Origin of the sequence: Ensifer canadensis (assembly GCF_017488845.2) — a bacterium.
Taxonomy (GTDB): Bacteria; Pseudomonadota; Alphaproteobacteria; order Rhizobiales; family Rhizobiaceae; genus Ensifer; species Ensifer canadensis.
This window is the reverse complement of record NZ_CP083370.1, coordinates 1,691,338-1,914,194: the sequence shown is the minus strand read 5'-3', so window position 1 is coordinate 1,914,194 and position 222,857 is coordinate 1,691,338. Positions and strand designations below refer to the sequence as shown.

Annotated in this window: 213 protein-coding genes, 11 pseudogenes and 1 riboswitch (2 of these 225 only partly in view); of the genes and pseudogenes, 124 read left to right on the top strand and 100 right to left on the bottom strand. The window is 62.2% G+C overall.

Annotated features, from left to right (window positions below; translation table 11 throughout):
* From J3R84_RS38475 to J3R84_RS09360, 3 genes and pseudogenes are all read right to left on the bottom strand, one after another.
* A protein-coding gene (locus tag J3R84_RS38475; RefSeq protein WP_255569852.1) for a hypothetical protein crosses the window boundary here: on the bottom strand, positions 1 to 125 show its 5' portion. 10 nt of this gene lie to the left of the window's left edge; only the first 125 of its 135 coding nucleotides appear in the window; its start codon is at positions 123 to 125; its stop codon lies beyond the left edge, outside the window.
* 487 nt (positions 126 to 612) lie between these two features.
* Positions 613 to 1,104, bottom strand: a complete 492-nt coding sequence (locus J3R84_RS09365; RefSeq protein WP_158268925.1) for a tetratricopeptide repeat protein — start codon at positions 1,102 to 1,104, stop codon at positions 613 to 615.
* A gap of 657 nt (positions 1,105 to 1,761) precedes the next feature.
* A pseudogene (locus J3R84_RS09360) lies at positions 1,762 to 1,914 on the bottom strand (IS5/IS1182 family transposase); the annotation flags it as partial.
* Between the two features lie 415 nt (positions 1,915 to 2,329).
* Between J3R84_RS09360 and J3R84_RS09355 the strand changes: the two are divergent.
* The 4 genes and pseudogenes from J3R84_RS09355 to J3R84_RS09335 all read left to right on the top strand — a co-directional run bounded on the left by J3R84_RS09355 (position 2,330) and on the right by J3R84_RS09335 (position 4,745).
* Positions 2,330 to 2,902: a hypothetical protein gene (locus J3R84_RS09355; protein WP_025427471.1), complete on the top strand. Its 573-nt coding sequence runs from the start codon at positions 2,330 to 2,332 to the stop codon at positions 2,900 to 2,902.
* Positions 2,903 to 3,356: 454 nt separating this feature from the next.
* Positions 3,357 to 4,009, top strand: a pseudogene (locus J3R84_RS09350) (lysozyme).
* Between the two features lie 117 nt (positions 4,010 to 4,126).
* On the top strand, positions 4,127 to 4,384 hold the full coding sequence (locus tag J3R84_RS09340; protein ID WP_025427469.1) for a hypothetical protein: 258 nt from the start codon (positions 4,127 to 4,129) through the stop codon (positions 4,382 to 4,384).
* Positions 4,371 to 4,745, top strand: coding sequence for a DUF1515 family protein (locus tag J3R84_RS09335; protein ID WP_038576200.1), 375 nt, complete (start codon positions 4,371 to 4,373; stop codon positions 4,743 to 4,745). The genes J3R84_RS09340 and J3R84_RS09335 overlap by 14 nt, the downstream gene beginning before the upstream one ends.
* A 159-nt stretch (positions 4,746 to 4,904) precedes the next feature.
* Here J3R84_RS09335 and J3R84_RS09330 read toward each other — a convergent pair whose 3' ends face one another.
* The 4 genes from J3R84_RS09330 to J3R84_RS09315 form a co-directional block, all read right to left on the bottom strand.
* Positions 4,905 to 5,168, bottom strand: a complete 264-nt coding sequence (locus tag J3R84_RS09330; RefSeq protein ID WP_025427467.1) for a hypothetical protein — start codon at positions 5,166 to 5,168, stop codon at positions 4,905 to 4,907.
* Between the two features lie 440 nt (positions 5,169 to 5,608).
* Entirely contained in the window at positions 5,609 to 5,854 is a 246-nt protein-coding gene (locus tag J3R84_RS09325) for a hypothetical protein (protein ID WP_025427466.1), read from the bottom strand.
* 136 nt (positions 5,855 to 5,990) lie between these two features.
* Entirely contained in the window at positions 5,991 to 6,194 is a 204-nt protein-coding gene (locus J3R84_RS09320; protein ID WP_057206239.1) for a hypothetical protein, read from the bottom strand.
* A gap of 302 nt (positions 6,195 to 6,496) precedes the next feature.
* Positions 6,497 to 6,793, bottom strand: coding sequence for a hypothetical protein (locus J3R84_RS09315; protein ID WP_025427464.1), 297 nt, complete (start codon positions 6,791 to 6,793; stop codon positions 6,497 to 6,499).
* A gap of 251 nt (positions 6,794 to 7,044) precedes the next feature.
* Between J3R84_RS09315 and J3R84_RS09310 the strand changes: the two genes are divergently transcribed.
* The 3 genes from J3R84_RS09310 (at position 7,045) to olsE (ending at position 9,119) form a co-directional block, all read left to right on the top strand.
* Complete coding sequence (locus J3R84_RS09310; protein ID WP_038576197.1) at positions 7,045 to 7,431, top strand: cupin domain-containing protein; 387 nt, start codon at positions 7,045 to 7,047, stop codon at positions 7,429 to 7,431.
* Positions 7,432 to 7,821: 390 nt separating this feature from the next.
* The gene (locus J3R84_RS09305) at positions 7,822 to 8,121 is read left to right on the top strand and encodes a hypothetical protein (protein WP_156407972.1); all 300 of its coding nucleotides are present in this window, start codon (positions 7,822 to 7,824) and stop codon (positions 8,119 to 8,121) included.
* 68 nt (positions 8,122 to 8,189) lie between these two features.
* Entirely contained in the window at positions 8,190 to 9,119 is a 930-nt protein-coding gene (gene olsE, locus J3R84_RS09300; RefSeq protein WP_038576195.1) for an ornithine lipid hydroxylase OlsE, read from the top strand.
* 52 nt (positions 9,120 to 9,171) lie between these two features.
* On the opposite strand, the gene J3R84_RS09295 is transcribed toward olsE, so the two are convergent.
* A complete protein-coding gene (locus J3R84_RS09295) occupies positions 9,172 to 10,203 on the bottom strand; it encodes a GlxA family transcriptional regulator (protein WP_239637573.1) in 1,032 nt (343 codons plus the stop codon).
* Positions 10,204 to 10,322: 119 nt separating this feature from the next.
* Here J3R84_RS09295 and J3R84_RS09290 point away from each other — a divergent pair, with 119 nt between their 5' ends.
* Positions 10,323 to 11,330: an alpha/beta fold hydrolase gene (locus tag J3R84_RS09290; protein WP_057206241.1), complete on the top strand. Its 1,008-nt coding sequence runs from the start codon at positions 10,323 to 10,325 to the stop codon at positions 11,328 to 11,330.
* 76 nt (positions 11,331 to 11,406) lie between these two features.
* On the top strand, positions 11,407 to 12,351 hold the full coding sequence (locus J3R84_RS09285) for an MBL fold metallo-hydrolase (protein WP_025427458.1): 945 nt from the start codon (positions 11,407 to 11,409) through the stop codon (positions 12,349 to 12,351).
* Positions 12,352 to 12,651: 300 nt separating this feature from the next.
* Here the strand turns inward: J3R84_RS09285 and J3R84_RS09280 are convergent, their stop codons facing one another.
* Entirely contained in the window at positions 12,652 to 13,764 is a 1,113-nt protein-coding gene (locus J3R84_RS09280; protein WP_025427457.1) for an NADH:flavin oxidoreductase, read from the bottom strand.
* 1 nt (position 13,765) lies between these two features.
* Positions 13,766 to 14,158, bottom strand: a complete 393-nt coding sequence (locus tag J3R84_RS09275) for a RidA family protein (protein ID WP_025427456.1) — start codon at positions 14,156 to 14,158, stop codon at positions 13,766 to 13,768.
* Positions 14,159 to 14,297: 139 nt separating this feature from the next.
* On the opposite strand from J3R84_RS09275, the gene J3R84_RS09270 reads away from it, so the two are divergent.
* Positions 14,298 to 15,194: a LysR substrate-binding domain-containing protein gene (locus J3R84_RS09270; protein WP_025427455.1), complete on the top strand. Its 897-nt coding sequence runs from the start codon at positions 14,298 to 14,300 to the stop codon at positions 15,192 to 15,194.
* A 57-nt stretch (positions 15,195 to 15,251) separates the two neighbouring features.
* Here J3R84_RS09270 and J3R84_RS09265 read toward each other — a convergent pair whose 3' ends face one another.
* Positions 15,252 to 15,545 carry a hypothetical protein gene (locus tag J3R84_RS09265; protein ID WP_025427454.1) on the bottom strand — a complete coding sequence of 98 codons (294 nt, stop codon included), beginning with the start codon at positions 15,543 to 15,545 and terminating at the stop codon, positions 15,252 to 15,254.
* A 249-nt stretch (positions 15,546 to 15,794) separates the two neighbouring features.
* Positions 15,795 to 16,238 (bottom strand): MarR family winged helix-turn-helix transcriptional regulator, encoded by a 444-nt coding sequence (locus J3R84_RS09260; protein WP_025427453.1) that lies wholly within the window; start codon positions 16,236 to 16,238, stop codon positions 15,795 to 15,797.
* Between the two features lie 154 nt (positions 16,239 to 16,392).
* On the opposite strand from J3R84_RS09260, the gene J3R84_RS09255 reads away from it, so the two are divergent.
* Positions 16,393 to 17,157, top strand: coding sequence for an alpha/beta fold hydrolase (locus tag J3R84_RS09255; RefSeq protein ID WP_025427452.1), 765 nt, complete (start codon positions 16,393 to 16,395; stop codon positions 17,155 to 17,157).
* A gap of 379 nt (positions 17,158 to 17,536) precedes the next feature.
* Here J3R84_RS09255 and J3R84_RS09250 read toward each other — a convergent pair whose 3' ends face one another.
* Positions 17,537 to 17,809: a hypothetical protein gene (locus J3R84_RS09250; protein WP_025427451.1), complete on the bottom strand. Its 273-nt coding sequence runs from the start codon at positions 17,807 to 17,809 to the stop codon at positions 17,537 to 17,539.
* A 104-nt stretch (positions 17,810 to 17,913) separates the two neighbouring features.
* On the opposite strand from J3R84_RS09250, the gene J3R84_RS09245 reads away from it, so the two are divergent.
* A complete protein-coding gene (locus J3R84_RS09245) occupies positions 17,914 to 19,689 on the top strand; it encodes an SLC13 family permease (protein ID WP_025427450.1) in 1,776 nt (591 codons plus the stop codon).
* Positions 19,690 to 19,745: 56 nt separating this feature from the next.
* On the opposite strand, the gene J3R84_RS09240 is transcribed toward J3R84_RS09245, so the two are convergent.
* The gene (locus tag J3R84_RS09240; protein ID WP_025427449.1) at positions 19,746 to 20,747 is read right to left on the bottom strand and encodes an NADP-dependent oxidoreductase; all 1,002 of its coding nucleotides are present in this window, start codon (positions 20,745 to 20,747) and stop codon (positions 19,746 to 19,748) included.
* 58 nt (positions 20,748 to 20,805) lie between these two features.
* Positions 20,806 to 21,621 carry an oxidoreductase gene (locus J3R84_RS09235; RefSeq protein WP_025427448.1) on the bottom strand — a complete coding sequence of 272 codons (816 nt, stop codon included), beginning with the start codon at positions 21,619 to 21,621 and terminating at the stop codon, positions 20,806 to 20,808.
* An 89-nt stretch (positions 21,622 to 21,710) separates the two neighbouring features.
* Between J3R84_RS09235 and J3R84_RS09230 the strand changes: the two are divergent.
* Positions 21,711 to 22,185, top strand: a pseudogene (locus tag J3R84_RS09230) (winged helix-turn-helix transcriptional regulator).
* Between the two features lie 289 nt (positions 22,186 to 22,474).
* On the opposite strand, the gene J3R84_RS09225 reads toward J3R84_RS09230, so the two are convergent.
* The gene (locus J3R84_RS09225; protein ID WP_025427446.1) at positions 22,475 to 22,768 is read right to left on the bottom strand and encodes a DUF1330 domain-containing protein; all 294 of its coding nucleotides are present in this window, start codon (positions 22,766 to 22,768) and stop codon (positions 22,475 to 22,477) included.
* Between the two features lie 187 nt (positions 22,769 to 22,955).
* A riboswitch (cobalamin riboswitch) is annotated at positions 22,956 to 23,171 on the top strand.
* A gap of 108 nt (positions 23,172 to 23,279) precedes the next feature.
* On the opposite strand from J3R84_RS09225, the gene J3R84_RS09220 reads away from it, so the two are divergent.
* The 9 genes from J3R84_RS09220 (at position 23,280) to J3R84_RS09180 (ending at position 33,386) form a co-directional block, all read left to right on the top strand.
* Complete coding sequence (locus J3R84_RS09220; RefSeq protein WP_025427445.1) at positions 23,280 to 23,693, top strand: DUF1636 family protein; 414 nt, start codon at positions 23,280 to 23,282, stop codon at positions 23,691 to 23,693.
* A 22-nt stretch (positions 23,694 to 23,715) separates the two neighbouring features.
* On the top strand, positions 23,716 to 24,522 hold the full coding sequence (locus tag J3R84_RS09215; RefSeq protein WP_025427444.1) for an ABC transporter ATP-binding protein: 807 nt from the start codon (positions 23,716 to 23,718) through the stop codon (positions 24,520 to 24,522).
* Complete coding sequence (locus J3R84_RS09210) at positions 24,519 to 25,472, top strand: ABC transporter substrate-binding protein (protein ID WP_025427443.1); 954 nt, start codon at positions 24,519 to 24,521, stop codon at positions 25,470 to 25,472. Before J3R84_RS09215 ends, J3R84_RS09210 begins: the two co-directional genes overlap by 4 nt.
* Positions 25,473 to 25,547: 75 nt before the next feature.
* Complete coding sequence (locus J3R84_RS09205; protein ID WP_239637572.1) at positions 25,548 to 26,552, top strand: FecCD family ABC transporter permease; 1,005 nt, start codon at positions 25,548 to 25,550, stop codon at positions 26,550 to 26,552.
* Between the two features lie 76 nt (positions 26,553 to 26,628).
* Positions 26,629 to 27,189 (top strand): DUF924 family protein, encoded by a 561-nt coding sequence (locus J3R84_RS09200; protein ID WP_025427441.1) that lies wholly within the window; start codon positions 26,629 to 26,631, stop codon positions 27,187 to 27,189.
* A 137-nt stretch (positions 27,190 to 27,326) separates the two neighbouring features.
* Positions 27,327 to 30,077 (top strand): mechanosensitive ion channel domain-containing protein, encoded by a 2,751-nt coding sequence (locus J3R84_RS09195; RefSeq protein WP_025427440.1) that lies wholly within the window; start codon positions 27,327 to 27,329, stop codon positions 30,075 to 30,077.
* 168 nt (positions 30,078 to 30,245) lie between these two features.
* On the top strand, positions 30,246 to 30,509 hold the full coding sequence (locus tag J3R84_RS09190; protein WP_025427439.1) for a hypothetical protein: 264 nt from the start codon (positions 30,246 to 30,248) through the stop codon (positions 30,507 to 30,509).
* A gap of 467 nt (positions 30,510 to 30,976) precedes the next feature.
* Entirely contained in the window at positions 30,977 to 32,596 is a 1,620-nt protein-coding gene (locus J3R84_RS09185; RefSeq protein WP_203528147.1) for a caspase family protein, read from the top strand.
* Between the two features lie 85 nt (positions 32,597 to 32,681).
* Positions 32,682 to 33,386, top strand: coding sequence for a peroxiredoxin-like family protein (locus tag J3R84_RS09180; protein WP_025427437.1), 705 nt, complete (start codon positions 32,682 to 32,684; stop codon positions 33,384 to 33,386).
* 48 nt (positions 33,387 to 33,434) lie between these two features.
* Here the strand turns inward: J3R84_RS09180 and J3R84_RS09175 are convergent, their stop codons facing one another.
* Complete coding sequence (locus J3R84_RS09175) at positions 33,435 to 34,187, bottom strand: hypothetical protein (protein ID WP_057206249.1); 753 nt, start codon at positions 34,185 to 34,187, stop codon at positions 33,435 to 33,437.
* 285 nt (positions 34,188 to 34,472) lie between these two features.
* Here J3R84_RS09175 and J3R84_RS09170 point away from each other — a divergent pair, with 285 nt between their 5' ends.
* Positions 34,473 to 35,234: an MBL fold metallo-hydrolase gene (locus J3R84_RS09170; protein ID WP_025427435.1), complete on the top strand. Its 762-nt coding sequence runs from the start codon at positions 34,473 to 34,475 to the stop codon at positions 35,232 to 35,234.
* Positions 35,235 to 35,414: 180 nt separating this feature from the next.
* Positions 35,415 to 36,818 carry a DUF1254 domain-containing protein gene (locus J3R84_RS09165; RefSeq protein WP_025427434.1) on the top strand — a complete coding sequence of 468 codons (1,404 nt, stop codon included), beginning with the start codon at positions 35,415 to 35,417 and terminating at the stop codon, positions 36,816 to 36,818.
* Between the two features lie 148 nt (positions 36,819 to 36,966).
* On the opposite strand, the gene J3R84_RS09160 is transcribed toward J3R84_RS09165, so the two are convergent.
* The 3 genes from J3R84_RS09160 to J3R84_RS09150 all read right to left on the bottom strand — a co-directional run bounded on the left by J3R84_RS09160 (position 36,967) and on the right by J3R84_RS09150 (position 39,455).
* Complete coding sequence (locus J3R84_RS09160) at positions 36,967 to 37,665, bottom strand: DUF899 domain-containing protein (protein WP_025427433.1); 699 nt, start codon at positions 37,663 to 37,665, stop codon at positions 36,967 to 36,969.
* Between the two features lie 268 nt (positions 37,666 to 37,933).
* Positions 37,934 to 39,001: an IS110 family RNA-guided transposase gene (locus J3R84_RS09155; protein WP_025428410.1), complete on the bottom strand. Its 1,068-nt coding sequence runs from the start codon at positions 38,999 to 39,001 to the stop codon at positions 37,934 to 37,936.
* Positions 39,002 to 39,179: 178 nt separating this feature from the next.
* On the bottom strand, positions 39,180 to 39,455 hold the full coding sequence (locus J3R84_RS09150; protein WP_025427432.1) for a hypothetical protein: 276 nt from the start codon (positions 39,453 to 39,455) through the stop codon (positions 39,180 to 39,182).
* 107 nt (positions 39,456 to 39,562) lie between these two features.
* Here J3R84_RS09150 and J3R84_RS09145 point away from each other — a divergent pair, with 107 nt between their 5' ends.
* The 3 genes from J3R84_RS09145 (at position 39,563) to J3R84_RS09135 (ending at position 41,993) form a co-directional block, all read left to right on the top strand.
* On the top strand, positions 39,563 to 40,783 hold the full coding sequence (locus J3R84_RS09145; protein WP_025427431.1) for a hypothetical protein: 1,221 nt from the start codon (positions 39,563 to 39,565) through the stop codon (positions 40,781 to 40,783).
* Between the two features lie 9 nt (positions 40,784 to 40,792).
* A complete protein-coding gene (locus J3R84_RS09140) occupies positions 40,793 to 41,461 on the top strand; it encodes a Vgb family protein (RefSeq protein WP_025427430.1) in 669 nt (222 codons plus the stop codon).
* A gap of 325 nt (positions 41,462 to 41,786) precedes the next feature.
* Positions 41,787 to 41,993, top strand: a complete 207-nt coding sequence (locus tag J3R84_RS09135) for a hypothetical protein (protein WP_025427429.1) — start codon at positions 41,787 to 41,789, stop codon at positions 41,991 to 41,993.
* Between the two features lie 32 nt (positions 41,994 to 42,025).
* On the opposite strand, the gene J3R84_RS09130 is transcribed toward J3R84_RS09135, so the two are convergent.
* Positions 42,026 to 43,435, bottom strand: a complete 1,410-nt coding sequence (locus tag J3R84_RS09130) for an adenylate/guanylate cyclase domain-containing protein (protein ID WP_203530013.1) — start codon at positions 43,433 to 43,435, stop codon at positions 42,026 to 42,028.
* A 211-nt stretch (positions 43,436 to 43,646) separates the two neighbouring features.
* Here J3R84_RS09130 and J3R84_RS09125 point away from each other — a divergent pair, with 211 nt between their 5' ends.
* The 4 genes from J3R84_RS09125 to J3R84_RS09110 all read left to right on the top strand — a co-directional run bounded on the left by J3R84_RS09125 (position 43,647) and on the right by J3R84_RS09110 (position 48,157).
* The gene (locus J3R84_RS09125) at positions 43,647 to 44,714 is read left to right on the top strand and encodes a cyclic nucleotide-gated ion channel (RefSeq protein ID WP_025427427.1); all 1,068 of its coding nucleotides are present in this window, start codon (positions 43,647 to 43,649) and stop codon (positions 44,712 to 44,714) included.
* Positions 44,715 to 44,856: 142 nt separating this feature from the next.
* Positions 44,857 to 45,690 (top strand): response regulator, encoded by an 834-nt coding sequence (locus J3R84_RS09120; RefSeq protein WP_025427426.1) that lies wholly within the window; start codon positions 44,857 to 44,859, stop codon positions 45,688 to 45,690.
* A gap of 519 nt (positions 45,691 to 46,209) precedes the next feature.
* Positions 46,210 to 47,502 (top strand): diguanylate cyclase, encoded by a 1,293-nt coding sequence (locus tag J3R84_RS09115; RefSeq protein WP_239637571.1) that lies wholly within the window; start codon positions 46,210 to 46,212, stop codon positions 47,500 to 47,502.
* Positions 47,503 to 47,674: 172 nt separating this feature from the next.
* Positions 47,675 to 48,157 carry a VOC family protein gene (locus J3R84_RS09110; RefSeq protein ID WP_025427423.1) on the top strand — a complete coding sequence of 161 codons (483 nt, stop codon included), beginning with the start codon at positions 47,675 to 47,677 and terminating at the stop codon, positions 48,155 to 48,157.
* Between the two features lie 56 nt (positions 48,158 to 48,213).
* Here J3R84_RS09110 and J3R84_RS09105 read toward each other — a convergent pair whose 3' ends face one another.
* The 4 genes from J3R84_RS09105 to J3R84_RS09090 form a co-directional block, all read right to left on the bottom strand.
* Positions 48,214 to 48,813, bottom strand: a complete 600-nt coding sequence (locus J3R84_RS09105; RefSeq protein ID WP_025427422.1) for a YdeI/OmpD-associated family protein — start codon at positions 48,811 to 48,813, stop codon at positions 48,214 to 48,216.
* Between the two features lie 507 nt (positions 48,814 to 49,320).
* On the bottom strand, positions 49,321 to 50,325 hold the full coding sequence (locus J3R84_RS09100; RefSeq protein ID WP_057210910.1) for a GlxA family transcriptional regulator: 1,005 nt from the start codon (positions 50,323 to 50,325) through the stop codon (positions 49,321 to 49,323).
* Positions 50,326 to 50,780: 455 nt separating this feature from the next.
* Entirely contained in the window at positions 50,781 to 50,984 is a 204-nt protein-coding gene (locus J3R84_RS09095) for a hypothetical protein (protein ID WP_025427418.1), read from the bottom strand.
* A 97-nt stretch (positions 50,985 to 51,081) separates the two neighbouring features.
* Entirely contained in the window at positions 51,082 to 51,402 is a 321-nt protein-coding gene (locus tag J3R84_RS09090) for a hypothetical protein (RefSeq protein WP_025427417.1), read from the bottom strand.
* Positions 51,403 to 51,516: 114 nt separating this feature from the next.
* Here J3R84_RS09090 and J3R84_RS09085 point away from each other — a divergent pair, with 114 nt between their 5' ends.
* From J3R84_RS09085 to J3R84_RS09065, 5 genes are all read left to right on the top strand, one after another.
* Positions 51,517 to 52,440, top strand: a complete 924-nt coding sequence (locus tag J3R84_RS09085; RefSeq protein WP_025427416.1) for a LysR family transcriptional regulator — start codon at positions 51,517 to 51,519, stop codon at positions 52,438 to 52,440.
* A gap of 62 nt (positions 52,441 to 52,502) precedes the next feature.
* On the top strand, positions 52,503 to 53,156 hold the full coding sequence (locus J3R84_RS09080) for a VIT1/CCC1 transporter family protein (RefSeq protein ID WP_025427415.1): 654 nt from the start codon (positions 52,503 to 52,505) through the stop codon (positions 53,154 to 53,156).
* A 185-nt stretch (positions 53,157 to 53,341) separates the two neighbouring features.
* On the top strand, positions 53,342 to 53,653 hold the full coding sequence (locus J3R84_RS09075) for an ArsR/SmtB family transcription factor (RefSeq protein WP_025427414.1): 312 nt from the start codon (positions 53,342 to 53,344) through the stop codon (positions 53,651 to 53,653).
* A gap of 52 nt (positions 53,654 to 53,705) precedes the next feature.
* The gene (locus J3R84_RS09070; RefSeq protein WP_025427413.1) at positions 53,706 to 54,173 is read left to right on the top strand and encodes an SRPBCC family protein; all 468 of its coding nucleotides are present in this window, start codon (positions 53,706 to 53,708) and stop codon (positions 54,171 to 54,173) included.
* A 177-nt stretch (positions 54,174 to 54,350) separates the two neighbouring features.
* Positions 54,351 to 54,782 carry a hypothetical protein gene (locus J3R84_RS09065; RefSeq protein WP_225906564.1) on the top strand — a complete coding sequence of 144 codons (432 nt, stop codon included), beginning with the start codon at positions 54,351 to 54,353 and terminating at the stop codon, positions 54,780 to 54,782.
* A gap of 54 nt (positions 54,783 to 54,836) precedes the next feature.
* On the opposite strand, the gene J3R84_RS09060 is transcribed toward J3R84_RS09065, so the two are convergent.
* The 11 genes and pseudogenes from J3R84_RS09060 to J3R84_RS09015 all read right to left on the bottom strand — a co-directional run bounded on the left by J3R84_RS09060 (position 54,837) and on the right by J3R84_RS09015 (position 64,044).
* A complete protein-coding gene (locus J3R84_RS09060; RefSeq protein WP_025427411.1) occupies positions 54,837 to 56,909 on the bottom strand; it encodes an ASKHA domain-containing protein in 2,073 nt (690 codons plus the stop codon).
* Between the two features lie 161 nt (positions 56,910 to 57,070).
* Positions 57,071 to 57,418, bottom strand: coding sequence for a hypothetical protein (locus tag J3R84_RS09055; protein WP_025427410.1), 348 nt, complete (start codon positions 57,416 to 57,418; stop codon positions 57,071 to 57,073).
* 481 nt (positions 57,419 to 57,899) lie between these two features.
* The gene (locus J3R84_RS09050; protein ID WP_025427408.1) at positions 57,900 to 58,865 is read right to left on the bottom strand and encodes a methyltetrahydrofolate cobalamin methyltransferase; all 966 of its coding nucleotides are present in this window, start codon (positions 58,863 to 58,865) and stop codon (positions 57,900 to 57,902) included.
* Between the two features lie 99 nt (positions 58,866 to 58,964).
* Positions 58,965 to 60,056 carry a methylenetetrahydrofolate reductase gene (locus J3R84_RS09045; protein ID WP_025427407.1) on the bottom strand — a complete coding sequence of 364 codons (1,092 nt, stop codon included), beginning with the start codon at positions 60,054 to 60,056 and terminating at the stop codon, positions 58,965 to 58,967.
* On the bottom strand, positions 60,053 to 60,661 hold the full coding sequence (locus J3R84_RS09040; RefSeq protein ID WP_057210906.1) for a methylenetetrahydrofolate reductase C-terminal domain-containing protein: 609 nt from the start codon (positions 60,659 to 60,661) through the stop codon (positions 60,053 to 60,055). Before J3R84_RS09040 ends, J3R84_RS09045 begins: the two co-directional genes overlap by 4 nt.
* On the bottom strand, positions 60,654 to 60,956 hold the full coding sequence (locus J3R84_RS09035; RefSeq protein WP_025427405.1) for a virulence factor: 303 nt from the start codon (positions 60,954 to 60,956) through the stop codon (positions 60,654 to 60,656). Before J3R84_RS09035 ends, J3R84_RS09040 begins: the two co-directional genes overlap by 8 nt.
* 259 nt (positions 60,957 to 61,215) lie before the next feature.
* Positions 61,216 to 62,018, bottom strand: a pseudogene (locus tag J3R84_RS09030) (formyl transferase).
* A 197-nt stretch (positions 62,019 to 62,215) separates the two neighbouring features.
* Complete coding sequence (locus J3R84_RS09025; protein ID WP_025427403.1) at positions 62,216 to 62,479, bottom strand: DUF1488 family protein; 264 nt, start codon at positions 62,477 to 62,479, stop codon at positions 62,216 to 62,218.
* Positions 62,480 to 62,568: 89 nt separating this feature from the next.
* Positions 62,569 to 62,691, bottom strand: a complete 123-nt coding sequence (locus tag J3R84_RS38470) for a hypothetical protein (protein ID WP_255753466.1) — start codon at positions 62,689 to 62,691, stop codon at positions 62,569 to 62,571.
* Positions 62,692 to 62,736: 45 nt separating this feature from the next.
* Complete coding sequence (locus tag J3R84_RS09020) at positions 62,737 to 63,045, bottom strand: hypothetical protein (RefSeq protein WP_025427402.1); 309 nt, start codon at positions 63,043 to 63,045, stop codon at positions 62,737 to 62,739.
* Between the two features lie 378 nt (positions 63,046 to 63,423).
* Complete coding sequence (locus J3R84_RS09015; RefSeq protein ID WP_025427401.1) at positions 63,424 to 64,044, bottom strand: DUF1638 domain-containing protein; 621 nt, start codon at positions 64,042 to 64,044, stop codon at positions 63,424 to 63,426.
* 39 nt (positions 64,045 to 64,083) lie between these two features.
* Between J3R84_RS09015 and J3R84_RS09010 the strand changes: the two genes are divergently transcribed.
* On the top strand, positions 64,084 to 64,242 hold the full coding sequence (locus J3R84_RS09010) for an entericidin domain-containing protein (protein ID WP_025427400.1): 159 nt from the start codon (positions 64,084 to 64,086) through the stop codon (positions 64,240 to 64,242).
* 206 nt (positions 64,243 to 64,448) lie between these two features.
* On the opposite strand, the gene J3R84_RS09005 is transcribed toward J3R84_RS09010, so the two are convergent.
* Positions 64,449 to 65,147 carry a corrinoid protein gene (locus J3R84_RS09005; protein WP_025427399.1) on the bottom strand — a complete coding sequence of 233 codons (699 nt, stop codon included), beginning with the start codon at positions 65,145 to 65,147 and terminating at the stop codon, positions 64,449 to 64,451.
* Between the two features lie 330 nt (positions 65,148 to 65,477).
* On the opposite strand from J3R84_RS09005, the gene J3R84_RS09000 reads away from it, so the two are divergent.
* The gene (locus tag J3R84_RS09000; RefSeq protein WP_025427398.1) at positions 65,478 to 67,052 is read left to right on the top strand and encodes a trimethylamine methyltransferase family protein; all 1,575 of its coding nucleotides are present in this window, start codon (positions 65,478 to 65,480) and stop codon (positions 67,050 to 67,052) included.
* Positions 67,053 to 67,159: 107 nt separating this feature from the next.
* Complete coding sequence (locus J3R84_RS08995) at positions 67,160 to 67,864, top strand: 4Fe-4S dicluster domain-containing protein (protein ID WP_025427397.1); 705 nt, start codon at positions 67,160 to 67,162, stop codon at positions 67,862 to 67,864.
* 149 nt (positions 67,865 to 68,013) lie between these two features.
* Here J3R84_RS08995 and J3R84_RS38705 read toward each other — a convergent pair whose 3' ends face one another.
* Complete coding sequence (locus tag J3R84_RS38705; RefSeq protein WP_309239172.1) at positions 68,014 to 68,244, bottom strand: DUF1254 domain-containing protein; 231 nt, start codon at positions 68,242 to 68,244, stop codon at positions 68,014 to 68,016.
* 50 nt (positions 68,245 to 68,294) lie between these two features.
* Positions 68,295 to 68,525, bottom strand: coding sequence for a hypothetical protein (locus tag J3R84_RS38700; RefSeq protein ID WP_025427396.1), 231 nt, complete (start codon positions 68,523 to 68,525; stop codon positions 68,295 to 68,297).
* A 106-nt stretch (positions 68,526 to 68,631) separates the two neighbouring features.
* Between J3R84_RS38700 and J3R84_RS08985 the strand changes: the two are divergent.
* The 5 genes and pseudogenes from J3R84_RS08985 (at position 68,632) to J3R84_RS08965 (ending at position 74,451) form a co-directional block, all read left to right on the top strand.
* Positions 68,632 to 69,596 (top strand): annotated as a pseudogene (locus J3R84_RS08985) (SphA family protein).
* Between the two features lie 369 nt (positions 69,597 to 69,965).
* The gene (locus J3R84_RS08980) at positions 69,966 to 70,517 is read left to right on the top strand and encodes a hypothetical protein (RefSeq protein ID WP_025427394.1); all 552 of its coding nucleotides are present in this window, start codon (positions 69,966 to 69,968) and stop codon (positions 70,515 to 70,517) included.
* A 407-nt stretch (positions 70,518 to 70,924) separates the two neighbouring features.
* Positions 70,925 to 71,674, top strand: coding sequence for a phosphodiester glycosidase family protein (locus J3R84_RS08975; RefSeq protein ID WP_203528656.1), 750 nt, complete (start codon positions 70,925 to 70,927; stop codon positions 71,672 to 71,674).
* A 99-nt stretch (positions 71,675 to 71,773) separates the two neighbouring features.
* Positions 71,774 to 72,301, top strand: coding sequence for an RNA polymerase sigma factor (locus tag J3R84_RS08970; RefSeq protein ID WP_025427391.1), 528 nt, complete (start codon positions 71,774 to 71,776; stop codon positions 72,299 to 72,301).
* 2 nt (positions 72,302 to 72,303) lie between these two features.
* Positions 72,304 to 74,451 carry a vWA domain-containing protein gene (locus tag J3R84_RS08965; protein ID WP_113567277.1) on the top strand — a complete coding sequence of 716 codons (2,148 nt, stop codon included), beginning with the start codon at positions 72,304 to 72,306 and terminating at the stop codon, positions 74,449 to 74,451.
* 501 nt (positions 74,452 to 74,952) lie between these two features.
* On the opposite strand, the gene J3R84_RS08960 is transcribed toward J3R84_RS08965, so the two are convergent.
* A complete protein-coding gene (locus J3R84_RS08960) occupies positions 74,953 to 75,300 on the bottom strand; it encodes a hypothetical protein (protein WP_025427389.1) in 348 nt (115 codons plus the stop codon).
* A gap of 134 nt (positions 75,301 to 75,434) precedes the next feature.
* Here J3R84_RS08960 and J3R84_RS08955 point away from each other — a divergent pair, with 134 nt between their 5' ends.
* Positions 75,435 to 76,070 carry a helix-turn-helix transcriptional regulator gene (locus J3R84_RS08955; RefSeq protein ID WP_025427388.1) on the top strand — a complete coding sequence of 212 codons (636 nt, stop codon included), beginning with the start codon at positions 75,435 to 75,437 and terminating at the stop codon, positions 76,068 to 76,070.
* Positions 76,071 to 76,128: 58 nt separating this feature from the next.
* Positions 76,129 to 77,283 (top strand): aminotransferase class I/II-fold pyridoxal phosphate-dependent enzyme, encoded by a 1,155-nt coding sequence (locus J3R84_RS08950; protein ID WP_025427387.1) that lies wholly within the window; start codon positions 76,129 to 76,131, stop codon positions 77,281 to 77,283.
* Between the two features lie 137 nt (positions 77,284 to 77,420).
* Here J3R84_RS08950 and bmt read toward each other — a convergent pair whose 3' ends face one another.
* Entirely contained in the window at positions 77,421 to 78,437 is a 1,017-nt protein-coding gene (bmt, locus tag J3R84_RS08945) for a betaine--homocysteine S-methyltransferase (protein ID WP_025427386.1), read from the bottom strand.
* Between the two features lie 82 nt (positions 78,438 to 78,519).
* On the bottom strand, positions 78,520 to 79,869 hold the full coding sequence (locus J3R84_RS08940; RefSeq protein ID WP_081788862.1) for an O-antigen ligase family protein: 1,350 nt from the start codon (positions 79,867 to 79,869) through the stop codon (positions 78,520 to 78,522).
* 375 nt (positions 79,870 to 80,244) lie between these two features.
* Here J3R84_RS08940 and J3R84_RS08935 point away from each other — a divergent pair, with 375 nt between their 5' ends.
* Together J3R84_RS08935 and J3R84_RS08930 are read left to right on the top strand one after the other, a co-directional pair.
* Complete coding sequence (locus J3R84_RS08935) at positions 80,245 to 81,360, top strand: acyltransferase family protein (RefSeq protein WP_158071734.1); 1,116 nt, start codon at positions 80,245 to 80,247, stop codon at positions 81,358 to 81,360.
* A 201-nt stretch (positions 81,361 to 81,561) separates the two neighbouring features.
* Complete coding sequence (locus J3R84_RS08930) at positions 81,562 to 82,428, top strand: D-alanyl-D-alanine carboxypeptidase family protein (protein WP_025427383.1); 867 nt, start codon at positions 81,562 to 81,564, stop codon at positions 82,426 to 82,428.
* A 235-nt stretch (positions 82,429 to 82,663) separates the two neighbouring features.
* Here J3R84_RS08930 and J3R84_RS08925 read toward each other — a convergent pair whose 3' ends face one another.
* From J3R84_RS08925 to J3R84_RS08910, 4 genes are all read right to left on the bottom strand, one after another.
* A complete protein-coding gene (locus J3R84_RS08925; RefSeq protein ID WP_025427382.1) occupies positions 82,664 to 83,710 on the bottom strand; it encodes a quaternary amine ABC transporter ATP-binding protein in 1,047 nt (348 codons plus the stop codon).
* On the bottom strand, positions 83,703 to 84,614 hold the full coding sequence (locus tag J3R84_RS08920; RefSeq protein ID WP_025427381.1) for an ABC transporter permease: 912 nt from the start codon (positions 84,612 to 84,614) through the stop codon (positions 83,703 to 83,705). Before J3R84_RS08920 ends, J3R84_RS08925 begins: the two co-directional genes overlap by 8 nt.
* Before the next feature lie 283 nt (positions 84,615 to 84,897).
* The gene (locus J3R84_RS08915) at positions 84,898 to 85,896 is read right to left on the bottom strand and encodes an ABC transporter substrate-binding protein (protein ID WP_025427380.1); all 999 of its coding nucleotides are present in this window, start codon (positions 85,894 to 85,896) and stop codon (positions 84,898 to 84,900) included.
* An 867-nt stretch (positions 85,897 to 86,763) separates the two neighbouring features.
* Positions 86,764 to 86,907 carry a hypothetical protein gene (locus tag J3R84_RS08910; protein WP_107027614.1) on the bottom strand — a complete coding sequence of 48 codons (144 nt, stop codon included), beginning with the start codon at positions 86,905 to 86,907 and terminating at the stop codon, positions 86,764 to 86,766.
* A gap of 250 nt (positions 86,908 to 87,157) precedes the next feature.
* Between J3R84_RS08910 and J3R84_RS08905 the strand changes: the two genes are divergently transcribed.
* On the top strand, positions 87,158 to 88,615 hold the full coding sequence (locus J3R84_RS08905; RefSeq protein WP_203528655.1) for a cobyric acid synthase: 1,458 nt from the start codon (positions 87,158 to 87,160) through the stop codon (positions 88,613 to 88,615).
* Between the two features lie 124 nt (positions 88,616 to 88,739).
* Positions 88,740 to 89,363: a class I SAM-dependent methyltransferase gene (locus J3R84_RS08900; protein ID WP_025427378.1), complete on the top strand. Its 624-nt coding sequence runs from the start codon at positions 88,740 to 88,742 to the stop codon at positions 89,361 to 89,363.
* Positions 89,364 to 89,388: 25 nt separating this feature from the next.
* On the opposite strand, the gene J3R84_RS08895 is transcribed toward J3R84_RS08900, so the two are convergent.
* On the bottom strand, positions 89,389 to 91,617 hold the full coding sequence (locus tag J3R84_RS08895) for an adenylate/guanylate cyclase domain-containing protein (protein WP_025427377.1): 2,229 nt from the start codon (positions 91,615 to 91,617) through the stop codon (positions 89,389 to 89,391).
* A gap of 853 nt (positions 91,618 to 92,470) precedes the next feature.
* Here J3R84_RS08895 and cobU point away from each other — a divergent pair.
* The 5 genes from cobU (at position 92,471) to J3R84_RS08870 (ending at position 99,103) form a co-directional block, all read left to right on the top strand.
* The gene (gene cobU, locus J3R84_RS08890; RefSeq protein WP_025427376.1) at positions 92,471 to 92,995 is read left to right on the top strand and encodes a bifunctional adenosylcobinamide kinase/adenosylcobinamide-phosphate guanylyltransferase; all 525 of its coding nucleotides are present in this window, start codon (positions 92,471 to 92,473) and stop codon (positions 92,993 to 92,995) included.
* Positions 92,996 to 92,998: 3 nt separating this feature from the next.
* Entirely contained in the window at positions 92,999 to 94,063 is a 1,065-nt protein-coding gene (gene cobW / locus J3R84_RS08885; RefSeq protein ID WP_025427375.1) for a cobalamin biosynthesis protein CobW, read from the top strand.
* Positions 94,064 to 94,134: 71 nt separating this feature from the next.
* Positions 94,135 to 97,911 (top strand): cobaltochelatase subunit CobN, encoded by a 3,777-nt coding sequence (cobN, locus tag J3R84_RS08880; RefSeq protein ID WP_057208739.1) that lies wholly within the window; start codon positions 94,135 to 94,137, stop codon positions 97,909 to 97,911.
* Positions 97,912 to 98,033: 122 nt separating this feature from the next.
* The gene (cobO, locus tag J3R84_RS08875) at positions 98,034 to 98,678 is read left to right on the top strand and encodes a cob(I)yrinic acid a,c-diamide adenosyltransferase (protein ID WP_025427373.1); all 645 of its coding nucleotides are present in this window, start codon (positions 98,034 to 98,036) and stop codon (positions 98,676 to 98,678) included.
* Complete coding sequence (locus J3R84_RS08870; protein ID WP_025427372.1) at positions 98,678 to 99,103, top strand: EamA family transporter; 426 nt, start codon at positions 98,678 to 98,680, stop codon at positions 99,101 to 99,103. Before cobO ends, J3R84_RS08870 begins: the two co-directional genes overlap by 1 nt.
* A gap of 55 nt (positions 99,104 to 99,158) precedes the next feature.
* On the opposite strand, the gene J3R84_RS08865 is transcribed toward J3R84_RS08870, so the two are convergent.
* The 4 genes and pseudogenes from J3R84_RS08865 to J3R84_RS08855 form a co-directional block, all read right to left on the bottom strand.
* Complete coding sequence (locus tag J3R84_RS08865) at positions 99,159 to 99,752, bottom strand: methyltransferase family protein (RefSeq protein ID WP_203528654.1); 594 nt, start codon at positions 99,750 to 99,752, stop codon at positions 99,159 to 99,161.
* 286 nt (positions 99,753 to 100,038) lie between these two features.
* Positions 100,039 to 100,233, bottom strand: a complete 195-nt coding sequence (locus J3R84_RS08860) for a hypothetical protein (protein WP_025427370.1) — start codon at positions 100,231 to 100,233, stop codon at positions 100,039 to 100,041.
* 307 nt (positions 100,234 to 100,540) lie between these two features.
* Positions 100,541 to 100,738 (bottom strand): annotated as a pseudogene (locus tag J3R84_RS39010) (IS110 family transposase); the annotation flags it as partial.
* A gap of 42 nt (positions 100,739 to 100,780) precedes the next feature.
* Positions 100,781 to 101,566, bottom strand: coding sequence for a TSUP family transporter (locus J3R84_RS08855; RefSeq protein ID WP_025427369.1), 786 nt, complete (start codon positions 101,564 to 101,566; stop codon positions 100,781 to 100,783).
* A gap of 456 nt (positions 101,567 to 102,022) precedes the next feature.
* Here J3R84_RS08855 and J3R84_RS08850 point away from each other — a divergent pair, with 456 nt between their 5' ends.
* From J3R84_RS08850 to J3R84_RS08825, 6 genes are all read left to right on the top strand, one after another.
* Positions 102,023 to 102,481 carry a cobalamin biosynthesis protein gene (locus tag J3R84_RS08850; RefSeq protein WP_025427368.1) on the top strand — a complete coding sequence of 153 codons (459 nt, stop codon included), beginning with the start codon at positions 102,023 to 102,025 and terminating at the stop codon, positions 102,479 to 102,481.
* A 136-nt stretch (positions 102,482 to 102,617) separates the two neighbouring features.
* Entirely contained in the window at positions 102,618 to 103,460 is an 843-nt protein-coding gene (gene cobA, locus J3R84_RS08845) for a uroporphyrinogen-III C-methyltransferase (RefSeq protein ID WP_025427367.1), read from the top strand.
* The gene (locus J3R84_RS08840; protein ID WP_025427366.1) at positions 103,457 to 104,758 is read left to right on the top strand and encodes a cobyrinic acid a,c-diamide synthase CobB; all 1,302 of its coding nucleotides are present in this window, start codon (positions 103,457 to 103,459) and stop codon (positions 104,756 to 104,758) included. Before cobA ends, J3R84_RS08840 begins: the two co-directional genes overlap by 4 nt.
* Positions 104,755 to 105,792 (top strand): threonine-phosphate decarboxylase CobD, encoded by a 1,038-nt coding sequence (gene cobD, locus J3R84_RS08835; RefSeq protein ID WP_025427365.1) that lies wholly within the window; start codon positions 104,755 to 104,757, stop codon positions 105,790 to 105,792. Before J3R84_RS08840 ends, cobD begins: the two co-directional genes overlap by 4 nt.
* Positions 105,793 to 106,767: an adenosylcobinamide-phosphate synthase CbiB gene (cbiB, locus tag J3R84_RS08830; RefSeq protein ID WP_025427364.1), complete on the top strand. Its 975-nt coding sequence runs from the start codon at positions 105,793 to 105,795 to the stop codon at positions 106,765 to 106,767.
* A 241-nt stretch (positions 106,768 to 107,008) separates the two neighbouring features.
* Positions 107,009 to 107,437: a L,D-transpeptidase gene (locus tag J3R84_RS08825; RefSeq protein WP_025427363.1), complete on the top strand. Its 429-nt coding sequence runs from the start codon at positions 107,009 to 107,011 to the stop codon at positions 107,435 to 107,437.
* A gap of 141 nt (positions 107,438 to 107,578) precedes the next feature.
* Here the strand turns inward: J3R84_RS08825 and J3R84_RS08820 are convergent, their stop codons facing one another.
* Complete coding sequence (locus J3R84_RS08820) at positions 107,579 to 108,316, bottom strand: Crp/Fnr family transcriptional regulator (protein ID WP_051509171.1); 738 nt, start codon at positions 108,314 to 108,316, stop codon at positions 107,579 to 107,581.
* Positions 108,317 to 108,531: 215 nt separating this feature from the next.
* On the opposite strand from J3R84_RS08820, the gene hemN reads away from it, so the two are divergent.
* The 8 genes from hemN to J3R84_RS08780 all read left to right on the top strand — a co-directional run bounded on the left by hemN (position 108,532) and on the right by J3R84_RS08780 (position 116,646).
* Entirely contained in the window at positions 108,532 to 109,881 is a 1,350-nt protein-coding gene (hemN, locus tag J3R84_RS08815) for an oxygen-independent coproporphyrinogen III oxidase (protein WP_203528653.1), read from the top strand.
* Positions 109,882 to 109,985: 104 nt separating this feature from the next.
* Positions 109,986 to 110,270 (top strand): acyl carrier protein, encoded by a 285-nt coding sequence (locus J3R84_RS08810; protein WP_107027602.1) that lies wholly within the window; start codon positions 109,986 to 109,988, stop codon positions 110,268 to 110,270.
* A 116-nt stretch (positions 110,271 to 110,386) separates the two neighbouring features.
* Positions 110,387 to 110,872, top strand: coding sequence for a 3-hydroxyacyl-ACP dehydratase FabZ family protein (locus tag J3R84_RS08805; protein WP_025427359.1), 486 nt, complete (start codon positions 110,387 to 110,389; stop codon positions 110,870 to 110,872).
* Between the two features lie 2 nt (positions 110,873 to 110,874).
* Entirely contained in the window at positions 110,875 to 112,077 is a 1,203-nt protein-coding gene (locus J3R84_RS08800) for a beta-ketoacyl-ACP synthase (RefSeq protein WP_025427358.1), read from the top strand.
* A gap of 12 nt (positions 112,078 to 112,089) precedes the next feature.
* Positions 112,090 to 113,373, top strand: coding sequence for a beta-ketoacyl-ACP synthase (locus J3R84_RS08795; protein WP_025427357.1), 1,284 nt, complete (start codon positions 112,090 to 112,092; stop codon positions 113,371 to 113,373).
* A 155-nt stretch (positions 113,374 to 113,528) separates the two neighbouring features.
* Positions 113,529 to 114,557 (top strand): zinc-binding dehydrogenase, encoded by a 1,029-nt coding sequence (locus J3R84_RS08790; protein WP_203528652.1) that lies wholly within the window; start codon positions 113,529 to 113,531, stop codon positions 114,555 to 114,557.
* An 11-nt stretch (positions 114,558 to 114,568) separates the two neighbouring features.
* The gene (locus J3R84_RS08785; protein WP_038577074.1) at positions 114,569 to 115,492 is read left to right on the top strand and encodes a lipid A biosynthesis lauroyl acyltransferase; all 924 of its coding nucleotides are present in this window, start codon (positions 114,569 to 114,571) and stop codon (positions 115,490 to 115,492) included.
* A 443-nt stretch (positions 115,493 to 115,935) separates the two neighbouring features.
* Positions 115,936 to 116,646: a PAS domain-containing protein gene (locus tag J3R84_RS08780; protein WP_025427354.1), complete on the top strand. Its 711-nt coding sequence runs from the start codon at positions 115,936 to 115,938 to the stop codon at positions 116,644 to 116,646.
* 155 nt (positions 116,647 to 116,801) lie between these two features.
* Here J3R84_RS08780 and J3R84_RS08775 read toward each other — a convergent pair whose 3' ends face one another.
* Positions 116,802 to 117,287, bottom strand: a complete 486-nt coding sequence (locus tag J3R84_RS08775; protein WP_025427353.1) for a hemerythrin domain-containing protein — start codon at positions 117,285 to 117,287, stop codon at positions 116,802 to 116,804.
* Between the two features lie 215 nt (positions 117,288 to 117,502).
* On the opposite strand from J3R84_RS08775, the gene ccoN reads away from it, so the two are divergent.
* The 4 genes and pseudogenes from ccoN to ccoP all read left to right on the top strand — a co-directional run bounded on the left by ccoN (position 117,503) and on the right by ccoP (position 120,985).
* On the top strand, positions 117,503 to 119,125 hold the full coding sequence (ccoN, locus tag J3R84_RS08770; protein ID WP_203528651.1) for a cytochrome-c oxidase, cbb3-type subunit I: 1,623 nt from the start codon (positions 117,503 to 117,505) through the stop codon (positions 119,123 to 119,125).
* A gap of 13 nt (positions 119,126 to 119,138) precedes the next feature.
* Positions 119,139 to 119,870 carry a cytochrome-c oxidase, cbb3-type subunit II gene (gene ccoO / locus J3R84_RS08765; protein WP_203528649.1) on the top strand — a complete coding sequence of 244 codons (732 nt, stop codon included), beginning with the start codon at positions 119,139 to 119,141 and terminating at the stop codon, positions 119,868 to 119,870.
* A gap of 14 nt (positions 119,871 to 119,884) precedes the next feature.
* Positions 119,885 to 120,034 (top strand): annotated as a pseudogene (locus J3R84_RS08760) (cbb3-type cytochrome c oxidase subunit 3); the annotation flags it as partial.
* An 87-nt stretch (positions 120,035 to 120,121) separates the two neighbouring features.
* Positions 120,122 to 120,985: a cytochrome-c oxidase, cbb3-type subunit III gene (ccoP, locus tag J3R84_RS08755; protein WP_025427349.1), complete on the top strand. Its 864-nt coding sequence runs from the start codon at positions 120,122 to 120,124 to the stop codon at positions 120,983 to 120,985.
* 243 nt (positions 120,986 to 121,228) lie between these two features.
* Here ccoP and J3R84_RS08750 read toward each other — a convergent pair whose 3' ends face one another.
* From J3R84_RS08750 to J3R84_RS08730, 5 genes are all read right to left on the bottom strand, one after another.
* The gene (locus J3R84_RS08750; protein ID WP_025427348.1) at positions 121,229 to 122,125 is read right to left on the bottom strand and encodes a hypothetical protein; all 897 of its coding nucleotides are present in this window, start codon (positions 122,123 to 122,125) and stop codon (positions 121,229 to 121,231) included.
* 127 nt (positions 122,126 to 122,252) lie between these two features.
* Positions 122,253 to 122,606 (bottom strand): VOC family protein, encoded by a 354-nt coding sequence (locus tag J3R84_RS08745; RefSeq protein ID WP_203528647.1) that lies wholly within the window; start codon positions 122,604 to 122,606, stop codon positions 122,253 to 122,255.
* On the bottom strand, positions 122,599 to 123,021 hold the full coding sequence (locus J3R84_RS08740; protein WP_025427346.1) for an SRPBCC family protein: 423 nt from the start codon (positions 123,019 to 123,021) through the stop codon (positions 122,599 to 122,601). Before J3R84_RS08740 ends, J3R84_RS08745 begins: the two co-directional genes overlap by 8 nt.
* 79 nt (positions 123,022 to 123,100) lie before the next feature.
* Entirely contained in the window at positions 123,101 to 123,886 is a 786-nt protein-coding gene (locus J3R84_RS08735; protein ID WP_025427345.1) for a helix-turn-helix domain-containing protein, read from the bottom strand.
* A gap of 49 nt (positions 123,887 to 123,935) precedes the next feature.
* Positions 123,936 to 125,354 carry an alanine/glycine:cation symporter family protein gene (locus tag J3R84_RS08730; protein WP_057208728.1) on the bottom strand — a complete coding sequence of 473 codons (1,419 nt, stop codon included), beginning with the start codon at positions 125,352 to 125,354 and terminating at the stop codon, positions 123,936 to 123,938.
* Between the two features lie 187 nt (positions 125,355 to 125,541).
* On the opposite strand from J3R84_RS08730, the gene ccoG reads away from it, so the two are divergent.
* The 6 genes from ccoG (at position 125,542) to J3R84_RS08700 (ending at position 132,397) form a co-directional block, all read left to right on the top strand.
* Positions 125,542 to 127,116 (top strand): cytochrome c oxidase accessory protein CcoG, encoded by a 1,575-nt coding sequence (gene ccoG / locus J3R84_RS08725; RefSeq protein ID WP_203528645.1) that lies wholly within the window; start codon positions 125,542 to 125,544, stop codon positions 127,114 to 127,116.
* On the top strand, positions 127,113 to 127,610 hold the full coding sequence (locus tag J3R84_RS08720; RefSeq protein ID WP_025427342.1) for a FixH family protein: 498 nt from the start codon (positions 127,113 to 127,115) through the stop codon (positions 127,608 to 127,610). The genes ccoG and J3R84_RS08720 overlap by 4 nt, the downstream gene beginning before the upstream one ends.
* Positions 127,607 to 129,895, top strand: a complete 2,289-nt coding sequence (locus tag J3R84_RS08715) for a cation-translocating P-type ATPase (protein WP_025427341.1) — start codon at positions 127,607 to 127,609, stop codon at positions 129,893 to 129,895. Before J3R84_RS08720 ends, J3R84_RS08715 begins: the two co-directional genes overlap by 4 nt.
* Entirely contained in the window at positions 129,892 to 130,050 is a 159-nt protein-coding gene (gene ccoS / locus J3R84_RS08710) for a cbb3-type cytochrome oxidase assembly protein CcoS (protein ID WP_025427340.1), read from the top strand. The genes J3R84_RS08715 and ccoS overlap by 4 nt, the downstream gene beginning before the upstream one ends.
* Positions 130,051 to 130,230: 180 nt before the next feature.
* A complete protein-coding gene (gene gnd / locus J3R84_RS08705) occupies positions 130,231 to 131,661 on the top strand; it encodes an NADP-dependent phosphogluconate dehydrogenase (protein WP_025427339.1) in 1,431 nt (476 codons plus the stop codon).
* A 415-nt stretch (positions 131,662 to 132,076) separates the two neighbouring features.
* Complete coding sequence (locus J3R84_RS08700) at positions 132,077 to 132,397, top strand: lysozyme inhibitor LprI family protein (protein ID WP_225906376.1); 321 nt, start codon at positions 132,077 to 132,079, stop codon at positions 132,395 to 132,397.
* A 69-nt stretch (positions 132,398 to 132,466) separates the two neighbouring features.
* On the opposite strand, the gene J3R84_RS08695 is transcribed toward J3R84_RS08700, so the two are convergent.
* Positions 132,467 to 133,525, bottom strand: coding sequence for a LacI family transcriptional regulator (locus J3R84_RS08695; RefSeq protein ID WP_025427338.1), 1,059 nt, complete (start codon positions 133,523 to 133,525; stop codon positions 132,467 to 132,469).
* A gap of 471 nt (positions 133,526 to 133,996) precedes the next feature.
* On the opposite strand from J3R84_RS08695, the gene J3R84_RS08690 reads away from it, so the two are divergent.
* The 11 genes from J3R84_RS08690 to J3R84_RS08640 all read left to right on the top strand — a co-directional run bounded on the left by J3R84_RS08690 (position 133,997) and on the right by J3R84_RS08640 (position 146,993).
* Positions 133,997 to 135,232, top strand: a complete 1,236-nt coding sequence (locus J3R84_RS08690) for an ABC transporter substrate-binding protein (RefSeq protein WP_025427337.1) — start codon at positions 133,997 to 133,999, stop codon at positions 135,230 to 135,232.
* A gap of 216 nt (positions 135,233 to 135,448) precedes the next feature.
* The gene (locus J3R84_RS08685) at positions 135,449 to 136,354 is read left to right on the top strand and encodes a carbohydrate ABC transporter permease (RefSeq protein WP_025427336.1); all 906 of its coding nucleotides are present in this window, start codon (positions 135,449 to 135,451) and stop codon (positions 136,352 to 136,354) included.
* Between the two features lie 118 nt (positions 136,355 to 136,472).
* Positions 136,473 to 137,300: a carbohydrate ABC transporter permease gene (locus J3R84_RS08680; RefSeq protein ID WP_225906378.1), complete on the top strand. Its 828-nt coding sequence runs from the start codon at positions 136,473 to 136,475 to the stop codon at positions 137,298 to 137,300.
* A gap of 4 nt (positions 137,301 to 137,304) precedes the next feature.
* Positions 137,305 to 138,396: an ABC transporter ATP-binding protein gene (locus J3R84_RS08675; RefSeq protein ID WP_203528643.1), complete on the top strand. Its 1,092-nt coding sequence runs from the start codon at positions 137,305 to 137,307 to the stop codon at positions 138,394 to 138,396.
* A gap of 91 nt (positions 138,397 to 138,487) precedes the next feature.
* A complete protein-coding gene (locus J3R84_RS08670) occupies positions 138,488 to 140,962 on the top strand; it encodes a beta-mannosidase (protein WP_025427333.1) in 2,475 nt (824 codons plus the stop codon).
* Between the two features lie 6 nt (positions 140,963 to 140,968).
* A complete protein-coding gene (locus tag J3R84_RS08665; RefSeq protein ID WP_025427332.1) occupies positions 140,969 to 141,664 on the top strand; it encodes a D-lyxose/D-mannose family sugar isomerase in 696 nt (231 codons plus the stop codon).
* Between the two features lie 76 nt (positions 141,665 to 141,740).
* On the top strand, positions 141,741 to 142,502 hold the full coding sequence (locus J3R84_RS08660; RefSeq protein WP_025427331.1) for a sugar phosphate isomerase/epimerase family protein: 762 nt from the start codon (positions 141,741 to 141,743) through the stop codon (positions 142,500 to 142,502).
* 15 nt (positions 142,503 to 142,517) lie between these two features.
* Positions 142,518 to 143,696, top strand: a complete 1,179-nt coding sequence (locus J3R84_RS08655) for a Gfo/Idh/MocA family protein (RefSeq protein ID WP_203528641.1) — start codon at positions 142,518 to 142,520, stop codon at positions 143,694 to 143,696.
* A 119-nt stretch (positions 143,697 to 143,815) separates the two neighbouring features.
* Positions 143,816 to 144,844: an L-glyceraldehyde 3-phosphate reductase gene (mgrA, locus tag J3R84_RS08650; protein WP_025427329.1), complete on the top strand. Its 1,029-nt coding sequence runs from the start codon at positions 143,816 to 143,818 to the stop codon at positions 144,842 to 144,844.
* 455 nt (positions 144,845 to 145,299) lie between these two features.
* Positions 145,300 to 146,406: a TRAP transporter substrate-binding protein gene (locus tag J3R84_RS08645; RefSeq protein WP_025427328.1), complete on the top strand. Its 1,107-nt coding sequence runs from the start codon at positions 145,300 to 145,302 to the stop codon at positions 146,404 to 146,406.
* A 173-nt stretch (positions 146,407 to 146,579) separates the two neighbouring features.
* The gene (locus tag J3R84_RS08640) at positions 146,580 to 146,993 is read left to right on the top strand and encodes a cupin domain-containing protein (RefSeq protein ID WP_025427327.1); all 414 of its coding nucleotides are present in this window, start codon (positions 146,580 to 146,582) and stop codon (positions 146,991 to 146,993) included.
* Between the two features lie 354 nt (positions 146,994 to 147,347).
* On the opposite strand, the gene J3R84_RS08635 is transcribed toward J3R84_RS08640, so the two are convergent.
* Entirely contained in the window at positions 147,348 to 149,141 is a 1,794-nt protein-coding gene (locus J3R84_RS08635; RefSeq protein WP_025427326.1) for a TRAP transporter large permease, read from the bottom strand.
* Positions 149,138 to 149,713: a TRAP transporter small permease subunit gene (locus J3R84_RS08630; RefSeq protein ID WP_025427325.1), complete on the bottom strand. Its 576-nt coding sequence runs from the start codon at positions 149,711 to 149,713 to the stop codon at positions 149,138 to 149,140. Before J3R84_RS08630 ends, J3R84_RS08635 begins: the two co-directional genes overlap by 4 nt.
* 354 nt (positions 149,714 to 150,067) lie before the next feature.
* Here J3R84_RS08630 and J3R84_RS08625 point away from each other — a divergent pair, with 354 nt between their 5' ends.
* Together J3R84_RS08625 and J3R84_RS08620 are read left to right on the top strand one after the other, a co-directional pair.
* Complete coding sequence (locus J3R84_RS08625) at positions 150,068 to 151,675, top strand: glycoside hydrolase family 43 protein (protein ID WP_446661806.1); 1,608 nt, start codon at positions 150,068 to 150,070, stop codon at positions 151,673 to 151,675.
* Positions 151,676 to 151,802: 127 nt separating this feature from the next.
* Entirely contained in the window at positions 151,803 to 152,183 is a 381-nt protein-coding gene (locus J3R84_RS08620) for an RcnB family protein (protein ID WP_025427323.1), read from the top strand.
* Between the two features lie 525 nt (positions 152,184 to 152,708).
* Here J3R84_RS08620 and zigA read toward each other — a convergent pair.
* Both zigA and znuA read right to left on the bottom strand, forming a co-directional pair.
* Positions 152,709 to 153,911: a zinc metallochaperone GTPase ZigA gene (gene zigA / locus J3R84_RS08615; RefSeq protein ID WP_203528639.1), complete on the bottom strand. Its 1,203-nt coding sequence runs from the start codon at positions 153,909 to 153,911 to the stop codon at positions 152,709 to 152,711.
* A 362-nt stretch (positions 153,912 to 154,273) separates the two neighbouring features.
* Positions 154,274 to 155,299: a zinc ABC transporter substrate-binding protein ZnuA gene (znuA, locus tag J3R84_RS08610; RefSeq protein WP_025427321.1), complete on the bottom strand. Its 1,026-nt coding sequence runs from the start codon at positions 155,297 to 155,299 to the stop codon at positions 154,274 to 154,276.
* Positions 155,300 to 155,502: 203 nt separating this feature from the next.
* Between znuA and J3R84_RS08605 the strand changes: the two genes are divergently transcribed.
* Genes J3R84_RS08605 through J3R84_RS08595 form a run of 3 tightly spaced genes read left to right on the top strand, consistent with a single transcriptional unit; the run spans position 155,503 to position 157,626 of the window.
* Complete coding sequence (locus J3R84_RS08605) at positions 155,503 to 156,408, top strand: ATP-binding cassette domain-containing protein (protein WP_025427320.1); 906 nt, start codon at positions 155,503 to 155,505, stop codon at positions 156,406 to 156,408.
* Positions 156,401 to 157,231, top strand: a complete 831-nt coding sequence (znuB, locus tag J3R84_RS08600) for a zinc ABC transporter permease subunit ZnuB (RefSeq protein WP_025427319.1) — start codon at positions 156,401 to 156,403, stop codon at positions 157,229 to 157,231. Before J3R84_RS08605 ends, znuB begins: the two co-directional genes overlap by 8 nt.
* Positions 157,231 to 157,626 carry a Fur family transcriptional regulator gene (locus J3R84_RS08595; protein WP_025427318.1) on the top strand — a complete coding sequence of 132 codons (396 nt, stop codon included), beginning with the start codon at positions 157,231 to 157,233 and terminating at the stop codon, positions 157,624 to 157,626. The genes znuB and J3R84_RS08595 overlap by 1 nt, the downstream gene beginning before the upstream one ends.
* A 98-nt stretch (positions 157,627 to 157,724) precedes the next feature.
* Here J3R84_RS08595 and J3R84_RS08590 read toward each other — a convergent pair whose 3' ends face one another.
* The 6 genes from J3R84_RS08590 to J3R84_RS08565 form a co-directional block, all read right to left on the bottom strand.
* Positions 157,725 to 158,255 (bottom strand): gamma carbonic anhydrase family protein, encoded by a 531-nt coding sequence (locus J3R84_RS08590; protein WP_025427317.1) that lies wholly within the window; start codon positions 158,253 to 158,255, stop codon positions 157,725 to 157,727.
* Between the two features lie 131 nt (positions 158,256 to 158,386).
* Positions 158,387 to 159,073 carry a fumarylacetoacetate hydrolase family protein gene (locus J3R84_RS08585; RefSeq protein WP_025427316.1) on the bottom strand — a complete coding sequence of 229 codons (687 nt, stop codon included), beginning with the start codon at positions 159,071 to 159,073 and terminating at the stop codon, positions 158,387 to 158,389.
* A 67-nt stretch (positions 159,074 to 159,140) separates the two neighbouring features.
* A complete protein-coding gene (locus J3R84_RS08580; RefSeq protein ID WP_025427315.1) occupies positions 159,141 to 159,344 on the bottom strand; it encodes a hypothetical protein in 204 nt (67 codons plus the stop codon).
* 371 nt (positions 159,345 to 159,715) lie between these two features.
* Positions 159,716 to 159,955 (bottom strand): DUF982 domain-containing protein, encoded by a 240-nt coding sequence (locus J3R84_RS08575; RefSeq protein ID WP_025427314.1) that lies wholly within the window; start codon positions 159,953 to 159,955, stop codon positions 159,716 to 159,718.
* Positions 159,956 to 160,585: 630 nt separating this feature from the next.
* Positions 160,586 to 160,969, bottom strand: a complete 384-nt coding sequence (locus tag J3R84_RS08570) for a hypothetical protein (RefSeq protein WP_025427312.1) — start codon at positions 160,967 to 160,969, stop codon at positions 160,586 to 160,588.
* A 162-nt stretch (positions 160,970 to 161,131) separates the two neighbouring features.
* Complete coding sequence (locus J3R84_RS08565; protein WP_063963317.1) at positions 161,132 to 161,593, bottom strand: DUF3828 domain-containing protein; 462 nt, start codon at positions 161,591 to 161,593, stop codon at positions 161,132 to 161,134.
* A gap of 452 nt (positions 161,594 to 162,045) precedes the next feature.
* On the opposite strand from J3R84_RS08565, the gene dusA reads away from it, so the two are divergent.
* Positions 162,046 to 163,137: a tRNA dihydrouridine(20/20a) synthase DusA gene (gene dusA, locus J3R84_RS08560; protein WP_025427310.1), complete on the top strand. Its 1,092-nt coding sequence runs from the start codon at positions 162,046 to 162,048 to the stop codon at positions 163,135 to 163,137.
* Between the two features lie 551 nt (positions 163,138 to 163,688).
* Here the strand turns inward: dusA and J3R84_RS08555 are convergent.
* Entirely contained in the window at positions 163,689 to 163,901 is a 213-nt protein-coding gene (locus J3R84_RS08555) for a cold-shock protein (RefSeq protein WP_203528637.1), read from the bottom strand.
* 1,087 nt (positions 163,902 to 164,988) lie between these two features.
* Between J3R84_RS08555 and J3R84_RS08550 the strand changes: the two genes are divergently transcribed.
* From J3R84_RS08550 to J3R84_RS08535, 4 genes and pseudogenes are all read left to right on the top strand, one after another.
* A complete protein-coding gene (locus tag J3R84_RS08550; RefSeq protein WP_107027611.1) occupies positions 164,989 to 165,558 on the top strand; it encodes a J domain-containing protein in 570 nt (189 codons plus the stop codon).
* A 469-nt stretch (positions 165,559 to 166,027) separates the two neighbouring features.
* The gene (locus J3R84_RS08545; protein WP_025427307.1) at positions 166,028 to 166,750 is read left to right on the top strand and encodes an LssY C-terminal domain-containing protein; all 723 of its coding nucleotides are present in this window, start codon (positions 166,028 to 166,030) and stop codon (positions 166,748 to 166,750) included.
* Between the two features lie 284 nt (positions 166,751 to 167,034).
* Positions 167,035 to 167,790 (top strand): bestrophin-like domain, encoded by a 756-nt coding sequence (locus J3R84_RS08540; RefSeq protein ID WP_025427306.1) that lies wholly within the window; start codon positions 167,035 to 167,037, stop codon positions 167,788 to 167,790.
* 12 nt (positions 167,791 to 167,802) lie between these two features.
* Positions 167,803 to 167,982 (top strand): annotated as a pseudogene (locus J3R84_RS08535) (molecular chaperone DnaJ); the annotation flags it as partial.
* Positions 167,983 to 168,557: 575 nt separating this feature from the next.
* Here the strand turns inward: J3R84_RS08535 and uvrB are convergent.
* Positions 168,558 to 171,596: an excinuclease ABC subunit UvrB gene (gene uvrB / locus J3R84_RS08530; protein ID WP_203528657.1), complete on the bottom strand. Its 3,039-nt coding sequence runs from the start codon at positions 171,594 to 171,596 to the stop codon at positions 168,558 to 168,560.
* A 646-nt stretch (positions 171,597 to 172,242) separates the two neighbouring features.
* On the opposite strand from uvrB, the gene J3R84_RS08525 reads away from it, so the two are divergent.
* Positions 172,243 to 173,310, top strand: a complete 1,068-nt coding sequence (locus J3R84_RS08525; protein ID WP_025427303.1) for a FecR family protein — start codon at positions 172,243 to 172,245, stop codon at positions 173,308 to 173,310.
* 72 nt (positions 173,311 to 173,382) lie between these two features.
* On the opposite strand, the gene J3R84_RS08520 is transcribed toward J3R84_RS08525, so the two are convergent.
* The 3 genes from J3R84_RS08520 to J3R84_RS08510 form a co-directional block, all read right to left on the bottom strand.
* Entirely contained in the window at positions 173,383 to 175,554 is a 2,172-nt protein-coding gene (locus J3R84_RS08520) for a CHASE2 domain-containing protein (RefSeq protein WP_025427302.1), read from the bottom strand.
* A gap of 6 nt (positions 175,555 to 175,560) precedes the next feature.
* The gene (locus tag J3R84_RS08515) at positions 175,561 to 177,315 is read right to left on the bottom strand and encodes an adenylate/guanylate cyclase domain-containing protein (protein WP_025427301.1); all 1,755 of its coding nucleotides are present in this window, start codon (positions 177,313 to 177,315) and stop codon (positions 175,561 to 175,563) included.
* 64 nt (positions 177,316 to 177,379) lie between these two features.
* Positions 177,380 to 177,628 (bottom strand): hypothetical protein, encoded by a 249-nt coding sequence (locus J3R84_RS08510; protein ID WP_025427300.1) that lies wholly within the window; start codon positions 177,626 to 177,628, stop codon positions 177,380 to 177,382.
* On the opposite strand from J3R84_RS08510, the gene J3R84_RS08505 reads away from it, so the two are divergent.
* The gene (locus J3R84_RS08505; protein ID WP_057208711.1) at positions 177,621 to 178,283 is read left to right on the top strand and encodes an aspartate/glutamate racemase family protein; all 663 of its coding nucleotides are present in this window, start codon (positions 177,621 to 177,623) and stop codon (positions 178,281 to 178,283) included. The two genes, J3R84_RS08510 and J3R84_RS08505, sit on opposite strands and share 8 nt — an antisense overlap.
* Before the next feature lie 199 nt (positions 178,284 to 178,482).
* Here the strand turns inward: J3R84_RS08505 and J3R84_RS08500 are convergent, their stop codons facing one another.
* Positions 178,483 to 178,704 carry a hypothetical protein gene (locus tag J3R84_RS08500; RefSeq protein ID WP_025427298.1) on the bottom strand — a complete coding sequence of 74 codons (222 nt, stop codon included), beginning with the start codon at positions 178,702 to 178,704 and terminating at the stop codon, positions 178,483 to 178,485.
* Between the two features lie 97 nt (positions 178,705 to 178,801).
* Between J3R84_RS08500 and J3R84_RS08495 the strand changes: the two genes are divergently transcribed.
* A complete protein-coding gene (locus J3R84_RS08495) occupies positions 178,802 to 179,359 on the top strand; it encodes a GNAT family N-acetyltransferase (RefSeq protein WP_025427297.1) in 558 nt (185 codons plus the stop codon).
* Positions 179,360 to 179,381: 22 nt separating this feature from the next.
* Here the strand turns inward: J3R84_RS08495 and J3R84_RS08490 are convergent, their stop codons facing one another.
* Positions 179,382 to 179,825 (bottom strand): TIGR02594 family protein, encoded by a 444-nt coding sequence (locus tag J3R84_RS08490; RefSeq protein ID WP_025427296.1) that lies wholly within the window; start codon positions 179,823 to 179,825, stop codon positions 179,382 to 179,384.
* A gap of 804 nt (positions 179,826 to 180,629) precedes the next feature.
* Between J3R84_RS08490 and J3R84_RS08485 the strand changes: the two genes are divergently transcribed.
* Positions 180,630 to 180,983, top strand: coding sequence for a DMT family protein (locus J3R84_RS08485; protein WP_025427294.1), 354 nt, complete (start codon positions 180,630 to 180,632; stop codon positions 180,981 to 180,983).
* Positions 180,984 to 181,044: 61 nt separating this feature from the next.
* On the opposite strand, the gene J3R84_RS08480 is transcribed toward J3R84_RS08485, so the two are convergent.
* From J3R84_RS08480 to J3R84_RS08455, 6 genes are all read right to left on the bottom strand, one after another.
* Complete coding sequence (locus J3R84_RS08480) at positions 181,045 to 181,737, bottom strand: RDD family protein (RefSeq protein WP_082523667.1); 693 nt, start codon at positions 181,735 to 181,737, stop codon at positions 181,045 to 181,047.
* A 354-nt stretch (positions 181,738 to 182,091) separates the two neighbouring features.
* On the bottom strand, positions 182,092 to 182,916 hold the full coding sequence (locus tag J3R84_RS08475; protein ID WP_203528635.1) for an ATP-binding cassette domain-containing protein: 825 nt from the start codon (positions 182,914 to 182,916) through the stop codon (positions 182,092 to 182,094).
* 51 nt (positions 182,917 to 182,967) lie between these two features.
* Positions 182,968 to 183,750, bottom strand: a complete 783-nt coding sequence (locus J3R84_RS08470) for an ABC transporter permease subunit (RefSeq protein WP_051509170.1) — start codon at positions 183,748 to 183,750, stop codon at positions 182,968 to 182,970.
* Positions 183,751 to 183,851: 101 nt separating this feature from the next.
* Positions 183,852 to 184,805, bottom strand: coding sequence for an aliphatic sulfonate ABC transporter substrate-binding protein (locus J3R84_RS08465; protein WP_025427290.1), 954 nt, complete (start codon positions 184,803 to 184,805; stop codon positions 183,852 to 183,854).
* Between the two features lie 190 nt (positions 184,806 to 184,995).
* Positions 184,996 to 185,586, bottom strand: coding sequence for a hypothetical protein (locus tag J3R84_RS08460; RefSeq protein WP_025427289.1), 591 nt, complete (start codon positions 185,584 to 185,586; stop codon positions 184,996 to 184,998).
* A gap of 11 nt (positions 185,587 to 185,597) precedes the next feature.
* Complete coding sequence (locus J3R84_RS08455) at positions 185,598 to 185,984, bottom strand: acyl-CoA thioesterase (protein ID WP_025427288.1); 387 nt, start codon at positions 185,982 to 185,984, stop codon at positions 185,598 to 185,600.
* Positions 185,985 to 186,197: 213 nt separating this feature from the next.
* On the opposite strand from J3R84_RS08455, the gene J3R84_RS08450 reads away from it, so the two are divergent.
* The 9 genes from J3R84_RS08450 to J3R84_RS08410 all read left to right on the top strand — a co-directional run bounded on the left by J3R84_RS08450 (position 186,198) and on the right by J3R84_RS08410 (position 194,991).
* Positions 186,198 to 188,012 (top strand): methyl-accepting chemotaxis protein, encoded by a 1,815-nt coding sequence (locus J3R84_RS08450; RefSeq protein ID WP_057214291.1) that lies wholly within the window; start codon positions 186,198 to 186,200, stop codon positions 188,010 to 188,012.
* A gap of 286 nt (positions 188,013 to 188,298) precedes the next feature.
* Positions 188,299 to 188,850 (top strand): Kazal-type serine protease inhibitor family protein, encoded by a 552-nt coding sequence (locus tag J3R84_RS08445; RefSeq protein WP_025427286.1) that lies wholly within the window; start codon positions 188,299 to 188,301, stop codon positions 188,848 to 188,850.
* Positions 188,851 to 189,350: 500 nt separating this feature from the next.
* On the top strand, positions 189,351 to 190,604 hold the full coding sequence (locus tag J3R84_RS08440; RefSeq protein ID WP_025427285.1) for an extensin-like domain-containing protein: 1,254 nt from the start codon (positions 189,351 to 189,353) through the stop codon (positions 190,602 to 190,604).
* Between the two features lie 245 nt (positions 190,605 to 190,849).
* Complete coding sequence (locus J3R84_RS08435) at positions 190,850 to 191,671, top strand: sulfite exporter TauE/SafE family protein (protein WP_025427284.1); 822 nt, start codon at positions 190,850 to 190,852, stop codon at positions 191,669 to 191,671.
* A gap of 301 nt (positions 191,672 to 191,972) precedes the next feature.
* Positions 191,973 to 192,305 (top strand): ArsR/SmtB family transcription factor, encoded by a 333-nt coding sequence (locus J3R84_RS08430; protein ID WP_203528629.1) that lies wholly within the window; start codon positions 191,973 to 191,975, stop codon positions 192,303 to 192,305.
* Entirely contained in the window at positions 192,302 to 192,709 is a 408-nt protein-coding gene (locus J3R84_RS08425) for a YeeE/YedE family protein (RefSeq protein ID WP_025427282.1), read from the top strand. Before J3R84_RS08430 ends, J3R84_RS08425 begins: the two co-directional genes overlap by 4 nt.
* A complete protein-coding gene (locus tag J3R84_RS08420) occupies positions 192,706 to 193,194 on the top strand; it encodes a YeeE/YedE family protein (RefSeq protein ID WP_025427281.1) in 489 nt (162 codons plus the stop codon). Before J3R84_RS08425 ends, J3R84_RS08420 begins: the two co-directional genes overlap by 4 nt.
* 112 nt (positions 193,195 to 193,306) lie before the next feature.
* Positions 193,307 to 194,233 carry an ABC transporter ATP-binding protein gene (locus tag J3R84_RS08415; protein ID WP_025427280.1) on the top strand — a complete coding sequence of 309 codons (927 nt, stop codon included), beginning with the start codon at positions 193,307 to 193,309 and terminating at the stop codon, positions 194,231 to 194,233.
* On the top strand, positions 194,230 to 194,991 hold the full coding sequence (locus J3R84_RS08410; protein ID WP_025427279.1) for an ABC transporter permease: 762 nt from the start codon (positions 194,230 to 194,232) through the stop codon (positions 194,989 to 194,991). The genes J3R84_RS08415 and J3R84_RS08410 overlap by 4 nt, the downstream gene beginning before the upstream one ends.
* A gap of 36 nt (positions 194,992 to 195,027) precedes the next feature.
* Here J3R84_RS08410 and J3R84_RS08405 read toward each other — a convergent pair whose 3' ends face one another.
* The 4 genes from J3R84_RS08405 to J3R84_RS08390 all read right to left on the bottom strand — a co-directional run bounded on the left by J3R84_RS08405 (position 195,028) and on the right by J3R84_RS08390 (position 197,698).
* Positions 195,028 to 195,708 carry a hypothetical protein gene (locus J3R84_RS08405; RefSeq protein WP_025427278.1) on the bottom strand — a complete coding sequence of 227 codons (681 nt, stop codon included), beginning with the start codon at positions 195,706 to 195,708 and terminating at the stop codon, positions 195,028 to 195,030.
* A 116-nt stretch (positions 195,709 to 195,824) separates the two neighbouring features.
* Positions 195,825 to 196,526 carry a TIGR02281 family clan AA aspartic protease gene (locus tag J3R84_RS08400; RefSeq protein ID WP_025427277.1) on the bottom strand — a complete coding sequence of 234 codons (702 nt, stop codon included), beginning with the start codon at positions 196,524 to 196,526 and terminating at the stop codon, positions 195,825 to 195,827.
* Positions 196,523 to 196,744: a DUF1289 domain-containing protein gene (locus J3R84_RS08395; protein WP_025427276.1), complete on the bottom strand. Its 222-nt coding sequence runs from the start codon at positions 196,742 to 196,744 to the stop codon at positions 196,523 to 196,525. Before J3R84_RS08395 ends, J3R84_RS08400 begins: the two co-directional genes overlap by 4 nt.
* A 165-nt stretch (positions 196,745 to 196,909) precedes the next feature.
* Complete coding sequence (locus tag J3R84_RS08390; protein WP_025427275.1) at positions 196,910 to 197,698, bottom strand: adenosylcobinamide-GDP ribazoletransferase; 789 nt, start codon at positions 197,696 to 197,698, stop codon at positions 196,910 to 196,912.
* A gap of 151 nt (positions 197,699 to 197,849) precedes the next feature.
* Between J3R84_RS08390 and cobT the strand changes: the two genes are divergently transcribed.
* Together cobT and J3R84_RS08380 are read left to right on the top strand one after the other, a co-directional pair.
* Positions 197,850 to 198,866, top strand: coding sequence for a nicotinate-nucleotide--dimethylbenzimidazole phosphoribosyltransferase (gene cobT / locus J3R84_RS08385; RefSeq protein ID WP_025427274.1), 1,017 nt, complete (start codon positions 197,850 to 197,852; stop codon positions 198,864 to 198,866).
* Positions 198,867 to 199,092: 226 nt separating this feature from the next.
* Positions 199,093 to 199,506, top strand: coding sequence for a diacylglycerol kinase (locus J3R84_RS08380; protein WP_025427273.1), 414 nt, complete (start codon positions 199,093 to 199,095; stop codon positions 199,504 to 199,506).
* Between the two features lie 100 nt (positions 199,507 to 199,606).
* Here the strand turns inward: J3R84_RS08380 and J3R84_RS08375 are convergent, their stop codons facing one another.
* Both J3R84_RS08375 and J3R84_RS08370 read right to left on the bottom strand, forming a co-directional pair.
* Entirely contained in the window at positions 199,607 to 200,149 is a 543-nt protein-coding gene (locus J3R84_RS08375; protein ID WP_025427272.1) for a GNAT family N-acetyltransferase, read from the bottom strand.
* Between the two features lie 3 nt (positions 200,150 to 200,152).
* The gene (locus J3R84_RS08370; protein ID WP_203528622.1) at positions 200,153 to 201,688 is read right to left on the bottom strand and encodes a sensor histidine kinase; all 1,536 of its coding nucleotides are present in this window, start codon (positions 201,686 to 201,688) and stop codon (positions 200,153 to 200,155) included.
* Between the two features lie 150 nt (positions 201,689 to 201,838).
* Between J3R84_RS08370 and J3R84_RS08365 the strand changes: the two genes are divergently transcribed.
* The 3 genes from J3R84_RS08365 to J3R84_RS08355 all read left to right on the top strand — a co-directional run bounded on the left by J3R84_RS08365 (position 201,839) and on the right by J3R84_RS08355 (position 203,679).
* A complete protein-coding gene (locus J3R84_RS08365) occupies positions 201,839 to 202,498 on the top strand; it encodes a thermonuclease family protein (protein ID WP_203528620.1) in 660 nt (219 codons plus the stop codon).
* Entirely contained in the window at positions 202,491 to 203,126 is a 636-nt protein-coding gene (locus J3R84_RS08360; RefSeq protein ID WP_057208708.1) for a uracil-DNA glycosylase family protein, read from the top strand. The genes J3R84_RS08365 and J3R84_RS08360 overlap by 8 nt, the downstream gene beginning before the upstream one ends.
* 64 nt (positions 203,127 to 203,190) lie before the next feature.
* Complete coding sequence (locus J3R84_RS08355) at positions 203,191 to 203,679, top strand: Lrp/AsnC family transcriptional regulator (RefSeq protein WP_025427268.1); 489 nt, start codon at positions 203,191 to 203,193, stop codon at positions 203,677 to 203,679.
* A gap of 31 nt (positions 203,680 to 203,710) precedes the next feature.
* Here the strand turns inward: J3R84_RS08355 and J3R84_RS08350 are convergent.
* The 4 genes and pseudogenes from J3R84_RS08350 to J3R84_RS08335 all read right to left on the bottom strand — a co-directional run bounded on the left by J3R84_RS08350 (position 203,711) and on the right by J3R84_RS08335 (position 207,484).
* A pseudogene (locus tag J3R84_RS08350) lies at positions 203,711 to 204,702 on the bottom strand (carbon-nitrogen hydrolase family protein).
* Between the two features lie 254 nt (positions 204,703 to 204,956).
* Positions 204,957 to 205,679, bottom strand: a complete 723-nt coding sequence (locus J3R84_RS08345; protein ID WP_025427266.1) for a DNA alkylation repair protein — start codon at positions 205,677 to 205,679, stop codon at positions 204,957 to 204,959.
* A complete protein-coding gene (locus J3R84_RS08340; protein WP_203528618.1) occupies positions 205,676 to 206,545 on the bottom strand; it encodes an NAD(P)-dependent oxidoreductase in 870 nt (289 codons plus the stop codon). Before J3R84_RS08340 ends, J3R84_RS08345 begins: the two co-directional genes overlap by 4 nt.
* A 111-nt stretch (positions 206,546 to 206,656) precedes the next feature.
* A complete protein-coding gene (locus J3R84_RS08335; RefSeq protein WP_057208705.1) occupies positions 206,657 to 207,484 on the bottom strand; it encodes a class I SAM-dependent methyltransferase in 828 nt (275 codons plus the stop codon).
* Between the two features lie 182 nt (positions 207,485 to 207,666).
* On the opposite strand from J3R84_RS08335, the gene J3R84_RS08330 reads away from it, so the two are divergent.
* A complete protein-coding gene (locus J3R84_RS08330; protein ID WP_025427263.1) occupies positions 207,667 to 208,392 on the top strand; it encodes a DUF2270 domain-containing protein in 726 nt (241 codons plus the stop codon).
* Between the two features lie 153 nt (positions 208,393 to 208,545).
* On the opposite strand, the gene J3R84_RS08325 is transcribed toward J3R84_RS08330, so the two are convergent.
* From J3R84_RS08325 to J3R84_RS08310, 4 genes are all read right to left on the bottom strand, one after another.
* The gene (locus J3R84_RS08325; protein WP_025427262.1) at positions 208,546 to 208,812 is read right to left on the bottom strand and encodes an usg protein; all 267 of its coding nucleotides are present in this window, start codon (positions 208,810 to 208,812) and stop codon (positions 208,546 to 208,548) included.
* 176 nt (positions 208,813 to 208,988) lie between these two features.
* Positions 208,989 to 209,819: an ABC transporter permease gene (locus J3R84_RS08320; RefSeq protein ID WP_025427261.1), complete on the bottom strand. Its 831-nt coding sequence runs from the start codon at positions 209,817 to 209,819 to the stop codon at positions 208,989 to 208,991.
* Complete coding sequence (locus tag J3R84_RS08315; RefSeq protein ID WP_025427260.1) at positions 209,816 to 210,619, bottom strand: ABC transporter permease; 804 nt, start codon at positions 210,617 to 210,619, stop codon at positions 209,816 to 209,818. Before J3R84_RS08315 ends, J3R84_RS08320 begins: the two co-directional genes overlap by 4 nt.
* Before the next feature lie 169 nt (positions 210,620 to 210,788).
* The gene (locus tag J3R84_RS08310) at positions 210,789 to 211,571 is read right to left on the bottom strand and encodes an ABC transporter substrate-binding protein (RefSeq protein ID WP_057208703.1); all 783 of its coding nucleotides are present in this window, start codon (positions 211,569 to 211,571) and stop codon (positions 210,789 to 210,791) included.
* Positions 211,572 to 211,986: 415 nt separating this feature from the next.
* Here J3R84_RS08310 and J3R84_RS08305 point away from each other — a divergent pair, with 415 nt between their 5' ends.
* Positions 211,987 to 214,335 (top strand): OmpA family protein, encoded by a 2,349-nt coding sequence (locus J3R84_RS08305; protein ID WP_025427258.1) that lies wholly within the window; start codon positions 211,987 to 211,989, stop codon positions 214,333 to 214,335.
* Positions 214,336 to 214,435: 100 nt separating this feature from the next.
* Positions 214,436 to 215,179 (top strand): polysaccharide deacetylase family protein, encoded by a 744-nt coding sequence (locus J3R84_RS08300; RefSeq protein WP_025427257.1) that lies wholly within the window; start codon positions 214,436 to 214,438, stop codon positions 215,177 to 215,179.
* A gap of 75 nt (positions 215,180 to 215,254) precedes the next feature.
* Here J3R84_RS08300 and mobB read toward each other — a convergent pair whose 3' ends face one another.
* The 3 genes from mobB to J3R84_RS08285 are packed head-to-tail and all read right to left on the bottom strand — an operon-like array spanning position 215,255 to position 217,369.
* Positions 215,255 to 215,782, bottom strand: a complete 528-nt coding sequence (gene mobB, locus J3R84_RS08295) for a molybdopterin-guanine dinucleotide biosynthesis protein B (RefSeq protein WP_025427256.1) — start codon at positions 215,780 to 215,782, stop codon at positions 215,255 to 215,257.
* Entirely contained in the window at positions 215,779 to 216,444 is a 666-nt protein-coding gene (mobA, locus tag J3R84_RS08290; RefSeq protein WP_203529157.1) for a molybdenum cofactor guanylyltransferase MobA, read from the bottom strand. Before mobA ends, mobB begins: the two co-directional genes overlap by 4 nt.
* A gap of 16 nt (positions 216,445 to 216,460) precedes the next feature.
* Positions 216,461 to 217,369, bottom strand: a complete 909-nt coding sequence (locus J3R84_RS08285) for a DMT family transporter (protein WP_025427254.1) — start codon at positions 217,367 to 217,369, stop codon at positions 216,461 to 216,463.
* 455 nt (positions 217,370 to 217,824) lie between these two features.
* Between J3R84_RS08285 and J3R84_RS08280 the strand changes: the two are divergent.
* Positions 217,825 to 220,321, top strand: a pseudogene (locus tag J3R84_RS08280) (methyl-accepting chemotaxis protein).
* Positions 220,322 to 220,587: 266 nt separating this feature from the next.
* Here the strand turns inward: J3R84_RS08280 and moaA are convergent.
* A complete protein-coding gene (moaA, locus tag J3R84_RS08275; protein ID WP_025427252.1) occupies positions 220,588 to 221,637 on the bottom strand; it encodes a GTP 3',8-cyclase MoaA in 1,050 nt (349 codons plus the stop codon).
* A 148-nt stretch (positions 221,638 to 221,785) separates the two neighbouring features.
* Between moaA and J3R84_RS08270 the strand changes: the two genes are divergently transcribed.
* Positions 221,786 to 222,160 (top strand): gamma-butyrobetaine hydroxylase family protein, encoded by a 375-nt coding sequence (locus J3R84_RS08270; RefSeq protein ID WP_025427251.1) that lies wholly within the window; start codon positions 221,786 to 221,788, stop codon positions 222,158 to 222,160.
* A 54-nt stretch (positions 222,161 to 222,214) separates the two neighbouring features.
* Positions 222,215 to 222,857, top strand: a pseudogene (locus tag J3R84_RS08265) (monovalent cation:proton antiporter-2 (CPA2) family protein); it runs 1,147 nt beyond the window's last position.

Genomic DNA, 222,857 nt, shown 5'->3' with positions numbered 1-222,857 from the left:
AGCGTGGCGTCGTCGTGTTTGGGTGGCGGGTGGCTGTCTCTCTGGCGGCGCATCCCGTAGGCGAGGGCAAGCCCCAGCACGGCAGAACCGATGACGACGGCGAGTAGTGCGAAGAAATTCTCCATGACATTCTCCTCCCGGCAGCGATGATAACACAATCGGACGCGCACAACCAAATTCCTGCACATCCTCGAGAACCGGCATTGGCTGCAGGCAAAAGTCGAGCCCGAAGGGACAACGAGGGCGGGGCGTGGGTTGTTCCGAGCGGTTTGAAGATATCCGGTTTAATCGGCCGGACGCGGGCTTTGGTTGTCCGATCTGCGTTTGGAGCCGTCGGCGAAGTCGATGGGACTTTGTCAGTTTCGCGTTGAGACCGCCTGGCCGCACGTGATGGCATGGTCCGGAATGTGCGGCCTTAAAAAAAGAACGAAAATAGAACAAAGTTTGTCCGAGAGGGTTGCCATTCGCCTAGAACCGGGCTAAGGATATTACAGGATGGTCGTTTCGTAATCGAAGCGGCCTTTTTCATTTTAGCGGGGCAGGCGGCCCTTCCGGGCGACACCTCTCGTTGTACTCAACACCTCTCGTTGTACTCAACACCTCTCGTTGTACTCAACGGCGCCCAGTTTCTCTCTGTTCGTCTTCGACCCTCTCCAGCGCCTGATTTGACAGGCTTTCCGCAGGCTTTCTTTCGACGGGTCCTTCGCGCCTTTCGCGGGGATCGAGTGCTGCGCACAGGCTGGCCGATGCCGTGTTCTGTTCGGGGCCACCGTCGTCCTGATTGCGCCTGTCGATCACCTGGCGGGCGCCGTGATGACCCTTGCGCGCGGCGCTCCGCAACCAGCGAAGTGCCTCCTGCTGGTCGGGCTCGACACCGATGCCCTTGTGGTAGATCGCTGCCAGGCGGGCTTGCGATGCGGCGTCGCCCTGGCGGGCGGCTTGGCCGTTCCAGTGGTAGGACGCAGCGTAGTTTTCCTTGCGGCCATCGTTGAAATAGATTTCGCCGAGCGCCGCCTGGGCGTCGAGATTTCCTGACGTGGCGAGTTCGAGCAACCTTGGCGAGACATTTGCGGCGGAGAGCCGCGGCTTAAAAATGGTCTTCAACCTTCTGACTGCATTTTGGATCATCAGACACCCGTCTTATTCATCGCATAATTCCTCAAAGTCGGCATCGATCGAACGGATAAATTATGCTGCGATTTGAAAGTGTTATGTCTTCAACCTGCCTGTCATATCCGCTGCGAGGCGCCTTTGGCCGCCCAGCGTGCCGCGAATGCGCTGCGTGTAAATTAGTATTGGTGACAGAATACAACCTAAGGTCAAGTAGGTGAATGCAATTCCCCGTGGATATCGGGTGGCTGTTGCCTGATTGCCGATGGCCGGGCGCGTGGGTGCGTGGGCGACATTAGAGAGCTTTGCGGCGCTACTGCATGTTTCCTTAAATCGACGCGTGGCGCTGCATGGGAGCCATCATCATGAGCATCGGTAAGCCAGCCAAGGACCCGAAGACCGGGCGCTTCCTGCCGCGTGTGCCGGGGGCGGCGACACCAGTCCGGACACGCGCCCGCAAGGCGGTGCGCACCAAGCTCGGCGAGCTGTTTCTCGAAGACATGCTTGTTGCCTGGGAGAGCCGGGGGGCGGCCGCGATCCACGCGCTGATCGAAAAGAGTCCGCACGATTTTCTCAAGGCCGTGGCCTCGCTGATGCCGAAGGACGTGAATGTCAATGTCAACCAGATCGGCGAGATGACGGATGCGCATCTGCCCCCCCTTTTCCTCCGGCTGCCGATCGATGCGCTTTGGCGGTCGTACTATCGATCATATGAATATCCGCATCGCCACACTTGACCAAAGCCTCAACCAGCCGCCGCCATATTCCCCGTGCCGACCAGCGATGAAACCGGTTGTAGATGGTCCTCCTTTGGTTGAGTGATTGAATCATGGCAACGAAGAATGTTCAATGGCTTGATTGGGTTTTGACCCTAGAGCCACAAGAACAAACCACTCATCGGATCCTTCAGCGAAGAATCTAAATCAGATGTCAGCCAAAATTATTGGGTCCAGAGCCTAAACGGCGATTGAGGCCGCAAGCACTGCCAGAAGTGTCGCGAGTGCGAGAGCGGCTCCGTACTTGGCCACTGTGATGCGGCGGCGGCGTCCGCCGGTCCAATCGTAGCTCATGGTCTTGCTCCGACGACTTTCATGTCGCGACGCGGACGATCGGTGATTCTGCTTAACAAATAGGAAAGCATTGTCGACAAAACTGCGCTTGCGTTTTGGGGATGCTGTTAGTCTGGCGTCCAGAGGCCCCTATGAGGCGGAGGTAGCGTATGCCGGATGCTTCGATCGACTTGGCGCTCTATTCGGCAGCGCTGAACATCACTGCGCCACCGGCGCTTATCCGGCCCTTTCTCGACCAGTTGGCGGAGGGCCAATTCTCCGTTGATGAAATCAGGAGGCGTTGCGCGGAGAACGGCGTCCGCCTCAAGGCCCATCTGCGCAAGGGCGAACGCACCCGCAAGGACCTGCGTGCGGCCTTCGACCTGCAATCGGTGGAGCGGCGGCACTTGGATATTCTCGACATGCTGATTGCGAGCCTGGAGGCCAAGGCTGCGCGTGACGCCAGCGAGTTCGATGGGCTGCTGGATGATTTCAAGGCGAGGGTTTCAACCCTTTCCGGCTCTGTCGATGTGGGGGAAGCGGCAGAGCTCGAAGAGATCTACAGGACGATCGAGGCGCAGGTGCGGGTGGAGATCGGTGAACTCGTCGATGTCGCCCAGTTCTTGCGTGGCCTGCGCTCGAGATGCGGTGACGACCGAGGCGAGAAACGCCTACCCGACAGCGAAAGCCTCAAGACGTTGCTGGGTTCGTTGTCGCCGTCCAAGCCCCCCTCTGTCTCCTAGTGCGTTTCCGGTCTAAACGGAGTCGTAGAAACGCTCTATCTCTTTGTCTCGACGCATTTCCTGACGGAAAACCGCTTCGCACTTTTCCTGGGAAGGCTCCAAACCGGCGAGAGTCCGCATGTCCTATTCGGTCGGACGCGGCTGTTACCGGCGACCCTGCGATGCAGGCGCCGCGACAGATGTTGTCCGCGAATTGCCGCTTGTCAGTAGGGCTGCACCATGATGACACAGCTGACAAGCACGATGACCAAAGCGGTCATCTTCACGAATGCGGCATCCATCATGGCTAGATCTCCCCTTTGATCGTTTCCTTAAATCCCATTCGATTTAAGGAAACATGCAGCAATTCAAAGTGCTGCAGCAATCTTTGCGCCTCTAATAAGACGCGCGGCGCTGTAGCAACACATTACCGTTGCTTCTGGTTCCCAATCTAAACAGGACAAACGACATGAACATGAACCGACGCATCAACGCGGCGGGCCTTGCGCTCGTCAAGCAGTGGGAAGGTCTGAAGACGAAGGCCTATCGGGACGTCGCCGGTGTGTGGACCATCGGCTATGGCCATACCAGCGCCGCGGGCGCTCCGGCGGTGACGCCGGGAATGGTGATCTCCGAGGCGCAGGCAGACGATATCCTGAGGGCGGATTTGGCGACATTCGAGGAACGGGTCTTGCGTCTCGTTAAGGTGCCGCTTTCCGACAACCAGTTCGCCGTGCTTGTCTCGTTCGATTTCAACACCGGTCGCCTCGGCAAATCGACTTTGCTGAACAAACTGAATGGCGGCGACTATGACGCTGTGCCGGGCGAGCTTATGAAATGGGTCAATGCCGGCGGCAAGCGCGTGAAGGGGTTGGTCAATCGCCGAGCTGCCGAAGCCGGGCTTTGGGCCAAGGGCGAGTTCGTGGCCTCCAACACCGTTATCGCCGCGCCGAAGCCGCCCGAAGCGGAACAAAGGAGAATATCTCCTGGCTCGCGGGCATTCTGTCCTCGCTCGGCTTTGCGTTGACCGGAAGTGGCCCGCTGCAATGGGTGTTTGCCGGCATCATTGTTGCTGCCTTCGCAATCGGCGCCTTCCTCTTCGTTCGCAAGCGGCTCGATCCGGCATGATCGCCCGGCCAAAGATCCTTTTCGGCGGGCTTGTGCTCGCTGCCGTCACCTGGGCCGTACTCGAGATCCGGGCGGACGGCGCCCGGTCCGTTCTTCATGCGATTGAAAGGCAGAATGATGACGCTGCGAACCGCGCTCGAAAGATGCGCCTTGATTACGATTCCTGTCTTCGCGCTGGCGGGCTATGGGATTTCGGCGCCGAAGACTGTGACCGGCCTTAAAAGCGTCGTCGGCGTCGACCTTGTCGGCGCGCGCGGCGCGACGCCGGCAGATCAGCGCAAGATCGACCGCACTGTCGTCGGTCTCTGCGCCGCGGCAGTCTGGTCAAAGGCGGACTGCGCAAGGCACGGAGGGCGTCAAGATGTCTCCAGCTGAAATCGATGTCAGCGTGCACCGCCAGCTCGGAGAGCTGGTCGCGGGCATGCGCGGTCTGCAGGAATCGATCCGGCGGATCGAGGAGGGCGCACAACGTGCCGAGGATAAGGCGACGAGCAGTCGGGCGGGCGTCCATCAGCGGATGGACCAGTTGGTCGATCGCGTCGGTGATCTCGAGGCTTCGGTCTCGACGCTTGGTGGTGACGTTGCAGAGATGAAGCCGGTGACCGACGACGTCAAACGCTGGAAGCTGATGGGCATCGGCGCCCTTGGTGTTACCGGCATAGCGGCGATGGCGCTTGGCGTCAGCTTTGCCGAGGCGATAAGGCGGATCATATTCGTCATTGTCGGAAAGGGGTGATGGTGTCGTTCGCAGCTGCTGCTCTGCCTTGGCCGAACAGGGGTGAGCCAAGCAACGTGACAGCGGCAAGCTGCCGCTGTCACTGATGTGCGCGTGAGAGCATGAGGCGTGAAGGGGGCCGCGGAAATGGTTCGATTGGCTCAGTCCAACCGGGCCAGCCTAATGAAGCGTCTGGACGGGATGTTCGGTGAACGTGTGGATGCCATCGCGTTCGATCGTGGCGAGGAATTCTTCGTAGGCGTCGCGGTCGGTGGGGAAGGAATCTTCCCAGACGGTGGAGTAGCCCTCCTCGTCGATCACCTCGAGCGTCCAGTCGAGATTGGAGCCCGTCGGGCGCGAGATGCGGATATGAACAACGACGTCGTCGTCGGCAAACTCGCCGGACAATTCCGAAAGCTCCAGGTCTTCTTCTGTTTGGGTCATGAGCGTTTATAACATGTCCTGAGTGAGCGAACCAATCTTGTGGCGGTTCCTGGCCTTTGCCTGCGTACGAAGGCTACGTTTGCGTAGCCGATTACTGCATGTTTCCTTAAATCCTATTCGATTTAAGGAAACATGCCGTAATTCAAAGTGCTACAGCAACCTTTGCGCGTCTGATGAGACGCGCGGCGCTGTAGGTGAGGGCGTTTGACGCCTTGATAGGCCGAAAGGCGATTGCCATACAATAGGATAGGTTTGGCCGGGGTTGCTTTGCAACCCCGGCGTCTTTTGCACGTCAAGATGGCGGCAATAGCGAAACGATCCCGGATCGCTACTGCATGTTTCCTTAAATCCTATTCGATTTAAGGAAACATGCAGTAATTCAAAGCGCGACAGCGATAGCAGGTCATGCCGGCGCCGGTCATCCTTGTTGCCTTGCAACGTCACTGCTCGGGAGCCAACGACCACGGCTCGCTTCTGCGCTCGAACCACAGAGCCCGCTCGCACAGGGCCGCCTCGTCGCGTGTGCCGGAGCGGAATTCGCCGATGATGAATTTCGCCAGGCGATTGGCACGGTAGTCACTGCGCGGCATCCTTGCTGCAAGGCAGGCCGTGTTGAGAACCCGCTGGAGCATGGCGATCTCAGCTGGATTGAATGCACAATCGAAGTGTTTGGAATGATGCTGCATTTTGACCTCCCTACTGCATATTTCCATAAATCGTTTTCGATTTAAGGATGAAAACATGCAGCAATTCAAAGTGCTACAGCGACCTTTTCCGCGTCTGATAAGACGCACGGCGCTGTAGGTGCGACTGCGGGAGCCTTCATTTCTCACTGTCGGCTTGTATCGTCGTGCACGCATGTATCAGGTGGTCAAGTTCCACCTTATAGGGGCCGTGCTTCGCGAAAATCTCGCGTGCCTCCAGCGGCGGCAGGCCGGAGGCGGCGATGAATTCCTCCAGGTCGTATCGTGTATTCCAGTTTTTGACGATCCGGCCGAACTGTCTTTTCGTATCTGACGCAAACATGATGAACCTCCCGTTCTGCAGGCTAAATTCGCGACGCGAACGGTGGTTCCACGGTGCTGAAAATTCCGTCTTCTGGGATGTGCCGGCCCTGTTTTCTCAGCTTGCATCGTTCGGGCGCCGCCGCGACGGCCTCGCGACCAGACAGTTATAGAGAAACGTCTGTGGCAGGTCAGAAATCGCCACACGCGACCCGTTGCAGTTGTGGTCCTGCGGGCAAGACAGGCGTAGAGTAAGCCATTGCACATCAATCTTGAATGCGGTCTCGGTTATCCACGGAGAGGCCGCATTTTTTTGTGGCGGCCTCAGCGCTGATGCGGACTGCGCCGGCCGGGTCTGGCAACCCAGATGTCGACGGTTTCGGTCTCTTCTGTCCTTGGCGGTACCCGGCGCCGTTCGCGCCACAGCGCGCATTCCAGCAGCGTGCGCTCGTCGCCATTGCCGATGCAAAATTCATCCATGATGAATTTGGCCAGCCGGTTGGCGCGTTCGCCGCGGCGTGGGACGCGGGCGGCAAAGCAGGTCGCGTCGAAGACCCGCTGCAGCATTTCGATGTCATCCGGACTTAATTGTCTGCCCGAGGTCTGCGGGAGATCATGCATTCGAACCTCCTTCATGGACGTCCATAGCCAGTGCCGAAGGGAGACAAGATACATCAGCCGTCTTATCGGGCAATACGGAAATATTCGCCTGCATCCCGGACGTGGTGTCGGCAGCAATTCCAAGTCCTACGGCGACCTTAGCGCGTCTAATAAGACGCGCGGCGCGGTAGACCGCGCCATCTGCGCACGATCGTTCAAGATCGATGCCCGCGCTCCATGCATGTTGGCACTTCATCGAAATGAGGAAAGACATGACGGAAAGCATCGAGACGTCCGACCGCAAGCCCATCAAATTCTCCGAGAAGCTGGAGATGATCGCGGAACTGTGGCAACCGCGCGTGATCGCCGAGATGAACGACTACCAGTTCAAACTCGTGCGCATCGAGGGCGATTTCATCTGGCACGACCACCCCGAGACGGATGAGACGTTCATCGTGCTCGATGGCATCCTGCGGATCGATTTCCGCGATGGATCTGTACAGATTGGCCCTGGCGAGATGTTCGTCGTGCCTCGAGGCGTCGAGCACAAGCCGTTTGCAGAGAGCGAGGTGCGGATGCTGCTGATAGAACCGCGTGGCGTTTTGAACACCGGTCATGCCGGCGGCGAGCGCACAGCGCAGAACGACCGCTGGATCTAGGGCAGGGCTGTCGCGCTGGCGTTTCCTTGATGCCCGCTCGCGTCGTATTCCTGTCAGGCGCCTACAGCGCCGCGCGTCTTATCAGACGCGCAAAGGTCGCTGTAGCACTTTGAATGGCTGCCTGTTTTTATCCTTAAATCAAATAGGATTTGAGGAAACATGCAGTAGTGATCACCCGCGCCTGATCGGCAATGCCGATGCTAGAAGGGGCAGGCCGGGCCGACGGCCAGGCAGGCACGGGCGAAATCGGCCCCCGGATCAGTGCAATGCTGGTGTAATGAAATCAGTAGAGTTTGCCGCCAATGCTCCAACGATGAGGATTGGCGTCATCCCATGTGTTTTCTCAGGATCGGTCTGCTGGCATGTCACCTGCTCGGGGCGTCATCCCAGATGGAACACAGCCGCCTCGAAGCGAGCGGCGACGATCGCTTTGCACTCGAGCGACAGTTCGTTCAGTATCGCCCGGATCCCTGCCGCGACGGGCGTTTCAGTGACGGCCGGCCGCGCAGCTGCGCGGAGCTTCGCCGCTGGCTTGACGACGGCGGCGACCCCGGCTGGCGAAAGCACCGGGAGGGATTGAGTTGGGCCGAGCGTCGCCGGCGGATCTGCACCGACGGACGTTTCAGCGATGGCCATGCGCATACCTGCGACGAGCTGATGGAGCGATACCATCCGCAGGACGAGGATTAGAACATTTCCTGAGATAACCCCCTGCCGTATTGCATCCCTCCGATTTTCTGGAAAGTGGTCGAAAAATAATGGTCTTTCATCAAGCTAGCTCTTCATCGCCGCTACGATACTTGGTCTCCATCCTGTTGTGGCCGGCGCTTTATTTCGGCGGACTGGCCGCAGCCGGATTGGCTTTTGCCACATCCTCGCCGGTGCCCTGGTTCAACGTCGTCTACCTCTCGGTGGTGGCGATCATCGCGCTGTTCGAGCGCATCATGCCCTATGAGCCGACCTGGCTTGCTCCGGATGGCGAGACGCTCAACAATCTCGGCCATACGATGTTGACGAAGGGGATCGTGCAGATCGCGGCGGCGTTCGGTGCATCCTTTCCATTACTGGTCGCCATTTTCGCGCAGCCGTTCTTCGGGTCGCAGCCGCATATCTGGCCGGCACATTGGTCGATGTTCGCCCAGGTCGTGCTCGGGCTGGTCGTTGCCGAGTTCGGGCTCTATGCCGCTCACCGCCTGGCGCATGAGCGGCTTGGGCTCTGGCGCTTCCACGCGCTGCATCACAGTGTCACGCGGCTTTGGGTGCTGAACACCGGCCGCTTTCACGTCGTCGATTCCCTGCTGAAGGTGGGCCTCAGCCAGCTGCCGCTCTATCTGCTCGGGGCGCCGCTGCAGGTCTTCCTCTGGATCGGTGCCGTCACCGCCTTTACCGGCCTTCTGACCCATTGCAATGTCCAGATGCGCACCGGCCCGCTTGACTGGGTCTTCTCGACGCCACGGCTTCACCGCTGGCACCATTCGAAGGACATGGCCGAGGGCAACAGCAACTACGGCGAAAACATCGTGCTTTGGGACCAGCTGTTCGGCACCTACTTCAATCCCGACCGGCCATCCTCCACCGACATCGGCATCACCGGCAAGGTGTCGCGCAGCTTTGTCGGCCAGCTGGTGCAGCCTTTTTCAAAGAGCGGCGCGCGCCAGATCTTGGGGCGAAAGCCGAGCGGCGATTAACGGCGCCCGGAAAACGTGTTGGCGAAACATGCCGGCGTCGACGCCGTGCAGATCAGGCGGGCGCGGCGGCTGCAAGTCCTGCCATGGCCGGCCGTCGCGTGCCGTCCGACACCGAGAAGCGCAACCGGTACTCCCGCGGCGACAGGCCGAGGATCTTGCGGAAGATCTTGCGGTAGGCGTTGGTGTCGTCGTAGCCGCTCTGCCAGGCAACCTGCTCGATCGACAGGTGCGAGCGCTCGAGCAGGTCGCGTGATTTGGCGATCCTCAACCGCTGGCAATATTCCGTCGGGTTGAAGCCGGTCGCCTTCTGGAAGCGCCGGAGAAAAGTGCGGTCGCCGAGCCCGGCGCGCTCAGCCATCATCTGCAGCGTCACGCCCTTGGTGTTGGCGCCGTGCAGCCAGTGCTGGATTTTCAGGATCGTGCTGTCGCCGTGGTCGAGCTTGGGCGCAAAGACGCTGTAGTAGCTCTGTTCGCGGGCACCGGGATCGATGATCATGAAGCGGGCGGTTGCCAGCATCACATTGGTTCCAAGGAACCGGTCGACGAGTTTCAGCCCCAGATCGATCCAGGCCATCATGCCACCGGCAGTGATGATATCGCCTTCGTCGATCAATAGCTTGTCGGTATCGACACGGACATCGCGGTAGCGATCGGCGATCAGGTCCTGGTGCGACCAATGGGTGGTGATCGTGCGACCTGCGGCGAGCCCGGATTCCGCCAGCAGATAGGCGCCGCCGCAGACCGAGCAGACAGTGGTGCCACCGGCATGCTGCTCGCGCACGAAGGCGGGCAGCTGGCCCATGCGCCCGCCTACGGGCAGCTCCGCCAGCGTCGGCGGCAGGATCAGCGCGACGAGACCCGAGGAGGGGCCGGGGTGGGTGTCGAGCGTCTTTTCGACCGAGCCATCCTCCTGAAGCTGCCAGTGGCTGACGCGGATGCGAGGTGCGCGTGCGCCGCCCTGTTCTGTCGCCTGCATGCCGGCCACCTGGAACATGTCGGTCAGCCCATGGACCGCCGACTTCAGCGCGCGCGGATAAACGACGATGCCGATCTCCGCCGGTTCGCTTTCGAGTGGTTTTGTCACTTCTGCCCCCCATCGTTGTCAGCTTTGCCGGTCGAGAGGGTAGGCCGGTCATTCTATCAATTCAACCAGCGCTCCGGAACGGAGATCGCCGGTCAACCGAGATGGAAGAGGGCAGGACAATGATTGAAGCAGAAGCAGTTTCCACAGCAGTCTCCACTGGCCTTTCGCGCCGCACAGTTCTTTCGGCTGCCTTTGGCGCCGCGGCCACAGCCGCCGCCGTTCCAGCCGTCATTCGCCCGGCGAAAGCCGAAACCGCATCAAGCACCACATCCGACACATTGGGAGTAACGACCATGGGCAGCCGCATCATCACCCGCGATGGCGTCGAGATCTACTACAAGGACTGGGGCTCAAAGGAGAGCCCGGTGGTCGTGCTCAGCCACGGCTGGCCATTGTCATCGGACAGCTGGGAGGCGCAGGCCTTCCACCTCGCCAGTAACGGCTTCCGCGTCATCACCCATGACCGGCGCGGCCATGGCCGCTCCTCTCAGCCCTGGGACGGCAACGACATGGATCACTATGCCGACGATCTTGCCGACCTGATCAATGCGCTTGATCTGAAGGACATATTCCTCGCCGGGTTCTCCACCGGCGGTGGCGAAATCACCCGCTATATCGGCCGTCACGGAACAAGCCGTATCGCCAAGGCCGGATTGATCTCGGCGGTGCCGCCGCTGATGGTCAAGACCGACAGCAATCCCGGAGGGCTGCCGAAGGAGGTGTTCGACGGGTTGCAGGCGGCAAGCCTGAAGGATCGCTCCAAGCTCTATCGCGATATCGCCTCGGGTCCGTTCTTCGGCTTCAACCGGCCGGGTGCCGTGGCTTCGCAGGGCATGATCGACAGCTTCTGGCTGCAGGGCATGATGGGCGGGCACAAGAACACCTATGACTCGATCGTCGCCTTCTCGCAGACCGACTTTACCGAGGACCTGAAGAAGTTCGACGTGCCGACGCTGATCATCCATGGCGACGACGACCAGATCGTGCCGATCGATGCGGCCGCCCGCGCTTCGAAGCAGCTGGTGCCGAGCGCCACCCTGAAGGTTTATCCCGGCGCGCCGCACGGCATCACCGACACCCACAAGGACCAGCTCAACGCTGACCTGCTCGAATTTGCACGGTCTTGACCCTCGGCCCCCGGCCGGTGCCGCGGAAACGCGCTGCCGGCCGGTTGCTCTCGCTCAAAACAGAAGGAACCGATCCATGACCTGCACAGACGACAAAACCTCCGGCCTCAACCGCCGTTCCTTTCTCGCCGGCTCCGTAGCGGGCGCTGTATTGCCGCTGCTGCCGAAGGGCGTTTACGCCGCAGACACCCACCGCTTCACCCATGGGGCTTTCGATATCGCCGTCGTCAGCGACGGCTTCCTGACGCTGCCGGTCAGCATCGTGCTACCGGATGCGGCGCCGGAGGAGCGCGACGGAATCATGCGCCGGCTCGGCGGCACGCCTGAGGGCGCACCCTTCCACACCAACATCCCGTTCATCCGCACCGGCAGGGACCTGATCGTCGTCGACAACGGATCGGGCGGCAATTTCCAGGCGAGTGCCGGCAAGCTTGCGGCCAATCTGGCGACTGCAGGTATTAATCCGGCGGATGTGACCAAGGTGGTCTTTACCCATGCCCACCCGGATCATGCCGGCGGCACGGTCGGGGCAGACGGCAAGCTCACCTTTCCGAATGCGCAATATTTCGTCTCGGAGCGCGAATGGGCATTCTGGACGAACCCCGACTACGAGAAGGTCATGCCGAAGGCGCTGCACGGCTTTGCCCGCGGTGCGCAGCGCGATCTTTTCGCGGTCAAGGAGCGCCTGACGCTGGTCAAGCCGGGCGACGAGATCGTGACCGGCATGCAGGTGCTCGACACGCGCGGCCACACGCCGGGCCATATCTCGCTGGAACTTGCCGGCGACAACGGGCTCGTCATCTCAGGCGATGCGGCAACCAGCAATATTGTCTTCTTCGAGCACCCGGACTGGCACTTCGGTTTCGATACCGATCCGGAGCAGGCGCTGAAAACCCGCAAGACGCTGATCGACCGGGCAGCAACGGAAAAGCTGACGCTGCTCGGCTACCACTGGGGCTATCCCGGCATCGGGCGGGCCGAACGGAACGGTGCCGCGTATCGCTTCGTCGCGGGCGCGTAGGGGGCGAGGCCGCTGTCGCCACCAGGCGCAATGGCCAACGTTGGATCAGGGGTTCTTGCCATGGCAATGCCTAAACCGTCCTCATCTCTGTGCTTGTCACAGAGATCTCGCGCAGTTCCGTAGGAACTGCGGGACCAGCCCAAGTCTTTGGGCTGAAGGGTCTTTTGACTCGACAGACGTCGGGTCGCTGGATTCCGGCACAAGGCCGGAATGAGGGACTGGGGATGTTCCTACGCTCAAAGCAGGCCTGTCAGCTGCCAGGCCAGGGCGGCGCCTTGTTGTGGCGCCGCCTCTCTTGGCTCAAAGCTGAAGCTCGCTGTCCTTGATGTCGCTGATCGGCGACAGCATTTCCAGCTTCAGCGGGCGGGCCTCGCGCTTCTCAGTGGCGATGCGCGGCCAATCGGGATTGGCGAGCGCGCCGCGACCGAGCGCGATCATATCGGCGCCGGCCTGCAGCACCTGCTCGGCGCGGGCGATATCGTGCAGACCGCCATTGGCAATGACGAACAGATCGGGCGCATGCTGGCGGGCAAGGGAGACCAGCGATCTGCCGCCGGAAGCAAAGGCCGGTTGCCAGGCTTCGAACTCAGTCACGTGTACGAAGTCGGCGGGACTGGTGGCCAGCGCCTTGAAAACGATGGCAGCACCTTCTTCGCCCTCCGCCCATTTATGTAAGGGGTCGTTGACCTTGCCCTGGGACAGGCGGATGCCGACGGGCACCTTATCGCCGACGGCGCTGCGAACCGCGTCCAGCACTGCGAGGCTCAGGCCCAACCGCTTGCCGATGTCGCCGCCCCAGCGATCCTGCCGCCGGTTGGTGTAATCGGTGAAGAACTGGTCGAGCAGATAGCCGTTGGCGCCATGGATCTCGATGCCGTCGAAACCGGCGACATCGATGGAAAGCCTGGCGGCTTGCGCAAAGCCTGATATCGCTTCGGCAATCTCCGTCCCATCCATCTCCCGCGGCTCGGCATAGAGACCCTCACCGTGGTAGGAGACCATCTGTTTGCCTCTCGGCTGCAGTGCCGAGGGTCCGACTGTGTCGCTGCGGAAGCGATTGCCCTGGGCGAGCGCACCGCCATGCATAAGCTGGGCAAAGATGCGGCCGCCCGCGGCGTGCACCGCATCGACGACCGCCTTCCAGCCTTCCGCCTGTTTCCGGTCGGCAAGTCCCGGTTGGTCCCTATAGGTTTGCGCATAGGCCTTGTCGGGATAGATGCCTTCAGTTGTCAGGAGGCTGAAGCCGCCCTTTGCGAAGCGCCGGTAGTAGTGCGCCATCCTTTCGGTCGGTACGCCCTCGGCAGTGGCGCTGATGCGGGTCATCGGCGCGACGGAAAGCCGGTTGCCGAAGGCCAGCCCTTTGAGCGTCGTTCCGGTCAGGATCGGCGAGGCGACCGTGCTGTGCGCGTTCATCTCAACGATCCTCGGTCAGCGCAATCGCCTCGATCTCGATCATCGCCTTCGGCGAATAGAGCGAGGAGACCTCGATGATGCTGTCGGCGGGATAGGGTGCCGAGAACCATTTGCGGCGCAGCTCGACGATCTTCCCGAAGTTTTCCATCGAGCGCAGGAAGATCGTTACCTTCACGACCTTGGAAAGGCTGGAGCCGGCAGCAGTCAGGACGCGGTCGAGATTGCGGAAGGCCTGCTCGGCCTGACGGTCGAAATCGTTCTCACCGACGATTTCGCCATCGTCGCCGATTGCGGCCTGGCCGGAGACGAAGACGAAACCGTTGGCCTTGATCGCCTGCGAAAGCAGGAATGGCGCGTAAGGATCGGGCTTGGTGATGACCTGTTCGAGAAACACGGGGAATCCCTCTATGCTTGAGTTCAACTCAGCTTGGCGGCGTTGCCTTGGCTGCTGAACTCAATATGATGAGGCTTCGCCCGGCTGACAAAAGACCATTTTTCAGCCGACAGATGAATTCAAGTCATTTGTTGCCGTCATGAGAAAATTGCCGCCGCTCGGCGCATTGCGGGTTTTCGAAGCGGCCGCCCGCCGCTTGAGCTTCAAGCAGGCGGCCGACGAGCTGAACGTGTCGGCGACGGCCGTCAGCCATCAGATCCGCCAGCTTGAAGATCTGCTGGAGCTGAAGCTGTTCGAGCGCGGCACGCGCCAGGTGCGGCTGACGCCGGCTGGGCAGACGCTGTTTCCGGTGCTACGCGATGGGCTCGACCGCTTCGAGCAGGCGATCGGCGAACTGCGCCGCAGCCGTGACACCAAGGTGGCGCGGCTCACCTCAACCGTCGCCTTCGTCGCCAAGCGGCTGGCACCGCTCGCCGGCAGCTTTCGCGACGCTCATCCGGACTGGAACCTGCGCCTCGACGCCTCGAACAGGACGGTGGATCTGGATGCCGATGCCGACGCGGCCATCCGCTATGGCGACGGGCAGTATCCCGGCCTGCTTTCCGAGCCGCTTTTCGCCGATCGTTTCGCGCCGGTCTGTGCGCCGCGGTTGGCGCCGATGTCCCTCGATGCGCTGCGAGAGGCGACACTCATTCACTTCGATTGGGGGCCGGCGCGGCGCGACGACGAGCGGGCGCCGGTCTGGCGGCAATGGCTGAGGCACGCAGGCGTCACCGATATCGACCCGGCTGGCGGCCTCTCCTTCACCGACGAGATCCATGCGGTGCAATCGGTCGTGGCCGGGCAGGGCATCGGTCTCTTGAGCCTGACCCTGGTTGCCGAGGAACTTGCCTCCGGCATACTCGTCCAGCCGTTTGCACTGTCGCTCGAAAGCTACCGCTACGATCTGGTCTATAGTCCGCGGGCTGCCGAGCGGCCGGCAACGCAGGTGCTGAGGGATTGGGTACTGCAGCAGTTCAACGGCGGAAGCCAGTAAGAGGCGAGGCAGCCGATCGCCTCGGCAAGCTCAATTGCCGCAAGGTAGGCCCCGCAATCAGTCGAAGTCACCGAAGACGTCGAGGCTCCTCCAGCGGCGGCTGACGAGGCGCAGCGAGCGATCCGGTTCGATCACGTAGGTCTCAAAGACCTGACGGCCGAATTGGTCGAAGAACTGGTGCGGCACGATACTGCCGACCGGCGCCTTCTTCAACTTGGTGCGAGGCTGGCCGCCATAGGTGATGCTGCCGGGGATCGGCTGAAGGTTCGGCGAGTAGCCGTAGGTCTGAACACCAGTGGTGCAACCACTGAGAAGGAGGACGACGGAAAGGGCGGCAAGAGCATGTTTCATATCGATGGTCCTCGACTATGCAGAAGGCGGATCGGAGTTCTGCCCGACGCCATGCGCAACTTCCAGGGCGTTACGACTTACTTTGGCGCCTGCGGGCGATAATCCAGCACCTTTCTCTAAAGTGTAGCGCTTCAACGGAAATTTCCAAGTTTCCGTGCGGCGATTGCCGATGGCGACAGGACCCTCGGTGGCCGCGTGTCTCATTAGACGCGCAAAGCTCGCTGTAGCACTTTGAATTGCTGCATGTTTCTACGCTTCTTCGCGGGTGAGGCCGTCGCGCAGCATCTGGACCTTTTCGTTGAGATCGATCATCTCGGGCACGGTAAATCCGGAACGACGCAGCAGCGTGTCGGTGAGGCATGCGGTCTTGGGGTGAAGCTCCTTGCCCTTCTCTGTCAGGAAAACCTCGACCAGCCGTTCGTCGACGGTGCTTCTGCGTCTTGAAAGGAAACCGGCCGCCTCGAGCCGCTTGACTGCCGGGGTGATGGTGCTCGGTTCCAGGCCGAGCCGATCGGCAATCGCCGATATGCTCAAGCCGTCCTGTTCCCACAGTGTACTGACGGCCAGATACTGCGTGTAGGTGACGCCGAGCGCGTCCAGCATCGGCTTGTAGGCGCGATTGATGGCGATCGCTGCCGAGTAGATCGAGAAGCAGAGCTGGCTGTCGAGCGGAAGCGGTGCGGGTTCGGTCATGGTCGTCTCCAATATTTAAGTCCGTGGCTTTTCATGAGCTTAGCACGAAAACCATTATTGCGATAATAAAATGCTGGACAGGTGATCGCGTAAGGCATATCTAATGATTACCGCGATAACAACTATCGCGCTAACAAATTAAGGAGTTGCGCAAATGTTGAAGACATCTCTGCTTGCCGCCGCCGCCTCGCTCACCCTGGCCGCCACCGGCACCACCGCGTTTGCCGCTGATGCAGGCGCAAAGAACGTCGTTCTCGTCCATGGCGGTTTCGTCGATGGCGCCGGCTGGAAGGGTGTCTACGACATCCTGAAGAAGGACGGCTACACCGTCAGCATCGTCCAGAACCCGACGACCTCGCTTGCCGCCGACGTCGCTGCCACAAGGCAGGCGATCGACAAGGCTGATGGATCGGTGGTGCTGGTCGGGCATTCCTATGGCGGCGTCGTCATCAGCGAAGCCGGCACCCATGAGAAGGTGCAGTCGGTCGTCTACATCGCCGCGTTCGCCCCGGATAAGGGCGAGTCGGTCTCGTCCTTGATTGCCAACCCGCCGGCCGGCGCGCCGGTGCCGCCAATCCTGCCGCCGGTCGATGGCTTCCTGTTCCTCGACAAGGCAAAGTTCGCCGCATCGTTTGCTGCTGACGTCGATGCCGAGACGGCCGCCTTCATGGCAGACTCCCAGGTTCCGTGGGGCGTCGAAGCGCTGGCCGGCGCCGTCACCGAGCCTGCTTGGAAGACCAAGCCGAGCTACTATCTGGTTGCGGGTGAAGATCGCATGATCCCGCCGGCTGCCCAGCAGATGATGGCCAAACGCGCCGGCTCAACCGTCGTCGAAGTGCCCGGCAGCCACGCCGTCTATGTCTCCAATCCGAAGGCGGTCGCCGATCTCATCGAGAAGGCGGCGGAAACCGCCAACTGATCGTCGGCGACGAACGACACAGCAACAATCGACCAACACAGGGCCGGGAGAGGGATCTCCCGGCTCTAAAGCGCGTCGCGATCTCCAGGATTCGCTTGCTGCCCTTTAAGCTCTTGTTTTTGCGCATGTCGTCATCACAAAGCCGCTGCGCACTTTTGCACGACATGCTCTAGATTGCCGACATACCCCAGAGAATCCTGTCTAACGGGAGGCTCACCCAGTTCTCCCTCATTCCGGCCCTGTGCCGGAATCCAGCGAGCTGACGTCTGTCAGGTCGAAAGACCTTTCAGCCCAAGGACTTGGGCTGACTGGATTCCTGTGACGGGCACAGGAATGAGGGTGCTTTGAGCGCCGTGAAGGCGCCCGAATGTCGAACAGGTCATATGGATGACTTTGTCATCAGTCTGAGGGGCGGGAGAGGGATCTCCCGGCCGTGTTTGCTGGGCAGGACCTTCCGTCTTCCGAACGGCCCGGCGGCAACATGCAGCTTGCCCACAGCTTCGCCGTTGATGGCCACGCTGGCCCATTGGTACAAGCCTTCCACCGTCAGCTGTGGGAAGAGGGCAGGTTGCGAGTTCGCCGCGCCAACCCGATGCGTTTCGCGCTCATACCCAGATTTGTCGCTGCGGCGAATTCCGATTTGGCGAAACATGCGGTAGTCCTTGGGTGAACTTCCCGTCGGATTGTGCGTCAGGCCCCAAGCGCCTGTCGCGCGCTCTGCTGTCGCCCAGTCCTTCTGCCGAACCCAGGTATTGCATGACCGCCGAACAGTCCCTCGCGTTTATAGTCATCGGCGCCATGATGGCATTCTTCATCTGGGGGCGGTTTCGATATGACGTGATTGCCTGTTCCGCCCTGATGCTTTCGGTCGCCGTTGGCATCGTGCCTTTCGATCACGCCTTTGATGGTTTCAGCGACGATATCGTCATCATCGTCGGTAGCGCCCTTATCGTCAGCGCCGGGGTGGCGCGCTCCGGTGTCGTGGATGCGGCGATCCAGCGGTTTCTGCCGAACATTTCCTCGGTCCGGGCGCAGCTTGCGCTGCTGGTCATCACGGTCACGGTGCTTTCCGCCTTCATCAAGAATATCGGCGCGCTGGCGATCATGATCCCGGTGGCGTTCCAGTTTGCCCGCCGTTCCGGCGTCCAGCCCTCGGTGTTCCTGATGCCGATGGCCTTCGGCTCGCTGATCGGCGGGCTGATGACCCAGGTCGGAACCTCGCCCAATATCGTCGTTTCGCGCGTGCGCCAGGAGTTGACGGGCGAGAGCTTCACCATGTTCGATTTCACCCCCGTCGGCGCCACGCTTGCTGCCGTCGGTGTCGTCTTCCTGCTGTTTGCCTACAAGCTGGTGCCGCAGCGCACGAGCCAGCATGTCTCGGTGCAGGCGGCGATCGAGATCACAGACTATACCTCGGAGGCGGTGGTTGCCGCCGGTACGCCCATGATCGGCAAGTCGCTGAGCCAACTCGTCAAGATTGCCGACGGCGGTGCCGTCGTCACCGCGATGTTCCGGCGCGGCCTGCATGTGGCGCCATTGCCTGACGTCAAGCTCGAGGCCGACGATATCCTGCTGCTCGAAGGCGGGCCGGATGCGCTCGATCGTATCGTCTCGCAGGCCAAGCTGAAGATCTCCGGCGACCGTTCGCCGTCATCCAGCGAAAAGACCGGCGCGGAGATCGAGGCGGTCGAGGCTGTGATCGGCGGCGGCTCGCCGCTCGAAGGCATGACCGCGCAGCGCCTGGCGCTGTTCAGCAACCACAACATCAACCTGCTTGCCGTCAGCCGGCAGGGCGAGCGGCTGAAGCAGCGGCTCGGCAACATTCGCTTAAGGGCCGGCGATATCGTCGTGCTGCAGGGCGCGCGCCGTGAACTGCCGTCGTTCCTGCAGGACTTCGGCTGCCTGCCGCTGGCGCAGCGCGAGATCCTGCTTGGCACCATCCGCAAGGCGACGCTGCCGCTCCTCGTTCTTGCCGCCGCCATGGGCTCGACGGCCGTCGGCCTCGTGCCGATCCCGATCGCCTTCTTCGCCGCGGCCCTTGCCATGGTGATCTTCCGCATCATTCCGCTGCGCGACGTCTACCGGTCGGTCGACGGGCCGATTTTGGTGATGCTGGCAGCGCTGATCCCGGTCAGCGATTCGCTGCGCACGACAGGGGGCACCGACGTGATCGCCAGCTGGCTCGGCACGATTGCCGCGGGCCTGCCGCCGGCCGGGGCGCTGACGCTGATCCTGCTCGCCGCCATGGCAGTGACGCCGTTCCTCAACAATGCCGCGACCGTCCTGGTCATGGCGCCGATCGCCGCCAGTTTCGCGACCACGCTTGGCTACCGCCCCGAAGCCTTCCTGATGGCGGTTGCCATTGGCGCAGGCTGCGATTTCCTGACCCCGATCGGCCACCAGTGCAACACGCTGGTCATGGGCCCGGGCGGCTACAAGTTCAGCGACTATCCGCGCCTCGGCCTGCCGCTTTCGGTGGTGATTGTCATCGTCAGTGTGCCGGCGCTGATCGCCGTCTGGCCGCTGCGCTAATCGCCTTCCTAAAGGTAGTTGCTTCCTCTAACGGCAATCGGACCGGACCCCAGACGTCACTTCACAGCGACGACGACTTTCCCCTTGGCACGCCCCGTTTCGACATAGTCCAGCGCCTCGTTGGTCCTCTCGAACGGGAAGACCCGATCCACTACCGGTCGTATGGCACCTGTGTCGATCAGGGAGGTGATCTGACCAAGCTGCCCACCGTTGGCCGTCATGAAGTGGAAGGAGTAGCTGATCCTTCGGCGCTTCGATTTTCTCCTGATGCCGAAACTCAGCAGGCGCATGACCTGTTGAAGCAGCCAGCCAGAACCGTTCTGCCGCGCGAAGTCCGGATCGGGCGGACCGGAAATCGAAATCAGCTTCCCGCCCGGCTTCAGAACAGCAAGGGATTTCTCCAGCGTTTCCCTCCCTAGGCTGTTCAGCACGACGTCATAGCCCTGCAGCACTTTCTCGAAGTCATCCTTCTTGTAGTCGACGACGACGTCTGCGCCGAGACTTTTCACAAGAGCGATATTTGGTGTGCTCGTGGTCGTCGCCACATATGCCCCAAGATGCTTGGCAAGCTGGATCGCGATCGCGCCCACACCACCGGAGCCGGCATGGATCAGGACCTTCTGTCCCTTTTGCAAGTTGGCCCGCTCGACAAGCACCTGCCATGCTGTCAGGGCAACAAGCGGAATGGATGCGGCCTCGTTCATACTCAGATTGTTCGGCTTCATCGCTACATCGGCCTCGTCCATGGCGATGTACTCTGCAAATGTCCCGATGCGATCCTGGGCCGGGCGTGCATAGACCTCGTCACCAGGCTTAAATCGCCGGACATTGGCCCCGACCCTGACCACCACGCCCGCTACATCGTTGCCCAGCACCAGTGGAAGGCGGTAGGGAAGGATGACCTTGAACTCTCCGTCCCTGATCTTATTGTCCAAGGGGTTCACGCCGGCGGCATGAATCTCAACCATGACATCGTTCTCACGCAACTCCGGCTGTGGGCCTTCGCCGAGCCGGAGAGCGCCGCCTTTCAGATAGCGATCGATCAGGAATGATTTCATCAGACTAACTTTCGTTTCTATGGTGAGCCGGCAGCGCCAGCAGTGCGGCGGCGACAGCTCAATCGGGAAGTCTGCTGAACTTCCGAAGGTTCTTGTCGACGATGGACTCGGGCAGGAAGCGACGCATGAAACGGACTTGTCCTGCAGCTTTTCCGGCGGTGTAGCGTCGTTTGGGCGATGCCGCATTGGCGGCCCTTACGACGGCTTCGGCGACCACCTCGGGTGCATCGCCCTTCGCGACGATGTCGCGCATCAGCCTCTCCGCGTCGGCGCGAACCGTGTCGTAAACGGCAAGCGGGCGGTCCGGTCGCGTGATGTTCTCTTCGAAGGATGTGCGGGTTACGCCGGGCTCGACAAGCACGATGCGGATGCCTTGCGTTCGCACTTCGTGGTCAAGAGACTCCGAATAGCCTTCGATGGCATGTTTGGTCGATGCGTAGAGCGCATTGTAGGGGGCGGGGATCAGCCCGAGTATGGAGCTGAGGTTGACGATCCGTCCTCGATGCTGCCGTCTCATCGTGGGCAGCACCGCATTTGTCATGCGTATGATGCCGAACACGTTTACGTCGAAGACGGCTTTCGCCTGTTTCGTCGTGGATTCCTCAGCGCCGCCGAGCAGTCCGATCCCGGCATTGTTGACAAGAAGATCAATCCGTCCTGCGCGACTTAGAACCTCGTCGACGGTTGTCTGCACCGATGCGTCATCGGTTACATCGCAGATCAGCATCGTGATCCCGTCCGGGGTATCGGGCATCGGCTTTCGGCTGGTACCGAAGACACGGTAGCCATCGTGCCGCAGCGCTCGTGCTGTCACCAACCCAATGCCTGAGGAAGCGCCCGTGACCAGGGCAATGCCGCGTTCTGTCTTGCTCATCGGCTTGTGCTTTCATTTTATCATGGAATATCGCTGAACATTCAGTTACTATTAAATTAGTAGTTAGTCACTATCAAAAAGATACTAACATGAAAAATCTGTCGAGCCAGCCATGCCTGATCGCCAGGAGCCTTGCGCTTGTGGGGGATGCCTGGAGCATGCTGATCATGCGAGATGCCCATGCGGGCCTGACCCGCTTCGATGATTTCCGCAAAAGTCTTGGTATCGCGCCGACGATGCTGACGGGGCGGCTTTCAGCGCTGACGGAGGAGGGGCTGCTGGAGAAACGCCGCTATTCCGATCGTCCGCCACGAGACGAATATGTCCTGACCGAAGCTGGCCAAGACTTCCTGCCGGTTCTGTTTGCCATCGGCGCGTGGGGACGCAAGCATCGCGGCGGGGGCGAGGTAACCCGGTTCTTCGACGCCGAGACCGGAACGGAGATCGATCCCGTCACCATCGACCGGGCGACCGGCGCTCCAGTCGGGACACGTCCCATTCGTATCGCCGCACCGGAATGAGGCACCCCAGGCAGATGAAGTATCGCCTGACAACGCCTCTTGAAATCGCTTCCAGCACAGAGTTGCCGGTCCGTTGGTCGAGCAATGTCTTATGACCGTCGCCGGCAAACGCTGATGCCAGATTAATAGGTCCGGTTGACAGTCGCGATCGATCGTCCTGATGGCGTGAGAAGTGCTCTGCCAATGTGCGTCGCAGGCATCATTCGTTAGCTTGTGTTGTATTATGATATTACATAACAGATGAATATGAAAATATGCCGCATGTTGATATGCCAATGCCGCACCTTTGCGGTAAACGTCGGAAGCTGCTGGAACAATGACGGCCCGACTGCTTAGGTGGCAACGCCTTCCAGCGTCATGATCCGCGTCTTGGCGCAGCGCTCTCGGATCGCCTTGAGGCGTTGATACGCCGGCGAGTTGTACCACTCGAGCAAGGAGTGCATGTCCGGGAACTCGACAATGACGAGCCGGTGCGGCTCCCAGTCTCCCTCGAGCACCCGGGTAGCGCCACCGCGCCCCAAATATCGGCCACCATAGCGCGCCTCCGTTGCCGGCACTTCCCGTATGTATTCTTCAAAGGCCGCGGCATCGGTGACCTCGACATCCGCAATCAGATAGGCGGCCATGGCAGATCTCCTTTTCCACACAGGCGCCATCGAAGGATACGCCCGTTGGTCGGTGCGGGCGAGTTGGTCAACATATTTTTGTGTTGAATAATGTTATGTTATCACATAACAAATGCGCATGAAAAAATGCGACATGTTGATAGGCCAAGGCCGTGCTGTCGCGGCGGTTGTCACCTCCGCCGAAGTGTGCGACGAAGGCTTTGATGGTGCTGCAACCGCGACAATGCGGAAGCGGCTGAAAAGGGAACACGGAGCGGACGACCCAAATGGGGCCGAAACCGTGGCTGCCCCCGCAACTGTGAGCGGAAAGCGCATTCACACCATGTCACTGGCGATCAGCCGGGAAGACGTGGATGCGCCGCGACCCGCGAGCCAGGAGACCTGCCATCGAACCGATCAACCACAACGGACGGGGTGTTCCGATGGAAAAGAACTGGTTTTTGCGCGACGGTCATCCGTCATCATGCCGCGTTGCCACATTCTCTCCGGACCAATCCGGAGGAGAAGAGACATGGCCAATCCGGTTTCCCGACAGCACACGATAACGGTCTGCACCGATTGCCGTTTCACCGGCGGCCCATGCCGTCCGGGAGCGGATCTGATCCAGCGGCTGAACCGCAGTATTGCCGCGCTCGGCGAGCCGCTCGACCGGGATTTCTCCATTACTGGGACGGTCTGCATGGCCGCGTGTACCAGGCCTTGCACCATCGCTTTCCAGGCAACCGGCAAGGCGACCTACCTCTTTGGCGATATCTCGCCCGAGGAGGATATCGATGATCTCGTCTCGTTCGCGACCACCTATGCCGGAAGGGGCGATGGCATGACGCGGGCGGCCGAGAGGCCGCGCGGGCTCAACGGCAAGACGCTGGCGCGCATCCCGGCAGCGATGCTGGTCTCCGAAGACATCGGCTGGCATTTCCAATGATGGCGCGGGGAGGGACGAGCCGATGAGCTGCACCGCGACAGGGGCCGGGCTTCGGGTCCACGCCCTGGATTGGGGACCGCGCCCGGACCTGCGGCTGGTCCGCGAGATCGACTTTGCCATTGCGCCCGGCAGCCGGCTTGCCATTCTCGGGCCGAACGGTGCCGGCAAGACCTCGCTGCTGCGCTGCCTCTATCGCTCGGCCCAGCCGATAGCGGGCGCAATCGAGGTCGATGGCGTCGACATCTGGGCGATGACGGCGCGCGAGGCGGCAAAGATCATTGCCGTCGTGCTGCAGGAAATGCCGAGCGACTTTCCCTTCAGCGTGCGCGACGTGGTGATGATGGGCCGCATCCCCCGGCGTGAGGGCATGAGCGGCTGGACCGCGAGGGACCGCGAGACGGTTGCGCACGCGCTCGAGCATCTCGATCTCACCCACCTTGCCGGGCGGCAATTCGCGACGCTTTCGGGCGGCGAGAAGCAGCGGGTGCTGATCGCCCGGGCGCTTGCCCAGCAGCCGCGCATCATCATTCTCGACGAGCCGACAAACCATCTCGATATCCGCCACCAGCTCGAAATTCTCGAGTTGTTGCAGACGCTGCAGCTGACGATCGTCACCACGCTGCACGACATCAACCTGGCAGCCGAGTTCGCGACCGATGTGGCGATCCTGACGGAGGGACGCATGACGGCCTTCGGCCCGCCCGAAGACGTGCTCAACCCACAAGCGCTTTCCGCCGCCTTCGGCGTCACCGCCACTGCCCACAACAATGCCGTTTCGAGCGGCGCACGCTTTTCCTTTTCACTTGCTCGACAGGAACTGATTTCATGAAGACCTTCATTGCCCATTCCGCCTTTGCCCTGCTGGTTCTGGCGGCAACGCCGGCGCTCGCCTATCCCGTGACCGTCAAGAGCTGCAACCGCGAGGTGACCTTCGATTCAGCACCGAAGCGCGCCGTTTCCAACGACGTCAACCTCACTGAAATGATGCTGGCTCTGAAATTGCAGGACCGCATGGTCGGCTATACCGGCGTATCCGGCTGGAAGACGCTGGACGAAAAGCTGCGCGAAGGCGTCAAGGCGCTGCCGGAGCTTTCGGAAAAATATCCGACCAAGGAAGTGCTGCTCAATGCCGACGCCGACTTCTACTTCGCCGGCTGGAACTACGGCATGAAGGTCGGGGGCGAGGTGACGCCGGAAACGCTCGAACCCTTCAAGATCAACGTCTATGAGCTGACCGAATCCTGCATTCACGTCATGGCCAAGGGCAAGCCTGTCATGGACGACATGTTCGTCGATATCCTCAATCTCGGCCGCATCTTCGGCGTCGAGGATCGGGCGCAGGCGCTGGTCGACGGTTATCGCCGCGATCTCGACAAGATCACTGCAGACACCGGCGGCATCGAACGCCCGACCCGCGTCTTCGTCTATGATTCCGGCGAGGAGAAGCCGTTCACGTCAGGCCGGTTCGGTATCCCGACGGCAATGATCGAGGCGGCGGGCGGCGTCAACGTCATGGACGACATCGAGAAGAGCTGGACCGAGATTTCCTGGGAGCCGGTGATCGACAAGAACCCTGAGGTGGTGGTGATCGTCAACTATGGCGAGGTCACCGCCGAGCAGAAGATCGCCTTCATGAAGAGCAACCCCGCCTTCAAGAACATCGATGCCGTCAGGAATGACCGCTTCGTCGTGCTCGATTATGTCGAGGCGACACCGGGTCCACGCAACATCGATGCCATTGCGCGCCTTGCCAGGGCCTTTCACGGGCAGGCGATGTAACCGAGGCGGCCTGCGGGAGCATGCCGTTTCGCATGCTCCCGCCTTTCCATTCCAATAATTGACCAGGGACGGACTGTGAAAACCACGACCGCCATTCTCGCGGCGCTGCTGTTGCTGTGCCTGACGATCACTGCCGCCGTCTCATGGGGTTCAGCGCCCATCCCGGTCTCGACCGTCTGGTCGATCATCGCCTCGAAGCTGTCGCCCGGCAGCGTCGACGTCGTCTGGTCGGCGGGGCGCGAAAGCATTGTCTGGGACGTGCGCCTGCCGCGTGTCGTGCTTGCCGGGCTGGTTGGAGCCGGGCTGGCCTTGACCGGCGCCGTGCTGCAGGCGGTTACCCGCAATCCGCTTGCCGATCCGCATCTGCTCGGTGTGTCCTCCGGCGGCGCGCTCGGCGCGATCATCGCGCTACTGCACACCGGACTCATTCTCGGCCTTGCCACGGTGCCGCTGTTTGCCTTTGCCGGCGCGCTGGCTGCGACCGCACTTGTTGCGCTCGTGACAAGGGTGCTCGGCACCAATGCCGACCGGCTGGTGCTATCAGGCGTGGCCGTTGCCTTCACCTTGACGTCTGTCGGCAACCTGATGATTTTCCTCGGGGATCCAAGGGCGGTGCATACGGTGATTTTCTGGATGCTCGGCGGTCTCGGGCTCGCGCAATGGCCGCATCTTGTCTATCCCGCGGTGGTGCTGACAGCCTGCCTCGGCTACCTCGTGCTGAGGGCGCGCGAGATCAATGCGCTTGCCATGGGCGACGAGACGGCAACGACGCTCGGCATTCCCGTTCGCCGGTTCCGCCTCGTCCTCTTCGTCGTCACCGCACTTCTGACCGGGGTCATGGTCGCTTTTTCCGGCGCGATCGGCTTTGTCGGCCTGATGGTGCCGCATTTCGTGCGGCTGTTTGCCGGCAGCGACAATGTCCGGGTCATCCCGCTTTCGGCCTTCGTCGGGGCGCTGGTGCTGATCTGGGCGGACCTCTTTTCCCGCGTCGTCATGGCGCCCGAGGATATGCCGATCGGCGTCATCACCGGGCTTGTCGGCGGCATGGCTTTTATTGCCATTTTGAAGCGTCGCGCGTAAGCCAGCGGCATGGACACGGTGCGATTGCCGCCTATCTGATAGGTCGACCGTCCCCACGGCATGACATGAGGAGCGAATGACCCATCAAGCTGAGGCCTGCACCCCGGATGAAGTGCTGAAATTCTGGTTCGAGGAACTGTCGCTCGACCACTGGTTCAAGCCGTCGCGCGAGCTGGACGAACATTGCTTCCTGCGCTTCCAGGCGTCGCACCTCGCCCTTGCCAGGGAGATCGGCGACATCTGGCGGGCGACGCCGGAAAACCGGCTGGCGGCAATCGTGCTTCTCGATCAGTTGCCGCGCAACATGTATCGGGGGACGCCGCTTGCCTTTGCGACCGACGGCCTGGCGCTCCGGGAAGCCAAGCTCGCCGTCGGCGCCGGCGCCGACATGGCGGTCCGGCCGGAGTGGCGGGCGTTCTTCTACATGCCGTTCGAGCACTCGGAGAACCTGACGGATCAGACGATGGCGGTGAAGCTTTTCACCGAGCTCGGCGATCCCATGTATATCGATTATGCAATCCGGCACCGGGAGGTGATCGAGACCTATGGTCGCTTCCCGCACCGCAACGCCTTCGTCGGTCGGACGTCGACGGCGGCGGAACTGACCTATCTGGCGCAGCCGGGCGCAGGATTCTGACAGTTTTACGGGCTGTGAAGGCATGTTTTACCGTGTCTTTGCATCTTTCCGCCGTCTTTCGTATTCAAACCGCATTGTGACGGCTGCCGGGGCGATTCCGCATCCGGGCGAGGTCTGGGCTTCCGAGGGTTTTGAAATTGCATTTCGTGGCAAAGTTGTTCGCTGTTTCTGTCTGCCTGCTGTCGCTGGCCGGTGCCGGCACTGTCGTGGCGCAAAACGCCCAACCGGTGCAGACGACGACGCAACCCGGCGAGAAGCCCGCTCAAGCTCCGGCAGTGCCTGCCGAGGGCGGCGCGCAGCCTGCCCAGAACACACAACCGGCCGCCGACGGCAAGGCGCAGCCGGCAGCGAACGTGCAGCAGCCTGCAGCGGGTGCTGCCCAACCGGCGCAAAACGCCGCGACGCCAGCGCAGCCGACCGACGCAGCCGTTGCTGCCGAAGCCGGCCAGAGCCAGACGGCGGAGCAACTGGCTCACGCCGGCAAGGAACTGGCGCGGCTGAGGGACCTCATTGCCAAGGCCAGTGACGACGACATTGCGCTTGCCGAGCTCAAGGTGCAGGTCGATGCCGTCGCCAAGCAGATCATCTCGACCTCGATCGCCACGCGTCCGCGGCTGGACGAGATCAAGGCGCGGCTGACCGAACTCGGCGATCCACCGGGCGCGGGGCAGCCACCGGAAGCCGATATCGTCACGGCCGAGCGCAAGCGGCTGCTTGCCGAACGCGGCGAGATCAATGCGCTGACGGGGGAGGCCGAGGGCCTTTCGGTCCAGGCGACGAAACTGTCGAACGGCATCACGGCGACGCGACGCGCGCTGTTTTCCAACACGCTGTTGAAGAACACCGACGTTTCGGTCGAAATGTTCGACGAGGCGCTGTCGGCAACGGCCAATGAAACCAAGGTGCTGTCGCGCAGCACGATGAGCTGGCTGACCTTCGTCTGGAAATACAAGCGGATTCCCTTGCTGACCGCGATCTTCCTGTCGATCTGTGCCGCACTCGTCTTCCTCGTCGGCAGTAACAAGCTGTTTTCACCCTATATCCACCACGACAAGTCGGACGAGGAGCCGAGCTATTTCCGGCGTCTGTCGGTTGCCTTCTGGTCGACATTCATTCCGACCATTTCGACAGGCGCCTTTGCGCTGTCGAGCTTCTTCTTCCTGCACAGTTTCAACGTGCTGCGTTCGGATATCACGCCGATCATCGCGATTGCGCTTGCGGTCACGGTGGTCGGGTTCTTCGTGACCACGCTCGCCAATGCGGTGCTGTCGCCGTCGGACTCGCGCTGGCGCCTCGTGCGCGTGTCGGATCGCGGCGCCAAGGTGCTTTTGGTCACCATCTTCGCCATGGCGCTGGTCAACGGCCTTGACTACATGTTCGGCGGCGTCAGCGAAGCGCTCGGCTCGCCGGTCGTGCTGACGGTGGTGAAGAGCTTCACCGCCTCTGTCATCATCGGTCTGATCATCATTGCTTCGGCCTGGATCAAGCCGACGCTCAAGCACGATGAGCCTTTCGATGCGCCGGGTCGCCCGTGGCCGCGCCTGGTCTCCATCGTTCTGATCCTGACTGGCGCGTCGCTCATCATCGCCGCCGCTACCGGCTATGTCGGCCTGTCCCGCTTCATCGCCACGCAGATCATCATTACAGGCGCGATCCTGGTGATGATGTATATCGGCTTCCTCACCGGCAAGGCGGTCTCGCGCCAGGGGGCGTTCGCCGAAACGGCAGCCGGGCGCTATCTCGAGCGCCGCTTCAAACTTGAACAGGTCGGGCTCGATCAGGTGGGCCTGGTGGCAGGCCTCAGCATTTACGCGCTGGTGACCCTGTTCTTCATTCCGCTGATCCTGCTGCAATGGGGCTTCCAGGTCGCCGACATCGAATCCTGGACCTATCGCGCCATCACCGAGATCAAGATCGGCACCATCACCATCTCGCTCATGGGCATCATGGCGGGCATCCTGTTCTTCATTCTTGGTTACATCGTCACCCGCTGGGTGCAGCGCTGGATCGACGGCAACATCATGGCGCGCAGCCGGGTGGATGCGGGCGTCAGAAACTCTATCCGCACCGGCATCGGCTATATCGGCGTTGGGCTCGCGTGCCTGATCGGCCTTTCGGCTGCCGGTATCGACCTTTCCAATCTCGCGCTCGTCGCCGGTGCCCTCTCGCTCGGCGTCGGTTTCGGTCTGCAGAACATCGTTTCGAACTTCGTCTCGGGCCTCATTCTCCTGGTCGAGCGTCCGTTCAAGGTCGGCGACTGGATCGTCAGCGGCACGACGGAAGGCTTCGTCAAGCGCATCTCGGTGCGCGCCACCGAGATCGAGACCTTCCAGCACCAGTCGATCATGATGCCGAACTCGCTGCTGATCAACGCGTCGGTCGGCAACTGGACGCACCGCAACAAGCTCGGCCGTTCGGAAATAGCCGTCACCGTCACCTATGCCAGCGAGCCCCGGCGGATCATGGATCTCTTGGCCGAGATTGCCGCCGCCCATCCGATGGTGCTGAAGAACCCGTCGCCAAGCGTCGGCTTCACCTCCTTTGGCGATGACCGCATGACCTTCGAACTCCGGATCTACGTGGCCGATGTGTTGACCGGCGGCGGCGTGCGCAACGATCTGCGTGTGGCCATCTACGAGCGCTTCCGCGACGAGGGCATCGGTGCACCGTTCCCCTTGAAGATCGAGGACGTGCCGATCGAAGATCAGACCGGCATCGAGAGCCACGAGCCGGAAACCGTCGGCGAGCCAAAGGGCGCAACGTCGGCCGAGGCGAGGGCCACAGCCTCGAAAAAGGAAACCGCTTCCGCGGCGCCGCTTGACGAGGAAAATGAAGAGGAAGGCGGCAAGCGCCGCGCTTCCAGCCGCCGCTCAAACCCCAACCGCTGATAAACGGAGCGTTCAGCCGCTATTCAGCCTGCCCGCGATAAAAAGCATGCAATTCTTCTTTTGACGGTCTAGGCTGTCATGGGCTGAAGAGGTGGCCGGAGCCACCGTCGCTTATCCGACGGGGCGGACGGCTGTGCAAAAGGGCGGCGCCGCGGGCGTCGATGGGCGATGAAGACATTTGTGATTGCTTTGCTTTCCGGCGTGCTGGCGGCAGGGGCGGTTTCGGCCGCGACTGTCACGAACAAGGATGGCGAGACTGCTGTTCTGGTTGTCGTCGAGGGCGAAAGCCGCATGGAAGTGGCGATCAGCGCCGGCGCCACCGAGATGATCTGCCCCAGCGGCTGCTTCGTCACCACGCCGAGCGGCGACCGTATCGGCCTGCAGGGCGACGAGAATGTCGAGATCGTCAACGGTTCGGCGATCGTCAAGTAAGCGCAGCTCTTCAAACGGAATTCGAAACGGCGTCGGGATCACCCGGCGCCGTTTTCCGTTTCACGACATCGCGCCAGATGCATCGGTGCGCGACCTCGCCGGCAAAAGCGGCCTGCGCGCAGCCCTAAACCGAAGGGGTGAGGACGCGCTAATCCCATTTGGCAATTGAATGAAATGCGGCGATCGCCCGTTATTCCAGAGACGAAGCGTCCACAAGGTTTCGCGCAGACCGGGTGACGCAAGGGCGGGTCGGCGGCATTGACAGGGCCGGCAATGGATCGCACCCTTGCGACAACAGGCGCTGTGCGGCGGCGGGGCAGGCGAGTTAAGACAGCGCCGCGCGTCTTATCAGACGCGCAAAGGTCGCTGTAGCGCTTTGAATTGCTGCAGGTTTTATCCCTAAATCGACAACGATTTAAGGACACGTGCAGCGGGGGGCATGCATGGGCATGCCCGGGGGGTATGGCATGCATTGGCTTCGCATCGTCATCGCGGTCTTCCTGGTGCTGATATGTTCGCAGGCGCTTGCCGAAAGGCGGGTGGCGCTGGTCATCGGTAACTCGGCCTACCAATATGTGCCAGAGCCTCCCAACCCCGACAACGACGCAGGCGACATGGCCGCCAAGCTTGAAGCGCTGGGATTCGAGGTCGTCGTCGGTCGCGATCTTGATCTTGCCGGCGTGCGCAACACGATCCGCGACTTCGTCGGCAAGCTCGACGGTGCGGACCTCGCGTTGTTCTACTATGCCGGCCACGGCCTGCAGGTGAACGGCGAGAACTATATCGCTCCCATCGACGCCAAGCTTCTCTCCTATATCGACCTTGAATTCGAGGCGGTACCGATGAACCTGATCCTTTCGGCGATGGAGCGCGAGACGCGGGTCAATCTGGTGTTCCTCGATGCCTGCCGCGACAATCCGCTGGCAGTCAATCTTGCCCGCTCGATGGGCACGCGCTCCAGCTCGATCGGCCGGGGGCTGGCGAAGGTCGGTACCGGCATCGGCTCGCTGATCGCCTTTGCCACCCAGCCCGGCAACGTTGCGCTCGACGGCGCCGGGCGCAACTCACCGTTCACGGCGGCGCTGCTGCGCCACCTCGGCAAGCCCGGACGCGACATCACCCGTGAGCTGATCGACGTGCGCCGTGACGTGCTGGAGGCGACCGATGGCAAGCAGGTGCCCTGGGACAATTCCTCGCTGACCGGCGAGGTGGTGCTGAAGCCATCGACATCGACGGAGCCTGCGGCGTCGGCCGGCGGCGACAAGGGCGACAACGCCGCCGAGCTTGCCTATTGGGACACGATCAAGGGATCGAGCGACCGAGACCTGTTCGACGCCTATCTGCAGCAATATCCTGGTGGTGCCTTCGTCTCGCTGGCGAAGGCGAAAATCAGGATCATCGAGCGTGCGGCGGCCGACGTTGCGGCTGCGCAGCTGGAAGCCGAGGGGGCGAAACAGCAAGCACCGCCTGTCGGGGGGCTGCCCACCGCAACGGAGCAGGTGGCTGCATTGACCCAGCCGCTGGCCAACCAAACCCCGACGCTTGAAACCGCCTCGCCCGACCGGGAGCTGGTGCGCTCGATCCAGAAGGAGTTGAACCGCGTCGGCTGCCGCGCCGGCAGCGAAGACGGGCTCTGGGGTCTCGGAAGCCGCAGGGCGCTGGAGCAGTTCGCCAAACTGATCAAGGTCGAGCTTGCGGCCCTTGAGCCGTCTGATGGCGTGCTGGAACGATTGCGGTCGCAGAAGGCGCGGATCTGCCCGCTCGTCTGCGCCCAGAACCAGCAGCTGAAGAGCGGCCGCTGCGTCGATATCAAGCGCGAGGCGAAGCTGCCGGAGCCGGCGAAGACGCGCAGCACCGACGAGACGCCGACCAGGAAAGCGCCATCGAACACCATTACGGCGCCTGACGACGCCAAGAAAAAGAGTTTTGCCAACTGCCCGGCCAGTGCCCAGCTCGCAGCCCGCCAGACCCTGGAGCGCGGCACGGGGCGCGGACGCACGATGAGATCCGCCATGCATTCCTGCGGCCGCACCTTCGTGTGCCACCGCGCCGCCCGCGGGCAGCCCTGGGACTGCAGCTGGCGGTGACAGGGCCGCGGCATGGCGACCGACCGGAACGGCGTCGCGGCCACACAACAGCGTGATCTTCGGACCCAGATGGAGGATAGTCAGCATGAGCCAAGCGATCCGCGCACTGCAACCGGGCGAGCCTGCTCCGGCCTTCTCGCTACCCGCCGCCAACGTCGGGGGCGTGGTTTCGCTCGCGGACCTGCGCGGACGCCCGTTTCTGATCGGGCTGTTTCGCGGCCTGCATTGCCCGTTCTGCCGGCGCCAGCTGCGGCAATTTTCCGCGCTCCAGCCCGCCTTGCGCGAGGCGGGCGTCGAGACACTGGCCGTGATCAACACGCCGCTCGAGCGGGCAAGGCTCTATCTCCAGTTTCAGCCGACGCCGGTGACGGTGTTGTGCGATCCGGAGTGCCGCACGCATCGTGACTTCGGCGTGCCGCGCGTGGTCTTCGCCCCGGCCGACGGTGAGGAAAAGAAGCAATGGCCCTTTCACGCCAGCTTCGAACAGTTTGCCGCAGCGCGCATCAATCCGAACGACGAGATGGCCGAGCCGGCACACCCGATGGAGGCCAATACCGTGCTCAACACCAAGGATGGCTTCGAGCTGAATGACGTCGACCGGTCCATCTTCGAGAACCATGGCACCCAGCTTGTCGGCCATTTCCTTGTCGATGGGTCAGGCCATATTGCCTGGGCCGAGGTCGAGGCACGCAACGGCCCCGAGGGCCTTGGAACCTTGCCGACCGCCGAGCAGATCATTGCCGCCGCAGGAGATGTGGCGGTTTCCTCCGCCAACCAGGGGCCGCGATGATGGATGCTGCCGTGGCGAAATCAACCGCGCTCCTGCATGCGTGATGTTTCAGTCGCGCCGAAGACCGAAGCTTGTTGTTGCGCCGCGCTGGGGCTGGCCTGTCTCGGCCGGTCCGCCCGTGTGTTTTCGGCTGGCGTAGATGAGATAGACCGAGGCAGCGATGAACAGCGACAGCGGCAGGCCGGGATAAAGGGTGAAACGGTGCAGGTAGACCTTGGCCCAGGTCAGCGCACCGTAGAGACCAAAGCCATGCAGGCCAAAGAAAAATGGCCACAGCATTATCGCAAGCCCGAGCAGGCCGTACGCCATCATGAGAACGAGCAGGGTGGACCAGACGCGATACGCGGCGGCGTGGCCCTCGTTCATCGGACCGCTTGGTGCGCGTGCAAGACTCAGCGTGATGATGGCAATGACCGCGCTCAGGAGCGAAGTGGGTAATTGCGGGCCGGCGAAGCCGAAAAAGAAAGCGACGCCCCAGTGCGCCCCGAAAATGAGCGCAAAGGGAAGATCGGACAGGGCAAGCAGGACGATGTAGATGCCGATCTTGCCCGGCATGCCGACTACCTTGCTCCGGGCGATCGAGATGCGTGCAAGCGACGCTGCGAAGGTCAGGTAGATGATCGGCTTCAAATAGACGCCAAGCACCACGGCGAAGGCGCCGGCAGCATCAGTTCTGGCGGCGCCGCTCATATGGACCAGGGCATACACGATAAACGGAAATGCCAGGGTGACGACGACGAAAAGGCCAAAACGCCATGCCCATGCCCGCGCGTAGGCTCCGCCGCTAATGACGTTTTCCACGATGTCTCTCCCGATTGCTCGTGCTTGTCGCCACGTTTGGCGATAGGTCGTTAAAGTTCTGCTCGGTAGAACAATGCAACTTTAGGGATTGTCTCCTTTGGCGGTGGTAATTGCGAACGCGGGCAGTTCCCGCGGTCGGCGCTCCCAGCCCCATCCGCGTCGTCGGGACCACGCCGCGTGTCCGGCTCGCCCGGCCGTGGTCGCATTTCGGGGCTTGATTTTGTCGCCGCAATCGTAACCATCCGGCGACCGTCAAACACCTGATGTCGCCAGAGGATGCGCCCCATGAAACTGCAGCTGATCCGCAACGCCACCTTGAAGCTCGACTATGCCGGCCGCACGGTGCTGATCGATCCCTATCTGGCGCCGAAACACAGCCTGCCGTCCTTTGCCAACCGGTCCGAGAACCCGATGGTCGAGCTGCCGGTGTCGATCGAGGCGATCCTTGATGGCGTGGAACTGGTCATCGTTTCGCACCTGCATTCCGACCATTTCGACGATGTGGCCAAGGAACGGCTGCCGAAGCATCTGCCGATCTTCTGTCAGCCTGGCGATGAAGGCGAGATCCGCGCCGCGGGCTTTACCGACGTGATCCCGCTTGTCGACCGCGCCAGCTGGCAGGGGCTGACGCTGACGCGGCGCGAAGGCAGCCACGGCCTTGGGGCCGTCGTCGAGCTGATGGGCTCGGTCATGGGCTTCACGCTTGAAGCTGCGGGCGAACCGTCGATCTACTGGGCCGGCGACACCGTGCTCTATCCGCCGGTGGCAAGCGTGATCGCCGAGACGAAGCCCGACATCATCGTCACCCATTCCTGCGGTGCCCGCTGGGACGGCGACCTCATCGTCATGGATGCGCAGGAAACCGTTGCCGTCTGCGAAACATCCGGCGATGCCGTGGTCGTCGCCACGCATATGGAGGCGCTCGACCACGCCACGATCACCCGGCATGACCTGCGCGAAGCTGCTGATAACAGCGGGATTTCGGCGATGAAGCTGCGAATCCCGGCCGATGGTGATGTCCTGGTTCTTGAAGGGGCTGCGACATAATTTCGAGCGCGGGCGCCATCGCGAGTCATGCTGGCCCTCAGCGGAAAGGCGGCTCTCGCATTCGCAGACGGCTGCCGCCGTCTAACTCCGCTCTCGCGTCTGCATTTACAGTAACGCACTTACGTCTGCGATCGATTCGGACAATGCTGTAGCTCCACGGCCAATTGGCAGGAGGGCAGCATGAGGCGGTTGTTTTTTGCGGCGATGGCTCTGGCGGCGATGTCGTCGGCCGCCGCAGCACTTTCACCCGATGAACTCGCACGGCGGACGATCGAGCGTCGTGCGGTGGAGGCAGTGATCTGGGGCATGCCAGCGGTCAATTATGATCTGATGCTCCAGGAAATGCTCACCAAGACCAAGGGCAAGGTCAACGAGATCGTCTACTGGTCCCGTCCGCTCGATTGGCAAAATCAGACGCTGACGCCCAACCCGGATGCGATCTATCTGATGACCTTCACCGATACCCGTGATGTCGGGCCGGTGGTCATCGAGGTGCCCCCTGCCGAGGGTGGATCGATCAACGGCAACATTGTCGATGTGTGGCAGATGCCCCTGGAGGATGCCGGTCCGTCCGGCGCCGACCAGGGCGAGGGCGGAAAGTACCTCGTTCTGCCGCCGGGCTATGTCGGGACGATCCCCGAAGGCTACATACCACTGAAGTCGAATACCTATGGCGGTTATGCGCTGTTGCGGTCCAACCTCGCCAGCCACGCCGACGCTGATATCGAAAAGTCCGTGGCCTACGCCAAGAGGCTGAAGGTCTATCCGCTGTCCCAGGCGGCATCTCCGCCGGAGACGGTGTTTACCGATGCCAGGGACGTGCTGTTCGACAGTACCATCCGCTACGATGTCAGCTTCTTCCAGTCGCTCGATCGCATTGTCCAGAGCGAACCATGGCTGGCGCGGGACCGGGCGATGATCGATCAGCTGCGGTCTCTCGGCATCGAGAAGGGAAAGCCGTTCAGGCCGGAAGCCACGACCACCGAGGCGCTCGCGGTAGGAATAGAGGAGGCCCGCGAATGGCTCGAGTTGAAATACGATGCCGGCTTGAAACCCTTCTATGACAAAGGACGCTGGAATTTCCCGGCCGACCCGGAGCTCGTCAAGGCGGCGCAGGCGTCGTACGATGAGCCGGATGCCTATCCCGTCGATATTCGCGGCGTCACCTACAGCTATGCCTATGTCGGCATCAAGCGCCTGGGGGCGGGGCAGTTCTACCTTATTGCCATCAAGGACAAGGACGGCCAGGCTTTCGAGGGGTCGAAGACCTACCGGCTGACGGTACCGGCCAATGTCCCGGTCGAGCAATACTGGTCGCTGACCGCCTACGATCGCCAGACCCACGCGCTGATCCGCAATATGCCGCACGCCAGCCGTTCCTCGCAGGTCGCCGAACTGCAGAAGAATGCCGACGGCTCGGTCGATATCTACCTTGGTCCGAAAGCTCCTGATGGAAAAGAGTCGAATTGGATCCCGACCGATTCGCAGCGCGACTTCGAACTTATGTTCCGCCTCTACGCGCCGACAAAGGCCTTGTTCGAAAAGACGTGGGTGCTGCCGGACGTCGAGCCGGTACGCGAATGATCCGGGATCGGTAACCGGGGCAGCCGTCATGTGGCTGCGCGTCGTGTGCCCCTTGCGGTGGAGAACTCGCGCGTCGCACCACACGCCGCGATAGGTGGCGACCGGCTGCACTGCGGCCGGTCACCTTGCCTCGGTATTGATCGTGGCCTCAGTACTGGTCGCAGCGGCGCACCCATTCCATCGGGTAATTCAAGCTGTCCTCGTCGCGGCCCTTGGGTACGAGGTCGAGGAAATGGTAGGCGCCGTTCAGCATCTCGACGCCGCGCGAGTAGCAGGAATAGGTGTGGAACAGCTCGTTCCTGTCGTCCCTGTAGAATACGCTGATGCCCACCTGTTCCGACACGGTGCTCGGCTGGATCTTGTAGTTGTAGTAGGCCTCGCCCTTGGCGAGCTGTTCGGGCGTCCGGGATGCCTGATAGTCGAAGTTGAAGTCGCTGCCGAAGGATGACACCCATGGGAAGCTCCAGCCCAGCCGCTTCCTGTAAGCCTCGATCTGGGTGAGCGGTGCGCGCGATACGGCGGTGAAGGTCACGTCGCGATGGTTGAGATGAACCGGGATGCCGTTGAAATTGTCGGCCCAGAACGAGCAGTGCTTGCAGCCTTCCTGCCAGTCGGGACCAAGCATGAAGTGGTAGACGATCAGCTGCGAGCGGCCGTCGAAGAGATCGGTGAGCGACAGGGCGCCGTTCGGCCCGTCGAACTGGTAGGATTTTTCCACGCGCTCCCAGGGCATTTCCATGCGGCGGCGCGTCAGCGCCTCCCGTTGACGGGAGAATTCCTTTTCGGCGGCAAGCAGGTCCAGGCGCGCCTTCAGCCACGCCTCGGGTGAAACGATTTCGTTCTGCATCGTGGTCTCCAATGAAAGAACACAAGGGCGAAACGCCTTCGATTGGCGGCTTTTCCTTGGGTTCGGTTGGTTATTGATCGGCATTTTCGCCGATCGGCTAAATCTCTTCCTTCCGCGCGACAGGCATCTGCCGTTCGGTTCTTGAACCAGTCTCCAATGCGTGACCCTGATGCCGTGCTGGCTTCGGTCACAGAGTGGCGTTCGGCTCCCGGCTTCCCATTCTCCTTGAGGAGCGCAGCCCAGTCCTGCCGGGCTCGCTAGACGACAATCAGGACAGCCGGGATATCGTCGACGCGCCTTCCGTGGTGCTGGTGCCGCGCGGCTCGTAAGCGCGCTGGTCACGCAGGATCTGGAAGGCGATCGTCAAAAGCTTGCGCGCGATCGCCACACGCGCCTTGTTGGTTCCTCTGATCTTCAGATGCTCGTACTGGTCATGAAGTTGCGCATCGCTGGCGATGGCGGGGGTGACGGCTTCGACGAAAGCCCAGCGCAGCCACTTGTTGCCCTGCTTGATGATCTTGCCGTGAAAGGTCTTGCCGCCGGAGGAATAGGTCGAGGGCACCAGTCCGGCATAGGCGGCGAGCTTCTTCGGATTGCGAAAGCGGGATACATCGTCAATCTCCGCGTCGATCAGCCGGGCGAAGAACTCGCCGATGCCGGGGATCGTCTTCAACAGCTTGACGTTGGCATTGGCCTTGGTCATCGCCCGGATCGTTGCTTCCGACTGCTTGATCCGCACGTCAATGTCGCCGATGAAGGCGAGGCCACGGTCGATCTGGATGCGGTCGATCTCCGAGACGTTGACTTGCGCCAGCTGGACGCGGCCGGCCTTGCCAAACAGATCCCCGAGCTTCTTCAGCTGTGCCGTCTGCTCCGGATAGCGATCAAACACCGTGACAATGCGGTTCTTCGTCATCGTGCGCAGCCGCACGTAAAACATCCGCTCGCGCAGGGCGACGCGCAGGTCTCTTGCTCGTTCGCTGGGCGCCCAGGCCTCCGGCACCAGGTCGGCCCTGAGCAGATGCGCGAGCACCGTCGCATCGATCTTGTCGGTCTTGATCTTGGCGTCGGCAATCGCCTTGACCTTCAAGGGATGGGCGAGAACGACATCATCGCAAATGTCGTCGAGCCAGTCGTACATCACCATCCAGTTGCGCGTCGCCTCGACCACAGCATGCGAGTTCTCGCGGTAGCGTTCCAGAAACCCACCGAGCGACTGGCGATCGTTCTTCACCCGGCCCGATCTGAGCGTCTTGCCGCTGCTGTCCTGCACCACCAGATGACTATAGGATTTGTGGTAGTCGACGCCAATATGGTAATCATAAGAGGCAGTCATGCTTCCAACTCCCTTGTTGAGATCTTCGAAACCCCAATAAGGTAAGCCGAAAGGCCGGAAGCGTGACTGTCCCTCGATCATCACCTGCATCTCAATGGTCCGTTCTCTCCTGGGACGCGGCTGCTTTCATGCCACCTCCTTGGTGTTGAGATGTTTGTCTGGTGGCAACGATCGGGGCTCACGGCCGATGGGTAGAGTTTCGCCGTCCGGAGAGCAGCCGCAGCCACGGCCCGGAATGGAAGGCGCTCATCAGCCCGTACATCGCCACCATTCCCGTCAGCGGGGACGCGGCTGAGGTCGTGCAGAGCATGTCCGGCTCGCCGATGCTCAGAACGCCGGTCAAAAGCGCCATGAACGCAAAGGTCGGACTGGCGAGGAGAGGGAGCCGATCGGCCGCGCCACGAGCTATCGCCCTTCGCGACCCTTCAATCGTTCCGGTTCTGTGCGTCGACATTTTCGGCTATCCATTTGTTCGGCGGTTGCGCAGGTCGTTGCGGGTCTGCGAATACAGTTAGCGTCCGAAGCTGAGAGTGCGGGAGTTACAAGTTTGACGGGATTGCGATGGACTCGCTGATCACGGCTGCGGCGCGGGCGCTGGCGGCGGGCGATCCGCTCGGCGCGCTGAAACGCGTCGCACTGCGCGACGACGCGCCGGCGCTGGCGCTGCGCGGGATCGCGATGGCGCAGCTCGGCGACTTCCCACGCGCAAAAGCCCTGCTGAAAAGTGCCGCGCGTGCATTCGGCCCAAGGGAAGCGGTGGCACGGGCGCGATGTGTCGTGGCTGACGCCGAGATTGCGCTGGTTTCACGCGACCTTGGCTGGCCGGAGAAGGCGCTTGAGACGGCGCGGGCTGTGCTCGAGGCCCATGGCGACCGCGTCAACGCCGCCCATGCGCGCAATCTCCAGGTCCGACGTCTCGTCCTGATCGGCCGCCTCGATGAAGCCGAGCAGGCGCTTGACGGCTTCGACCCGATGCCGCTGCCGCCCGCATCACGCGCCGCCAACGCTCTCATTGTCGCCGGCATCGCCGTCAGGCGCCTGCAGACGAAGACGGCGCGCGCTCAGCTGGCGCTGGCGCGCGAGGCGGCGCGTGAAGCCGGTATCCCGGCATTGACCGCCGAAGTCGACGGCGCCTTTTTAGCGCTCTCCAAGCCGGCTGCGCGCCTGATCGCCCGTGGCGAGGAGAGGGCGTTGCTGCTCGAAGAGGTCGCGGCGCTGCTGGCATCCGGCGCGCTGGTCATCGATGCATGCCGGCATGTCGTGCGGGCAGGTGATAGGTTAGCATCACTCTCGACGCGCCCGGTTCTCTTTGCGCTTGCCAGGACGCTGGCTGAAGCCTGGCCGGGGGATGCTTCGAGGAGCGCGCTTCTCGCCCGCGCCTTCCGGGCGAGGCACGCAGACGAATCGCACCGGGCGCGACTGCGCGTCGAAATCGGACGGCTTCGCGCTGAGCTACGGGATGTGGCCGAGGTAAGCGCGACAGCGCGCGGCTTTGTGCTGGTGCCGCGGCACGCTCGCGAGGTCGCCGTGCTGGCGCCGCCCGTCGAGGGACAGCACGGCGCGGTGCTTGCCTTGCTCGCTGATGGCGAGGCGTGGGCGAGTTCGGCGCTGGCGATTGCGCTTGGGGCGAGCCCGCGCACGGTGCAGCGGGCGCTTGACGCGCTTTGCGCGGCTGGCAAGGTGCAGCCGATCGGGCGGGGACGTGCACGCCGATGGATGACGCCGCCGGTGCCGGGTTTCCCGACAGTGTTGTTACTCCCCGGGCCGCTGCCGAGCGATTAGGATGAAACCATGAAAAAAGCCTCAGCCGAAATTCTCCGCGAATATGGTCCCTTTCCCGGTGCCGAGCAGGTGCATGGCGTGACGTTCGACGGCCATCACGTCTGGTTTGCCACCGGCGACAAATTGAATGCGCTCGACCCCGAGAGCGGTGAGACGGTGCGTTCCATCGATGTCGCCGCCCATGCGGGCACGGCCTTCGACGGGGAGCACCTGTTCCAGATCGCCGAGGATTGCATCCAGAAGATCGATCCGAAGACCGGCCGCGTACTTTCGACGATCCCGGCGCCGGGCAACGGTGGCGACTCCGGCCTTGCATGGGCGGAAGGTACGCTGTGGGTGGGCCAGCATCGGGGGCGAAAAATCCATCAGATCGATCCCGAGACGGGGGCCATCCTGCGCACGATCGAGTCAAACCGTGTCGTTACCGGCGTCACCTGGGTCGATGGCGACCTGTGGCACGGCACCTGGGAAGGCGACGACAGCGATGTCAGGCGCATCGATCCGCAAACGGGCGAGGTGCTGGAGCGGCTCGACATGCCGGCCGGCATGGGCGTGTCGGGGCTTGAGGCCGATGGCGGCGACCGTTTCTTCTGCGGCGGAGGCGCAAGCGGCAAGGTCAGAGCCATCCGCCGGCCGAAGCGGGCGGAGGCCGCCGACCGCAGCGCCAGAAGCAAATAATCCACGCTCTCTCTATGTCCCGCGCATCGTGAGGAATAGCAGAGCGCCTTGTCGCCTCGTCGCGGCGTCGCGTGCCTACGCTGACGCGACAAGGACGCCGTAACGTCTTGCATCAGTTGCCGAAGTCTCTTTTCAAATCGGTGCCGGCTCAACGAATTGTCAGGCCGGCTTCAGCGATGCAACGCTCACGCGCCGAACCTCTGGTCAAAGCGTGCAGGCGTACCTACCTACAATGCAGAGACGAAAATCGGCGCCCGCAAATCCGTCTCGTGGCCGCGACGTTCGTTTGCGCCAAGTAATAGGCGGCGCTTTGGAAGAGGCAAGAATGGCTAGGACGTTCCAGTCCTTCATTCACGGTGTTTGGGTCCTTGCCATCATCAGCGCGGCGACATCTGTAGGTATTGTCTATGGGTGGCAAAGCCACGGCTGGGTCGGGGCGAGCCTGTACGGGCTGATCGGTTACGGCAGCGGCGTTTTGTTCGCCTACTCGCCCTCGATGTTTTTCGATTTCCTGGAGTTGTTGGGATCCTGAGCGCGCGCTGAACGCGCTTGCCGACATCACGATCAAGGTATGGCGAAGATGCTGATCTCGTTGGTGATGCCGCGCAGCGTGACGTTGTGTGTCATCGGGTTGAGGCCGCGCTCGCTGAGCAGGTCGGCGGCGGCCGGATTGCGCAGCACCGTGCTGGTGGCGAAGATCTCCTGGGCGGTGGCGAGGTGCTGCACGCGCGAGGCGATGTTGACCGTCTGGCCGAAATAGTCCTGCCTCTCGTTGAGGCTGACGGCGATGCAGGGGCCTTCATGGATGCCGATCTTCAACAGCAGGTCCTCGCTGCTGCGCTCGTGATTGAGCTCGCGCATGGCGTCGCGCATCCGCATGGCCGCGGCGATCGCCCGATCGGGCGTCGGGAAGGTTGCCATGACGGCGTCGCCGATCGTCTTGACCACGGCGCCGGCTTCGGCGGCAACGATCTCGTTGAGCACGGTGAAATGGGTCTTGACCAGATCGAAGGCGGCGAGATCACCGACACGCTCGTAAAGCTCGGTCGAGCCGCGAAGGTCCGTGAACAGGAATGTCATGCTGGTGATCTTCAGGCGCTGGTCTACGTCGATCGTATCGGTGCGGTAGATGTCGCGGAATGTCTGGTTGGACAGCAGCCGCTTGGCCGTCAGGAAAGGACGACGGCGCCCGAGCAGCGCATGCAGCGCTTCGCCGGCGACGCAGACCGTGGGCAGCGTGCGCACCTCCGCATGGTTCTCCACCTGGATCCGCAGCGGACCCGGCTGCATGCTGATGGTCTCGTTATGCCGATGGGTGCGATCGAACACCAGGGATAGGTTGCGCTTTTCCTTCGTCGGTTCTCCCGACACGTCGATGAACTGCGCTGCGTGTGTCACCGGCTCGAAGATGATGATGAACTCGGCCGGAAGCTGCAGCGCGATGACGGCCTTTTCGCCGGGCGGCAGTTCGAGAGTCTCGAGAATGAACTCCTCGGCCTTCGCCTCGTAATCGTCTTCAGGCAGGTCGACACCGGAGCCCCAGTAGACCTGGCGGAAATATTCGGCGGCTGGAAGCTCGTGCGGATTGTGGGCCTCGATATGGCGGACGCGCGGGCTGACGGTAAACGTCACCTCGATCATCTCGTCCAGCGTCGGCTCGTAGCCGGCTGCGCAAAGCGCGCAGGTATAGGCCTCGCTCTGCACGGTTTTCAGCGAGGTGTTGGCGTCGAGCACCCCGCCGCAGCCGGGGCAGAGCACATTCCAGGACAGTTCGAACAGACCAAGCCGCGAGGCGTGCAGGAAACCGGCGATCGTCTTTTCTTCGTCCAGCCCGTGCTCGGCGGCAAAGGCGAGCGCATTGATGCGGCCGAGCTTGCGGTCCGGCGCGTCGCGCACGTGCCGCTCGATGGCATCGGCGAAGGCGGGTGCCGCCGACTGGCGCAGGACGTCGAAGAGGGCCTGGATTTCGCTCATGGTGGTATCTTATACTGAAATGGGCGCGCGGTCAGCGCCTTGTCTTGGCGGGCTGAGAAACTGAGCCGGCTCTTCGACCAGCCGATGGGAGCCGGCGCCGCGTCGACGCTTTTGCCAAGGTCAACTCTGCTCCAGGGTCGTCTCGTTGGCCCCATTGCGCTTGGCCTGAAGCATCTTATGCTAAGAGGGTGGTAGGCCGCGGGAGCGTTGAATGTCGGCACGGCCGTTCTCGAAGATTTCTGCGCCGCTCGGCGGGCTGCTCGCCGTGGTTGGGCTCGTGGCGGTCGCTGCACTCACGACGCCGGACATGACCGGACGAACCAGGCTCAATTTGGAGGTCCTGCTTGCTCTCATCTGGGCCATCTATGTCCTGCAACTGATCGTGACGCTGATCGCCGCGCGCGAGAGAGACTTTTGGGACAGGCTGCCGGCGATTGCTATCGATGTGCTTGCTGTCTTGGTTCCTTTCGCCGCGGTGCTGTTTGTCGGCACGCGCGATCAGACCCTCTACTGTGCCATCTGGCTGCTGAAGCCTCTGCGCGGATCGCCCTTCTTCCGGCTTATGGGCAGCGTCCTGACCAAACAGGCACGTAACCTGATCGGCATCACCTCGATCTTCGGCATCGTTCTTTTTGGTGCGGCGCTCACGGCCTATCTCATCGAGCGCGACGTCCAGCCTAACACGTTCGGCAGCATCCCCCAGGCGATGTGGTGGGCGGTGGTGACGCTGTCGACCACCGGCTATGGAGACGAGATTCCGCAAAGCTTCGCCGGCCGCGTCCTTGCCGGGCTGGTCATGATGTGCGGCATCGGCATCTTTGCGCTCTGGGCCGGCATCCTCGCCACCGGCTTCTACGAAGAGGTCCGTCGCCGGGACTTCGTGCGCAATTGGCAGTTGGTGGCGACCGTGCCACTGTTTCAGAGGCTTGGCTCGTCGGCGCTCGTCGAGATCGTGCGGGCGCTGAGGCCTCGCGTCGTGCCGGCGGGCGCTGTCATATGCCGCAAGGGCGAGGCCGGCGACCAGATGTTCTTCATCGTCGAGGGACGCGTCAGTATCGCGACACCGAACCCGGTGGAGCTAGACGCTGGCAGCTTCTTCGGCGAGATGGCGCTGATTACGGGCGAGCCCCGCTCGGCGACCGTCAGCGCGGCGACCGAGGTCTCGCTGTTGTCGCTGTATTCGGAGGATTTCCAGATGCTGTCCAGCAGCAACCCGGAGATCGCGGACATCATCCGCAAGACTGCGCTCGAGCGGCGCGGAGCGACGCCGAAGGCTTGACGGCCCCGCAGGGCTATTGGGTCGTATGCGCAGACCTGAATGCAAGCGCGCCAAGCAGCATTTCACGGCTACCTCATTAACAGCCGGGAAAGTCTTTCTCCTCTAGCATGGCTTCGGGGACACTCTTTCTTATAGGCGATCAATGTCATTTTTCGGCGTTTCCGGAATGTACTATTCCGGTGAATCTCTTGCTGAGCACCGCATCGTGCTTGCCGAGGACTCCAATCTGTTTTCGTCGATGGTCTCGAAGCGGCTGAAAGAGCTGTTCGACATCGACGTCATCGTCTGCCGCGATTATGACGATCTGCAGTTTGCCGTCGAAAATGCGACATTCCCGGCGTCGCTGGCCATTTCCAACATCAACCTGCCCGGTGCCGAGAATGGCGAGGCGCTGAATTATCTCATCGAGATGAGCGTGCCGACCGTGGTCTTCACCGGCTCCTTCCAGGAAAGTACGCGCGAGAAGATCCTGGCCAAGGAGATCGTCGACTATGTCATCAAGGACAGCGTCTTTGCCGTCGACATGCTGGCGGAATCGGTTTGCCGGTTTCTCACCAACCACAAGCACCATGTGCTCATCGTCGACGACAGCCCGACGGCGCGCGCGCTGCTGACGACGCAGCTGAAACGCTACAATTTCCGCACCAGCACGGCAGAAAACGGTGCGACGGCGCTCGAAATCCTCAAGAACCATCCGGATATCGGCCTCGTCATCACCGACTACAACATGCCCGACATCGACGGCTTCGAGCTGACGCGGCGCATTCGCGGCACCTATGGGCCGCACCAGTTGCGCATCATCGGCGTCTCGTCCTCGACCAACCGGCTCTTGTCGGCACGCTTCCTCAAGGCCGGCGGCAACGATTTCGTCGTGCGCCCCTTCGTCAACGAAGAGTTCTATTGCCGCGTCAACCAGAACCTCGACACGCTGATCAAGATCAAGACCTTGAGCGAAAAGGTGAAAGTTCCGGCCTAAAGCATGTCGCGCAAAAGTGTGCTGCGGTTTTGCGATAACGACATGCGTAAAAACAAGAAATTGAAGCGCGGCAAGCGAATCTGAAAGATCGCGACGCGCTTTAACGCGCCTGCGAACTCCGCGAACCTGGCTGCCGGATGCGCCGTTTGTCGGCGCCTTGATCCCGCCCGCCACCTCCGTTTCGAGGCGGTGGCGCTCATCCGTCGGCTACACACGCCGGCGCATCTGCCGCTTTCCTGCGCTTGCGACCCCTAAAATTGCCGGGGTCGCGAGAAAAGCCCTCTTACGGTTGCCGCATTAACGAAATTGCAATCCGGACCGTCTTCAATCGGCCGCAACAAAAGTGGGGAGCCCGGTAACGCCTGGTCATGCCAAGACAAAATGTCTGGCGCGATCCGTGCCGGGTATAATTGTATATTGGGAGCCAGCGTCGCCCTTTTTGGGACAGCACGCCTGCGGCTCGAAATCGGGATTTGCAGGGACGTGAGATTGCGCCGCACGCCAGGTCGGATCAATTCTGTGCAGAAGCACAGCGACAAGCGCATGTTGCTGATCGAAGATTCCCGCATGTTTGCCACCGCGCTGAAATACGGCCTGGAAACGGTGCATGGTATTCGTGTCACCCATTGCGCCTCGCTGGAGGCGCTGCGCCAGGAAATGACCGCAGCGCCGGATAGCTTCTCGCTCGCCGTGCTCGACCTCAATCTTCCCGACGCGCCCAATTGTGAGGCGCTCGACTTCATCCTCGCCAACAACGTTCCGGCCGTCGTCTTCACCGCGGCCTTCAACGACAACACGCGCGACCAGATCCTCGGTCGCGGCGCGCTCGATTGTGTCATCAAGAACCAGCCGGAATCGATCAATCTCCTGATCGGCGCCGTGGACCGGGCCTTGACCAATGGCAAGACGACGGTGCTGCTTGCCGATTCCGACACGCCGTCGCGGGTCGAGCTTGCGGGCATCCTGCGCCGGCAGCGGATTTCGGTGTGCGAGGTCGCTTGCTCCGCCGATGCGCTGCTGGTGCTCGATTCCGGCGAGGCGATCGATATCGTCGTCACCGATCTTGATTTGTCCGACATGACTGGGGCAGCGCTGCTTGCCGAGGTGCGCCGGCGCCAGGGCGATGAGGCGCTGCCGGTGATCGCGCTTTCCGACAGCGGCGACCGCCGGATCGGAGCGCGGTTCCTTGAGGCCGGCGGGACGGACTTCATCCAGAAGCCATTCCTTGAGGCAGAGTTCAACGGTCGCATCGCCTATGCCGCCGGCATCCAGAAACGGTTGCAGACGCTGCAGCGACAGGCAGCGAGCGACTATCTCACCGATATCTACAATCGCCGCCATTTCTTCCTGACCGGCCCGCGCCTCGTCGAGCAGTGCCTGCGCCGCGGCGAGACCACGGCCATCGCCATTCTCGACATCGACCACTTCAAACGCCTCAACGACACCTATGGCCACGAGATCGGCGACGTCGTGTTGAAGCATGTGGCCAAGCGGTTGACGACGCTGGTCGGCGACGAACACCTGCTTGCCCGCCTCGGCGGCGAGGAGTTCGGCATCCTGTTCAACGGCTTCGACGTCCAGCGCGCCTTCACGTTCTGCGAGAAGCTGCGCATCGAGCTTGCGAGATCGCGCATCGTTGCGGATGACGAGGAACTGTCGATTACAGTGTCGATCGGTCTTGCGACCATCGAGGCGCCGGAGTCCTTCGAGAACTACCTGCATGCGGCCGACCAGTTTCTCTACATGGCCAAGCACGCCGGGCGAAACCGGGTGATTTCGGAGCTCGCACTGCTCGACGCACTGGCGTCGTAGCGAGCCGCAATCCGCGACGCTGTCCGGCCAAGGACCTGTTCCTGCATGGTGGCGAGCTAGTGCCGCTAGCCGCGATGATTGCAATGAATCGCGAAGCATTGTCGGTTTCGGCATCGGCGAAACGTCTTCCAAGCAGCCGGACATGATCCGGGCCTGCGAAGAGGAGCCGCATATGACCAAAGTTGTCTCAAATCTCTGGTTCGAAAAGGACGCCCTCAGGGCCGTCGAACTCTACGTCTCGCTCGTGCCCAATTCGGCGATCGTCCGCACGACGGTGATGCCGGCGGATTCGCCGAGCGGGCCGGCGGGCAGCGTCAAGGTGATCGAGTTCACCCTGGGAAACCAGAACTTCACCGCGCTCGAAGCCGGACCGCTGGACCCGTTCAACCATTCCTTCTCGATCATGATCCAATGCGACAGTCAGGAGGAGATCGATCGCCTGTGGAATGCGCTGCTTGAAAACGGCGGGCAGGCCGAGCAATGCGGTTGGCTGCGGGACCGCTGGGGTCTTTGCTGGCAGATCGTGCCGAGAGCGCTCGGCGACATGGTTGCCCATACCGACCGCGAGCGCGCCCGGCGTGTGACCGAGGCCATGCTGGGCATGATCAAGCTCGATATCGCCGAACTGGAGCGCGCCTTCCACGCCCGGACCTGAGCCAGATCCGGCTGAACAGGTGCGCTCATGGACAAGGGTTGACGGTGTGGCCTGCGCTATTTCCGCGCCTGCGGGTAGATCGTCTCGCCGCGCTTCAGCATCTCGACGAAGGTCTCGATCTTTTTCCGGCGGCCGGCCTCGGTCTTCATATTGTGCGTGCGGAAGGCAAGCGCGAAGCGGTTCTGCGCGCTGAGTTTTGCCAGCATTTCTCGCGCCTGCGGCTCGGCGTCGATCGCTGCCTGCAGGTCGTCGGGGATCTTCATTTCCTTGCCGCTGCCATAGGCGCGATCCCAGCGGCCGTCGGCCTTGGCCTTGTCGACCTCTTTCAGCCCATACGGGGTCATCCGGCCTTCGGCGATCAGCCGGGCCACATTGTCGACGTTGATCTGGCTCCAGATGCTTTTCTTGCCGCGCGGGGTGTAGCGCTGCATGTAACTCTGGTCGTCGTGGCTCTTGCGCACGCCATCGATCCAGCCCCAGCACAGGATCACGTCGATCGCCTCCTTCGGCGTGATCGATTTGAGGCCGGAGCTTACCTTGTGGATCTTGATCCAGACCTCGGTTTCGCCGGCATGGTTGGCGCCGAGCCAGACATAGAAACGCTCTTTGTCTTCGAACTCGTGGACCTTGCTCGGATCGATGATCACGGGTGCCATGGGGTGAAATGCTCCTGATGTTCAAGCGGCGGAGGCGTGCCAGCACGTTCCGGCTGCGGCGCGGCCACGCGTTCTCCTTTTCCGTTCAAGCGAAAAATGCGGATCGACGCAAGCGCGAACGTGGGTGGAGCGGGTTCCAGAATGGCGGGAAATGAGGGGCGACAAAGCGGGCCAGGTGGTCTGTGGTATCGCTGCGGCGGCAAGCGCAACCGCAAATTGGGCGGACGGTTCCATCTGAAATTCGGACCGATACCGTCTTCAACGAGGTTTGCACCCCGTTCTCCTCATCCTCGCCCCTGTGGCAGGGATCCAGCGACCCGACGTCTGTCGGGTTAGGGGGCATTTCAGCCCAAGGACTTGGGCTGGCTGGATTCCTGTGACAGGCACAGGAATGAGGGAAGTTTTGGCGGCTGGCGGGCTCACATCGCCGGATAGGTTAAGAAGGGACGGCCTGTTGCCAACAAAAAGGGCGGATGACCCGCACTTTTTGTGTGTTCGCACCAGTTCCTATCGCGCCATCTGCAGCGTCAGCTTGCGGTCGGCGCGCTCCTGCTGCGGCGAGCGGTTGTAGAGTTCGCGATAACACTTGGAGAAGTGCGACGCCGAGACGAAGCCGCAGGCGACGGCGACTTCGACGACCGGCATCGACGACTGGATGAGGAGGTGTCGAGCGCGGTCGAGCCGGATCTCCAGATAGTAGCGGGCAGGGGACCGCCCCATCTCCTGGCGGAATAGTCGCTCGATCTGCCGGCGCGACAGGTCGGCGCCCTCGGCGATCTCCAGGAGCGACAGCGGTTCGGCAAGATTGCCTTCCATCAGCTCGATGATCGACAGCACCTTGGCGTTCTGGACGCCGAGACGGGCGCGCAGCGGCAGCCGCTGGCGGTCGTGAGGGCCGCGCACGCGGTCGGTCAGCGCCTGTTCGCAGACGCGGTTGACGAGGTTCTCGCCAAAATCCTGGTCGATCAGGTTCAGCATCATGTCGAGCGAGGCGGTGCCGCCGGCGCAGGTGTAGATGTTGCTGTCGATCTCATAGAGGTCGGCATAGACGTCGACCTGCGGGAAGTTCTCGGAGAAGCCGGGCAGGTTTTCCCAGTGGATGGCGCAGCGCTTGCCCGTCAACAGGCCGGCCGAGGCCAGCACATGGGCGCCCGTACAGAGGCTGCCGACGGCGACGCCGCGGTTGTAGACTTCGCGCAGCCAGGCATTGACCGACTTGTTGTTGAAATCCTCGACATAGATGCCGGAACAGACCAGCACCATCGACGGACGGTTTTCCCCGCCCAGGAACTTGCGTTCGTCGGCGAGAGACGAGTTGACCTCAAGCGCGATGCCGCTTGAGGAGAGAACCTTTTCGCCGTCGGTCGATGTGAGGCGCCATGTATAGGCCTCGTAGCCGAGCATGCGGTTGGCGATGCGGAGCGTTTCGATGGCGGCCGAAAACGGCAGCATGGAAAAGTTCGGTACCAGGAAGAAGACGAGAGAACGCTTTTTGGTCAAGGGCTTGTTCATGAGGCTTCCCGTGCTTGGCGATGCCGTATATTCGTCGCTTGGAAGATACCATCCGGCTTGTCTGTTTGCGACATTGACATGGAAAGCAGCGACCGCAAAGACATTTCGCATTGCGACATGGGGCGGGAAAGCCGCTGTCGAGCCGGCTTTGCGGCTTTTGTAAGGAATGCGACAGATTTACCGGCGTCGTTGACGTAATCTGACAAGAAACGCCAGAGATGCGCAATTTTCAGAAAGACAGCCTTTGGGTTGTGTTTGCCGATTGCGACGCGCCGGCGGTGAAAGGGCCAGGTGTCGGTATCGGACAAGTTCGCGCAAGGGCCGGTTTGGGGCGTTTCGACGCCCGACGGCATCTGGCGAAACCACAAAAGAAGAAGGGCATCGCCTTCTCGACGATGCCCTTCAGCGGTTCGCGCTCGGGGTCTTGGGTCCCCGAGAACAGGTCAGGCGGTCATTCATTGTTCGGTCTTGTGCACCGCGTCGTCGACGGATGGGAAGCCGATGTCCTTCATCGTGTCGTAGGACAGGTTTTCAAGTGCGCGCTCGTTGGCATAGCGCTTCCAGGCAGCCCAGGCGCGTGCACGCAGATTGAAGAGACCCGGGATGGACGAGAGGGAGGGTGCCCGCTCCGAGGTCTGTGATAGATGGATAGTAGACATTTCATGGCTCCTTCTGAGTGCCTCAGAGGTCGCGACCACGATCTATATATGTCGCAACCCTAATCATCATTCAAACGAATATGTTTGATGTTTTCCATCAAACATGGTGATCAATCAGCGTCTCGGCGAAGATGAGGTCGTTGCGGACCCGCTTGGGTAGTTTCGCCAATTCGCGGTGGGCTTCCACCCGATTCCGGGCGATGCGTTTTGCCTGTCGTTTTCGTGCAATGCCGTCGATCAGCGTTTGCACGCGGGAGAGGAACGACAGGACGAGATCGCCGTCGGCATTGACCTGTCTCACAGGCAGGGCCTTTGCCATTTGCACGGCATGATCCGGAGTGCGGTTCATCTTGGGCTTCACCTTGCTCACGTGCCGGATGTCCTGCGGGGCAGAGAAGGCCATTGTTGTCGCGGACATGACTGGTTTCCTTCCTTTGGCGTCCTTGCAACTTGACTATCGGTCTTTGCTGATGTTCAATCAAACGAAATGAAGTGAACCATTCTGTCAGTTTTATTGAACAAGGATGCCGCCATGAACATGATGCTGCGCCATGCGCTTCCGCTCCTGGAAATGGATGTGTTGAAAACCTTCGTCGCCATCGCCGAAACGGGCAACTTCACCACCGCGGCCGAAACGGTCTATCGCACGCCGTCGGCGGTCTCGATGCAGATCAAGAAGCTGGAAGAGCAGCTCGGCTGCACGCTGTTCCTGCGCGATGCGCGTTCGGTGTCGCTGACGCCCAAGGGCGAGATGCTCTTGGGCTTTGCCCGCCGCCTGCTGGCGCTCAACAACGAGACGGTGTCTCGCTTCCTGCTGCCCGACATGAACGGCGTCGTGCGTGTCGGCGCGCCCGAGGATGTCGGCGAGCGCATTCTGCCGGAAGTGTTGAAGCGCTTTGCCGAATCCTATCCGAACGTCACGGTCGACGTCTCGATCGGCATGAGCGGCGCCATGCGCAAGCGCGTCGACGAGCACCGTCTCGACATCGCGATCTTCAACAGCCTGACCGACGTCGCGCCGAAGAACGGCGAGATCCTGATGCAGGAGAAGCTGGTCTGGGCCGGCGTCAAATGCGGCAATGCGCATCTTAAGGATCCGCTGCCGGTGTCGATGTGGGAGGACGGTTGCGTCTGGCGGGCCGATGCGGTGGAAAAGCTGTCGCGCGCCGGCCGCCGGTTCCGCATTGCCTTTCTCAGCGCCTATACCACGGGCCAGCGTGCCGCCGTGCTCGCGGGCCTCGCGATTGCCCCGCTGCCGCGCTACCTCGTCCAGGGTGAGATGGTGCAGCTCGGCGAGCGTGACGGCCTACCGGATCTCGGCCATTACGACATCGGCTTGCAGGTGATCGACGATGCGCCGGCGCCGGTGCTGGCTGTCGCAGATCATGTTCGCGACGCATTCGCGGAACTGAGGATCCAGTCGGGAGAGGCGCGGCTTGCAACAGCGGTTGCCTGACAAACCGGCCGAAAGCGACCCGATCGTCATGCGTTGATCTCGGCGCAAGGGGAAGGCGTGCCATGGCGCGAGATGACCAGTCGCGACGCATTTTGGATCCGATCGATCGCCTCTCGGAGATCATTTTCGGGCTGCTGATGGCGCTGTCCTTCACCGGTACGATGAGTGCGGCCGTCGGTGGCGGCGAGAAAGTGAATGCGGTGCTTGTCGCCGCTTTCGGCTGCAATCTGGCCTGGGGCATCGTCGATGGCGTCATGCATGTGGTAACGACCGCGGTCGAGCGGGTGCGACGTCGCGGCCTGGTCGACGCTCTGCAGCGCGAACCTCTCGATCGCGCCCGCCAGATCTTTCTCGACAACCTCCCTGATGATATCAGGTTGGTGTCAGCGCAAAGCGAAATCGAGGCGCTGCTTCTGCGCGTACGGGCCTTGCCGTCCAACGGTCAGCATTCCGTGGTCACAGGCGGAGACCTCAAGGCCGCGCTTGCCATCTTCGCGCTCGTCGTCATCTCGACGCTGCCGCCGAGCATTCCCTTCCTGTTCATCGAGCAGATCGACGTCGCCATGCGCGTTTCGAACGCCATCGCGCTCATCATGCTTTTTATCGTCGGAGCACGGCTCGGCAGCTATATGGGGCGAAGCCCCTGGCCGATGGCCTTCGCCATGGCAGCGATCGGTGCCGTACTTGTCGCAGTGACGATCGCGCTTGGTGGGTAGAGGGCGCAGCACGTTCGGTCCGATGGTGAAGCGCGCCGACCCGCTGCTGATATTTTGAATCACGTTCGCAGCTTATCGCCATGAAACAGCATGACTTTGTGCCGTTCCATTGTGCCAATCCCGCTGTCTTGCCGCCGGGCTCAAGCGGTGCTTGCCCTTCCATAAGCGTAGGCTTATAATAAGTAATGACTTATGAAGGCAGAGTGCTTGCGGCGTTGGCAGACCCGACGCGGCGCCAGATTTTCGAGAGGCTGGGTACCGGTCGTTGCTCGGTTGCCGATCTCGCACGGTCGTTGCCGGTGTCGCAGCCGGCAATATCGCAGCACCTGAAAGTGTTGAAAGAGGCGGGCCTTGTTCACGACACGCCTTCAGGCACGCGCCGTATCTATTCGATCGACCCCGCTGGCCTTGGTCCGCTGCGGCAATGGCTCGATCGCTTCTGGGGTGATCAACTCGCCGCCCTCAAGGCAGTGGCGGACCGCGACGAAGCCATCTGACATATCGGCATGGTTTGTGGTGCGGTCCATGAGGCAAACGGGAGTTTGTGAAATGCATCACATCGAGCCTGCCCCTGTGCGCAAAACCGTGACAGTCCGCGCGACGCCGGAGCGCGCCTTCGACATCTTCGTCGCCGGCATGGGCGAATGGTGGCTGAAGAGCCATAGCCTGACGGCAAGCGGACAGAGGACCGTCGTGGTCGAGCCGTTTGCGGGCGGCCGCTGGTACGAAATCGGCAATGGCGGCGAGGAGAAGGAATGGGGGCGGGTGCTTGCCTGCGAGCGGCCGAGGCGCATCCTCCTTGCCTGGCAACTGAATGCCGACTGGGTGTTCGATCCGGAGTTTGAGACCGCGGTGGAGGTCATCTTCGAGCCCGCAGTCGATGGCGGCACCACCGTACTGCTCGAACATCGCGATCTCGCCAATTATGGTGCGAAGGCGAATGAAGCCCGCGTGGCGCTTGATTCAGAAGATGGATGGACGGGACTGCTGGGGGCATTTGCGGCGAGGGCCGCGTGAGATTCTAAGCGTCACCGCCTTTCTCGAACGCGCTCCCTGGTGCGTTGTTGCAGCCCTCATCCGCTTGCCGGCACCTTCCCCCGCAGGCGGGGGGAGGGATGCTTGGCACTGTCACCGCCCTCACTTGCCGTTGGGCCAAAACATTTGACTATGCAGTGACTTGAACGCAAGCATGCCATGACGTTCAACCGAAGCAACGCGCGATCAATTATGCAGGTATCAACGCCATTGGAGGCTTTTCCCGAATTGGGATCAGTCGCAAACCCCGTAGTGTTCTATGACGGCATTGACGCCCTGGTTTGCTACGAGACCTCGCCCCCGGTTGGCGGTGGCAACGTGGTCCTGAGGTTCGGTGACGTTATCGATTTCCGAGTCACGCCGATGAATGTCGATGGCCTGCCAGGATGCAGATACCCGGTCCTTCCGTGGGCGTTCAATGAAGTCTCTGGTGGCGAGGAAACAGCCCGGTGGGAAGTCCTCAGTCCACGATTTTGGATCATATCCTTCCACGACGTCACGATCGACGTTCTGTTCGAGACGGTCTCCCTCGTGGTTCATGACGAACGCGGCGGGCCGCTGCGCAGGACGCTGATGGACGTCATACGTTGATGCGCTGAAGACCATTCTAAAGGGCGCAGTGTGTCCGCTTGCTTCTTTTCGGCCCTACTCCCGGCTACGCCTCCGCCGTCTGCCGCCGCCCTCGCCATCATCTGCCGCCACCTTGCGCTCCGGCAGGGTGACGACTGCAGACAGTTTCGGGAAGGCGTCGACCTTGTTCGGCATTGCCATCGCGTTGATGAAATGCTCCTGAAATTTTGATTCAAGAGCGGTCTCTATCTTCTCGATTTTGCTGACGGTTTGCTCGATCTCGCGACGGTGGCCGCGGTTCAGGAGCGCCATCAGCGCGCCGGTGCCGGCGGCGTTGCCGACGGCCTTCACCTCGTCGAGGTCGCAGTCCGGGATCAGGCCCAGCACCATGGCGTATTTCGGATCGATGAAGGAACCGAAGGCCCCGGCAAAGCGGATGGTGTCGACATGGTCGATATCCAGCTTTTCCATCAGCAGCTTGATGCCGGCATAGAGCGCCGCCTTGGCGAGCTGGATGGCGCGGATATCGTTCTGCGTCACGGTGATGCGCTGCTGGCCCTCGTGCAGCAGGTAGGAGAAGGTGCGGCCGTTCGGGATGATGCGCGGGCTTTTCGCCGCCATCGCGCCATCGACGACGCCATCCTGCGAGATGATGCCTGAGAGATACATCTCCGCGACGATTTCGATGATCGCCGAGCCGCAGATGCCGGTGACGCCAACGGCGGCGGCCGCCTCGGCAAAGCCGTCCTCATCAGACCATTTGTCGACGCCGATGACGCGGAACCGCGGCTCGAGCGTCTCGGGATCAATGCGCACGCGCTCGATCGCGCCCGGTGCGGCACGCTGGCCGGAGGAGATTTCAGCCCCTTCGAAGGCCGGGCCGGTGGGCGAGGAGGCGGCAACGACGCGATCCTTGTTGCCGAGCACGATCTCGGCATTGGTGCCGACATCGACGAGCAGCATCATCTTGTCCTGCCGGTAAGGGCCTTCCGACAGCGTGGCGCCGGCGGCATCGGCGCCGACATGGCCGGCGATGCAGGGCAGCATGTAGAGCCGGGCGCCGCGGTTGACGTCGATGTCGATCTCGTGCGCCCAATATTGCAGCGCGCCGGAGACAGCGAGCGCAAACGGCGCCTGGCCGAGCTCGGTCGGGTCGATGCCAAGGAACAGGTGGTGCATGATCGGGTTGCCGACGAAGACCATGTCGAGGATGTCGTGGCGGTCGACCTCACCTTCGGCGCAGACCTTGCCGATCAGGCCGTTGACCGCCTCGCGCACCGCCTTGGTCATCGCCTCGCGGCCATCGGGATTCATCATCACATAGGAGACGCGGCTCATCAGATCCTCGCCGAAGCGGATCTGCGGGTTCGAGGTGCCCGAGGAGCCGACGATACGGCCGGAGAGCAGCGAGACGAGATGCATGGCGATCGTCGTCGAGCCGATGTCGCAGGCAACGCCATAGGCCTCGTTCTTGAGGCCCGGCCACAGGCCGACGATGAAGGGGCGTGAACTGTCCATGTCGCGGTGGATGGCGGCGGTCACGGCCCAATTGCCCTTGCGCAGGATGCCCTGGACCTGCGGAATCAGGTGCGGCGCGATCAGCAGGTCCTTCCAGCCCCAGTCCTTCTCCAGCATCACCTTCAGCCGGTCGAGATCGCCGAGCGGCTTGTGCATGTCGGGCTCATCGACCTCGACATAGCAAAGCTGGATGGCGGCGTTGCGCTCGATCACCCGGTCGCTTGCGGCCTTGCGCACCACCTGGGCGTTGATGACGGTATCCTGCGGCACGTCGATGACGAGATCGCCGAGAATCTGGGCGGAACAGGAAAGCCGGCGACCGTCAGGCAGTTCGCGCACGGAGGCGTAGCGCTGTTCCTTCGGGCCAACAGGCGAAATATGGTCGTTGGAGGAGACGATCTTGTGCTTGGCGAAGTTGCCTTCCTGCACCTCGATCTGACAGCGCCCGCAGGTGGCGCGGCCGCCGCAAACACTTTCGACATAGACCCCGAGCGAGCGGGCGGCATCGAGAACCGGCGTGCCGACCGGGAAGCGGCCGCGCTTGCCCGATGGCATGAACAGAACGAGGGGATCCTTGTGCGCGGCTTCGGTCATGTTGGTCTCGATTTCGGAAGTGCCTTCGATGCGCATTCTGTTCTGTCTTTCCTAAAGCCTGCTTCTGCCCGATGGACCGAGGCATGGGTAAACGTCTTCAGACTGCACCGGAATGCTGCCTGATAGTTGTCAGATCCCGACATGGAAAGATCTGCGAGCATCATTTCGTCAGGGTTGCGCTCGCGGGGCGTATCCGTTCATGACGTCTTGCGCGACAGGCGCCGGGCATTGACGCGCACGCGCTTGCCGTAGGGTTTAAGGGCGGCGGCAGCGATCGCCGTTCCACCCAGGCCAAGCGATGCGCCGCCGCCGGTCATCAGCCGCACCGCATTATCGAAACCGGTGCGCCACAGCGCCATGTTCACGGCCATGGCACTTTCCGCGGTGGCCGCGATCTTCTCGGAGACCATGCGGCTAAGCTCGGTCGGATCCTGCGTTTTCCCGGTCAGTGCCGCCAGTTGCATTTCGTGCAGCCGCAGCGCCATGACGAAAGGGGCTTCGAACCAGAGCGTGAAAGTGTCGAGGTGAAGTCGGCGCGTTGTCATCGATGATCCCTACTCTTGTGCTGCGACAGCGACGGTCGGATGCTTGACTATGGAGCCGTGGTCAGTTTCGCAGCTGCTATTGCCCAGACAAACGCCGCCGCCAGTGTCGTCGAGCTACCCCAGAAACAGACGTTCATGACCCGTTCCTGGGAACCAAAGTTGATCCTCCTCGTGACAACCGCAACGAAAGTGACGGCAAGCACCGCGAGGTTTGCGAACAGGACCGGCAGGACTTAAAGCGCGTCGCGATCTCCAGGATTCGCTTGCTGCGCTTTAAGTTCTTGTTTTTGCCCATGTCGTTATCGCAAAACCGCTGCGCACTTTTGCGCGACATGCCTTAGGTCCTGAGCGCACCGTAGAGCCTTTTGAACTCGCCCGCATCCTCAAAGAGCGCATATCTGACAAGGAGAGCCAAAGGACAACCAGGGCAACTCATGACCTGGTTGTCCTTTCGATGTGCAGTACGGCGCCGAGCAAAAGCCTATTCGCTCGCCGCAGCTCCGCCGGTGCGCGCGGCGCGCCCGCCGCGACGACCGCCGGAGGCTGCCGGTGCTGCGGCCGCCGCCACGGCATGGCCGCCTTCTGCCGGCTTGTGGTCGCGGTAGGTCCTGATCCAGTTGGTGCAGTTGGCGTCGGTGCCGTTCAGAACGTTTGCAGCGCGAACGGCCTCCATCTCCTGCGGACGGCAGGGGTTCATGATCGCGGACGTCATACCGGCGCCGATGACCATGGGGATGAAGCCGGCATTGATGCCGTGGCGATGCGGCAGGCCGAAGGAGATGTTGGAGAGGCCGCAGGTGGTGTTGACCTTCAGCTCTTCGCGCAGACGGCGCAGAAGCGCAAACACCTGCCGGCCGGCGTCGCCCAGGGCGCCGATCGGCATGACCAGCGGATCGACGACGATGTCGTGTGGCTTGATGCCATGATCCATGGCGCGCTCGACGATCTTCTTGGCAACGGCGAAGCGCACGTCCGGATCCATCGAAATGCCGGTTTCGTCGTTGGAGATGGCGACAACCGGCACGTCGTATTTCTTGCAGAGCGGCAGGATCGCTTCCAGCTTTTCCTCTTCGCCGGTGACGGAATTGACGAGCGGCCGGCCCTTGGCGACCTTCAACGCCGCCTCGATTGCCGCCGACACGGAGCTGTCAATCGACAGCGGCACGTCGACAAGGCCCTGGACGATTTCCAGCGTCTTGACCAGCAACGGCGGTTCGGTCTCGTTCGGGTTGACGGCGGTGACGCCGGCGTTGACGTCGAGCATCGTCGCACCGGCGGCGACCTGCTCCAGCGCGTCCTTGATGACGGTGTCGAAATTGCCTTCGATCATTTCCGCGGCCAGCTTCTTGCGGCCGGTCGGATTGATGCGCTCGCCGATGACGCAGAAGGGCTGGTCGAAGCCGATGATGATTTCGCGGGTGGCGGAAGCGACGATGGTACGGGTCATGTAAGATCCTTTGATCCTGTGGCGTCGGGTTTCGTTATCTCACCCGTTAAGCGATGGAGGCGGCCGGACGGGCCGGCGCCGGTTTTGTCTGCGATTGCCTCAGTGGGGATGGTGGGCCGCGGCCTCGGCCATCTCCTGCTGGTTTTCTTCCTTGCCTTCGCGAATGTGCTCCATGCGGGAGGCGACAAGCGCATCGGTCGGCAGCGTTTCGTGTTTCCAGGGCTTGCGACCCTTCAACACGCCCGATTCATGCACGATCTCTGCGACATATTCTTCCTGGCGATAGGCCATGACGTGGACGCCGGAGACGCCTTCGATCTCCTTGACCTCGTTGATGATGTCGATGCAGAGCTGCTTACCTTCCTTTTTCTGATCCTGCGCACCTTCCAGCCGCGTGATGATGCTGTCGGGAATGTGGATGCCCGGCACGTTGGAGCGGATCCAGCGGGCGGTTTTCGCCGACGCCATCGGTCCGACGCCGACGAGGATGAAGCATTTTTCGTGCAGGCCGAGATCGCGCACCTTCTTCATGTATTCGCGGAACATCGGCACGTCGAAGCAGTACTGGCTCTGGACGAACTGCGCGCCGGCCTCGATCTTCTTGGCCAGCCGATAGGGGCGGAAGTCGTAGGGAGGCGCAAAGGGGTTGATGGCGGCGCCGAGAAACACCTGTGGCGGCGTCGTCAGCTTGCGGCCGGAGAGGAACTTGGAATTGTCGCGCATGATGCGCACGGTCTCGAGCAGCGACATGCAGTCGAGGTCGAACACCGGCTTGGCGCCCGGCTGGTCGCCGGCCTGCACGCCGTCGCCGGTCAGGCACATGACGTTCTGCACGCCCATGGCGGACGCGCCGAGCACGTCGCCCTGGATGGCGATGCGGTTCTTGTCGCGGCAGGCGATCTGCATGATCGGGGCATAGCCCATGCGCGTCAGCAGTGCGCAGATGCCGACAGATGACATGTGGCAGTTGGCGCCGGAGGCATCGACCGCATTGATGCCGTCGACCCAGCCATCGAAGATTGCGGCGCGCTCGTAGACGTCCTGCGGGTTGGCGCTGTCGGGCGGGTTGAGTTCGGCGGTGACGGCAAATTCGCCGCGACGCAAAACGCGCTCGAGCCGTCCGCGCGAGGAGTGGCCGGGCAGAGGATCGAGCGGCGCGCCGGGGTCGTATGGATTGTAATCGGGGCTCATGCCTGGTTCTCTTTTGCCTGGGCTTCGCGGCGGGCGGCGGCTTCCGCCGTCACCCGCAGCCACGACGAGGTCTCGCGCAGCGACTGGTTGACCGGCTTCTGCACGTTCATGATCGCATCGCCCTTCGTCATGTTCTGCGAACCTTTCCACGCCTGCACCCAGACGCAGGGCATATCCGGCTCGACCTCGCAATTGCCGTTGGCCCTGACGCCGCCGCAGGGGCCGTTGCGCAGCTGCTTCGGACAGTTCATCGGGCAGGACATGCCGGTCGACGACAGCGCGCACTGGCCGCACATGCGACAGTCGAAAAGAAAGCCTTTGACGTGGCGTTCGACGAAGGTCACCGGCCGCTCGACGCGGCCGTAGCCAATTGCGTTCCACAGCGGGTGCAACAGCAGGAAGAGATCGGCAAAGCGGTTGTAGAACCATTCGAGGAAGCGCGAATGGCGCACGGCCCAGAGGCGGACGGTATATTTGTGGCGCGAGCGGCGGCTCGGCGAAACGCCGGCGGGGGTATAGGCGCCGGTCGCGGCCTTGGCGGCAGGCGCGGCATTGCCCTTGACGATCTTCGCCTCCGCTGCACCTGCGAGCTTCGGCTCAGCCATTGTCGCGGCCTCCTGCTTTGACGAGGGCAACCAGGCGCTCGCGGTCATAGGCGGCTTCGAGCTCGGCGGCCGCACGGTCTGCTTCCGCTTCCAGTTCGTCGGAGACGGGTTCTGGCTCGGCCTTGCGCCATTCGGCGAGATAATCGTCGGTTTCGGCAGCGCCGGTGCGCATGGCGCACATGTCGATCGCCTCGGTGAAGCGCAGCGAAAGCTCGCGCTTGGCGGTCGTGCGGCCCTTCTTGATGATGACCTGGGCCGGGATGTCGCGCCAGTAGACGATTATGCGATCTGCCATCGGGTGTCGTTCTCCTCTTCCTGCGACAATGCTTATGTCCGGGCGCTGTGGCTCACCTCGCCACGACGTTGGATGTGTCCAAAAACGACGCCGGCGCAGAACGTCGAAGACCCCCGGCACTCTACGCGTTGCCGCAATGCGGGCAAGTCCACACTTCGGGATATCCATCGGTTGAGGAGTGTCAGAAATTTCAGGGCCTTAGGGCCTTCTGACGGCCACAGGCGGCGTGTCCTCATCGGCGAATCTGCGCCCGGTTTTCCTACCAGATGCCGCGCCGAATTCCATTCCAGAGCCATGTCAGATCGGCGGGTGGTACCACTGTTGCGACGGGCCTGCGACATCGAGCGGTTGCAGCTTGCCCTTGAGGGCATCGTCGACGGCGGCAATGGCGATGCCGGTGGAGGCCGCCGTCTGCAGCAGCGGATAGGTATGCATCGTATCGCGGCGGTCGGGCGTCTGGCGCGACTGGTAGAGAATGCCGCCGGTATCGACGCCTTCGTCGACGAGATGCACGGTCGCGCCGAAATTGATGACATCGTCGTTGACCTGCGCCCAGTAGCCGCCCATCAGCCCGCGATAGCCCGGATTGATGCCGGCATGGAAGTTGACGACCGGGCAGGGGATCTGCGCCAGGGTATGGGCCTTCAACAGGCGGCAACTGATGAGAAAGACGACTTTTGGCGCGAGCTGCCGGATCTGCGACACAGCCTCAGCGTCGTTCACGGACGTGATCTGGCAAACCGGTACGCTCGGATCCGGCGCGCCCGATACACCGTAGTGCCTAAGGATGCCTTCCGCTCTCTTCCGGGTAAAGCGCTTGCCGAAGCGCGAGGCGATCATTGTCGCCAATTGCCCGATCGCTGTCGGCCACCCGAGCTTTCGCGCCCGCCGGCGCAGGAAGAGGCTCTTGGATTCCGGCTGCTCCTGGAGAACGACGATATCGTCAAAGCGTGCGGCGAGCGCATTGATCATGATCCAGGGATTTTCTCCGCCCGCCGTCACCACGACGACGCGGCTCGGCTGCCTGGCCGCGGTGTTGGTCTCATTGTCTGCGTCCGCCATGCCGGCCCCTGAAGCGTTGGTCGCAACAGATATGGCGGCTGGCGCGTTACCGGCGACTTAATGGCGGGTATTTGGGAAGCAGATGCCAGAAGTGGCATCGGGAGACGGTTTGGCCGAGGCTGGGGCATCGGACCCCGAGCGCGTCGCGACGAGCGTGTTCGTTCGATGGTGGCAGATAAGGCGCCGGCTTGTCCGGTCTAACGGAAGTCCGCGGCGGTCAGGACATAGATCGTCTTGCGACCGTGGGCATATGCTGCCTTTGCGACTTCGTAGATCTTGTTGCGTGCAGCGTCGAATGCCAGAAGGCAGGCCGCTTCTGTCGTCCGGGTCGGCGCGCCACGCGAGAGCGCCTCCGCCTCGACATAGAAGGGCACTTCGAACATGCCATCGTGGCCAAGGAAGCGAACAGCGTTCCTGGTATCGTCGAAGCTTCGGCTTTGGTTGGGGAAGCTTAGTGGCATCGTGTGATCCTTTTTAGCGATAAGCCAGCTCGGCCAGCGGTCGGCCGGGCGGACGAGTGAGGATGGGCGTTTGGCTCCGTGCCGCGCCATCACAAGATCCGGCCGAAGAGGATCGTGGTGATGACCACAAAGACCGCGACCGAAAGAGCAATCCAGGCAAACAGACCGCGATAGTCGAAGAGATAGATCTGAGCCGGTATGTGGTATTTCATGATCGCCTCCCGTGGCTGATCTGTTCGGCCGGTTTGGCATGGTCGTTATAGGATATGTGCCGTTCTGAAGGCTCGCTCGGCCAATGCCATCCCATCCTTGCCGGCACTGACAATCAATTCGAGATTGCCTTCATCCGTTACACGCTCATGGGTTTCGCGGCTGCTGCGGATGCGATACTGGAGCGCATTGTCGCGGATCGGCAGCGTCGCAACGATGCGATACGTTTCTCCAGATATTGACTCTCTCGTCAGCGCCCCCTTGGAGCGGACAAGTTGGCCAACATGGAAGCGGTGGATCGGTAACGTGTCGCGCGGGCCGCGGATGATGCGTTTCGTGAAAGATAGAGCGTTCATAGTGGTCTCAGTCCTCCTCAAGCGTTGGTAAGAGTAATTCGGCTGCAACAGCCGCTCCGCATTTCGCGCTGGCGTAGACGGATCAAATGCTCGTTGCGATGGGCCGGACAGACGGCTCGAGATCTGTTTCGAGACGCGTTGGCCGCAAGCACTGACGCCGAGCCTGCCTGTCTGTCGAGAATTTAGGGGATTGGGGCGGTTCGAAGTTCTGATACCGCGAAAGCCACATCGGCCAAATCAACTTGCCACAGCATAGCGCGTCGATTGAGTTTCAATTGAGGCGGGTTGTGTATGCTGCCAGATCCGAGCTCATCCTGTTGGCGGAGCTTTCCCTCGGTCTTTTCTACCTGAGCTGGGCGCCACATACCTTCTGCGGGATCAGGCGCTCAGCAGTGATTTCGTCAGGTCGCCATAGCCGGTGAAGCGGTATTCGTATTCGAGGCCGAGGTAATCGGCGGCTTCTTTGGCCTTTGCCTGCAGCGCTTCGTCTTCCTGCTGCGAGAGGTAGACGAGCTTGCGGTAATGGCCAAAATACATATCCCGGAGTTCCGGATGGCGCTTGAGGCCGAGCGGCTCGATGACGAAGGCCTCGAACTGGCGGGCGAGGAAGTCGGTGAGGAAAAAGGCGGTCAGATCGTCGTCCCAGCGGCTGGCAAAGGCATCGTTGCCGGCGAAGAAGGAATAGCAGTGCGGGCCGGGAATGCGCTCGACGCATTCTTCTTCGCAGAGCCGGTCGAGGTGGCCCCCGGTGCCGCAATCGGCATAGGCGACGAAGATGCGCTCGAAGCCGGCTGCACGTGCCTTGGCAATCGCCTCCTTGACCCCCGGCGTGATCTTTTCCGGCGTGTTGTGCCAGATGGCGGGCAGACAGGAGAGGTCGACATGGTCGAGCCTGTTGGCCTGGCAGATGGCCAGAATTTCGCGCGCGATTGCGCCGCAACCGATGACGTGAACTTTTTCCGGTTGTGCGCGTTCTATTGTGCGCGATACGTTTTCCATCTCGATTCCACCCAGTGATCAACGTGAAGGAAGCTGGCCATGAAAACACAAACTGTTGCGACCGTCGGAGCCGTGCTCATCGCGCTTATGACGTTGAGCGCCTGCGGCAACACAATCCGCGGCATCGGTCAGGATACCGCAAACACCGTCAACGCGACACAGTCGGCCGGCAAGAAGGTGGCCAACGCCGCCAACTGAGCCGTGACCTGAAGCGCCGCGCGTCGAATTCGGCTGTGCCAGAGACGCTTTGATCCCCTGGTGTCCAGCCTGGTGTTCCGCGGCGGTCGCGACGTGGAACATCAGCAGACGCCGCGGTTGCGCAGCCCTCCGTTTTCATGCCAGCAAATGAAAAGCCGGCCGCAAGCGTCATTGCTGCGGCCGGCTTTCGTGTTCGTGAAGCGGGCTCAGCCGGCAGCGAGCAGGTTGTGCTTGCGCTTCATGAAGTCCTTGGCGGTTTCGACCGCGACTGCCGCGTCGCGGCAATAGGCGTCGGCGCCGACGGCCTTGCCGAATTCCTCGTTGAGCGGCGCGCCGCCGACGAGCACGACATAGTCGTCACGCAGTCCCTTTTCCTTCAGCGTGTCGATGACGACCTTCATGTAGGGCATGGTGGTGGTCAAAAGCGCCGACATGCCGAGGATGTCGGGCTGCTCGCGCTCGATCGCTTCCAGGTAGTTTTCGACCGGGTTGTTGATGCCGAGGTCGACGACATCGAAGCCGGCGCCTTCCATCATCATGCCGACGAGGTTCTTGCCGATGTCGTGAATGTCGCCCTTGACGGTGCCGATCACCATCTTGCCGAGCTTCGGCGCGCCGGTTTCGACGAGCAGCGGCCGCAGGATGAACATGCCTGCCTTCATCGCATTGGCCGACAGCAGAACTTCCGGCACGAACAGGATGCCGTCGCGGAAATCGACGCCGACGATCCGCATGCCTTCGACCAGTGCCTGGGTCAGGACGTCGTAGGGCGTCCAGCCACGCTTGAGCAGGATGTTGGTTCCGTCCTCGATCTCCTCCTTGAGGCCGTCATAGAGGTCGTCATGCATCTGCTGCACAAGTTCCTCGTCGGAAAGGTCCTCGAGAATGATTTCATCGTCTGCCATAGTAGGGTTCCTCGGTTCCTGGCACGGCCGGGCTAAAATCCGGACACGTTCAACAATCAATAGCGGTCGACGCGTAAAAATCTGTTTTCGAAAGCGACGTCGCATATGACAAAAAGCGACGGCAGGGCACCTTCTTTCGAGGCCTGTATATTCTTAACAAAAACAATATATTCGCGCCATGCGGTTTTTGGCCGGCGATGACGCAGGTCGCAGTGTTCGAGTTGCGCCACTTGTTGGCGCATTGAGACCCGTACAGTCCCTGCGGCTTGGTAGCATTAGGGCCAAATGGTGCTTGAAGGCGCACGAAATGCGCGGGAGAGGAATGAGTAAATGAGCGACGTGACAGAACAGGACGCGGTTGAGGGTGGCGGTCGCCGCTCGCGTGGCGAGGGACGGGGAGCAGCGGCGCGGCGTGCCTCGCGCACCGGCGGCGGCCCGGGGCCGTCTCTGCCCTATATCCAGCGCAAGATTCGCGAATACGAGGTTCTCGACGAGGAGGGTCTTGAGCTCATCGAGCGCAATGCCGATACGATCCTCGAGGAAATCGGCATCGAATTCCGCGACGACGCCGAAGCACTCGAACTGTGGAAACAGGCTGGTGCCGACGTGCGCGGCCAGCGCGTTCACTTTCCCAAGGGTCTTTGCCGCGAGCTTCTGAAAACGGCGCCGTCCGAATTTACCTGGCACGCCCGCAATCCCGCGCGCAGCGCCCAGGTCGGCGGCAAGGCGACGATCTTCGCACCGGTCTATGGCCCGCCCTTCGTGCGCGATCTCGAGGGTAACCGCCGTTACGCGACCATCGAGGATTTCCGCAACTTCGTGAAGCTCGCCTATATGGCGCCGTCGATGCATTCGTCCGGCGGCACGGTCTGCGAGCCGGTGGACATTCCGGTGAACAAGCGTCACCTCGACATGGTCTACAGCCACATCAAATATTCCGACAAGCCGTTCATGGGCTCGGTCACGGCACCCGAGCGCGCCGAAGACACGATCGCCATGGCGAAACTCGTTTTCGGCGACGAGTTCGTCGAGAACAATTGCGTCACGCTCAACCTGATCAACGCCAACTCGCCGATGGTCTTCGACGAGACCATGGTGGGCGCACTCAAGGTTTATGCCCGCCACAACCAGGCCTGTGTGCTTTCGCCGTTCATCCTGTCGGGCGCCATGAGCCCGGTCACTGTTGCCGGCACGCTGACGCAGATTCTCGCCGAAGTGCTGGCCGGTGCCTCGTTCACCCAGCTGATCCGCAAGGGCGCGCCGGTGCTGTTCGGCACCTTTGCCGCCTCGATCTCGATGCAGTCGGGCGCGCCGACCTTCGGCACGCCGGAGCCGTCGCTGGTTTCCTATGGCGCGGCACAGCTTGCCCGCCGCTTGAAGCTGCCGTTCCGCACCGGCGGTTCACTCTGCGGCTCGAAGGTTCCGGACGCTCAAGCCGCGCATGAATCGGCCAATACGCTGAACATGACGCTGCTTGCCGGCACCAACTTCGTGCTGCATGCGGCCGGCTGGCTCGAGGGGGGTCTCGTCTCGTCCTACGAGAAGTTCATGATCGACCAGGACCAGCTCGGCATGATGCAGAAGATGGCCGAAGGCATCGACCTCTCGGAAGACGCGCAGGCGCTCGACGCCATCCGCGAAGTCGGTCCGGGCAGTCACTACCTCGGCTGCGCCCACACCCAGGCCAATTTCCAGACCGCCTTCTACCGTTCGCCGCTCGCCGACAACAATTCCTACGAACAGTGGGAAGTGGAAGGCGAAAAGCGCATCGAGCAGCGCGCCAATGCGCTGGCCCGCAGCTGGCTGGAGCACTACGAGGCGCCTTACCTCGATCCTGATATTGACGAGGCGCTCAAGGCCTTTATCGCCGAGCGCAAGGACTCGATGCCCGACGCTTTCACCTGAAAGGGTCCCGAGCGAGCCAGGGAGCAAGGCGGCGCGGCGCAGGTGGCTGACATGATCCAGAAGGAAGTCTGGCGCCCGCATTACGATCTACAGGGGCCGAAACCGAAATGACGGCGCCTTCCGCATCTGCGGAAACTCGACTTGAAACCGTCCGTGCGGCTCTTGAGCCGCACGGACTTTTTTTGCGCGGCACGCTGAACTTTGCTTCCGGCGATGCCGCGCCGTTGCTTTCGGATGGTCGGCCGGCTGCAAGCGTCGCGCTGATCGGCAATGTCGGCGGCTCGCTGTGGCAGCCCTTCGTGCGCTGGCGCGAAAGTGCGCCGGACCATGGCGGCAACGATCCGCTCGATACGTGGTCGAAGTCGGTGATTGGGGAAATCGCTCGAGGCAGTGGGGCGACGGCCTACTTCCCGTCGGATCCACCCTGGCAGCCATTCCAGCAATGGGCGATGCGGGCGGAGGGGCTGAAGACTTCGCCGCTCGGCATTCTCATTCATCCGCGCTACGGGCTCTGGCACGGCTATCGTGGCGCGCTCGCCTTCGACGAACCCTTGGCTGCCGATAGCGAGCGGTTGGCCAGCCATCCCTGCGACACTTGCGTGGATAAACCATGCATTTCCGCCTGTCCGGCCGGCGCGCTCGAGCGCCTGCAATTCGATGTCGGCCGTTGTCGCAGCTATCTGAGGACGGAGGCGGGCAGGAGTGGCTGTCTCGAGCACGGATGCCTGGCCCGCGACGCCTGTCCCGTCGGGCAGGACTATCGCTATCCGCCGGCGCAGCTTCGCTTCCACATGTCCGCACTGGACCTTTGATCTGTCGCCGCTGCCGAAACTATGGCCTGATGGGCGGAGCCAGGGCTCAGCCTGGACCACGCGGTTCAAAGACTGGAAGAAGCGCAGATCGTAGGGAATGGTCGAATCGTAGACAACGTCGATGGCATCGACAAAAGTCGTCGGCGGATTTACGGCCTGCGACAATGGATAGAGCCTGATCCGTTTGGCGTAATCGACGCCTTGGCAACGTCGGCTTCGCTGCCGCTGTTCAGAATGGAGCGCAGCAGGGCGTAACCCTGATAGGTCGATGACGGCAGCACGATGTATCCGTCCGGGATCGCGCCGGAGTGGTCAGGTGGCAGGATGAGGTATTTTCCGCCCTTGCCCTTGTCGACCCCGGCCGGGCCGACATCCTCCAGGGGGAACTGCCATGCATGACGTCCGGATTGGGGGTGAGTGTCTGGTTCTTTCAGTCCGGCAGGCGAGACCAGTAGACGATCTGATTGGGCTTGCCTTTGGCGCCCGTGATCATCGCCTGCAGCATCAGGTCGAAGTTGACGACAGGCATGCCCCAGTTGACGGCCTCGATCGCTCGGCTCTCGATTGTCCTTGCGTCAAGGTCTTTGACCAGCTTGTCGTCGGCGCTGGCCGGGGCCGCCGCGATCAACAGGCTCAGAATCGCCATGGCGAACCTGCGCATTTGAAGCCTCCGTCACATGCCGCCGTTGCGGGAAACATGCGGTTGAATTGCCCCGATTGTAACCTAGTGTGTGTAGGCTAATGCAGGGGGTCGCATGATTCGAAAGATGTGCGCCGGTTCGCTGGTGTTCGTGGTTGCGTTTGCCGCGTCACAGGCCAGCGCGGATGAATTTGGCGTCAGTTTCTGGCTGCCTGGCCTATACGGCAGTTTTGCTGCGGTGCCGGGTAAACCCGGCTGGTCCTTCGCTTCGATCTACACCACTCCTCCATCAGCGCGGGTGCGAGCGAGGCTTTTCCACGCGGCGGGGCCGGGCAAGTCGATGTCGGCATGAGCGGGCGCGGCGACCTGGTTGCCTTCGGACCGACCTACACCTTCGATCAGCCCGTATGGGGTGGGCAGCTCGCCCTCAGCCTGTTGGGCGTTGCGGGACGAAGCCACGCCTGCGTAGACGCCACCTTGACTGGGCCGCTCGGCGGTTCGGTCTCCGGCGAAAGATGCGATTCTCTAACCGCGTTTGGCGATGTCCTTCCCCAGGCGGCACTTAAATGGAACGACGACGTCGACAACTATCTCGTCTATATGACCGGCGGCATTCCCGTTGGTTCCTACGATCCTGATCGCCTGGCGAACCTGGGGCTCGGCCACGGTGCCATGGATGGCGGGGTCGGATACACCTATCTCAATCCGGACACGGGTCGCGAGTTTTCGATTGTCGGCGGCCTGACCTACAACTTCAAAAACCCCGATACGGACTATCGGAACGGCATTGATGGGCACGTCGACTGGGCCGCATCGCAATTCCTGAACGAGCATGTCCATGTCGGCGTCGTTGGATACGCCTATCAGCAGCTTACGGGGGACAGCGGCGAAGGCGCGACCCTTGGTGATTTCAAGTCCCGCGTGTTCGGGGTCGGTCCCCAGCTCGGTTGCAAGTTCGACGCCGGCGATGAAACGGCGGGCTATGTGAACCTCAAGGGATACTACGAGTTCGGGGCCAAAAACCGCCCGGAAGGCTGGAATGTGTGGCTGACGCTGGCGTTTTCACCTGCGCCGAAGCCTCCAATGAAATAGAGGACGGTAAAGCGTCGGCCGGGGCCGTGAATGACACGGCAAGGTCCAGCCTGCCCATCCACCGATGGCCGCTCGGGCATACTTTCCACAGCCGCATACACAGCAGGAAGTGACGTGCGTAACGCACAATCCCAAGGCACCGCCGGCACAGGCATCCACACGACCTGCGCCGTCACCTTCCGGCGCTGATTGACTGGTGCTGTCCCCGCAGCTGGGTGCGCATGGAAAACCGAGCGCCTGTTTCGCTGTTCCGCTCCGGCACGCAAAGATGGTGTAAATCTCCAAAATGACTAAAATTGCAGGTGTTCTGGAAACGTAAAATTTCCGAATTTATACCGATTTGGACGGTGTGGCATTGGAGACCATCTCATGACGCGCAGCCCAGTGGTATCCGTGAGCAACTTTCCCCCGCGCTTGTCGCGGGAGGAAGTCGACGCGCAGGTATCGCGTCTGGACAGTATTCATGCCGCCAATTCGCAGCTTCTCGACGAGGCGTACAAGCGCCTGCTGGCGATTGCCGCCGCCCATGCCGCGGTGGTTGCGGCCTGCATCGCCGGCTTCGACGGTCTGTTCGACAGCTCCATATTGGGCGCGAGCTTGCTGCCGGAGGCGATCGATTTTCTACGCAAGGCCGCCCTGGTCGTCGGCTGCATTGGCCTGCTGCTCACTTTCTTTGCCATCGCCAACAATTACGGCGAGGTGCAGCGGGTGGCGCGCCAGCACGCCAGCAACCTGCGCTTCACGCTGCAGGAAAAGCGATTGCTGACCAGGCTGTCGAGCGAGATCCTCACCGGTAATCCCAACTCTTACCTGCGCAGCGGCGTTGCCGGCCTTGCCTGTCTGGCGGCGATCTTCGGCCTTGCGGCGGCGGCCGGCTGTTTTGTGCTGGCCGGCATTGCCGGGATTATGGCTGGCGGCTGAGCGGAACTGTCGCGGCCGTAAGGCCCTGTACTTTCCTTACCTCATCCCTGTGCGCACAGAATTGCGACGGCGACCTACCTACACCGCGACGATGCCATGTTTGGCTGCGGCTACGGATGCCGATTTCTCCTCTCCCTCATCTCTGTGCTTGTCACAGAGATCCAGCCGCCCGCGTCGGCGGCGCGCAAAGACCGCGTCATGCAGCAGACAGCGAGGTTTTGGTTCCTTCACGGCGCAGACGCGCTGTGGCTGGACCCCTGTGACGAGCACAGGGGTGAGGGGGAGAGCACGGTTGGCCTGTCCGTCTACGGCGAGGCCGGGCCTGCCATCAGCATTTTCCTCGCTCCTGCGCCAGAACCGCCGCAATCTCGATGATGCTGGGCGACTGATTCCATTGGATGTTTTTCATGCCGCTTTTTCCAAAACCATTTCTCGTCGGTGCCGTTCTCTCGGCCGGCCTTGCCGGCCCGGCGCTCGGCGCCTGCCGTGACGTCAGCCATCTCGGGCAGGACTATATCGCCTGCACCGTCGACCCCGCCGATAACGACATCCGTCTTTACAACAAAGATCAGGCCGGCGTTCCCTTCCGCTCGTTCCGGGCGCTGTCGCTGGAACTGCGCCATCGCGACGAATACATGCTCTTTGCCATGAACGGCGGCATGTATCACGACGACCTGTCGCCGGTCGGCCTGCATATCGAGGAGGGGCGCGAGCAGGCGCCGCTCAACACCAATACCGGCTGGCGCAATTTCCACCTTCTTCCTAACGGCGTCTTCTATGTCGATGGCGGCAAGGCGGGGGTGATGTCGGCGGACGCCTATCGCGCCGCCAATATCCGGCCCCGGTTTGCCACGCAGTCCGGCCCGATGCTGGTGATCGATGGCGAGCTGCATCCGCGCTTCCTGCCCGACAGCATCAGCCTCAAGACCCGCAACGGCGTCGGCGTGACGGCTGCGGGCGAGGTGGTGTTCGTCGTCTCGAAAAGGCCGGTGCGGTTTCACGACTTCGCGACGCTTTTCCGCGACGAGCTCGATTGCCCCAACGCGCTTTTCCTCGACGGCACGATCTCCAGCCTCTATGCGCCTGATATCAACCGGCACGACCGGCTGTTCCCGATGGGGCCGATGATCGCCGTCGTCGGAAAATTCCCGCGCTAGTTTTTTCTTTGGGGCCGATGCGATTTTTTTCGTCGCGGCCCCAAGGAATTGTCGTCGTGCAACGTCTAAGGTTCAAAACAGCTAGGAGCGGGCACGCCATTGGACGCTGAACTCGTCGAGAAAGCGGTGTCTGGAGACAGACGGGCGTTCGGCCAATTGGTCGAGCGGCACTATGATTTTGTCCATGCCGTCGCCTGGCGCTGGTCGGGCAATGCCGCGGATGCGGAAGACATCGCCCAGGACGTCTGCGTACGGCTGGGTACCGCCGTTCGCGGCTTTCGCGGCACCAGCCGGTTTCGCACCTGGCTCTACACCCTAACGCTCAACGCGGCGCGCGACCACAAGCGCCGACAGATGCGCGACACCAGCAGGATACAGGCCTATGCCAACGAGCAGGCCGTTCTTGGCGGCGGCGAGACGGCCGAAGACGATCGCCAGGAGGCGCTCTGGACGGCCGTCAGGGCGCTGCCGGAAAAACAATGCGACGCAGTGCTGCTCGTCTATGCCGAGGGGATGAGCCATGCCGCGGCCGCCGATGTGCTTGGATGTTCCGAGGCGACCGTGTCCTGGCACGTGCACGAGGCGCGCAAGCGGCTGAAGACATTGCTTGGCAAGGAGGCCGTGTGATCATGACCGACGATTTCGACAAGCTCTCCGGGCTGACCCCGCCAAAGGCTTCGAACGAGGCACGCGCGCGTGCGCTCGCGGCCGCCATGCAGGCTTTCGACATGGCAGAAGAAAATTCGACCATCACCCAAGGATCAATGCTGCCGGTTCGTCAAAGCTCCATCTTCAACCGGATATGGAGCCCCATCATGAACAGGAAACTGCTTGCCGGATCGGCACTCGCCACGCTGCTGGTCATCCCCGCCGCCACGTTCCTGACGCTGGAACTGACGCGCAACTCCGTGCTGCCCGGCGACACCGGGGCAGAGATCGCGGTGAAGGGAGAGCCGAAACAGAAGGCAGCGCCACGGCCGAAGTCAGCTCCGACTGCGTCGGCGGTGGACGAAAACCTAGCTGCTGCGAAGAGGCAGGAGACCTCCGGCTTTGCAGTCGGCGGGTCGGTTGCCGTTGATGCTGAGGGTCGGCCACCGGCCGATAAGCCAGCCGCCGAGGCGCTTGCCCGCGCCCGCGAACAGAAGACCGTCGAGGTTCAATCTGCGGCGCGAGCCGAGAACCCGGCGCCCACTGCCGAGGCCGAGGCGGATGCTTTGGGCAACCAGATGATGAGCGATAGCGCAGCACCGCTTTCTGCAGCTCCGGGCGCTGAGACACGGATGACCTTTATGCCGGCGCCCGTTGTTGCCGAGGAGATGGCTCCGGCTCCTCAGGAAAACCGCGAGCGCTTCAACAAGGCCGACAGCAATCCGGTCAAGAGCGTCGCCACCGACCCGGTCTCCACCTTCTCGGTCGATGTCGATACGGCTTCCTACGCCTTCGTGCGCCGCTCGCTAATGGAGGGTCAGATGCCGGAGCGCGATGCGGTGCGGGTCGAGGAGATGGTCAACTATTTTCCTTATGATTGGCCGCGCCCGGCGAGCGCCACTGAGCCGTTCAAGGCGACGGTGACGGTGACGCCGACGCCGTGGAATGGCGGCACACGGCTGATGCACGTGGCGATCAAGGGCTATGACGTCGTGCCGGCGCAGGCACCGAAGGCGAACCTGGTGTTCCTGATCGACGTTTCCGGCTCCATGGACGAGCCGGACAAGCTGCCGCTCTTGAAAGGCGCCTTCCGGCTGCTGGTCGAGAAACTGAAGCCCGAGGATACGGTTTCGATCGTCACCTATGCCGGCAATGCCGGCACGGTGCTGGAACCGACCGCGGTCAAGGACAAGGCGAAGATCCTGTCGGCGATCGACACGTTGCAGCCCGGCGGCTCGACCGCCGGTGCCGAGGGCATCGACGCTGCCTACCGGCTGGCGGAGAAGGCCTTCGTCAAGGGTGGCGTCAACCGCATCATGCTGGCGACCGACGGTGACTTCAATGTCGGTCCCGCCAGCGACGACGAGCTCAAGCAGATGATCGAGGCCAAGCGCAGGAGCGGCATCTTCCTGTCGGTGCTCGGCTTCGGCCGCGGCAACTACAACGATGCGCTGATGCAGACGATTGCCCAGAACGGCAACGGTACGGCCGCCTATATCGATACGCTGGCCGAGGCGCAGAAGACGCTGGTGGAAGAGGCGGGCTCATCGCTGTTCCCGATCGCCAAGGACGTCAAGCTGCAGGTGGAATTCAACCCGGATGCAATCGCCGAATACCGCCTGATCGGCTACGAGACCCGGGCCCTGAAGCGCGAGGACTTCAACAACGACAAGGTCGATGCCGGCGACATCGGCTCCGGCCACAGCGTCACGGCGATCTACGAGGTGACGCCGAAGGGCAGTCCGGCGGTGCTGAACGACGACCTGCGCTACGCGGCGGCGGAGAAGCCGGCAGCCGATGCGACGACGAAAACCGGCGAACTCGCTTTCCTCAAAATCCGCTACAAGAAACCGGATGGCGACCAAAGCGAACTGATCACAACGCCGGTTACCGAGGCGAACGCCGTGCCATCGCTCGCAGAGGCGCCCAATGACGTGCGCTTCTCGGTCGCCGTGGCCGCCTTCGGGCAGAAGCTTTCGGGTGTGACGGCGCTGTCGGACTATTCCTATGATGCCGTCGTCGATCTGGCGGCAGCGGCCAAGGGGGCGGACCCGTTCGGTTATCGCGGCGAATTCGTCAATCTGGTGCGGCTCGCCAAGGGGCTTTCGGGCGGCGGCTCGGCCAATTGAGGGTCGGGCGGGAGGATGAGGCTGCGCCGTTACCGCGGCGTGGCCCATCATCCGGCTGCCGCCACCTTCTCCCCGCTTGCGGGGAGAAGGGATATACGGCGCTGCCTTCGTCTGACGTAACCTGTTCTGCGCGTGGTCCGTTTGGTAGGCGTCGGGGAGTTCAAGGACCCCGTTGCCGAAAGGGATAGTCCGATGCCCGGCAACCATCGTCCTGACTAAAGGTGCCGTCTCCTTGTCCTCGGACGGTACCACTTCCCTCATTCCTGTGCTTGTCACAGGAATCCAGTAACGGCGCGTCTGCGCAGTTAAGGATCCTTCCAGTGGCCCTTCTTCCTCAAGCTCTTCCGCGCCGTAGACACGGCGCTGCTGGATTCCTGTGACAAGCACAGGAATGAGGGCGAGAAATCCCACTCGGGCAGCAAGGTGCAGCGGACCAACCAGCTAGGTCAAAGATTCATTGTGATCGCGCCGAGCCCCATGGCGCTCTTTAAACGCCTAACCTCAACCCTTCGGAAACGCGCGCTCCAGGCCGCCTGATTTCGTCAAACCCGTTCTGAACGCCTGGTAGGCCGGGTGCTGGCTGGAGCGGGCGGCTTCCATCAGGCGCATCTGCAGCCGCGCCGGGGCCTCGCTGCCGAGCCAATGGCCAAGCTTTTCGAGCTTCAACGTGTTGAGGAAGCGGGCTTCGGAGGCGATGTCGAGGCAGCGATGGAGGCCTTCCATCAGTTGCTCGTCCTGCTCGGGGTTTTCCGCCAGCAGGCGGATAAAGGCCTGATCCGCTTCGCCAAAAGCCGAAAGCTTGTCGGCAACGGTGTCCCTGTCGGGGAAGGAAGCGGGTCCGGCATTCATGTCAGTGTCTCCAGGCGAATCTCGTTTTCTTCGGGATAGGACAGGCCGGCAGGGCGCGCAAGCATCGGTGAATGATGCACTTAAACGAAACGTCTAGAATTGACAAAAAGTCCAGAATCGGTCATTCCAGTGACATGAACATAAAGCCCGCCATTGCCTTCGACATTGCCATGCACGCGCCAACGGCTGCGGCCATCAGCGCCTTGCTCTATCCGCATGCGGAGGTGGTGCTGCATGACCTTAAGCGCGGCACCGTCGTTGCCATCTGGAATGCCTCCTCCGGCCGGGCGGTCGGCGAGGATTCGCTGATCGAGGAAGAGTTCGGCGTGGTTTCGGGCGCGGAAAACGTGCTCGGGCCATACGAGAAGACTGGAGTCGACGGTCGGCGCATCAAGTCCATCTCGGCGGTGTTGCGCGACGCCAAGGGCGACGCGGCAGGCCTGCTCTGCATCAATCTCGATGTCTCGATGATCGACAATGCCGTGAAGCTGCTTTCCGCCTTTGCCGGTGCTGCGCAGCCGCGGCCGCAGGTGCTGTTTTCGCGTGACTGGCGCGAAGAGATCAACGCGTCGCTGCATGACTGGCTGAAGGAGCGGGGGCTCGCGCTTTCAGCGCTGAAACGGGCGGACCGGGTGGCGCTGGTGGCGGCGCTGGAGGAGCGCGGCCTGTTCAAGACCCGCAACGCCGTCGACCATCTTGCCAGCCTGATCGGCACCTCGCGCGCCTCGATCTACAACTATCTCACTGCCGCCCGCGGCGACGCTTCCTGATCACGACGAAGACAATGGTTTCGCCCGTCCGCCGGACGCAGCGATTGGAGGACCCGATATGACCACCTTGCCAGACTTCCGCCTCGAAACGCATTTCTCCCGCTGGGAGTTCAAGGCGCGCCACCACATGACCGCCAGCGACAGCGAAACCATCGGCATGGGCGAACTGCTGGCGCTGGCCGACGACGCGGACCGGGAAGCCTGGGACAAGCTGACGCTCGGCTACACCGAAACCTATGGCGCACCGGCCTTGCGCGCGGCCATTGCGTCGACCTATCAGGGGCTCTCGGCTGAAGACATTCTCTGCTTTGCCGGGGCGGAGGAGGGGCTTTACTGCGCCATGCTGGCGCTGCTCGGCCCTCAGGACCACGCCATCGTCACCGTGCCAAACTATCAGTCGATGGAAACGCTGCCGGTCACGATCGCCGCTTCGGTCACCGGCGTGCCGCTGCGCCCGGAAAACAACTGGCGCCTCGATATTGCCGACGTGCGTGCGGCGCTGAAGCCGAACACCAGGCTGATTGCAGTCAACTTCCCCAACAACCCTACCGGCTCGATCGCCGATCAGCAGACCTTTAAGGCGCTGGCCGAGCTCTGCGCCGAACGCGGCATCCATCTCTTCAGCGACGAGGTCTATCGTGGGCTCGAGCGCGACCCGGCGCTGAGGCTGTCGCAGGCGGCCGAGTTGTTCGAGCGCGGCATCTCGCTCAACGTCATGTCCAAGGCCTATGGCCTGCCGGGCTTGCGCATCGGCTGGATCGCCTGCCGCGATCATGCGCTGATCGAGCGCATGGAGAAGATGAAGCACTATCTGTCGATCTGCAATTCGCGTCCGTCCGAGGTTCTGGCAACGATCGCACTCAAGGCGCGCGAGCAACTGCTGACACGCAATCGGGCGCTTTGCGCCTCGAACCTCGAAAAGCTCGGAGCCTTCTTTGCCGAATTCCCCGCCCTCTATGAATGGCGGGAGCCGGATGGCGGCTGCGTCGGTTTTGCCCGCTATCTCGGAGCCGATGGGGTCGAGACCCATTGCCGCCGCCTGGTGGAAGAGGCGGGCGTGCTGCTGCTGCCATCCAGCCTGTTCGTGTCCGACCTGCTGCCGGTCGCTGAGGATCGCTTCCGTGTCGGCTTCGGTCGCAAGAACATCGAGATCGGGCTTGAGGCCTGGCGGCAGCATCTTCGGGCGGACAGTGCGATCAAGCGCAGCGCCTGATTTTCGGGGGCATTCCCGCTCGTTGCGAGAGCCATAGCGAACGCTACAAATGAAAACGCTCCGGGATCAGATGATGCCGGAGCGTTTCGTTATTTTGTCGATCTTGCGTGCTTTTCGCACTTCCCCTGGAAGTGCTTTTAGCCGCGGCGGCTGCGCCGTTCCCGGGCCGGGGCCGATGGAGCTTCATTGGCCGACTTGTTGCGCAGCGGGCCGATCCTTTCGATGATCACATCGAGCGTCGGGCGTTCGCGCGGCGAATGCTCGTCGAGGGCCACGCGCATGGCGGCGAGGTGCCCGCAGGTGGTGCCGCAGCAGCCGCCGATGATCTTGGCGCCGGCGTCGGCCGCGAGCCGAGCATATTCCGCCATCAGCGGCGGCGTGCCGGAGTAATGGATTTCCGAGCCGCGGAATTCCGGAATGCCGCAATTGCCCTTGACGATCACGGTCGCCTCGGGCTTTGCCGCGGTCATGTCGAGCAGCGAGGACAGGATGTCGGACGCGCCGACGCCGCAATTGGCCCCGACGGCGACCGGGCCATTGCCCAGATCCTTGGCGACATCGTGAATATCCTTGGGGTGCAGGCCCATCATGGTCTTGCCGGCGGTGTCGAAGGAGCCGGTATAGACATAGGGCATGCCGACCTTGGCGGCGGCCTCGGCGGCCGCGCGGATCTCGTCCGGCGACGACATGGTCTCGATCCAGGCGACTTCGGCGCCGCCGGCCTTCAGGCCTTCGATCTGTTCGACGAAGGCCGAGACCGCGTCCTCATAGGACAGCGCGCCAAGCGGGATCAGCAGTTCGCCGGTCGGGCCGACAGAACCGGCGGTGATGACCTTGCGCGGTGCCTGGTCGGCGACGGCGCGGGCGATTTCGGCCGCGCGCCTGTTGAGTTCGTGCACGCGATCCTGGGCGTGGTGCAGCTTCAGGCGGTGGCGGGTGCCGCCGAAGGAGTTGGTCAGGATGATGTCGGCGCCGGCGTCGACGAAGTCCTGGTGCAGCTTGGCGATGTTCTCGGGCCTGGTCTCGTTCCAGATTTCCGGCGCTTCGCCGGCTTCGAGGCCCATCGCGAACAGCGAGGTTCCGGTGGCGCCATCGGCAAGAAGAACGCCTTTTTCGGCGATAAGGTCGGAGAGAACGTTGGCTGCAGCGGTCATCGGCTTTTCCCGGCTAGAATGAATGCAATAAGATATAAAGATATCTTTATGTCTTTGCAAGCGTCGGCGTGGGTGGCCGGGACTATTGTTGGTGGCGCAGGCCCAAGCGCCCGGCAAGGCCGAGCCCGAAGATGGCCAGCGCCGTCAGCAGCCACATCGGGTCGGCGCGGTTGAGGAAGAAGCTTTCGAGCATGGCGTTGTAAGTCATGAAAATGACGACCATGACGCAGAAGTCGGCAAAGGCCCGACCCTCCGGCCGGCGCGAGGCGCGGATGTAGTCGAGGAGCGGTTTGACGAAGAGCAGCAGGCTTATGAGGATACCGCCGGGCAGGCCAAATGTCAGCGCCGCGTCGAGATAGCTGTTGTGGCCGGCAACGATGCCACGCACGTCCCAGTTCGCCTCGAAGTTGGCCTCAAGGCCCATGATGACGGGCGAGAGCCAGAAGCTGGAGTAACCCTGACCTAGCCATGGGTGCTCGGCGATGCTGGCGCTGGCGAACTTCCAGATGTCGTCGCGTCCGGTGAAGGTGGCATCGTCGATGATCGCCCTGGTGAACGAAAGCAGGGTGTCTGAATAGATCGTGCCGAGCGTCAGGCCGAAGACGACGACCGACATGACCAGATGCGCGACGATCATCAGGCCGGGGCTGCGAACGGCGCGACCGGCAAGCACCAGCGTTATGGCGATTGGCAGGAAGCCGATGGTGGTCTTCGAGCCGGTGTGCAGCACGAAGTTGACCGAGAGCAGGGTGATGGCCCAGCCGCGAAGCGTGGCGCCGGAGCGCAGGCAATAGATCCCGAACATGCACAGGATCGAAAACACCGGCGCCGAGACGTTCTTGTGTAGGAGATGGCCGCGCCAGAAGCCGGCATGCCAGGGCTCGCCGCCGGCGGCCGAGTGAATGGCCAGGTCCGGCGCCACGATGAGCGCGGCATAGTCGATCAGGATGAGGAGCAGTATGGCATTTGCCCCGGCATGAACGAAATCCTCCTCGCTGCGCGGCAGCACCAGCACGCCGGCCACCATGATCATCGCCACAAGGCTGAGCGTCAGACCACGGGCGGAGGCGGCCGGATCGTAGGACTGCAGGCAGGAGAAGTAGGCGATGGCGAAGATCGCCACCCAGGCCGGCGAGGCCAGCCGCGCCAGCACCCGCTTGTCGACCACGAGCAGCATCGCAAACAGATAGACCGCACCAAGCACGATGTAGCCGACCTGGTTGATGATGTTGCCATCGTTGGCGGCATTCGGGTCCGTCTCCATGGCGCCCTGAAAGGGCATCAGCGTGAAGACCATGAGGAAGAGCCCGAGGCCGGATAGCAGCGAAGCCAAATGGCGCGTCAGCTGTGCGAGCCCAACGTCGTAGCCTACCCGCGCCGGCACTGGATGCCGACGTGTGGGTAAGTCTGCCGTGGCGGGGGGTACTTGCATCAGGGCGCCGAGATTGCTGGGGCGTCGCCGACACGGCGCCACCTCCGGGTTTGCGGTTCCCGTCTGCAGTTGCCCCCAGAGGGCCGGGACCTGCCATCAAGCATGGCGCAATCGGGTTAAGGTCGAATGAAACGGCGGCTCGGTTCAATCGGGCATCTTTTGCCAAAGCGGGCAGTTTTGCCTTGCCCCGACAACAGAAGCCAAATGTCTTTGGCTCAACGCAGAATGCCCATTACCGGATTTTAAGGCTTCCCGGGCGAAGGTAGCTTCCAATCGTCCTTGCGGGACCTGTCTTCTCGAAGCAGACCGTCTAAACGACGGGCGCAACGTGACGAAATGGCGGCGCTTGCCGCCAGCGATGGAGCATTCTCCGCAATGGTGAAGAAACCCAAACTCCTGGCGCTCGAATCCTTGCGGGGTTTCGCGGCCCTTGCGGTTGTCCTGCACCATTTCCGTTACGGCAGCCTGCTGAGTGAGAATGCCTTCATCCGGCACGGCTACCTCATGGTCGACTTCTTCTTCGTGCTCAGCGGCTTCGTGATTGCTCTCAACTATGCCAACAGATTGTCGAGCCCCGCAGAGCTCGCAAGCTTCCAGCGCCGGCGGTTCTGGCGCCTCTATCCGCTTCATCTGTTCACGCTGCTGATCTTCCTCGGCATAGAGTGTCTCAAATACATCTTTGAACAGAAGACCGGCATCATCTCCAATAACCCCGCCTTTGTGGTGTCCGACGCAAAGGCGTTCCTTGCCAATCTTTTTCTGCTGCAGGGCGTGGTTCTGAGCGAACTCGGGTTCAATATTCCGAGCTGGTCCATTTCGGTCGAGTTCTGGACCTATCTGATCTTCGCTTTGACGGTGGGTCTCCTGCGGTTACCGGTGCGCTGGTGCCTTGTTCTGGCGGGTGGAGCGGCCATCATCCTGCTCGCTCTGGAGGGCGGACGGCTCGAAACCGATCCGATCTTTGCGATCATCCGCTGCGTATTCTCTTTTTTCCTGGGGGCGTGGGCCGCTTCGCTCCACGTCCGATTGCCCCGAAAGGCGGCGGCGCCGATGGCTGCAGCGGCGCTGACGCTCGTCGTTTTGGCAATCTGGGGCCTCGGCGGCGGCCGCGCGGAAATCCTTCTGCCGCCTCTTTTTGCGGTCACGGTTGTGGCCGTGGCGAACCTGCAGGAGGACACGAGTCTTCGCCGCTTTCTCGAGTGGCCGTCCTTCGTCTGGTTGGGCACCGTCAGCTACAGCGTCTACCTGACCCATTCCATTGTCGGCTGGGCGGTCACCCAGATTCTGCGCTTCGGCCTGAAGGTTCCGACCCACGTCGCTCCCGATGGGGACACGGTTCTGACGCTCGACCAGGGCTTCGCGACGCTGGTGACGCTCGCTGCGATAGGTGGGGTGCTGGTTGTCTCTACTCTGACCTTCCGTTTCATCGAAAAACCCTTTCTGTCAGGCTGGCCTTTTGGGGCGAGGGCTGTCGCGGCGCGTGAGGGTTAGGCAGGTTCGATCTGGCGCCGAAGCCAGGTTGTCCGTTGACGCCATTGTGGCGGAAGCGGGGCGATTGCTCACGACGAAAAGCCGCAGCCGATAGGCGATTGCGGCTCGCTTGTGATCGCTGTAAAAGGCGGCACTTATGTAGTCGCTAGCTTGCCCGCGGGTATCGCGCGCTGATCGATAGCCTCAAACGAGAAGAACATCATGCATTTCACTATCCGGACACTCGCGTCGGCGGCGGTTTCACTCGGTCTGTTGCTCGGCGGTGCGTCCTACGCGTTCGCCGGAAAAGCCCATCTGGTTCTGGACGCGCAGACCGGCACCGTTCTCGAAGCCGAGAATGCCGACGAGCTGAACTATCCCGCGTCCTTGACCAAGATGATGACGATCTATCTTGCGTTCGAAGCGCTTCGCGACGGCAAGCTGACGTGGGACCAGCGACTGACGATGTCGGAAAATGCCAATGGCAAGGAGCCCTTCAAGCTGGCCGTCGGCGTCGGGCGCACCGTCTCCGTCCGCGAAGCCGTGATGGGCATGATCGTGCTGTCGGCCAATGATGCTTCCGTTGCCATCGGCGAACAGCTGGCCGGCACTGAAACCGGGTTTGCCAAGGTGATGACCGAGAAGGCGCACCAGCTCGGCATGGCCAGCACCGTGTTCAAGAACGCCAACGGCCTGCCGGATCCGGAGCAGGTGACGACGGCGCGTGACATGGCGACGCTCGGCATTGCGCTGATGCGCGATTTCCCGGAAGAGTTTGCGCTGTTTTCGAACCGCAAGATCGAATTCAGGGGCATGAAGCTTCGCGGCCACAACGGCGTGATGAACCGCTATGCAGGCGCTGACGGCATCAAGACCGGCTACACCACGGCGTCTGGCTATAACGTGGTGACGTCGGCGACGCGCGACGGCAAGCGCCTCGTCGGCGTCGTCATGGGCGGCGAGACCGCCGAAAAGCGCGACACCCAGATGATGGGCCTGCTCGACAAGTATTTCCCGGCGACCAGCGATACGCTTTCGTCCGCAAGCACCGTCGAGCCGGCTGCAGCCGAAACGACGAAGACCAACTGAACAGCGCCGTAGAGCACTTGGTGCGAATGCGAGGCTGACATCGGCCTACAGCGCCGCGCGTCTTATTAGACGCGCAAAGGTCGCTGTAGCACTTTGAATTGCTGCATGAGCGCCGACAGCGTGCGTCTTCCGAGTTGCACCCCGCAGACGATACGACCCGCCTGACATGCGAAGGGCGCTGCGGCCTGTTCCCGCGATGGGAGGTGCCGAGCGCCCTTGCTGCCGATTGGCCTGTCTATGCGGCTCTCTTGTCCTCGTGACTGGTGGGCGTCACCATGGCCGAGATGATCGTCGGCAGATCGAGCGCGCCGATCGGGCGGCCGTTTTCGTCGACGACATGGGCCACGTTGAGATGAGCGCCGGTCATGGCGCGGGCCGCCGATTCCAGCACCGTGCCCATCGTCAGCGGCATGCCTTCCGGGTTGCCGGAAAGCGGCCGCATGATCGTCTCGACATTGATGACGCGTCCGCGGTTCACTTCCTTGACGAAGGCGCTGATGTAGTCGTCGGCGGGCGACAGCACGATTTCCTGGCCCGTTCCCTGCTGCACCACGCGGCCATCCCGCAGGATGGCGATCTTGTCGCCGAGCCTGAGCGCCTCGTCGAGATCGTGGGTGATGAAGACGACGGTCTTCTTCAGCTCTTTCTGTAGGTCGAGAAGCACGCTCTGCATATCGACGCGGATCAGCGGATCGAGTGCCGAATAGGCTTCGTCCATCAGCAGGATGTCGGCATCGTTGGTGAGCGCCCGGGCGAGGCCGACGCGTTGCTGCATGCCGCCGGAAAGCTGGTTGGGGTAGTGGTTCTCAAAGCCCTGGAGACCGACCCGGTCGATCCAGCCGCGCGCGCGCTTTTCGCTCTCGGCCTTGCCGACGCCCTGGATCTCCAGGCCGTAAACGGTGTTGTCGAGCACGGTCCGGTGCGGCAGCAGCGCGAATTTCTGGAACACCATCGCCGTCTTGTGGCGACGGAATTCGCGCAGGTCGTTGTCGTTCATCTTGCAGACGTCGACGCCGTCATAGAGCACTTCGCCTGCGGTCGGGTCGATCAGCCGGTTGATGTGGCGGATCAGCGTCGACTTGCCCGAGCCCGAAAGCCCCATGACCACCATGACGCCACCGGCCGGCATCGAGATGTTGATGTCCTGCAGACCGAGCACGTGGCCGTGCTTTTCGTTGAGTTCCGCCTTGCCCAGGCCCCGCTTGACGGCATCGACATAGTTGCCGCCATTGGGGCCGAAGATCTTGTAGAGGTTCTTCACCTCGATCGCGTGACTAGCCATGGATAACCTCCGAATGCTTCTGTAGCCGCCTGCCGAAGGCCTGGCTGGTACGGTCGAAAATGATGGCGATACCGACAAGGGCGAAGCCGTTGAGGAAACCGACGGTGAAGAACTGGTTGGCGATCGCCTGCAGCACGTTCTTGCCGAGGCCGCCCACGCCGATCATCGATGCGACGACGACCATCGCCAGCGACATCATGATGGTCTGGTTGATGCCGGCCATGATGGTGGGCAGCGCCAGCGGCATCTGCACGTTCTTGAGCTTCTGCCAGGCCGACGACCCGAAGGCGTCGGCGGCTTCGAGCACTTCCTTGTCGACGAGGCGGATGCCGAGATTGGTGAGCCGGATCATCGGCGGCACGGCATAGATGACGACGGCGATGAGGCCCGGAACCTTGCCGATGCCGAAGATCATCACGACCGGAATAAGATAGACGAAGCTCGGCATCGTCTGCATCACGTCGAGCGCCGGATTGACGACCGACTGCACCCGCTCGGAGCGCGCCATCAGAATGCCGATCGGAATGCCGATCAGGATCGAGATCAGCGTGCAGACGGTGACCATTGCGAGCGTGACCATCGTGTCGTTCCACAGGCCGACGAGGCCGATGGCGATCATCGACAGCGCCGTGCCGATGGTGATGTTGATGTTGCGGCTGCCGAAATAGACGATCGCCACCATGAGCGCGAGGATGACGATCCACGGCGAGCTGACGAACAGGCTTTCGAGATAGTTCAGAAACCATTGAAGCGGCTGGACGACCGTGTCGATGGCGTCGCCATAGGTGCGGACGAAACCCTTGAAACCATCGTCGATGGTCTTGCGAGCCAGGCGGATCGTTCCGTCGTCAATGGCAGGGAACTTGCAGAGCAACTCTGGCAAGACACTGCAGATGGATGCCATATTTTTCCCCTTCTTGGCCTGAAGTCTTATGACGCCGACTGCGTCTTCAGACCGGTCGTTGCCGATCCCTGCGCAGACTTTGCGGTGACCTCTTCGGGTCCCGGCGTGAGGAATGTGACAGCGGAACGTGACGCCCGCTTTACTGAATGCGACATGCGAAGCGAACTGAACCTGTTCGTCGTCGCCGGTATTGCTTGCCATGTCCGACAATTTTTTCCGGCTGGCGAAGACGCCGATGCAGGCGACCGCTTTTCACGCGGGCCGCCTGCATCGTCAGCGAAAATCAGAGTGCCGCCTTGACCTTCTCGGCCACATCAGGGCTTACCCATGTGGTCCACATGTCCGGGAACTCTTCGAGGAAGTGCTTTGCTGCATCCTCGTTGGTGCCCTGGTTCTCATCCATCCAGGCAAGGACCTTGTTGACGGTGCCATTGTCCCACTTGCGCGCCTTGACATAGTCCATGGCAACGCCGGCCTTGTCGGCAAACGACTTGGTCACGACAGTGAAGACGTCGGAGACCGGGTAGGAGTTGACCTTCGGGCTCGGGCAATCCGGAACGGCCGAGCAGGCGTCCCATTCCTTCTTGTCGTGATCAACGCCGAAGGAGAGGCGGGTCATTTCGTACTTGCCGAGGATGGCAGTCGGTGCCCAGTAGTAGCCGAGCCAGCCGGTCTTCTTGGCAAAGGCGTTGGCGATCGAGCCGTCGAGGCCGGCCGCAGAGCCGGTGTCGATCAGCTGGAAGCCGGCCTTCTCGGCATCGATCGCCTTGTAGAGATTGGCGGTCGAAACCTGGCAGTTCCAGCCAGACGGGCAATTGTGAATGGCGGCTTTGGACGGGTCTTCCGGTGCCGGGAAGAGATCGGGGTGTTTCAGCGCATCCTGCACCGTCTTGATATCGGGGTTGGCATCGGCGACGAATTTCGGGATCCACCAGCCTTCGACGCCGCCTTCGCTCAGGATCTTGGCGGCTTCGATCAGCCGGCCTTCCTTGATGGCCGCGTCGAGCGGCGTGCGAACGGCGTTGACCCAGAGTTCCGGCGCCATATCCGGCTGGGCCTTTTCGTTCATGGAGGCAAAGGTCGGCATGGTGTCGCCGGTGACCAGCGTCACGGTGCAACCGTAACCGTTTTCCAGAATGAACTTGTCCACGTGAGCGGCAACGCCCGCCGACGCCCAGTTCATCTCGGCAATGCTGACTTCACCGCATTCCGCGGCCTGCGCGGAACCCGCCAGCGCGTACAGACCCGCGGCGAGAATGGTGGAAGCGAGGAGTTTCTTCATGTTGCAAGACCTCCCAGTCTTTAACTGCAGCCTACGATCAAACGGGCGTCGTGGGGACGCCGTGCATCCCGGTCACCCGAGCCAAATGAGCAGCCTGGGGTTCGGCAAAAGACAAGCCAAGGGTAGCCCCTGCTGCGGCGGTGTGGGAGTTCGATCTGGTCCTGGCCGCGGAACCCTGTCGCCGGCCGGATCTCCTCTATACCGCTCCGCAAGCCTAAGTATTCTCGTTGGGAAATCAACCTCTTGAATCGGAAAACGGCCGCGCCGGGCTGCGGGCAGCGTCTGTCTGCGACATGATGGAAGGGGATTTTTTTGGCTTCCATCGGGCCAAATTTAAGCATTCGCGACAATTAGTGCCGTAAAATATAGCGGTCGCCGCAATGCTTGTTTTCGATCTGTTGCAATCAGGACCTTTCCTGTCGTGAATGCGCCACGCGCACATTTTGTAAATGTCGCGAAAAAAATTCAAAAAATGCCGCGATTCATCTTTCGTTAAATCCTCGATAACCATCCGGTAACGATGTCCGGCTAATTGTTGTTGCGCGGCGGGAAACGGCCGTCGACCCGGATCAAGGTATAGCGTCCCGGGTTTGAGCGAACCTCCGGTGTGTTTTTCCGGAGTGACCAGCGTTTTTTGGAAGCCGCATCCCTCGATAAGAGGTCGATGCGGTTTTCGCGTTTAAGGGCGTGTCGCACAAAAGTGCGTGGCGGTTCTGCGGCGACGACATGCGCAAACCCAGCGCCTCACATGCGCCGTATGGCCAAAAAAAACCGCCTCCACGAAGGGAGACGGCTGGAGGAGAAGGCGTCAGCTGCCGGAATGCGAAGCCGTGGCCGATAGGGGCCCGATCCTATGGGCCTGATGGGTCAGCCGACGTTGGACGTGCGGATGAAGCCGAGCGGGCCGAAGGGAGCGTCGAGAACGACGTTGCGAACGCGCGACTGGCTGACCGGTGCCTTGGAATTCCAGGCGATCTGAACGAAATTTGGTTTGCTGAATATGTACAGCATGGGCATGGACCTTGAGAGGCCGGACGTTTGTCGTCCGGTGTGTGTTTCGATGGCGCTGATATAGGCTCGCGCCTTATGGAATTGAATGCCAAACTCGTCACGGGATGTCGCATTTATGCTAGTTTCGGAGGGAAACTCGACAAGCTTGATGAGCGGCCGAAACAGTCCGTCATCGACGCGCCGCAAATGCGGCGAAAACGTGTCAATACAGCTCTTTGCGGCCGGTCAATTCGGTGTTACCGGTGGCCGCATGACACGCAAGATCATGCTTCAGGGAACCGGCTCGGATGTCGGAAAATCGGTATTGGTGGCAGGCCTCTGCCGGCTCGCCTCCAATCACGGGTTGAAGGTCAGGCCGTTCAAGCCGCAGAACATGTCGAACAACGCCGCCGTGTCGCATGACGGCGGCGAAATCGGCCGGGCGCAATGGCTGCAGGCGCTAGCCGCCCGCGTGCCGTCTTCGGTGCACATGAACCCGGTGCTCTTGAAGCCGCAGTCGGATGTCGGCAGCCAGATCGTCGTGCAGGGCAAGGTCGCAGGCCAGGCGAAGGGGCGGGAATATCAGGCACTGAAGCCGAAGCTGCTCGGGGCGGTGATGGAAAGCTTCGAGCAGATTTCGGCCGGTGCCGATCTCGTGGTCGTCGAGGGGGCGGGGTCACCTGCCGAAATCAACTTGAGAGCAGGCGACATCGCCAATATGGGTTTTGCGACCCGCGCCGATGTCCCCGTTGTGCTCGTTGGCGACATCGATCGCGGCGGCGTCATCGCCTCGTTGGTCGGCACCCATGCGATCCTGCCCGACGAGGACCGGCGCATGGTGACGGGCTATTTGATCAACAAGTTCCGTGGGGACGTCACGCTGTTCGACGACGGCATCGCCGCGGTCGGCCGCTACACCGGCTGGCCCTGTTTCGGCGTAGTGCCGTGGCTGAAGGCGGCCGGGCGGCTGCCGGCAGAGGATTCGGTCGTGCTCGAAAAGCTGGCCCGCGGCGAGGGGCGGGCGCTCAAGGTTGCAGTTCCGGTGTTGTCGAGAATTGCCAATTTCGACGACCTCGATCCGCTCGCCGCCGAGCCGGAGGTCGATCTCGTCCTCGTCAAACCGGGCAGCCCGATCCCCGCCGATGCCGCTCTCGTCGTCATCCCTGGGTCGAAATCGACCATCGGCGATCTCAAGGATTTCAGGGCGCAGGGTTGGGATGAGGACCTCAAGCGCCATGTGCGGCGCGGTGGCCGGGTGATCGGCATCTGCGGCGGCTACCAGATGCTGGGCGCGCGCGTCACCGACCCTCTCGGCATCGAGGGCAACGAGCGGGAAATCAAGGGACTTGGGCTGCTCGACGTCGAAACGGAAATGGCGCCGGAAAAGACCCTGCGCAACAGCCGTGCCTGGTCGCTGGAACACGACGTGCCGCTCGAAGGCTATGAAATCCATCTCGGCCGCACCACGGGTCCTGACTGCGACCGCCCTTCGATCCGCATCGACGATCGCGCCGATGGCGCCCTTTCGGCCGACGGACGGGTGATGGGAACCTACCTGCATGGGTTGTTTTCCAGCGATGCCTACCGTGCTGCCCTGCTCAAAAGCTTCGGCATCGAAGGCGGCATCGGCAACTACCGCCAGTCGGTCGATGCGGCGCTCGATGACGTCGCCGCGGAGCTCGAGGCGGTGCTTGACCCGACGTGGCTCCATCAACTGCTCGGCAATTGAGGCCCGCCCGCAGCATTTGCAGCACGCGCGCGGGGCGTTAAGATGCGTCGCGGACTGCGTGCCGCAGGCGCCGACACATGCAGACTTCTGACCACGGGATGACCGGCGCAACAGGCGGTTTGCAATGAGTGACGACGAGCGGCGTGCGCATTGGGATGCTGCCTATGCCTCCAAGGACGAGGCGGGCGTCAGCTGGTTCGAAGGCACGCCCGAGGTGTCGCTGCGGCTCATTCACGAGTACGGGCGGGGCTTGCCGGCATCGCTGATCGATATCGGCGGCGGTGCGTCTAGATTGGTCGATCGGCTGCTGGAGGAGGGCGGATGGTCGGTCGCGGTGCTTGACCTGTCTCCAACCGCGCTTGGCGCCGCACGAGCCCGGCTCGGCGCGCGCGGCGAAGCGGTAGAGTGGATCGCCGCCGACGTGACCGACTGGTCGCCTTCGCGGCAATACGATATCTGGCACGACCGCGCCGCGTTTCACTTCCTGACCGGTGCGGCAGAGCGCGCGGCCTATGTCGAACGTCTTTGTGCTGCCGTGAAGCCTTCCGGACACGCCATCATCGCCACCTTTGCGCCGGATGGGCCGAACCGCTGCAGCGGTTTGCCGGTGATGCGCTACGACCCGGCGGCGCTTGCCGAAGTAATCGGGCCGTCCTTCCGGCTGGTCGAAGCGATCAGGCACCAGCATAAGACGCCATGGAATTCAGTGCAGGCTTTTCAGTTCAGCGCGCTGCAGCGGGTACGGTAGCGGTAGCATGGGCGAGCGCAAGGGGCTAGCGGACCTGCGAGAACGTGAACGCCCTGTCGCCGTGGTACCATATGAATTCGTTTTCCTTGCCGCTAAGTCCTCCGGGATTTCGCAGCACCATTCCGCAGAGGTTCGTTGTCTTGAGCCACAGGAAGCAAACCTCGTCCCTGTCAAACTTGACCTCGACATCGGTCATGCGACCAGCGCCGATGGAAGCCCAGCCTCCTGTCAGAGTGGCCACGCCCCCGGTTGAAATGACAGCCTCATGTTCCTCGCCCGAGTCCAGCATGCGTCCATGCAGCCGATGCCCCAGGAATAGTGAGCGGGCTTCGTCGGCTTCCAGTCTGTTCCTGCCTACGAAGTCGGCGTTCATCAAGGTCTCAGGCACGCCGGCCAGGCGCAGTCCCCGGTAGAAGAGCTCGCTATCCGCCAGCTTTGCCAGATCCATGGGCGGGCTGGTCGAGATGGTGGCGGCAGTGCCACCGCGTGCGAGGCGAAGCGCGTTGAAACGAGTGATCGCTGCCTGCGCTTCCGTGTTCCGGCCGAGGTGCGCGTAAGCGGAGGCGAGAAGAAGGAAAGAACCGTCATCCTGAGGATTGAGTTCGATGCTGCGCTTCACCGCAGCCACCGACGCCTCGAAATCCTCCAGGCTGAACTGCGTCAGTCCAAGAACGTAAATGAAGAAGGACGGAGAGTGCGGATCGAGGCGCATGGCCGTACGGATATAGGGCAGGGCCTCCGCTGGGCGGCCGGCGGAGGTCAGCACGAAGGCCGTCAGCGCGTAGCTCCAGGAATCGCCGGGTTCGAGCGCGATCGCTTCCTTGAGTTCGGCGAGCGCATCGGCATGCTGCCAGGCCGCTTCGGACAGGAGAGCGGCCGCCTGATAGGCGAGCGCTGTTTTGTGTTTCTGCGCGGTCCTTAGAAATTGTAGCGCCTTGGCTCTAGCTTCGATCCGCGAGATATCAAGCCGATAATGCCAACGCCACAGGTAGACGCGCGCGTAGACCATGGCGGCGGCGGCATAGGCTCGTCCATAGGCAGGATCGAGCGCAATCGCCTGCTCGAAAAAAGGCACTGCCTTTGCAAAATCTTCGGGGGTCGTGCGCCGGTGATGCTCCCAGCCGCGCAGGAACGCATCGAAGGCCGCCGGGACCGTCGTTTCCTTGCGTCCGAAGGCCATCTGCTCGTCAGGATTCAACCGAAGCGCAAGCGCGTCGGCAATGCCGCGCATCACTTCGTCCTGCAGCGCAAAGACATCGGAAAGTGAACCGTCGAACTTGCCGGCCCAAACGTGGCCGCCGCTGAGAGAATCTATGAGCTGAGCATTGATCCGTAGCTGTTCTCCGGCACGCTGCACACTGCCTTCGAGGACGTATCGGACACCGAGTTCCTTGGACACCTGCCTGGGTGTCACCGCCCTGCCCTTGTAGGTGAAGGTCGAGTTACGCGCGATAACGAACAAGCCGGATACCTGAGCCAGCTCGGTGACAAGGCCATCGGTCATGCCATCGGCGAAATACTCCTGCCTGGGATCGTCGCTCACGTTGGCAAACGGAAGCACCGCGATCGACGGCTTGTCCGGCGCGGTCAGGTTCGGTGGTTGTATCTGGACCGTTTCCACAGGCGACTCCCAGGGCCGCCACCAGGCCACGCCGGCAGCAGCGCCGAGCACGACAGCAGACGTAACGAGTGCCGCCCAGCGCTTCGCGTGGCGCCCAGCGACCTTTACGCTGCCGGGGCGGGCTTCGTTCAGCCCCAGCCGGTAAGTCCGCACCGGCTTTTCGATATGCTTCAGGCGTTGTTCGCCGAGAAAGACGAAGCCGACATCGAGGTGCTTCTCGACCTGGTCGTAGGCGGTGCCGGAGATGATGATCCCACCCGGTTCGGCGAGGCTCTGCAGGCGCTCGGCAATGATCACTCCATCGCCGTGAATGTCGTCGCCTTCAACGATGACGTCGCCAAGATTGATGCCGATGCGGAATTCCAGTCGACCCTGATCGGAGCCGCGGCTTTCGGATTTCGCGCGCTGAACCTCCACCGCACAACGGACCGCCTCGACGACACTCTGGAACTCGACCAATAACCCGTCGCCCATGGTCTTGATCAACCGCCCGCGATGTGCGGCAATCCTTTGTTCGAACAGGCCGTGCAGATCGGCCTGAAAGCGGGCACACGTACCCTCTTCGTCGGCTTGGGTGAGCAGTCCATAGCCGGAAACGTCGGCAATCATCACGGCGGTGAGCCTGCGTTCCATCTGCCTTCCGGATAATCGAAACGACTTTCGGCTACTCTATCGCAATATCTGACGTTGCTAAAATAAAGTTCAGTTGCCGTGGAGCGTCCGCTCCGACGTCGACTACAGCGCCGCGCGTCTTACTGGACGCGCAAAGGTCGCTGTAACACTTTGAATTGCTGCATGTTTTTATCCTTAGGTCGAATACCATCTAAGGATAAAAACATGCAGGAGTGGCCTTTGCGGCCTGCTGCCGGCAAATTGTCGCGCGCCGCATCTCGACGGGTGGCGTGTCGCACGCGTCGATTGACTTTGCGGCGCCCGCTTCCTAATCATCTGACGTTGGATGGTTTCCCCGGATCGTGGCGATGCGGGGGAATAATTGGGAATGTGACGGATGGACCCAAATCGGGCATCCTTATCGCAGCCGACCCCGCGACTGTAGAACGGTCAGGGTTCGCCATCGGGCTGATAGCCGGCTTCCTTTCGATTGCATGGGGCAATCGAAGGCGGTTTGGAATTCAGCCGGAAAAGCCACTGGCGTGGCTTCGTGATCAGCCGGGTTGGACGCCTCTTCTTCTACGAATCGTCCGCCTTTCACGAAACCAGAAAACGCCGGGAAGGTGAGGCGGGCCGTTCGGGCCCAAGCATCGGTCTTCGCGTGATCACGCGGGGCGCGATGTGGTGGGCTCGTGACGCCGTGAGCCAGGAGACCTGCCGTCCGACAGGGGCATTCCGCCCGAAGGGAAGCCCGCTTCCCACGCCATCACGGAGGTTGTCTTGGCTCATCGATCGTTTCCCGAACGCGCCGTCGGCGCGGTGAAATCCTGTTGCCGCTCGAATTCGCGACCAAGCGCGTGAGGCTGCAACGCACATGAGCATTTCCCATGCCGGGCCGGTTCTGGTCCTCGGCGGTGCCCGTTCCGGCAAATCCAGCTTTTCCGAAAGGCTCGTCGAAGCCTCCGGGCTCGGCATGCACTATGTCGCGACCGGCCGTGCCTGGGACGACGAGATGCGCGAGCGCATCGACCATCACCGGGCAAGGCGCGGCGAAGGCTGGACGACGCATGAAGAGCCGCTCGACCTCGTTTCGCTGCTGACGCGCATCGATGACGAGAACCGCGTGGTGCTCGTCGACTGCCTGACGCTGTGGGTCACCAACCTGATGATGGAAGGGCGCGACATGGCGGCAGAGTTCGCGGCCCTTGCCGCTTTCCTGCCGGAGGCGCGGGCGCGCCTCATCCTTGTTTCCAACGAAGTCGGCCTCGGCATCGTGCCCGAGAACCGCATGGTCCGCGATTTCCGCGACCATGCCGGCCGGCTTCACCAGATCGTTGCGGAGAAATCCGCGGAAGTTTACTTTGTCGCGGCCGGATTGCCGCTGAAAATGAAGGGTTGATCCATGACCACTGCCAGAGCCAACCAGGGCAAGATCCCGGCGACCGTCATCACCGGCTTCCTCGGTGCCGGCAAGACGACGATGATCCGCAATCTGCTGCAGAACGCCGATGGCAAGCGCATTGCGCTCATCATCAACGAGTTCGGCGATCTCGGCGTCGACGGCGACGTGCTGAAGGGCTGCGGCGCAGAAGCCTGCTCGGAAGACGATATCATTGAGCTTACCAATGGCTGCATCTGCTGCACGGTTGCCGATGATTTCATCCCGACCATGACCAAGCTGCTCGAGCGCGAAAATCGTCCTGACCATATCATCATTGAAACCTCGGGCCTCGCTTTGCCGCAGCCGCTGATCGCCGCCTTCAACTGGCCTGATATCCGCAGCGAAGTCACCGTCGATGGCGTCGTCACCGTGGTCGACAGTGCCGCCGTTGCCGCCGGCCGTTTTGCCGACGACCATGACAAGGTCGATGCGTTGCGTGTCGAGGACGACAATCTCGACCACGAAAGCCCGATCGAGGAACTGTTCGAGGACCAGTTGACCGCCGCCGACCTGATCGTGCTCAACAAGACCGATCTGATCGACGCCTCCGGCCTCAAGGCCGTGCGCGACGAGGTCGCTTCGCGCACTAACCGCAAGCCAACAATGATCGAGGCGAAGAACGGCGAAGTTGCCGCTGCCATCCTGCTCGGCCTCGGCGTCGGCACGGAAAGCGATATCGCCAACCGCAAGTCTCACCACGAGATGGAACATGAGGCCGGCGAGGAGCACTCTCATGACGAGTTCGACAGCTTCGTCGTCGAGCTCGGCGCGATTGCCGATCCGGCAGGTTTCATCGATCGCCTCAAGGGCGTGATATCAGAGCATGACGTGCTGCGCCTCAAGGGCTTTGCCGACGTGCCCGGCAAGCCGATGCGCCTGCTGATCCAGGCCGTTGGCGCCCGCATCGACCAGTATTACGACCGTGCCTGGGCGGCTGGCGAGAAGCGCGGTACGCGCCTCGTCGTCATCGGCCTGCACGACATGGACGAAGCTGCGGTGCGCGCCGCCATCACCGCACTCGCCTAACTCCTTGAAGCAACGCAATTCCAGGAAAGCCATTTCACGCTTTTCCTGGAATTGCTCGAACGGACAGAAACATGCATCTGCTTCTCGCCCAGAAAGGAACGATCGCCGACGGCAACGAGGCGATCGACCTGGGGCAAACGCCGGCCGACGTGCTTTTCCTGTCGGCCGCCGACACCGAGCTTTCGTCGATCGCGGCGGCCCATGGCCGGCGCGACGGGGAGCTGAGCCTGCGCATCGCCAGCCTGATGAACCTGATGCACCCGATGTCGGTCGACACCTATGTCGAGCGCACGGCAAGGCATGCAAAACTCATCGTGGTCAGGCCGCTCGGTGGCGCCAGCTATTTCCGTTATGTGCTGGAAGCATTGCATGCCGCCGCCGTCACCCACCGCTTCCAGATCGCGGTGCTGCCCGGCGACGACAAGCCCGATCCCGGCCTCGAGCCGTTTTCGACCGTTGAGGCCGACGACCGCCAGCGCCTCTGGGCCTATTTCACCGAGGGCGGCGCTGACAATGCCGGCCTGTTCCTCGACTACGCCGAGGCGTTGATCTCAGACGCGGAAAAGCCGCAGCCGGCAAAACCGCTGCTCAAGGCCGGCATCTGGTGGCCGGGCGCGGGCGTCATCGGCGTCAGCGAATGGAAGGCACGTGTCCAAGAGCGGATGGTCGCGGGGGAGGGATTCGAACCCCCGACAGTCGGGATCTGCTTTTATCGCGCCCTGGTCCAGAGCGGCGAGACCCGGCCGGTCGAAGCGCTGATCGAGGCGCTTGCCGCCGAAGGCATGCGCGTGTTGCCGCTGTTTGTCTCCAGCCTCAAGGATGCCGTTTCGGTCGGCACGCTGCAATCGATTTTTTCCGAGGCGGCACCCGACGTGGTGATGAACGCCACCGGCTTTGCCGTTTCCTCGCCCGGTGCCGACAGGCAGCCGACCGTGTTGGAATCAACCGGCGCGCCGGTGCTGCAGGTGATCTTCTCCGGATCGTCGCGCGCGCAATGGCAGGCCTCGCCGCAGGGGCTGATGGCGCGCGATCTCGCCATGAACGTTGCCTTGCCGGAGGTCGATGGCCGCATTCTGGCGCGCGCCGTCTCCTTCAAGGCGGCCTCGATCTACGATCCCAAGGTCGAAGCCAACATCGTCGGGCACGAACCGCTTTCCGACCGGGTCCGCTTTGCCGCCAGGCTTGCGGTCAATTGGGCAAAACTGCGCCGCGCCCGTCCGGCCGAACGGCGGATCGCCATCATCATGGCCAATTACCCCAATCGCGATGGCCGACTCGGCAATGGCGTCGGGCTCGATACGCCGGCGGGCACGGTTGAAGTGCTGCGCGCCATGGCGAGCGAAGGTTATCCCGTCGCCGGCGTGCCTGAGGATGGCGATGCACTGATCGGCTACCTGATGGCTGGGCCGACCAACGCGGCGAGCCGCGATCGCGAGATCCGCGAAGTTCTTTCGTTCAGCGATTACAATACGTTCTTCGATTCGCTTCCGAAACAGATTCAGGATGAGGTCAGCGACCGCTGGGGTGCGCCGGAAACCGACCCGTTCTTCCTCGATGGCGCCTTCGCGCTGCCGCTTGCCCGCTTCGGCGAGATTGTCGTCGGCATCCAGCCGGCGCGCGGCTACAACATCGATCCGAAGGAAAGCTACCATTCGCCGGATCTGGTGCCGCCGCACGGATATCTCGCCTTCTACGCTTTCCTGCGCAACCAGTTCGGCGCGCAGGCCATTGTGCATATGGGCAAGCACGGCAATCTGGAATGGCTGCCCGGCAAGGCCTTAGCGCTGTCGGAGACCTGTTATCCCGAGGCGATCTTTGGGCCGCTACCGCATGTCTACCCCTTCATCGTCAACGATCCCGGCGAGGGCACGCAAGCCAAGCGCCGCACCAGCGCCGTCATCATCGACCATTTGACGCCGCCGCTGACGAGGGCGGAATCCTATGGGCCGCTGAAGGATCTCGAAGCGCTGGTCGACGAATATTACGACGCGGCCGGCGGCGATCCGCGCCGGCTCAGGCTGCTCAGCCGGCAGATCCTCGACCTCGTGCGTGACATCGGCCTCGACCACGATGCCGGTATCGACAAGGGCGACAGCGACGACAAGGCGCTGGAGAAGCTCGACGCCTATCTCTGCGACCTCAAGGAAATGCAGATCCGCGATGGCCTGCACATTTTTGGCGTTGCACCGGAGGGGCGGTTGCTGACCGACCTGACCGTGGCGCTGGCGCGGGTGCCGCGCAGCCTTGGCGAAGGCGCCGACCAGAGCCTGCAGCGGGCGATGGCCGCGGATGCCGGGCTCGGCTTCGATCCGCTCGATTGCGTGATGTCCGATCCCTGGGAAGGCGCACGGCCGGACATGCTTTCCTCCATTTCCGATGCACCGTGGCGGACGGCCGGCGATACTGTCGAGCGCATCGAGCTGCTGGCGGCGGCGTTCGTTTCTGGCGAGACGCTCGCGCCCGAGGACTGGCCTGCCACCCGCACCGTGCTTGGCGAGATCGAGGCGCGACTGAAGCCATCGATCATCAACTCCGGCGCTGCCGAGATGGCCGGCTTTCTCACCGGCCTTGATGGCCGCTTCGTGGCGCCGGGGCCTTCCGGCGCGCCGACCCGCGGCCGTCCCGACGTGCTGCCGACCGGCCGCAATTTCTACTCCGTCGACAGCCGCTCGGTGCCGACGCCGGCGGCCTTTGAACTTGGCAAGAAATCCGCCGAACTGCTGATCCGCCGCTATCTGCAGGATCACGGCGAATGGCCGTCCTCATTCGGCCTGACGGCCTGGGGCACGGCGAACATGCGCACCGGCGGTGACGACATCGCCCAGGCCCTGGCGCTGATCGGCACCAAGCCCACCTGGGACATGGTCTCGCGCCGGGTGATGGGCTATGAAATCGTGCCTCTGGCGATGCTTGGCCGCCCGCGCGTCGACGTGACGCTGCGGATATCAGGCTTCTTCCGCGATGCCTTCCCGGACCAGATCGCGCTGTTCGACAAGGCGATCCGTGCCGTCGGGGCGCTTGAGGAAGACGATGCCGACAATATGATCGCCGCGCGCATGCGCGCCGAGACGCAGCGGCTGGAGGCGTCGGGCGTCGAGCCGGCGGAAGCCGCGCGCCGCGCCTCCTACCGCGTCTTCGGTGCCAAGCCCGGAGCCTACGGCGCCGGCCTGCAGGCGCTGATCGACGAGAAGGGCTGGGACAGCAAAGCCGATCTCGCCGATGCCTATCTCACCTGGGGCGCCTATGCCTATGGCGCCGGCGAGGAGGGCAAGGCGGGACGGGAGCTCTTCGAGGAGCGGCTGCGCACGATCGAAGCGGTGGTCCAGAACCAGGACAACCGCGAACACGACCTGCTCGACAGCGACGACTACTACCAGTTCGAAGGCGGCATGAGCCTTGCCGCCGAGCACCTGAGCGGCGCCCGGCCGGCGATTTACCACAATGACCACTCCCGGCCGGAAAAGCCGGTCATCCGCTCGCTGGAGGAAGAGATCGGCCGTGTGGTGCGCGCGCGCGTCGTCAACCCCAAGTGGATCGATGGCGTCATGCGCCACGGCTACAAGGGCGCCTTCGAGATCGCCGCGACGGTCGACTACATGTTTGCCTTTGCCGCAACCACGGGTGCCGTGCGCGACCATCATTTCGAGGCTGCCTACCAGGCTTTCATCGTCGACGAGCGGGTGTCAGGCTTCCTGCGCGACAAGAACCCGGCGGCACTCGCCGAGCTCTCGGAGCGGTTGCTGGAGGCGATCGACCGTAATCTCTGGATCCCGCGCTCCAACTCGGCACGCTTTGAACTGAGCGGCCGCACAACGGCTGCGGTGCGGCTTCGCGCCGGAAACGAATAGAGCAGCTCCGGGGAAAGCTTGAAACGGTTTTCCGTCCGGAGTTGCGCAATTGCAAAGAGTGAGATCGCGGGCGGTACTACGTCCGCATCCCACGATAGATTCATATGATTGAGGAGAACGTCATGAGCGAAGAAGTGGTGAGCACGGGTGAAGGTGTCGCCGAAAAGGATGATGCCCGCCATGCGATGAAGATGGCGAAGAAGAAGACCGCACGCGAAAAGATCATGGCGACGAAGACCGACGAGAAGGGTCTGATCATTGTCAACACCGGCAAGGGCAAGGGCAAGTCGACCGCCGGCTTCGGCATGATCTTCCGCCATATCGCCCATGGCATGCCCTGCGCCGTCGTGCAGTTCATCAAGGGCGCCTGGGAAACCGGAGAGCGCGACCTGATCGAGAAGCATTTCGGCGATGTCTGCCAGTTCTATACGCTCGGCGAGGGTTTTACCTGGGAAACGCAGGACCGCGCCCGCGACGTGGCGATGGCGGAAAAGGCCTGGGAGAAGGCCAAGGAACTGATCCGCGACGAGCGCAACTCGATGGTGCTGCTCGACGAAATCAACATCGCGCTGCGCTACGACTATATCGACGTGGCCGAAGTCGTGCGCTTCCTGAAGGAAGAAAAGCCGCACATGACCCATGTGGTCCTGACCGGCCGCAACGCCAAGGAAGACCTGATCGAAGCCGCCGATCTGGTGACCGAGATGGAATTGATCAAGCATCCGTTCCGCTCCGGCATCAAGGCGCAGAAGGGCGTCGAGTTCTGATGAGCCAGAGCTGGCAGTTCTGGGCTCTGCTTTCGGCTGCCTTTGCGGCGCTCACGGCAGTGTTTGCCAAGGTCGGGGTTGCCCAGATCAACTCCGACTTCGCCACGCTGATCCGCACCGTCGTCATCCTCCTCGTGTTGGCCGGCATCGTCGCGGCAACGGGGCAATGGCAGAAGCCTTCGGAAATCCCGGGGCGGACATGGCTGTTTCTGGCACTTTCCGGCCTTGCCACCGGCGCCTCCTGGCTTGCCTATTTCCGCGCCCTGAAGCTCGGCGATGCGGCGCGGGTGGCGCCGATCGACAAGCTGTCGATCGTCATGGTCGCCATCTTCGGCGTGCTGTTCCTCGGCGAAAAGCTCAACCTGATGAACTGGCTCGGTGTCGTTTTCATTGCCGCCGGCGCGCTGCTGCTGGCGGTGTTTTGAGGTCGGGTGCGGGTCCAGCCGCCGCAGGTTCCATTGGCGCGCAATCCGCGTGATTTCAGATCCACCGCCGGACGCGCTTGCAATAGGCGCCATACGCCTCGCCAAAAGCGCGGGAGAGGTACGTTTCCTCCATGTGGATCTGATAGGAGATCGATATCCAGGCTGAGAGAGTGAGCGCCACCGAGGCGACGTTCGGCACGGCCAGCACGGTGCCGGTCAGCGCCGTGACCATGCCGACATAAATCGGGTTGCGGGAAAACGCGTAGAGGCCGGAGGTGACCAGCGGCGCGTCCTGCTCCTCCGGTATGCCGATCTTCCACGAGTGGCGCATCGCCCATTGCGACAGCATCGTCAACCCGCCGCCGAGCGTCATGAGCACGAGGCCAACGGCGTGAAGGAGCGGCTTGTCGAGCATCGGGATCCGGCCGAGCGTGGCGCCGACCGCATCGGGAAAGGCGGCGATCGCCAGGAGATGAACCACCAGCGCCGCCACGATCATCCGAAAGAGCTTGCCGGCAAAACCTTCCGCGTCGTTGCCATAGGTCAGCACAACGGGCGAGCGGCCAGACTGCACGCGGCGCAGGATCGCCAGCGCCAGGGTGAACAGGCCGACGACAAGCATCAGGATGGCGGGCAGGGTGGTAAACATTGGAACCTCAAGGCGAGCGAAGGACAGCACGACGCTTCGCGGGCAGGCGGCCCCATGCGGCCCCTGACTGGCGAAGCATGAGTGGCACTCTGAAATCTCTAGCGACTAGAGGCTCAAGGTGCGGCCTTGCTCGACTTTCGTCTTGGTTACGGGAATTTCACCGGCGAGCCGACGGTGAGAGGTGACACCCGCGGGGGCCTTGGGGAGGACGTCACCGCTTCCCGCCATAGCCGCATATTGCCAAAATTCAGGGCGGCCGCAGCCGCCCTTTTTGCATTAGGCTGGATCAGCGAAAGGTCCTGCCGTTCGAGTACTTGTCGGACGATGTCGTGGTTTGGCCCGAGCGGTTTTTGCCCCATGCCAGTTCAACTTGGCCTGCAGTTTTGACAGTGGGCTTCTTCTCGGTTGGCGTCGACGGCACAGCAGCAATAGCGGAAGTCGCAAACGCGAGTGATGCCACTGCGGCGATAATAATTTTCATTGTAATCTCCTAAGTTCGAACCTCCCGCCAAGGAGTGCGGGAGACTTGGCCTTCTGTAACGGGCCTTGAGTCAATCCCTTGTGAGCTTAATCCCTCGCCGAGTGCTTGCTTCTGTTCGCAGTCGACGCTGGGCCGCTGCTCTATGGGGTCTGCTGAGGACCGGCTGGCCAATCTAGGGGCGCGCAGTCACCTGAGTGCTGCGCCCAAGTCTGCGGCCTAACCCATCCATCGTCCCGGCGAAGGGACCTCGCTCGGGGGGGCTGATGGCAGTGCCCACCCGAAACCTGTGTTGTTGTCTCCTTCCGGCTCAAGCGGCCATGGCTGGCGTCACCTTGTGGGGAATGAAGTTGGTTCTGTCCATGAGCATGTGGTGCAACACCACCGCCAGCTTGCGGGCCAGTGCGACACGCGCCTTTCTGGGACCCGCACGTCAGGCGACCGCCAACGCCCAGCTCTTCAGATCCGAGCCTTTGACCGGTCGCGTGAGGATGACGTTGGCCGCCTGCGCTCGGCAGCACAGGCAAACAGCGCGTAGGTGGGTCCCGCCTCAGAGCCCCAGCCAGATGCGCAGCGGATGTGTCGGGTCGGCCAGCAACCGGGCGGCCAGCGCGATCGAGACGACGACGAGCAGCGGCTTGATGATCTTGGCGCCTTTGGCCATGGCATAGCGCGAGCCGACCTGGGCGCCGAGGAACTGGGCGACGCCCATCATCAGGCCGATCTTCCACAGGATGGCGCCGAAGAACAGGAAGACGGCGAAGGCGCCGACATTCGAGCCGAAGTTCAGGAATTTCGTATGTGCCGTCGCCTTCAAGACGCCGAATCCGGCAAGCGTGACGAAGCCGAGCATGAAGAACGAGCCGGTGCCGGGACCGAAGACGCCGTCGTAGAAGCCGATCAGCGGCACGAGCGTCAGCGTGAACACGAACGGCGTGATGCGGCGGTGCTGGTCGACGTCGCCCATGTTCGGCTTGAGGCCGAAATAGAGCGCGATGGCAATCAGCAGGAAGGGTAGGATCGCCTTCAGAACGTCGCCGGGAACGACGGTCGCGAGCAGCGCGCCCAACACGGAGCCCGCCGCCGACATCAGCGCCATCGGCAATTGCTCTTTCAGGTTCACGTGACCGCGCCGGGCATAGGAAAGGGTTGCCGAGCCCGAGCCGAACAGCCCCTGCAGCTTGTTGGTGCCCAGCGTCTGGAGCGGCGGGATGCCGGCAATCAGCATGGCGGGAATGGTAATCATGCCGCCACCGCCGGCGATCGAATCGATGAAGCCGGCAATGAAGGCGGCAACGAACAGGAACACGAGCAGGTGGAAAGCGAGATCTTGCACGGGAGAGACTCGAGGAGGGAGGAGTATGCAGGCCTTTCTCGCCTTGTGTCAGAGGCCGCGGCGAAATGCAAAGCCTTCTGTCGTGGTGCATCTGCGATGCTCGTCGCAAGATGAGAATTCTCTCAAGAAATCAGTGCCTTATTCTGAGACTATGGGTACTCGGATGGGCGTTTGCTGTCTTCCGTCGATTGCCGGTTCTGGCGGTATGCGCGCGCCGAAGGCGAGTGGTGGGTTTCGTCAAACGCGACATGGCGATGGCGCAATCCGGTTTGACCCGTGCGGTTGCCTCCGGTAAAAATGACGGATGTGCGACGGCGTCCGCTTCTGGCGGACTGAAAGAGCGTCCGATGCGGCCGACCCAGGCAGGGGGCTGGAATCGGTGCTGTCCAGACCGACCCGGGATTTGAGCCGGGCGGCGCTTCGTGTGGATTGCCGCGAAGGGGGCCGAGGTCGACCATGAAATCATCCAGCATAGCGCGGCGACCGCCGGGACCACTCGTCCTCGGTCTTGGCTGCGAGCGCGGCACGCCGATTGATGAAGTGATTGCGCTTGCCGAAAAGGCGTTGGCGCAGGCCGGCGCTGACAAAGCCGATATCGGCTTCGTCGCCTCGCTCGACGCGAGGCGCGGCGAGCCGGCGATCCACGCTGCCGCCGAGCACTTTGCCGTGGCCGCACGCTTCTTCGATGCGGCGACGCTTGAAGCCGAAGCGCCCCGGCTGCAAAATCCCTCGGCGATTGTCTTTGCCCATACCGGCTGCCACGGTGTTGCCGAGGGCGCCGCTCTTGTCGGCGCCGGCTCGGCAAGCGTGTTGCTGGTTGCCAAGCTCACGTCTTCACATGCAACGGCAGCGATTGCCGGGCCTGCCGATCACCGTCTGGCAATCATGCCGGCAACCCTGGCGGCCGCATCATGAGCTATTTCTCGGATCGCGTTTTGGTAAAGATATGCAAGATATTTCAAATAACTATGCGGAATTCCTGTGAATCTGAATCCGCTCGGTGCCAAGGCAGTTCAGCGGTAGGCTTTAAGCGCGTGGCGGGAGAAACGGCATGAACGACACGATTTTTTCCGGCCTGCCTGCGCTTGAGCCCGGTACCGTCTGGCTCGTCGGCGCTGGCCCGGGCGACCCCGGCCTGCTGACGCTTCATGCCGCCAATGCGCTGCGGCAGGCGGATGTCATCGTTCACGACGCGCTGGTCAACGAGGACTGCCTGAAGCTCGCCCGGCCGGGCGCCGTGCTGGAGTTTGCCGGCAAGCGCGGTGGCAAGCCTTCGCCGAAACAGCGCGATATTTCTCTCCGGCTCGTCGAGCTGGCGCGCGCCGGCCAGCGCGTCCTGCGTCTCAAGGGCGGCGATCCCTTCGTCTTCGGGCGGGGTGGCGAGGAGGCGCTGACGCTGGTCGAAAACCGCATCCCGTTTCGCATCGTGCCGGGCATTACTGCCGGGATTGGTGGGCTTGCCTATGCCGGCATTCCCGTCACCCACCGCGAGGTCAACCACGCCGTCACGTTCCTGACCGGTCACGACTCCTCCGGCCTAGTGCCGGACCGCATCAATTGGCAAGGCATTGCCTCGGGCTCGCCCGTGATCGTGATGTACATGGCGATGAAACATATCGGCGCCATCGCCGCCAATCTCATTGGTGCCGGGCGCTCGCCGGAAGAGCCGGTGGCCTTCGTCTGCAATGCGGCAACGCCGGAGCAGACGGTGCTCGAAACGACGCTGGCGCGCGCCGAAGCCGATGTTATCGCTTCCGGTCTGGAGCCGCCGGCGATCGTCGTCGTCGGCGAGGTCGTGCGCCTGCGGGCGTCGCTCGACTGGATCGGGGCGCTTGATGGGCGGCAGCTTGTGGCCGATCCTCTTGCAAGCCGCGGGCTCAGGGATCCCGCATGAGCGGATTGCTGATCGCCGCGCCCTGTTCGGGCTCCGGCAAGACCACGGTGACACTCGGGCTGATGCGCGCCATGCGACGGCGCGGCATGGCGATCGCGCCGGGAAAGGCAGGTCCTGATTATATCGACCCGGCATTTCATACCGCGGCGAGCGGCGAGCCCTGCCTCAACTATGACCCTTGGGCCATGCGCCCCGCGCTTCTCGCGACAAATGCGGCCTACGCCGCCGATGGGCGCACGCTCGTCGTCGAGGCGATGATGGGCCTGCATGACGGTGCCGCCGACGGCAGCGGTGCGCCGGCCGATCTTGCCGCGGCACTCGATCTCGCCGTCATCCTGGTGGTCGATTGTGCCCGCATGTCGCATTCGGTGGCGGCACTGGTGCGCGGTTATGCCGATCACCGCAAAGATATCCGCGTTGCCGGCGTCATTCTCAACAAGGTCGGCAGCGATCGGCATGAGATGATGCTGCGCGATGCGCTGACGCGCGTGGCCATGCCTGTCTTCGGCGTGCTGCGGCAGGATGGTGCCCTGAAGCTGCCCGAGCGGCACCTCGGCCTGGTGCAGGCAGGAGAACACGGCACGCTTGAAACTTTCATCGACTATGCGGCGGACCGGGTCGAGGCGACCTGCGATCTCGACGCGATCCGCGCTGCGTCAGCACTTTCACCGGAAGAGCGGGTGATGGCCGAGGTCACCCGGTTCAAACCGCTCGGCCAGCATATCGCCGTGGCACGGGATGTGGCCTTCGCCTTCTGCTACGAACACCTGCTCTTCGGCTGGCGCCGCGCCGGGGCGGAAATCTCCTTCTTTTCGCCACTTGCCGACGAAGGCCCGGACGTGGCGGCCGATGCGGTCTATCTGCCGGGCGGCTATCCCGAGCTTCATGCTGGACGCCTGCAGGCGGCGGCAGCCTTCCGATCCGGTATCGGGACGGCGGCCAGGCGTGGCGCGCGGATCTTCGGCGAGTGCGGCGGCTACATGGTGCTGGGCGAGGGGCTTGTCGCGGCCGACGGTGCGCGCTACGAAATGCTCGGCCTGCTGCCGCTCACCACAAGTTTTGCCGAGCGCAGGCGGCACCTCGGCTACCGCCGCGTCGTGCCCCTCGACAACACATTCTTCGATGGACCCATGACGGCGCACGAATTCCACTATGCGACCATCGTCTCGGAAGGGGCAGCCGATCGGCTGTTTTCCGTCAGCGATGCCGCCAGCGTAGATCTGGGGCAGGCGGGTTTGAAGCGCGATAATGTCGCCGGCTCGTTCATGCATCTCATCGATATTGCGGGCAGGCCATGAGCGCGCCGATCGTGCATGGCGGCGGCGTCACCGAAGCCGCTGCCCGTTTCGGCGGCCGCTTCGAGGACTGGCTTGACCTGTCGACCGGCATCAATCCGCGCCCGGTCGAATTGCCGCCGGTGCCGCAGCAGGCCTGGCACCGGCTGCCCGACAAACTGACGATCGATGGCGCGCGCGCTGCCGCCGCCAGCTACTACCGAACCGATGGTATCCAGCCCTTGCCGGTTCCCGGCACCCAGTCGGTGATCCAGCTGTTGCCGCGGCTGGTTCCTACCGGTCGCCGCGTCGCGGTCTTCGGCCCGACCTATGGCGAATACGCACGCGTGCTGGCCGCGGCAGGCTTTGCCGTCGATCGGGTGGAGCGTGCCGAGGATCTTGGCGTCGACCACGGCCTTGCAGTTGTGGTCAACCCCAACAACCCGACCGGCCGCGCCTTCCAGCCGGCAGGAATCCTGGCGATGGCGGCGACGATGGCGGCGAATGGCGGCGTGCTGGTCGTCGACGAGGCCTTCGGCGATCTGGAGCCGGACTTCAGTGTCGCCGGCCAAGTCGGCGCCCACGACAATCTCATCGTCTTCCGCTCCTTCGGGAAATTTTTCGGTCTGGCTGGCCTGCGCCTGGGCTTCGTCGTGGCAGCCGATACCGTGCTCGATGCATTTCGTGAGTGGCTCGGCCCCTGGGCAGTGTCCGGGCCGGCGCTGGTTATCTCCAAGGCATTGATGTCCGGCGATACGCAAGCGATCGCCGCGGGCATTCTTGAGCGTCGCGCCGGGCTCGATGCGGTTCTTGATGAGGCCGGTCTCAAGCGCATCGGTGGAACCGGGCTGTTCGTGCTGGTGGAACATGCCGATGCCCATGCCTTGCACCGTCATCTCTGCGAGGCGCAGATCCTGACGCGCAAATTCGACTACGATTCTCGCTGGCTCAGGATCGGGCTTGCGCCCGATGCGGAAGGTGACCGGCGACTGGCGGACGCCCTGCGCCGTGGGGACGCGTTGCGCCCTGGGGACGCGTTGCGCCCAGGGGAGTGCTGAGTGTCGAGCGAGATTCTTCTCATCCTTGTGGCTGCCCTGCTGCTTGATCGTGTCGTCGGTGATCCGGACTGGCTCTGGTCACGCCTGCCGCATCCCGTGGTGTTTTTCGGCAAGGCGATCGCGGTTTTTGATGGGGCGCTGAACAGGCATGAGAGCCTCGGTGCCGGCGCCCTGAAAATACGCGGTATCCTGACGATCGGCGTGCTGCTGCTTGCCAGCGTGCTTGCCGGCAGCATCCTGCACCGCTTGTTCTCGGTGATGGCCCCCATCGGCTACCTGCTCGAGGCTGTCGTCGTTGCGGTGTTCCTGGCGCAGAAGAGCCTTGGCGATCATGTCCGGCGCGTTGCCGAAGGCTTGCGGTTGGGGGGGCTGGAAGGCGGCCGAAACGCCGTGTCGATGATCGTCGGGCGCGACCCGAAGACGCTCGATGCGCCCGCCGTCTGCCGCGCCGCGATCGAAAGCCTTGCCGAGAACTTTTCCGATGGGGTGGTGGCGCCTGCCTTCTGGTATGCGGTTGCCGGTCTTCCCGGGCTGCTCGCCTACAAGATGCTGAACACCGCCGATTCGATGATCGGCCACAAATCGCCGAAATACCTCAATTTCGGCTGGGCCTCCGCCCGGCTCGACGATGTCGCCAACCTGCCGGCAGCGAGACTATCCGTCCTGTTGATCGCTGCCGGCGCCTGGCTGCATCGTGGGCGCCCCGCGGCGGCCGATGCGATCGGAGTGGCGTTTCGCGATCACGGCCTGCACCGCTCCCCCAACTCAGGTTGGCCGGAAGCGGCGATGGCCGGCGCGCTGGACCTGCAGCTAGCGGGTCCGCGCGTCTATGGCGGGGTCATGGTCAGCGAACCGATGATCAATGGGCCTGGCCGCGCCGTTGCCGAAAGCGAAGACATCGACGCCGGTATCGCTGTATTCTATGGTGCTTGTTCGGCAATGACCTTGGCTGTTCTTCTGATCGCCATGATTTGATCGGTTTCTACCGCGTATCCACGGCAAGTTGATCTTGGCATTAAGACTTTTCTTTCCATATGTATTAAACTTGCAACATTACGGGCCGGTTATTCTCTGCGGACGTTTGGTTCCACTGATTGCGGCCTTGCGGGTCAAATATGACGCGCAAAGGATGCTGCAACGCGCCTGAAGCCTGCTGCGGGATTTTCTCCGCTGATCGGAGGCATGCAGTCGAGGTTTCACACGCGGGGAGTGAAGCATGCGACACACATCCCTGATTGTGGTGATTGCCGTTCTGATGCAGTTTTCCGTTCAGCCGCTGAACGCCGCCAATCTCGTTGCCAAGATCAGCCTCTCCTCCCAGACGATGGTGGTAAAGCAGAACGGCGTCGTGATGTATCGCTGGAAGGTTTCCACCGCGCGCAAGGGCTATGTCACGCCGAAGGGGAGCTGGAAGGCCAAGTGGCTTTCGCGCAATCATCGCTCGAAAAAATATGATGATGCGCCAATGCCTTACGCCGTGTTCTTCAACGGTGGCTATGCTGTTCACGCGACCTATGATGTCAAGCGCCTGGGCCGCCCTGCCTCACACGGATGCGTGCGGTTGCATCCCAACAATGCCGCGGAGTTCTTCGCGCTTGCCCGTGAACACGGGCTGAAAAACACGCGCATCGTCATCACGCGTTAAAAGCATTTCCAGGAAAAGTGCGGAGCGGTTTTCCGTCGGAGAATGCATAAAACAAAGAGATAGAGCATTTCCCGGAGAAGTGCGCAGCGGTTTTCCGCGACTTCTTTAAAGCGGAAACGCGCTGAACCTTGGACGGCGGACTCAGTCGATGCCGGCCACCTGCATCAACCGGTCCATGCTTGGCACGGTGACGTGACGGCTGTTTTCGATGTGGATGACATTGTCCTTGCGCAGCTTGGTCACCTGCCGGCTGACGGTCTCGATCGTCAGGCCGAGATAGTCGGCGATATCGGCGCGCGACAGTGGCAGATCGAATGCTGTTGCCGTGCCGTTTTCCGGATCGATGTGAGTGGCGATGATATAGAGAAAGCTCGCCACCTTTTCCTGCGCGGTCTTGCGGCCGAGCGTCAGCATCCAGTCGCGCGCTTCGTCCAGTTCCTTCAGCGCCTGTTCGTGCAGGCGGTGTTCAAGGCCCGGCGCATCGGCAACGAGCCGCTCGATGACATTGCGCGGGAACGAACAGATGTCGGTGTCGATCGCCGCTTCGGCGGTCAGCGCGCTTTCACGCGTGAACGGCCGGCCCATGAAATCGGGAGCGAACTGCAGGCCGACGATCTGCTGGCGTCCGTCGGAGAGAACCTTGCTCAGCTTGACGACGCCGCTGATGATGTTGGCGTAGCTGTCAGTCATTTCGCCCTGGCCGACGACCTCGCGACCGGGTTCGACACGCCTGCGGGTCGAATGCCGGCTGAGGTCGAGAAGCTGGTCAGCAGTCAGCGTGCCGCAGACGCCGCCGTGGCGCGCCTCGCAGGCAGCACAGACGGCTGGAATGTCCGAATTGTGGATATCCTTGCGGCGATGTTCGGTCACGATCTGCAAATCTTTCTTCCCTGCATCGGGTTTGTTCGAGGGACCAAAGAGGATGCGGGCGGTTAAATCAAGAGTTGACAGGTGCTAATTCCGGAAGCGCGAAACAATGTCTCATGTTGAATTGAGCATTGTCAATTTTAACGTGTTAATTCGACGGCTTGATCAAAATCAACGGCGTGCTTTCCCATCCGTCCTATGCGTTTGCCATCTTGACGGAGAGACCGATGGACGACGCTCTGATCCTGAAATATGCGAGCCCCGTGCCGCGCTATACCAGTTACCCCACCGCGCCGCATTTTTCGGAGGCGGTCGGTCAGGCTGAGTACCAGTCCTGGCTAGAGGCCATCGGGCCGGGTGAGGCGCTGTCGCTTTACGCCCATGTGCCCTATTGCGACCGGCTGTGCTGGTTCTGTGCCTGTCACACCAAGCAGACGTTACGCTACGAGCCGGTGGCGAGCTACCTGAACGGACTGCACCGCGAAATCGCCACGATCGGCGGGCGGGTGAACCGCCAAGCGAAGGTCACGGCGCTGCATCTGGGCGGCGGATCGCCGACACTGGTCAGGCCGGACGATCTGATCGCGCTCAAGCGCGCCTTCAGCAGTCACTTCGAATTTTCCAGCGATTGCGAAATCAGCATCGAGATGGACCCGAACGACCTCGACGCGGCGCGCCACGACGCGCTGGCAGCGATCGGCATGACGCGGGCGAGCTTCGGCGTCCAGGATTTCGACCCCGTGGTACAGAAGTCGATCAACCGCATCCAGACCTATGAGCAGACGCGTGATGCGATCGAGGCTTCGCGAGCCCGCGGCGTGGGTTCGGTCAATTGCGACGTGCTTTACGGCTTGCCCTACCAGAGCCTGTCGTCGCTGGAGGCAACGATCGACGCCGTCGTGTCGCTGGCGCCGGATCGCGTCGCGCTCTTCGGCTATGCCCATGTGCCGTGGATGAAGAAGCACCAGTCGATGATATCAGACGAGAGCCTGCCAGGTATCGTCGAACGTTTTGCCCAGATGAGCCGGGCGGCCGACATGCTTGTTGCCGCCGGCTACGAGGCGATCGGCATCGACCATTTCGCCAGGCCCGGCGACAGTCTGGCCGTTGCCAACCGGGAAGGGCGCCTGCGCCGGAATTTCCAGGGCTATACATGTGACAGCGCCGAAACCCTGATCGGTCTTGGCGCCTCGGCGATCGGCCAGTTCCGTCAAGGTTATGTGCAGAATATGCCGGCAACCGGCGAATATCTGCGCCAGGTGGAGAACGCAGGCCTGGCCGCGGTGCGCGGCTACATGCTGACGCCTGATGATCGCCTGCGGGCGCGGGTGATCGCATCCATCATGTGCGATTTCGCCTTCTCGTTCTCGCGAATCAAGGCGGAGTTTCCTGAACTCGCCGGAGCGGTCGTCGAGGAGGCAAAGCTCTGGCGCGCAAGGGATGTGGACGGGCTGACGACGATCGAGGACGGCGTCTTCAGCCTTACCGAACGCGGCCGGCCGTTTGCCCGGTCGGTGGCGGCCATTTTCGACACTCATCTTCAGTCAGGACGGGGGCGCCATTCGGTCGCCGTTTAGCAACACCGCATTTCAAATCGCAGAGGTTGCCATCAAGGCCATTGGCTTTTGCGGCGCATTTACCTATAGGATCGCCGAGACTCGGAATAAAATAATAAAGAGGTATGCGCGTGACTGCTACATTCGACAAGGTTGCCGACATCATCGCTGAAACGAGCGAGATCGATCGCGAGACGATTACGCCGGAAAGCCACACGATCGACGATCTCGGCATCGACAGCCTGGACTTCCTGGACATCGTCTTTGCGATCGACAAGGATTTCGGTATCAAGATTCCGCTGGAACAGTGGACGCAGGAAGTCAACGAAGGCAAGGTTTCGACCGAAGAATACTTCGTGCTCAAGAACCTCTGCGCCAAGATCGACGAGCTGCGGGCTGCCAAGGCCTGATCGGGCCAAGGTTCAAGCCTTTCCACTCGATTTCCAATGCCGCCGGTCGCGCCTCGCGCTTGACAGGCGGCATTGGCGTTTTTACTTGAGCCCGAAACCAAACGGGGTGAGCCTCCATGCTCCTTGAATACTTCCAGATGATCGATCGTGTCGAAACGGTCGATCTGTCGGCTGGCCGGCTGACGGCGCGATCCGTCGTTCCCGAAAAGAGCCCGGTATTCGAGGGCCACTTTCCAGGCTATCCGCTGGTGCCGGGTGTGCTTCTGATCGAGACGATGGCGCAGGCTTCGGGATTTCTGGTGCTGGCCGCGACCAATTTTGCGGCAATGCCGTTTCTGATGTCGGTCGATGGCGCCAAGATGCGGGCCTTCGTCGAGCCGTCGGCAGAACTCGATATCGAAGCCTTCCTCGAGCACGATGGCTCCGGTTTCGCCGTCACCAAGGCGAAGATCACGTCTGCGGGCAAGAAGGTCTGTGACGCACAATTGAAACTCAGAACGATGCCGTTCGATCAGGTGCCGCTCGGCGATATCGTGCGCAGGCGCGCCGGCGAGGTGGGCCTGATGACGGCACTTGCGGCGGATGCCGCTTCGGAGAAGTGAAGATGAGCAAATCCGCAAACGACGTGGTGATCACCGGCGTCGGTATCGTCACAAGCCAGGGTGTCGGCGTCGAGCCGCATGTGGCGTTTCTGAACGCGGCCGAGGCGCCGGAGCCACGCGTCGAGGCCGAAAAGTTCAAGCCCTATCCGGTGCATCCGCTGCCGCAGATCGACTGGTCGCAGCAGATCGCCAAGCGTGGCGACCAGCGCCAGATGGAAAACTGGCAGCGCCTCGGCGTGTTTGCAGCAGGCCTGGCGCTCGACGACGCCGGCCTCAAGGACAATCTCGACGCCTGCGGCAGCATGGACATGATCGTGGCCGCCGGCGGCGGCGAGCGCGACATCAATGTCGATTCGCTGATCGTCGACGAGGCGCTGAAGCGCAACGACCGCGAGCAGCTGCTGAACGAGAAGCTGACGACCGAACTGCGCCCGACGCTGTTCCTCGCCCAGCTCTCCAACCTTCTCGCCGGTAACATCTCGATCGTGCACAAGGTGACGGGATCGTCGCGCACCTTCATGGGCGAAGAGGCGGCCGGCATTTCGGCGATCGAAACGGCGTTCTTCCGCATCAAGGCGGGACAGTCGACACATACGCTGGCGGGCGGCGCATTTTCGGCCGAACGTCTCGACATCATGCTGATGACGGAGGCCATCCAGGCGCAGACGGTCGGCGACTGGCAGCCGATCTGGTCGCGCAAGCGCCAGGATGGCGGCGGAATGATCCTCGGTTCCGTCGGCGCCTTCCTGATGCTGGAATCGCGCGAATATGCCGAAGCCCGAGGCGCCCGCATCTATGCCACGATCGACGCGATCGGCAGCGACCGTGGCAGCCGCAGCGACGGCAAGCTGGAGGCGCGCCTTGCCGATCTGGCAAAACCGGCCGAAACGCTCGATCCGGCGCAGACAGTGGTCTTCTCCGGCACCTCGGGCCTGCATGATCTCGTTGCCCACGAAAAGACCTTTCTGGAAGCAAAGCTCGCCGGCGCGCCGGTGCGCGCCTATGGCGGGCTTGTCGGCCACAGCATCGAAGCGCAGTTTCCGGCGGGCCTCGCGCTTGCCGCACTGGCGCTCGGCCACGGCGCCAAGGTTCCGGCTTTCGACGCAAGCTTCGAAAAACCGATGACGGCGGGCGCCAGAACGGCGGTCGTGACGACCATTGGTCATTCACGCGGCGAAGGCGTCGCGGTCCTTTCGGCCGAATAAGAGGAACGATTGATGAGCAACGCTTACAAGGATCATCTCGGTCGTCCGATCGTCGCCGTCACCGGCATGGGCGTCATCACCTCGCTCGGCCAGGGTCTCGAAGACAACTGGGCGGCGCTGACCGGCGGCGTCTCCGGCATCCGCAAGATCACCCGTTTCCCGACGGAAGGCCTGAACACGCGCATTTCGGGCATGGTCGATTTCATCGAGGTCCCGGCGGCCAATTCGGTCGAGCGCTCCTACGCCATGGCGCGCGAAACGACGCTTGAGGCGTTGGCGCAGGCCGGTCTTTCCGGCGATTTCAACGGCCCGCTGTTTCTCGCCGCTCCGCCGATCGAGCCGGAATGGAGCGCGCGCTTTGAACTGGCCGACCGCTCGCCACCGTCGACCCAGCCGGGCGACGCCTACAATCGCTTCCTTGCCGCGATGCGCGAGAAGGCCGATCCGGTGTTTCACGAGGCCGTGCTTTTCGGCGCGATCTCCGAACGCCTTGCCGATCGCTTCGGCACCCGCGGCCTGCCGGTGACGCTGTCGACGGCCTGCGCCTCGGGCGCAACTGCAATCCAGCTCGGCGTCGAGGCCATTCGCCAGGGCCGCACCGATCGCGCGCTGACAGTCGCGACCGACGGTTCGGTCAGTGCCGAGGCGCTGATCCGCTTTGCGCTGCTCTCGGCGCTGTCGACCCAGAACGACCCGCCGGAAAAGGCCTCCAAGCCCTTCACCAAGGACCGTGACGGCTTCGTCATCGCCGAAGGCGCGGCAACCCTGGTGCTGGAATCGCTGGAAGCAGCGGTCGCTCGTGGCGCCCGTGTCTACGGCATCCTGAAGGGGTGCGGCGAGAAGGCCGATCTCTTCCACCGCACGCGCTCGTCGCCCGATGGCGGCCCGGCGATCGCGACGATCCGCGCGGCCCTTGCCGACGCCGGCATCGACGAAGGTGGCATCGGCTACATCAACGCCCATGGCACTTCGACGCCGGAAAACGACAAGATGGAATATCTGTCGATGTCGGCCGTCTTCGGCGAACATCTGCCGTCGATCCCGGTTTCGTCGAACAAGTCGATGATCGGCCACACGCTGACGGCTGCAGGCGCAGTCGAGGCAGTGTTCTCGATCCAGACGATGCTGACCGGCACCTTGCCGCCGACGATCAACTACCAGAATCCCGACCCGGCCATCGTGCTCGACGTCGTGCCGAACGTGAAGCGCAGCCAGCAGGTCTCTGCCGTGCTGTCGAACTCCTTCGGCTTCGGCGGACAGAACGCCAGCCTTGTCATGACCGCCGAGCCGGCCTAAGTCGGCGGTCACAGCGCCGCGCGTCGAACATGACGCGCAAGCGACGCTGTAACGCTTTAAGCCTGCTGCACGCTTCCTTGAACCGGATCCGATCTAAGGAAGCACGCCGCAGAAACTTCAGACGAAATGATGCCGCTCAAGGCAGAGGAAAGATCATGCGCGCCCTGCAACTGCTCGATGACCGCAAGCTCGAAATCACCGACGTTCCCGAGCCGGAAGCGCCAGGCCCGGGCGAAGTGACGCTCCGGGTCAAGGCCGTCGCACTCAACCACATCGACGTGTGGGGCTGGCGCGGCATGGCCTTTGCCAAGCGCAAGATGCCGCTCGTCATCGGCGCCGAGGCGGCCGGTGTGGTCGAAAGCATCGGCCCGGGCGTTTCAAGCGTGCTTCCGGGGCAGCTCGTTTCGATCTATGGCGCGCGCACCTGCGGCCTCTGCCGCCCGTGCCGCGAAGGTCGCGACAATCTCTGCGAACATGTGGGCGGCGTGCATGGCTTCCACCTCGACGGCTTCGCGCAGGAGAAGATCAATCTTCCCGCACGCCTGCTGGTGCCGGCACCTTCGGGCATCGATGCCGTGGCCGCAGCGCTTGCACCGGTCACCTTCGGCACGGTCGAGCACATGCTGTTCGACAACGCCAAGCTTGAGCCAGGCGAAACCATTCTCGTCCATGCCGGCGGCTCCGGCATCGGCTCGGCGGCAATCCAGCTTGCCAAGAAGATCGGCTGCACGGTTATCACTACCGTCGGATCCGACGACAAGATCGAGAAGGCCAAGGCGCTCGGCGCCGATCACGTCATCAACTACCGCACCGACCGCTTCGAAGGTGTCGTGCGCAAGCTCACCAAGAAGAAGGGCGTCGACGTCGTGTTCGAACACGTCGGCAAGGACACCTGGGCCGGCTCAATGCTCTGCATGAAGCGGGGAGGCCGCCTGGTCACCTGCGGCTCGACCTCCGGTGTGTCGACCGACATGAACCTGATGATGCTGTTCCAGCAGCAGCTGAAGCTGCTCGGCTCCTTCGGCTGCCGCATGGAAAACATGGCCAACGCCATGCAGAAGATGGCGCGCGGCCTGGTGCATCCGGTCATCGATACGCAGGTCGGTTTCGACGAGATCGACCGGGCACTGGAGCGGATGGAATCGCGCCAGATCTTCGGCAAGATCATCCTGAAGATGGATTGATCCACGTGCGCATGCTGATCACACGGCTGGTTCTGACGGCGGATCATTTCCGGCAGTGGCTGATTGCGCAACTCGTCTTTCTGCTTCTGACGATCCTGAAGCTGTTTCCGGCTGACGGCGCGATCCGCTTCATGGATCGCGCCGCACGCTTCATCGGCCCGAAGACCAGCCGGCACAAGCTGACGCTGACCAATCTGCGCAACGCCTTTCCCGAGAAGCGGGAGGCCGAGATCGAAGCGATCGCCATGGAGAGCTGGGGCAATATGGGCCGCATGGCGGCGGAATATGTCTTCCTCGACCGGCTGTTCGATTTCGATCCCGAGGCGACCAAGCCCGGCCGCGTCGAAGTCTCCGGCGTTCCGCTCTTTCTCGAGCTGCGCGACAACCCGCGACCCTTTATCGTCTTTACCGCCCACAGCGGCAATTTCGAGATGCTGCCGGTCGCTGGCTCCGCCTTCGGGCTGGAGGTGACGGTGCTCTTCCGTCCGCCGAACAACCCTTACGTCGCCGAGAAGGTCTTCGAGTTCCGCAAGGAGCGCATGGGCAATCTCGTGCCGTCGCATGCGGGTTCGTCCTTCGCACTCGCCCGCCAGCTAGAGCGCGGCAACGGCGTCGGCGTTCTGGTCGACCAGAAATTCCGCAAGGGCCTGAAGACCAAATTCTTCGGCCAGGACGTGCAGACCAACCCGCTGCTCGCCAAGCTCGTGCGGCAGTTCAATTGCGAGGTCTATCCCGCCCGCTGCATCCGGCTGCCCGGCAACCGTTTTCGGCTGGAGCTGGAGCCGGCGATCGACATTCCGCGCAAGCCCGATGGCGCTGTCGACGTCAACGCCACGGCACAGGTTCTCAACGACAAGGTGGAGAGCTGGGTGAGGGAGTATCCCGGGCAATGGTTGTGGTACCACGACCGCTGGCACATCAAGCGCTACCTGTAAGACTGATTCTCTTCGAACCGCAAAAGGCGTTGCCGCCGCAGGCATTAACGCCCTTTTTGTCTATGCCTAAGGCATTTGCTGGAGAAAATCGCCGTCTTTGCGCCGTTGAAGTCGTTTCGAAACCGCAAGCTTCCCTTTCTGATGTTGAACGGGGCGGTAATGAGTGTAAACTCACCGTTGTATTGCGAGGGGCAGACTGCAAGCGCTTTGGGTGGCCAAGTCTTTGTGGTTTTCGCTGAGGATGTGGGGGAAACGTCAACGCCTGCATGTTTCCTTAAATCCTATTCGATTTAGGAATAAAAACATGCAGTAATTCGAAGTGCTACAGCGACCTTTGCGCGTCTAATAAGACGCGCGGCGCTGTAGATCAGCATCTACATCATCAAAGCCTGTCATATAAGTGCATCGGCGCGGCCTCGGCCGTGGGGGATTGGGGTTTCGAATTGAACGCACTGATTGAGCTGTTCTGGTTCAAGTATTCACAACTGCAGTATGCAGTACGTACAGCAGACGAACATCTGATCGGACTTCTGGATCGCGAGCTCGATCCCATCTTGAAGTCGGTCTATGATGAGAAGGCCGTGAGCGTCGAAGATGCCCGCCTTCAGTTCCAGTTTCTGATCGATATTCTGCGCGTCGAGGCCGACGATATTTCCTGCGTGCTGCGCCATTCGCAGCTTTTGCAGTCGCTGATCAATCGCTATTTCGCAGCCACGGGCGCGGTCAACGCTGCCGACTTGCGACTGGAGCGCACGCCGGCTGCACCACACAAGGGGCGGGCGGACGAGGGGCTTCTCAACGAGGCGATTCTCGACAGCTTCCCTGACCGCATCGCCGTGATCACGCCGGATTATCGGTATCTCTATACCAATCCGCTCAACGCCAACCATCTCGAAAGCCGCCCGATGGATCTCATCGGTCGGCATATCGTCGAATTCATTGGCATCCAGCGCTTCGAGCTGCGCGTGAAGAGCTATCTCGATCGCTGTTTTGCGGGCGAGGTGGTCGACTATACCTTCGCCAAGACCGTCGACGCGCGAACCGTCGTGGTGCGCTGCCGGCTGACGCCGTGCATGTCGAGCAACGGCAAGCTCATCGGTGCGATCCTGGTGATCCAGGAGCATGCGGACCGACGCCGCGCCATCGCCGCCTGATCCCTGTCGCCTAGAGCGCCGCGCGTCTTATTGGACGCACAAAGGTCGCTGTAGCACTTTGAATTGCTGCATGTTTCCTTAAATCGAATAGGATTTAAGAAAACATGCAGTTGAGCCGGATACAGAAACGGCGGCCCTTTCGAGCCGCCGTTCGTTCAATTGATGTCCGGGTCGACTGGAAGCAGCGTGCGAAGACATTCCTGCTCGAAGCCGATGTGCCTTCGCAGATTGGTGAAGAAGCCGCGCAGCATGTAGCCGGCTGTCTCCGCATTGACGCTCTCGTCGGCAGCGCCGAGCTTCACCAGCATCTCCGTGAGCTCTTCGGCAAAGCACTCATCTTCGCAATGTTCGTATTTGAGCCGCGCGAGCGTTGCCGCGATCGACGGGTCGTCGCCGAAATTCTGCTCGACCCAGCGAAACACCGCGCTCTCTTCGCCCGAATGCAGTTCGCGTATGAGCGGCTCCAGCATCTTGGCGGCATAGGCGCATTTCTGCCGGTCGATTTCAGCCGGCAGGCTGTCGGCGATTTCCTCCAGGCTGTTGCAGAGCGCAAGCTGTTCCTGATGCGCACGTGCCAGCCAGGCCCGCGGTTCGCCCATCGGGGCAGGGCGCGCTCGCAAACCCGTCCACACCCGGATCATTCCACTATCATTCGTTCTCTTCATGCTGTTCTGACGCCAGCTCCTATGGCGCTCCCTCATTGTTTCCTGAGGGTGAAGCAAGTGGAGGCCCCCGGCCTTGATCTGAATCAAGGTGAGGGTGCCCCGATTCTGACACTTTCCGGCAAGCTGCGCTGGGCATGCCGCCTTTAGGCGTGTGCACGCGTCTGCATCTGGATAAAGTTGGGGACCCAACCATGAAATACACTTTCGAGACGATCCTGCTCGGGGTCGGTGCTTTCCTGGCGCTTCTAGGCGCCGGATTCGCACAGGACCGGCAGTTCGAAGCCCATATGTGGGTGCTGTTCTTCGTGCTGCTCGGCGGCACGATCGTTATGATGCGGCGCCTCGACTTCAGCACGGCGTCAGCAGGCAAGGCGGCCGCACCGCAGTCGGAATATTTCGACGAAGTCGTGAAGTATGGCGTCATCGCCACCGTCTTCTGGGGTGTCGTCGGCTTCCTCGTGGGCGTCGTGGTTGCGCTCCAACTGGGCTTTCCGGATCTCAACATCGAGCCGTGGTTCAACTTCGGTCGCATGCGGCCGCTGCACACCTCGGCGGTGATCTTCGCCTTCGGCGGCAACGCGCTGATCGCGACCTCGTTCTACATCGTCCAGCGCACCAGCCGTGCGCGCCTGTTCGGCGGCAATCTCGCCTGGTTCGTGTTCTGGGGCTACCAGCTCTTCATCGTCCTGGCCGCCACCGGCTATCTGCTGGGGATCACCCAGTCGAAGGAATATGCGGAGCCGGAATGGTATGTCGACCTGTGGCTGACGATCGTCTGGGTCGCCTATCTCGCCGTGTTCCTCGGCACGCTGCTGGTGCGCAAGGAGCCGCATATCTATGTGGCGAACTGGTTCTATCTCGCCTTCATCGTCACCATCGCGATGCTGCACATCGTCAACAACCTGGCGGTTCCGGTGTCGTTCCTGGGCTCCAAGAGCTATTCGGCCTTTGCCGGCGTGCAGGACGCGCTGACGCAATGGTGGTACGGCCACAACGCCGTCGGCTTCTTCCTGACGGCCGGCTTCCTCGGCATGATGTATTACTTCATTCCGAAACAGGCCAACCGCCCCGTCTATTCCTACCGCCTGTCGATCATTCACTTCTGGTCGCTGATCTTCATGTACATCTGGGCCGGTCCGCACCACCTGCACTATACGGCTCTGCCGGACTGGGCGCAGACGCTCGGCATGGTCTTCTCCATCATGCTGTGGATGCCGTCCTGGGGCGGCATGATCAACGGCCTGATGACGCTCTCGGGCGCCTGGGACAAGATCCGCACCGACCCGATCATCCGCATGATGGTCATGGCCGTCGCCTTCTACGGCATGGCGACCTTCGAGGGTCCGATGATGTCGATCAAGACGGTCAACTCGCTCAGTCACTATACCGACTGGACGATCGGCCACGTGCATTCGGGTGCGCTCGGCTGGAACGGACTGATCACCTTCGGCGCCATCTACTACCTCACGCCGAAGCTGTGGAACCGCGAGCGGCTCTATAGCGTGCGCATGGTCAACTGGCACTTCTGGTTCGCCACGCTCGGCATCGTCGTCTACGCCGCTGTCATGTGGGTTGCCGGTATCCAGCAGGGCCTGATGTGGCGCGAATACGACGACCAGGGTTTCCTCGTCTATTCCTTCGCGGAATCGGTCGCGGCCATGCTGCCCTACTACGTGCTGCGTGCGCTGGGCGGTGCCCTGTTCCTCGCCGGCGCTCTGCTCATGGCCTTCAACGTAACAATGACCATCCTCGGCCGCGTGCGTGACGAAGCCCCGATCTTCGGTTCGACGCCCGTGCTCAAGGCTGCGGAATAGGAGGGCAGTACCCATGTCCATTCTCGACAAACACGCCACCCTGGAACGCAACGCAACGCTGCTGCTCGTCGGCTCGCTTCTCGTCGTCTCGATCGGCGGCATCGTTGAAATCGCGCCGCTGTTCTATCTCGAAAACACCATCGAGAAGGTCGAAGGCATGCGGCCCTATTCGCCGCTGGAACTCGCGGGCCGCGACATCTACGTTCGCGAAGGCTGCTACGTCTGTCACAGCCAGATGATCCGGCCGTTCCGCGACGAGGTGGAGCGCTACGGGCACTACTCGCTGGCGGCAGAATCCATGTACGACCATCCGTTCCAGTGGGGATCGAAGCGCACCGGGCCGGATCTCGCCCGCGTCGGCGACCGCTATTCGAACGAGTGGCACGTGCAGCATATGACCGAGCCGCGCTCGGTGGTGCCGGAATCGGTGATGCCGAGCTATGCGTTCCTGAAGTCGACGCCGCTCGACGTGAGGAACGTCGCCGGACAGCTGAAGGCCAACAGGGCCGTCGGCGTGCCCTATTCGGACGAGATGATCGAGAACGCCGCCGCCGACATCAAGGCGCAGGCCGACCCGAATGCGGACACGTCGGGTGTCGAGGCGCGCTATCCCACGGCCAAGCTCGGCGATTTCGACGGCGATCCGCAGAAGCTGACGGAGATGGACGCGCTCGTCGCCTATCTCCAGATGCTCGGCACGCTGGTCGACTTCTCCACCTACGACGACACCACGGGCTATCGCTAAGGGAGGGCACGGACATGGAAACCTACACGGCCATGCGCCAGTTCGCCGACAGCTGGGCGCTGCTTGCCATGACGCTCTTCTTCCTCGGCGTCGTCGCCTTCATCTTTAGGCCCGGCGCCAAGAAGGCCGCCGATCGGGCCGCAGCCATCCCCTTCGATCACGATGTGATCGAGACTCAGAAATCAGAGCGGAATGCGGGCGGAAAACCGCAAAACACTTTTCCTCATTCCGCTCGTAAGGAGGATTGATCCATGTCGGACAAACATGTCGACGAGATCAGCGGCGTCGAGACAACCGGCCACGAATGGGACGGGATCCGCGAGCTCAACAACCCGATGCCGCGCTGGTGGGTCTATACCTTCTACGCCACCATCGTCTGGGCGATCGGTTACATGATCGTCTATCCGGCCGTGCCGCTGCTAACCGATGCGACCAAGGGCGTGCTCGGCTACTCCAGCCGTGCGGAACTCAGCGTCGAGCTTGCCGATGCCAAGGCGGCGCAGGCCGGCAATCTGGAAAAGATCGCCGCGAGCTCACTCGACCAGATCATCGCCGATCCGCAGCTTCACCAGTTCGCAGTTGCGGCCGGCGCCTCGGCCTTCAAGGTCAACTGCGCCCAGTGCCACGGTTCGGGTGCCGCCGGTTCGGCCGGCTTCCCCAACCTCAACGACGACGACTGGCTGTGGGGCGGCAAACCTGAGGAGATCTACCAGACGGTGGCGCACGGCATCCGCTATACCGGCGACGACGAGACGCGCGTCTCCGAAATGCCGTCCTTTGCCGAGATCCTCAAGCCGGAAGAGATCAAGCAGACCGCCGCCTATGTCGTCAGCCTCACCGGCACGCCTTCGGATGCGGCGCTGGTCGAACCGGGCAAGGCGCTGTTCGAGGCCAATTGCGCCTCGTGCCACGGCGCCGACGCCAAGGGCAATCGCGAGTTCGGCGCGCCGGATCTTGCCGATGCGCTCTGGCTCAATGGCTCAAGCGAGCAGGCAATCGTCGCGCAGATGAAGGCGCCCAAGCACGGCGTCATGCCGGCCTGGCTGCCACGCCTCGGCGACACCACAGTCAAGCAGCTTGCCGTGTTCGTGCATTCGCTCGGCGGCGGCGAGTAGGGGAACGCTCGCGCCCCGAGCTAAGGTTTGCCCCTCACTGTCCTGCCGGACATCTCTCCCCGCCAGCGGGGAGAGAGCCGTTGGGAGCGACGCTTTCGCCGAACATCGGCGTTGATGGGTGCGGTGCCGGCCCGGCTTGCTACCTTCGCCCCGCTGGCGGGGAGAAGGTGCTGGCAGGCGGATGAGGGGCGGTACCAATCGTCAAGTTAAGAAAATGGCCGCGTCGAAAGACGCGGCCTATCTTCATTCCAGCGCAGCGGCGATGGTGGCGCCGACCATGACGCTTGAAAGGGCGGCGCCCAAAAGCAGCGGCGCGTTGACCGGTCGGCGCACGACGGTGCCGAAATTGAACAGGTTCATCGGCAACAGGTGAAAGCCGCCGCCCTCGGGTTTGCTGCGTGGGGCTTCCATGAAACATTCGTCGTCGAACCAGATCCAGTCATTGCGCCAGGTCCAGCAGCCCTTGTCGCGATAGACGGCGGCAACCTCCTCGGCGAAGGCCTTATCGGCCGGCAGCCTGATGTAGTTGACCGGCTTGCGGCTAAAATACTGCATCGCCAGCGGCATCGAGCGTTCGGTGCAATAGTTCGACATCCAGAGCTTGAAGCCGATTTCGTCGCGAAGCCGGTCGAGCACGCGAAACACCTGCACATGATCCTCGTGACCGTACTCGCCCCAGGGATTGTGGGTGAAGACGTTCATGTCGGGCTTCAACCGCGGCTGCAGCGTGCGATAGAGCGTTTCGTAGTTTTCACGGTAGGCCTGGGCGATCGGCCGCGTCGAGTGGCGGAAGCTGCCGGGCATCAGTTGCGACAGCGATTTCTTCACCACGCGCTTGGCCTCGCGACGCGTGCCTTCGGTTCCGAACTCCATGCCGTAGGGGCCAGGCTTCGGGCTCGTCCAATCGGCGCAGTCGAAGGAGCCGGTCTCCTCCATCTCGAGGAACCGGACGTTGCCGCGGGGATAGGCCTTGATGGCGGCAACGCGGGCGTCGCCCATCTGCGGCTCCGACCAGATATCGCGATAAAGGATGATGACCTCGTCGACCTTTTTCAGGATCGAGGTGAACCACAGCAGTTCGTCGTCGGGGTGGGCGCCGATGATGACGGAATTCCGCAGAAACTCGTGATCGTCTGACATTGCCCAGCGCCCTTTGCCGCTTCTTGTTTTCGCGCGCAATCTTGGGATGCAAAGATTAAGTCTGGGTAAAATCTGCAGGCGCAGACGCCGGTTGTCCACAGGTGGCGGAAACCGGCGCGAGGGATGGTTATTGCGCCGACCAAACCGCCAGCTCGTAGCCGTCAGGATCGGCGAAGTGGAAGCGCCGGCCGCCGGGGAAGGGGAAGATCGGTTGCAGGATTTTTCCGCCGGCCGCCTCGACCTTCCTCAAGCTCTCTTCCAGATTGTCGGCATAGATGATGATCAGCGGCCCTCCGGCCCGGACTGGCCCTGTCGTGGTGAAGCCGCCGGTCAATCTTCCGTCCTGGAACTCGCAATATTCGGGGCCGTAATCCGTGAAGGTCCAGCCGAAGGCGCCGCCATAGAACGCCTTACTGGCGGCGATGTCGGAGACGTTGAACTCGACATAGTCGATGCGGCGATCGTTGCCCTTGTTACCCATGATGTGTCCTGTCGCTTTCTGATTCCAAGATTGACTTAAGGGCGGCGAGATCCTTCGCCACCCATTCGGCATCGCCGGCGAATTGCTCGTCGCTCATGTCGGCCTGCCGCAGCAGCGTGAACATCACCTCGGCGCCATCGTCGTTCGACACGACGCGCAGGGCGTTGTGCACCTTCACGCCGTTTTCCAGCGTCACCAGATGATCGACGACGCCGAAGGCATTGTCGGGGGCAAAACGCACGCGCGCGTTGCCGAGCGGTCCCGGAGCGACCCATTCTTCCCCGTCGCGCGTCAGGCCGGACGAAAGGCCCGATGCCCAGAGCGGCATGTTTTCAGGCTTGGCCATGAAAACATAGACCTCGTGCCAGTCGCGCTCGATCGAGATGTGGATGATTTTCGCTGCCAGTGTCGTCATGCGTTTCGTCGCCTTGCCATTGCCGTTGCAATCAAGGGGTAGCACCACAGGGCGTCGCCGTCTTGAATGAAACGGCCAGTCAGTTCGCGAGCTGGCGCCGGATTTCGCGCGGCGAGAGCGAGGTCAGCTCCCTGGTCTCGCGCGTCAGGTGGGCTTGGTCGGCGTAGCCGGTATCAAGCGCAAGCGCGCTCAGGCTCGCCTCAACGTCGCTTCGGCAGGTGGCGAGAAAACGCTGCAGGCGGAGGATGCGGTCGAGCGTCTTGGCGCCATAGCCGAAATGTTCGTGGCAGCGGCGGCGCAGCGTGCGCTCGCTGGTTCCTGTCGTCTGCGCCAGCAGCCGGATCGGGTTGTCAGACATCGGTTGCCTCTGGCGCAACTCAGCCAGGCAAGCGGCGATGTCGGCAGGCGGGGCTGCGACCGCCGCCAGCCTTTTCTCAACCGCGTGAGCAAGCATCGCGGCACGCGCTGCTGCGCTACCGGCCTCAGTCATCCGCGCATGGAGTTCATCGGCGGCGGCACCCCAGAAGGCATCGAGCGGCACGACCGTACCGGTCAGCTCGCAAAGCGGCGTGCGCAGCCAGGAGGCGGCAATACCGGCCCGAAAGCGCAGGCCGACCACGGTCTCGCCGGGGCCGATGACCGGAAAGGCTGCGACCCTGTCTGGGCCGGCAACAGCCAGACCCCGGCTCGACCAGATGATATCGACGCAGCCATCGGGAACGACAGCCATGGGCGAGGGCGGGCCCTCGGGCATGGTATGGCTCCAAAGGCACTCCACATGGCCCGCAAGCGAGGCAGGCGCCGAGCGCTCGCGGTAGATGCCGCAGCGCTTGGCAAGCGTCAGTGGCCGCAAGGTACCATGCATGCCTTGCCCTCCGAGGTCTCCCGCTTCCGGTTACCTGTCTCTTGCCGCCCTAATCGCGCGACCAGATCTTGCCGTCGATCTGCCCTTGCAGTTCCGGGTAGTCGGCGGCGTGGAAGACCGGCTCGACACCCTGCTTGCGCTGGGCGAAATAGTCCTTCGTCAGCTTGGCAATGGTACCCGACAGGAGCAGGATGGCAATCAGGTTGATCGTCGCCATCAGGCCCATCGAGGCGTCGGCGGCGTCGAACACGGTGGCGATGCTCTCATAGGCGCCCCAGACGACCATGGCGAGAACGGCGCATCGCATGAGGGTGATGCCGAGACGGTTGGCGCCGCCGAGATAGGTCAGCGCGTTCTCCGCGTAGGAATAGTTGCCGATGATCGAGGTGAAGGCGAAGAAGAAGATCGCAATGGCGATGAAATAGCTGCCCGCCCAGCCGATATGGACGTTCATGGCGGCCTGGGTCAGTTGCGTGCCGGTGATGCCGGAGCCGGGCTCCAGCGTGCCGGACAAGAGGATCATCACCGATGTCGCGGTGCAGATCAGGATCGTGTCGATGAAGACGCCGAGCGATTGTACGAACCCTTGCGAGGCCGGGTGATGCGGAACCGGGGTGGCGACGGCTGCGATATTCGGGGCGGAGCCCATGCCGGCTTCGTTGGAGAACAGGCCGCGCTTGACGCCGTTGAGCATGGCGGCAGCGACCCCGCCGGTGATGCCGCCTGCCGCTTCCTGCAGGCCGAAGGCGCTGGAAATGATGGTCCAGAGCACCGTTGGCACCAGCGAGGCGTTGGCGATCAGCACATAGATCGCCATCAGCAGATAGGCGACGGCCATGAACGGCACGACGATTTCGGCAACGCGCGCAATCTGGCGGATACCGCCGAAGATGACGATGCCCGAGAGCGCTGCAACGGCGATGCCGACCACGATCTTCGGAATGCCGAAGGCGCCCTGTACGGCATCGGCGATCGAATTGGCCTGAACCGCATTGAAGACGAGACCGAAGGAAAGGATGAGGCAGACGGAGAAGATCGTTGCCGCCCACGGCGCATTGAGGCCACGGGCGATGTAGAAGGCCGGACCGCCGCGATACTGGCCGTTTTCGTTCTTGACCTTGTAGAGCTGGGCCAGCGCGCTTTCCGCATAGGCCGTCGCCATGCCGACGAGCGCGACCATCCACATCCAGAAGGTGGCGCCCGGTCCGCCGAGATAGAGCGCAACGGCAACGCCGGCGAGATTGCCGGTGCCGACGCGCGAGGCAAGGCTCACGGTCAGCGCCTGGAACGGACTGATGCCCGCCGCATCCTTCGACCCGCCGCTGCTCAACACACGAAACATCTCGCCGAAATGCACGATCTGAGGAAAGCCAAGCCGGATGGTGAAGAAGATGCCGACGGCGAGCAGGCCATAAATGAGCACATAGCCCCAGAAGATCGTGTTCAAAAAGCCGATGATCGTGTCCATGCGGTCCTCGTAGGTTTGGCGGGATGTCGTGGTGTGGCAATTGCCATCAAGTCGCGCGGCATGAAGCCCGGACGTTTCGACGCATGCGGCCGCTTTAGCCCGCAAACTTGACACAGATCAACGTTTCCGGCCGCCAGATCGGGCAAAACAGCGTTCAATACGCGATATATTCGGGGATATCCCACAGATGCAGCCTCAATCCGCCACAAACGCCCCCATCGTCGAACGCCACGAGGCCGAGGCGGTCAACGCGGCGCATGTGCGCAAGCCGCTTTACGAAAAGCGCAAGAAGATCTTCCCGAAGCGCGCCGAGGGACGATTCCGCCAGTTCAAGTGGCTGGTGATGCTGGTCACGCTCGGCATCTACTATCTGACGCCGTGGATCCGCTGGGACCGCGGCGAGCATGCGCCCGACCAGGCGGTGCTTGTCGATATCGCCGCCCGTCGCTTCTATTTCTTCTTCATCGAGATCTGGCCGCAGGAATTCTTCTTCGTGGCCGGGCTTCTCGTGATGGCGGGTTTCGGCCTCTTCCTGGTCACGTCAGCCGTCGGGCGCGCCTGGTGCGGCTACACCTGTCCTCAGACCGTCTGGGTCGACCTGTTCCTTGTCGTCGAGCGCTACATTGAAGGCGACCGCAACGCGCGCATGAAGCTCGATGCCGGACCATGGACAGCGGCCAAGATCGTCAAGCGGGTGACGAAACATTCGATCTGGATTCTGATCGGCATTGCCACCGGCGGCGCCTGGATCTTCTATTTTGCCGACGCGCCGGCCTTGCTGAAGAGCTTCGTCTCGCTCGAGGCGCCGACGATCGCCTATATGACCGTCGCGATTCTCACCGCCACGACCTATGTGTTCGGCGGGCTGATGCGGGAGCAGGTCTGCACCTATATGTGCCCGTGGCCGCGCATCCAGGCGGCGATGCTCGACGAAAACTCGCTGGTCGTCACCTATAACGACTGGCGTGGCGAACCGCGCTCGCGCCACCAGAAGAAGGCGGCAGCCGCGGGCGAGAGCGTCGGCGACTGCGTCGATTGCAATGCCTGCGTCGTCGTCTGTCCGATGGGCATCGACATCCGCGACGGCCAGCAGCTCGAATGCATCACCTGCGCGCTCTGCATCGACGCCTGCGATAACGTCATGGACAAGCTTGGGCGCGAGCGCGGGCTGATCGCCTATGCGACGCTGAGCGATTATGCCTCCAACATGGCGCTTGCCACCGACGGCGGCACGACGGCGATCGACCCGGGCCGGGTGCGTGACGCCGACGGCACCTTCGTCGACAAGGTCAGGCATTTCAACTGGAAGATCGTCTTCCGGCCGCGCGTGCTTGTGTATCTCGGCGTCTGGACGCTGGTTGGTATCGGCCTGCTCTATGCGCTCCTGGCGCGCGATCGGCTGGAGCTCAACGTGCTGCACGATCGCAACCCGCAATTCGTGCTCGAATCGGATGGATCGGTGCGCAACGGCTACATGGTCAAGCTCTTGAACATGATCCCCGAACAGCGCACGATCACACTCACCATCGACGGCATGCCGTCGGCGATGATGCGCATTGCCGGCCAGGCACCGGGCGACGGCCGCAGCTTTGCCGTCGGCGTCGATCCGGACAAGGTGACGGCGCTGAAAGTGTTCGTGACGCTGCCGAAGGATAAACTCGGCGAAGCGCAAGACGGCTTCAGCCTGATTGCAGAAGACCCGTCGAGCCATGAGCGCGACGAATACCAGGCCAACTTCAACCAACCGGGAGCCGCGAAATGACCGCTGACCAAGGCAGGCAACCCCGTGTCTTCACCGGATGGCACATGCTCGGCGTGATGGTGCTGTTCTTCGGCACCATCATCACCGTCAACCTGATCATGGCCTGGAACGCCAGCCACAGCTGGAGCGGGCTCGTCGTCCAGAACACCTATGTCGCCAGCCAGCAGTTCAACGGCAAGGTGAAGGAGGCGCGCGCCTTTGCAGCGAGCGGCCTCGACGGCAAGCTCAGCCTGGAGCCGGGCGCGGTGCGCTACACGCTGACGCGACAAGGCAAGGCTGAAACGTCGGCCGACAAGGTCGTTGCCGTGTTCAAGCGTCCGGTCGAGGAGCATGAGGACGTGCAGATCGAGATGGCGCATCAGGGCAACGGCGTCTTCGTTGCCGCAACCGACCTTAAGCGCGGACAATGGATTGCCGATATCACCGCGACGTCGGGCGACAAGGTCGTCTATCGCCAGGCCATTCGCTTCATCGCGCCGGGAGAGCGTCCATGAGTTGCTGCGCTGCCGGCGCCGAAACCGCGCTGGAGATCGACAGGAGTGCGCAAGGCCTGCCGAGTTCGGAAGAGCTGTGGCTGACCAGCCGCACGCTCGGCAGTGGCCTTCGCCAGACCGACCTCAGCGTGCCCGGCATCCACTGCGGCGCCTGCATCACGACGATCGAGGCTGCCCTGAAGAGCCGGCCGGAGGTGGAGCGCGCCCGCGTCAACCTGTCCTCGCGCCGGGTCTCAGTCGTCTGGAAGGAAGAGGTCGCGGGGCAGCGCAGCGATCCGCGCGAACTGGCGCGCGCGATCCGCGAGCGCGGCTACGAAACGCATCTGTTTGCACCCGGCGAGGAAGAGGGCGACACGCTGTTGAAGCAGCTGGTCCGCGCCGTTGCCGTCGCCGGCTTTGCCTCGACCAACATCATGCTGCTCTCGGTCTCGGTCTGGTCGGGCGCCGAGGCGGCAACGCGCGATCTCTTCCATTGGATTTCGGCGCTGATCGCCGCGCCGACGCTGATCTATGCCGGCCGGTTCTTCTATGCCTCCGCCTGGAATGCGCTGAAGCACGGCCGCACGAACATGGACGTGCCGATCGCCCTGGCGATCACGCTCTCCTACGGCATCTCGCTTTATGAGACGATCACTCACGGCACCCATGCCTGGTTCGACGGCACGGTGATGCTTCTGTTCTTCCTGCTTATCGGCCGCACGCTCGACCACATGATGCGCGGCCGCGCCCGCTCGGCGATCAGCAGCCTGGCGCGCCTGTCGCCGCGCGGGGCGATGGTCATCGATGCCGACGGCAGCCGCGAATACCGTCCGGTGGACGAGATCAAGCCGGGCGAACGGCTGGCGATTGCGGCCGGCGAGCGTATTCCTGTCGATGGCCGGATTCTCGTCGGCTCGAGCGACCTGGACCGCTCGATCGTCAACGGCGAAAGCGCACCCGCGCCGGTGCATATTGGCGACACGGTCGAGGCCGGCACGCTCAACCTGACGGGACCGCTGACGATCGAGGCGACGGCTGCTGCCCGCGACTCGCTGCTCGCGGAAATCATGGGCCTGATGGAGGCGGCCGAAGGGGGCAGGGCGCGTTATCGCCGCATCGCCGATCGGGCAGCGCAATATTATTCGCCAGCGGTTCACCTGTTGGCCTTCCTGAGCTTTATCGGCTGGATGTTCGTCGACGGCGATTTCCATCACGCCATGCTGGTGGCCGTTGCTGTGCTGATCATCACCTGCCCATGCGCCCTTGGCCTGGCGGTGCCGGTGGTGCAGGTCATTGCCGCAGGCCGGCTCTTCCAGAACGGCGTCATGGTAAAGGACGGATCGGCCATGGAGCGGCTGGCCGAGATCGACACGGTGCTGTTCGACAAGACCGGCACGCTGACCGCCGGGGAACCGCGCCTGACCAACGGGGCCGAGATCAAGCCGGCGGTGCTGGCGACCGCTGCCGGCCTTGCCGTGCATTCGCGCCACCCGCTGGCCATGGCCATCCACGATGCGGCTGCGATCGCGCCGGTTCTCTCCGGCGATATCCGTGAAATCCCGGGCGCGGGCATCGAGGCACAGACGACCGACGGCATCTATCGTCTCGGCAGCCGCGCCTTTGCCTGTGGCGACGCCGGTGAGGCGAGCGGCCAGTCGGAGGTCATCCTCTCGCTCGACGGACGCGAGCTTGCCTGCTTCCGCTTTGAAGACCGGCTGCGGCCACAGGCGCGCGAAAGCGTCGACAAGCTGACACGCATGGGCTTTGCAACCGGCATTCTCTCGGGCGACCGCGAGCCGGTCGTGGCAGCGCTTGCCCGCAGGCTCGGCATCATCCGCTGGCGTTCCGAACTGTCGCCGCGCGGCAAGGTCGACGAATGCGCGGCTGCGGCCGAAGGCGGTCATCGCGTGCTGATGGTCGGCGACGGTATCAATGATGCGCCGGCGCTGCGTGCAGCCCACGTCTCGATGGCGCCGGCAACGGCTGCCGACGTCGGCCGGCAGGCTGCCGATTTCGTCTTCCTGCACCAGGGCCTCGACGCCGTGCCGATGGCGATCGACACCTCGCGCCGGGCAGGCCGGCTGATCCGCCAGAACTTCGCGCTGGCGATCGGCTACAACGTCATCGCCGTCCCGATCGCCATCATGGGCTACGCGACGCCGTTGATTGCAGCCATCGCCATGTCGACATCGTCGATCATCGTCGTTGCCAACGCTTTGCGGCTGCGCGCGAAGGTGGCGAAGTCTGCCGCAGCGATCGAGCGACAGGCGCCGACGACGCTGGGCGCGATCGGAAGCGCCTCATGAACACGCTGATCTATCTCATTCCGATCGCATTGTTCTTAGGGGGACTCGGTCTCGTCGCCTTCCTCTGGGCGCTGAAGAGCGGCCAGTACGAAGACCTCGACGGCGCCTCCTGGCGCGTGCTCGACGATGGCGACGGCAAGCCCGAAAAGGAGTGATTTTCTCAAGAATCGCTTGTCGTTAATCGATTTGAATGCCAAAACAGCCTCCGCCGTCGCATCTCGCGTCCGCCCCTTTCCCGAGGGGCAATGCGAGCGCGCGAAGTTTAATTCGAGGGGCCGGCTCCCACGCGTTTATCCTGATCGCGTCCGGCTCTCCTGTCCAATGGAGGCAATCACGTGTCACAGGCGGAAATCGGCCTTATCGGTCTCGGCGTCATGGGCTCGAACCTGGCGCTCAACATCGCTGAAAAAGGCAACAAGATAGCGGTCTTCAACCGCACCGTCGAAGCGACGCACAAATTCTACGCGGAAGCCGGCGAACTCCAGGGCCAGATCGTGCCCTGCGACACCATCGAAGAGTTCGTCGCCGCCATCCGCCCGCCACGTCCGATCATCATCATGATCAAGGCCGGCGAGCCGGTCGATCAGCAGATGGAAATCCTCAAGCCGTACCTCGCCAAGGGCGACATCATGATCGATGCCGGCAACGCCAACTTCCGCGACACGATGCGCCGCTTCGATGCGCTGAAGGACTCAGGTCTGACCTTCATCGGCATGGGTGTTTCCGGCGGTGAAGAGGGCGCGCGCCATGGCCCGTCGATCATGGTCGGCGGCACGGAAGATTCCTACAAGCGCGTCGAGACGGTGCTGACCTCGATCGCCGCGAAATACGACAATGATCCGTGCGTTGCCTGGCTCGGCGAAAACGGCGCCGGCCACTTCGTCAAGACCATCCACAACGGCATCGAATATGCCGATATGCAGATGATCGCCGAAATCTACGGTATCCTGCGCGACGGCTTGAAGATGACGGCCGGCGAAATCGGCGAAGTCTTTGGCGCCTGGAACAAGGGTCGCCTGAATTCCTACCTGATCGAGATCACCGAAAAGGTCTTGAAGGCAGCGGATCCGCTGACCGGCAAGCCGATCGTCGACCTGATCCTCGACAAGGCCGGCCAGAAGGGCACCGGCAAGTGGTCGGTGATCGAAGCGCAGAACATGGGCGTTCCGGCAACCGCGATCGAAGCGGCCGTTGCCGCGCGCAGCATCTCGTCCGCCAAGGATGAGCGCGAAGCCGCCGAGAAGATCCTCGGCCTGCCTGATGTCGGCGAGTTAAAGGTCACTGATAAGGCTGCCTTCATCAAGGACCTGGAAAACGCGCTGCTGGCCGCCAAGATCGGCGCCTATGCTCAAGGCTTTGCCGTCATGTCCGCCGCCTCGAAGGAATTCAACTGGTCGCTGCCGATGCCAACGATTGCCAAGATCTGGCGCGCCGGCTGCATCATCCGCTCGCAGTTCCTGGATGAAATCACCACCGCCTTCACCAAGGCGCCCGATGCCGCCAACCTGATCGTCACCCCGGCCTTTGCCGCCATGGTCAAGGAAACCGACGGGGCACTGCGCCGTGTCGTTTCGGCAGCCATGCTCGGTGGCCTGCCGGCGCCGGCGCTGGCCTCGGCACTCGGCTACTTCGACAGCTACCGCCGCGGCCGCGGCACTGCCAACGTGATCCAGGCCCAGCGCGACTTCTTCGGCGCCCACGGCTTCGACCGCGTCGATGGCGCCGATGCCCACCACGGCCCGTGGGGCAGCGGCCTCAACGCCTGAGCGGGCAAAATCGGAATTTCGAACGGGGCGGCCTACAGCGCCGCGCGTCTTATTAGACGCGCGGCGCTGTAGCACTTTGAATTGCTGCATGTTTTTATCCTTAAATCGAATGCGATTTAAGGCAACATGCGGTAGGTCGCCCCGTTTCGTTTGGTCATCGATCCCCATCTATTCACACGGTTGTATCGAGCAGGAAGACCAGTATGCAGTAGACGGCCGTCCTTGGTGCGACCGGTGATTGAATCGCCGATGAAACCGAAGAGAGCGCCCATGATCAGACTGTCATGAGAGCTGCGGATAACGGCGGCGGCAGCGCGCCCGGTGCGCCGTTGCTGATAAGACGGCCAATTGCAGTAAGGGATTTATTCGTTCCAAGCGCGAAACAGAGTCGTTTCAAAAACGGAGACTGAGTTCCATGAAGGCTTCATTGTTGACTGCCGCCCTGGTCTTGGCAACGTCCACGTCGGCATATGCGGAGCAAAGCTGCGGCGACCTGACGAACCAAGCGGACATGAACATATGCGCCGGGAAGGCCTATGACAAATCCGACACCGAACTGAACACTCTCTACAAGCAGATCGAGGCACGACTAAAGAACGACGCAGACACCACAAGGCTGCTGCTAACAGCGCAGAGGGCGTGGGTGGCGTTCCGCGATGCCGATGCAACTTTTCGAGTTCCGTGGTCACGGGCAGCTTGTATTCGTTCATTTTCAACTCGTGCCGTGATGGCATGACCAAAGTCCGTATCGAAAACCTCAAGGTTTACCTGAAATGCACCGACGGTGACCTGGACTGCCCTGTTCCTACCGTTTGATCGATACCGGCACGGCGGACTGAAGCTCCGGCTGACTGAGGCTCTGCAGCGTTTCGGACGGCTGGCCGTCGATATGGCCGATCACCGCCTTGGCGAGTTCGCGCCCGGCAACCCGGATGTCCTCGTACATGGTCACCACTTCGGGGCGAAGCCAGCGCAGGAAATCGCTCGGCACCTTGGACACCATGTCGGCATCCTTGCCGAGTGTCCTGTTGGCGGCCTCAAGGCCGGCGATCAGTGCGATCGCGCCGGAGCCGCTGCCCGACACGATGCCGTCAGGCGGATTGTCCGAGCGCATCAGCGTCTCGAAGGCGTCGCGGATCTCGACCAGCGTGTGATCGATATTGATGTGGTGGAAGCTGACCGCATCCGCCTGGAAATCGCGAAGGCCGCGCTCGAAGCCGGCGCGCATGTGCGAATAGAAGGTCAGGTGCGGCGGCGGCTCCAGCAGCACCAGGCGCTTGCGGCCGCGCTCCACCAGCTCGCGCACGGCCTCATAGGCAAAACGCTCGTTGTCGAAGTCGTGATAGGGGTGGACGACGCCCATCTCGGTGCGGCCGTGGGTGACGAAGGGCAGGCCGCGCTCCGTCAGAAGCGCCACGCGCGGGTCGTGCGGCTCGGTGCGCGAAATGATCACGCCGTCGGCCGCGCCGGTGTCGAGGATATAGCGGATCGGCGCCAGCGCATCCTTGGTAGCGCTATAGGGCGTGACCACCAGATGATAGGGGGTGCCGGCGAGAACCTCGGTGATGCCGACGACCATGGGGCTGGTGATGCCCATGATTTCTTCTTCCAATGTCAGTACCAGGCTGATGACATTGGTCTTGCCGGTTCTCAGGCGCACCCCGGCGCGGTTCGGCTGGTAGCCGATCTGCTTGGCGACGAGGCGCACGCGCTCCTTGGTTTCGGCGCCGATATCGGGCGCATCCTTCAAGGCGCGCGAGACGGTGGTGATGCCGAGCCCGGTCATGAAGGCGATCGTCTTCAGCGTGGGCCTGCCGCCATCCGGCGGCGGCGTCAGCGGTCTGTTTTTCGTCTTGCTGTCCATCGCTGTCACCCGCTCGCCCTTGCCGTTGCCGCCCGCCGCCCCATTTAGCGTCACTTCCCGCCTTATATACGAAATGTGACGGGGAGCTATCCTGCTATGGGCGTACGGCACCGAGGCAAATCTGTAACGATACAGTAGCGCTGTCGAGCATTTTCGTTGCTGCGCTGCGGTGAATGAAACACTCTGGTTGAGTGTGCTGTGTTGCAGCGGGCTTTTTGCGTCTGCGAGAGAGCATATGCAGCAAAATACCAGCATTTCTGCACAAAAAATATCAAAATCAGCGCGTTATCAACCCGCTATGCCGGATCTTCATGGTCTTGCCCGTGATCAGTTCACGTCTCTTTGATGTCCGAAAGTACGCCTGTAGATTGCAGAAAATGTTTCTGTTTAAATTCATTGGGGTGGGAGTTGCGGACCGGGATCGTTTCCTCTAAGTTTTTTACGGTAACGTTACAGTGAGGGAGGAGACTCATGAATTTACGTTCTTTCGCGGCCGCTTTGGCGGTGACGGTGGCGCTGCCATTTGGTGCAGCAAACGCAACCGATCTCGAGGTGACGCATTGGTGGACGTCGGGCGGGGAGGCTGCTGCGGTCGCCGAGCTTGCAAAAGCGTTCGATGCCACCGGAAATCACTGGGTTGACGGTGCCATTGCCGGCGCCGGCAGCACGGCGCGGCCGATCATGGTCAGCCGCCTGACCGGTGGCGATCCGATGGGTGCCACGCAATTCAACCATGGACGCCAGGCAGAGGAACTGGTCGAGGCTGGGCTGATGCGCGACCTGACCGATGTCGCCTCCAAGGAGAACTGGAAAGAGATCATCAGGCCGGCGAGCCTGCTCGATTCCTGCACCATCGACGGCAAGGTCTATTGCGCGCCGGTCAACATTCATTCCTGGCAGTGGCTCTGGCTGTCGAACGCTGCCTTCAAGAAGGCCGGCGTCGATGTGCCGAAGAACTGGGACGAGTTTGTCGCAGCGGCACCGGCACTTGAAAAAGCCGGCATCGTGCCGCTCGCCGTCGGCGGACAGCCGTGGCAGTCGGCCGGTGCCTTCGACGTTCTCATCGTCGCTCTTGCCGGCAAGGACACGTTCCTCAAGGTCTTTGGCGACAAGGACGAGGAAGTGGCCGCCGGTCCTGAAATTGCCAAGGTGTTCAAGGCTGCGGATGACGCGCGTCGCATGTCCAAGGGCACCAATGTCCAGGACTGGAACCAGGCGACCAACATGGTCATCACCGGCAAGGCCGGCGGCCAGATCATGGGCGACTGGGCGCAAGGCGAATTCCAGCTCGCCGGCCAGAAGGCCGGAACCGATTACACCTGCCTGCCGGGCCTCGGCGTCAACGAAGTCATCGCGACGGGCGGCGACGCTTTCTATTTCCCGGTGCTGAAGGATGAGGAGAAATCCAAGGCCCAGGAAGTGCTGGCATCGACGCTCCTGAACCCGGCGACGCAGGTGGCGTTCAACCTGAAGAAGGGTTCGCTGCCGGTGCGCGGCGATGTCGATCTGGCTGCCGCCAACGACTGCATGAAGAAGGGCCTGGACATCCTCGCCAAGGGCAACGTCATCCAGTGGACCGACCAGCTTCTGTCGGCTGACAGCCAGAAACAGAAGGAAGATCTCTTCTCCGAGTTCTTCGCCAACCCCTCCATGACGCCGGAGGAAGCGCAGAAGCGCTTTGCCGACATCATCGCTTCGGCGGACTGATGGAGCTTCCTTGATCCGTCGGCCCCGCCCTCGGCGGGGTCGGCCAAGGCTCCCATTCGGCACGACACGTTCAGGCGGACCAGCGTGCCTTTGCCTGGCAGGCGTATTGGGAGAACGGCTTCAACGTGGCGAGGCGGTTTTCGAGCGACGGCACATCCGTTCGTCATCGACGCCGCCTGCCATCGGCAATCCAATGCAGTTCCGGAGGAACGAAACATGGGTCACACACGCGGTTCGGGTCGGCCGAACCAGTGGCTGCGGAATCTGAATGCGAAGCTGGCCTCGATCCCGATGATCCTGACGGCCGTGGTCATTTTCCTCGGCGGCACGGTCTGGACCGTGGTCTATTCCTTCACCAATTCCAAGCTCTTGCCGCGGCTTTCCTTCGTTGGCCTCGACCAGTATGAGCGGCTGTGGGCCGCGCCGCGCTGGCTGATGTCGGTGCAGAACCTGGCGATCTACGGCTTGTTTTCGCTGATTTTCAGCCTGGTCATCGGCTTCCTGCTGGCGGCGCTGATGGACCAAAAGATCCGCTTCGAGAACACGTTCCGCACGATCATGCTCTATCCCTTCGCCCTGTCCTTCATCGTGACGGGCCTCGTGTGGCAATGGCTGCTCAACCCGGAATACGGCATCCAGTCGGTGGTGCGCTCTCTCGGCTGGACGAGTTTTGCCTTCGACCCGCTCTACAATTCCAATATCGTCATTTACGGCATCCTGATCGCGGCGCTGTGGCAAGGGACCGGGCTCGTCATGTGCCTGATGCTCGCCGGCTTGCGTGGGATCGACGAGGATATCTGGAAGGCGTCGCGCGTTGACGGCATTCCGATGTGGAAGACCTATGTCTTCGTCATCATCCCGATGATGCGCGGCGTCTTCATCACCACGCTGGTGATCATCGCAAGCGGCATCGTCAAGGTTTACGATCTCGTGGTGGCGCAGACGAGCGGCGGCCCGGGCATCGCCTCGGAAGTGCCGGCCAAATACGTCTACGACTACATGTTCCAGGCGCAGAATCTCGGCCAGGGATTTGCCGCCTCGACCATGATGCTCATCACCGTCGCCATCATCATCGTGCCCTGGGCCTATCTCGAATTTGGGGGAGGGCGCAAGCGTGCCTGAGATCGTCGCTTTCAACGCCATCGCCGCCGGTATCGACCCCGAGGCGGAAAAGACCTCCGTTGCCCTTTCAGGCCCGCGGGGCCGCAAGCCGCGCCGGGCGCTTTCGGGCCGCAACATCATGGTCTACGGCACCCTGATTGTCGTGGCACTCTACTACCTGCTGCCACTCTACGTCATGGTCATGACCTCGCTGAAGGGCATGCCGGAAATCCGACTCGGCAACATCTTCGCGCCGCCGCTCGAAATCACCTTCGAGCCCTGGGTGAAGGCCTGGTCGAGCGCCTGCACCGGCCTCAACTGCGATGGCCTTTCGCGCGGCTTCTGGAACTCGGTGCGCATCACCGTTCCCTCGACCATCGTCTCGATCGCGATTGCCTCGATCAACGGCTATGCGCTGGCCAACTGGCGCTTCAAGGGCGCCGACCTGTTCTTCACTATCCTGATCGTCGGCGCCTTCATCCCCTATCAGGTGATGATCTATCCGATCGTCATCGTGCTGCGCGAGCTCGGCGTCTATGGCTCGCTGACCGGCCTGATCATCGTTCACACCATCTTCGGCATGCCGATCCTGACGCTTCTGTTCCGCAACTATTTCGCCGGGCTGCCGGAAGAATTGTTCAAGGCGGCGCGCGTCGACGGCGCTGGGTTCTGGACCATCTATTTCCGCATCATGCTGCCGATGTCGATGCCGATCTTCGTGGTGGCGATGATCCTGCAGGTGACCGGCATCTGGAACGACTTCCTGTTCGGCGTGGTGTTCACCCGGCCGGAATATTACCCGATGACCGTCCAGCTCAACAACATCGTCAATTCGGTACAGGGCGTGAAGGAATACAACGTCAACATGGCGGCAACCATCCTCACCGGTGCCGTGCCGCTTTTCGTCTACTTCGTCTCCGGGCGGCTTTTTGTCCGCGGCATCGCCGCCGGCGCAGTGAAAGGGTAAGGGCATGGAAAACGTCAGCGTATCGGTCAAGGATCTGTCGTTGAGCTTCGGTGCCGTCACTGTGCTCGACACGCTCAACCTCGACATCAAGGATGGCGAATTCCTGGTGCTGCTCGGCTCATCCGGCTGCGGCAAGTCGACCTTGCTCAACTGCATCGCCGGGCTCCTGGACGTCAGCGACGGCCAGATCTTCATCAAGAGCAAGAACGTCACCTGGGAGGAGCCGAAGGACCGTGGTATCGGCATGGTGTTCCAGTCCTACGCGCTCTATCCGCAGATGTCGGTGGAGAAGAACCTCTCCTTCGGGCTCAAGGTGGCCAAGGTCGAAAAGGCCGAGATCGACAAGCGCGTCAGCCGCGCCGCCGAGATCCTGCAGATCCAGCCGCTGTTGAAGCGCAAGCCCGCCGAGCTTTCCGGCGGCCAGCGCCAGCGCGTGGCGATCGGCCGGGCACTGGTGCGCGATGTCGACGTGTTCCTGTTCGACGAGCCACTGTCGAACCTCGACGCCAAGCTGCGTTCGGAACTGCGCGTCGAGATCAAGCGGCTGCATCAGTCCCTGAAGAACACGATGATCTACGTCACCCACGACCAGATCGAGGCGCTGACGCTAGCCGACCGCATCGCGGTGATGAAGAGCGGTGTCATCCAGCAGCTTGCCGATCCGATGACGATCTACAACGCGCCGGAAAACCTGTTCGTCGCCGGCTTCATCGGCTCGCCGTCGATGAACTTCTTCCGCGGCGAGCTGCAATTGAAGGATGGGCGGGCCTTCGTGCGCGCCAATGGCGTCGATTTCGACGTGTCGGCCTATCCGTCGCGCGGGCCGTTCAAATCTGGCCAAAAGGTCGTCCTTGGCCTGAGGCCGGAGCATGTGCGTGTCGACGAGGCACCGAACGGCCAGCCGTCGCACCAGGCGGTCGTCGATATCGAGGAGCCGATGGGCGCCGACAACCTGCTCTGGCTGAAACTTGCCGGCCAGTCGATGTCGGTGCGCATCGGCGGCCAGCGCCGCTACAAGCCGGGAACGGCGGTGACGCTTTCCTTCGACATGGCGGTCGCCTCGATCTTCGACGCGGTCAGCGAAAATCGTCTCTGAACAACGGGGAAACGCGCCGGCTTTCATCATCCGGCGCGTTTCGACACACTGGCATGCCGGCAGTTTCGCCGGCAATCAACGGAATATGGAAATGCTCTCCCAGGACCCGAATCGAACCGCTTGCTATCTCGACCTCGCGGGAGAATGGCAGCTCGCTTCCAGCGATAAAAGCCACGCGACGACCATGGCGCTGCCGGGCGACGTGCACACGGCTTTGCAAAGGGCCGGCATCATCGACGACCCTTATGTGGGTCGCAACGAGGATGACGTGCAATGGGTGGCGCACGAGGATTGGGTGATCGAGCGCACAGTGTCGATCGATGCGGATGATCTCGGCGGCTACTGGTATCTCGACCTCGAATGCATCGACACGGTCGCCTCGGTCTTCGTCAACGACCGGCTCGTGCTCGAGGCCGACAATTGCTTCCGCCGTCATCGGCCCGATGTCTCCCGTACGCTGGTCGCCGGTGAAAACCGTATCCGCATCGTGCTGCCGTCCTCGATATCAGAGGGTGCACGCCGGCAGAGGGCGCAGCCCTTCTACGTGCCCTACCACCCCGGAAATTCGCCGATCGCCAACGGCAACATGCTGAGGAAGCCCCAGTGCCATTTCGGCTGGGACTGGAACATCGCGATTGCGCCGCTCGGTGTCTACGGTACGCTGGCGCTGCGCCGGCTGGAGATCGCCCGCATCGAGCATGTGACGACAAAGCAGATCTGGCTCGGCGACGGCTCGGTCGATCTGCAGGTAACGGTCACGCTCTTTGCCGATGGTCCGGGCATCGTCCCGGTTCATTTCTCTCTCGACGGCCAAAGGGAGCGGCTCGATTGCGCCGTCGGCACCGGCGAGACCCGCATCACCCACGTCTTTACCGTCAGTGAGCCGAAACGCTGGTGGCCGGCCGGCAGCGGCGAGCAGAACCTTTCGATGCTGACCGTGGAAGTGCCACAGGAGCAGGTGACGCGTCAGATCGGCTTTCGCACGATCGAGCTTCTGACCGACAAGGACGAGGCGGGAAGCCGCTTTGCCTTTCGCGTCAATGGCCGCGAGATCTTCTGTCGGGGCGCCAACTGGATCCCGGCCGACGCGCTGATGTCACGGGTGACGCCTGATGGTGTCGAGGACCTGCTGCGCTCAGCGTTTGACGCCAACATGAACATGATCCGCGTCTGGGGCGGCGGCTTCTACGAGCCGGACTGGTTCTACGATCTCTGCGACCGGCTGGGCCTGATGGTCTGGCAGGACTTCATGTTCGCCTGCAACCTCTATCCCTCGACGCCCGATTTCCTCGACAACGTCGCGGCCGAGGTCGACTACCAGGTCAAGCGCCTGTCGTCCCATCCGTCGATCGCGCTCTGGTGCGGCGACAACGAGCTGGTGGGCGCGCTCACCTGGTTCGACGAGCCGCGCAAGGATCGCGACCGTTATCTCGTCTCCTATGACCGCCTGAACCGTACGGTCGAAGTTGCGCTGAAGGCGGCGCTGCCGGACGCACTGTGGTGGCCCTCAAGCCCGGCCTCCGGCTATCTCGATTTCGGCGACGCCTGGCATTCCGACGGTTCCGGCGACATGCACTATTGGTCGGTCTGGCACGAGAACAAATCCTTCGACAATTACCGGTCCGTGCGCCCGCGCTTCTGCTCGGAGTTCGGTTTCCAGTCCTATACCTCCATGCCCGTCATCCGGCAGTTTGCTGCCGAGAAGGACCTCAACATCGCGTCGCCGGTGATCGAGAGCCACCAGAAGAACGTCGGCGGCAACGAGCGCATTGCCGGCACGATGTTCCGCTATTTCCGCTTCCCCAAGGACTTCCCAAGCTTCGTCTATCTCAGCCAGATCCAGCAGGGCCTGGCGATCCGCACGGCCGTCGATTACTGGCGCTCGCTCAAGCCCCATTGCATGGGCACGCTCTACTGGCAGCTCAACGACACCTGGCCGGTCGCTTCCTGGTCGAGCCTCGACTACGGCGGCAGCTGGAAGGCCATGCATTACATGGTGCGCCGCTTCTTCCAGCCGGTGGCCGTTGCCGCCATTCCGTCCGCCGACGGCAAGGAAATCACCTTTTCGATGGTCAACGACACCGCCGCGCCGGTGACTGTGGAACTGCAGGCCTTCGTCGTTACGCTTGACGGTGCGCGCACGCCGCTGATGGCGGCAGCAGGCACCTGCTCGCCGGACCGCGCGGCGACCTTGGTGAGCATCGCGGCGCGCGACATTCCCGAAAACGCACTGTTGTTCTGGTCGTTCGAGGCGTCGAACGGCATGCGTGGCGAAGGCCATCACGTGCCGGGCACCTATAAGGCTCTCGATCTTCAGCCCTCCAAGCTGTCGCTTGAGGTCTTGCCAATCGGCGACGGCGCCTACGACGTCTCGATCAAGGCGAGTGGCCTGGCGCTGCATGTGATGATCGAGGCCGACGTCGCCGGGCGCTACGCCGACAATGCCTTCGATCTCACATCAGGTGAAACGAAGGTCATCCGCTTCACGCCGAAGACATCACTTGCCGAAGGCACGGTGCCGCGCTTTGCCGCCTTCGATCTTGAATCCTGCCAGGGAAAGGGGTGACCCACCGTGAAACGCAGCCACGTCAATGACATCATCGCCAGCAGCGATGCCTTCATGCGCAGCTTCGGCTTCGTGCTTCCGCCCTTTGCCTATTGGTCGCCGGAAGAAATGAAGTCGCGCGTCGCTTCGGATTGCCCGACGATCTTCGATGCCCGGCTCGGATGGGACATCACCGATTACGGCAAGGGCCGCTTCGATGAGGTCGGTCTCGTGCTCTTCACGCTGCGCAATGGCGATGCCTCGAACCTGACGACGGGGCAGGGCATGGTCTATGCCGAGAAACTGATGATCACCCGCAACGGTCAGGTCAACCCGCTGCATCGCCACGCCGCCAAGACCGAGGACATCATCAACCGTGGCGGTGGCACGCTGGTGCTGCAGATGTACAATTCGCACTCCGACGGCTCTGTCGACGACGAAAGCGACGTCGAGGTAGCGACCGATGCGCGCCTGCGTCGGCTGAAGGCCGGCGACCTCCTGAAACTCATGCCCGGCGAAAGCGTGACGCTTTTGCCCGGCAACTGGCACGCCTTCTGGGCGGAAGACGGAGACGTGTTGATGGGCGAGGTTTCGACCGTCAACGACGACCTTACCGACAATTACTTCCGCGAACCCGTTGGTCGCTTCTCGGCGATCGAGGAGGACACAGCCCCCGTCCATCTGCTGGTGTCGGATTACGACGCCTGGCTCAGGGCCGGATGACGAAAAACCCGGCCGGGTCTCGTCCCGCCCCTGGCCGATCAGACCGATCACGATGATTTCCCGAGGAGGATTTTCGATGAAAGACGTCAGTTTTCAGCTCTATAGCGCCCGCAACTTCCCGCCCTTCGCCGATGTGCTGAAGGCGATCGGCGAGGCAGGATATAGCCAGGTCGAAGGTTACGGCGCGCTCTATGCGGCGCTCAGCGATGCGGAGATCGCAAGCTTCAAGCACGGTCTCGACGAGAACGGCCTCGCCATGCCGACGGCGCATTTCGGCCTGGATATGCTCGAAAGCGATCCGGCACGGGTGCTTGAAATCGCCAAGGCGCTCGGCATCCGGGCGATCTATTGCCCTTATCTCCTGCCCGAGCATCGCCCGACGAACGCGGCCGGCTGGCGCGCCTTCGGCGAGCGCCTGCAGGCGGCGGGCAAGCCCTACCGCGATGCCGGCCTCATCTTCGGCTGGCACAACCACGACTTCGAATTCTTCGCCCTGCCGGATGGCAGCATTCCGCAGGACCTGATCTTCGAGGGTGGGCCGGATCTTTCCTGGGAGGCCGACATCGCCTGGATCATCCGCGGCGGCGCCGACCCGATCGCCTGGATCAAGAAATATGCCAACCGGATCACTGCCGTGCATGTGAAGGACATCGCGCCGACGGGCGAGAAAAAGGACGAAGACGGCTGGGCCGATGTCGGCGAGGGTACGGTCGACTGGAAGGGCCTGTTCCAGGCGCTCTCCGGCACCAAGGCGCGCTATTTCATTGCCGAGCACGACAATCCGAGTGACTTCCAGCGCTTCGCCAAGCGCTCGCTCGCCTCCATCCAATCCTACTGAAAAACAGGTAGATCCATGACCAAGGAACTTGGCGTCGGCATCATCGGATGCGGCAACATCTCCACCACCTATTTCAAGCTTGCCCCGCTTTTCAGGGGCATCAAAGTCGTCGCCTGCGCGGATATCAATCCGGCGGCAGCCGAAGCACGGGCGACTGAGTATGGCGTCAAAGCGCAGAGCATCGAAGCGCTTCTCGCCAACCCGGATGTCGATATCGTCGTCAACCTGACGATCCCTGATGCGCATTTCCCGGTATCCAAGAGTATTCTCGAAGCGGGAAAACACGTCTACTCGGAAAAGCCGCTGGTGCTCTCGCTGGAGCAGGGTGAGGAACTCCGCGCCCTTGCCAAGGCCAAGGGCCTGACGGTCGGTTGCGCCCCCGACACCTTCCTCGGTGGCGCCCACCAGCTTGCCCGCAGCTATATCGACGCCGGCAAGATCGGCCGCGTGACGTCGGGCACCTGCCACGTTCTCAGCCCCGGCATGGAGATGTGGCATCCGAACCCGGACTTCTTCTTTCTTCCCGGCGGCGGTCCGATCCTCGATCTCGGGCCCTACTACATCGCCAACCTGATCAACCTCATCGGTCCGGTGAAGCGCGTGGCAGCGCTGTCTTCGATGGCCAATCCGACACGCACCATTACCAGCGAGCCGCGCAACGGCGAGGTCATCCCGGTGAAGACGCCGACCAACATCCATGCGCTGCTGGAGTTCGCAAACGGCGCAACGATCACCCTGTCGGCGAGCTGGGATGTCTGGTCGCATCGCCACGCCAATATGGAGCTCTACGGCACGGAGGGCTCGATTTTCGTCCCTGATCCCAACTTCTTCGGCGGCAAGGTCGAAGCGAGCGGCCGGGACAAGAACATCCAGCCGCTGGAAATGTGGGATCATCCCTTTGCCGTCGAAAGCCAGGAGCACCCGCAGGGCCCGATGGCGAACTACCGCACGGCTGGCCTTGCCGACATGGCGATCGCCATTCTCGAGGGTCGCGATGCCCGCTGCTCGCTTGACCGCGCGCTGCACGGCGTCGACGTGATGGTATCGATTCTGAAGTCGGGCGAGGAAGGGCGGTTCATCGAACTCAGTACCACCTGCACCCAGCCGGCAGCCCTCGGGATCGAGGAGGCGCGGGCGCTGCTCATCGAACCTCAAGAAGAAATATCGGGAAATCGTGCCGCTGCCGCTTCATAGCTGCATCGGACCAGTTTAGACGTTTCTGAACAGAGGTTTCCGCAGCCGCGGAAACCTTTCTCATTTGCAGGATGGCGGTCTCTTATTCGCCATCAAAACCCGATCGCGGAGGAATTGCGATGACCTGGCTACCGGCGGAAAACCGCTACGACACCATGAAGTACAACCGCGTCGGACGGTCCGGCCTGAAGCTGCCGGCGATCTCGCTGGGGCTTTGGCACAATTTCGGCGGCGACACCCCGCACGACCGCAAGGTCGACATGTGCCGTACTGCCTTCGATCTGGGCATCACCCATTTCGATCTCGCCAACAATTACGGTCCGCCTCCGGGATCGGCCGAAACCGCTTTTGGCGAGATCATGCGCACGGACTTCGCGCATCTGCGCGACGAGTTGATCATCTCATCCAAGGCCGGCTACGACATGTGGCCGGGTCCCTATGGCGAGTGGGGCAGCCGCAAGTATCTGATCGCGTCCTGCGACCAGAGCCTGAAGCGCATGGGGCTCGACTATGTCGATATCTTCTATTCGCACCGCTTCGATCCGGACACGCCGCTGGAAGAGACCTGCGGCGCCCTCGACCATATCGTGCGGTCGGGCCGGGCGCTTTATGTCGGGATTTCCTCCTACAACTCGCAGCGCACCCGCGAGGCGGCCGCGATCCTGAAGGAACTCGGCACACCCTGCGTGATCCATCAGCCGAGCTATTCCATGCTCAACCGCTGGATCGAGGACGACGGCCTCGTGCACACGCTCGAAGATCTCGGCATCGGCTCGATCGTCTTCTCGCCGCTCGCCCAGGGCATGCTGACGACGAAGTATCTCGGCGGCATTCCGCAGGACAGCCGCGCCGCACAGAACCACTTCCTCAAGAAGGACTTCATCCGTCCGGCGATCATCGACAACATCCGCAAGCTCAACGGCATTGCCGAAAAGCGCGGCCAGACGTTGGCGCAGATGGCGCTCGCCTGGGTGCTGCGCGGCGGGCGCATCACCTCGGCGCTGATCGGTGCCAGCCGTTCCGAGCAGATCGTCGATTGCGTCAAGGCGCTTGAAAACGACACGTTCACGGCGGAAGAGCTGGCCGAGATCGACCTTTACGCGCGCGAAGCCGACGTCAATCTCTGGGCCTCTTCGGCCGAGCTCTGATCCTGCGAATACATTGATTTGCCTCGATTTTGAGCAATTCCGATTACTTTCCGGCGCATTAGACAAAAGTCGAATATGCGCCGGAAAGCGTCCGCTGGACATGCATAAGTGAGCGTGTAAGGTGCGTCGATGCCACCGGTTCGCGCTGCGACACGGATGGCTCCAAAGCATGCCGTGCGCAGCGGCTTTGCAGAAACTACAGCGCCGCGCGTCTTATGAGACACGCAAAGGTCGCTGTAGCACTTTGAATTGCTGCATGTTTTTATTCTTAAATCGAATAGGATTTAAGGAAACTGCAGTAGAGCTTAAAGCGCAGCGAGCGAATCCTGGAGATCGCGACGCTTTGGGAGGAGGAGCGGGGCCTCGCACGTGCCGCAAAGGCGGTGAGGTTCCATTGGGCGGAGGCGCGACCACGGTTGCGCCGGATTCTGCCTCGGCGGAAATAGGGAGGAACCATGGATCGCCGTTCATTCATTAAAAACGCAAGCCTCGGTGGCCTGGCTGCGGCTGGCGCATCGGCGCTCGCATCGCCTGCGATCGCGCAGGCAAATCCCAAGATCAACTGGCGCCTTGCCTCGTCGTTCCCCAAGTCGCTGGACACGATCTATGGCGGCGGCGAAGTCCTTTCGAAATATGTCTCTGAAGCAACCGACGGCAATTTCCAGATCCAGGTCTTTGCAGCCGGTGAAATCGTGCCCGGCCTGCAGGCTGCGGATGCTGCCGCTGCCGGTACGGTCGAGGCCTGCCACACGGTCGCCTACTATTACTGGGGCAAGGACCCGACCTGGGCGCTTGGCGCTGCCGTTCCTTTCGCGCTCAACGCGCGCGGCATGAACGCCTGGCACTACCATGGCGGCGGCATCGAACTATTCAACGAGTTCCTGGCGACCCAGGGTCTCGTCGGCTACCCCGGCGGCAACACCGGCGTGCAGATGGGCGGCTGGTTCCGCAAGGAAATCAAGACCGTTGCCGACATGCAGGGCCTGAAGATGCGCATCGGCGGCTTCGCCGGCAAGGTGGTCGAAAAGCTCGGCGTCGTGCCGCAGCAGATCGCCGGCGGCGACATCTACCCGGCGCTCGAAAAGGGCACCATCGACGCTGCCGAATGGGTCGGCCCCTATGACGACGAGAAACTCGGCTTCTACAAGGTCGCGCCCTACTACTACTATCCCGGCTGGTGGGAAGGTGGCCCGACGGTCCACGCCATGTTCAACAAAGCGGCGTTCGACGGCCTGCCGAAGAACTACCAGTCGCTGCTGCGCACCGCCTGCCACGCAACCGACGCAAACATGCTGCAGAAGTACGACTACCTGAACCCGTCGGCGATCAAGCGCCTGGTGGCTTCGGGCGCCAAGCTCAGCCCGTTCAGCCCGGAAATCCTGTCGGCGTGCTTCGAAAAGGCGAACGAAGTCTATGCCGAAATGGAAGCTTCGAACCCGACCTTCAAGAAGATCTGGGACTCGATCAAGGCATTCCGCGGCGAGTACTACCTCAACGCCCAGATCGCCGAATACAACTACGACACCTTCATGATGATCCTGCAGCGGGGCGGCAAGCTCTAAGCCTGCGACTGGCTACAGCGCTTTCCATCGCTGATGGGAAGCGGCATCGAACCGGAATGAAAGCCGCTTGCAACTTCGGTTGCGGGCGGCTTTTTCGTTCCGGCTTGCGGGTGGACGCGGTCTCCAGATTTCGTGGTAAGGTTGCTGTCTTAACGCTCGATGAGGAGGATGCCATGCCGAGCGAAAGCCAATCGATCGTGCACGGGCCGGACGGCGGCCGGCGCTACGACATGGGCGCGATACAGGCCGTGTTCAAAGCCGACGGCCCGGAGACCCAAGGTCGGTTCTCGATTTCCGAATGGTGGGTGGAGGCGCGGCGCGAAGGGCCGGGGGCGCATAAGCACGACGACAATGACGAAATCTTCTACGTGATCGAGGGGACCGCCAGCATCCTGGTCGGCGACACCTGGCACCAAATGGAGAAGGGATCGATCTGTGTCATCCCGCGCGGAACGATGCACGACTTCCGCAACGAGAGCACGTCGCGCATGGGCCTGCTCAATGTTTTCGTCGGCGGCCCGTTCGAGGAGATGATGCCGATGATCGTCGACTGGTATCGCGACAATCCGGCCAAGCGGCTGGATTGAGCGGACATCGGTGGCTGGAGCAGGCTTGTTGCCACATGAAGAGGGCGGCCCTTGTGGGGCCAGCCCTGACTGCCGACAAGGGCATGTTCGATCATCGCAAGTTTGCGGGGGAAAGCCCGAACGCCATCCAAAACCTCCATCATTCCTGTGCTTGTCACAGGAATCCAGTCAGCCCACGTCCTTGGGCTGAAAAGAGTCTTTTGGCCCGACGGACGTCAGGTCGCTGGATCCCCGCCACAACGGCGAGGATGAGGGAAAATGGGATGCCCGTTTGCCAGAAAGCGATCTTCGGGGGGCAGCAAGCTGAGAGGGCGGCCCTTTACGGGGCCGCCCTCTGTCTGCATAAGCCGAACGTTACTTGAACGAAGGCGGCTGGCTCAGGTCGTTTGACGGCGCCGTCTGCGGTTGTGCGCCAGCCCCGCCGTTCTGGTCCGCCGGCTTCTGGTCGAGCGGGCTGCCGCCCGGAAGCTGGAGACCGCCGGGAAGGCCGAGGCCGCCGCCGTTGTCGGGGAGCGTAAGCCCGCCGCCACCGGTCCCGAATCCGGGCACCTCGATCTTGATGGTGTTCGGATCGATGACTTCGCCGCTTCCCTTGTAGTGCATGACCATCTGCGGGAACATGATCGTCAGCGCCACCATGATGATCTGGATGCCGACGAAGGGCACAGCCCCCCAGTAAATCTGCCCTGTCGTCACCGGTTGTGTCATCTTTCCGGTGACCCTGTCGAGATAGGGCACCTTGGCCGCGACCGAGCGCAGATAGAAGAGCGCGAAGCCGAACGGCGGATGCATGAAGCTGGTCTGCATGTTGATGCCGAGCAGCACGCCGAACCAGATCAGGTCGATGCCGAGCTTGTCGGCGGCCGGAGCCAAGAGCGGCACGATGATGAAGGCAAGCTCGAAGAAGTCGAGGAAGAACGCCAGGAAGAAGACGAGCAGGTTGACCGTGATCAGGAAGCCGGTCTCGCCGCCCGGCATCGCCGTCAGCAGGTGTTCGACCCAGATGTGGCCGTTGACGCCGTAGAAGGTCAGCGAAAACACGCGGGCGCCGATGAGGATGAACAGCACGAAAGCGGAAAGCCGGGTGGTTGCCGCCAGGGCCGAGCGAACGACGTCCATGCTCAGGCGGCCCTTGGCCGCCGCCATGATCAGTGCACCGACCGCACCCATGGCGCCGCCTTCTGTCGGCGTGGCGATACCGAGGAAGATGGTGCCGAGCACGAGGAAGATCAGCGCCAGCGGTGGGATCAGCACGATGATGACCTGCTGGGCAAGCCGCGACATCGCATTGATCTTCAAGCCGCGATCCAGAAGAGCGACGACGTAGATGAAGCCGACGCCAACGGTGGCGCCGAGGATGTCGGCGTTCTCGCCATGGGTCGGATAGAGATAGATATGCGCCGCGTAGGCAAAGGCGCCGGCGACGATGAGCGCGACGATCAGTGAGGTGACGCCGGAGCCGAGTGTGCGGGCGGCCAGCGGCAGGGCCGGCATCGAGTCACGCCGGACGAAGGTCATGATCAGGATATAGATCATGTAGAGGCCGGTCAGGACCAGGCCCGGGATAAGCGCGCCGGCATACATGTCGCCGACTGAGCGGCCGAGCTGGTCGGCGAGAACGATCAGAACGAGCGATGGCGGGATGATCTGGGCGAGCGTGCCGGAGGCAGCGATGACGCCCGATGCGACCCTGCGGTCGTAGCCGTAGCGCAGCATGATCGGCAGCGAGATCAGGCCCATGGCGATGACCGAGGCTGCAACCACGCCGGTGGTGGCTGCAAGCAGCGCGCCGACGAAGATGACCGCATAGGCGAGACCACCGCGGATCGGGCCGAAGAGCTGGCCGATTGTGTCGAGCAGGTCTTCCGCCATGCCCGATTTCTCGAGCACGATCCCCATGAAGGTGAAGAAGGGGATGGCAAGCAATGTGTCGTTCGACATCACCCCCCAGAACCGGTCGGGAAGCGCGTTGAGCAATGGCCAGGACAGGTTGATCGAATCCGACAGCGGAGCGAGCTCCACGCCGATGATGAAGAACAGGAGGCCGTTGGCGGCGAGCGAGAAGGCGACGGGATAGCCCAGCAGCAGGAACACGATCAGCGAGACGAACATGATCGGTGCCAGGTTTTCAGCAATGAATTCGATCATGGACGGGCCTCCGGAGCGACGACGTCGTCAAGCGGTGCATGGGTCGGCACATAGGGTGTCGGGTCGTCCATGTTGCCGGTCATGATCGCGACCTTCTTGATGATTTCGGATACGCCCTGGAAGGCGAGCAGCAGGAAGCCGAAGAGCAGGATGGCCTTGGCCGGCCAGATGATCAGGCCACCGGCGCTGGAGGAGCCCTCGCCCGAGATGTAGGACATCTTCACGTAGGGCACGAAGTAATAGAGCATCAGCAGCACGAACGGCATCAGGAAGAAGACGTGACCGAACAGGTCGATCCAGTGCTGCACGCGGCGCGAGAACTGGCCGTAGACGACGTCGATGCGGATGTGTTCGTTCTGGCTCAGTGTATAGGCGGCGGCGAACATGAAGGCCGCCCCGAAGAGATACCACTGCGCCTCGAGCCAGGCGTTCGACGACATGTTGAACATTTTCCGGATGATGGCATTGCCGGCGCTGACGAGCACAGCGACCAGAATGAGCCAGGACACCGATTTGCCGATGAACTCGGTCGTCGTGTCTATGAGTCGGCTGAAGCCGAGTAACGCTTTCATCGATTTCCTCCCCGCAGTGGCTGTTTTGGTTTTTGTGCCAAGCACAACCAGAGTGCCGATTTCAAGCCAGCGTTCAAGTCCGAGGCTCGATTTTCCCGGTTAGTTCCGCCACCCCAGACTAAAGTCGAATGGAGCTGTCAGGCGATTGCCCAATCATTGTGCACAACAGGGTGCCAACCAGTATCGCCAGTGGGTTTCACTGCAGATGTGAAGGGCGCAAATGGCAATACTGCGTGAACCACTCGTGCCGCGTCGTGGGCTACGTCACCAACTGTAACGTTGCAGTCTTGAAAATCACGGCGGTTTGGGGCTGGATGCGGCCGACAATTGGAGGATGCCCGAGGAATGACTGCCCTGATTCGCAATCCGATCCTGCCCGGCTTCAACCCGGACCCGTCCATCTGCCGGGTGGGCGATGACTATTACATCGCCACGTCCACCTTCGAGTGGTATCCGGGCGTGCAGATCCACCATTCGCGCGATCTGGTGAACTGGCGTCTGGTGCGCCGGCCGCTGGAGCGGGCAAGCCAGCTGGACATGCGTGGCAACCCGGATAGCTGCGGCGTCTGGGCGCCGTGCCTTTCCTATAACGACGGCCTGTTCTTCCTTGTTTATACCGACGTCAAGCGCTTCGACGGCAACTTCAAGGACGCACACAACTACATCGTCACGGCAGAGGCGATCGAAGCCGTCTGGTCCGATCCTGTCTACGTCAATTCCTCCGGCTTCGACCCGTCGCTGTTCCATGACGACGATGGGCGAAAATGGTTCCTCAACATGCAGTGGAACCATCGCAGAGGCGGCTCGCCGAAACATCCGGCCTTCGACGGTATCCTCTTGCAGGAATGGGACGAGCGCGCGCGCAGGCTGGCCGGGCCGGTGAAGAACATCTTTGCCGGCTCGCCGCTCGGTCTGGTCGAAGGGCCGCATCTCTTCAAGCGCAATGGCTGGTACTATCTGACGACGGCGGAAGGCGGCACGGGATACGACCATGCCGTGACCATGGCGCGGTCGCGCACGATCGACGGTCCCTACGAAATCCATCCCGATACCTACCTAATCACGTCAAAGGATCACCCTGATGCGCCGCTGCAGCGCGCAGGGCACGGGCAATATGTCGAGACGCCGGACGGGCAAGCCTATCACACCCATCTCTGCGGCCGGCCGCTGCCGCCGGAGCGTCGCTGCACGCTTGGCCGCGAGACGGCACTGCAGAAATGCGTCTGGCGCGATGACGGCTGGCTCTATCTCGAAAACGGCGGGCCGGTTCCCGAAGTCCTGGTCGCAGCTCCAGGCCCGGTCGGGGCCTTGGTGGAGCCGCGCGTGGTCGAAACCGATTTCGATGGGGCCGCGCTTCCGGCCGAGTTCCAGTGGCTGCGCACGCCGCTGCCGGAGCGGATCTTTTCGCTGGAAAGGCGGGCAGGGCACTTGAGGCTCTTTGCCCGCGAAAGCATCGGCAGCTGGTTCGAGCAGGCTTTGGTCGCCCGCCGGCAGGAGCATCATTCTTTCCGCGCTGAAACCTTGGTCGACTTCGCGCCGGAGACCTATCAGCAGGTCGCCGGGCTGACGCACTACTACAACCGCCACAAGTTTCATGCGCTCGGCCTCACCTGGCACGAGACTCTTGGGCGGACGCTGACGATCCTGTCCTGCCCGGGCGACTTCCCGCTTGGCCGGCTGCAGTTTCCTGTCGGAAGCGGCATCGCCGTGCCCGGAGGGCCGATCGGGCTTGCCATGGAGATCCGCGACAATGACCTGCAGTTCTTCTGGCGCGCAGACGGGGCGGTCGATTGGCAGGCCCTCGGCCCGGTGCTCGACGCTGGCGTGGTGTCGGACGAGGGCGGCCGCGGCGAACATGGATCGTTTACCGGCGCTTTCGCCGGCATGTTCGCCTTCGACACGTCGGGTGCGGGACTGGCGGCGGATTTCGATCTGTTCCGTTACGTCAGCCTCTCAGAGTGAGAATATCAGTCTGTAAGGTAACGCTTATAAGTACTCGATATCATTACGTATTTGTAATGTAGCGTTTCATATTCGGTTCAGGAAGCCGGACCTATTTTCGGGGTGCAAATAACGAAAGGATACCCCGATGAAACGTCTCCTGACCGCTCTGGTCGCCAGCTCCTTCCTGATCACACCGGTAGCAGCCTTTGCCCAGCCGGCAGGTTCCTTCGAGGTCGCACAGAACTACGACCGCTATCAGCGTCGACCTGTCGACCGCCACGTGGACCGGCATGTCGACAAGCACGTGACAATCGAAAAGCGTGTCATCGTCAAGAAGAAGGAACGCTGGTCGCGCGGCCATCGGTTGAGCCCCGCCGAGCGCCGCCACATGGCGCAGGTGCGCGATTATCGCCGCTACAAGCTGCGCCAGCCGCCGCGCGGCCAGCAGTGGGTGCGTGTCGACAACGACTTCCTGCTGATCAGCCTTGCGACCGGCGTCATCGTCGGCCTGACGTCTGCGCGTTGAACGATTTGATCGAGGGCAGCCTTTCGGGCTGCCCCTTCAAACTTATTACAGCCTCTGAAAGAATCTATTGACGAAGGGCGAAACCCGCTCTCCTCATCCTCGCCCTTGTGGCGGGGATCCAGTGGCCCGACGTCTGTCGGGCCAAAAGACCCTTTAGCCCAAGGACTTGGGCTGACTGGATTCCTGTGACAGGCACAGGAATGAAGGAAGTTTCCGATCGCCTTGAGCTTGCCAATGGTCGGCAGATAACCAGCGGCAACTTTGTCAGCAGTCCGGGGGCGCTTTATGGCTACCCCTTCGATTTTCCCTACACCGTCGTTCGACGCAGCGACGGAATGTCCGCGGCTTCAGTCCGACCCCGCTCTCCGAAAAGCAGTCGCTCCAGCGGGCCGGGCGGGGCGAGTGCCTCCTCCCCATTATCCTGTCCATCAAAGAACGGATCGAACATCGGCACGGGCCTGCCGGCGGCATTGAGGCCCATGCAGGTGAAGCGCGGTCGACGTGGTCTTGGACCGGCCGCCTGCATCAGGCCGCCCGCTGCGACCAGTTCGCGAAGGGATCGGGCAGATCCCGCCAACGGTCCGGCTGGAAGCTGGTGTCATTGACCAGGCAGGCGTCGAGTTCGGCCGTCAGCATCGCCTGATCCATGGGGTCGGCGCCGATGAAGACGATCTCCTGGCGGCGATCGCCCCAGACGGGATCGATGTAGGGACCGACAGCCTTCAGGAAGCCCGGGTCGCGCGGCCATTGCTCCCTAGGCACTGCCGCCCACCACGGGCCCATCTTTGATGTTCTGACCAGCGGCCCGGCCTGGCTCAGTTCGCCGACATGATAGGGTCGCGTCGCCAGCCAGAAGAAACCCTTGGCCCGCACCACGCCCTGCCAGGAGCGATTGAGAAACGCCTGGAACCGGGTGGGATCGAACGGGCGGCGGGCCTTGTAGACGAAGGAGCGGATGCCGTATTCCTCGGTTTCCGGAATATGATCCTTGAAACCATGCAGCTCCTTGTACCAGAGCGGGTGCTGTTCGGCCTTGGCAAGGTCGAAGCGGCCGGTGCCGAGCACGTCGCGCAGTTCCACCTGGCCGAAATCCACTTCCACCAGCTGCGCATCCGGGTTCAGCCCGACGATGATCTTGCGTGCGGCATCGCGCTGCTCTGATGTAGCCGTGCCGATCTTGTTGAGCACGACGACATCGGCGAACTCGATCTGCTCGACAAGCAAGTCGACCAATGTGCGGGTATCGCCTTCGCCTGCCGTCTCGCCGCGATCGGCAAGGAAATCGAGCGAGGAGTAGTCAGCAAGCAGATTGGCGGCATCGACCACGGTGACCATGGTGTCGAGGCGGGCGACGTCGGTAAGGCTTTCGCCATCCTCGTCGCGAAAATCGAAGGTGGTTGCGACGGGCAGGGGTTCGGAAATGCCGCTCGATTCGATCAGCAGGTAGTCGAAGCGGTTCTGTTCGGCGAGATCGCGGACTTCGCGCAGCAGATCGTCGCGCAGCGTGCAACAGATGCAGCCATTGGTCATTTCAACGAGCTGCTCTTCGGTGCGCGACAGGTTGGCGCCGCCGTCGCGGATCAACGCGGCGTCGATATTGATCTCGCTCATATCGTTGACGATGACGGCTACACGCAAGCCGTCGCGGTTGGACAGCACATGGTTGAGCAGCGTCGTCTTGCCGGCGCCAAGGAAGCCGGACAGCACGGTTACGGGAAGTCTTTCCATCGTTGTTTCCTGTATGTTATACCATTACGCTTGACGCGCCTATAAAAGGCGGACGCTTACGCCCGCCTGAACAATCCGGTCGCTCGTGGACTGGCTTTGCCATCGGCCGCGAGGCTTCGGCCTTGTGCGCCGGTCCTGCCTCGACCGGTCTCAGTCATCGGTTAGACCTGTCCGCCGGTCACTTCCGGGGCTTGATCTGTCCTTTCGTCATCCTCGGGCTTGACCCGAGGATCCAGCGGCTGAAAGCCCCACAGGGAGGCACGCTGGATGCTCGGGTCAAGCCCGAGCATGACGGAGAGGGGCGGCGCGTGGCGCGCCTTTGCCGCCTTGGGAGGACGGCTATGCCGCCTTGGGAGCACGGATCAGCTTGCCGAGGCGAGGCAGGTCTTGAGCGACGTGCCGATACCTTCCATCAGCTGGAAGTAGAGGTCCGGCCCGGCATCGAGCGTGGCCGCCTCTGGATCGAGCGTCCCGGATTTCGCCGGCGTGCCTTCGATCACCACATTGATCAGTTTCGGTTCGAACTGCGGTTCGGCAAAGACGCAGGTCGCACCCAGTTCCTTGATCTTGGCGTGGATCTGCGACAGCCGATCGGCGCCGGGCAGAACCTCCGGGCTGACCGTGATCGAGCCCGCCACCCGCACCTGGTAGCGATGCTCGAAATACTGATAGGCATCGTGGAAGACGACGAAGGGCTTGTCCTTCACCGGCGCGACGGTTGCGACCAGGCTCTTGTCCAGCGCGTCGAGGCGCTGGTTGAGTTTCTCGAGATTGGCCTTGTAGGCGCCGGCATTGTCCGGGTCGGCCTCTGTGAGCGTCTTTTCGATCTCGGCTGCCATCGCCCTAGCATTTTGCGGGTCGAGCCACAGGTGCATGTCGAAGCCTTCGTGATCATGGCCCTCATGCGCATGATCGTGGTCATCTGCGGCAGCAGCCTCGGGAGCTGCGGCATCGTCGTGTTCCGCTTCGCCCTCGGCGTGCTTGTGGCCCTCCTCACCATGGCCCTCGTCGTCGTGATCATGCGCCTCGAAGGCGCCGCCTTCGCGGAACTTCAGCTTCTCAAGACCCGGCGCTTCGCTGAGCTCCACCACCTTGGCGCCGCCGCTCAGCGCATCGAGCGGCTTGTCGAGGAAGGCTTCGAGCCCCGGGCCGACCCAGAAGACCACCTTGGCCGCCTGCAGCGCCGCGGCGTTCGACGGTTTCATGTTGTAGGTATGGGGCGAAGCAGCACCCTCGACGATCAGCGACGGTTCGCCGACGCCCTGCATGATCGAAGCGACGAGCGAGTGGACAGGCTTGATCGAAGCCACCACATTGGGGCCGGCCGCTGCAACGGGCGAAGACAGCAGGATTGTGGAGGCAAAGAGCAGGGCGGAAGACGATTTCATCGGTTTCTCCGGGCTTGAATGTCACGCAAGGCCCTGAACCGACTATCGTTTTCGGCCAGGGACAGGCGCAGTTCGGACACTTGAAACACCGAGCATACGTCCGGTTGAACGTGTCGATGTTTCAATGTAATGTTATTACATCAATTGCGTTATGCTATAACGTGTGCGATAGCCAGTGGCAACCGCCAATCCGGAATTTTTTGATGCTGAATTTCCGATCCCCAGAAACGACACCGCTGGTGCGGTTGAACAATGCCGGCGTCAGCCGCAACGGCCGCTGGCTGGTGCGTGGCGTGGAGTTTTCCATCAGCCCGGGCGAGATCGTCACGCTGATCGGCCCCAATGGCTCTGGCAAGTCAACGACCGCGAAGACGGCGATCGGCGTGCTGAAGGCCGACGAAGGTTTTGTCGAGCGCAAGCCGGGCCTGAAGGTCGGCTATGTCCCGCAGAAGCTTGCAGTCGACTGGACGCTGCCCTTGACAGTCGAACGGCTGATGACGCTGACCGGCCCGCTGAAGGGCAGGGAGATCGAGGAGGCGCTGTCGGCGACCGGCGTTCTGCATCTGGCGAAAGCCGAGGTGCAGCATCTGTCGGGCGGTGAATTCCAGCGGGCGTTGCTCGCGCGGGCGATCGCCCGCAAGCCGGACCTGCTGGTGCTCGACGAACCGGTGCAGGGCGTCGACTTCAGCGGTGAGATCGCGCTCTACGAACTGATCAAGCAGATCCGCAACCGCACCGGCTGCGGCATCCTGCTGATCTCGCACGATCTGCATATCGTCATGGCCGAAACCGACACGGTCGTCTGCCTCAATGGCCATGTCTGCTGCCGCGGCACGCCGCAGGCCGTCAGCCAGAGCCCGGAGTACCAGAAGCTGTTCGGCAGGCGCGCTGCCAGCACGCTTGCGGTCTACAGCCACAATCACGACCACACGCATCTGCCTGACGGGCGCGTGCTGCATGCTGATGGTTCGATCACCGAGCACTGTTACCCGGGCGACGGCCATCACCACGACGAGGACGACAACGTGCATGACCATGGCGAGGATTGCGGCTGCGGCCACCACACCCGCCTGCATGGCTTCGAGGTGAAGGAGAAGCGCGATGCTTGACGATTTCTTCGTCCGGGCGCTGATCGCCGGCATCGGTATCGCCGTGATGGCGGGGCCGCTCGGCTGCTTCGTCATCTGGCGGCGCATGGCCTATTTCGGCGATACCATGGCGCATTCGGCGCTGCTGGGTGTGGCGCTGTCGCTGCTTCTCGATCTCAACCTGATGGTGGCGGTGTTCATCGTTGCGGCTGCCGTGTCGATATTACTGCTGTTCCTGCAGCGGCGCGGGGCGCTGTCGACCGATGCGCTGCTCGGCATCCTGTCGCATTCGGCGCTGTCGATCGGCCTCGTCATCGTCGCCTTCATGACCTGGGTGCGCATCGATCTCGTCGGCTTTCTCTTCGGCGACATTCTCGCTGTGTCGGAATCCGACATCGACATCATCTGGGGCGGCGGCATCCTGGTGATCTTCGCGATCGTCTATCTCTGGCGGCCGCTGCTGGCCTCCACGGTCAATCCTGAACTCGCCGAGGCCGAGGGCATGAAGCCGGAGCGGGCGCGGTTGTTCTTCATGCTGTTGATGGCGCTGGTGATCGCCATCGCCATGAAGATCGTCGGCATCCTCTTGATCACCTCGCTGCTGATCATCCCGGCGGCCACAGCCCGCCGCTTTGCGACGTCGCCGGAAATAATGGCGGTTCTTGCCTCGGTGATCGGTGCGCTTGCCGTTACCGGTGGGCTTTTCGGTTCGCTGCACTGGGACACGCCGTCGGGACCGTCTATCGTCGTTGCTGCACTTGCGCTTTTCGTACTGAGTCTGCTGCCGATCGGGCGGCGTCGGTTGGAGACAGCGTCTCATTCCACGCCTGGAGGGCATCATTGATGACGACCCCGCAACTGACCAAGAACCAGACGATGGTGATGAATGCGCTCAGCCATTCCGAAGGCCCCTTGAGCGCCTACACAATCCTCGACAAGCTGCGCGACCAGGGGTTTCGCGCGCCACTGCAGGTCTATCGCGCGCTCGACAAGCTGCTCGAGTATGGCCTCGTGCACCGGCTCGAAAGCCTCAACGCCTTCGTTGCCTGCACATGCCCGCACGAGCACGAGCATGATCACGGGGTCACGGCGTTTACGATCTGCGAGGGGTGTGGGCAGGTAACCGAGTTCCACGACACCGCGATCGAGCAGCGGTTGTCGGCGCTGACGCGTGCACAGAACTTCAAGACGGAAAAGACCACCATCGAGATCCGTGGTCACTGCCAGAGCTGCGCCTGACTGAGCGCGGCGGGCTCGTCGCGCTTAGAGCAATTCCAGGAAAAGTGCGAAGCGGTTTTCCGTCAGCGTTTTGTGACTCCGTTTAAACCGGAAACGCTCTAGTCGAGCTTCGTCAGCTGCATCGCATAGCGCTGCCAGTTCTTGACGTAGTGGCTGGCCGAGCGCTTCAGCCCTTCGACGGCGGCATCGTCAAGCGTGCGGATGGCCTTGGCGGGCGCGCCGACGATCAGCGAATTGTCGGGGAACTCCTTGCCCTCGGTCACCAGCGCATTTGCGCCGACCAGGCAGTTGCGGCCGATCTTCGCACCGTTCAGCACCGTTGCGCCCATGCCGATCAGCGAGTTGTCGCCGATGGTGCAGCCGTGGATGATGGCGCCATGACCGATGGTGCAGCCTTCGCCGATGGTCACGGGAAAGCCGGGGTCGACGTGAATGACGGTGTTTTCCTGGATATTGGTGCGGGCGCCGAGCCGGATCAGCTCGTTGTCGCCGCGCAGCGTGGCGCCGAACCAGATGCCGACATCCTCGCCGATTTCCACCTGGCCGATGATGTTGGCATCAGGCGCCACCCAGTAGCTGCCCTCAGTAGGCGTTTGCGGACGCAGCGGTCCAAGGGCATAGAGCGGCATCGGGCAATCCTTGTTGTTGGAGCATTCCCTGAAACCGCGTGCAGCGCTTCCTTTATCGGGAGATGCGTCAAGACAATGCGATGGGGCGCTTCCGCGATGCGTTCCGAAACGAAAGCGGAAGCGCTCCGATCTTAGAGAACGGTAACGGCAAGCGCCGCGACGCCATCGACGCCGCAGGTCACCGCGTCGCCGCGCACCACCGGACCGACACCCGAAGGGGTCCCGGTCATGATGATGTCGCCGGGGGCGAGCGTGAACAGCCGTGAAAGCTCCGAGATGACTTCGGGTATCTTCCAGATCATCTGCTCGAGATCGCCCTGCTGGCGTAGCTCGCCATTGACCTTCAGCCAGATATTGCCGTTGACGGGATGACCGATCGCCTCGACCGGCACGATCTCGGAAACAGGCGCCGAATGTTCGAAGGCCTTGGCCGCTGCCCAGGGCTTGCCCGCCTTCTTGGCCTCGGCCTGCAGGTCGCGGCGGGTGAAGTCGATGCCAACAGCATAGCCGTAGACGCAGTCGAGCGCCTGTTCGACAGGGATGTCGGCGCCGCCGCTTTTCAAGGCGACAACCAGCTCGACCTCATGGTGCACATCGGCCGTGCGCGGCGGATAGGGGAAGGTCTTATCGGCCACCAGCAGGTTGTCCGGGTTCTTCTGGAAGAAGAACGGCGGTTCGCGATCCGGGTCGTGACCCATCTCGATGGCGTGGGCCGCATAGTTGCGGCCCACGCAATAGACCCGGCGCACCGGAAAACCCACGAGGCTACCGGCGATCGGCAACAGGACGGGTGGTGAAGGTGGAATGACTGTTTGCATGATTGTCCGGCTGTTTCGAATCCCAGCCGGACGTTAACACCCTGTTCGGGTGCTGCAAGGGTTTATCTCAGGCGCAGCAGGCGTAGGCTTGCAACTGGGCGCGCGTGAGAAACCGTCCATCCGACCGAGAGTTCAGTTCCGGATGGCTGTATTCGAGGCTCGGTACTTGAAGTTCCAGGGCTTGGCGCACGGTCATGATGCCGACATCGCGACGATCGCCGTCGCGCTTCACACTGACTTCAACGATGCGATAGAGATTCTGCTCGCTCATGATATCTCTCCCGTTTTCGTCGTCCCTTTTTTCTGGGACATTATGCTTTTTCCCTTGATGGGACTCAGACGCTTCGAAATTGGTTTTTGTGAGGCACCTCATGATATAGCGCAGAGAAATGAAGGCTTCACGACAGAAATCGGGCCATTTCCGGGAAATTTGCGTGCTATTTGAAGATGCTGCGCCGAATCGGCACGGTAACTCCACCACCGGATGCCATGCTCAGGCACTGTCTGGGGCGCGATCGCGCCGCCGCAAGTCATTTCTTCCAAGAGGGCGCAGATGCCAATCAACAGGCCCTCCGGCGTGCTCTTCGCATGCCAACGGCAAGGGGCGAGTGCAGGGCACTCAATGCGGGTGGCAAATGCCTCTTAATGCGCTTTCAATTCGGCTTCATTTGCAGCCGAGATGAACAGCGATCGCGCTTCTTCCACCGTGCGACGGCCGTCGATGGCGGCGCGGCAGGCGCTGCGGGCGGCGACGTAACTCGGTCCGCGCCGCGGCCAATGGTCGGCAAGGCAGGCAAGCGCGTCTGACGGGCCCTTGACGGTGCGGACATCGCCCGTCACGAAGTCGAGTTCGATCGGCTGGTTCCAGATGATTTGATGCATGCGTCTCCTCCTCGAGATCATCTCAATGAATGTCGGCATCGCGACTGCTTGCGACAGGGCTCCTCCCACGCGGCAAGGGTCAACTGTGCTAATGTAGCGCAGGATAACGCTTTTGTAAGCAGCTTTTCCGGGTGCGTCTTGCCGAAGCACAACCGCTGGACTTCGCCCCTAGGCCGAGGTCGATGTCTCCGCCAAGCGTGAGGCGAACAAGCGGCCGACGACAAGCAGCAATTGCTCATTGGTCGTGCCGGCCAGATATTCGTCGATCAGCATGCGTGCATGGCGGCGGGCACGGGCGCTGTCGCGCGGCCAGTGTTGCTCGGCGCAGATGTTGTCGAAGACGCGCTGCAGCGTGTCGATATCAGGGCTGCGACAGCGCGATACATTGTGTCGAGCACAAAGGGTTCACGTCTTTCTCCCCCGGCACCCAAGCCCCGGTGCCCGGCGAACTATGCCATAACCCCCCATAATAGAACCCCTTGGGAATAAGGGATTCGCGAAGCGGATTGGAGAGAAAGCTCGATCAGCGCCAGGCGCTCGTCTGGACGGGCAGGGCGAATTTCGAGCGCGGGCATCTCCGCCTTTCTGAAGCATTGCCGCGACGCTGGTGCCCGCAGCGCTGTCGCCGGTTCAGGCCGGTCCGACGCCTGCCACCTTGGTCTGGCGGCCGCCTTCCTCGATCCTGACATAGTCGGGTCCGATCCGGGCGAATTGGTCGCAGCGCCTGCCACCATCCTCGAAGGTGATGCAGACTTCGTCGCCCGCAATCGTGTAGGTTCCGCCGTCGCGCACTTCGTAATCGCGGTAGCCATATCGGCCGTCGGCAAAATAGGAGGAGACGACGCCGTTAATGGTGTAGCGCAGCGACTTGCCGACGATAAGGGCCCGAAGATCGGTGCCGGAGAGCGTCGGCACGGAAGGCGGTTTCGGCTTCGCGATCTCCTGATCCTCGAGCGCCACTGACTGGCAACCCGCGAGCTGGAGGGTGAGGAGTGCCACGATCGCACGTTTCATGCCGTCTTCCCTTGTTCCTGCCTTCTGTATCGATACAGGGACGCTGCCCTAATCGCCTGTGATACCGCCTGTCAAGCCGAAGATGCTTGCGTCTGGTTGTTTGCGCGGCCCGGCCACCTGCGAATTCGTTTCCGTGCTGCGGTTCGAGCCATATCTACCGCTTCAATATTGCGCGTTGGCGAAGATCTCGCTCAACGTCCACCGGGTATCGCCCTCGGTGCTTTCGATGTCGTCGACCTGCCAGTTTCCGGCTTCGTTCATCAGACTGTAGCGCAGGGTGACGGGCGCCGAAAAATTCTCGAAGCGCACGGTGACGACAGCGGATGGGCCGGTGATTTCGGCCTTGCCGATGCGCAGGTTGGCGATGTCCCAATCCTGCCCGTTGATGACGGGGTCAAAGCCGATGGCGCCGACCTCACCCTGGCTCTTCTCCGCGTCGGTCTCGTAAAGCTTGGTGAGATCGTTGGAGAAAAACGCGTCGCGCTCCGAGGTGTCGCCGTCGCCAAGATATGGCGCATAGAGCGCCTCGATGAGCGCGGTCGGGGACCTGAATGGCTGAGCCCAGGCGCCTGTTGCAACCGCCGTCGCAAGCCCCAGCACAAAAGCAAATATGACATTTTGCATGAATGGTCCCCGATCGAGTCGCCTGTGATTTTTTATCAAGGATGACGGCTCGAGCGTGAGCCATTTTTGGTGCGTTTTTGCGCCCGGCTTTCCGGCCCCGCCGAACTGCCTCCGCCCGACGAAGGCTTCGGATGTCGCGACGCAAGTCTTGCAGGCGGCAGGGCGCAAGCCATCAAAGTCTGCCAGAAACTCTGGCGCGAAATGAAGCGTCTGTCGCAACAGCCCGTGGCGTTGCCGGCATTTCTGATCCGAAGCGTCCCGCCGTGCCGTTCGCGTGAGCAGCCACGCCCGATGACGGCGATCCGCAGCCAGGAGCCTTGCTGCCCGTCAAAGGCTCGCTTTCTTGCCTGCGCCATTATATAAGCCGGCAACGGTACAAGACGCTGGCCGTCGGCGGGCGCGTGGCCATCGCGCTGCCCTTTGCCGCCGCGAGCGAACAAGAGACAGAAGAAATGACTGAGAACGCAGCAAAATCTGCGGCCGGAAGAGCGTATTTCAAGGCTCCGATCTTCGCCGTGGCGCCGATGATCGACTGGACCGATCGGCACTACCGGTTTTTTGCGCGCCGGCTTTCGCGGCATGCGCTGCTCTATACCGAGATGATCGTCGCCGACGCGATCCTCAGGGGCGATCGGGTGAAGCTGCTCGGTTTTGATGCGTCGGAGCATCCGGTGGCGCTGCAGCTGGGCGGCAGCGATCCGCGCAAGATGGCGGAGGCGGCCCGCATTGCCGAAGCGTTCGGCTATGACGAAATCAACATGAATGTCGGCTGCCCGTCCGACCGGGTGCAATCCGGCACTTTTGGCGCCTGCCTGATGCAGGAGCCTGGCGTGGTGGCGGAATGCGTGGCGGCGATGAAGGCCACGGTCACGATCCCGGTGACGGTGAAATGCCGCATCGGCGTCGACGAGCAGGATCCGGAAGTGGCGTTGCGCGATCTGGTGTCGCGCGTCGTCGACGCCGGTACGGACGCGGTCTGGGTCCATGCCCGCAAAGCCTGGCTGCAGGGGCTCTCGCCCAAGGAAAACCGCGACATCCCGCCGCTCGACTACGCTCTCGTGCACCGGCTGAAGGCTGAAAACCCTAATCTTTTCATCGGCCTCAACGGCGGACTTCAGACTTTGAATCAGTCGCTTGACGAGCTCAAGCATCTCGATGGCGTGATGCTCGGTCGGGCCGCCTATCACGACAGCGCCATGCTTTCGTCGGTCGATGGCTTTTTCCCGCATCCGCTGACCGGCGCGCCGACGCTGATTCACGACGCTGCCGACTTCTCAGAGCGCGGCCACCGGCTGGACCTGTCCTTCTGGGCGGAATTGCGCGAAGCGATGGCCGATTATGCGGCCGGCCACATCGCCAATGGCGGCCGGCTCGCCCATGTCACGCGGCATATGGTCGGGCTGTTCCAGGGCTGGCCGGGTGCACGGCGCTACCGCCAGATCCTGTCGTCTGACGCCACCCGCCAAGGGGCTGGGCCGGAGGTCATCCACGCCGCCTTCGATGCCGTGTTCGAGGCGGCAGCCGCAAAGCAGGCGGCCGAGTAGGTCCGGAGACGTCGCGGAACGTCATCCTCTGCATGTCGCAGAGGGCCAGCGTCGGCACGGCCGGAATGTCTCACATGGCGACTAGGGACTGCGCCTACAGCTGCAACCTTGCGCCGCGGACGCGGCGCTGCTGGATTTCTGTGACGAGCACAGAAATGAGGGGCGACTTGTTCGAGGCAGAGCGGTGGCCCCGCTTGCTGGCCACATGGTGTGTTGTCGATCCTCACGGTGATCGAGAACGCCTGAGGCCAAATGAAAAGAGCTGGCGGACCCGCCAACATCGGCCGTCGTCCTCACACCGACGCGAGTCTCTCATTTGAGCCGGCGCCATACTCAGCCTTGAACCGCTGTCATCCTCGGCCTTGAGCCGATGATCCCCCTGGCCGCCCCGCGAATACTTGCGGATGCGGATGCCGAGGTCTCCTCGGTCGAAGCGAAGGCGGCTTCCGGCCAATGCGTCGGCACCCGCCCCGACACAAACCAACAGCCCAAACGAAAACGGCGCCCCCTGGGGAGCGCCGCTTCCAAAAAGTCCAGTCGGACGATCCGGCTTACGAAGCCTGGATGTTGACGGCCTTCGGGCCCTTGCCCATGCGGTCAGCTTCGGTGTCGAACGTGACAACCTGGCCGTCCTTCAGCGTAGCAAGGCCAGCGTCCTGTACAGCGGAGATGTGGACGAATACGTCCTTAGCGCCGCCGTCCGGCGTGATGAAACCAAAACCCTTGTCCTGGTTGAAGAATTTTACGGTGCCCTTAGTGGCCATGGAAGAAGTCCTTTTCCTTCAGTCTTAAAGCTATACCCGCGCCCCCGTGAGGATGTGGGTGTGTCGTCTTCCGCATACAAGCGGATAGGCGTCGAGTAGTCACGATAACGGGGAAAGAACGTCCATTTGCCGCTTCCGGCCGGCCCGGCAAGCCGGGCACAAAAGAGAAAGTCCAGTCTCCGGGATTGAAAACGCCCGAACGGTAGCAGCAGTGACAGTATTTGCAAAAAAACGCAAGAGCCATTCGCGCGGCTTATTTCGGGAAAATGTGCCGCCAACCACAGCATTCTCAGGGGTTTTGGGCTTCTGCAATTCAAAGCGCCACAGCGACCTTGGCGCGTCTGATTAGACGCGCGGCGCTGTAGCGGCTGCCGCTTGGTGCAGACGAACGGCGAGGGGACGCAGAGCCGGGCGGGCTATCGGCGAGCATGTTGCAGACTGCCGCGTTCCGGCCGCTGGATGATCGCGATCTTGGTGTCATTCCTCAGCGGGCAACCATCGCCGCTATCGGCAAAAGTGGAAGAGGCGACCAAGGTTTTGGGGCAGGCGCGTGCCGCAGAAAAGAGCGAAGGTCACCCGCGGCGGGCGGAGTGCGTGTGAGGGCCGTTGATGGCGACGTCCGTTGATTGTCGCGGCCACGCGCGGGCCGATAAGCAGCCGAACAAGCGGGCCGAACGCGCATCGGTTTCCGCGTGCGCCAAGGTGCGTCGCCCTTCGATGGGCCGCCTTCCGGCCATCGCTCCTGTTGCGGGCGACGCAGGTCACGTGGTCGGTTTGCGCCGTAACCATTGGTCCTGCATGGAAAAATCGGGGACGGCCCGTTTCCGACCACAATTTCGTCCCGACCACGGACGAACGTGCGCGCCGCCGCGTCGGAAGGGCGAGTGCTTCGGCGCGCCTCGACTTGATGAACGCGGCGCCCGGATGCGGTGATGATCCCATCACGCCGCATCAGCACTTGAACAAGTTTGGGATAACGCGCAGGCTTTACCGGTGATTGGTTCCGGTCTTCGGTTGCGTGCGTTAGGTCAGGCGGAGAAATCGGAATGCGAGACGAACAGGGGGCAGCGTGATCGATCCCTACGAGATGCTTGGCGTGGACCGCGACGCGAACGACCAGGCCATCCGCACGGCCTATCGCAAGGCGGCCAAGGCGGCCCATCCCGACTCGGGCGGCGATGCCGAGCAATTCGCCCGGCTGCAGGCGGTCTATGATCTCCTGAAGGATCCGGTGCGCCGCAAGGTCTTTGACGACACCGGCTACGACCCGCAGCTCGCCGAGCCGCGCGACCTCAAGGGCCTGATGATGCTGGAGACCCTGGTCAACGACTTCATTCTCGACGAGCGCGAGCCCGGCAGCTTCGACCCCGTCGCCGCCATGCGCCGCAAGCTTTCCGACGATATCGTCAAGAGCCGCTTCCACATCCTCGAGCTGGAGCGCCACCGCGCCCGCGTGCGAAAACACCTCGACCGCCTCGGCCGCCGGCCGGAAACCGACGTCCTCGGCTCGATGCTGCGCGCCCGCTCACGCTCGATCGCCGAGGCGATCAAGACCACCGAAGAGCAGATCAAGACGATCGAGCAGGCCTATGAAATGCTGGAAGGCTATTCCTACGAGCTGGAGGCGCTGGAGGTAAAGGCGCACGCCGCGGAGTAGCGCTGCTCGCATCTTGCCGCAGAAGGCAAGGGAGCCGTGCCGCTCGCCACTCGCGGCCCGACGCCGGCAGCCTGCGGACGTTCTGCCTCCAACTGGCCGTCACTGCGCTTGAAAACGCGGCGATCCGGTTCGCGTACAGCGCCGCGCGTCTTAATCAGACGCGCAAAGTCGCTGCAGCACTTTGAATGGCCGCCTGTTTTGCTATGGGCTTTGCGAGATGCAGGAATACTCGTCAACGGCGTGCAGCTGCAGCCGTCTGCACCATACTCGACGGTCGTTTTTGGGACACGCAAGGCGGTCGCGTCGGTTCAGAGCGCAGGGAATGAGTTTGCGGCGGTGGTGGCGGAACGGAGACGGGCTGGTGCAGGATCGGCATGACCATAACCACACGTTGCTTTCCTGGCTGTTTCAGGTTTAGCTGATATCGCCTTTAGCTGATATCACCGCACCGGGACTAGGGTGAACGCAGATGACCCGTCGCAGGAAACTTCATGCATCTCTGAGCGTCCTGGCGGTTGTGCTGGTCGCCTATCTGCTGGTCAGCTATTTCCTGCTGCCGGAGCTCTGGATCTTTCACGACAGGAGCCGGGTTGACGATTTTAGCGCCATGGTCACCACCACCGAGCAGGATATTCCCGGCGACCCTATCAACGTCGGCCTCGTTGGCTCCAAGGAACAGGTGATCCGCGCCTTCGCCGCGGCCGGCTGGGATCCGGCCGACAAGATAACCCTGCGATCCTCCGTCGACATCGGATTGAGCGTGGTGCTCGATCGGCCGGACCTCGATGCACCGGTCAGCCCTTTGTTCTTCGAGGGCCGGAAACAGGATCTGGCGTTTGAAAAGCCCGTCGGTAACAGCGCCGACGAGCGAAACCACGTGCGCTTCTGGCAGACCAAACATACCGGCTCGGATGGCAAGCCGCTTTGGCTCGGCTCGGCCAGCTTCGACCGCGGTGTCGGCTTCAGCCACGACACCGGCCAGATCACCCACCATATCGGCCCGAACCTGGACGCAGAGCGAGACTTGGTCATCGGCGATTTGCAAAAGGCCGGACAGGTTTCCTCGACCTACGACATCCCCGGCATAGGCGCCACCACGACCGGCCGCAACGGCGGTGGCGATCCCTATTTTACCGATGGCAAGGCGCTGGTTGGAGTGCTGGGGCAGGTGACGGCTGGCACTGGCGGCTAAAGCGTGGCCCGCAAGACGATGGCTCAAGCTCGGCGATGTCGTGAACTGACGACCGGGCTGCCGCGGATTCGAGACCGTCGGCCAACACCTCAGCCGTTGCGGACTTTGATAAAGTTCCTATCCTACAGCGCCGCGCATCTGACTAGATGGGCAAAGGTCGCTGTAGCACTTTGAACTGCTGCATGTTTCTTTAAAGCGAATAGGATTTAAGGAAACATGCAGTAGCCGCCCATGGGACGCGCCAGACGGACAGAGGGCAGTGGAATAACGGGAACGGGGCCGGAATGAGTGCGATCTTGATTGCCGTTGCCGCGTTCCTTTGCCTGAGTGTGGCGGCGCTTGGCATGATGCACCTCTATCCGAAGCTGCCGGCGCGTCATCGCGATGATGACACCAATACCGTCGTGCGGCTCGTTGCCAATATCTTCGTGGTCATGGCGTCGTTGGTCTTCGGCCTGATGATCAATTCGGCCAAGAATACGTTCGAGGGGATCGACGACAATGTGCATTCCTTCGCCATCAATCTGATCCTTCTCGACCGGACGCTCAGGACCTATGGCCTCGCCGGCAACGATGCGCGGCAATATCTGATCGCCTATGTAGAGGGGGTGATTGCCGATCCCGAAAGGGTCGACAATGTGCAGCACCAGGGACCCAATTCCACGCAACAGCGGCTGGATACGGTCGGTAGCAGCCTCGCGGCCATTCAGCCCGCCGACAGCCTGCATGAATCCATGCTGGTGAGTGCCCGCCAGCAATATAACCGCATCGTCGAACAGCGCTGGACGATCGTCGAGCAATCGGAAGGCGCAATACCGATGCCCGTCATCGGCATGCTGATGGCGTGGATGACGCTGATCTTCGCCAGCTTCGGCTATCGCGCGCCGCAAAACGTCGTGGTCGTCGCCATGTTCGTGGTTTCGGCGATGTTCATCGCCGCCTCTGTCTATGTCGTGCTCGACATGGACATTCCGTTCACCGGCGCGATCCTGATTTCAGATGCGCCCCTGCATAGGGCGCTGGCGGAGATGAAGCTGTAGCGCGGAGCGGTGATGCATGCTGGGCTAGCCGCTGCCGTCCGCAAAGCTTTGCGCGATTCCGGGCAATTTGCCCGGCTGCAGGCGGCCTGCGTTCTCCTGAAGGATCTGGTGCGCCGGAAGATCCATGCCGACACCGGCTACGATCCGCAACTCGCCGAGCCGCGCGACCTCAAGGGCCTGATGATGCAGGAGCTTGATAGGCACAGGGGGGGTGGAGTTGAATTAGCCAGCCCATCATTCGATTAAGACGTGCGGGGGTACTCAAGCCATCGGGCCGGAGCGCGGTCTTATGGAAAGCTAAAGCAGAGGAAGCCCACGTGGCCGCATAAGGCAGTCCTGTTTGGCCAGGCCGCCTGAGGCGACGGAACTGGATGAGTTCAGTTCTGCCGAATGATTGACGACTCTGCGGCTGCTCTCCCAAAAAGAACTATGCTTTGATGTAGCGGAAGTTAAACGCAGATGCGTTCTCATTTACGGGTTTGATTCGACCGGAACCTCTCAGTTTCTGGAGTGCCAATTTAACTTTCTGCATATCATCCTCGCCGCGCGGTCATCTCGTCTGGTCAGGTCACGTCGACAAGATACTCATAGAAGTGGATCCCAAGCTTGACGCCAGCGATAGGCTTTGCAACCCGCGCCGCCCTCACATTGAATGGCGCTGCGCCTTGAGAAAGGTCCTATCCTTGGCGCGTCTGGTTCGCGCATACTGGGCGTGGTGTGATGAGAGCTGCGCCGGGATAACGCAAACTTGTTCGCCGTTGCCGACGCTACTTCCCCGGCCGCCCCGTCTTGCCCTTCGTCCGCCCCTTCTGACGCTTTTCGTCGACGGGGTCTTCATAGGAACCGACGCCCGGTTTGGCGCGGATGAGCGGCTTGTCCGGCAGCTTGCCGATGACGGGTTTTTCGGTGCGGCCGACAGTCATTTCGTCGAGGCTGTTCTTGCGGAAGAGCGATTGGCTCTCGGCATCCTTGCGGCCGGCCGGCGTTGCCACGTCGCGGCCCATTTCGTCGAGTTCGGGCTTGCGAAACAGCGGGCGTTCGGTGTCGGTGCCCGGACCCATGTCGTCGAGCGACGGTTTCTGGAACAGGGAATTGTCGTCCGCGATGGTGGTGGGTCCTCGGCTCAAGGCTGAGGATGACGGCGAGGGGGAGGCCTTACCGCTATTTGGTGCCGTTGCCTTTTTCCGCCCCGTTCCACCTTCGATCGCCTTGGCTTCTTCCCGTGCCATCGGGTCGTCCATGGCGGCGAGTTCGGCGGCTTTGAGGCGCTTGATCTCGTCGCGCAGGCGGGCGGCCTTTTCGAAGTCGAGGTCGGCGGCGGCGTCGCGCATCTGCTTTTCCAGCGCGTTGAGGTGCGCCTGGAGGTTGTTGCCGACGAGGTGGCCGCCATCGGCAAAGCCCTTGCCGGCGACGCCGGAGATGTCGGCGCGCACGTGGTCCTTCTCGTAGACCGAGTCGAGGATGTCGGAGATCTTTGCCTTTACTGATTCCGGCGTGATGCCGTTGGCCTCGTTAAAGGCCATCTGCTTTTCGCGGCGGCGGCTGGTTTCGTCCATGGCGCGCTGCATCGACCCGGTGATCTGGTCGGCATAGAGGATGACCTTGCCGTCGACGTTACGCGCGGCACGGCCGATGGTCTGCACCAGCGACGTCTCCGAGCGCAAAAAGCCTTCCTTGTCGGCGTCGAGGATGGCGACGAAGCCGCATTCGGGAATGTCGAGGCCTTCGCGCAGGAGGTTGATGCCGACGAGCACGTCGAAAGCACCCAAACGAAGATCGCGGATGATCTCGATGCGCTCCAGCGTGTCGATGTCGGAGTGCATGTAGCGGACGCGAATGCCCTGTTCGTGCAGGTATTCGGTCAGGTCCTCGGCCATGCGCTTGGTCAGCACCGTCACCAGCGTGCGGTAGCCGGCAGCGGCCGTCTCGCGGATTTCGCCCAGCACGTCGTCGACCTGGGTTTTCGCCGAGCGCACTTCCACCGGCGGATCGATCAGGCCGGTCGGGCGGATGACCTGTTCGGCAAAGACACCGCCGGACTGCTCCATTTCCCAGCTGCCGGGCGTGGCCGAAACCGCGACGGTGTCGGGGCGCATGGCGTCCCATTCCTCGAAGCGCAGCGGACGGTTGTCCATGCACGAGGGCAGGCGGAAGCCGTATTCGGCCAGCGTCGCCTTTCGGCGGAAGTCGCCGCGATACATGCCACCGATCTGGCTGACGGAGACGTGGCTCTCGTCGATGAACAGCAGCGCGTTGTCGGGGATGTATTCGAACAGCGTCGGCGGCGGCTCGCCGGGATTGCGGCCGGTGAGGTATCGCGAATAGTTCTCGATGCCGGCGCAGGAGCCGGTGGCCTCCAGCATTTCGATGTCGTAGCGGGTGCGCTGCTCCAGCCGCTGGGCTTCGAGGAGGCGGCCGCCCTTTTCCAACTCGGCCAGCCGGTGCTTCAGCTCTTCCTTGATCGCCTTGATGGCGCCGTTCAGCGTCGGGCGCGGGGTGACGTAGTGCGAGTTGGCGTAGATTTTTACCGATTTCAGGTCGCCGGTCTTCTGGCCGGTCAGCGGATCGAACTCGGTGATGGCGTCGATCTCGTCGCCGAACATGGAGATGCGCCAGGCGGCATCTTCCAAGTGGGCCGGAAAGATTTCGATGGTATCACCGCGCACGCGAAACGAGCCGCGCTGGAAATCCATGTCGCGGCGCTTGTATTGCTGCGCCACCAGGTCGGCCAGCAGCTGCCGCTGGTCGAGCGTGTCACCGACGCTCATCTGGAAGGTCATGGCGGTATAGGTCTCGACCGAGCCGATACCGTAGATGCACGAGACCGAGGCGACGATGATGCAGTCGTCGCGCTCCAGCAGCGAGCGGGTGGCCGAGTGGCGCATGCGGTCGATCTGCTCGTTGATCGAGGATTCCTTCTCGATGAAGGTGTCCGAGCGCGGCACGTAGGCTTCCGGCTGGTAGTAGTCGTAATAGGAGACGAAGTACTCGACCGCGTTGTCGGGGAAGAAGTTCTTGAACTCGGAATAGAGCTGGGCGGCCAAGGTCTTGTTGGGCGCGAGGATGACGGCGGGGCGCTGGGTCGCCTCGATCACCTTGGCCATGGTGAAGGTCTTGCCCGAGCCGGTGACGCCGAGCAGCACCTGGCTGCGCTCGCCGGAGGCAAGGCCCTCGACGAGATCGGCGATCGCCGTCGGCTGATCGCCGGCGGGCTCGTAGTCGGAGACCATGCGGATCTCGATGCCGCCTTCGGATTTCGGCGGCCGGGCAGGGCGGTGCGGCGTCCAGAGCTTGCCGTCCTTGAACAGCGGATTGCCGCTCTCGATCAGCGCCGACAGCGCCTCCACGGTGGCGGTGACGCCGGAAGTGGACAGCTTGTCGGCATCCTCAAGCGACACGTCGAGGCCGGCGACCGGATTGAGGCCCGCCGCGGCGCGCGTCTTCGGGTCGGTCGTGCCGCCCATGGACGTCCCGCGGGACGTCCTTCCGCTCACGCTGTCGGCGCCTTGCGCCTTCGCTCCGCGTGGGCCTCGCATTGGCTCGGACGCCCCTTCGGGCTTGCGGCCTGCGGCCGATTTCGCGGCGATCTCCACCTTCTTGCGGTGCTTGCCGGCCTTGGAGGCGACCTCGCGCTGGCTCTCGAAGGCGGAAGCCTCGGCATCGGCCTCGAGCTGTTTCACCCAATCGGAGACGTTGCCGGATAGCGGCGTTCCCGACAGCGGCGCCTGCGGGACTTCCTCGAAGCCGCCGGGCACTGTGGTTTTCCTGGGGGGATTTTTTGCAGACGTCTTCGGATCCTGGGCCATGGCGGGAATATGGACAGAGTCATAACGAAAATAAAGGGGGAATGAGTACAAAAGGGAAACGAAATGCATGGATTCTTCCGGGTGTTTACCGGTCCTGGGGCGACGGTTTGCCCATGTCGGTGGCCGAGCTTGCCCGCCAACGGGGAGAGGTAGTCTGCGGGCGCATGTGCGACCCCCGATCTAGCAAGATCAACTGGAGCTTGCAGTCGTTCCAACTGCTGCATCTTGCCGTCATCGGTTCCGGCTCAAGAAAACAGCCGGCAATGACGCCAGTCGCAGCTGAAAGCGCGACGCTTGCATCGTGTGCATCTTGGCTTCCCTATGGCCCGGCGGAAGCAGACTACCAGCCCGTTCGCCTTGGCCAGGCAATGCCCACCGTTTCCTCGTCTTCCTGTCGGCTCACGGCAGCTTTCGACGGGTGGCTTCCGGTGTGTCGGTGCATTGAGTTGTCTATCTGGCGTTGTATTTGCGCCTGCCGTTCGTGAGGCAACATGCCCGGCGCATCTGGCGTTTTGGACGTATTGTTTTCGCGCCGGCAACGGGGAGGGGTTAGCTTTTGCTAGTTCTGGTTGCCGCCGGTTACCTCGAATGGGCGAGCAGACATCCGGCCATGCCGCGTGGTAAAAAGAGTGGTTTGGAGGGGCTCATGTCGCGTTTGCGCAGTGCCGCACTCATCGCTGTTAGTGCCACGCTTTTTTGTCCAGTGCCGAGCTTTACTGCCGAGCCCATTGGCCAGGCAGTCTCGATCAGGACGGAAGTCTCCGGCAAGAGTGGTCCGTTGGCGGTCAGGGACCCGGTCTACCGGGATGAACGGATCCGGACGTCAAAGTCCGGCCTTGGACAATTCGTCTTTCAGGACGGGACCAAGCTGGCTGTCGGCTGGGGATCATCCGTGGTCATCGATCAGTTCGTCTATGACGGCAGCAAGTCGGTGAAGAAACTGACGATCATGGCCGCCAAGGGAACCTTTCGCTGGGTCAGCGGCAAATCCAAACATTCGGCTTACGAAATCGTCACGCCGGCCGGCACCATCGGCGTGCGCGGCACGGCGTTCGATTTTTATGTCGGCAGCGATGGAACGACCGCGATGGTGCTGCTCAGCGGCGCGGCGAGCTTCTGCGGCGCCGGCGGATGTCGCCAGCTGACGCAGCGCTGCGACTGTGTGGTGGCAAAGCCCGGCGGCGCCGTCAGCCAGGCCAGCCGTGTCAACCGCCGTACGCTGCAAGCACTCGGCAACGCCCAGGCCTTGCCGTTCTTGTCTGGCGGCCAGCGGCTTTCCGGCGCCATGGGTTGGGCCGGAGGCGGCTGCGGGCTACGGGCTGCAATCCAGCGCGAGAGTTCTCCGGCGCAGCAACCGGATCCGGTCGTCCGCGAAGAGCCTAAGCCGGAAACGCCGCGACCACAAAAGCAGCTTCGCGAACAGGGCCATGACAAGCATGATCGAGGTGTGAAGCACGATCGAGGTGAGAAGCATGATCGCGGTGGCGAGAAGCACGACCAGGGCCGCGACAAGCAGGATCAAGGCGGCGACAATCAGGATCAGGGCGGCGACAACAACGACACCGGACCTGGCAGCACGGAACAGAGCAGCGGCAATCAGACCAACGGCACTCAGAGCAGCGCCGGCCAGAACGTCGGCGCCCAGAGTGGCGGCAACAGCCAGGATGGCGGCAAACGCGGCGGTGGCGACCGTGGTCGCAACACCGGTGAGTAGCAGGAGACCGCGCAATAGGTGCCCCACCGGGCTGCCAAACGCGTCCTTGATGGTGACAATGACGATTGATCGCTACTCGGCGATTCGGCTTTCCTGCTCGGCGGGAACATCGATGAAATGCTCCGCCCGGCGAGTGATCCTGCCGTAGAAGGTCACCAGACCCGGCGTGATCGCCGCCGCCTTGAGCTTGGCGGCATTGGCCAGGCTGCGGCTGGTCGAGGCGCGTGCACGCAGGTTTTCGATCAGCCTCGAATGTAGTCTGTGCAACTCACCGAAGTCGAGCGAAGAGGCGACGCCTTCGTCGCCGGCGACGGCAAAGAGCCGGGTTCGCGTCGTCTTTCCCTTCAGCCCCAGGGCGCCTGCTTCCAGCAGCGCGCAACCGGGCAGCGCCTGCGCCGTCGCTTCCGATACGAGAATGTCGAAGCTCACCTCCTTGCACGCCGCCTCGATGCGGGCGGCGATGTTGACCGTGTCGCCAACAGCCGAATAGTTGAAGCGCGTCTCGGCGCCCATGTTGCCGACACAGGCGATCCCCGTATGGATACCGATGCCGATACCGACCGCCTGCGTCGCGCCGAAACCGAAGGCGTCGTCGGCATTGAGCCGCGCCAAGGTCTCACGCATGCCGAGCGCTGCCCGCAGCGCCTTTCGCGGATGGTTGGCGACATCGACCGGTGCGTTCCAGAAGGCCATGATCGAATCGCCGATGAACTTGTCGAGCGTGCCCTCATTGGCAATGACGTGCCGGCTCAGCGCATCGAGCAGGGTGTTGAGAAAGGTAACGACATCGGTCGGCGCCATGCGCTCGCTGATCTCGGTGAAGCTGCGCACGTCGACGAACATGACCGTCAGTTCTCGATCGTCGCCGCCGAGCCGAAGGGCGTTGCGATTGTGTTCGATCCGATAGAGCAACGACGGTGAGAGATAGCGGCCGAAGGCCTGGCGAACCTCGCGGCGCTCGCGGTCGGTGACGAGGAAGCGGAACGCCGTGGCCGAAAAATGGGTGATGGACGCCGCAAGGATCGGCGCCAGCGGATCGAAGAGCAGGCCGGCATAGGCGAACGCGACCCATGAGGCGACGAGCGCCAGCGCCGTGATCGCCATGCCGCAGGCAAGCGCCATGACGGGACTGACGAAAGTCGTCAACAGCACGAGCAGGCAGCCGGCAATCGCAATCGCCAGGATTTCCAGGCCATTGGCCCAGTCCGGGCGAGAGAGATAGTGGCCGGAGAGGATCTGCTCGACGATCTGGGCATGCAGCGAGACGCCGGGAACGTTCTGGCCGAGCGCCGTCGTGCGAACGTCCTGCAGGCCGGCGGCGGAGGTGCCGATGAACACGATGCTGCCTTCGATTGCCGCGCTGACGTCGGGAGACATGTCTCCATCCTCGAGAATGCGCCGTGCGGAGACATAGCGCTCGGTTGTATCGGGACTGACGTAGAGCCAGAGTTCGCCGGCGGCGGTCAAGGGCACGACGAAATCGCCGATCTTGGCAGCCGTCATCGTATCGGGCAGGTCGGGCGCGCCGGCGATGACATAGGTCGATGCGCCTTGCGCCACACGCAGCGCCTCCATTGCGAGACTAGGGTAGAGTTGCTGGCCGTCGCTCAGGAACAGGGGCACCGCTCGCACGACGGCCGAGGAGTCGCTGGGGTTGAGGCTGATATGGCCAAGACCGGCGGCATTGCTCTCCAGTTGCGGTCGCAGCGGCGTGGCCGACAGAATGCGCGGCGGTGCGCCGATCGGACTTTCGCCGGTGAAGGCGAAGCCCGCCTTGACCGGCGGCAGGTAGCTTCCTTCGTTGGTCAACCCGAAGCCGAGGACGACGGGCTTTTCCGCGATCGACTGTGCAAAGACCTCGTCATTGTCGGGCAGGCGCTCAAGCAGCGTGGGATCGATCTCCGGCACGTCGCGCAATACGTTGCGTGGCGACAGCCGATCCGGCTCGGCAAACAGGATGTCGAAGGCGATCGCCGACGCCCCCATCTCCGCCAGCCTGTCCGTCAGCTTCGCCAGCCGGTCTCGCGGCCAGGGCCATTGCCCGAAGGCGCGCAGCGAGGCTTCGTCGATATCGACGACCTTGACCGGCATCGGCTCGTAGGCGCGCGGGGACAGCCGCTGATATTCGTCGAAGGTGACGTCGCGCGCCTGTTTCAGAAGCTGCGGATCGCTGGCGCGCAGCAATGTCAGGACTACCACGACGGCCAGACCGATCACGACGCCGAGCTGTTGCGCACGTGTCATGGCGCCTCACGGTATAGCGGGCAGGCCCGCCTTGCGCAGCCCGTCGGTGAAATGCGCGTAGTCGGCGGGATCGACATAGGCGGTGAGGATCTGCCAGTAGCGCTTGAGATCAGAGGGGGCGTTGGCGATCGCCTCGTCGATAAGCTTGCAGGTATCCTCCGTGCGCCCGAGCTGGCCGAGGCAGGCGAGCACAACGACCAGATTGAAATAGGTGCGCCGCAACAGCAGTCCGCGCTCGGCATGGTGCTGCGCCTCCTCGTAATTGCCGAGATGATAGTGGGCAAGCGCGAGCCGGTTAAGGAAGAGATAGGTCAGCGGATCGTGCGGGCTCAGACGCAAGGCCTTGTGCAGTGGATCGAGCGCTTCGGCGAAGCGGCCGATGAAAATGCGGGCCCAGCCGAGTGCCATATAGGCCAATGCGAGATTGGGGTTGAGATCGATCGCCTGCTGCGCTTCGGCAACGGCCGCATGCGGACGATGGGCTGCGAAATTGGCAAGGCACATGACGTAGTGCGAATAGGGATCCCGATCTTCGAGCGCGATGGCGCGCTCGGCTGCGGCGAGCAGTTCAGTCCTGTCGCGGTCGATATCGTCGCTGAAGCCGAAGAAACATCGGGCGTAGAGCGAACGCGCCAGCATCATATGGGCGCGGCCGAAATCCGGATCGAGCGCGATGGCACGACGATGCCAGTCGATCGCCTCGGAGAAATGCGCGGCCGTGTCCTGGGCGTTGTGCAGCAGCGTGCCGCGCATATGGCATTCGTAGGCGTCGAGGTTCTCGGTGCCGCGCAACAGCGCTCGCCGATTTTCGCCGATCAGAATTTCCGGCTCGATGGCGGCGACGACGTGCTGGGTGAGTTCGTCCTGGATGGCGAAGATGTCCGCCACTTCGCGATCGAAGCGCTGCGCCCAGAGATGCACGCCGGTCTCGGCCTCGATCAATTGCCCGGTGACACGCACGCGGCTTCCTGATCGGCGCACGCTGCCCTCGACGATGTAGCGCACGCCGAGATCGCGGCCGATCTGCTTCGCGTCCGCTGCGTGCCCCTTGTAGGCGAAGGAGGAGTTCCGCGCGATGACGAAGAACCAGCGACAGAGCGAGAGCCCGGTGATGATGTCCTCGGTCAACCCGTCGGCGAAGTAGTCCTGGCCGGGATCGTCCGACATGTTGAGGAAGGGGAGCACGGCGATCGACGGCTTGTTCGGCAGGCGGAGCGGCATGCCGGGCAGGTCGGGCACCGTCGGGTCTTCGCGCCAGTCGACGCTGTGCACCAGCACCGGCCGCGGCATGTTCTTGAGCGTCTGCTCGCCGAGCTTGACCATGGGGAAGTCGAGCTTGCCCTCGATCTGGTCGTGCAGCGTTCCCGAGATGCAGACGCCGGCCGGTCGCGCCACCTGCTGCAGCCGCGCTGCGACGTTGACGCCGTCGCCCAACAGGTTTGTGCCTTCGACCACGACGTCGCCGAGATTGATGCCGATGCGGAACTCCATGCGTTTCTCCGGCGCCAGATCGGCATTGCGGCGTTGCAGGGCGCGCTGGATAGCAACGGCGGCGCGGACCCCCTGGACGGCGCTGTGGAACTCGGCGACGACGCTGTCACCGGCAGTGCTGAAAATGCGACCGCCATGCTCGGCGACGAGGTCGCCGATCGTGGCGCAATAGGTGCCCAGCGTCGCAAGCGTACCTTCCTCGTCGGTCGCGACGAGGCGACTATAGCCAGCGACATCGGCAGCGAGGATGACTGCGAGCTTCCGTTCCAAAGGGGCAAGCCCCTCCCGCGGCGTACAGCTAGAGGAAATTAAGGGTAACGTAATTTAGCAATATCTAGAAGCGCGAAAAGCGCGGCGATCGTGTGTCGGCATCGATTGCTGCGCCGATTTTGGGGCCATTTGCGGGCCGAAGGCGCTTTCGCCCGTGGATTGCACGTTTGAAGCGATGGAAGGACCTGCGTTGTGTTGGGGGCCTCAATCCCTGTTTCCAGCCGGCGACGTAACGTGCGAAGTTTACCGGCAGCGAGTGGCCGACGGCGACCGCAAAGCGCGAATCCAGCGTGAGGGAAAGCATCTTGATCATCGCGTGCCTGCATACCGCCGACAGCAACGTCGCCGTCTTCGAAGCCGCCGCGCGCGAACTCGGCCTTGCCGCGGGCGTGCTTCGCCATGCGGTGCGGCCGGACCTGCTCGAGGCTGCGGAACGGGCAGGCGGGCTCACCGACGATATAGCCGAGGAGACGGCTGCAGCGCTGACGGCGCTTGCAGGCGGCGCCGACGCCGTGCTCCTCACCTGTTCGACGCTCGGGCCGAGTACCGCGATCGTGCGTGAAGCGCCGGTGCCGGTGTTGCGGACTGATGCCGCGCTTGCCGAAAAGGCAGCGTCGATCGGAGAAAAGGTGGTGGCGCTCTGCGCCGTCGAAACGACCGTGGCGCCGACCACTGCGCTTTTTGCCGAGGCCACGAAGCGAAAGGGTGTGGCGCTCGAGGTGCGTCTCGTCGCAGGCGCATGGGGTCTGTTCAAGGCCGGTGACCGCGATGGCTATCTCGCCGCAATCGCCGATGCAGCCGACGCCGCCTATAACGATGGCGCGGCGATTGTCGCTCTCGCTCAAGCCTCCATGGCCGGGGCGGCCGAGCTTGTGCGTCGAGGAACGCGCCCCTTGACGAGCCCGTCTGCGGGGCTGAGCGCCGCGTTGGAACAGATCGCGCAGATGGCCTCGCGGGTTGCGCGATGAGTAGAGTGTTTGATTGTTGATTCAAGTGTTTAGGGCGAAGATTTAAAATTCGGAATCCGGTTGCCGGCGTCACGGATTGCCGTGACGCGGCGGGTCTATGCGGAGAGGATCTTTCGCCCAGCAGCCAATTTTGGAACCGTGCTGTCTTCCTTTCAACCCCGCCGGCTTGATTGCCCCAGACGTCGACCTCCATCGGGCGCTATGCCTCGATGGTCATTCGCGCCATCCAGAGGCGTTCGGCGCCGCCTTTGAAGATGAGGCGAAGCAGCCGCTCGACTGGTTCGTCAACCGGCTGACCATCGCCACGGTCATTGGCGGTTTCGATGCTGCCGGCGGGCTTGTGCGTTATGCGCCTGACGGTTCCGCCGGGGGCGGATCGCGTGTGGTTGGCGAAGATATGGGGATAAGCGTTTGTCTTCATGGAGAAAACTCTAGAAACGTATCGTCGTTATCGCTTACTTGGGCGTTCTATCGAAAGACTGTTTCGACGGACCAAATTCCGTCGATAGGATGCCGCCATGAACGCCCTGATACGACTGACCCGTGAAGACGATGCGCCAGCGCTGCCCGATATCGAGAGATCGTCGGGTGAGGCATTTCGCACCGTGCCCGAGCTTGCCTGGATTGCTGACGACGACGTCCAGTCGGTCGCATCGCATCTGGAATTCGTTCGCTCCGGTCTTTCCTGGGTTGCGGTCGACGATCGCGACCGCCCGCTTGGATTTCTTTGCGCCGAGATCAGCGATGGTGCTCTGCACATCTGGCAGCTCGCGGTGCTGCACGAGCGGCAAGGCCTTGGACTTGGGCGCGCCTTGTTCGCAGCCGCTATCGCGCATGCGCGCGACCGCTCGCTTGGCGAGGTGACGCTGACCACGTTCCGCGAACTCGTCTGGAACGAGCGCTTCTATCGCAAGCTCGGCTTCCTGACGCTCGGCGAAGAAGAGCTCGGCTCGCGGCTGGCCCAGATCCTGGCGAAGGAGGCGACAAACGGCCTACCGGCCGAGCGGCGCTGCGCGATGCGCCTGTCGCTCGACGGTGCGCAGCCGGACATGCGCGACGATAGCCTCGTTCGTTGACCGCAGATCTTTCCGTCGTCGGCTAACGTCTAACTGCGACCACCTGACCGCGGGTGAACTGCGAAACCGTGACGCGACCCGATTGGTTGCCGCCAATCACCTTCGCCGTCGATTTGGACAGGGCGGAGATGATGCCGACGTGATAGCTGCGGCCGGTGCGCACAACGATGATGTCGCCGGGACGGGCATAGGACAGCTTGACCGGCGCGCCGAAACGCAGCCAGGAGCGGGCGATGCCGAAGCTTTGTGGCGGTGTTCGGCCAGCCTTACGGGCTATCAAGCCCATGAAGTGGCCGCACCAGGGGGTGCGGGCCGGATTGATGCCGAGCGCGGTCCGGAGCCGCTTGTTGTTCTTGACCTCGTGCAGGCCGTTATATTGCTGGGCCTGGGCCAACATGCCCGCCGTGGCCACATCCGGTGTCAAAAGCGCGACATAGGCAGCCGCGAGAAACGCCAGGACCTTCATGGTCAGGTCTCCTTGCCAAGTTGTTTGGTGCGTGCATCCCGGATGTGCCTGGCGATCGCCGAACACTGCCCCCGGTTTTCATCTGCATCGATCACTGTTTTCGGGGATATCGGCGGTTCGCGCCTCGTGCGTTGCACCTTGAACGCAGCATCAGCGCGTCGGCGAACCGCGATGAAACGCGGTGCCAACTTCACGGCGATTGCCGTCGGAGTGTGGTATTCCCCTGCCTGTCCCGTCGGACGGTGCGCGGACTTTGCTCACCGTCTGGTGCAAAATTGTGGCAAAGGGCAAAAAATACGAATATTCGTGCGCAATCTAATCCATTTGGGTTAGATATCGCCGTGTTTTCTGGGTTTGGTGCGTTATTTTTGTGTTCTGCCTGGCCCCTGGCGCAGGCACCGCGATCCATTGATCGCATCTTCGGGCCCTAATTAAGGCAGCAATGTCAATTGTAGCCGAATGCGGCAGAACGGGCAAAGCCATGGAAAGGAACAGGAATCGACGCGGGCGGCCGCAAAGGTCGGGCGACCGCGCACCAAGGCGCCGGAGGTCGGGCGGCAGAAGTTGATGGATGCCGGCGCGTCGCTGTTCCTCGAACGCATAACTCCATGCGACGACGATCAGCGGCATAGCTGCGCCGACCGGCGCAAATTAACGTCTTTACAGCAGTTTACCGGGATTTTGTCAACGACAAATTCAGGTCTCGTGCGCTGCCGATCGCGCGTCTCAGATGATGTTTGCGCTTGTCATAGCGCGAGCGGCAAGATCATCCTGCCGGAACGATTCGCGCCTTCGAGGATCCTCATGTCGTTCTCCATCAATCCGGCCTATCTCTGGCCGATCCTGCTGCTCCTGATCTCCAACGTCTTCATGACATTCGCCTGGTATGGGCACCTGAAATACACGTCGTCGCCGCTGTACATGGCGATCGTCGCCAGTTGGGGCATTGCCTTCTTCGAATATTGTCTGGCCGTGCCGGCAAATCGTATCGGCCACGAGGTCTACTCCGCGGCACAGTTGAAGACGATGCAGGAGGTAATCACGCTCTTGGTGTTCGCGGCGTTCTCGGTCTTCTGGCTGAAGGAATCGATCGGCTGGAACCATCTCGTCGGCTTCTCCCTGATCGCCATCGGTGCCTCGTTCATCTTCAAGGGGTGAGCGGGTCAGCCTACTGCATAATTCCTTAAATCGAATCTGCTTTAGCGGTAAAATTATGCAGCTAGTTCAAAGCGTTACAGCGTTCTTGGCGCGTCCTGTTTGACGCGCGGCGCTGTAATGGCGTCATCTGTCCGTCAGGACGCTGTCGCTGCAGGTGAACCCGCCGTTCGCTGAACGGTTCGCCTGACGCGACATGGGAGCCAGTCAGACGATCGTAGATTGTCTGGCCGCGCCAGCGCATGAAGGGAAAAACCCACCAGATCAGAGCGAAAAGCGTGAAGACCAGAAAGCTGGCCAACAGGATGACCTGGGCGGGAGCGCCGAAAACAGTCACGGTTTCGACTGCATCCATCAGAATGTCGCCGGTGCCAAAGATCGCTAACGCCGACAGGAGCATCATCGGCGCACCGAATACAGTGAGCAGTATTGACGGCAGCATCCGTAACGTCTCTCGCTTGGCGGCCGAGGCAAACGGCAGCGGTTCGCCGTTGCCCTGAACCACGCGCAAGGCGAGCAGCCGTTTGCCGGGCGTGGTGCCGAAGCGTGCTATGAAGCCGGCACTGCACAAGCAGAAGAAAACCAGCGGCGCGAGTTGGTCCAGAACGCCGCGTCCGACCTGCATGGATTCAAATTCAATCGGCTTGCCGGTCTCGTCGATCGCAAGACTGATCGAGCGTTGTGCCGGTTTGTCATCAACATCGATCAATGTTGAAACGAACGCCCTGCCTTCGGGCACTCCCCATATGGACGTCATGCAGATCTGGTTCTCACGCGTCTGTCCTGTGGCGAGCGGCCATTCGCGGTCGATTCTATCTGCAAGCGCGCTCTGCCCGGCAGGTTCGCATTGGGTTGTCGCGGAAACGAAGAAGCGTGGCGCTCAGGGAAGAACGAACGCAAGGGTGACCGCAATAACGATTGCGACGACGTAAAAGAGCAGAGTGTCAATCACAAAGGCTGCGAAGCGGCGCCAGAAGAAACGCGGAGGAACGGTATCGGCGGTCGCTGAGTTCATGTTCCAACCTACTATGCGGGCAATGATTGCATTGCTTCCACGGAGGGTTGTGTTCGTCAATGGGCATCGTCCCAAACAGCGATCGAAAGCGGCACCTTATCCCCGGCCGAACGATCGATCCAGGATTTGCCCTTCGAGCCGGGCGGTTTCGGGGCTGCCATGTCGGCGCGGGCGGGCGAGCGGGATCGACAGGTCGAGCGCAATGCGGCCTTCATCGATGACGACGACGCGGTCGGCAAGCGCCACGGCCTCGGCCACATCGTGGGTGACAAGTACGGCGGTAAAGTTCTGTTGTTGCCAGATGCGCTCCAGGAGCTGCTGCATCTCGATGCGCGTCAGGGCGTCGAGTGCGCCAAGCGGCTCGTCAAGCGCCAGGATGAAGGGGTGAGCGACCAGCGCCCGGGCCAGCGCCACGCGCTGCTTCTGCCCACCCGACAGCACCGACGGCCATTCCTCAGCGCGGTCGACAAGACCGACGTCTTTAAGGATCTGGAGCGAGAGGTCGCGGGCGACTTCGCCCTTGGCGATGCCGGTGAGGCCGATTTCGACATTGCGGCCGATCCTCGCCCAGGGCAAAAGCCGCGGCTCCTGAAACATGATGCGGCTGCGCCGCTCCGACGCCCTGCCGCCGGCAACGGTCAGGGTGCCACTCGTTGGGCTATCCAGCCCGGCGAGGATGCGCAGCAAGGTGCTCTTGCCGCAGCCGCTCTTGCCGATAACGGCGACGAACTGCCCCTGCGGTACATCGAGATCGATGCCGTCGAGAACGGTCTTGTCACCGAAGCGTTTGGTGATGCCGCGGAGCGAGAAGTCGAGCGGAGCGTTTGTCGAAACTGGTGACGGCGAGGTGGGACCCAGGCTGGTCGCGGGGGTGTCGCTCGCTTCCTGTTTCTGTTTTGGATGTAGGGCGATGACGGACATCGGGATTGCTCCATTTTTCCTCGGGATCGGGCTCGTCCAGTTCAACGGCAATCAGGCCGGCTGGAAGGCCGGGTGCCATTGCAGCGTCAGTCGCTCGAGCAACCGTGCGAAGCTATCTGCGAGTTTGCCGAGCAGCGCGTAGATCAGGATCGACAGGATGACGACATCGATCAGCAGGAACTCCCGTGCCTGCATCGCCATGTAGCCGAGGCCTGAGGAGGCCGCGATCGTCTCGGCCACAATCAGCGTCAGCCACATGATGCCGAGCGCATAGCGCAGGCCGACGAAGATTGCCGGCAGGGCGCCTGGCAGGATGACGCGGAAGAAGAGTTCGCGCCTCGACATGCCGTAGATCCGGCCCATCTCCACGAGCTGCGGGTCGACTCCCTGGATGCCGAGCAGCGTGTTGACGTAGATCGGGAAGAAGACGCCGAGCGCGACGAGGAACAGCTTGGCCTCTTCGTCGATGCCGAACCACAGGATGACCAGCGGGATCAGTGCCAGATGCGGAATGTTGCGCACCATCTGCAGCGTCGTGTCGGTCAGATCCCGGCTCAAGCGTGACAGGCCGTTGGCAAGTCCGAACGCAAAACCGATCGAACCGCCGATGACAAAACCCGAAAGTGCCCGCAGCGTGCTGATGCCGATGTTTTCGACAAGCTCTCCCGAGGCGAGGAGACGGACGAAGGCGGCAAGCACGGCCGAGGGCGGCGCCATCACGCTCTCGGAAATCAGGCCCGCGCGGGAAGCCGCTTCCCAGGCAAGGATCAGGGCGGCGGGCAGCAGCCAGCCCGCAAGGTTGCGCGCGACGGTGTTCGGTGCGGTTCTCACCATGGCTTAGGTCCTCGTCTGTTCGGGGCCTTCTGTCTTCGCGGCGCCGGCGCCGAAACTTCCGTCTCGACGCCGGCCGGTTCTCGCCTTGGGAGGGAGAGGGATCAGTTGCCCGGCGCCGTCCAGACAGCATCGGAAATGGTGATCTGCTTGGGGATGAGCCCGAGCTTGAAGAAGCGATCGGCGGTCTGCTGCTGGCCGGCGACGATATCGTCGGTGATCGGCCCGATCGAAAAGACGCTGCGGTTCGCCGCGATCGTCTGTGCCTCAAGCGGCACGCCGGTCACCTCATGCAAGGCGGCCGCCACCTTGTCGCGGTTGGCGTCGGCCCAGACGGAGGCCTCCTTCAGCGCTGCAATCGTGGTGGTGACGGCGTCTGCATGGTTGGCAGCGAAGTCGCGGTTGGCGAGGAAATAGGTGTTGACCTTCAAGGTCTCGGCCGACGTCGTCAGAATGCGTGGCTTGTAGCGCGTTTCGGCGATGGCGAAGAATGGATCCCAGACAGCCCAGGCATCGATCTTGTCGCTGGCGAAGGCGGCCGCCGCATCGGCGGGGCTCAGATAAACAGGGGTAACGTCGCCGAAGCCGATGCCTGCCTTCTCCAGAGCAGCGACCACCAGATTGTGGGCGCTGGTGCCCTTGCCGACACCGATCTTCTTGCCCTTGAGATCCGCGAGCGTCTGGATCGGCGAGCCCGGCTTGACGAAGATCGCTTCGCCCTTGCCGTTCGACGGAAGTGCAGCGGCATAGACGATCGCCGAGCCGGCGGCCTGGCCGAAGATCGGCGGTGCGTCGCCGGTCCAGCCGACATCGATGGAACCGACGTTCAACGCTTCGACCAGCGGTGGCCCGGCGGTGAACTCCACCCAGGAAACGGCGATGCCTTTCGGCTCCAGCGCTTTCTCGATAACCTTCTGCTGCTGGGCGACAACAGGCAGGCCGGTCTTTTGGAAGCCGATGCGGAATTCCTTCAGCTCTTCGGCCATGACGCCGAAGGAGGCCAGTACTGCGGCGGTGAAGAGGCCGGTGCCGAAAAGCCGTCTGGTCAGTTTGAACATCTGTCCCGCTCCTGTTTGCTGGCGGGCCTAGGGCGCCGTCCGGTGAACTGGGATCAGTGTAAGAGAAGAATATAAAATTTATGGAGTTTGTTTGTTTTGTTGTCGGCGCATTTTGCGGAACGCTTTTGCGGCAGGAGAGGCAGCTCGGGAATAACGTCATTGTGGTGGTCAAGAACAGCCTTGGCGGTGTTCAATCCAAGAGGTCGAAGGCGCGGTACATCCAGACAAGCTGATAGGTGACGGCGCCGATGAGGAACGCGGCATGGAAACGCCGGTTCGGCGTCCAGGCGGCGATCAGGCAGAGCACAATGTAGGTCACGTTGCGGATCGGGTATTCCAGTCCGTAGGACGTGAAATAGGCCTTGCCCTTGAGCGCGGTGTCGACGAGGTCGACGGCAAAGGCGAGTGCCAGAAACGCAAAGAACCAGCTTCGCCGCGACATGAAGTAATGCTCGTAGTCGCTGTAATCCTCCAGTGTCGTCGGAAACAAGAGCACGCAAAGAAAGAAGAAGACGCAGCAATAGAGGATGAGAAAGAGATAGACGGTGACGTCAAGCACAGGCAGGGCATGGAGGTGGAATTCCCACCACCAGAAGTGCACGAGAAAGACGAACATGAACAGGACCCAGCCGAGGTGGATCCAGTAGACCCCGGTCTTTCCCGGATGCTGCACGAAGAGGGCAAGCCCGCTCAGCAGTCTCGCAAGGCTGAGACTGACGACCATGCCCATGACGACGCGGATATGCGAGAAAATCGCCGGATCAGGTAGGGTCGGATCCATGAACGCTCCTCCTATTCCTCCGGTACCGCCTTCGGCTTGCCATTTTCGTCGAGCGCGACCATGACGAAGATCGCGTCGGTCACCTTTTCCATCAGATGCGAGAGATAGCGCTGCGCCCAGGCCTCGACCTTGAGCGTCATCGATGTGCGTCCGACCTTGACGACATCGGTGTAGATGCAGAGCGTATCGCCGATCTTGATCGGTAGCGCGAAGGCCATTTCCTTCACCGCTGCCGTCACCACGCGGCCACGGGCCCGCTCGGCGGCGCGAATGCCGCAGGAAAGGTCCATCTGCGCCATGACCCAGCCGCCGAAAATATCGCCGGCGGCATTGGCGTCGGCAGGCATTGCGAGCGTGCGCAAGGTCAGTTCGCCGGTCGGTTTGTTGTCTGCGGTCATGCGGCCTGTCTCCCTGTGTCGGGAAAGATGTAGCGCATGGTTGCTTCGTCAGGGAAGAGCGGCGGGCGACAAATCGCGTTAGTCCATGATGGCGAACGCCATTCCTTTCGAAGGTGATAATTCAGAATTGTAAAAATTAGGGATCGTTTGTTAGGGGCTTTGCAAAGCGCGGTCCCTATCCTGCACGCTTCTACTGGAGGCAGGGGACTGGGGATGAAACGATTCAGGATTTCGGTGCGGCTCTACGCGCTCGTCGCGTTCGCACTTTTGACCATGGCGGCGGCGCTGACCTTCGGTCTGCTTCAGGCGCAGGACAAGCTCGTGGGCGAACGCAAGGCGATGCTGTCGGCAATGAACGAGAACGCCATTGCGGTGTTCGACGCCTACCACAAACAGGAAGTGGCCGGCACGCTGTCGCGCGAAGACGCGCAGAAGCGCGCCCTCGAAGCGATCAAGGCGATGCGCTACCAGGGCAGCGGTTACTTCTGGATCAACGACATGCATCCGACGATGATCATGCATCCGATCAAGCCGGAACTGGATGGCAGGGATCTTTCCGCCAACAAGGATCCCAATGGCAAGCACCTCTTTGTCGAATTTGTGAAGACGGTGGAAAAGAGCGGGCAGGGCTTCGTCGACTACTACTGGCCGAAGCCGGGCGCCGACGAGCCTGTGCTGAAGTATTCGCACCTCGCCGGCTTCAGGCCCTGGGGCTGGGTGGTCGGCACCGGCGTCTATTCCGACGACCTCACCGCCATGTTCCGTGAACGCGCGTGGCAGGTGGCCGGCATTCTTCTCGCCGCGGCGCTGGCGATCGTGATGGCGGCGCTGGCGATCGTGCGCAGCGTCGTCAAGCCGGTCGAAAAGCTGAAGGCCTCGATGCGGTCGATTGCCGATGAGGACCTGTCATCCGAAGTGCCGGAAACCGACCGCGGAGACGAGATCGGCCAGATGGCCAAGGTTCTCGTCGTGCTGCGCGACTCGGTGCGCGAGCGACTGGAGCTGCGCTTCCGTGAGGCCGAGCAACAGGACAGGCTGGCGTCCGAGCGGCGCGGCAATGAGCAGCGCCAGCGGGCAACGGCCGACGCACAGGCCGATGCGATGGAGACAGTCGGTGCCGCCCTCGAACTGCTGGCAAGCGGTGACCTGACGGCTGAAATTGGCGATATCGCCCCTGAGTACGGCAAGCTGAGGCAGGACTTCAACACGGCCGTTGCTGCTCTGCGCGATGTCATCGGTTCAATCTCGCATTCGACCGAGATCGTCACCGCCAGCGCTGGAGACATTTCGGAGGCGGCCAACAACCTGTCGCGCCGTACCGAACAGCAGGCGGCGGCACTGGAAGAGACGGCAGCTGCCCTCGACGAGATTACGTCGACGGTGCGTCATTCCTCCGACCGGGCCAACGAAGCGCGCAACATGGTCGATGAGACCAGGGCGAGTGCTGCGAAATCCGGCGGCATCGTGCGCAATGCCATCGACGCCATGGGGCGGATCGAGACCTCATCGAGCCGGATCAGCCAGATCATCGGCGTGATCGACGAGATCGCCTTCCAGACCAACCTTCTGGCGCTGAACGCCGGCGTCGAAGCGGCGCGGGCAGGCGAAGCCGGCCGTGGCTTTGCCGTGGTTGCGCAGGAAGTGCGCGAACTGGCGCAACGTTCTGCCGGTGCCGCCAAGGAGATCAAGGCACTGATCGGAACATCGGTGCGCGAAGTTGGCGCCGGCGTCGAGCTCGTGCGCTCGACCGGCGATGCGCTGACGGAGATCGAAGCGCTGGTCAACCGCGTCAACGAACAGGTCGCCTTGATTGCAACGGCAGCCCGCGAACAGGCGACCGGCCTGGCGGAGGTCAATACCGCCGTCAACAGCATGGACCAGATGACCCAGCAGAACGCCGCCATGGTGGAGGAGACGACGGCAGCAAGCCAGACGCTCGCAGCCGAGAGCCGCGAACTGAAGATGCTGCTGACCAAGTTCCGGTTGCGGGAAACAGCAAGGCAGACCGCTTACGGTCGCGCTGCCTGAGCACGACGCCAGCGTGATCAATGAAGGGCCTGTGTGCGGCAGCACGCGGGCCTTTCTGCATTTCGGACTGTATGCGGCACGCGCCGATCAAGCTGAAATTTGAGTGCGGTGTGAGGCGGGTTCGGCTTGCTCCCGTTCGTTGACGACCGAGCAGTTCAACCATTGGTTTGTCGAAGCGGGAGCGGGCTTGACCAATCCGTGTGCGGAGATAGATACGGCTGAACGGGAGGTGGAATGACGCGGCATGGCGCCGGGTCGCCTGTCTGCCGGTGTTAGAGGGATATTGATGGCGCTTCTCAGACTTCTTTTTACGCGGCCGGGGGCGGCAATTCTGTTGGCATTCGGATTTCTGTCCGCGTGTACCGTCGTGGTTGACGAGCCGAGGCCCGGTCCGGGGCCGATCCGTCCGCCGATGTGCACGATGGAATATGCGCCGGTCTGCGGGGCGCGGGGCAACCGCACGCGTACCTTCTCGAATTCGTGCCAGGCGCGGGCCGACGGCTTCAACGTAATCCACCGCGGCGAGTGCCGCCCGGATTACCGTCCGCCGGAGCCGCAGCCGCAGGCCTGCACGCGTGAATATGCTCCGGTGTGCGGCCAGCGCGGTCGCCAGCAGCAGACGTTCTCGAATGCCTGCATGGCGCGGGCCGATGGCTTCCGGGTGGTTTCGCCAGGCGAATGCCGCCGCGACGACGACCGTCCGCCGCAGGGCCAGTTCTGCACCCGCGAATACGCACCGGTCTGCGGTCAACGCGGCAGCAGAGTTCAGACCTTCCCGAATTCCTGCGAAGCGGGCGGCGCCGGCTTCCGGGTCGTACACCCCGGTGAGTGCCGCTAAGCACGCCTACTGCATGTTTCCTCAAATCGTATTCGATTTAAGGATAAAAACATGCAGCAATTCAAAGTGCTACAGCGACCTTTGCGCGTCTAATAAGACGCGCGGCGCTGTAAGCTGTAAGAACAAAGGCCCGCGTCGAGCAATCTGCGCGGGCCTTTTTGCGTCGGCATGCCATCGGTATCGCTGATGCCGGCGTCGCCGCGGAGAAAATCATGCCGCAGGTTTCATGCGTTACAGCGTCCTTTGCGCGTCAGCGCGGCGCTGTAAGCCCGACACGATTTCGACTGCCGACCTGCTTGATGTTGGGTGTGCCTCGCAAGGCTTCATTTACCGTGTTTGCATAAAATAGGTTCCAAATCGGGCTTTTTCGGCGGCGTGCCCGGTTTGCGACACAGGCGGCCTGCACCGTTTTGATTTCGGGTGGGTGCGCACGTATGGGCTTCTTCGAAAATCGATGCCGATTTTCGGGCGCATACGCTGGATGAAGGCGGCAAATCGGTATGGCGTATGTTTCCTCACTCCATCGTCCGTTGGCGGCGCTCGCGCTGTCGCTCTCTCTTGTCGCCTGCACGACCGATGTATTGACGCCCTCGGCCCGTATCGACGGCGGCGAACGCGTCGGTGCGATCAGGCCCGTTCCTGTCGATGCCGTGCCCGAGCAGGAGGTAGCCGCCTATCCTTCCGGAGAGCCGGTTTCGACTTTCAGCAACAGCGGCGGCACAACAATGCCTGCCTCGACGCATCAGCAGAAACGCCGCGCCTTGCCGATGATCGACAGCGAGGAGGCGGCGCGTTCGGGCGCCCAGCAGGTCAACACTGGTTCGACCGCCATTCCGTCCGAAGGCGTCAACATGGATCAGATGCTTGGCGTGGAGCCGGTGGTCGGGCTGGCGGAGGAGCAGAGCAACGAGATCGCCGAGGGCAATGCCAGCCAGCCTGTCGTCGGTGGTATCGGCGAGGACAATGTCCGCCAACTTGGCAGTCCGCCGCAGACCTTGAACGAGGCGCAGGCGAGCCTTGGCGGCGACCCGGATCTGCCACCGCTGACGGAAGAACAGATTGCAGCCGAAGAGGCTGAGCGTATCCGTGCCTTCGAGCGGCAAAAGGCGATGCAGCGCGCTCAGGAGCCGCAGCAGGTGGCGATGCTGCCGCGCACCCGCAATCCGATGGCGGAGCCGGAATCACAATATACCGGCCAGATGCCTCGCTCTGAAGTCGCCTGCCGCCAGCGGCTGCGCAAGCTCGGCGTCGAGTTCCGCGATATCCCGCGCATCAGCAACGGCCCTTCCTGCGGCATCGACTATCCGATCGAACTCGGCGGTCTGTCGGGCGGCATCGACGTCAAGCCCGCCGTCAAGCTCAACTGCGAAGTGACCGAAGCCTTCGCGAAGTGGGTGAAATACGAGCTGGCGCCATCGTCGCGCTATCGCTACTGGTCCGGCGTCAAGACGATCAAGCCGCTCGGCGGCTACTCCTGCCGCACCATGAACTCGCGCCGGGGCAACCCGATGTCCGAGCATGCGCATGGCAACGCCATCGATGTCGGCAAGTTCGTGCTGAAGAACGGCAAGGAAATCGACGTGCGCAAGAAGGGCTTCTTCGCCTTTCGCGAGAAGGGGCTTTTGAAGGCCGTTCGCACCGACAGCTGCAAATACTTCAATACGGTTCTCGGCCCCGGCAGCGATCCCTTTCACAAGGATCATTTCCACTTCGACCTGCGGACGCGCAAGACCGGTTATCGTCACTGTGATTGAGCATCCGTCAGCATCGCGCCTATCGTGAGCCGGCAAAAAAAGAGGCCGGCGGAGGTGGTGCCGGCCTGTATCCGGAGAAAGGGGGAGGCTCCGGAGATCAAGTGATGCGTGCAAATCACGTGGCGGGCGTGCCGCGTGCCACGCCAAACTGATTGAAAAGCATCACCGTTTTGTGACAGAACTGCCGCGTCGGCGGCAATGTTGCGTTCGTTCGCCGGATTCCCACTATTACGATGGAGCACGCCGTGCCGCCGGTTTCGGAACTGATGATGTTTGCCCTGGCGCTGGCCGCCGCCGGCGTGGTCGCAGGGCTGCTTGCCGGTCTCTTTGGCATTGGCGGCGGAGCGATCCTCGTTCCCGTCTTTTACCAGGTCTTTGGGCTGCTCGGCATCGACGATGCGGTTCGCATGCATCTTTCGGTCGGGACGTCGCTTGCCATCATCGTGCCGACCTCGGTGCGGTCCTTCCTGTCGCACTACAAACGCGGCGTCGTCGACATGGCGCTGTTGCGAAACTGGACCATTGCCGTGCCGCTTGGCGCGATCCTTGCGTCGGTCATCGCGGCTTCTATCAGCAGCGGAACGCTTCGGCTGATCTTTGCGGTGATCGCGCTTGCCGTCGCCTTTCGCATGCTGCTCAACCGCGCGAGCTGGCGGCTTGGATCCGACCTGCCGGCCAATCCGGTGAAATGGCTGGTCGGCGTGGCGATCGGCATCCTCTCGGGGCTGATGGGCATCGGTGGCGGCGTTCTCAACAACACCTTCATGACGCTCTATAACCGCCCGATTCACCAGGCGGTCGCGACGTCTGCGGGCGTCGGTGTGTTGATCTCTATCCCTGGTCTGTTCGGCTACGTCTGGGCCGGGTGGGGCATGCCGGGCCTGCCGCCGTTTTCGACCGGCTTCATCAACTGGATCGCCGTTGGCCTGATCATACCGATCACCCTGCTGGTTGCGCCACTCGGCGTGCGCGCCGCTCACGCCATGAACCGCCGGCAGCTCGAGGTCGGATTCGGCATTTTCATGATTCTGATTGCAGCCCGTTTTTTCTACAGCCTGTACGGTTAAGCCGTTTTTATACCGTAGGTTTTAGCGCTTCCTCATGGTTGATTTCAGGAATCGACCCAACTTTGGCGCGTCGTTCTCCCGTGGTGCGCAATTGTAACAAGCTGAATTTGCGGTATTATTTTCTCTGTGAGGATCGGTGCGGGCCGAAGTGGGTCGGTAACGCGTTTGTGTGTCGTCTGGCTTGCGTATAAGTAATATGATATTATATTACTTCATATAACAATCATGGATAGAATCCGGGCTTGTCCCGGACGCATTGTTTTAGGGTTCTACTCACTCCTTGATACGACGGGAGGACGGCATGGGAACTGTGATGCGATTTCCCGGCGTGCGCGCCGACATGACCGCGCATGCCACAGAAGTTTCGAAGATCCTGCGCACGCTTGCCAATCGCAACAGACTGCTGATCGTGACGACGCTTCTCGAAGGGGAGCATTCGGTGGCGGCACTTGAGGAATTGCTCGGAATCCGACAGCCGACGCTCTCACAGCAACTGACTGTGCTGCGGGAAGCCGGCGTCGTTTCGACGCGGCGGCAGGCCAAGCAGGTTTTCTATCGCCTGAGCCATGATAAGGTCGCCCGGCTCGTGGGCACGGTTTGTCAAATCTTCTGTCGCGAAGGCGCGAAAAAATGAATGAGTACTGGAATGCGCTTGCCGGAGGCCTGCTGATCGGGCTTTCGGCGGCAATACTGATGGTGGCAAACGGACGTGTGGCCGGTGTCAGCGGAATTGCCGGCAGGCTGCTGCAGGGTGTGCAGGCCTCGACCGGCATCGTCTTCGTTCTTGGCCTGCTGGCTGGCCCGGTGATCTACCGTCTTTTCTCCGGCATCTGGCCAACCGTCACCGTCACCTCCTCCTGGCCGTTGCTGGTGGTCGGCGGGTTGCTTGTCGGCTTTGGCTCGCGCATGGGTTCAGGCTGCACCAGCGGACATGGTGTCGTCGGTCTCGCCCGGCTTTCCCGCCGGTCGATTGCAGCGGTTGCGACCTTCATGATCGCTGCCGTCGTCACCGTCTATCTCCAAGGTTTCGTCCAATGAACGGCAGCGCCTTCCCGCGCCTGTTGGCAACGCTTGCCTCCGGCGTGATCTTCGGTATCGGCCTGTCGCTCTCCGGCATGTTGGATCCGGCCCGCGTTCGCGGCTTTCTCGACGTCACGCGCGACTGGAACCCGAGCCTTGCCTTCGTGCTCGGAGGCGCTGTCGCCGTCTCGGCGCTTGGCGTTCTCTTGACCCGGCGCATGCGGCGCCCGCTGCTCGACGATGCCTTTCATCTGCCTTCGAACCGCGTGATCGACCGTCGCTTGATCATAGGCTCGGCGATCTTCGGTGTCGGCTGGGGCCTTGTCGGCCTATGTCCTGGCCCCGCGCTGGCATCGCTGTCGCTCGGGTTGCCGGCGACGGCACTCTTCGTGGTCGCCATGCTTGCCGGCATGGTGCTGCACGACCGGTTGCCGCGGGTGGGATCGCGTCAGCAAGGTGAGGGCCGAGGTCCGATCGGAATGGAAAGCGGCCGATTGTCCTGATGTTGACGCTCTGTCACCTTGTTTTTTGCGGGGCGCGGGCTGCAAATCGTGATGAAACGGCCCATATAGGCGTGACCTGCCGACTTCGCCCCCCGCATTCCGGATCAGCTTCATGGCACCAATCGTTTCCGTTTCCAATCTTTCGAAGACCTATGCCTCGGGCTTCAAGGCGCTGAAAGGCGTTAGCCTCGATATCGAGCAGGGCGAGATCCTGGCCCTGCTTGGTCCGAACGGGGCGGGCAAGACCACGCTGATCTCGATCATCTGCGGCATCGTCAACCCGAGTGGTGGTACCGTGACGGTCAACGGCCATGACGTCGTGCGCGATTTTCGCGAGACGCGGTCGATGATCGGTCTGGTGCCGCAGGAACTGACGACGGACGCCTTCGAGACCGTCTGGAACACCGTCACCTTTTCGCGCGGCCTGCACGGCAAGAAGCCGAACCCGGCCCATATCGAAAAGGTGCTGAAGGATCTGTCGCTGTGGGACAAGAAGGACAACATGCTGCGCGAGCTTTCCGGCGGCATGAAGCGTCGTGTGCTGATCGCCAAGGCGCTGTCGCATGAACCGCGCGTGCTCTTCCTCGACGAGCCGACGGCCGGCGTCGACGTCAGCCTGCGCAAGAGCATGTGGGAAGTCGTCGAGCGGCTGCGCGCCTCGGGCGTGACGATCATCCTGACGACGCACTACATCGAAGAGGCAGAAGAGATCGCCGACCGCATCGGGGTGATCAACGGCGGCGAGATTCTGCTGGTCGAGGACAAGACGGCGCTGATGTCGAAGCTTGGGCGCAAGCAGTTGCGGGTCGACCTGTCGCATCCGCTGGAAGCCGTGCCCGAAACGCTCTCGGGCTACAACCTGATGCTTGAGGGTGATGGTCATTGTCTGATCTACGATTATGACACCAGCGCCGACCGCACCGGCATAACCTCGCTGCTGGCGGCTCTTGCCGAGGCCGGCGTGCGCCTCAAGGATATTTCCACGCGGCAGAGCTCGCTGGAGGATATTTTCGTCGAGATCGTGGGAGCAGGACGATGAACATCGAAGCGATCAAGTCGATCTATTTCTTCGAGATGGCGCGCACGCGGCGCACCCTGTTGCAGAGCGTGGTGTCGCCGGTCATTTCCACCTCGCTCTACTTCATCGTCTTCGGCGCGGCGATCGGCGCGCGCATCCAGGAGATCAACGGCGTCTCCTATGGCGCCTTCATCACGCCGGGCCTGATCATGCTGACGCTTCTGACGCAGTGCATCGGCAACGGCTCGTTCGGCATCTATTTTCCGAAGTTCACCGGCACGATCTACGAGGTGCTGTCCTCGCCGGTCTCGATGATCGAGATCGTGCTCGGCTATGTCGGCGCGGCGGCGACCAAGGGGTTGATGATCGGCACGATCATCCTGTTGACGGCTTCGCTGTTCGTCGATCTTTCGATCGCCCATCCCATCGCGATGGTGTTCTTCTTCGTGCTGACAGCCGTGTCGTTCAGCCTGTTCGGCTTCATCATCGGTATCTGGGCCAAGGACTTCGAGCAGTTGAACCTGATCCCGATGCTGGTCATTCCGCCGCTGGTGTTCCTGGGCGGCAGCTTCTACTCGATCGACATGCTGCCGCCGTTCTGGCAGGCGGTCAGCCACTTCAACCCGGTGCTCTATCTCATCAGCGGTTTCCGTTGGAGCTTCTTTGAAGTGTCCGACGTCAACCCAGTCTTCAGCGCCGCGATCATCCTGGTGTTCCTGACGATCTGCCTGTCGGTTCTCGCTTGGATCTTCCGCACCGGCTACCGGCTGCGGAACTGACGGCGGAGAGCCAAAACCTGCGGGCGCCAGCCGATATCAGGCGGGCGTTGCGCCTGTGCCGAAGACGATAGCGGCGCCAACCAGGAAAATAGCGATCAGCGCTTGAAACAAAGTCCACACGACGCGCAGGGCCGCCTGTGATGTCGACAGACCGAGGTCGGACTTGAACCAGCGCGTTTCGACGATCACGTACCAGACGAACGCGACAAGGATGAAGGCGAGGCCTGCGGCAAGCGCCTTCTGGTTTTCCGCTCGGGAGAGCAGCGTACCGATGCTGAGTGCAAGCGCGAACGGCGCCGTGATGTAACATTGGCTGTAGAAGGGCGCCCTCAGCGTGTGTCTGGTCAGCCGCACGCCCTTGCGGTGCAGCAACTTGACTGCCATCAGCAGCGGCAGAATGCTGAAGGCGACGGCGCGAAACATCAACAGATTGGAATGGCTTGCAAGCAGCGGCGGCGGTGCCCAAGGCGTCGTCTGGTTGACAAGCCCGAGTTCGACGCCGTGGGCGAGCAGCAGCGTGATCAGCAGAAAGAGTGGCGGGCTCAGCGTCTCGGTATATTGCTCGGACACATCGTCCGTCAGCTCCACATCAGCATAGCGCATCATCGCCTGCGGTTGCCGCAGTGTGCGCCACATCGTCAGCGGATAGAACAGCAGCCATGACACGAGTTCATAGAGAAGCTCTTCGATCGACTTCAGCAATCGCATGAAATCCATGAGGCGCTTCTCCTTGACGTCTGTCGTGCAAAAATAATCGGCGGTTTTGCGATGGCGATAGGCGCAGGCCGGATCTCGCCAACATGCACGAAGACGCGTTCGCCGCAAATGCCCGATCAATCGCGCAGTCGAAGCTCGTCGGTGCGCATCTGCAGGAAGTCGAGCGTCGAGAGGAAGGTCATGCCGAGCAGGCTCTGGTCGAGCTTGCCTTCAGCGGCGACCGTCGCACGGATGTCGTTGCGCACGATCGGGCCGATCGCGACCTCGGAAAGCAATACGGGTGCGGCCATCGCCTGCCCATTGGCGGTCATGACCGTCATCGTGTAGCTCAGATTCGCCGGATCGAGACCGATACGCTCAGCATCTTCATAGGTCAGCGCAATGCTGCTGGCGCCGGTATCGACCAGCATGTTGATTTCCTTGCCGTTGACCGCGGCATTGGTCTCGAAATGACCGTTGATCATCTTCTGCAGCACCACTTCCTGACGACCCTCGCTGTCGGTGATCACAGTCGCGCGGCCCGGCATCAGACCGGAGAGCACCCGGTTGCCGAAGCCCTGAAACTCGAAGCGGTAGACATAGGCCGAGACGAGCGCCAGCACGATGAGCAGCCAGATCGCAGCCTGTCGGGCGCCTTCGCCAAAGCGGCGGCGGCTTTGCCAGATGCCGGCACTCAAGAGCGTGGCAATTGCGCCGAGTGAAACGAGCTGGCCGAAATCGTCATTTGCCAGTCCGAAGGTGCGGCCGACGTCGTGATTGACGATCAGCAGCAGGAGGCCGATCGCAAGGATCGAGAGCAGGATCAAAAGACGTGTCATGCGTCGCCGCGTTCCCTGGCCATGCGCGCGCGGCGCGTTTCGCGCCGGGGCTTTCGCACCATTGTTTCAAGCCTTGCCGGGAGCGCCAGCATGATCGCGTGTCTGTCGGCATCGGTGTAGAGCGTCCAGGCGCCGATCTCGTTTCGTGTGCGACCGCAGCCGAAACAGTAGCCGGTCTTTTCATCGATAGAACAGACGAGAATGCAGGGAGATTCCATGGTCCTGAACTGACGGTCCCGGGTTGCGGCGAATGGGACTGCATGTTCCTCAAATCCCATCCGGTTTGGGGAAACATGCAGCATTTCAAAGTGCTACAGCGACCTTTGCACGTCTGACAAGACGTGCGGCACTGTAGCGTTGTTTCGAATGATTATATCGGCGTTTCAAACTGTCAGCGCAAGGGCGCTGAGAACAGCGATCTCCGTCAGTTGCTGGGTAGCGCCGATGGTGTCGCCGGTGTGGCCGCCGATCTTGCGGGTGGCCAGACGGCCGAAGGCGGCAACGGTTGCGATGAAAGCGACGAGCGAGAGGATGAGGGCAAGGGCCGGGGCCTTGGCGAAATAGAAGAGCAGCATGGCGGCGAGCACGCCCGAGGTAAGCGCGAAGGATGTCGCTGCCGGGTCCGGTTCGCCGGCCGAGGCGGCAACCCCGTCGCGGCGTGCCGGCGGCAGCCGTGACCAGTGCCAGACCATGGCCGCACGGCTGAGGGCGGCGGCACCGAGGATCATGAGGCCTGCGCCAGTCGGCGTGAACAGCGGCAGGAAGGATGCAAGCGCCGACACGCGAAGGCCGAAGGAAAGGATCAGCGCCACGGCGCCATAGGAGCCGATGCGGCTGTCCTTCATGATCACCAGCGCCGCCTCCCGGTCTCGCCCGCCGCCGAAACCATCGGCGGTGTCGCCGAGCCCGTCCTCGTGCAGGCAGCCGGTGATGAGCGCCTGCACCGCGACGACCACGAAAGCGGTGAAGAGGGAGCTGACCTGAAGCGCAATCAGCAAGGAGGCGACCGCGGCTGCGGGCAGGGCGATCAGCATGCCCGCCAGCGGAAAGGCGCGAACGGCGCGATTGAGCCGGCCGTCATAGTCAACGAAATGGCGTTGCGGCATGTGGATGCGGCTGAGGAAGGCGACCGAGCGCGCCACATCGTCACAAAAGTCGCGAAGATAGGTCATGGCCCCTCCAAATTCCGGTGCGCCGAATCGCCGCGCGTTCGGCGGATCATGCTCCGGCGACGCGGATTGGCGCAAATGTCGTTGCCCGAAATTTCCTCGCCCTCTATGAGGAGCGTGGATTGAACTTCACGAAATGCAAGGATACTTCTCCATGAGCGCCAGCGGCCTGCCGTTTGATGATTTCCGCGAATTGTTGCGCAACCTGCCAGGCCCGAATTCGGCCGCGCTGGTTGCCGCGCGCGATCGCGATGCGCAACTGACGAAGCCGCCGGGCGCGCTCGGGCGGCTCGAGGAGATCGCCTTCTGGCTCGCCGCCTGGACGGGCAAGCCGCCGGCGGTCAACCGGCCGCTCGTCGCGATCTTCGCCGGCAACCACGGCGTCACCCGCCAGGGCGTGACGCCATTTCCCTCGTCGGTGACGGCACAGATGGTCGAGAACTTTGCCGCAGGCGGTGCCGCGATCAATCAGATCTGCGTCAGCCACGATCTCGGCCTGAAGGTCTTCGATCTGGCGCTCGACTATCCGACCGGTGATATCACCGAGGAGGCAGCACTTTCCGAGCGCGACTGCGCGGCAACGATGGCCTTCGGCATGGAGGCTGTCGCCGGCGGTACCGACCTCTTGTGCATCGGCGAGATGGGCATCGGCAACACGACCATCGCCGCGGCGATCAATCTCGGCCTTTACGGCGGTTCTGCCGAAGACTGGGTCGGTCCGGGCACCGGTTCGGAAGGAGAGGTGCTGAAGCGCAAGATCGCCGCCGTCGAAAAGGCAGTCGCGCTGCACCGCAACCATCTGTCCGACCCGCTCGAGTTGATGCGCCGCCTCGGCGGCCGTGAGATCGCGGCCATGGCCGGCGCCATCCTGGCAGCCCGCATGCAGCAGGTGCCTGTCATCATCGACGGTTACGTCGCGACGGCCGCTGGCGCCATCCTCAAGGCTGCCAATCCTTCGGCGCTCGACCATTGCCTGATCGGCCACGTCTCCGGCGAGCCCGGGCATATGCGGGCGATCGAGAAGCTCGGCAAGACGCCGCTGCTGGCGCTCGGCATGCGGCTTGGCGAGGGCACGGGTGCAGCCCTTGCCGCCGGCATCGTCAAGGCGGCTGCCGCCTGCCACGGCGGCATGGCGACGTTTGCGCAGGCCGGCGTCAGCAACAAGAACTGACGAAGAAACGGCGGGCCTTTGAGCAAAGGCCCGCCGTTTGCTGTCGATTGGCTGTCGTCGCTGCTTCGCTACGCGTGTCGGGCCTTGCTGGCCGCATTCTTCTCGCCTATCCAGAGGCGCAGATGCACGCCGCAGCCACCTGCCGGCGTCTCTGCAACCGAGACCGCCTTGCATTCGCCTCAATGACGATGTCGAAGCAGCGCAGTTTATAGCCAGTCGAGATGAAATGGACGCCAACAACACCACGCCCCGCCGCGGCCAGACCGGCCCCGTCGAAAAGCAGACCGGGATCCGCCATCTGTTCGCTGCCGCCAGCTATTCGCTGGGCGGCGCCAAACGGCTGATCGGCGAGGCGGCGTTCCGGCACGAGCTGATCGCCTTCGCGGTGGCGATGGTCGCGTTCGCCATCGCCGGCGCCACCTTCTTCCAGTATGTCGCCATGGCGATCCTGTTCCTGCTGATGATGGCGTTCGAGGCGATCAACACGGCGATCGAAGAGATCGTCGATCGCGTCTCGCCGGAAATCTCGGAGATGGGCAAGAATGCCAAGGACCTCGGCTCCTTCGCCTGCCTCTGCCTCATCGTCGCCAACGCCGTCTATGCCGGCTACGTGGTGATCTTCGTCGGCTTCATGAGCTGAGCACGAGAGCGTTTCCGGTTTCCACGGACTCGTAGAAACGCTCGATCTCCTTTTTCAACATTTCATTGCGGAAAACGCGTCGCATTTTTCCAAGGAATGCTCATCGGTCAGCCGGACTGATCCGATAAAGCACGTGCGGCCGCAGCGGATTGCCTTCGGGCACCGTGACGTCGTCGAAATCCTCAGCCGGATCGGTCCGCATTCCCAGCTTTTCCATCAATGCCCGTGAGGGATGGTTGATCTGCGAGGTGTAGCCGATGACTTCGGCAAGTCCGAGCGTCGTCCAGGCATATTGCATGCAAGCGCAGGCCGCCTCCAGCGCATAGCCGTTGCCCCAGTAGGGCCTTCCGAGGATCCAGCCGATCTCGACATGCGGACCATCAGGAATTTCGTTACCGGCAATGGAAAGGCCGAGCCCGCCGATGAGGGCCGCATCCGTGTTGCGCTCCAGTGCGATGAAGGCAAAGCCGTGTTGGCGCAAGTGGGCATCACACTCTGCGATGACGCCCGCGGTTTCTTCAGGTGTCAGGATGGCGGGATAGTAGTAGCGCCGGACTTCAGGATCGGCATTGATGACCGCAAAAGGCGAGACGTCGCGCTCCTGCCAGGGCCGGAGCCGCAGGCGTTGTGTCTCAATCTGCATGGATCAAGCGAAGCTTTTGCGGCGGCGGGCAGGGGCGGGCACATCCTCGACCGCGGGCAGGCTTTCGAGCACGCGGCGGGCCGGCAGGATGGCGATGGCTTCGGTGCCTTCGCGCAGCTTGGAGCGCAGGATGAACTCGCCATTGTGCTTGGCTAGGATCGCCTGCACGATCGGCAGGCCGAGGCCAGTGCCCTGTTCGGCGCTCTTGATGGCGATGGAACCCTGACCGAAGGCCGAAAGCACGATCGGGATCTCCTCATCGGGAATGCCCGGGCCATTGTCCTTGATCGAAAGATATTGACCGCCGCCGGCCGTCCAGCCGACCTTGACGGTGACTTCCCCGCCGGAACTGGTGAACTTCACCGCATTCGACAGCAGGTTGAGGATCACCTGGCGCATGGCCTTTTCGTCGACCCAGACGGCAGGCATGCCCTGCTCGAACTGCGCGTGGATGGCAATCGTCTTGGCGCGGGCGCGAAGCTGGACCATGCCGATGCAATCGTCGGCGATATCGACCAGGCTGACGGCCTCTTCGTTGAGGTCGTAGCGGCCGGCCTCGATACGCGACAGATCGAGGATCTCGTTGATCAGGTTCAGGAGATGTTCGCCCGAGCGGTGGATGTCGCTGGTATATTCCTTGTAGGTCGGGTTGTTGAGCGGCCCGAGAACTTCGGTCGACATGACCTCGGAGAAGCCGAGAATGGCGTTGAGCGGCGTGCGCAGCTCGTGCGACATCGAGGCGAGGAACCGCGACTTGGCAAGGTTCGCTTCCTCGGCGCGCCGACGGGCTTCGTCCGACATCGATTTTGCCACTTCGAGCTCGGCAATCAGGTCGTCCTTCTCCGATTGCATCGACAGAATGTGCACATTGGCGCGGTTCATGCGGTCGGTCATGAAGACGAGGAACAGCAGAGACAGCGAGATCACGCCGGTGAGACCGACGTGAACCGGATCGGCCGTGGTCAGCGAGGAAAAGGCGAGAGCGGCGACGACAGGTACGAACGTGTAGAGCAGGGCATTGCGCAGCAGGAAGGTGCCCATCGCGGTGGCAGCAAGCGCGATCAACAGGCCGGCGCCTTCGAACAGGCCATAGCGGATATCGCCGCAGGTTGCGCAGTCCTGCGTGACGAACGTCGCCCAGCAAAGGCCCATCAGCAGCTGGCCGATCAGGAAGCGGCGGCGCCACACCGGCACCTTATCGGCGGCGATGTCCTCCTTGCGCGCCTTTCGCGCCAGGAAGACGGTGACGGCGTGAGTCGAAAGCGTCATCACGGCCCAGACGACGATGCTCAGATTGCCAGAAAGGTAGATGCCGACCGCAGTGATGAGCGCAACCAGCAACGGCACGGCAATGGCGCCATGCAAGGCGGACCCGATATAGAGATTGAGCATTTCGCGTTCAAAGCCGGAAGGGGCGGACGAACCGGCTTGCAGCCGTTCGCGCGTCGCGCGTACCGTCTTCGAAACAGCCTTGTTTCGATGGCTTCGCGACTTGTCGACGATGATCTTATCTGTCGAGGTGCTGACGGCGATACTCATGCTCATATATGCAAAGGTTACAGCTGGTTGCAGTCTAGACAGCAATCCTTAAGAAGTTGCTGCCTCAGGTGAAGGATTCGACAACCATTGTGGCGCGATCGTGTTTGGCGATCGCCTTGAGACACCGAAAAACAAGGGGATGCGGACAAGTTGAGATCGGGCAGATCGAGATATCGGTTCACGGGCGGAGGCGGAAAGGGCGCGCCTGCCGGGCACATCGGGACCATCGGCGGTTGGGTCATTTTCCTGCTGCTCTGCGCCGGCGCCTATGTCGCCTCGCAACTGCCGCCGCCAGAGCGGACCGTGACAGGAGAACTCTCGGGGTTTGCGACCGCGAGCGATGGCGACAGCCTGCGCCTTGACGGCCGGCGCATACGCCTAGAAGGCATCGATGCGCCCGAGATCGGCCAGACCTGCAGACGCGATGGAGCGGAGTGGGACTGTGGGGCGGATGCCCGCAAGCGGTTGAAGGCAATGGTCTCGGGCGGCACGACGCTGTGTCGCCTGCATGGACGCGACAAATATGGCCGCGATCTCGGCACCTGCGAGACCAATGGGCGAGACGTCGGGCGCCAGATGGTGGCGACCGGCTATGCCGTGAGCTACGGCCGCTATCAGAAGGAGGAGGCAACGGCCGAAAGGCAGAGGGTCGGGCTTTGGGCCGGCGAGTTCACCCGGCCGCAGGCCTGGCGCCGCAGCAACCGCCATGCGGAAGAGGCGCCGCATGTGGTTGACGGTTGGCTTGAGGTGATCCGGCTTTGGCTGTTCGACCACCTATCGGCGCTGTTTGCGAGGATCGGCGATGGGTGAGGAACGGGATGATCTCGCAGCACTTCGCGCCGCTATCGCCGCCTGCCGTATCTGTCGCGACCAGCCGGCGCGCGGGGCGGAAGACCGGCTGCCGCACGAGCCGCGACCGGTTGCGGTCATTTCCAGCTCCGCGCGGGTGCTGATCGCGGGTCAAGCACCGGGCCTGCGGGTGCATGAAAGCGGATTGCCCTTCAACGACGCCTCCGGCGACCGGCTGCGGCAATGGCTCGCTGTCGATCGCGAGACGTTTTACGACAGGGACAAGCTGGCGATCGTGCCTATGGGGTTCTGTTTCCCCGGCTACGATGCCCATGGCAGCGATCTGCCGCCGCGGCGGGAATGCGCGCCTTATTGGCGCACGAGCGTGATGGCGGCGATGCCGCAGGTGGAGCTGGTGCTGGCCATCGGTCACTATGCGCAGCGCTGGCATATCGGGCCGGACTGTCCGAAATCAATGACCGCGACCGTCGTCGGCTGGCGTCGTTACGCCATGCGCAACGCCATGCCTGCGATCCTGCCATTGCCGCATCCGAGCTGGCGCAATACCGGCTGGCTGAAGCGCAATCCGTGGTTCGAAGCGGAGGTTTTGCCGTTCCTGCGCGAGCGCGTCGGTCTGTTGATTGTCTGAAAAAATATTCTTTATCTTTGTCGATTTCACGCTATAGAAAGAAAAATAATTCGAGAGGGACATCATGGATCGTCTAGACCGCAAAATCCTGCGCCTGTTGCAGGAGGATTCCACGCTGGCTGTTGCTGACCTCGCCAAGAAGGTGGGCCTGTCGACCACACCTTGCTGGCGGCGCATCCAGAAGATGGAAGAGGACGGCGTCATCCGCCGCCGTGTGGCGCTGCTCGATCCGGTGAAGATCAACACCAAGGTTACGGTGTTCGTGTCGATCCGCACCAACACGCATTCGATCGAATGGCTCCGGCGCTTCTCGGAAGTGGTCGGCGAATTCCCCGAAGTCGTCGAGTTCTACCGCATGAGCGGCGACGTCGACTACCTGCTGCGGGTTGTCGTTCCCGATATCGCCGCCTATGACGCCTTCTACAAGCGGCTGATCGCCAAGATCGAGATCCGTGACGTCTCCTCAGCTTTCGCGATGGAGCAGATCAAGTACACGACCGAGCTTCCGCTCGACTACATGATGATCGATCAGGCGAAATCCAGCGAGGATTGAGGCTTGGTAAACGGGCGGCGGAGAACGCCGCTTAGAATGTGTTGCGGCCGTCGCTCCTTGGATCACTGTGGATCTGATGCGGCATGTAAAGATCGGCCCGGCCGTTCGTCTCCATAGCCGTGCAGGATGCTCCGGATTGGGATTGATATCCGCGATAGCGATTGCGGGGGTGCCGTCTGACGAAGATTGCGCGGCCCATTGAGCGTCGGGCGCGGCTATTCCCGAGGGAACGACTACACTTTGGCGCGCATGGGCGGAATAGCTGACCCAAAATGCGTTGCTCGCGGCATGGCCCAGCACCTCAGCCGCGAAAGCCGGCGCAGCGGAAGGGACTTCGCCTGTCGTTGAGAAGAGGACGCAATCGACGTCCAGCCCTTCATATTCTCGGAAGATTTCGGGATAATGCGTTTCCATACCCAGTGCGCATCCGAAGCGGACGCCATCAACCTCAAATGTCACCGGGATTTTCCCTGGCGCGTACATGAACGAGATCTTCGTGTTCGACAGCATGCGCTCGTCGTAGCGCGTCACCAGTTCTCCGTGATCGGAAACGACATAAAGGCTGTTATGCGGGCAATGTGGTGGCGTGAGTTGATGGACCGAGCCAAATACCGTCCACAGCTTGAGTTCTCTCGCTAGCTGGCTGGTTACGCTTAGCTCCTCACGCAAAACCGTCCATTCGAACCTGCTCCAATCGGATGGGCCGATCTCTCTGGGACCGGTTTCAGACATGATGCGCTTGTTGGGCGCGCACGTTGCTCCCTCGGGGAAATGTATTAGGCGCGCGCCGGTCTCGCGTGCTTCCCGCATGAGGCGTCGCATTTCCATTCCGCTGGCACGAAGGCCTGAAATGTCGTGGGGGTCGTCGAAGAGCGACGTTTGCGCGACAGCCAAACGCACCGATTTGGCGCCGGGATGATCAGGGGATGTTTGCCGAACGTGTCTGAGAGCTGATGTATAGGACTCGCCCGTTTTGGCTGCGCGAGCACGGACGCGGCGCTTGAGATTTCCATTTTTTGTCATTGTCGGGCCTTTCACGTCGCGGACGTCAGTTCCCCAGCAACCACGTCCGAAACGATCGGACCAAGACAATAGCCCGAGACAGAAGTCCCTTTGCCTCCGTTTAAGACCATGCTGAGGAAGGCCTTGGGAGGTTAGGCGAAGGTCACGCCAAGGGAAGGATGGCGTTGCCGTTTTGATTCGTCAAGCTCTTGAGAAGACCCGGATCGTTCGGTTTGCGCCCGACAAAGCAGCCGTCTTGTGTTGGGCGATCCGATCTAGGATTGAGCGCGATCCGTGCTGGCGCCGACGACACCGAGCCTCGCCAATACCTTGTCGCTGCTCAGTTCACGCAGGGCGTCCTTGCCGATCCACCTTGCTGTGCGATCGGTGCTGCCTGCGAGTTTTTGGGCAAGTGCCAGTGCAGGACCATGACAGGCGGCGTTGCGCTTCCCGATCTGGCGCAGCGCCCAGTTGACCGCCTTCTTGACGAAGTTGCGTTCATCTTTGGCGTGGCGCTCGATCAGCGGCAGCCAGGCAAGAAGGCTTGCATCCGGCTCCTTCTTCAGATGCACCGCGGCGGTCGCGATCATCGCGAATGCGATGCGGCGAACGAATTCTCGGGTGTCCGCCGCGAACTCCGGGATCAGGACCTGTTCGAAGCGCGCAGCCACGAAGACGTCGGCGATGGTGTCGACGACCTCCCAGGAATTGCAATCATCGGCCCAGAGCCTTGCATCATCGAGCGTCAACGTCTTCGGGTCGGCGGTGAAGGCGGCGAGAATACGTGCCTCGCGGATGCCGGACTGCCATAGTTCGAGCGCGCGGGCATGGTTGACCTTCACCAGCCGCGTGATCCGGTGGAGCTCGACATTCGAGAGCCCAAGCGCCGTCTCGGTGACGATGCCGAACCGTGCCATGCCGGCGAGGTTCTCCTGCGAACGCAGCGTCCGCAAGTGCTCGATGATGTCGCCGGCGCCCGAGGTCGGCGAAAGGCTCATTTTTCCAGCCGAGCGAGCAGCGAAGACGTATCCCAGCGGTTTCCGCCCATGGCCTGCACGTCGCCATAAAACTGGTCGACGAGGGCGGTCACCGGCAGCTTGGCGCCGTTGCGGCGCGCTTCCGTCAGCACGATGTCGAGATCCTTGCGCATCCAGTCGACGGCAAAGCCGAAATCATATTTGCCGGCATTCATCGTCTTGTGGCGGTTTTCCATCTGCCAGGAGCCTGCAGCGCCCTTGGAGATGACGTCGATGACTTTCTCGATGTCGAGACCGGCCTTCTTGCCGAAGTGAATGCCTTCGGCGAGGCCCTGGACGAGACCGGCAATGCAGATCTGGTTGATCATCTTGGTGATCTGGCCGGCGCCGGCCGGTCCCATCAAGCCGACCATGCGGGCAAAGGCGTCGATCACCGGCTTGGCGCGCTCGAAGGCAGGCTCGTCACCGCCGCACATCACCGTCAGCGCGCCGTTCTCGGCGCCGGCCTGACCGCCGGACACGGGCGCATCGACGAAATGGGCGCCACGGGCCTGGGCCGCCTCGTAAAGTTCACGGGCGACTTCGGCCGAGGCCGTGGTGTTATCAATGAAGATGGCGTCAGCCGCCAGCGTTTCGAAGGCGCCGTCCTTGCCTGTGGTGACCGAGCGCAGGTCGTCGTCGTTGCCGACGCAGGCGAAGACGAAATCGGCGCCATCGGCCGCTTCCGCCGGCGTCTTGACTGCACGTCCGCCGACCTCGGCGGCCCACTTCTCGGCCTTGGCGAAGGTGCGGTTATAGACCGTCAGTTCGTGTCCGCCACGTACCCTAAGGTGGCCGGCCATGGGGTAACCCATCACGCCGAGACCGATGAATGCGACCTTTGCCATTTCCAAAACACTCCCGATTGCTCTGGGTGAGGTTTAGCCGATGGCGCGGGTGCGCGAAAGGGGCGAGGGAACAGGCGGACGCCTGTTCCCTCGCAAGCTTTTGTTTTCTGCTTAAGGTTTGAAGCGGGCGATCACGAGGTGGCCGGCGATCGGCTCGCCTTCTTCCATGCGTACGGTGATGTCGCCGACTTCGATCACTTCGAAACCGGTCGCCGTCAGGCGTTCGCGCAGATAGGTCTCGGCATGGGCAAAGCGCTGGTGCGCGCCGACCATGAAGGGGCGACCGGCGAAGATCTCGGCCGGCAACGTTTCGCTCGAAAAGATGAACAGGCCGCCGGGTACGAGATTGTCGACGGCGCCGAAGAACAATGCCTCGAGCGCGCCCATATAGGGCAGAACGTCGGTTGCGACGATCAGGTCGAAGGGTTCGTCGTCGTTGTCGTCGAGAAAGTCCACCGCTTCGGCGACGTAGAGGGTGTCGTAGAGCTCCTTCTCGTGGGCGATCTCAACCATGTTTTCGGAGAGGTCGATGCCGGTGATGTCTTCGGCCATGTCGCGCAGGGCGCCGCCGGTCAGGCCCGTGCCACAGCCAAGGTCGAGCACGCGGTTGAAAGGACCGAGTTCGAGCGCCTGCAGGCGCTGGCGCACGAGCAGCGGCACGCAGTAGCCAAGCTGCTCGACAAGCACGTTGTCGAACACGTCGGCATGCTGATCGAAGAGCGTCGCGACATAGGCGTCCGGCGCCTTCACCGGTGTTTCGCCGCGCCCCATCGAGGCGAGCCGCACGGATGCGCCGCCGTGATCCTCGGGATCGAGCGCCAGCACTTCGGCATAGGCATCGGCGGCGGCATCGAAGTTGCCGGATTTTTCCAGGGTGAGGGCGCGGTTGTAGGCTTCCGCCAGCGCTTCCTCGTCGATTTTCGTGGTGTTCTGGGTCATGCGCGCTTCTTACGTCCGAAGGCCGCTTTTGGCAATGCGCCGCAAGATGCAGCCCGCCGAGATCCTTGGGTCTCCGGGGCGCCGAAAATGCAAAAAACGACGGCCGGCGGCGAGCACGGGATTTATCCGGAGGGGGAAAGGGTTCATGATCGCAACAACAAGAAAAGACGGAGGAAATGCCGATGGCTGCCGAACTCAGTCCGCTGCTTGTGGGCACGGAAATCAAGGAGCCGAAGGGCCCGCCACTGCCCCAGACCTCGCAGGAGCAGATCAATGCCGTCGTGCATTATTATCGCGGCGAATTGGGGCGGATGGCCGGCTGGCGGGATCGCATCGACCGCACGTCCAACTGGGCGATTACCGTGGTCGCCGCCCTGCTGTCGGTATCGTTGTCGACGCCCAACTCCCATCACGGCGTGCTGCTGTTCGCGATGCTGCTGATCACGTTACTGCTTCTGATCGAGGCTCGCCGCTATCGCTTCTTCGACGTCTACCGCGCCCGCGTGCGCCAGCTCGAGCGCGGGTATTTCGCGCAGATCCTGGCGCCGGACGGCACTGCCAACCTTAACTGGGCCGCGTCGATTGCCAAGAGCCTGCGCAAACCGGCGTTCCTGATGAGCTACCGCGAGGCGTTGTGCCGCCGGCTGCAGCGCAACTACTGCTGGATGTACCTGATCCTGCTGCTCGCCTGGGCCCTCAAGATCTCGTCGCCGAAACTGTCGACCAATGGCGAGCCCTTCGGGCACGTGCGCTCCTGGATCGATGTCACGGAGAATGCAGCGCTAGGCCCTTTGCCCGGCTGGCCCGTCATCATGGTGGTGGTGCTGTTCTACGCAGTGGTGCTTTACGGCTCGCTGCACAAGGAACCGGGCGAGGGCGAGCTTGCCCATGGCGAGGTCCATGTCTGACGCGGCATAGGCGCCAAGGATTGTTGCATTTGTGGCCGACGGCGGTGCGTCGTTCTCTACAGCACCGCGCGTCAAGTGTGACGGGCCGGGCGCGCAGCAACCTGGCTGCATGATTTTGCGCTCAATAGAAACCTGATGCAGCGGAGGGCGGGTTCAGTGCAGGATGAACTCGCCGTTGAGTGCCCGCCATTCGGTGGCCGAGATCAGCTTGCGGTGGACGTAGCGTACCGAATGCAACGGGCCATCCAGCTTTTCCTGCCAGAACTTCAGGAAGCTGCGCATCTCCGGGAAATCCGGGGCGATGTCGTAGTGCTGCCAGATGTAGGTCTGCAGGAATGTCGGATGATCCGGCATGCGGTAGAGGATCTGGGCCGTGGTCACGCCGTAGCCCTTCAGCTGCAGTTCCATTTCGTTCGTCATATGAACCTCACTTCTCGCAAAGGTTGGTCTTTATGATGAAACGCTTGATTTATTAATCAAGTTCTAATATTTGCTTCAATAAGAAAGTTTAGGCGTAATAACAATAGCTTGGCAGCACTCCATGCAGAGTGCTGCCACGCTATTTCATTTCAACTCGGTCTTGGCGAGATAACGCTTTAGCGCTTCAGATGCCGGGTCAGGCGGTTTTCGAGCCAGGCCCAGATATTGCGCAGCACTTCCACCATCAGGAGATAGAGGATCGCCGCCCAGACATACATCTGGTAGTCGAAGGTGCGCGAAAAGGCGCGGCGCGTTTCACCCATCAGGTCGAACACGGTGACGATCGCGACGATGGCCGAACCCTTGATCATCAGGATGATCTCGTTGCCGTAGGGGCGCAGCGCCACGATCATCGCCTGCGGCAGGATGATCTTGTAGAAAGCGATGCGCTCCGGCAGCCCGAGGGCGGCTGCACCTTCGCGCTGACCGCGCGGCACGCTCTCGATCGAGCCGCGCAGGATTTCCGCCTGGTAGGCGGCGGTGTTCAGCGTGAAGGTAAAGAGGGCGCAGTTCCAGGCCTCGCGGAAGAACCACCAGAGGCCGACGGATTCGAGCTGCGGGCGGAAACTGCCGAGGCCGTAGTAGATCAGGAAGAGCTGGGCGATCAGCGGCGTGCCGCGGAAGAAGTAGACGTAGCCATAGGCAAGCCAAGACCAGATCTTGTTCTTCGACATGCGGCCGAGCGCGACCGGCAGCGACAGGAGGGCGCCGAGCACCACCGAGCAGGCGACCAGCATCAAGGTGACGCCAAGACCCGACAGGAAGCTCGGACCGTATTTGGCGAATTTCGCCGGATCCCAGCCGTTGACGACAGTCAGGAAGACGCCGACGCCGAGGGCGAGCCAGATGCCGAGCGTTACGCTGCCGACGAAGCGCGCCAGGGTGTAAGGCTTGGGCGGCGCCGGTGGCGGCGCTTGCGGCGGGATCATCGTTTCGACGAAGCTCATCGACCCATCTCCGCGCGTTTGGTCCAGCGTTCAAGGTTCGAGAATATGATCGACGAAACCATGGCCAGCACCAAGAAGAGAATGCAGGCCATGCCGAAGAACTCGAAGGCCTGCTTGGTGACGCGGGCGGCAATGCCGGTCTGGCGCAGGATGTCGGGCAGACCGACGACCGAGACCAGAGCCGTATCCTTGAGCAGCGCCATCCAGAGATTGCCGAGGCCCGGCAAGGCGATGCGCACGAGCTGCGGCAGGATGATCAGCCGCATGGTGCGGCCGCGATGGAGCCCGAGTGCCGCACCCGCCTCGTACTGGCCATGCGGGATCGCCTTGAAGGCCGACAGCAGAACCTCGGAGCAATAGGCCGAGAAGACCACGCCAAGCGCGATCATGCCGGCAAAGAAGGCGTTGATCTCGACCGGCCCTTCGTAGCCGAACGATGCCAGAAGCTGCTGCACCAGAATCTGCAGGCCGTAGTAGACGATGAACAGCGTCAACAGTTCCGGCAGACCGCGGAAGATGGTGGTGTAGATGTTCGATGCCAGGCGGACCGTGCGCTCTTCTGACTGTTTGCCGAGTGCAACGAAGAAGCCGATCAGAAGGCCGACCGGCAAGGTCGCGATGGCAAGGCTTGCGGTGACAACGAAGCCGTAGGCGATCTCGTCGCCCCAGCCGGCGTCGCCGCAGGCAAGGAGCGTACCGGGTGCCAGCCAGCGAAAGACGCCGACAGGGCCGCACAATGGATCCACGATGGAGCCGATCCAGGCTAGGATCGAGTAGAAGCCGGTAAACAACCCGCTCATGTCAGAGAATTCCCCTTTGCGCTGTTCTTATGGATATGGATCGCGCTTATGTTTTAGTTTCTTGTCAAACAAAAACGGCGGAAGGGCAAGCCATCCGCCGTTGCATTTTTTTCATCAACCAACGTTTTTCCGGCATGATTCACTAGGAAAACAGGCCGGAAGCCGTCGATCAGCTGCCATAAACGTCGAACGGGAAGTACTTTTCGTTGATTTCCTTGTACTTGCCGTTGGCGCGGATGGCTTCGATCGCCTTGTTGAACTTCTCGCGCAGCGCGTCATCGCCCTTGCGCACCGCGATGCCGGCGCCTTCGCCGTTGATGACAGGATCAACCGGCAGCGTGCCGAGCAGCTTGCAGCATGCGCCGTCAGCCGACTTCAGCCACTCGGAAAGAACGACGACGTCGTCGATCACCGCGTCGATGCGGCCGTTGACGATGTCGAGCTTGTACTCTTCAGCGGTCGGATAGAGCTTGATGTCCGCTTCCTTCATATGCGCTTCGGCATAGTTGGAGTGGGTGGTCGAGCCCTGAGCACCAAGCGACTTGCCGGCAAGTGCTGCCTCGGTTGCTTCGGTGATCGGCGAATCCTTCGGCACCACGATCGCCGGCGGCGTGTTGTAGTACTTGTTGGTGAAGTCGACCTTTTCCTTGCGCTCGGCAGTGATCGACATGGAGGCGATGATTGCATCGAACTTCTTGGCGATTAGTGCCGGAATGATGCCGTCCCAGTCCTGCGTCACGAACGTGCATTCGACCTTCATCTCGACGCAGAGGGCCTTGGCGATGTCGACGTCGAAGCCGGTCAGCGTGCCGTCTGATTCGAGATTGTTGAAGGGCGGGTAGGCGCCTTCCGTGCCGATAACGACCTTTTCGCCATCTGCCATGGCAGAGCCAGCCATGAGCACGAAAACGGCAGCCGATGCGGCGGCTGCCAGCCGTCTGGAAATACGCATGATAGTCCTCTCTGTTGGCCGACATCCGGTTTCTTGTTCTTCACGGATGCCTATCTTGACCGGGGCGCTTGCCACCGGTTGAGGCGATATTCGTACTGTTTTCCCGCAAAAATCAACTGGAAAGCGACAACGCTCGCCGGGAAAAGAATTTCGACCGGAGATTGCACTGGCCATGATCCAAGCGAACATGAACGGTGCGTTCAGGGGCGGTTAATCTTGCTTTGGTTAGCCCTATTACGGGAACCGATCTGAGGTGCGGGCGTTGGGTTGGCGGCTCGTTTGGCCGGCAACACAAAAAAGCCGGAAGCTTGGATCAAGGCCCTTGAGAATTCACGCCTACCCCCTGTTGCCGAACTGGCTGTCCGGTGGGTAACAGTGGCAGGTAAGGGACCTCCCAGGACGAGGAAGGAAGACTATGTCGATTCGATCCAGACTATTCGCAACCGTGGCGCTACCGGTGCTCTCGGTGTCGCTTGCGGTGCAACCAGCCCTTGCCGACAGCCTGATGAAGCCGTTCGAAGTGGCGCAGGAAGGAAGCGGGCAGCCATCGGAAGAAGAGCTTCTGCTGCAGCAGCGCCAGGCGGAAGAGCAGCAGCGCGCAGCGGAAGAACAACAGCGGGCCGCTGAGGAGCAGCAGCGTGCGGCGGAAGCCGAAGCGCAGCGCCAGCAACAGGAACAGCAGGCCGCCGAACAGCAGAAGGCCGCCGAAGAGGAGGCTGCCCGCCAGGCGGCCGAGCAGCAGCGCGCTGCCGAGGAAGAGGCCGCACGCCAGGCCGCCGAGCAGGAGAAGGCTGCCGAAGCGCAGCGAGCTGCGGAAGAGGAAGCCGCGCGGAAACAGCAGGAACAGCAAGCGGCTGAGCAGCAGAAGGCGGCTGAAGAAGAAGCCGCACGCCAGGCCGCCGAGCAGGAAAAGGCTGCCGAAGCCCAGAAGGCTGCCGAAGAGGAGGCGGCCCGTCAGGCGGCAGAACAACAGAAGGCCGCCGAACAGCAGAAGGCGGCCGAAGACGAAGCTGCGCGCCAGGCTGCCGAACAGGAAAAGGCCGCCGAAGCCCAGAAGGCCGCCGACGAGCAGAAGGCTGCCGAAGGCGAAGCCCAGCAGAAGGCCGCGGACGAGCAGAAGGCTGCGGACGAAGCCGCCCGCCAGGCGGCCGAGCAGCAGAAGGCCGCCGAGGAAGAAGCCAAGCGCCAGGCCGATGAAGCCAAGAAGGCCCAGCAGGGCGAGTGCGTCGTGCCGGAAGGCCAGGATGCATCCACCGCTTGCCCGCCGGCTGGTGGCGAAGCGACGACCGGTCAGCCGCCGGCGACCGAAGGCCAGAACGCCGGTGAACAGCCGCCTGCAACCGACGGGCAGAATGCCGGCGAAGCCGTAGCACCCGCCGTCGAGCCTCAAACCGAGCCGCAGACAGGCGAGGGACAGCCGGCTCCGGGCACCGAGCAGCCGGCGACGGCTGAGCAGCAGCCTCAGGTCCAGCCAGTACCGGAGGTGGTCGACACCCGCACCGAGGAAGAAAAGCAGAAGATCGCCGAAGATCCCGCGGCGTCAGACGAAACTGTCGTTCTGCCGGTTGAAAACGGCGCTGCCGTTCTCGACAGCGACAAGGACGCCGACAATGCCGGCGGCAACAAGTCGCGCGAAGACCGACAGAAGCAGCGCGAAGAACTGCGTGCGCAGGAAGAAGCCGCTCCGGCGCCGACCGATGACGCCTCTTCGCAGGCGCAGATACCGGCAGAGATTCAGGCTGACTTGCCTCAGAAGATCGAAGCGAACCTGAACGAGAAGGGCACGCGCGTCGAGGAAGTGCCGGTATTCGCCGTTCCCGAGACGACCAACATCGTCAACAACACCATTGTCAACAACACGGTGATCAACAACAACACGACCGTCAACAACGTGACGAACAACGTCACCAATGTGGAGGTGGTGCAGGAGATTGACAACCGCGTCATCCTCGGCGTTGGCGACCAGATCTTCGTTCGCGGCGACGATCGTCCACGCCTTCGCCGCGATGCGGAAGAGACCTTCTACGACGAGCTGCCGCGTGGCCGCACCCGCGAAACCATCGTTCGTCCCGGCGGCTACCGGATCGTCACGGTCTACAACCGCTATGGCGACATCCTGCAGCGCTCGCGTGTCGACCGTGATGGCAACGAGTACCTGATGATCTACGCGCCTGAGCGCGACGAAGGTCCGCGTCCGGCGATCATCGACGTCGGCTACGAGCTGCCGCCGATGCGCCTGCGCATCCCGGTTCGCGAATACATCGCCGATGTTTCCGAAGATCCGGACCGTGACTACTACGACTTCCTGGCCGAACCGCCGGTGGAGCGCGTAGAGCGCGTCTATACGATCGACGAAGTGCGGCACTCCGCGCGTCTGCGCGACAAGGTTCGCCGCATCGACCTCGACACCATCACCTTCCCGACGGGCAGTGCCGAAGTGTCGATGTCGCAGGCAAAGACCATGCGCAGCGTTGCCGCCGCCATGGAGAAGGTGCTGGCCAAGGATCCGGGTGAAACCTTCTTCATCGAAGGTCATACCGACGCTGTCGGCTCCGACCGCTCGAACCTGGTGCTTTCCGACCAGCGCGCCGAATCGGTCGCCTCGCTTCTGACCGAGGTCTACGGCATTCCTGCCGAAAACCTGGTGACGCAGGGCTATGGCGAGCGCTTCCTCAAGGTTCGCACCGAGGTCGCCGAGCAGCAGAACCGCCGCGTTACCATTCGCCGCGTGACGCCGCTGGTTCGCCCGGTCGCCCAGCGCTGATCAAAGCGCGGGCACAGTCGCCCGCGCAAATCTTCGGAAACCCGCCCGTCACAGGGCGGGTTTCTGCCGTTTCCATTCTTCTTCTTCATTCCGGATTGCCATGAAAACCGCTGCTCTTCTCATTGCCTCCCTTGCCCTGTTTGCCCAGTCCGCCACTGCGGCGCCGGCACTCGTCGAACCGGACCTGCGGCTTCCGAGCAATCCTTTGGGCAGGGACCAACCTCCGCGCGTGGCGTTGACGCTTGACGCCTGCAGCGGCGCAACCGACATGCGCATCCTCGGAACCCTGATCGAGAACCGCATTCCGGCGACGATCTTTGTGACGGCGCGCTGGTTGAAGCGCAACGGGCTGGTGGTCGAGATGATGAAGGCGCACCCGGACCTGTTCGAGATCGAGGATCATGGCGCCATGCATGTGCCGCCGATCGACATCAAGGTCTCTGTCTATGGGTTGGCTGCGGCAGGCTCGAGCGCTGCCGTTGCGGCCGAGGTCGACGGTGGCGCGGCCGCAATCAAGGCGCATGGCCTTGCCGCACCACGCTGGTTCCGCGGCGCGACGGCGAAATACACCCACACCTCGATGAGCCAGATCCGCGAAATGGGCTACCGCATCGCCGGCTATTCCGTAAATGGCGACGGCGGGTCGCTGCTCGGGGCGGCCATGGCAGAGAAGCGCATCCGCAACGCCCGGGACGGCGACGTCATCATCGCCCATATCAACCAGCCGACGCACGCCGCCGGCGCCGGCGTCGCTCGCGGTATTCTCGACTTAAAGGCAAAAGGCTACAGCTTCGTCCGCCTCAACGATATTCCCGATGAAATGACAGTCGGCGCCACCAACTGACTCTGTTCGACCGCGTGTCGTGACTTCGCGCGGGTAAGCCCTGCGTTTCGCTTGCTCAGCAATGACATGACGGCGTTAACGAGCGCCGCTGTTGCTTTGCAAGCCGGTCACGCGCTCGACAAAATCGGCAATCGTATTCGTGTCGTCGAGATCGAACACGGGCAGATCCGTGTCCGTAACCGGGTGATCGGCGGCAATGGCGCAGATATGCGGATCGGTCGGAGCCAGAGGTTCGCGGTTGGCCGATTCCAGCCGACGGGACTCGATCTTCGGGATCGGCTCGCGCTTGTAGCCTTCGACCAGAACCAGATCGCACGGGGCGAGCCGGGCGATGATTTCCTCGAAACTCGGTTCCGGCCCGCCGCGCAGTTCATGCATGATCGCGAAGCGCGTGCCTGACACGATCGTGACTTCGTGGGCGCCTGCCTCCCGGTGGCGGTAGCTGTCGGCGCCCACCTTGTCGATGTCGAAGTCATGATGAGCGTGCTTGACGGTCGAGACGACGAAGCCGCGCCGTGTCAGTTCGCTGACAAGCCGGACCATAAGCCCGGTCTTGCCGGAATTCTTCCAGCCGGCGATGCCGAAGATTTTCGTCGCAGTCATGCGCTGTTCTCCCCGAGAATGCGAAGCCATTCCTCTGCCCGCAGCAGATCGTCTGGTGTGTTGACGTTGAAGAAGGGGTCGAACAATCCACTGGCTGTGGTGGTCATCGGAAAATCGACCGTGACCGATGGATGGCGCTCGATGAAGGCGCGCACGCGGCGTTTTGGGTCGGTTGTGATCCAGTGTTCTAGGTCATCGGCGAGCGCGACCGGCCATAGGGCAAAAAGCGGATGCAGGGCGTCATCGGATAACGCAACGGCAATCTGCTCGCGCTGCGTCATCGCATCGGTCAGGCGTTGGGCGAGGTCGTGCGGGAAGAAGGGCGTATCGGTGGGCACGACGAGGACATGCGTTGCTGCCGGCGTGATGGCGGCCGTGTGGCGCATGGCGGTCAATACACCGGCGAGTGGGCCAAGAAAGCCGGGCACGGTATCGGCGATGACAGGATGCCCCACGATCGTCTTCTGCTCGGCTGCGCCGTTGAGGTTGATGGCGATGCTTGCGACCTGTGGCCGGAGCCTGTCGATAATCCGCGATAGCATCGTCTTTCCGCCGAGGCTCAATCCGGACTTCGCATGACCCATCCGGCGTGAAAGCCCGCCGGCAAGGATCACGGCCGGCCACGGTGGGTGTCTCGCATCTGGTGTCTTGACTGTTGGCATCGGGCTTTCGTTGTTCCTATTCGAGCGGTCCGGTCAGCGAGCTTTGGGCTATCGGCTTCTTGCCGCGCCGGCTCTCGCGATAGAAGGTGTAGAGGCCGGAACCGATGATCACGGCAACACCAAGCAGCATCCATGCATCCGGCTTCTCCGAGAAGAAGAAAATGCCGATCGTGATCGCAAACAGCAGGCTGGTGTAGCGAAAGGGCGCGATAACGGAGATATCGCCACCGCGCATGGCAAGCACGATCGTCTGGTATCCGACCATCAGAAGCAGGCTTGCGGCAGCGATGTGGGTCAGCGTGGTCGAGGACATCGACTGCCATCCGCCAAGCGGTACGATCATTGCGGCACCGACCAGGGTCGTCACGAGCGCCGTCGTCACCGTGATGTAGAGCGAGGGGATGTCGTGGTCGATGCGGCGGGTGCAAAGATCGCGCGTGGCTGTGCAGAAGACACAGGCAACGACCGTGAGTGCGGCCGGTGTAAAACCTTCCGGCCCCGGGCGAAGGACGATCAGCACGCCGATGAAGCCGACGAAGATGGCGGTCCAGCGCCGCCAGCCGACCGGCTCGCCGAGGAATACGGCGGCGCCGAGCGTCACGGCCAGCGGCAGCGCCTGCATGATCGCGGATGCATTGGCGAGCGGAATCTGTCCGAGCGCCGAGATGTAGGTGATGGACGCCAGCGCCTCCATGATGATGCGCAGGATGATGACCGGCTTCATCATGGTGCGAAGCGGACGAAATGCCCGGAAATGCCGGGCGATGACGATCACCATCAAGGTGGTCAGCAGCCCGCGCACGAACAGGATTTGGCCGACATTCATCGCCCCGGTCACCGATTTCACCAAGGCGTCGTTGCAGGAGAAGGCGACCATCGCCAGGCACATGAAGACGATGCCGCGGAAATTGCTGGAGGATTGCATGCGGGCTGTCCTGCGGCGCCGGATCGGGCGGAAACCTGACGGCGGATGGGAAGGCGAATCCGTTGCCGGATCTCGCATACCGTTTAAGCATCGGCCGCCATTTTGTGCAAACACCAACCCGCCGACGGCGGATTTTTCTTCCAGCGCAAGTAGAATTTTCGGGCAATGGCGAGATCAACCCGGACGAAGACTGTCCGCCGTGCAGAAAATGCGTTCTCCCGAACCGGTTTCTATTCGCGGAATCTTAAGTTTCACTGCCTATCGTCATCGATGATTCCGCTTCCAATCGCATGACGCGATCGGTGGATGGCGTGCGCCGGAACCTTGGCGGCGCGTCATTCCAGAGATGTCGGTCGGGGCCTGGGAGGTGCTTCCGCCGATATTTCACCCGTGCTTCCAGCAAGAAGAAGCCACCGCGCGGACATGTCTCACATAAGAATAATCTGGGGTCCGCAATGTCTTTCATCGATCGTCTATTACAGCGACTGCGAATCGTCACGAAGGTTCTGCTCTTCGTGGTTCCTCTGGTGGCTCTGATCGCGGGTATCGGCCTCATCGGCTTCTTCACGGCGCGAACGCTGAACGGCCACATGACCGTGACGCGCGAAACCATCAACAATCTCTCGGATTTCCAGGCGCTGCGCAGCGCGCTCCAGAGTTTTGCCGATGCGCCGAGCGAAGAAACGCGAGGGGCGCTCAGCGCCCAGATCGACGAACAGGAAAGCGGCGTCCGTTCGCTTGACGGCTTACTGACGCGCGAGGCTGACAAGTCAGAGATCGCCTCCGTGCTGTCGCTCGGTGAAGCCATGCGCGCCCAGACCGAAAAGCTCTGGTCGATCAAGGTCGAACAGGATCAGGTGACGGCTTCGCTCGAGGCGGCGCTGACAGACATGACGACGCAGGGCAACAGCGCCTACAAACAGATCGACATCATCCGCAAGGAATCGGGTGAGAAGGAAGCGTTTGCCAAGGCGCTGCTGTTCGATGCCGCCGCCTATCAGGGGATCGCCGAGCGGATCAAGAAATTCCGCCTACCGGTGACGATGGCGGCGAACGCCGACGCCAAGATCGATCAGGCGGGCAAGTTGCTGCCGCACCTCATCAAGCAGATCGAGGACGCCGAGACGATCGCTTCCGAAAAGGTTCAAAAGCCGATTGCCGAGCTGAAGGATTTGGCGCTGAAGGTCCAGGCGATCCTTGCCGGCGCTGAAGACAGCGAGACCAAGAAGAACGCGTTGGTGCCGATCCTCAGCAAGTTCTCGAAATACGAGGCCGACTTCGCCAAGGAAGCGGCCAAGAACTCCGACACAGCCGCCAAGCGTTTCGTCGGCATGGACAGCGAGATCTCGCAGTTGAAGACGCTGATCGCGCTGATGGGCGATACCTTCAAGGGGCTAGACAGCACGCGGCTGCATATCAGCGAGCTACACCGCAAGCTCGACGCGGAAGGCCGCGATCTGGTGCTGGCCGATATTCAGGCCGTTCGTGACAGCGCGGCGAAACTGTCGGAGCTTGGTGGCAAGAATGCCGCGCTGCGTGACCTGCCGGCCAAGCTCAAGCCGTCGCTCGACAACATCGACAAGGGCACGGCCGCGCTGATCGACGTCGGCGGGCGCTGGCAGGAAGCCAAGACCGCGGCCTCGACACTGGTTGCCGGTGCGAGTGCGACGCTGGAAAGCTTCGTCAGCAGCGCCCAGGAAGCCGGCAAGGTCGACAGCCAGCGTTCGGCTGACATGTCGATCGTGGCGATGGTGGCCGGAACGCTGCTTGCAATCGTCGGCGGCCTGATGCTGGTCGAGACCCTGCGCGGCCCGTTGAAGCGCGTGACCGAGACGATGACCCGGCTTGCCAACGGCGATCTCGACGTGGCGATCGAAGGCCGCAACCGCGGCGACGAGATCGGCGACATGGTGCGTTCTGTAGCGGTGTTCCGCGACAACGCGGTCGAAAACGTCCGGTTGGGACGCGAGGCGGAGGCCGCCCGTACGTTATCGGCGGAAGACGAAGCCCGCCGCGCCGAAGAGCGTGCCAGGATCGAGGCCGAACAGATGCAGGCGCTTAACGCGCTTTCTGACGTGCTGGCGGAGCTTGCCGCCGGCAATCTCGAAGAAGGCATGGCGGAAGACCTGCCGGCCGACTACGTGATCATGGCGCGCACCTACAACAACGCTGTCGAGGCACTGCGCGCCACGCTCAGCGATGTGCGTACTGGCGCGGCGGACGGAGCAGCAGGCGGCCGCGCTCGAGGAAAGCTCGCGCGCCTTGCGCCAGCTGACAGAGATCGTTCGCTCGACGGCCGAAAGCGCCCGCAAGACCACTGTCTCGGTCGACGAGACCAATTCCTACGCCAAGCATTCTGGCCAGGTCGTCGCCAAGGCGATCGACGCCATGGCGGAGATCAACCGCTCGTCCGAGAAGATCAGCACGATCATCAGCGTCGTCGACGAGATCGCCTTCCAGACCAACCTTCTGGCGCTCAATGCCGGCGTCGAGGCGGCGCGGGCGGGCGAGGCGGGTCGCGGCTTTGCCGTGGTCGCGCAGGAGGTACGGGAGCTCGCCCAGCGTTGTGCTGGTGCTGCGCGTGAGATTAAGGGGTTGATTTCCGACAGTTCGGCGCAGGTCAGAAGCGGCGTGGCGCTGGTGAAGGAAACCGGCGACGCGCTTGCAGTGATCAACGACCACATCGGCACCATCCATCAGCTCGTCAGCAACATCGAGGCCGCCGCCGCCGACCAATATACGGGGCTCAACGAGGTCAACTCGGCGGTGCACGAGGTCGAGCTGCTCACCCAGCAGAATGCGGCCATGGTGGAGGAAAACACCGCCGAGATCCACGGCCTGCGCCGGCAGGTCGAGGCGCTCAACGAAAAGATCGAGCGTTTCAAGACCGGTACCTCGACGGTCGCGAGCCAGGCCTATGGCCGTGGCTATGGATCGAACTACGCGGCTTGAGCGAGCCGGCGGGCGGCATCTGCCGGCTGCCCCTCACCCTAATCCTCTCCCCGCAGACGGGGAGAGGGCACGTGCCACGCGACAGGTTTTCGACTGCTTCGGCTCGTTTACGGCGCCATTCCCAACATGTCGATCGCGCATCCTTGCCCGACTCACTTCGTAGCGGTTGACCTTTGTCCGGCCCGCCGCGCAGGCTCAAGGCTCAAGGGAGGCGAGAGCGCTGCCACGCGTGCTCTTCTCCCCGCTGGCGGGGAGAAGAGGGCGGATCAGCCGCCGGTGACGCTCATGTGGCGGGCAACGGCCGGGCGGTTGTGCTCACGATCGATGATGAAGTCGTGGCCCTTCGGCTTGCGGCCGATTGCCTCGTCGATCACCTGGCCGAGATACACGTCGTCGTCCGAGGCCCGCAGTGCTGTGCGCAGGTCGGCGGCGTCATTCTGGCCGAGGCACATGTAAAGCGTGCCGGTGCAGGTCAGCCGGACGCGATTGCAGCTTTCGCAGAAATTATGGGTCATCGGCGTGATGAGGCCGAGCCGGCCGCCGGTTTCGGCGACCTCGACATAACGGGCCGGTCCGCCGGTCTTGTAGGCGATGTCGGACAGCGTGAACTGCTGCTCAAGCTGCCGGCGCATTTCCGACAGCGGCATGTAGTGATCGGTGCGATCTTCCTCGATCTCGCCCATCGGCATGGTTTCGATCAATGTCAGGTCCATGTCGCGACCGTGCGCCCAGCGCATCAGGTCGGGGATCTCGGCGTCGTTGAAGCCTTTCAGCGCAACGGCATTGATCTTGACCTTGATGCCGGCGGCTTGGGCCGCGTCGATGCCTTCGATGACCTTGCCGAGATCGCCCCAGCGGGTGATCTGGTGGAATTTCGCGGGATCGAGCGTGTCGAGCGAGACGTTGATGCGGCGCACGCCGCAATCGGCCAGTTCCGCGGCGTGTTTCGCAAGTTGCGAACCGTTGGTCGTCAGCGTCAGCTCATCAAGGCGCCCGGCCTCGATCTCGCGGCCGAGTTCGCGCACCAGAAACATGATGTTCTTGCGTACCAGCGGTTCGCCGCCGGTCAACCGCAGCTTGCGCACACCCTTGGCGATAAAGGCGGAACAGAGCCGGTGAAGTTCTTCCAGCGTCAGAAGATCCTTCTTCGGCAGGAAGGTCATGTGTTCCGCCATGCAATAGGTGCAGCGGAAATCGCAACGATCGGTAACGGACACGCGCAGATAGGTGATCGCCCGGCCGAACGGATCGATCATCGGGGCGGTTCTGTCCTCAAGCGGCCTTGCGCCGGCTTTCACTATCGCTGCTGTGTTCAAATGTCTTTCTCCCAGCCCCTTCAATGTCGCCAGCAAACGTGGTCGCGTCAAGGCGCATCCTGTCGCAAAGTGTTGATTGGAAAAGCCGGGTAATTCTCCACGGGCGATTCTTCAGTTAAGCGTGAGCTTGAAAACAGGAGCAGACATCATGAGCGAAATCTGGCCGACGGAACTGCGTGTATCGAAAGATCGCCACCGCCTCGTCGTCGCCTTCAATGACGGCGCAACCTTCGACCTTTCGGCGGAGATGATGCGGGTGCTTTCGCCGTCTGCCGAGGTGCAGGGGCATGGACCGGGTCAGCGGGTGACCGTGCCGGGCAAGCGCAACGTCCAGATCATCTCGGTGCAGCCGACCGGAAACTACGCCGTGCGGATCGGCTTCGACGATTTTCACGATACCGGCATCTTTACCTGGACCTATCTCCGCGAGCTGGGCGAGAAGGGCGAGGAGCTTTTTGCGGCTTACGAGCAGGAACTCGCCGACAAGGGCATGTCGCGCGACAAGACCGAAAAGCCACGCTGAACCATCTGAAAAGGAGAGGGTCTATTGGCCGAAGCATCTGATGCGAATGACCTGATGCAGGTGGTCGTGCTGTTGACCGCCGGTGTCGTTGCCGTGCCGCTGTTCAAGCGCATCGGGCTCGGGTCGGTGCTCGGCTATCTCATTGCTGGATTGGTGATCGGCCCGTTCGGCCTGCGCTTCTTCACCGAGCCGCAGGCGATCCTCCATGTGGCCGAACTCGGCGTCGTGATGTTCCTGTTCATCATCGGGCTGGAAATGCAGCCGTCGAAGCTCTGGAGCATGCGCAAGGATATCTTTGGCCTTGGCGCGGCACAGGTGCTCGCCTGCATTGCCGGCCTGACCGGTGTCGGGTTAGAGCTCGGCTTTGCGCCCATTCCCTCCTTCATCGCCGGCACCGGCTTCGTGCTGACCTCGACGGCGATCGTCATGCAGATGCTGCAGGAGCGAAACGAGATTTCGACGCTGAAGGGCCAGCGCATGATCGCGATCCTCCTGTTCGAGGATCTGGCAATCGTGCCGCTGCTGGTGCTCGTGACCCTGCTTGGCAGCAGCGGGGCTGCGAGCGAGCCGTCGGAGCGCTGGATGGCGATCGGCATTGCTTTTGCAGCGCTTGTGGCGCTGGTGATCGCCGGTCGTTACCTGTTGAACCCGCTGTTCCGGCTGTTGGCAGCCGCGGGCGCACGCGAGGTGATGACCG

What these genes read in the sequence shown, in the direction of transcription:
- J3R84_RS09355 (WP_025427471.1), top strand. Translation starts at nt 2,330, where the DNA reads ATGCCGGATGCTTCGATCGACTTGGCGCTCTATTCGGCAGCGCTGAAC.
- J3R84_RS09340 (WP_025427469.1), top strand. Translation starts at nt 4,127, where the DNA reads ATGACGCTGCGAACCGCGCTCGAAAGATGCGCCTTGATTACGATTCCT.
- J3R84_RS09335 (WP_038576200.1), top strand. Translation starts at nt 4,371, where the DNA reads ATGTCTCCAGCTGAAATCGATGTCAGCGTGCACCGCCAGCTCGGAGAG.
- J3R84_RS09330 (WP_025427467.1), bottom strand. Translation starts at nt 5,168, where the DNA reads ATGACCCAAACAGAAGAAGACCTGGAGCTTTCGGAATTGTCCGGCGAG.
- J3R84_RS09325 (WP_025427466.1), bottom strand. Translation starts at nt 5,854, where the DNA reads ATGCAGCATCATTCCAAACACTTCGATTGTGCATTCAATCCAGCTGAG.
- J3R84_RS09320 (WP_057206239.1), bottom strand. Translation starts at nt 6,194, where the DNA reads ATGTTTGCGTCAGATACGAAAAGACAGTTCGGCCGGATCGTCAAAAAC.
- J3R84_RS09315 (WP_025427464.1), bottom strand. Translation starts at nt 6,793, where the DNA reads ATGCATGATCTCCCGCAGACCTCGGGCAGACAATTAAGTCCGGATGAC.
- J3R84_RS09310 (WP_038576197.1), top strand. Translation starts at nt 7,045, where the DNA reads ATGACGGAAAGCATCGAGACGTCCGACCGCAAGCCCATCAAATTCTCC.
- J3R84_RS09305 (WP_156407972.1), top strand. Translation starts at nt 7,822, where the DNA reads ATGGAACACAGCCGCCTCGAAGCGAGCGGCGACGATCGCTTTGCACTC.
- olsE (WP_038576195.1), top strand. Translation starts at nt 8,190, where the DNA reads ATGGTCTTTCATCAAGCTAGCTCTTCATCGCCGCTACGATACTTGGTC.
- J3R84_RS09290 (WP_057206241.1), top strand. Translation starts at nt 10,323, where the DNA reads ATGATTGAAGCAGAAGCAGTTTCCACAGCAGTCTCCACTGGCCTTTCG.
- J3R84_RS09285 (WP_025427458.1), top strand. Translation starts at nt 11,407, where the DNA reads ATGACCTGCACAGACGACAAAACCTCCGGCCTCAACCGCCGTTCCTTT.
- J3R84_RS09280 (WP_025427457.1), bottom strand. Translation starts at nt 13,764, where the DNA reads ATGAACGCGCACAGCACGGTCGCCTCGCCGATCCTGACCGGAACGACG.
- J3R84_RS09270 (WP_025427455.1), top strand. Translation starts at nt 14,298, where the DNA reads ATGAGAAAATTGCCGCCGCTCGGCGCATTGCGGGTTTTCGAAGCGGCC.
- J3R84_RS09265 (WP_025427454.1), bottom strand. Translation starts at nt 15,545, where the DNA reads ATGAAACATGCTCTTGCCGCCCTTTCCGTCGTCCTCCTTCTCAGTGGT.
- J3R84_RS09260 (WP_025427453.1), bottom strand. Translation starts at nt 16,238, where the DNA reads ATGACCGAACCCGCACCGCTTCCGCTCGACAGCCAGCTCTGCTTCTCG.
- J3R84_RS09255 (WP_025427452.1), top strand. Translation starts at nt 16,393, where the DNA reads ATGTTGAAGACATCTCTGCTTGCCGCCGCCGCCTCGCTCACCCTGGCC.
- J3R84_RS09250 (WP_025427451.1), bottom strand. Translation starts at nt 17,809, where the DNA reads ATGTTTCGCCAAATCGGAATTCGCCGCAGCGACAAATCTGGGTATGAG.
- J3R84_RS09245 (WP_025427450.1), top strand. Translation starts at nt 17,914, where the DNA reads ATGACCGCCGAACAGTCCCTCGCGTTTATAGTCATCGGCGCCATGATG.
- J3R84_RS09240 (WP_025427449.1), bottom strand. Translation starts at nt 20,747, where the DNA reads ATGAAATCATTCCTGATCGATCGCTATCTGAAAGGCGGCGCTCTCCGG.
- J3R84_RS09235 (WP_025427448.1), bottom strand. Translation starts at nt 21,621, where the DNA reads ATGAGCAAGACAGAACGCGGCATTGCCCTGGTCACGGGCGCTTCCTCA.
- J3R84_RS09225 (WP_025427446.1), bottom strand. Translation starts at nt 22,768, where the DNA reads ATGGCCGCCTATCTGATTGCGGATGTCGAGGTCACCGATGCCGCGGCC.
- J3R84_RS09220 (WP_025427445.1), top strand. Translation starts at nt 23,280, where the DNA reads ATGGCCAATCCGGTTTCCCGACAGCACACGATAACGGTCTGCACCGAT.
- J3R84_RS09215 (WP_025427444.1), top strand. Translation starts at nt 23,716, where the DNA reads ATGAGCTGCACCGCGACAGGGGCCGGGCTTCGGGTCCACGCCCTGGAT.
- J3R84_RS09210 (WP_025427443.1), top strand. Translation starts at nt 24,519, where the DNA reads ATGAAGACCTTCATTGCCCATTCCGCCTTTGCCCTGCTGGTTCTGGCG.
- J3R84_RS09200 (WP_025427441.1), top strand. Translation starts at nt 26,629, where the DNA reads ATGACCCATCAAGCTGAGGCCTGCACCCCGGATGAAGTGCTGAAATTC.
- J3R84_RS09190 (WP_025427439.1), top strand. Translation starts at nt 30,246, where the DNA reads ATGAAGACATTTGTGATTGCTTTGCTTTCCGGCGTGCTGGCGGCAGGG.
- J3R84_RS09185 (WP_203528147.1), top strand. Translation starts at nt 30,977, where the DNA reads ATGCATTGGCTTCGCATCGTCATCGCGGTCTTCCTGGTGCTGATATGT.
- J3R84_RS09180 (WP_025427437.1), top strand. Translation starts at nt 32,682, where the DNA reads ATGAGCCAAGCGATCCGCGCACTGCAACCGGGCGAGCCTGCTCCGGCC.
- J3R84_RS09170 (WP_025427435.1), top strand. Translation starts at nt 34,473, where the DNA reads ATGAAACTGCAGCTGATCCGCAACGCCACCTTGAAGCTCGACTATGCC.
- J3R84_RS09165 (WP_025427434.1), top strand. Translation starts at nt 35,415, where the DNA reads ATGAGGCGGTTGTTTTTTGCGGCGATGGCTCTGGCGGCGATGTCGTCG.
- J3R84_RS09160 (WP_025427433.1), bottom strand. Translation starts at nt 37,665, where the DNA reads ATGCAGAACGAAATCGTTTCACCCGAGGCGTGGCTGAAGGCGCGCCTG.
- J3R84_RS09155 (WP_025428410.1), bottom strand. Translation starts at nt 39,001, where the DNA reads ATGACTGCCTCTTATGATTACCATATTGGCGTCGACTACCACAAATCC.
- J3R84_RS09150 (WP_025427432.1), bottom strand. Translation starts at nt 39,455, where the DNA reads ATGTCGACGCACAGAACCGGAACGATTGAAGGGTCGCGAAGGGCGATA.
- J3R84_RS09145 (WP_025427431.1), top strand. Translation starts at nt 39,563, where the DNA reads ATGGACTCGCTGATCACGGCTGCGGCGCGGGCGCTGGCGGCGGGCGAT.
- J3R84_RS09140 (WP_025427430.1), top strand. Translation starts at nt 40,793, where the DNA reads ATGAAAAAAGCCTCAGCCGAAATTCTCCGCGAATATGGTCCCTTTCCC.
- J3R84_RS09135 (WP_025427429.1), top strand. Translation starts at nt 41,787, where the DNA reads ATGGCTAGGACGTTCCAGTCCTTCATTCACGGTGTTTGGGTCCTTGCC.
- J3R84_RS09130 (WP_203530013.1), bottom strand. Translation starts at nt 43,435, where the DNA reads ATGAGCGAAATCCAGGCCCTCTTCGACGTCCTGCGCCAGTCGGCGGCA.
- J3R84_RS09125 (WP_025427427.1), top strand. Translation starts at nt 43,647, where the DNA reads ATGTCGGCACGGCCGTTCTCGAAGATTTCTGCGCCGCTCGGCGGGCTG.
- J3R84_RS09120 (WP_025427426.1), top strand. Translation starts at nt 44,857, where the DNA reads ATGTCATTTTTCGGCGTTTCCGGAATGTACTATTCCGGTGAATCTCTT.
- J3R84_RS09110 (WP_025427423.1), top strand. Translation starts at nt 47,675, where the DNA reads ATGACCAAAGTTGTCTCAAATCTCTGGTTCGAAAAGGACGCCCTCAGG.
- J3R84_RS09105 (WP_025427422.1), bottom strand. Translation starts at nt 48,813, where the DNA reads ATGGCACCCGTGATCATCGATCCGAGCAAGGTCCACGAGTTCGAAGAC.
- J3R84_RS09100 (WP_057210910.1), bottom strand. Translation starts at nt 50,325, where the DNA reads ATGAACAAGCCCTTGACCAAAAAGCGTTCTCTCGTCTTCTTCCTGGTA.
- J3R84_RS09095 (WP_025427418.1), bottom strand. Translation starts at nt 50,984, where the DNA reads ATGTCTACTATCCATCTATCACAGACCTCGGAGCGGGCACCCTCCCTC.
- J3R84_RS09090 (WP_025427417.1), bottom strand. Translation starts at nt 51,402, where the DNA reads ATGTCCGCGACAACAATGGCCTTCTCTGCCCCGCAGGACATCCGGCAC.
- J3R84_RS09085 (WP_025427416.1), top strand. Translation starts at nt 51,517, where the DNA reads ATGAACATGATGCTGCGCCATGCGCTTCCGCTCCTGGAAATGGATGTG.
- J3R84_RS09080 (WP_025427415.1), top strand. Translation starts at nt 52,503, where the DNA reads ATGGCGCGAGATGACCAGTCGCGACGCATTTTGGATCCGATCGATCGC.
- J3R84_RS09075 (WP_025427414.1), top strand. Translation starts at nt 53,342, where the DNA reads ATGACTTATGAAGGCAGAGTGCTTGCGGCGTTGGCAGACCCGACGCGG.
- J3R84_RS09070 (WP_025427413.1), top strand. Translation starts at nt 53,706, where the DNA reads ATGCATCACATCGAGCCTGCCCCTGTGCGCAAAACCGTGACAGTCCGC.
- J3R84_RS09065 (WP_225906564.1), top strand. Translation starts at nt 54,351, where the DNA reads ATGACGTTCAACCGAAGCAACGCGCGATCAATTATGCAGGTATCAACG.
- J3R84_RS09060 (WP_025427411.1), bottom strand. Translation starts at nt 56,909, where the DNA reads ATGCGCATCGAAGGCACTTCCGAAATCGAGACCAACATGACCGAAGCC.
- J3R84_RS09055 (WP_025427410.1), bottom strand. Translation starts at nt 57,418, where the DNA reads ATGACAACGCGCCGACTTCACCTCGACACTTTCACGCTCTGGTTCGAA.
- J3R84_RS09050 (WP_025427408.1), bottom strand. Translation starts at nt 58,865, where the DNA reads ATGACCCGTACCATCGTCGCTTCCGCCACCCGCGAAATCATCATCGGC.
- J3R84_RS09045 (WP_025427407.1), bottom strand. Translation starts at nt 60,056, where the DNA reads ATGAGCCCCGATTACAATCCATACGACCCCGGCGCGCCGCTCGATCCT.
- J3R84_RS09040 (WP_057210906.1), bottom strand. Translation starts at nt 60,661, where the DNA reads ATGGCTGAGCCGAAGCTCGCAGGTGCAGCGGAGGCGAAGATCGTCAAG.
- J3R84_RS09035 (WP_025427405.1), bottom strand. Translation starts at nt 60,956, where the DNA reads ATGGCAGATCGCATAATCGTCTACTGGCGCGACATCCCGGCCCAGGTC.
- J3R84_RS09025 (WP_025427403.1), bottom strand. Translation starts at nt 62,479, where the DNA reads ATGCCACTAAGCTTCCCCAACCAAAGCCGAAGCTTCGACGATACCAGG.
- J3R84_RS38470 (WP_255753466.1), bottom strand. Translation starts at nt 62,691, where the DNA reads ATGAAATACCACATACCGGCTCAGATCTATCTCTTCGACTATCGCGGT.
- J3R84_RS09020 (WP_025427402.1), bottom strand. Translation starts at nt 63,045, where the DNA reads ATGAACGCTCTATCTTTCACGAAACGCATCATCCGCGGCCCGCGCGAC.
- J3R84_RS09015 (WP_025427401.1), bottom strand. Translation starts at nt 64,044, where the DNA reads ATGGAAAACGTATCGCGCACAATAGAACGCGCACAACCGGAAAAAGTT.
- J3R84_RS09010 (WP_025427400.1), top strand. Translation starts at nt 64,084, where the DNA reads ATGAAAACACAAACTGTTGCGACCGTCGGAGCCGTGCTCATCGCGCTT.
- J3R84_RS09005 (WP_025427399.1), bottom strand. Translation starts at nt 65,147, where the DNA reads ATGGCAGACGATGAAATCATTCTCGAGGACCTTTCCGACGAGGAACTT.
- J3R84_RS09000 (WP_025427398.1), top strand. Translation starts at nt 65,478, where the DNA reads ATGAGCGACGTGACAGAACAGGACGCGGTTGAGGGTGGCGGTCGCCGC.
- J3R84_RS08995 (WP_025427397.1), top strand. Translation starts at nt 67,160, where the DNA reads ATGACGGCGCCTTCCGCATCTGCGGAAACTCGACTTGAAACCGTCCGT.
- J3R84_RS38700 (WP_025427396.1), bottom strand. Translation starts at nt 68,525, where the DNA reads ATGCGCAGGTTCGCCATGGCGATTCTGAGCCTGTTGATCGCGGCGGCC.
- J3R84_RS08980 (WP_025427394.1), top strand. Translation starts at nt 69,966, where the DNA reads ATGACGCGCAGCCCAGTGGTATCCGTGAGCAACTTTCCCCCGCGCTTG.
- J3R84_RS08975 (WP_203528656.1), top strand. Translation starts at nt 70,925, where the DNA reads ATGCCGCTTTTTCCAAAACCATTTCTCGTCGGTGCCGTTCTCTCGGCC.
- J3R84_RS08965 (WP_113567277.1), top strand. Translation starts at nt 72,304, where the DNA reads ATGACCGACGATTTCGACAAGCTCTCCGGGCTGACCCCGCCAAAGGCT.
- J3R84_RS08960 (WP_025427389.1), bottom strand. Translation starts at nt 75,300, where the DNA reads ATGAATGCCGGACCCGCTTCCTTCCCCGACAGGGACACCGTTGCCGAC.
- J3R84_RS08955 (WP_025427388.1), top strand. Translation starts at nt 75,435, where the DNA reads ATGAACATAAAGCCCGCCATTGCCTTCGACATTGCCATGCACGCGCCA.
- J3R84_RS08950 (WP_025427387.1), top strand. Translation starts at nt 76,129, where the DNA reads ATGACCACCTTGCCAGACTTCCGCCTCGAAACGCATTTCTCCCGCTGG.
- bmt (WP_025427386.1), bottom strand. Translation starts at nt 78,437, where the DNA reads ATGACCGCTGCAGCCAACGTTCTCTCCGACCTTATCGCCGAAAAAGGC.
- J3R84_RS08940 (WP_081788862.1), bottom strand. Translation starts at nt 79,869, where the DNA reads ATGCAAGTACCCCCCGCCACGGCAGACTTACCCACACGTCGGCATCCA.
- J3R84_RS08935 (WP_158071734.1), top strand. Translation starts at nt 80,245, where the DNA reads ATGGTGAAGAAACCCAAACTCCTGGCGCTCGAATCCTTGCGGGGTTTC.
- J3R84_RS08930 (WP_025427383.1), top strand. Translation starts at nt 81,562, where the DNA reads ATGCATTTCACTATCCGGACACTCGCGTCGGCGGCGGTTTCACTCGGT.
- J3R84_RS08925 (WP_025427382.1), bottom strand. Translation starts at nt 83,710, where the DNA reads ATGGCTAGTCACGCGATCGAGGTGAAGAACCTCTACAAGATCTTCGGC.
- J3R84_RS08920 (WP_025427381.1), bottom strand. Translation starts at nt 84,614, where the DNA reads ATGGCATCCATCTGCAGTGTCTTGCCAGAGTTGCTCTGCAAGTTCCCT.
- J3R84_RS08915 (WP_025427380.1), bottom strand. Translation starts at nt 85,896, where the DNA reads ATGAAGAAACTCCTCGCTTCCACCATTCTCGCCGCGGGTCTGTACGCG.
- J3R84_RS08910 (WP_107027614.1), bottom strand. Translation starts at nt 86,907, where the DNA reads ATGCTGTACATATTCAGCAAACCAAATTTCGTTCAGATCGCCTGGAAT.
- J3R84_RS08905 (WP_203528655.1), top strand. Translation starts at nt 87,158, where the DNA reads ATGACACGCAAGATCATGCTTCAGGGAACCGGCTCGGATGTCGGAAAA.
- J3R84_RS08900 (WP_025427378.1), top strand. Translation starts at nt 88,740, where the DNA reads ATGAGTGACGACGAGCGGCGTGCGCATTGGGATGCTGCCTATGCCTCC.
- J3R84_RS08895 (WP_025427377.1), bottom strand. Translation starts at nt 91,617, where the DNA reads ATGGAACGCAGGCTCACCGCCGTGATGATTGCCGACGTTTCCGGCTAT.
- cobU (WP_025427376.1), top strand. Translation starts at nt 92,471, where the DNA reads ATGAGCATTTCCCATGCCGGGCCGGTTCTGGTCCTCGGCGGTGCCCGT.
- cobW (WP_025427375.1), top strand. Translation starts at nt 92,999, where the DNA reads ATGACCACTGCCAGAGCCAACCAGGGCAAGATCCCGGCGACCGTCATC.
- cobN (WP_057208739.1), top strand. Translation starts at nt 94,135, where the DNA reads ATGCATCTGCTTCTCGCCCAGAAAGGAACGATCGCCGACGGCAACGAG.
- cobO (WP_025427373.1), top strand. Translation starts at nt 98,034, where the DNA reads ATGAGCGAAGAAGTGGTGAGCACGGGTGAAGGTGTCGCCGAAAAGGAT.
- J3R84_RS08870 (WP_025427372.1), top strand. Translation starts at nt 98,678, where the DNA reads ATGAGCCAGAGCTGGCAGTTCTGGGCTCTGCTTTCGGCTGCCTTTGCG.
- J3R84_RS08865 (WP_203528654.1), bottom strand. Translation starts at nt 99,752, where the DNA reads ATGTTTACCACCCTGCCCGCCATCCTGATGCTTGTCGTCGGCCTGTTC.
- J3R84_RS08860 (WP_025427370.1), bottom strand. Translation starts at nt 100,233, where the DNA reads ATGAAAATTATTATCGCCGCAGTGGCATCACTCGCGTTTGCGACTTCC.
- J3R84_RS08850 (WP_025427368.1), top strand. Translation starts at nt 102,023, where the DNA reads ATGAAATCATCCAGCATAGCGCGGCGACCGCCGGGACCACTCGTCCTC.
- cobA (WP_025427367.1), top strand. Translation starts at nt 102,618, where the DNA reads ATGAACGACACGATTTTTTCCGGCCTGCCTGCGCTTGAGCCCGGTACC.
- J3R84_RS08840 (WP_025427366.1), top strand. Translation starts at nt 103,457, where the DNA reads ATGAGCGGATTGCTGATCGCCGCGCCCTGTTCGGGCTCCGGCAAGACC.
- cobD (WP_025427365.1), top strand. Translation starts at nt 104,755, where the DNA reads ATGAGCGCGCCGATCGTGCATGGCGGCGGCGTCACCGAAGCCGCTGCC.
- J3R84_RS08825 (WP_025427363.1), top strand. Translation starts at nt 107,009, where the DNA reads ATGCGACACACATCCCTGATTGTGGTGATTGCCGTTCTGATGCAGTTT.
- hemN (WP_203528653.1), top strand. Translation starts at nt 108,532, where the DNA reads ATGGACGACGCTCTGATCCTGAAATATGCGAGCCCCGTGCCGCGCTAT.
- J3R84_RS08810 (WP_107027602.1), top strand. Translation starts at nt 109,986, where the DNA reads ATGCGCGTGACTGCTACATTCGACAAGGTTGCCGACATCATCGCTGAA.
- J3R84_RS08805 (WP_025427359.1), top strand. Translation starts at nt 110,387, where the DNA reads ATGCTCCTTGAATACTTCCAGATGATCGATCGTGTCGAAACGGTCGAT.
- J3R84_RS08800 (WP_025427358.1), top strand. Translation starts at nt 110,875, where the DNA reads ATGAGCAAATCCGCAAACGACGTGGTGATCACCGGCGTCGGTATCGTC.
- J3R84_RS08795 (WP_025427357.1), top strand. Translation starts at nt 112,090, where the DNA reads ATGAGCAACGCTTACAAGGATCATCTCGGTCGTCCGATCGTCGCCGTC.
- J3R84_RS08790 (WP_203528652.1), top strand. Translation starts at nt 113,529, where the DNA reads ATGCGCGCCCTGCAACTGCTCGATGACCGCAAGCTCGAAATCACCGAC.
- J3R84_RS08785 (WP_038577074.1), top strand. Translation starts at nt 114,569, where the DNA reads ATGCTGATCACACGGCTGGTTCTGACGGCGGATCATTTCCGGCAGTGG.
- J3R84_RS08775 (WP_025427353.1), bottom strand. Translation starts at nt 117,287, where the DNA reads ATGATCCGGGTGTGGACGGGTTTGCGAGCGCGCCCTGCCCCGATGGGC.
- ccoN (WP_203528651.1), top strand. Translation starts at nt 117,503, where the DNA reads ATGAAATACACTTTCGAGACGATCCTGCTCGGGGTCGGTGCTTTCCTG.
- ccoO (WP_203528649.1), top strand. Translation starts at nt 119,139, where the DNA reads ATGTCCATTCTCGACAAACACGCCACCCTGGAACGCAACGCAACGCTG.
- ccoP (WP_025427349.1), top strand. Translation starts at nt 120,122, where the DNA reads ATGTCGGACAAACATGTCGACGAGATCAGCGGCGTCGAGACAACCGGC.
- J3R84_RS08750 (WP_025427348.1), bottom strand. Translation starts at nt 122,125, where the DNA reads ATGTCAGACGATCACGAGTTTCTGCGGAATTCCGTCATCATCGGCGCC.
- J3R84_RS08745 (WP_203528647.1), bottom strand. Translation starts at nt 122,606, where the DNA reads ATGGGTAACAAGGGCAACGATCGCCGCATCGACTATGTCGAGTTCAAC.
- J3R84_RS08740 (WP_025427346.1), bottom strand. Translation starts at nt 123,021, where the DNA reads ATGACGACACTGGCAGCGAAAATCATCCACATCTCGATCGAGCGCGAC.
- J3R84_RS08735 (WP_025427345.1), bottom strand. Translation starts at nt 123,886, where the DNA reads ATGCATGGTACCTTGCGGCCACTGACGCTTGCCAAGCGCTGCGGCATC.
- J3R84_RS08730 (WP_057208728.1), bottom strand. Translation starts at nt 125,354, where the DNA reads ATGGACACGATCATCGGCTTTTTGAACACGATCTTCTGGGGCTATGTG.
- ccoG (WP_203528645.1), top strand. Translation starts at nt 125,542, where the DNA reads ATGCAGCCTCAATCCGCCACAAACGCCCCCATCGTCGAACGCCACGAG.
- J3R84_RS08720 (WP_025427342.1), top strand. Translation starts at nt 127,113, where the DNA reads ATGACCGCTGACCAAGGCAGGCAACCCCGTGTCTTCACCGGATGGCAC.
- J3R84_RS08715 (WP_025427341.1), top strand. Translation starts at nt 127,607, where the DNA reads ATGAGTTGCTGCGCTGCCGGCGCCGAAACCGCGCTGGAGATCGACAGG.
- ccoS (WP_025427340.1), top strand. Translation starts at nt 129,892, where the DNA reads ATGAACACGCTGATCTATCTCATTCCGATCGCATTGTTCTTAGGGGGA.
- J3R84_RS08700 (WP_225906376.1), top strand. Translation starts at nt 132,077, where the DNA reads ATGAAGGCTTCATTGTTGACTGCCGCCCTGGTCTTGGCAACGTCCACG.
- J3R84_RS08695 (WP_025427338.1), bottom strand. Translation starts at nt 133,525, where the DNA reads ATGGACAGCAAGACGAAAAACAGACCGCTGACGCCGCCGCCGGATGGC.
- J3R84_RS08690 (WP_025427337.1), top strand. Translation starts at nt 133,997, where the DNA reads ATGAATTTACGTTCTTTCGCGGCCGCTTTGGCGGTGACGGTGGCGCTG.
- J3R84_RS08685 (WP_025427336.1), top strand. Translation starts at nt 135,449, where the DNA reads ATGGGTCACACACGCGGTTCGGGTCGGCCGAACCAGTGGCTGCGGAAT.
- J3R84_RS08680 (WP_225906378.1), top strand. Translation starts at nt 136,473, where the DNA reads ATGGTCTACGGCACCCTGATTGTCGTGGCACTCTACTACCTGCTGCCA.
- J3R84_RS08675 (WP_203528643.1), top strand. Translation starts at nt 137,305, where the DNA reads ATGGAAAACGTCAGCGTATCGGTCAAGGATCTGTCGTTGAGCTTCGGT.
- J3R84_RS08670 (WP_025427333.1), top strand. Translation starts at nt 138,488, where the DNA reads ATGCTCTCCCAGGACCCGAATCGAACCGCTTGCTATCTCGACCTCGCG.
- J3R84_RS08660 (WP_025427331.1), top strand. Translation starts at nt 141,741, where the DNA reads ATGAAAGACGTCAGTTTTCAGCTCTATAGCGCCCGCAACTTCCCGCCC.
- J3R84_RS08655 (WP_203528641.1), top strand. Translation starts at nt 142,518, where the DNA reads ATGACCAAGGAACTTGGCGTCGGCATCATCGGATGCGGCAACATCTCC.
- mgrA (WP_025427329.1), top strand. Translation starts at nt 143,816, where the DNA reads ATGACCTGGCTACCGGCGGAAAACCGCTACGACACCATGAAGTACAAC.
- J3R84_RS08645 (WP_025427328.1), top strand. Translation starts at nt 145,300, where the DNA reads ATGGATCGCCGTTCATTCATTAAAAACGCAAGCCTCGGTGGCCTGGCT.
- J3R84_RS08640 (WP_025427327.1), top strand. Translation starts at nt 146,580, where the DNA reads ATGCCGAGCGAAAGCCAATCGATCGTGCACGGGCCGGACGGCGGCCGG.
- J3R84_RS08635 (WP_025427326.1), bottom strand. Translation starts at nt 149,141, where the DNA reads ATGATCGAATTCATTGCTGAAAACCTGGCACCGATCATGTTCGTCTCG.
- J3R84_RS08630 (WP_025427325.1), bottom strand. Translation starts at nt 149,713, where the DNA reads ATGAAAGCGTTACTCGGCTTCAGCCGACTCATAGACACGACGACCGAG.
- J3R84_RS08620 (WP_025427323.1), top strand. Translation starts at nt 151,803, where the DNA reads ATGAAACGTCTCCTGACCGCTCTGGTCGCCAGCTCCTTCCTGATCACA.
- zigA (WP_203528639.1), bottom strand. Translation starts at nt 153,911, where the DNA reads ATGGAAAGACTTCCCGTAACCGTGCTGTCCGGCTTCCTTGGCGCCGGC.
- znuA (WP_025427321.1), bottom strand. Translation starts at nt 155,299, where the DNA reads ATGAAATCGTCTTCCGCCCTGCTCTTTGCCTCCACAATCCTGCTGTCT.
- J3R84_RS08605 (WP_025427320.1), top strand. Translation starts at nt 155,503, where the DNA reads ATGCTGAATTTCCGATCCCCAGAAACGACACCGCTGGTGCGGTTGAAC.
- znuB (WP_025427319.1), top strand. Translation starts at nt 156,401, where the DNA reads ATGCTTGACGATTTCTTCGTCCGGGCGCTGATCGCCGGCATCGGTATC.
- J3R84_RS08595 (WP_025427318.1), top strand. Translation starts at nt 157,231, where the DNA reads ATGACGACCCCGCAACTGACCAAGAACCAGACGATGGTGATGAATGCG.
- J3R84_RS08590 (WP_025427317.1), bottom strand. Translation starts at nt 158,255, where the DNA reads ATGCCGCTCTATGCCCTTGGACCGCTGCGTCCGCAAACGCCTACTGAG.
- J3R84_RS08585 (WP_025427316.1), bottom strand. Translation starts at nt 159,073, where the DNA reads ATGCAAACAGTCATTCCACCTTCACCACCCGTCCTGTTGCCGATCGCC.
- J3R84_RS08580 (WP_025427315.1), bottom strand. Translation starts at nt 159,344, where the DNA reads ATGAGCGAGCAGAATCTCTATCGCATCGTTGAAGTCAGTGTGAAGCGC.
- J3R84_RS08575 (WP_025427314.1), bottom strand. Translation starts at nt 159,955, where the DNA reads ATGCATCAAATCATCTGGAACCAGCCGATCGAACTCGACTTCGTGACG.
- J3R84_RS08570 (WP_025427312.1), bottom strand. Translation starts at nt 160,969, where the DNA reads ATGAAACGTGCGATCGTGGCACTCCTCACCCTCCAGCTCGCGGGTTGC.
- J3R84_RS08565 (WP_063963317.1), bottom strand. Translation starts at nt 161,593, where the DNA reads ATGCAAAATGTCATATTTGCTTTTGTGCTGGGGCTTGCGACGGCGGTT.
- dusA (WP_025427310.1), top strand. Translation starts at nt 162,046, where the DNA reads ATGACTGAGAACGCAGCAAAATCTGCGGCCGGAAGAGCGTATTTCAAG.
- J3R84_RS08555 (WP_203528637.1), bottom strand. Translation starts at nt 163,901, where the DNA reads ATGGCCACTAAGGGCACCGTAAAATTCTTCAACCAGGACAAGGGTTTT.
- J3R84_RS08550 (WP_107027611.1), top strand. Translation starts at nt 164,989, where the DNA reads ATGCTTGGCGTGGACCGCGACGCGAACGACCAGGCCATCCGCACGGCC.
- J3R84_RS08545 (WP_025427307.1), top strand. Translation starts at nt 166,028, where the DNA reads ATGACCCGTCGCAGGAAACTTCATGCATCTCTGAGCGTCCTGGCGGTT.
- J3R84_RS08540 (WP_025427306.1), top strand. Translation starts at nt 167,035, where the DNA reads ATGAGTGCGATCTTGATTGCCGTTGCCGCGTTCCTTTGCCTGAGTGTG.
- uvrB (WP_203528657.1), bottom strand. Translation starts at nt 171,596, where the DNA reads ATGGCCCAGGATCCGAAGACGTCTGCAAAAAATCCCCCCAGGAAAACC.
- J3R84_RS08525 (WP_025427303.1), top strand. Translation starts at nt 172,243, where the DNA reads ATGTCGCGTTTGCGCAGTGCCGCACTCATCGCTGTTAGTGCCACGCTT.
- J3R84_RS08520 (WP_025427302.1), bottom strand. Translation starts at nt 175,554, where the DNA reads ATGACACGTGCGCAACAGCTCGGCGTCGTGATCGGTCTGGCCGTCGTG.
- J3R84_RS08510 (WP_025427300.1), bottom strand. Translation starts at nt 177,628, where the DNA reads ATGATCAAGATGCTTTCCCTCACGCTGGATTCGCGCTTTGCGGTCGCC.
- J3R84_RS08500 (WP_025427298.1), bottom strand. Translation starts at nt 178,704, where the DNA reads ATGAAGACAAACGCTTATCCCCATATCTTCGCCAACCACACGCGATCC.
- J3R84_RS08495 (WP_025427297.1), top strand. Translation starts at nt 178,802, where the DNA reads ATGAACGCCCTGATACGACTGACCCGTGAAGACGATGCGCCAGCGCTG.
- J3R84_RS08490 (WP_025427296.1), bottom strand. Translation starts at nt 179,825, where the DNA reads ATGAAGGTCCTGGCGTTTCTCGCGGCTGCCTATGTCGCGCTTTTGACA.
- J3R84_RS08485 (WP_025427294.1), top strand. Translation starts at nt 180,630, where the DNA reads ATGTCGTTCTCCATCAATCCGGCCTATCTCTGGCCGATCCTGCTGCTC.
- J3R84_RS08480 (WP_082523667.1), bottom strand. Translation starts at nt 181,737, where the DNA reads ATGACGTCCATATGGGGAGTGCCCGAAGGCAGGGCGTTCGTTTCAACA.
- J3R84_RS08475 (WP_203528635.1), bottom strand. Translation starts at nt 182,916, where the DNA reads ATGTCCGTCATCGCCCTACATCCAAAACAGAAACAGGAAGCGAGCGAC.
- J3R84_RS08470 (WP_051509170.1), bottom strand. Translation starts at nt 183,750, where the DNA reads ATGGTGAGAACCGCACCGAACACCGTCGCGCGCAACCTTGCGGGCTGG.
- J3R84_RS08465 (WP_025427290.1), bottom strand. Translation starts at nt 184,805, where the DNA reads ATGTTCAAACTGACCAGACGGCTTTTCGGCACCGGCCTCTTCACCGCC.
- J3R84_RS08460 (WP_025427289.1), bottom strand. Translation starts at nt 185,586, where the DNA reads ATGGATCCGACCCTACCTGATCCGGCGATTTTCTCGCATATCCGCGTC.
- J3R84_RS08455 (WP_025427288.1), bottom strand. Translation starts at nt 185,984, where the DNA reads ATGACCGCAGACAACAAACCGACCGGCGAACTGACCTTGCGCACGCTC.
- J3R84_RS08450 (WP_057214291.1), top strand. Translation starts at nt 186,198, where the DNA reads ATGAAACGATTCAGGATTTCGGTGCGGCTCTACGCGCTCGTCGCGTTC.
- J3R84_RS08445 (WP_025427286.1), top strand. Translation starts at nt 188,299, where the DNA reads ATGGCGCTTCTCAGACTTCTTTTTACGCGGCCGGGGGCGGCAATTCTG.
- J3R84_RS08440 (WP_025427285.1), top strand. Translation starts at nt 189,351, where the DNA reads ATGGCGTATGTTTCCTCACTCCATCGTCCGTTGGCGGCGCTCGCGCTG.
- J3R84_RS08430 (WP_203528629.1), top strand. Translation starts at nt 191,973, where the DNA reads ATGGGAACTGTGATGCGATTTCCCGGCGTGCGCGCCGACATGACCGCG.
- J3R84_RS08425 (WP_025427282.1), top strand. Translation starts at nt 192,302, where the DNA reads ATGAATGAGTACTGGAATGCGCTTGCCGGAGGCCTGCTGATCGGGCTT.
- J3R84_RS08420 (WP_025427281.1), top strand. Translation starts at nt 192,706, where the DNA reads ATGAACGGCAGCGCCTTCCCGCGCCTGTTGGCAACGCTTGCCTCCGGC.
- J3R84_RS08415 (WP_025427280.1), top strand. Translation starts at nt 193,307, where the DNA reads ATGGCACCAATCGTTTCCGTTTCCAATCTTTCGAAGACCTATGCCTCG.
- J3R84_RS08410 (WP_025427279.1), top strand. Translation starts at nt 194,230, where the DNA reads ATGAACATCGAAGCGATCAAGTCGATCTATTTCTTCGAGATGGCGCGC.
- J3R84_RS08405 (WP_025427278.1), bottom strand. Translation starts at nt 195,708, where the DNA reads ATGGATTTCATGCGATTGCTGAAGTCGATCGAAGAGCTTCTCTATGAA.
- J3R84_RS08400 (WP_025427277.1), bottom strand. Translation starts at nt 196,526, where the DNA reads ATGACACGTCTTTTGATCCTGCTCTCGATCCTTGCGATCGGCCTCCTG.
- J3R84_RS08395 (WP_025427276.1), bottom strand. Translation starts at nt 196,744, where the DNA reads ATGGAATCTCCCTGCATTCTCGTCTGTTCTATCGATGAAAAGACCGGC.
- J3R84_RS08390 (WP_025427275.1), bottom strand. Translation starts at nt 197,698, where the DNA reads ATGACCTATCTTCGCGACTTTTGTGACGATGTGGCGCGCTCGGTCGCC.
- cobT (WP_025427274.1), top strand. Translation starts at nt 197,850, where the DNA reads ATGAGCGCCAGCGGCCTGCCGTTTGATGATTTCCGCGAATTGTTGCGC.
- J3R84_RS08380 (WP_025427273.1), top strand. Translation starts at nt 199,093, where the DNA reads ATGGACGCCAACAACACCACGCCCCGCCGCGGCCAGACCGGCCCCGTC.
- J3R84_RS08375 (WP_025427272.1), bottom strand. Translation starts at nt 200,149, where the DNA reads ATGCAGATTGAGACACAACGCCTGCGGCTCCGGCCCTGGCAGGAGCGC.
- J3R84_RS08370 (WP_203528622.1), bottom strand. Translation starts at nt 201,688, where the DNA reads ATGAGTATCGCCGTCAGCACCTCGACAGATAAGATCATCGTCGACAAG.
- J3R84_RS08360 (WP_057208708.1), top strand. Translation starts at nt 202,491, where the DNA reads ATGGGTGAGGAACGGGATGATCTCGCAGCACTTCGCGCCGCTATCGCC.
- J3R84_RS08355 (WP_025427268.1), top strand. Translation starts at nt 203,191, where the DNA reads ATGGATCGTCTAGACCGCAAAATCCTGCGCCTGTTGCAGGAGGATTCC.
- J3R84_RS08345 (WP_025427266.1), bottom strand. Translation starts at nt 205,679, where the DNA reads ATGAGCCTTTCGCCGACCTCGGGCGCCGGCGACATCATCGAGCACTTG.
- J3R84_RS08340 (WP_203528618.1), bottom strand. Translation starts at nt 206,545, where the DNA reads ATGGCAAAGGTCGCATTCATCGGTCTCGGCGTGATGGGTTACCCCATG.
- J3R84_RS08335 (WP_057208705.1), bottom strand. Translation starts at nt 207,484, where the DNA reads ATGACCCAGAACACCACGAAAATCGACGAGGAAGCGCTGGCGGAAGCC.
- J3R84_RS08330 (WP_025427263.1), top strand. Translation starts at nt 207,667, where the DNA reads ATGGCTGCCGAACTCAGTCCGCTGCTTGTGGGCACGGAAATCAAGGAG.
- J3R84_RS08325 (WP_025427262.1), bottom strand. Translation starts at nt 208,812, where the DNA reads ATGACGAACGAAATGGAACTGCAGCTGAAGGGCTACGGCGTGACCACG.
- J3R84_RS08320 (WP_025427261.1), bottom strand. Translation starts at nt 209,819, where the DNA reads ATGAGCTTCGTCGAAACGATGATCCCGCCGCAAGCGCCGCCACCGGCG.
- J3R84_RS08315 (WP_025427260.1), bottom strand. Translation starts at nt 210,619, where the DNA reads ATGAGCGGGTTGTTTACCGGCTTCTACTCGATCCTAGCCTGGATCGGC.
- J3R84_RS08310 (WP_057208703.1), bottom strand. Translation starts at nt 211,571, where the DNA reads ATGCGTATTTCCAGACGGCTGGCAGCCGCCGCATCGGCTGCCGTTTTC.
- J3R84_RS08305 (WP_025427258.1), top strand. Translation starts at nt 211,987, where the DNA reads ATGTCGATTCGATCCAGACTATTCGCAACCGTGGCGCTACCGGTGCTC.
- J3R84_RS08300 (WP_025427257.1), top strand. Translation starts at nt 214,436, where the DNA reads ATGAAAACCGCTGCTCTTCTCATTGCCTCCCTTGCCCTGTTTGCCCAG.
- mobB (WP_025427256.1), bottom strand. Translation starts at nt 215,782, where the DNA reads ATGACTGCGACGAAAATCTTCGGCATCGCCGGCTGGAAGAATTCCGGC.
- mobA (WP_203529157.1), bottom strand. Translation starts at nt 216,444, where the DNA reads ATGCCAACAGTCAAGACACCAGATGCGAGACACCCACCGTGGCCGGCC.
- J3R84_RS08285 (WP_025427254.1), bottom strand. Translation starts at nt 217,369, where the DNA reads ATGCAATCCTCCAGCAATTTCCGCGGCATCGTCTTCATGTGCCTGGCG.
- J3R84_RS08270 (WP_025427251.1), top strand. Translation starts at nt 221,786, where the DNA reads ATGAGCGAAATCTGGCCGACGGAACTGCGTGTATCGAAAGATCGCCAC.